The organism is Actinomadura sp. K4S16 (assembly GCF_008327685.1).
Taxonomy (GTDB): domain Bacteria; phylum Actinomycetota; class Actinomycetes; order Streptosporangiales; family Streptosporangiaceae; genus Spirillospora.
Map to the genome: position 1 here is coordinate 1 of NZ_BDDE01000021.1, position 226223 is coordinate 226223.

At 72.0% G+C, this 226223-nt stretch carries 219 protein-coding genes, 1 tRNA gene, 3 pseudogenes and 2 riboswitches (1 of these 225 running past the window's edge); of the genes and pseudogenes, 101 read left to right on the top strand and 122 right to left on the bottom strand.

The window, feature by feature from the left end:
* Positions 1-483: 483 nt before the first annotated feature.
* The 7 genes from K4S16_RS32665 to K4S16_RS32695 form a co-directional block, all read right to left on the bottom strand.
* Entirely contained in the window at positions 484-840 is a 357-nt protein-coding gene (locus K4S16_RS32665) for a hypothetical protein (RefSeq protein WP_149262933.1), read from the bottom strand.
* A gap of 60 nt (positions 841-900) precedes the next feature.
* Positions 901-1491: a phospholipid scramblase-related protein gene (locus K4S16_RS32670; protein WP_149262934.1), complete on the bottom strand. Its 591-nt coding sequence runs from the start codon at positions 1489-1491 to the stop codon at positions 901-903.
* 397 nt (positions 1492-1888) lie between these two features.
* Positions 1889-3517 (bottom strand): chaperonin GroEL, encoded by a 1629-nt coding sequence (groL, locus tag K4S16_RS32675; RefSeq protein WP_141578529.1) that lies wholly within the window; start codon positions 3515-3517, stop codon positions 1889-1891.
* Between the two features lie 850 nt (positions 3518-4367).
* A complete protein-coding gene (locus tag K4S16_RS44610) occupies positions 4368-5351 on the bottom strand; it encodes a hypothetical protein (RefSeq protein ID WP_160161106.1) in 984 nt (327 codons plus the stop codon).
* Positions 5352-5647: 296 nt separating this feature from the next.
* Positions 5648-5926: a MoaD/ThiS family protein gene (locus K4S16_RS32685; RefSeq protein ID WP_149262935.1), complete on the bottom strand. Its 279-nt coding sequence runs from the start codon at positions 5924-5926 to the stop codon at positions 5648-5650.
* Positions 5927-5941: 15 nt separating this feature from the next.
* A complete protein-coding gene (gene thrC / locus K4S16_RS32690) occupies positions 5942-7186 on the bottom strand; it encodes a threonine synthase (protein ID WP_149262936.1) in 1245 nt (414 codons plus the stop codon).
* 16 nt (positions 7187-7202) lie between these two features.
* Positions 7203-7344, bottom strand: a riboswitch (SAM riboswitch).
* Positions 7345-7439: 95 nt separating this feature from the next.
* Positions 7440-8375, bottom strand: coding sequence for a cation diffusion facilitator family transporter (locus K4S16_RS32695; RefSeq protein WP_160161107.1), 936 nt, complete (start codon positions 8373-8375; stop codon positions 7440-7442).
* A 308-nt stretch (positions 8376-8683) separates the two neighbouring features.
* Here K4S16_RS32695 and K4S16_RS32700 point away from each other — a divergent pair, with 308 nt between their 5' ends.
* Both K4S16_RS32700 and K4S16_RS32705 read left to right on the top strand, forming a co-directional pair.
* A complete protein-coding gene (locus K4S16_RS32700) occupies positions 8684-9613 on the top strand; it encodes an RNA-guided endonuclease TnpB family protein (RefSeq protein ID WP_149262938.1) in 930 nt (309 codons plus the stop codon).
* A gap of 66 nt (positions 9614-9679) precedes the next feature.
* Positions 9680-11173, top strand: a complete 1494-nt coding sequence (locus K4S16_RS32705) for a trehalose-6-phosphate synthase (RefSeq protein ID WP_149262939.1) — start codon at positions 9680-9682, stop codon at positions 11171-11173.
* Between the two features lie 47 nt (positions 11174-11220).
* Here the strand turns inward: K4S16_RS32705 and K4S16_RS32710 are convergent, their stop codons facing one another.
* A complete protein-coding gene (locus tag K4S16_RS32710; protein ID WP_149262940.1) occupies positions 11221-12249 on the bottom strand; it encodes a sulfotransferase in 1029 nt (342 codons plus the stop codon).
* Positions 12250-12336: 87 nt separating this feature from the next.
* Positions 12337-12888, bottom strand: a complete 552-nt coding sequence (locus tag K4S16_RS32715) for an RNA polymerase sigma factor (RefSeq protein ID WP_141578537.1) — start codon at positions 12886-12888, stop codon at positions 12337-12339.
* A 121-nt stretch (positions 12889-13009) separates the two neighbouring features.
* Between K4S16_RS32715 and K4S16_RS32720 the strand changes: the two genes are divergently transcribed.
* Together K4S16_RS32720 and K4S16_RS32725 are read left to right on the top strand one after the other, a co-directional pair.
* Positions 13010-14932 (top strand): serine/threonine-protein kinase, encoded by a 1923-nt coding sequence (locus tag K4S16_RS32720; protein ID WP_235037217.1) that lies wholly within the window; start codon positions 13010-13012, stop codon positions 14930-14932.
* A 177-nt stretch (positions 14933-15109) separates the two neighbouring features.
* Complete coding sequence (locus K4S16_RS32725) at positions 15110-15703, top strand: PadR family transcriptional regulator (RefSeq protein ID WP_149262942.1); 594 nt, start codon at positions 15110-15112, stop codon at positions 15701-15703.
* Positions 15704-15754: 51 nt separating this feature from the next.
* Here the strand turns inward: K4S16_RS32725 and K4S16_RS32730 are convergent, their stop codons facing one another.
* Positions 15755-16558, bottom strand: a complete 804-nt coding sequence (locus K4S16_RS32730; RefSeq protein ID WP_149262943.1) for a hypothetical protein — start codon at positions 16556-16558, stop codon at positions 15755-15757.
* A gap of 82 nt (positions 16559-16640) precedes the next feature.
* Here K4S16_RS32730 and K4S16_RS32735 point away from each other — a divergent pair, with 82 nt between their 5' ends.
* Positions 16641-16862 (top strand): hypothetical protein, encoded by a 222-nt coding sequence (locus tag K4S16_RS32735; protein ID WP_149262944.1) that lies wholly within the window; start codon positions 16641-16643, stop codon positions 16860-16862.
* A gap of 573 nt (positions 16863-17435) precedes the next feature.
* Here the strand turns inward: K4S16_RS32735 and otsB are convergent.
* Both otsB and K4S16_RS32745 read right to left on the bottom strand, forming a co-directional pair.
* Positions 17436-18257, bottom strand: coding sequence for a trehalose-phosphatase (otsB, locus tag K4S16_RS32740; RefSeq protein ID WP_149262945.1), 822 nt, complete (start codon positions 18255-18257; stop codon positions 17436-17438).
* A 19-nt stretch (positions 18258-18276) separates the two neighbouring features.
* A complete protein-coding gene (locus tag K4S16_RS32745) occupies positions 18277-18615 on the bottom strand; it encodes a DUF3263 domain-containing protein (protein WP_149262946.1) in 339 nt (112 codons plus the stop codon).
* Positions 18616-18949: 334 nt separating this feature from the next.
* Here K4S16_RS32745 and K4S16_RS32750 point away from each other — a divergent pair, with 334 nt between their 5' ends.
* Complete coding sequence (locus K4S16_RS32750; RefSeq protein ID WP_149262947.1) at positions 18950-19564, top strand: MarR family winged helix-turn-helix transcriptional regulator; 615 nt, start codon at positions 18950-18952, stop codon at positions 19562-19564.
* Here K4S16_RS32750 and K4S16_RS32755 read toward each other — a convergent pair.
* The 7 genes from K4S16_RS32755 to K4S16_RS32785 form a co-directional block, all read right to left on the bottom strand.
* Positions 19561-20208, bottom strand: a complete 648-nt coding sequence (locus K4S16_RS32755; protein WP_160161108.1) for a TetR/AcrR family transcriptional regulator — start codon at positions 20206-20208, stop codon at positions 19561-19563. The genes K4S16_RS32750 and K4S16_RS32755 overlap by 4 nt on opposite strands.
* A 236-nt stretch (positions 20209-20444) precedes the next feature.
* Positions 20445-20729, bottom strand: a complete 285-nt coding sequence (locus K4S16_RS32760) for an SHOCT domain-containing protein (RefSeq protein WP_200842256.1) — start codon at positions 20727-20729, stop codon at positions 20445-20447.
* Between the two features lie 121 nt (positions 20730-20850).
* Positions 20851-23112, bottom strand: a complete 2262-nt coding sequence (locus K4S16_RS32765; protein WP_149262948.1) for a S8 family serine peptidase — start codon at positions 23110-23112, stop codon at positions 20851-20853.
* A gap of 190 nt (positions 23113-23302) precedes the next feature.
* Entirely contained in the window at positions 23303-24967 is a 1665-nt protein-coding gene (locus tag K4S16_RS32770; protein WP_149262949.1) for a cation acetate symporter, read from the bottom strand.
* Positions 24964-25251, bottom strand: coding sequence for a DUF485 domain-containing protein (locus K4S16_RS32775; protein WP_149262950.1), 288 nt, complete (start codon positions 25249-25251; stop codon positions 24964-24966). The genes K4S16_RS32770 and K4S16_RS32775 overlap by 4 nt, the downstream gene beginning before the upstream one ends.
* Before the next feature lie 186 nt (positions 25252-25437).
* Complete coding sequence (locus tag K4S16_RS32780; RefSeq protein ID WP_149262951.1) at positions 25438-25728, bottom strand: GlsB/YeaQ/YmgE family stress response membrane protein; 291 nt, start codon at positions 25726-25728, stop codon at positions 25438-25440.
* A 31-nt stretch (positions 25729-25759) separates the two neighbouring features.
* A complete protein-coding gene (locus tag K4S16_RS32785) occupies positions 25760-26425 on the bottom strand; it encodes a TetR/AcrR family transcriptional regulator (protein ID WP_160161109.1) in 666 nt (221 codons plus the stop codon).
* A 185-nt stretch (positions 26426-26610) separates the two neighbouring features.
* On the opposite strand from K4S16_RS32785, the gene K4S16_RS32790 reads away from it, so the two are divergent.
* Positions 26611-27783 (top strand): FAD-binding oxidoreductase, encoded by a 1173-nt coding sequence (locus K4S16_RS32790; protein WP_149262953.1) that lies wholly within the window; start codon positions 26611-26613, stop codon positions 27781-27783.
* A gap of 9 nt (positions 27784-27792) precedes the next feature.
* On the opposite strand, the gene K4S16_RS32795 is transcribed toward K4S16_RS32790, so the two are convergent.
* A complete protein-coding gene (locus K4S16_RS32795) occupies positions 27793-29031 on the bottom strand; it encodes a cytochrome P450 (RefSeq protein WP_160161110.1) in 1239 nt (412 codons plus the stop codon).
* A 184-nt stretch (positions 29032-29215) separates the two neighbouring features.
* Between K4S16_RS32795 and K4S16_RS32800 the strand changes: the two genes are divergently transcribed.
* The 4 genes from K4S16_RS32800 to K4S16_RS32815 all read left to right on the top strand — a co-directional run bounded on the left by K4S16_RS32800 (position 29216) and on the right by K4S16_RS32815 (position 32221).
* A complete protein-coding gene (locus K4S16_RS32800; protein WP_149262955.1) occupies positions 29216-30343 on the top strand; it encodes a serine hydrolase in 1128 nt (375 codons plus the stop codon).
* Between the two features lie 213 nt (positions 30344-30556).
* Positions 30557-30982, top strand: a complete 426-nt coding sequence (locus K4S16_RS32805; protein WP_149262956.1) for a peptidase inhibitor family I36 protein — start codon at positions 30557-30559, stop codon at positions 30980-30982.
* 123 nt (positions 30983-31105) lie between these two features.
* Positions 31106-31564, top strand: coding sequence for an NUDIX domain-containing protein (locus K4S16_RS32810; protein WP_149262957.1), 459 nt, complete (start codon positions 31106-31108; stop codon positions 31562-31564).
* A 99-nt stretch (positions 31565-31663) separates the two neighbouring features.
* Complete coding sequence (locus tag K4S16_RS32815) at positions 31664-32221, top strand: hypothetical protein (protein WP_149262958.1); 558 nt, start codon at positions 31664-31666, stop codon at positions 32219-32221.
* A gap of 59 nt (positions 32222-32280) precedes the next feature.
* Here K4S16_RS32815 and K4S16_RS32820 read toward each other — a convergent pair whose 3' ends face one another.
* Positions 32281-32946, bottom strand: a complete 666-nt coding sequence (locus K4S16_RS32820; protein ID WP_149262959.1) for a metallophosphatase domain-containing protein — start codon at positions 32944-32946, stop codon at positions 32281-32283.
* A gap of 476 nt (positions 32947-33422) precedes the next feature.
* Between K4S16_RS32820 and K4S16_RS32825 the strand changes: the two genes are divergently transcribed.
* Positions 33423-33713, top strand: a complete 291-nt coding sequence (locus K4S16_RS32825) for a hypothetical protein (RefSeq protein ID WP_149262960.1) — start codon at positions 33423-33425, stop codon at positions 33711-33713.
* Between the two features lie 615 nt (positions 33714-34328).
* Positions 34329-34481, top strand: a pseudogene (locus K4S16_RS47005) (tyrosine-type recombinase/integrase); the annotation flags it as partial.
* Between the two features lie 91 nt (positions 34482-34572).
* Here K4S16_RS47005 and K4S16_RS32835 read toward each other — a convergent pair.
* Entirely contained in the window at positions 34573-35622 is a 1050-nt protein-coding gene (locus K4S16_RS32835) for an LLM class flavin-dependent oxidoreductase (RefSeq protein ID WP_149262962.1), read from the bottom strand.
* A 360-nt stretch (positions 35623-35982) separates the two neighbouring features.
* Here K4S16_RS32835 and K4S16_RS32840 point away from each other — a divergent pair, with 360 nt between their 5' ends.
* The 4 genes from K4S16_RS32840 to K4S16_RS32855 all read left to right on the top strand — a co-directional run bounded on the left by K4S16_RS32840 (position 35983) and on the right by K4S16_RS32855 (position 39422).
* Positions 35983-36519, top strand: a complete 537-nt coding sequence (locus K4S16_RS32840) for a hypothetical protein (RefSeq protein WP_149262963.1) — start codon at positions 35983-35985, stop codon at positions 36517-36519.
* A gap of 90 nt (positions 36520-36609) precedes the next feature.
* A complete protein-coding gene (locus tag K4S16_RS32845) occupies positions 36610-36984 on the top strand; it encodes a hypothetical protein (protein ID WP_149262964.1) in 375 nt (124 codons plus the stop codon).
* Positions 36985-37285: 301 nt separating this feature from the next.
* The gene (locus K4S16_RS32850) at positions 37286-38062 is read left to right on the top strand and encodes an SAM-dependent methyltransferase (RefSeq protein ID WP_149262965.1); all 777 of its coding nucleotides are present in this window, start codon (positions 37286-37288) and stop codon (positions 38060-38062) included.
* A 274-nt stretch (positions 38063-38336) separates the two neighbouring features.
* A complete protein-coding gene (locus tag K4S16_RS32855; RefSeq protein ID WP_149262966.1) occupies positions 38337-39422 on the top strand; it encodes an FUSC family protein in 1086 nt (361 codons plus the stop codon).
* Between the two features lie 335 nt (positions 39423-39757).
* Here the strand turns inward: K4S16_RS32855 and K4S16_RS32860 are convergent, their stop codons facing one another.
* Positions 39758-40537, bottom strand: a complete 780-nt coding sequence (locus tag K4S16_RS32860; RefSeq protein WP_149262967.1) for an aminotransferase class IV family protein — start codon at positions 40535-40537, stop codon at positions 39758-39760.
* A 1172-nt stretch (positions 40538-41709) separates the two neighbouring features.
* Here K4S16_RS32860 and K4S16_RS32865 point away from each other — a divergent pair.
* From K4S16_RS32865 to K4S16_RS32885, 4 genes and pseudogenes are all read left to right on the top strand, one after another.
* Positions 41710-42207, top strand: coding sequence for a hypothetical protein (locus tag K4S16_RS32865; RefSeq protein WP_149262968.1), 498 nt, complete (start codon positions 41710-41712; stop codon positions 42205-42207).
* A gap of 569 nt (positions 42208-42776) precedes the next feature.
* Positions 42777-44216, top strand: coding sequence for a serine/threonine-protein kinase (locus K4S16_RS32870; RefSeq protein ID WP_200842257.1), 1440 nt, complete (start codon positions 42777-42779; stop codon positions 44214-44216).
* A gap of 559 nt (positions 44217-44775) precedes the next feature.
* A pseudogene (locus tag K4S16_RS47010) lies at positions 44776-46550 on the top strand (IS481 family transposase).
* A gap of 145 nt (positions 46551-46695) precedes the next feature.
* A complete protein-coding gene (locus tag K4S16_RS32885; protein WP_375708355.1) occupies positions 46696-47952 on the top strand; it encodes an IS256 family transposase in 1257 nt (418 codons plus the stop codon).
* A gap of 69 nt (positions 47953-48021) precedes the next feature.
* Here the strand turns inward: K4S16_RS32885 and K4S16_RS32890 are convergent, their stop codons facing one another.
* On the bottom strand, positions 48022-49185 hold the full coding sequence (locus tag K4S16_RS32890; RefSeq protein WP_149262972.1) for a hypothetical protein: 1164 nt from the start codon (positions 49183-49185) through the stop codon (positions 48022-48024).
* The gene (locus K4S16_RS32895; RefSeq protein WP_235037218.1) at positions 49172-49966 is read right to left on the bottom strand and encodes a hypothetical protein; all 795 of its coding nucleotides are present in this window, start codon (positions 49964-49966) and stop codon (positions 49172-49174) included. The genes K4S16_RS32890 and K4S16_RS32895 overlap by 14 nt, the downstream gene beginning before the upstream one ends.
* On the opposite strand from K4S16_RS32895, the gene K4S16_RS32900 reads away from it, so the two are divergent.
* The gene (locus K4S16_RS32900) at positions 49920-50573 is read left to right on the top strand and encodes a site-specific integrase (protein WP_235037219.1); all 654 of its coding nucleotides are present in this window, start codon (positions 49920-49922) and stop codon (positions 50571-50573) included. The genes K4S16_RS32895 and K4S16_RS32900 overlap by 47 nt on opposite strands.
* A 66-nt stretch (positions 50574-50639) precedes the next feature.
* On the opposite strand, the gene K4S16_RS32905 is transcribed toward K4S16_RS32900, so the two are convergent.
* Positions 50640-50712 (bottom strand) — tRNA-Thr (locus tag K4S16_RS32905).
* Between the two features lie 161 nt (positions 50713-50873).
* Here K4S16_RS32905 and K4S16_RS32910 point away from each other — a divergent pair.
* Positions 50874-51221, top strand: coding sequence for a YciI family protein (locus K4S16_RS32910; RefSeq protein ID WP_149262975.1), 348 nt, complete (start codon positions 50874-50876; stop codon positions 51219-51221).
* A complete protein-coding gene (locus K4S16_RS32915; protein WP_149262976.1) occupies positions 51218-52390 on the top strand; it encodes an RNA polymerase sigma factor in 1173 nt (390 codons plus the stop codon). Before K4S16_RS32910 ends, K4S16_RS32915 begins: the two co-directional genes overlap by 4 nt.
* Here K4S16_RS32915 and K4S16_RS32920 read toward each other — a convergent pair.
* From K4S16_RS32920 to K4S16_RS32950, 7 genes are all read right to left on the bottom strand, one after another.
* Positions 52359-53264, bottom strand: coding sequence for an EamA family transporter (locus K4S16_RS32920; RefSeq protein WP_235037220.1), 906 nt, complete (start codon positions 53262-53264; stop codon positions 52359-52361). The genes K4S16_RS32915 and K4S16_RS32920 overlap by 32 nt on opposite strands.
* Positions 53265-53304: 40 nt before the next feature.
* On the bottom strand, positions 53305-54222 hold the full coding sequence (gene rlmB, locus K4S16_RS32925; protein WP_149262977.1) for a 23S rRNA (guanosine(2251)-2'-O)-methyltransferase RlmB: 918 nt from the start codon (positions 54220-54222) through the stop codon (positions 53305-53307).
* Positions 54223-54347: 125 nt separating this feature from the next.
* Complete coding sequence (gene cysS, locus K4S16_RS32930) at positions 54348-55742, bottom strand: cysteine--tRNA ligase (RefSeq protein ID WP_149262978.1); 1395 nt, start codon at positions 55740-55742, stop codon at positions 54348-54350.
* Between the two features lie 88 nt (positions 55743-55830).
* Complete coding sequence (locus tag K4S16_RS32935; RefSeq protein WP_149262979.1) at positions 55831-56655, bottom strand: alpha/beta fold hydrolase; 825 nt, start codon at positions 56653-56655, stop codon at positions 55831-55833.
* Positions 56642-57895 (bottom strand): RNA polymerase sigma factor, encoded by a 1254-nt coding sequence (locus K4S16_RS32940; RefSeq protein WP_149262980.1) that lies wholly within the window; start codon positions 57893-57895, stop codon positions 56642-56644. Before K4S16_RS32940 ends, K4S16_RS32935 begins: the two co-directional genes overlap by 14 nt.
* Entirely contained in the window at positions 57892-58248 is a 357-nt protein-coding gene (locus K4S16_RS32945) for a YciI family protein (RefSeq protein WP_200842269.1), read from the bottom strand. The genes K4S16_RS32940 and K4S16_RS32945 overlap by 4 nt, the downstream gene beginning before the upstream one ends.
* Positions 58249-58383: 135 nt before the next feature.
* A complete protein-coding gene (locus K4S16_RS32950) occupies positions 58384-59124 on the bottom strand; it encodes a DUF6585 family protein (protein WP_149262982.1) in 741 nt (246 codons plus the stop codon).
* 208 nt (positions 59125-59332) lie between these two features.
* On the opposite strand from K4S16_RS32950, the gene K4S16_RS32955 reads away from it, so the two are divergent.
* Together K4S16_RS32955 and fahA are read left to right on the top strand one after the other, a co-directional pair.
* Entirely contained in the window at positions 59333-60397 is a 1065-nt protein-coding gene (locus K4S16_RS32955; RefSeq protein WP_149262983.1) for a DUF2637 domain-containing protein, read from the top strand.
* A gap of 132 nt (positions 60398-60529) precedes the next feature.
* Positions 60530-61747 carry a fumarylacetoacetase gene (gene fahA, locus K4S16_RS32960; protein WP_149262984.1) on the top strand — a complete coding sequence of 406 codons (1218 nt, stop codon included), beginning with the start codon at positions 60530-60532 and terminating at the stop codon, positions 61745-61747.
* A gap of 12 nt (positions 61748-61759) precedes the next feature.
* Here fahA and ispF read toward each other — a convergent pair whose 3' ends face one another.
* Positions 61760-62230 carry a 2-C-methyl-D-erythritol 2,4-cyclodiphosphate synthase gene (ispF, locus tag K4S16_RS32965; RefSeq protein ID WP_200842260.1) on the bottom strand — a complete coding sequence of 157 codons (471 nt, stop codon included), beginning with the start codon at positions 62228-62230 and terminating at the stop codon, positions 61760-61762.
* Between the two features lie 34 nt (positions 62231-62264).
* Complete coding sequence (locus K4S16_RS32970) at positions 62265-62747, bottom strand: CarD family transcriptional regulator (protein WP_021599843.1); 483 nt, start codon at positions 62745-62747, stop codon at positions 62265-62267.
* A gap of 362 nt (positions 62748-63109) precedes the next feature.
* Between K4S16_RS32970 and K4S16_RS32975 the strand changes: the two genes are divergently transcribed.
* Together K4S16_RS32975 and K4S16_RS32980 are read left to right on the top strand one after the other, a co-directional pair.
* A complete protein-coding gene (locus tag K4S16_RS32975; RefSeq protein WP_149262986.1) occupies positions 63110-63883 on the top strand; it encodes a hypothetical protein in 774 nt (257 codons plus the stop codon).
* 199 nt (positions 63884-64082) lie between these two features.
* On the top strand, positions 64083-65012 hold the full coding sequence (locus K4S16_RS32980) for a copper chaperone PCu(A)C (RefSeq protein ID WP_149262987.1): 930 nt from the start codon (positions 64083-64085) through the stop codon (positions 65010-65012).
* Between the two features lie 133 nt (positions 65013-65145).
* Here the strand turns inward: K4S16_RS32980 and K4S16_RS32985 are convergent, their stop codons facing one another.
* Complete coding sequence (locus K4S16_RS32985; protein WP_149262988.1) at positions 65146-65826, bottom strand: response regulator transcription factor; 681 nt, start codon at positions 65824-65826, stop codon at positions 65146-65148.
* The gene (locus tag K4S16_RS32990) at positions 65823-67031 is read right to left on the bottom strand and encodes a cell wall metabolism sensor histidine kinase WalK (protein WP_149262989.1); all 1209 of its coding nucleotides are present in this window, start codon (positions 67029-67031) and stop codon (positions 65823-65825) included. Before K4S16_RS32990 ends, K4S16_RS32985 begins: the two co-directional genes overlap by 4 nt.
* Before the next feature lie 170 nt (positions 67032-67201).
* Between K4S16_RS32990 and phoU the strand changes: the two genes are divergently transcribed.
* Positions 67202-67864, top strand: coding sequence for a phosphate signaling complex protein PhoU (phoU, locus tag K4S16_RS32995; RefSeq protein ID WP_149263144.1), 663 nt, complete (start codon positions 67202-67204; stop codon positions 67862-67864).
* An 83-nt stretch (positions 67865-67947) separates the two neighbouring features.
* Positions 67948-69051: an oxidoreductase gene (locus K4S16_RS33000; protein WP_200842261.1), complete on the top strand. Its 1104-nt coding sequence runs from the start codon at positions 67948-67950 to the stop codon at positions 69049-69051.
* On the opposite strand, the gene K4S16_RS33005 is transcribed toward K4S16_RS33000, so the two are convergent.
* On the bottom strand, positions 69048-69461 hold the full coding sequence (locus K4S16_RS33005) for a MarR family winged helix-turn-helix transcriptional regulator (RefSeq protein WP_149262990.1): 414 nt from the start codon (positions 69459-69461) through the stop codon (positions 69048-69050). The genes K4S16_RS33000 and K4S16_RS33005 overlap by 4 nt on opposite strands.
* An 80-nt stretch (positions 69462-69541) precedes the next feature.
* Between K4S16_RS33005 and K4S16_RS33010 the strand changes: the two genes are divergently transcribed.
* Positions 69542-70711, top strand: a complete 1170-nt coding sequence (locus K4S16_RS33010) for an MFS transporter (protein WP_200842262.1) — start codon at positions 69542-69544, stop codon at positions 70709-70711.
* Positions 70712-70757: 46 nt separating this feature from the next.
* Here the strand turns inward: K4S16_RS33010 and K4S16_RS33015 are convergent, their stop codons facing one another.
* Genes K4S16_RS33015 through mshA form a run of 3 tightly spaced genes read right to left on the bottom strand, consistent with a single transcriptional unit; the run spans position 70758 to position 73473 of the window.
* Entirely contained in the window at positions 70758-71591 is an 834-nt protein-coding gene (locus K4S16_RS33015; RefSeq protein ID WP_235037221.1) for a phosphoglyceromutase, read from the bottom strand.
* A 29-nt stretch (positions 71592-71620) separates the two neighbouring features.
* Complete coding sequence (locus tag K4S16_RS33020) at positions 71621-72112, bottom strand: YbjN domain-containing protein (protein WP_149262991.1); 492 nt, start codon at positions 72110-72112, stop codon at positions 71621-71623.
* Between the two features lie 50 nt (positions 72113-72162).
* Entirely contained in the window at positions 72163-73473 is a 1311-nt protein-coding gene (mshA, locus tag K4S16_RS33025) for a D-inositol-3-phosphate glycosyltransferase (RefSeq protein WP_149262992.1), read from the bottom strand.
* Between the two features lie 189 nt (positions 73474-73662).
* Here mshA and K4S16_RS33030 point away from each other — a divergent pair, with 189 nt between their 5' ends.
* Positions 73663-74421: an SDR family NAD(P)-dependent oxidoreductase gene (locus K4S16_RS33030; RefSeq protein ID WP_149262993.1), complete on the top strand. Its 759-nt coding sequence runs from the start codon at positions 73663-73665 to the stop codon at positions 74419-74421.
* Here K4S16_RS33030 and K4S16_RS33035 read toward each other — a convergent pair.
* Positions 74409-75230 (bottom strand): class I SAM-dependent methyltransferase, encoded by an 822-nt coding sequence (locus K4S16_RS33035; protein WP_235037222.1) that lies wholly within the window; start codon positions 75228-75230, stop codon positions 74409-74411. The two genes, K4S16_RS33030 and K4S16_RS33035, sit on opposite strands and share 13 nt — an antisense overlap.
* 142 nt (positions 75231-75372) lie before the next feature.
* On the opposite strand from K4S16_RS33035, the gene K4S16_RS33040 reads away from it, so the two are divergent.
* The 3 genes from K4S16_RS33040 (at position 75373) to K4S16_RS33050 (ending at position 78366) form a co-directional block, all read left to right on the top strand.
* Positions 75373-76986, top strand: coding sequence for an AMP-binding protein (locus K4S16_RS33040; protein ID WP_149262995.1), 1614 nt, complete (start codon positions 75373-75375; stop codon positions 76984-76986).
* 55 nt (positions 76987-77041) lie between these two features.
* Complete coding sequence (locus tag K4S16_RS33045; protein WP_149262996.1) at positions 77042-77830, top strand: TIGR03084 family metal-binding protein; 789 nt, start codon at positions 77042-77044, stop codon at positions 77828-77830.
* 62 nt (positions 77831-77892) lie between these two features.
* A complete protein-coding gene (locus tag K4S16_RS33050) occupies positions 77893-78366 on the top strand; it encodes a universal stress protein (RefSeq protein ID WP_149262997.1) in 474 nt (157 codons plus the stop codon).
* On the opposite strand, the gene K4S16_RS33055 is transcribed toward K4S16_RS33050, so the two are convergent.
* Complete coding sequence (locus K4S16_RS33055; protein ID WP_149262998.1) at positions 78363-78875, bottom strand: O-acetyl-ADP-ribose deacetylase; 513 nt, start codon at positions 78873-78875, stop codon at positions 78363-78365. The genes K4S16_RS33050 and K4S16_RS33055 overlap by 4 nt on opposite strands.
* A gap of 254 nt (positions 78876-79129) precedes the next feature.
* Between K4S16_RS33055 and K4S16_RS33060 the strand changes: the two genes are divergently transcribed.
* Positions 79130-79984 (top strand): NAD(P)-dependent oxidoreductase, encoded by an 855-nt coding sequence (locus K4S16_RS33060; RefSeq protein WP_149262999.1) that lies wholly within the window; start codon positions 79130-79132, stop codon positions 79982-79984.
* A gap of 39 nt (positions 79985-80023) precedes the next feature.
* Here K4S16_RS33060 and K4S16_RS33065 read toward each other — a convergent pair whose 3' ends face one another.
* The gene (locus tag K4S16_RS33065; RefSeq protein WP_149263000.1) at positions 80024-80785 is read right to left on the bottom strand and encodes a dioxygenase; all 762 of its coding nucleotides are present in this window, start codon (positions 80783-80785) and stop codon (positions 80024-80026) included.
* 92 nt (positions 80786-80877) lie between these two features.
* Here K4S16_RS33065 and K4S16_RS33070 point away from each other — a divergent pair, with 92 nt between their 5' ends.
* On the top strand, positions 80878-81372 hold the full coding sequence (locus tag K4S16_RS33070; RefSeq protein ID WP_149263001.1) for a MarR family winged helix-turn-helix transcriptional regulator: 495 nt from the start codon (positions 80878-80880) through the stop codon (positions 81370-81372).
* Here the strand turns inward: K4S16_RS33070 and K4S16_RS33075 are convergent.
* On the bottom strand, positions 81369-82457 hold the full coding sequence (locus K4S16_RS33075) for a winged helix DNA-binding domain-containing protein (RefSeq protein WP_149263002.1): 1089 nt from the start codon (positions 82455-82457) through the stop codon (positions 81369-81371). The genes K4S16_RS33070 and K4S16_RS33075 overlap by 4 nt on opposite strands.
* Positions 82447-83082 (bottom strand): TetR/AcrR family transcriptional regulator, encoded by a 636-nt coding sequence (locus K4S16_RS33080; protein ID WP_149263003.1) that lies wholly within the window; start codon positions 83080-83082, stop codon positions 82447-82449. The genes K4S16_RS33075 and K4S16_RS33080 overlap by 11 nt, the downstream gene beginning before the upstream one ends.
* Positions 83083-83208: 126 nt before the next feature.
* On the opposite strand from K4S16_RS33080, the gene K4S16_RS33085 reads away from it, so the two are divergent.
* Genes K4S16_RS33085 through K4S16_RS33095 form a run of 3 tightly spaced genes read left to right on the top strand, consistent with a single transcriptional unit; the run spans position 83209 to position 85587 of the window.
* On the top strand, positions 83209-84036 hold the full coding sequence (locus K4S16_RS33085) for a class I SAM-dependent methyltransferase (RefSeq protein WP_149263004.1): 828 nt from the start codon (positions 83209-83211) through the stop codon (positions 84034-84036).
* 13 nt (positions 84037-84049) lie between these two features.
* Positions 84050-84964, top strand: coding sequence for a saccharopine dehydrogenase NADP-binding domain-containing protein (locus K4S16_RS33090; RefSeq protein ID WP_149263005.1), 915 nt, complete (start codon positions 84050-84052; stop codon positions 84962-84964).
* Entirely contained in the window at positions 84964-85587 is a 624-nt protein-coding gene (locus K4S16_RS33095; protein WP_149263006.1) for a TetR/AcrR family transcriptional regulator, read from the top strand. Before K4S16_RS33090 ends, K4S16_RS33095 begins: the two co-directional genes overlap by 1 nt.
* An 8-nt stretch (positions 85588-85595) precedes the next feature.
* On the opposite strand, the gene trpS is transcribed toward K4S16_RS33095, so the two are convergent.
* Positions 85596-86627, bottom strand: coding sequence for a tryptophan--tRNA ligase (gene trpS, locus K4S16_RS33100; protein WP_149263007.1), 1032 nt, complete (start codon positions 86625-86627; stop codon positions 85596-85598).
* A gap of 225 nt (positions 86628-86852) precedes the next feature.
* On the opposite strand from trpS, the gene K4S16_RS33105 reads away from it, so the two are divergent.
* From K4S16_RS33105 to K4S16_RS33115, 3 genes are all read left to right on the top strand, one after another.
* Positions 86853-87341: a MarR family winged helix-turn-helix transcriptional regulator gene (locus K4S16_RS33105; protein WP_149263008.1), complete on the top strand. Its 489-nt coding sequence runs from the start codon at positions 86853-86855 to the stop codon at positions 87339-87341.
* A 72-nt stretch (positions 87342-87413) separates the two neighbouring features.
* Complete coding sequence (locus K4S16_RS33110; RefSeq protein WP_235037223.1) at positions 87414-88868, top strand: MFS transporter; 1455 nt, start codon at positions 87414-87416, stop codon at positions 88866-88868.
* Positions 88869-88918: 50 nt separating this feature from the next.
* Positions 88919-89386, top strand: a complete 468-nt coding sequence (locus tag K4S16_RS33115; RefSeq protein ID WP_149263010.1) for a pyridoxamine 5'-phosphate oxidase family protein — start codon at positions 88919-88921, stop codon at positions 89384-89386.
* 198 nt (positions 89387-89584) lie between these two features.
* Here the strand turns inward: K4S16_RS33115 and K4S16_RS33120 are convergent, their stop codons facing one another.
* The 4 genes from K4S16_RS33120 to K4S16_RS33135 are packed head-to-tail and all read right to left on the bottom strand — an operon-like array spanning position 89585 to position 92716.
* Positions 89585-90493: a M56 family metallopeptidase gene (locus K4S16_RS33120; RefSeq protein ID WP_149263011.1), complete on the bottom strand. Its 909-nt coding sequence runs from the start codon at positions 90491-90493 to the stop codon at positions 89585-89587.
* On the bottom strand, positions 90490-90873 hold the full coding sequence (locus tag K4S16_RS33125; protein WP_149263012.1) for a BlaI/MecI/CopY family transcriptional regulator: 384 nt from the start codon (positions 90871-90873) through the stop codon (positions 90490-90492). Before K4S16_RS33125 ends, K4S16_RS33120 begins: the two co-directional genes overlap by 4 nt.
* Before the next feature lie 38 nt (positions 90874-90911).
* Positions 90912-91589 carry a response regulator transcription factor gene (locus tag K4S16_RS33130; RefSeq protein ID WP_149263013.1) on the bottom strand — a complete coding sequence of 226 codons (678 nt, stop codon included), beginning with the start codon at positions 91587-91589 and terminating at the stop codon, positions 90912-90914.
* Positions 91586-92716, bottom strand: a complete 1131-nt coding sequence (locus tag K4S16_RS33135; RefSeq protein WP_149263014.1) for a sensor histidine kinase — start codon at positions 92714-92716, stop codon at positions 91586-91588. Before K4S16_RS33135 ends, K4S16_RS33130 begins: the two co-directional genes overlap by 4 nt.
* 134 nt (positions 92717-92850) lie before the next feature.
* Between K4S16_RS33135 and K4S16_RS33140 the strand changes: the two genes are divergently transcribed.
* Complete coding sequence (locus K4S16_RS33140; RefSeq protein ID WP_160161112.1) at positions 92851-94035, top strand: glycosyltransferase 87 family protein; 1185 nt, start codon at positions 92851-92853, stop codon at positions 94033-94035.
* Here the strand turns inward: K4S16_RS33140 and bluB are convergent.
* On the bottom strand, positions 93929-94558 hold the full coding sequence (gene bluB / locus K4S16_RS33145) for a 5,6-dimethylbenzimidazole synthase (RefSeq protein WP_149263016.1): 630 nt from the start codon (positions 94556-94558) through the stop codon (positions 93929-93931). The two genes, K4S16_RS33140 and bluB, sit on opposite strands and share 107 nt — an antisense overlap.
* 36 nt (positions 94559-94594) lie before the next feature.
* Positions 94595-94789, bottom strand: a riboswitch (cobalamin riboswitch).
* A gap of 156 nt (positions 94790-94945) precedes the next feature.
* Here bluB and K4S16_RS33150 point away from each other — a divergent pair.
* From K4S16_RS33150 to K4S16_RS33165, 4 genes are all read left to right on the top strand, one after another.
* Complete coding sequence (locus tag K4S16_RS33150; protein ID WP_149263017.1) at positions 94946-95500, top strand: hypothetical protein; 555 nt, start codon at positions 94946-94948, stop codon at positions 95498-95500.
* Between the two features lie 191 nt (positions 95501-95691).
* Positions 95692-96618 (top strand): LLM class flavin-dependent oxidoreductase, encoded by a 927-nt coding sequence (locus K4S16_RS33155; protein WP_149263018.1) that lies wholly within the window; start codon positions 95692-95694, stop codon positions 96616-96618.
* Positions 96615-97277, top strand: a complete 663-nt coding sequence (locus K4S16_RS33160) for an alpha/beta fold hydrolase (RefSeq protein WP_149263019.1) — start codon at positions 96615-96617, stop codon at positions 97275-97277. Before K4S16_RS33155 ends, K4S16_RS33160 begins: the two co-directional genes overlap by 4 nt.
* A gap of 19 nt (positions 97278-97296) precedes the next feature.
* Positions 97297-97974 (top strand): winged helix-turn-helix transcriptional regulator, encoded by a 678-nt coding sequence (locus K4S16_RS33165; RefSeq protein ID WP_149263020.1) that lies wholly within the window; start codon positions 97297-97299, stop codon positions 97972-97974.
* 22 nt (positions 97975-97996) lie between these two features.
* On the opposite strand, the gene K4S16_RS33170 is transcribed toward K4S16_RS33165, so the two are convergent.
* The gene (locus K4S16_RS33170) at positions 97997-98839 is read right to left on the bottom strand and encodes an SMP-30/gluconolactonase/LRE family protein (RefSeq protein ID WP_149263021.1); all 843 of its coding nucleotides are present in this window, start codon (positions 98837-98839) and stop codon (positions 97997-97999) included.
* 119 nt (positions 98840-98958) lie between these two features.
* Here K4S16_RS33170 and K4S16_RS33175 point away from each other — a divergent pair, with 119 nt between their 5' ends.
* From K4S16_RS33175 to K4S16_RS33190, 4 genes are read left to right on the top strand one after another with little or no spacing between them, the layout of a single operon-like run.
* Positions 98959-99396 (top strand): hypothetical protein, encoded by a 438-nt coding sequence (locus tag K4S16_RS33175; RefSeq protein WP_149263022.1) that lies wholly within the window; start codon positions 98959-98961, stop codon positions 99394-99396.
* A complete protein-coding gene (locus K4S16_RS33180) occupies positions 99360-100406 on the top strand; it encodes an EamA family transporter (RefSeq protein ID WP_149263023.1) in 1047 nt (348 codons plus the stop codon). The genes K4S16_RS33175 and K4S16_RS33180 overlap by 37 nt, the downstream gene beginning before the upstream one ends.
* A 40-nt stretch (positions 100407-100446) precedes the next feature.
* On the top strand, positions 100447-100686 hold the full coding sequence (locus tag K4S16_RS33185; protein ID WP_149263024.1) for a hypothetical protein: 240 nt from the start codon (positions 100447-100449) through the stop codon (positions 100684-100686).
* Positions 100683-101072: a hypothetical protein gene (locus K4S16_RS33190; protein ID WP_149263025.1), complete on the top strand. Its 390-nt coding sequence runs from the start codon at positions 100683-100685 to the stop codon at positions 101070-101072. The genes K4S16_RS33185 and K4S16_RS33190 overlap by 4 nt, the downstream gene beginning before the upstream one ends.
* Before the next feature lie 22 nt (positions 101073-101094).
* On the opposite strand, the gene K4S16_RS33195 is transcribed toward K4S16_RS33190, so the two are convergent.
* Entirely contained in the window at positions 101095-103407 is a 2313-nt protein-coding gene (locus K4S16_RS33195) for an MMPL family transporter (RefSeq protein WP_149263026.1), read from the bottom strand.
* Positions 103408-103478: 71 nt separating this feature from the next.
* On the opposite strand from K4S16_RS33195, the gene K4S16_RS33200 reads away from it, so the two are divergent.
* Positions 103479-104108 carry a TetR family transcriptional regulator gene (locus tag K4S16_RS33200; RefSeq protein ID WP_149263027.1) on the top strand — a complete coding sequence of 210 codons (630 nt, stop codon included), beginning with the start codon at positions 103479-103481 and terminating at the stop codon, positions 104106-104108.
* A gap of 71 nt (positions 104109-104179) precedes the next feature.
* Here K4S16_RS33200 and K4S16_RS33205 read toward each other — a convergent pair whose 3' ends face one another.
* The 6 genes from K4S16_RS33205 to K4S16_RS33230 all read right to left on the bottom strand — a co-directional run bounded on the left by K4S16_RS33205 (position 104180) and on the right by K4S16_RS33230 (position 107828).
* A complete protein-coding gene (locus tag K4S16_RS33205) occupies positions 104180-104914 on the bottom strand; it encodes an alanyl-tRNA editing protein (protein WP_149263028.1) in 735 nt (244 codons plus the stop codon).
* Positions 104915-104954: 40 nt separating this feature from the next.
* Positions 104955-105320 carry a DUF2516 family protein gene (locus tag K4S16_RS33210; protein WP_235037224.1) on the bottom strand — a complete coding sequence of 122 codons (366 nt, stop codon included), beginning with the start codon at positions 105318-105320 and terminating at the stop codon, positions 104955-104957.
* 170 nt (positions 105321-105490) lie between these two features.
* Positions 105491-105946 carry a hypothetical protein gene (locus K4S16_RS33215; protein WP_149263029.1) on the bottom strand — a complete coding sequence of 152 codons (456 nt, stop codon included), beginning with the start codon at positions 105944-105946 and terminating at the stop codon, positions 105491-105493.
* Positions 105943-106383, bottom strand: coding sequence for a helix-turn-helix domain-containing protein (locus tag K4S16_RS33220; protein WP_235037225.1), 441 nt, complete (start codon positions 106381-106383; stop codon positions 105943-105945). The genes K4S16_RS33215 and K4S16_RS33220 overlap by 4 nt, the downstream gene beginning before the upstream one ends.
* 181 nt (positions 106384-106564) lie before the next feature.
* Positions 106565-106861 carry a YiaA/YiaB family inner membrane protein gene (locus K4S16_RS33225; RefSeq protein WP_149263030.1) on the bottom strand — a complete coding sequence of 99 codons (297 nt, stop codon included), beginning with the start codon at positions 106859-106861 and terminating at the stop codon, positions 106565-106567.
* A gap of 85 nt (positions 106862-106946) precedes the next feature.
* Positions 106947-107828, bottom strand: coding sequence for a neutral zinc metallopeptidase (locus K4S16_RS33230; RefSeq protein ID WP_149263031.1), 882 nt, complete (start codon positions 107826-107828; stop codon positions 106947-106949).
* Between the two features lie 204 nt (positions 107829-108032).
* Between K4S16_RS33230 and K4S16_RS33235 the strand changes: the two genes are divergently transcribed.
* From K4S16_RS33235 to K4S16_RS33260, 6 genes are all read left to right on the top strand, one after another.
* The gene (locus K4S16_RS33235; protein ID WP_149263032.1) at positions 108033-109829 is read left to right on the top strand and encodes a DUF2207 domain-containing protein; all 1797 of its coding nucleotides are present in this window, start codon (positions 108033-108035) and stop codon (positions 109827-109829) included.
* Positions 109830-109890: 61 nt separating this feature from the next.
* A complete protein-coding gene (locus K4S16_RS33240) occupies positions 109891-110349 on the top strand; it encodes a hypothetical protein (RefSeq protein ID WP_149263033.1) in 459 nt (152 codons plus the stop codon).
* Between the two features lie 179 nt (positions 110350-110528).
* Complete coding sequence (locus K4S16_RS33245) at positions 110529-111233, top strand: FadR/GntR family transcriptional regulator (protein ID WP_200842263.1); 705 nt, start codon at positions 110529-110531, stop codon at positions 111231-111233.
* Positions 111230-112477 carry an MFS transporter gene (locus K4S16_RS33250; protein WP_149263034.1) on the top strand — a complete coding sequence of 416 codons (1248 nt, stop codon included), beginning with the start codon at positions 111230-111232 and terminating at the stop codon, positions 112475-112477. The genes K4S16_RS33245 and K4S16_RS33250 overlap by 4 nt, the downstream gene beginning before the upstream one ends.
* A 40-nt stretch (positions 112478-112517) precedes the next feature.
* A complete protein-coding gene (locus K4S16_RS33255) occupies positions 112518-112919 on the top strand; it encodes a hypothetical protein (RefSeq protein ID WP_149263035.1) in 402 nt (133 codons plus the stop codon).
* 548 nt (positions 112920-113467) lie between these two features.
* Complete coding sequence (locus K4S16_RS33260) at positions 113468-113902, top strand: hypothetical protein (protein ID WP_149263036.1); 435 nt, start codon at positions 113468-113470, stop codon at positions 113900-113902.
* Between the two features lie 102 nt (positions 113903-114004).
* Here the strand turns inward: K4S16_RS33260 and K4S16_RS33265 are convergent, their stop codons facing one another.
* Positions 114005-114601 carry a dihydrofolate reductase family protein gene (locus K4S16_RS33265; RefSeq protein WP_149263037.1) on the bottom strand — a complete coding sequence of 199 codons (597 nt, stop codon included), beginning with the start codon at positions 114599-114601 and terminating at the stop codon, positions 114005-114007.
* A gap of 50 nt (positions 114602-114651) precedes the next feature.
* Positions 114652-114909, bottom strand: coding sequence for a hypothetical protein (locus K4S16_RS33270; RefSeq protein ID WP_149263038.1), 258 nt, complete (start codon positions 114907-114909; stop codon positions 114652-114654).
* A 99-nt stretch (positions 114910-115008) separates the two neighbouring features.
* On the opposite strand from K4S16_RS33270, the gene K4S16_RS33275 reads away from it, so the two are divergent.
* Positions 115009-115587 (top strand): TetR/AcrR family transcriptional regulator, encoded by a 579-nt coding sequence (locus K4S16_RS33275; protein WP_149263039.1) that lies wholly within the window; start codon positions 115009-115011, stop codon positions 115585-115587.
* Positions 115588-115592: 5 nt separating this feature from the next.
* Here K4S16_RS33275 and K4S16_RS33280 read toward each other — a convergent pair whose 3' ends face one another.
* Together K4S16_RS33280 and K4S16_RS33285 are read right to left on the bottom strand one after the other, a co-directional pair.
* Complete coding sequence (locus K4S16_RS33280; protein WP_149263040.1) at positions 115593-116561, bottom strand: asparaginase; 969 nt, start codon at positions 116559-116561, stop codon at positions 115593-115595.
* A 218-nt stretch (positions 116562-116779) separates the two neighbouring features.
* Positions 116780-117607 carry a 3-keto-5-aminohexanoate cleavage protein gene (locus K4S16_RS33285; protein ID WP_149263041.1) on the bottom strand — a complete coding sequence of 276 codons (828 nt, stop codon included), beginning with the start codon at positions 117605-117607 and terminating at the stop codon, positions 116780-116782.
* A 19-nt stretch (positions 117608-117626) separates the two neighbouring features.
* Between K4S16_RS33285 and dtd the strand changes: the two genes are divergently transcribed.
* A complete protein-coding gene (gene dtd, locus K4S16_RS33290; protein ID WP_149263042.1) occupies positions 117627-118052 on the top strand; it encodes a D-aminoacyl-tRNA deacylase in 426 nt (141 codons plus the stop codon).
* A gap of 19 nt (positions 118053-118071) precedes the next feature.
* Here dtd and K4S16_RS33295 read toward each other — a convergent pair whose 3' ends face one another.
* The 4 genes from K4S16_RS33295 to K4S16_RS33310 all read right to left on the bottom strand — a co-directional run bounded on the left by K4S16_RS33295 (position 118072) and on the right by K4S16_RS33310 (position 120930).
* Entirely contained in the window at positions 118072-118554 is a 483-nt protein-coding gene (locus K4S16_RS33295; protein WP_149263043.1) for a hypothetical protein, read from the bottom strand.
* Positions 118555-118633: 79 nt separating this feature from the next.
* The gene (locus K4S16_RS33300) at positions 118634-119620 is read right to left on the bottom strand and encodes a folate-binding protein YgfZ (protein ID WP_149263044.1); all 987 of its coding nucleotides are present in this window, start codon (positions 119618-119620) and stop codon (positions 118634-118636) included.
* A 42-nt stretch (positions 119621-119662) separates the two neighbouring features.
* A complete protein-coding gene (locus K4S16_RS33305; protein WP_141578642.1) occupies positions 119663-120079 on the bottom strand; it encodes a Fur family transcriptional regulator in 417 nt (138 codons plus the stop codon).
* Positions 120080-120444: 365 nt separating this feature from the next.
* Complete coding sequence (locus tag K4S16_RS33310) at positions 120445-120930, bottom strand: FABP family protein (RefSeq protein ID WP_149263045.1); 486 nt, start codon at positions 120928-120930, stop codon at positions 120445-120447.
* A gap of 127 nt (positions 120931-121057) precedes the next feature.
* On the opposite strand from K4S16_RS33310, the gene K4S16_RS33320 reads away from it, so the two are divergent.
* The 3 genes from K4S16_RS33320 (at position 121058) to K4S16_RS33330 (ending at position 124038) form a co-directional block, all read left to right on the top strand.
* Positions 121058-121720, top strand: a complete 663-nt coding sequence (locus K4S16_RS33320; protein WP_149263046.1) for a GIDE domain-containing protein — start codon at positions 121058-121060, stop codon at positions 121718-121720.
* 151 nt (positions 121721-121871) lie between these two features.
* Positions 121872-122234, top strand: a complete 363-nt coding sequence (locus K4S16_RS33325; RefSeq protein WP_149263047.1) for a DsrE family protein — start codon at positions 121872-121874, stop codon at positions 122232-122234.
* 784 nt (positions 122235-123018) lie between these two features.
* Entirely contained in the window at positions 123019-124038 is a 1020-nt protein-coding gene (locus tag K4S16_RS33330) for a TerC family protein (protein ID WP_149263048.1), read from the top strand.
* Positions 124039-124045: 7 nt separating this feature from the next.
* Here K4S16_RS33330 and K4S16_RS33335 read toward each other — a convergent pair whose 3' ends face one another.
* The 3 genes from K4S16_RS33335 to K4S16_RS33345 all read right to left on the bottom strand — a co-directional run bounded on the left by K4S16_RS33335 (position 124046) and on the right by K4S16_RS33345 (position 126330).
* Complete coding sequence (locus K4S16_RS33335) at positions 124046-124576, bottom strand: DinB family protein (RefSeq protein WP_149263049.1); 531 nt, start codon at positions 124574-124576, stop codon at positions 124046-124048.
* Between the two features lie 115 nt (positions 124577-124691).
* Positions 124692-125345, bottom strand: coding sequence for a maleylpyruvate isomerase N-terminal domain-containing protein (locus K4S16_RS33340; protein ID WP_149263050.1), 654 nt, complete (start codon positions 125343-125345; stop codon positions 124692-124694).
* A gap of 52 nt (positions 125346-125397) precedes the next feature.
* Positions 125398-126330, bottom strand: a complete 933-nt coding sequence (locus tag K4S16_RS33345; RefSeq protein WP_235037226.1) for an NAD(P)-dependent oxidoreductase — start codon at positions 126328-126330, stop codon at positions 125398-125400.
* 51 nt (positions 126331-126381) lie between these two features.
* Between K4S16_RS33345 and K4S16_RS33350 the strand changes: the two genes are divergently transcribed.
* Both K4S16_RS33350 and K4S16_RS33355 read left to right on the top strand, forming a co-directional pair.
* Positions 126382-126978: a TetR/AcrR family transcriptional regulator gene (locus K4S16_RS33350; RefSeq protein WP_235037227.1), complete on the top strand. Its 597-nt coding sequence runs from the start codon at positions 126382-126384 to the stop codon at positions 126976-126978.
* A gap of 93 nt (positions 126979-127071) precedes the next feature.
* Entirely contained in the window at positions 127072-127728 is a 657-nt protein-coding gene (locus K4S16_RS33355; protein ID WP_149263051.1) for an SDR family oxidoreductase, read from the top strand.
* Positions 127729-127755: 27 nt separating this feature from the next.
* On the opposite strand, the gene K4S16_RS33360 is transcribed toward K4S16_RS33355, so the two are convergent.
* From K4S16_RS33360 to K4S16_RS33370, 3 genes are all read right to left on the bottom strand, one after another.
* A complete protein-coding gene (locus K4S16_RS33360) occupies positions 127756-129189 on the bottom strand; it encodes a metallophosphoesterase family protein (RefSeq protein ID WP_200842264.1) in 1434 nt (477 codons plus the stop codon).
* Between the two features lie 125 nt (positions 129190-129314).
* Positions 129315-130031 (bottom strand): type 1 glutamine amidotransferase, encoded by a 717-nt coding sequence (locus K4S16_RS33365; RefSeq protein WP_149263052.1) that lies wholly within the window; start codon positions 130029-130031, stop codon positions 129315-129317.
* Positions 130021-131271, bottom strand: coding sequence for a Mur ligase family protein (locus K4S16_RS33370; protein WP_149263053.1), 1251 nt, complete (start codon positions 131269-131271; stop codon positions 130021-130023). Before K4S16_RS33370 ends, K4S16_RS33365 begins: the two co-directional genes overlap by 11 nt.
* Positions 131272-131627: 356 nt before the next feature.
* Here K4S16_RS33370 and K4S16_RS33375 point away from each other — a divergent pair, with 356 nt between their 5' ends.
* Positions 131628-133226 (top strand): hypothetical protein, encoded by a 1599-nt coding sequence (locus K4S16_RS33375; RefSeq protein WP_149263054.1) that lies wholly within the window; start codon positions 131628-131630, stop codon positions 133224-133226.
* Positions 133227-133332: 106 nt separating this feature from the next.
* The gene (locus K4S16_RS44615) at positions 133333-134394 is read left to right on the top strand and encodes a hypothetical protein (protein ID WP_160161113.1); all 1062 of its coding nucleotides are present in this window, start codon (positions 133333-133335) and stop codon (positions 134392-134394) included.
* A 1-nt stretch (position 134395) separates the two neighbouring features.
* On the opposite strand, the gene K4S16_RS33390 is transcribed toward K4S16_RS44615, so the two are convergent.
* The 4 genes from K4S16_RS33390 to K4S16_RS33405 all read right to left on the bottom strand — a co-directional run bounded on the left by K4S16_RS33390 (position 134396) and on the right by K4S16_RS33405 (position 139414).
* Positions 134396-137050: an ATP-binding protein gene (locus tag K4S16_RS33390; protein WP_235037228.1), complete on the bottom strand. Its 2655-nt coding sequence runs from the start codon at positions 137048-137050 to the stop codon at positions 134396-134398.
* Between the two features lie 423 nt (positions 137051-137473).
* Entirely contained in the window at positions 137474-137875 is a 402-nt protein-coding gene (locus K4S16_RS33395; protein WP_149263057.1) for a hypothetical protein, read from the bottom strand.
* Positions 137875-138525 carry a hypothetical protein gene (locus K4S16_RS33400; protein WP_149263058.1) on the bottom strand — a complete coding sequence of 217 codons (651 nt, stop codon included), beginning with the start codon at positions 138523-138525 and terminating at the stop codon, positions 137875-137877. The genes K4S16_RS33395 and K4S16_RS33400 overlap by 1 nt, the downstream gene beginning before the upstream one ends.
* Before the next feature lie 241 nt (positions 138526-138766).
* A complete protein-coding gene (locus K4S16_RS33405) occupies positions 138767-139414 on the bottom strand; it encodes a hypothetical protein (protein ID WP_149263059.1) in 648 nt (215 codons plus the stop codon).
* Between the two features lie 149 nt (positions 139415-139563).
* On the opposite strand from K4S16_RS33405, the gene K4S16_RS33410 reads away from it, so the two are divergent.
* Positions 139564-139719: a hypothetical protein gene (locus tag K4S16_RS33410; protein WP_200842265.1), complete on the top strand. Its 156-nt coding sequence runs from the start codon at positions 139564-139566 to the stop codon at positions 139717-139719.
* 78 nt (positions 139720-139797) lie between these two features.
* Here the strand turns inward: K4S16_RS33410 and K4S16_RS33415 are convergent, their stop codons facing one another.
* From K4S16_RS33415 to K4S16_RS33425, 3 genes are all read right to left on the bottom strand, one after another.
* Positions 139798-140253, bottom strand: coding sequence for an SMI1/KNR4 family protein (locus K4S16_RS33415; RefSeq protein ID WP_160161114.1), 456 nt, complete (start codon positions 140251-140253; stop codon positions 139798-139800).
* 249 nt (positions 140254-140502) lie between these two features.
* Positions 140503-140727 carry a type II toxin-antitoxin system HicA family toxin gene (locus tag K4S16_RS33420; protein ID WP_149263061.1) on the bottom strand — a complete coding sequence of 75 codons (225 nt, stop codon included), beginning with the start codon at positions 140725-140727 and terminating at the stop codon, positions 140503-140505.
* The gene (locus K4S16_RS33425) at positions 140724-140939 is read right to left on the bottom strand and encodes a type II toxin-antitoxin system HicB family antitoxin (protein ID WP_149263062.1); all 216 of its coding nucleotides are present in this window, start codon (positions 140937-140939) and stop codon (positions 140724-140726) included. The genes K4S16_RS33420 and K4S16_RS33425 overlap by 4 nt, the downstream gene beginning before the upstream one ends.
* A 124-nt stretch (positions 140940-141063) precedes the next feature.
* On the opposite strand from K4S16_RS33425, the pseudogene K4S16_RS33430 reads away from it, so the two are divergent.
* Positions 141064-141273: pseudogene (locus K4S16_RS33430) on the top strand (helix-turn-helix domain-containing protein); the annotation flags it as partial.
* Between the two features lie 179 nt (positions 141274-141452).
* The gene (locus K4S16_RS33435) at positions 141453-141878 is read left to right on the top strand and encodes a DUF6069 family protein (RefSeq protein WP_149263064.1); all 426 of its coding nucleotides are present in this window, start codon (positions 141453-141455) and stop codon (positions 141876-141878) included.
* Positions 141879-141910: 32 nt separating this feature from the next.
* On the opposite strand, the gene K4S16_RS33440 is transcribed toward K4S16_RS33435, so the two are convergent.
* A complete protein-coding gene (locus tag K4S16_RS33440) occupies positions 141911-142309 on the bottom strand; it encodes an ATP-binding protein (protein WP_149263065.1) in 399 nt (132 codons plus the stop codon).
* A 142-nt stretch (positions 142310-142451) separates the two neighbouring features.
* Here K4S16_RS33440 and K4S16_RS33445 point away from each other — a divergent pair, with 142 nt between their 5' ends.
* Together K4S16_RS33445 and K4S16_RS33450 are read left to right on the top strand one after the other, a co-directional pair.
* Positions 142452-143261: a helix-turn-helix transcriptional regulator gene (locus K4S16_RS33445; protein WP_149263066.1), complete on the top strand. Its 810-nt coding sequence runs from the start codon at positions 142452-142454 to the stop codon at positions 143259-143261.
* Positions 143252-143440, top strand: a complete 189-nt coding sequence (locus tag K4S16_RS33450) for a DUF397 domain-containing protein (protein WP_149263067.1) — start codon at positions 143252-143254, stop codon at positions 143438-143440. Before K4S16_RS33445 ends, K4S16_RS33450 begins: the two co-directional genes overlap by 10 nt.
* Before the next feature lie 93 nt (positions 143441-143533).
* On the opposite strand, the gene K4S16_RS33455 is transcribed toward K4S16_RS33450, so the two are convergent.
* From K4S16_RS33455 to glf, 9 genes are all read right to left on the bottom strand, one after another.
* Complete coding sequence (locus K4S16_RS33455) at positions 143534-144937, bottom strand: hypothetical protein (RefSeq protein ID WP_149263068.1); 1404 nt, start codon at positions 144935-144937, stop codon at positions 143534-143536.
* Between the two features lie 159 nt (positions 144938-145096).
* A complete protein-coding gene (locus tag K4S16_RS33460) occupies positions 145097-147124 on the bottom strand; it encodes a hypothetical protein (RefSeq protein WP_149263069.1) in 2028 nt (675 codons plus the stop codon).
* A 243-nt stretch (positions 147125-147367) separates the two neighbouring features.
* A complete protein-coding gene (locus K4S16_RS33465) occupies positions 147368-148258 on the bottom strand; it encodes a class I SAM-dependent methyltransferase (RefSeq protein WP_149263070.1) in 891 nt (296 codons plus the stop codon).
* 96 nt (positions 148259-148354) lie between these two features.
* On the bottom strand, positions 148355-149443 hold the full coding sequence (locus K4S16_RS33470) for a class I SAM-dependent methyltransferase (protein ID WP_200842266.1): 1089 nt from the start codon (positions 149441-149443) through the stop codon (positions 148355-148357).
* A complete protein-coding gene (locus tag K4S16_RS33475; RefSeq protein ID WP_149263071.1) occupies positions 149433-152108 on the bottom strand; it encodes an HAD family hydrolase in 2676 nt (891 codons plus the stop codon). Before K4S16_RS33475 ends, K4S16_RS33470 begins: the two co-directional genes overlap by 11 nt.
* A gap of 81 nt (positions 152109-152189) precedes the next feature.
* Complete coding sequence (locus tag K4S16_RS33480; protein WP_235037231.1) at positions 152190-152996, bottom strand: ABC transporter ATP-binding protein; 807 nt, start codon at positions 152994-152996, stop codon at positions 152190-152192.
* A gap of 3 nt (positions 152997-152999) precedes the next feature.
* Positions 153000-153869 carry an ABC transporter permease gene (locus K4S16_RS33485; protein ID WP_149263072.1) on the bottom strand — a complete coding sequence of 290 codons (870 nt, stop codon included), beginning with the start codon at positions 153867-153869 and terminating at the stop codon, positions 153000-153002.
* Positions 153866-155899, bottom strand: a complete 2034-nt coding sequence (locus K4S16_RS33490; RefSeq protein WP_235037232.1) for a glycosyltransferase — start codon at positions 155897-155899, stop codon at positions 153866-153868. The genes K4S16_RS33485 and K4S16_RS33490 overlap by 4 nt, the downstream gene beginning before the upstream one ends.
* Positions 155896-157065 (bottom strand): UDP-galactopyranose mutase, encoded by a 1170-nt coding sequence (gene glf, locus K4S16_RS33495; RefSeq protein WP_149263073.1) that lies wholly within the window; start codon positions 157063-157065, stop codon positions 155896-155898. The genes K4S16_RS33490 and glf overlap by 4 nt, the downstream gene beginning before the upstream one ends.
* Before the next feature lie 151 nt (positions 157066-157216).
* On the opposite strand from glf, the gene K4S16_RS33500 reads away from it, so the two are divergent.
* The 4 genes from K4S16_RS33500 to K4S16_RS33515 are packed head-to-tail and all read left to right on the top strand — an operon-like array spanning position 157217 to position 162273.
* On the top strand, positions 157217-158542 hold the full coding sequence (locus K4S16_RS33500) for a hypothetical protein (RefSeq protein WP_149263074.1): 1326 nt from the start codon (positions 157217-157219) through the stop codon (positions 158540-158542).
* An 8-nt stretch (positions 158543-158550) separates the two neighbouring features.
* Entirely contained in the window at positions 158551-159738 is a 1188-nt protein-coding gene (locus K4S16_RS33505; protein ID WP_149263075.1) for a hypothetical protein, read from the top strand.
* A complete protein-coding gene (locus tag K4S16_RS33510) occupies positions 159735-160751 on the top strand; it encodes a glycosyltransferase (protein ID WP_149263076.1) in 1017 nt (338 codons plus the stop codon). Before K4S16_RS33505 ends, K4S16_RS33510 begins: the two co-directional genes overlap by 4 nt.
* Positions 160735-162273 (top strand): glycosyltransferase family 39 protein, encoded by a 1539-nt coding sequence (locus K4S16_RS33515; RefSeq protein ID WP_149263077.1) that lies wholly within the window; start codon positions 160735-160737, stop codon positions 162271-162273. The genes K4S16_RS33510 and K4S16_RS33515 overlap by 17 nt, the downstream gene beginning before the upstream one ends.
* Here K4S16_RS33515 and K4S16_RS33520 read toward each other — a convergent pair.
* The gene (locus tag K4S16_RS33520) at positions 162255-163739 is read right to left on the bottom strand and encodes a family 43 glycosylhydrolase (protein ID WP_149263078.1); all 1485 of its coding nucleotides are present in this window, start codon (positions 163737-163739) and stop codon (positions 162255-162257) included. The two genes, K4S16_RS33515 and K4S16_RS33520, sit on opposite strands and share 19 nt — an antisense overlap.
* Positions 163740-163893: 154 nt before the next feature.
* Between K4S16_RS33520 and K4S16_RS33525 the strand changes: the two genes are divergently transcribed.
* Together K4S16_RS33525 and K4S16_RS33535 are read left to right on the top strand one after the other, a co-directional pair.
* Positions 163894-165387, top strand: a complete 1494-nt coding sequence (locus tag K4S16_RS33525; RefSeq protein ID WP_160161115.1) for a sulfatase — start codon at positions 163894-163896, stop codon at positions 165385-165387.
* 105 nt (positions 165388-165492) lie between these two features.
* Positions 165493-168657 (top strand): hypothetical protein, encoded by a 3165-nt coding sequence (locus K4S16_RS33535; protein WP_160161116.1) that lies wholly within the window; start codon positions 165493-165495, stop codon positions 168655-168657.
* Positions 168658-168703: 46 nt separating this feature from the next.
* Here the strand turns inward: K4S16_RS33535 and K4S16_RS33540 are convergent, their stop codons facing one another.
* Together K4S16_RS33540 and K4S16_RS33545 are read right to left on the bottom strand one after the other, a co-directional pair.
* On the bottom strand, positions 168704-169669 hold the full coding sequence (locus K4S16_RS33540; RefSeq protein WP_149263081.1) for a glycosyltransferase: 966 nt from the start codon (positions 169667-169669) through the stop codon (positions 168704-168706).
* A gap of 158 nt (positions 169670-169827) precedes the next feature.
* Positions 169828-171267 (bottom strand): LCP family protein, encoded by a 1440-nt coding sequence (locus tag K4S16_RS33545; protein ID WP_149263082.1) that lies wholly within the window; start codon positions 171265-171267, stop codon positions 169828-169830.
* Between the two features lie 107 nt (positions 171268-171374).
* Here K4S16_RS33545 and K4S16_RS33550 point away from each other — a divergent pair, with 107 nt between their 5' ends.
* Positions 171375-172316, top strand: a complete 942-nt coding sequence (locus K4S16_RS33550; protein WP_235037233.1) for a DUF6177 family protein — start codon at positions 171375-171377, stop codon at positions 172314-172316.
* A gap of 83 nt (positions 172317-172399) precedes the next feature.
* Positions 172400-173827 carry a DUF1266 domain-containing protein gene (locus K4S16_RS33555; protein WP_149263083.1) on the top strand — a complete coding sequence of 476 codons (1428 nt, stop codon included), beginning with the start codon at positions 172400-172402 and terminating at the stop codon, positions 173825-173827.
* Between the two features lie 47 nt (positions 173828-173874).
* On the opposite strand, the gene K4S16_RS33560 is transcribed toward K4S16_RS33555, so the two are convergent.
* Together K4S16_RS33560 and K4S16_RS33565 are read right to left on the bottom strand one after the other, a co-directional pair.
* Positions 173875-174381 (bottom strand): hypothetical protein, encoded by a 507-nt coding sequence (locus K4S16_RS33560; protein ID WP_235037234.1) that lies wholly within the window; start codon positions 174379-174381, stop codon positions 173875-173877.
* On the bottom strand, positions 174378-176057 hold the full coding sequence (locus K4S16_RS33565) for a MinD/ParA family protein (protein ID WP_149263084.1): 1680 nt from the start codon (positions 176055-176057) through the stop codon (positions 174378-174380). Before K4S16_RS33565 ends, K4S16_RS33560 begins: the two co-directional genes overlap by 4 nt.
* Positions 176058-176277: 220 nt before the next feature.
* Between K4S16_RS33565 and K4S16_RS33575 the strand changes: the two genes are divergently transcribed.
* Positions 176278-177099, top strand: coding sequence for a hypothetical protein (locus K4S16_RS33575; protein ID WP_160161117.1), 822 nt, complete (start codon positions 176278-176280; stop codon positions 177097-177099).
* Positions 177100-177126: 27 nt separating this feature from the next.
* Here the strand turns inward: K4S16_RS33575 and K4S16_RS33580 are convergent, their stop codons facing one another.
* Positions 177127-177408: a hypothetical protein gene (locus K4S16_RS33580; RefSeq protein WP_149263086.1), complete on the bottom strand. Its 282-nt coding sequence runs from the start codon at positions 177406-177408 to the stop codon at positions 177127-177129.
* A gap of 300 nt (positions 177409-177708) precedes the next feature.
* On the opposite strand from K4S16_RS33580, the gene K4S16_RS33585 reads away from it, so the two are divergent.
* From K4S16_RS33585 to K4S16_RS33650, 11 genes are read left to right on the top strand one after another with little or no spacing between them, the layout of a single operon-like run.
* On the top strand, positions 177709-178110 hold the full coding sequence (locus tag K4S16_RS33585; protein ID WP_149263087.1) for a YbaB/EbfC family nucleoid-associated protein: 402 nt from the start codon (positions 177709-177711) through the stop codon (positions 178108-178110).
* Complete coding sequence (locus K4S16_RS33590; RefSeq protein WP_149263088.1) at positions 178107-178409, top strand: WXG100 family type VII secretion target; 303 nt, start codon at positions 178107-178109, stop codon at positions 178407-178409. The genes K4S16_RS33585 and K4S16_RS33590 overlap by 4 nt, the downstream gene beginning before the upstream one ends.
* Positions 178410-178416: 7 nt before the next feature.
* The gene (locus K4S16_RS44620; protein ID WP_160161118.1) at positions 178417-189696 is read left to right on the top strand and encodes an ADP-ribosyltransferase; all 11280 of its coding nucleotides are present in this window, start codon (positions 178417-178419) and stop codon (positions 189694-189696) included.
* Between the two features lie 34 nt (positions 189697-189730).
* Positions 189731-190585 (top strand): hypothetical protein, encoded by an 855-nt coding sequence (locus K4S16_RS33615; protein ID WP_149263089.1) that lies wholly within the window; start codon positions 189731-189733, stop codon positions 190583-190585.
* A gap of 10 nt (positions 190586-190595) precedes the next feature.
* Positions 190596-191012, top strand: a complete 417-nt coding sequence (locus tag K4S16_RS33620; protein ID WP_149263090.1) for a hypothetical protein — start codon at positions 190596-190598, stop codon at positions 191010-191012.
* Positions 191013-191993, top strand: coding sequence for a hypothetical protein (locus K4S16_RS33625; RefSeq protein ID WP_149263091.1), 981 nt, complete (start codon positions 191013-191015; stop codon positions 191991-191993).
* 39 nt (positions 191994-192032) lie between these two features.
* The gene (locus K4S16_RS33630; protein WP_149263092.1) at positions 192033-193490 is read left to right on the top strand and encodes a glycohydrolase toxin TNT-related protein; all 1458 of its coding nucleotides are present in this window, start codon (positions 192033-192035) and stop codon (positions 193488-193490) included.
* Between the two features lie 2 nt (positions 193491-193492).
* Positions 193493-193996, top strand: a complete 504-nt coding sequence (locus tag K4S16_RS33635) for a hypothetical protein (RefSeq protein ID WP_149263093.1) — start codon at positions 193493-193495, stop codon at positions 193994-193996.
* A 32-nt stretch (positions 193997-194028) separates the two neighbouring features.
* Positions 194029-194514 carry a hypothetical protein gene (locus tag K4S16_RS33640; protein WP_149263094.1) on the top strand — a complete coding sequence of 162 codons (486 nt, stop codon included), beginning with the start codon at positions 194029-194031 and terminating at the stop codon, positions 194512-194514.
* Positions 194515-194542: 28 nt separating this feature from the next.
* Positions 194543-195355: a hypothetical protein gene (locus K4S16_RS33645; protein ID WP_149263095.1), complete on the top strand. Its 813-nt coding sequence runs from the start codon at positions 194543-194545 to the stop codon at positions 195353-195355.
* Entirely contained in the window at positions 195352-196554 is a 1203-nt protein-coding gene (locus K4S16_RS33650; protein ID WP_149263096.1) for a hypothetical protein, read from the top strand. Before K4S16_RS33645 ends, K4S16_RS33650 begins: the two co-directional genes overlap by 4 nt.
* A 129-nt stretch (positions 196555-196683) precedes the next feature.
* On the opposite strand, the gene K4S16_RS33655 is transcribed toward K4S16_RS33650, so the two are convergent.
* From K4S16_RS33655 to K4S16_RS33670, 4 genes are read right to left on the bottom strand one after another with little or no spacing between them, the layout of a single operon-like run.
* On the bottom strand, positions 196684-196968 hold the full coding sequence (locus K4S16_RS33655) for a hypothetical protein (RefSeq protein WP_149263097.1): 285 nt from the start codon (positions 196966-196968) through the stop codon (positions 196684-196686).
* 14 nt (positions 196969-196982) lie between these two features.
* Positions 196983-197813 (bottom strand): hypothetical protein, encoded by an 831-nt coding sequence (locus K4S16_RS33660; RefSeq protein ID WP_149263098.1) that lies wholly within the window; start codon positions 197811-197813, stop codon positions 196983-196985.
* Between the two features lie 12 nt (positions 197814-197825).
* Positions 197826-198143, bottom strand: coding sequence for a DUF6317 family protein (locus K4S16_RS33665; RefSeq protein WP_149263099.1), 318 nt, complete (start codon positions 198141-198143; stop codon positions 197826-197828).
* Complete coding sequence (locus tag K4S16_RS33670; RefSeq protein ID WP_149263100.1) at positions 198140-198592, bottom strand: SAV_915 family protein; 453 nt, start codon at positions 198590-198592, stop codon at positions 198140-198142. Before K4S16_RS33670 ends, K4S16_RS33665 begins: the two co-directional genes overlap by 4 nt.
* A 512-nt stretch (positions 198593-199104) precedes the next feature.
* Here K4S16_RS33670 and K4S16_RS44625 point away from each other — a divergent pair.
* Complete coding sequence (locus K4S16_RS44625; protein WP_160161119.1) at positions 199105-199779, top strand: hypothetical protein; 675 nt, start codon at positions 199105-199107, stop codon at positions 199777-199779.
* Here K4S16_RS44625 and K4S16_RS33680 read toward each other — a convergent pair.
* The 8 genes from K4S16_RS33680 to eccD all read right to left on the bottom strand — a co-directional run bounded on the left by K4S16_RS33680 (position 199776) and on the right by eccD (position 207472).
* On the bottom strand, positions 199776-200498 hold the full coding sequence (locus K4S16_RS33680) for a sulfotransferase (protein ID WP_149263101.1): 723 nt from the start codon (positions 200496-200498) through the stop codon (positions 199776-199778). The two genes, K4S16_RS44625 and K4S16_RS33680, sit on opposite strands and share 4 nt — an antisense overlap.
* 4 nt (positions 200499-200502) lie before the next feature.
* Complete coding sequence (locus K4S16_RS33685) at positions 200503-201816, bottom strand: S8 family serine peptidase (protein WP_160161121.1); 1314 nt, start codon at positions 201814-201816, stop codon at positions 200503-200505.
* A gap of 85 nt (positions 201817-201901) precedes the next feature.
* Positions 201902-203035, bottom strand: a complete 1134-nt coding sequence (locus K4S16_RS33690) for a hypothetical protein (RefSeq protein WP_149263103.1) — start codon at positions 203033-203035, stop codon at positions 201902-201904.
* A 24-nt stretch (positions 203036-203059) separates the two neighbouring features.
* On the bottom strand, positions 203060-203662 hold the full coding sequence (locus K4S16_RS33695) for a hypothetical protein (RefSeq protein ID WP_149263104.1): 603 nt from the start codon (positions 203660-203662) through the stop codon (positions 203060-203062).
* Positions 203663-203767: 105 nt separating this feature from the next.
* On the bottom strand, positions 203768-204064 hold the full coding sequence (locus K4S16_RS33700; RefSeq protein WP_235037235.1) for a WXG100 family type VII secretion target: 297 nt from the start codon (positions 204062-204064) through the stop codon (positions 203768-203770).
* 46 nt (positions 204065-204110) lie between these two features.
* The gene (locus tag K4S16_RS33705; protein ID WP_149263105.1) at positions 204111-204398 is read right to left on the bottom strand and encodes a WXG100 family type VII secretion target; all 288 of its coding nucleotides are present in this window, start codon (positions 204396-204398) and stop codon (positions 204111-204113) included.
* A 211-nt stretch (positions 204399-204609) separates the two neighbouring features.
* A complete protein-coding gene (gene eccB, locus K4S16_RS33710) occupies positions 204610-206064 on the bottom strand; it encodes a type VII secretion protein EccB (RefSeq protein WP_149263106.1) in 1455 nt (484 codons plus the stop codon).
* A 7-nt stretch (positions 206065-206071) separates the two neighbouring features.
* Positions 206072-207472 carry a type VII secretion integral membrane protein EccD gene (gene eccD / locus K4S16_RS33715; protein ID WP_149263107.1) on the bottom strand — a complete coding sequence of 467 codons (1401 nt, stop codon included), beginning with the start codon at positions 207470-207472 and terminating at the stop codon, positions 206072-206074.
* Positions 207473-207638: 166 nt separating this feature from the next.
* Between eccD and eccCa the strand changes: the two genes are divergently transcribed.
* A complete protein-coding gene (gene eccCa, locus K4S16_RS33720; protein ID WP_149263108.1) occupies positions 207639-211613 on the top strand; it encodes a type VII secretion protein EccCa in 3975 nt (1324 codons plus the stop codon).
* A gap of 103 nt (positions 211614-211716) precedes the next feature.
* The gene (locus K4S16_RS33725) at positions 211717-212463 is read left to right on the top strand and encodes a methyltransferase domain-containing protein (protein WP_235037236.1); all 747 of its coding nucleotides are present in this window, start codon (positions 211717-211719) and stop codon (positions 212461-212463) included.
* An 11-nt stretch (positions 212464-212474) separates the two neighbouring features.
* Here the strand turns inward: K4S16_RS33725 and K4S16_RS33730 are convergent, their stop codons facing one another.
* The gene (locus K4S16_RS33730) at positions 212475-213779 is read right to left on the bottom strand and encodes a S8 family serine peptidase (RefSeq protein ID WP_149263110.1); all 1305 of its coding nucleotides are present in this window, start codon (positions 213777-213779) and stop codon (positions 212475-212477) included.
* A 132-nt stretch (positions 213780-213911) separates the two neighbouring features.
* Between K4S16_RS33730 and K4S16_RS33735 the strand changes: the two genes are divergently transcribed.
* The 3 genes from K4S16_RS33735 to K4S16_RS33745 are packed head-to-tail and all read left to right on the top strand — an operon-like array spanning position 213912 to position 215703.
* Entirely contained in the window at positions 213912-214529 is a 618-nt protein-coding gene (locus K4S16_RS33735) for a hypothetical protein (RefSeq protein ID WP_149263111.1), read from the top strand.
* The gene (locus tag K4S16_RS33740; protein WP_149263112.1) at positions 214526-215131 is read left to right on the top strand and encodes a hypothetical protein; all 606 of its coding nucleotides are present in this window, start codon (positions 214526-214528) and stop codon (positions 215129-215131) included. Before K4S16_RS33735 ends, K4S16_RS33740 begins: the two co-directional genes overlap by 4 nt.
* Positions 215128-215703 carry a hypothetical protein gene (locus K4S16_RS33745; protein WP_149263113.1) on the top strand — a complete coding sequence of 192 codons (576 nt, stop codon included), beginning with the start codon at positions 215128-215130 and terminating at the stop codon, positions 215701-215703. Before K4S16_RS33740 ends, K4S16_RS33745 begins: the two co-directional genes overlap by 4 nt.
* Here K4S16_RS33745 and K4S16_RS33750 read toward each other — a convergent pair.
* From K4S16_RS33750 to K4S16_RS33780, 8 genes are all read right to left on the bottom strand, one after another.
* Positions 215591-216892: a hypothetical protein gene (locus K4S16_RS33750; protein WP_149263114.1), complete on the bottom strand. Its 1302-nt coding sequence runs from the start codon at positions 216890-216892 to the stop codon at positions 215591-215593. The two genes, K4S16_RS33745 and K4S16_RS33750, sit on opposite strands and share 113 nt — an antisense overlap.
* Before the next feature lie 124 nt (positions 216893-217016).
* Positions 217017-217325 carry a DUF1416 domain-containing protein gene (locus K4S16_RS33755; protein ID WP_149263115.1) on the bottom strand — a complete coding sequence of 103 codons (309 nt, stop codon included), beginning with the start codon at positions 217323-217325 and terminating at the stop codon, positions 217017-217019.
* Between the two features lie 41 nt (positions 217326-217366).
* Positions 217367-218206, bottom strand: a complete 840-nt coding sequence (locus K4S16_RS33760; RefSeq protein WP_149263116.1) for a sulfurtransferase — start codon at positions 218204-218206, stop codon at positions 217367-217369.
* Entirely contained in the window at positions 218203-218640 is a 438-nt protein-coding gene (locus K4S16_RS33765; protein WP_149263117.1) for a DUF4395 domain-containing protein, read from the bottom strand. Before K4S16_RS33765 ends, K4S16_RS33760 begins: the two co-directional genes overlap by 4 nt.
* An 80-nt stretch (positions 218641-218720) precedes the next feature.
* A complete protein-coding gene (locus K4S16_RS47015; RefSeq protein WP_353819285.1) occupies positions 218721-218786 on the bottom strand; it encodes a putative leader peptide in 66 nt (21 codons plus the stop codon).
* A gap of 129 nt (positions 218787-218915) precedes the next feature.
* The gene (locus tag K4S16_RS33770; RefSeq protein WP_375708356.1) at positions 218916-219230 is read right to left on the bottom strand and encodes a TlpA family protein disulfide reductase; all 315 of its coding nucleotides are present in this window, start codon (positions 219228-219230) and stop codon (positions 218916-218918) included.
* 184 nt (positions 219231-219414) lie between these two features.
* Complete coding sequence (locus tag K4S16_RS33775; protein WP_149263119.1) at positions 219415-220125, bottom strand: DUF2993 domain-containing protein; 711 nt, start codon at positions 220123-220125, stop codon at positions 219415-219417.
* Positions 220126-220307: 182 nt separating this feature from the next.
* Positions 220308-220562, bottom strand: a complete 255-nt coding sequence (locus K4S16_RS33780) for a MoaD/ThiS family protein (protein WP_149263120.1) — start codon at positions 220560-220562, stop codon at positions 220308-220310.
* A 224-nt stretch (positions 220563-220786) separates the two neighbouring features.
* Here K4S16_RS33780 and K4S16_RS33785 point away from each other — a divergent pair, with 224 nt between their 5' ends.
* Positions 220787-221503, top strand: coding sequence for a response regulator transcription factor (locus K4S16_RS33785; RefSeq protein ID WP_149263121.1), 717 nt, complete (start codon positions 220787-220789; stop codon positions 221501-221503).
* On the opposite strand, the gene K4S16_RS33790 is transcribed toward K4S16_RS33785, so the two are convergent.
* Positions 221440-222603: an MFS transporter gene (locus K4S16_RS33790; protein WP_149263122.1), complete on the bottom strand. Its 1164-nt coding sequence runs from the start codon at positions 222601-222603 to the stop codon at positions 221440-221442. The genes K4S16_RS33785 and K4S16_RS33790 overlap by 64 nt on opposite strands.
* Positions 222604-222720: 117 nt before the next feature.
* On the opposite strand from K4S16_RS33790, the gene K4S16_RS33795 reads away from it, so the two are divergent.
* On the top strand, positions 222721-223776 hold the full coding sequence (locus tag K4S16_RS33795; protein WP_149263123.1) for a LacI family DNA-binding transcriptional regulator: 1056 nt from the start codon (positions 222721-222723) through the stop codon (positions 223774-223776).
* Between the two features lie 11 nt (positions 223777-223787).
* Here K4S16_RS33795 and pstB read toward each other — a convergent pair whose 3' ends face one another.
* The 3 genes in view from pstB to pstC are tightly spaced (at most 54 nt apart) and all read right to left on the bottom strand, a layout consistent with a single transcriptional unit that may run on beyond the window.
* Positions 223788-224564 carry a phosphate ABC transporter ATP-binding protein PstB gene (gene pstB, locus K4S16_RS33800; protein ID WP_149263124.1) on the bottom strand — a complete coding sequence of 259 codons (777 nt, stop codon included), beginning with the start codon at positions 224562-224564 and terminating at the stop codon, positions 223788-223790.
* Positions 224565-224618: 54 nt separating this feature from the next.
* Complete coding sequence (gene pstA / locus K4S16_RS33805; protein WP_149263125.1) at positions 224619-225524, bottom strand: phosphate ABC transporter permease PstA; 906 nt, start codon at positions 225522-225524, stop codon at positions 224619-224621.
* Positions 225521-226223, bottom strand: partial view of a phosphate ABC transporter permease subunit PstC gene (gene pstC, locus K4S16_RS33810; RefSeq protein WP_235037237.1) — the 3' portion only. Its footprint extends 278 nt past the window's final position; the window shows 703 of its 981 coding nt (coding positions 279-981); its start codon lies beyond the right edge, outside the window; its stop codon occupies positions 225521-225523. Before pstC ends, pstA begins: the two co-directional genes overlap by 4 nt.

Genomic DNA, 226223 nt, shown 5'->3' on the forward strand with positions numbered 1-226223 from the left:
TGGATCCGCTTTCGCGTTTCCCGCTCCGGGGCGACTCGCCTTACTTTATCGGATCCGTCCGGACTGTCAATTCCGGGCTTCTCCGATACGCCTTTCCAATCCCGCTTGCGCGGCACCTTCCGGGCGGTGGAGCTATTTCATCAGATCCGGTCCGATTGTCAAAATCGAGCCTTTCCGACCCAACACGACGTTGCAGGCGCGACGAAGCCGCGTCAGCTTGATCGTGGTTGGTTCCCCCGGGCCGGCCGCCGTCAGGCGTCCCGCACTCCCGTGGGGCGAAGTGAACAGTATGCCCAAGACGAGGGAACGTCAAACCGGCTCGCGCGTGTCAATGGCTCCGGTTCCCCCGCCCGTCCGCGCCGGGACCACTCCGGAGCCGGATCTACCTCGGGTTTTGCCCGGGTTCACCCCACTCGCAGGACTCGAACTTCGCATTCACGCGGCCGATGTCTCTGTTCGGCAACGCCGTCCCTTCGGCGTGGCTCAGGACTGGGCCAGGTAGCCGCCGACGAACAGGACCCCCTCGGCGATCACCCAGGCGAAGGCCGCGGCGGTGAGGAGCACGTCCAGCCGGTGCGGCTTGCGCCGGACACCCGGCATCGACCAGGCGGTCACAGCGACGGCCACGGCGATGAGGGCCACGGGCGCCGAGACCCGCACGGCGTCGTCGAAACCGGCGCCGCATCCCGGGTCGTAGCCCTCGCCCTCACCGCAGAAGGCGGCGTCGCCCCACCCGCCGAGGGCCGAGAAGGCCCAGAGGACGGCCAGCGCGCAGTTCGCGATCGTCGGAATGGCCGGCGAGATCCACCAGCCGCTCGGACGCTCGGACATGGCCTGCACGCACGGAACGTACCTCGCTTCGCGGCGGCCGGGAACCCCCGCCGGGCGGCCGCCGCCGGGTTAGGTGATCTCTTTGGCCTCGTGCAGGTTCATGTCCATGACGATGGCCGTCATGACCGCCATCGTCCGCAGCGGCTCCCGGACGGGGTCGGTGATCTCCACCGCGTACTTGTCGGCCGTCGTCAGCAGGTGCGTGGCGAGCCCCGCCCACTTCTTGCGCACGTGCGCCACCTTGCCGCCGTCGGGGTCCTTCACCTCGAAGTTGTTGCGCGGCACGTCCACCTCGACCGTGCCGATGTGCGTCCCGCCGTCGTCGTAGATGACGTAGCGGCGGCCCACCCTTTCGGTGACGAACGAACCGACCCGCTCCCCGTCCGGCCGGAGGACCTCGGTGTACTCCCGGCCGGCCTGCTTGTCCACGACGTACAGCGGTTCGCCGTCGGGCGTCGTCAGCAGGACGGCCCGGGCATCGAGGTTCGACTTGCCGGGGAACAGGCCGCGCATGACCGCCGAGTCGCCGTGGTCCTCGGTCGGCGCCGCGATGGCGAGGACGGTCCCGTCGCCGTCCAGCACCTTGTACCGCGACTTGGCGAACGGTCCCCTGCGAGGCTGTTCGACCCTGAGCACCGGGGAGCTGAACACTTCGCTCACGCGTTCTCCTGCCTCATCGGCCGCATCGGCGACCGCCCTCACTGTTCACCTTGCCGGCGTGCCCGCACCCTCCGCGGCATGCCTTCCAAGCGGCGATCCTGCCAACGGCAGGCCCCCAGGGGAAGCACTTTCCGCGCCCGGCCAGGCCCACCGCACCCGCCGCCCCGCGTTCCCGGCCCACTGACCTGCGGCGGTGCGGACGAGGTGACCGTCTGAGGAACATTCTTCTTTCGCCCCGGCGGCACCCGGCCATCGCCGCGGACATCCACGCCGGGATCTCCACCCTCCCGATGGCGTCCACCCCGCCCGGCTTCGGCCCCATGGCACGCCAAAAGGGGCGGTCCCCGAAGGAACCGCCCCTTTCACTCACACCCGCAGGCGCGACGTGAGGACCCGATCAGAAGTCCATGCCGCCGGCGTCGGGCATGCCGCCCGCCGGGGCCGGGTTCTTCTCGGGCTTCTCGGCGATGACGGCCTCGGTGGTCAGGAACAGCGCGGCGATCGACGAGGCGTTCTGCAGCGCGGACCGGGTCACCTTGGCCGGGTCGAGGATGCCCGACTCGAACATGTTGACGTACTCGCCGGTGGCGGCGTTCAGGCCCTCGCCCGGGGTCAGGTTGCGGACCCGCTCCACCACGACGCCGCCCTCGAGGCCGGCGTTGACGGCGATCTGCTTCAGCGGCTCCTCGAGAGCGCGCTTGACGATGTTCGCACCGGTGGCCTCGTCGCCCGACAGCTCCAGCTTGTCGAACGCCTTGGTGCCGGCCTGCAGCAGCGCCACGCCACCGCCGGGGACGATGCCCTCCTCGACCGCGGCCTTGGCGTTGCGGACGGCGTCCTCGATGCGGTGCTTGCGCTCCTTGAGCTCGACCTCCGTCGCGGCGCCGGCCTTGATGACCGCGACACCGCCCGCGAGCTTGGCCAGGCGCTCCTGGAGCTTCTCGCGGTCGTAGTCGGAGTCGGTGTTGTCGATCTCGGTACGGATCTGGTTGACCCGGCCCGCGATCTCGTTGGCGTCACCGGCGCCGTCCACGATGGTGGTCTCGTCCTTGGTGATGACGACCTTGCGGGCGCGGCCCAGCATCTCGGTCGTGGTGTTCTCGAGCTTGAGACCCACGTCCTCGCTGATGACCTGGCCGCCGGTCAGCGTGGCGATGTCGCCCAGCATGGCCTTGCGGCGGTCGCCGAAGCCCGGCGCCTTCACGGCGACGGACTTGAAGATGCCGCGGATCTTGTTGACGACCAGGGTGGCCAGGGCCTCGCCCTCGACGTCCTCCGCGATGATCAGCAGCGGCTTGCCGGACTGCATGACGCCCTCGAGGACGGGCAGCAGGTCCTTGTTGGCCGACGCCTTGCCCTGAACGATCAGGATGTACGGGTCCTCGAGGACCGCCTCCATCCGCTCGGGGTCGGTCACGAAGTAGTGCGAGATGTAGCCCTTGTCGAAGCGCATGCCCTCGGTCAGCTCGAGCTCCAGACCGAAGGTCTGGCTCTCCTCGACCGTGATGACGCCTTCCTTGCCGACCTTGTCCATCGCCTCGGCGATCATCTCGCCGATCTGCGGGTCACCCGCGGAGATGGACGCCGTGGAGGCGATCTGCTCCTTGGTCTCCACGTCCTTGGCGAGCTTGGACAGCTCCTCGCTCACCCGCTCGACCGCGGCCTCGATGCCCCGCTTCAGCGACATCGGGTTCGCGCCGGCGGCCACGTTGCGCAGACCCTCGCGCACCAGCGCCTGGGCCAGCACGGTGGCGGTGGTGGTGCCGTCACCCGCGACGTCGTCGGTCTTCTTGGCTACTTCCTTGACGAGCTCCGCGCCGATCTTCTCCCACGCGTCCTCGAGCTCGATCTCCTTGGCGATCGACACGCCGTCGTTGGTGATGGTGGGGGCGCCCCACTTCTTCTCCAGCACGACGTTGCGGCCCTTGGGACCAAGGGTCACCTTCACGGCGTCGGCGAGCTGGTTCATGCCGCGCTCGAGACCGCGGCGGGCCTCCTCGTCGAACGCGATCATCTTTGCAGCCATAGGCTCCAGTCCTCCCGGAACAAGGTGGCTTAGACGGATCGAGCCGACGCCCGCGACGGACGGCCCCGCCGACGACTTCCATTCCGCCGCCGGCCTGAGGCCTCATCGCCCCGACCCATGACTGTGTGAAGTTGTCACTCTCCACAGCAGAGTGCCAATGTTTGTTTAGCACTCTACCCCGTCGAGTGCAAGCGCCACACATCCTCGCCCGAAGGTGTCACCCCGGCGTCCCGAACCCGCCCTGACCAGCGGTGGGACCGCGGGCGCGCGTCCGTCACCCGTGCAGGATCGCGGCACTCCTCACGATGGCCGTCATGCCGAGGATCAGCGCGGGAGCCGCAGGCTCCTGGCCTGTCACTCGACCGTGGCACTGCCGAGGGCCGCGTGCCGGGGAGCAGCGGCGTCAGCGCGCACTCAGGAGCGGGGCAGCGGCAACCAACGTCTCACTGATCGGTGAGGCCGCCGCGAGCGCGGCCGAACCGGGGCGCCAGGAAATGACCACTTCGGGTGCCGTGGCCGAACGGTGGCGCCGCTCTGGTCGACGGCGGCCGAGGGGGCCATTTAATCGGAGAAAATGCGTGCGGACGATTTTAGGAGGACCTTGCCCGTTGCGTCCGCTGATGCCGTTCCGGGGGAATGCGGCGGCGTTTGCGGCGGCCCGATCGCCTGTGCTTGCCGCGGCCCAGCGGGCCGCTTTCGTGGAGTTCGGCGCGCGGCGAGGATTTTCTTCTCGGCCCAGGCGAAGGGCCGCCGCAAACGGTCCGGACATGGGTGGCCGCTCCGGCTTCGATGCGTGACCGGGCCGGAGCGGCCGTGGTGCTTCGGGTGCTCTCGCAGGAATCGCGGTCCGCTACTTGGCGGACTCCTGCTCGGGGCCCGCCACCGCGTTGATCACGGTGTTGCGCTTACCGCCGTGGATGTGGCTGTTGATGTCGCCGGTCATCGTCGCGCTGTTCCCGGCGAAGACCAGCGAGTGGGGCGACTTGGTGAGGTTGGTGAACACCGCGTCGCCGGAGCCGTTCTCACCCACGAGGACGTGGCCGTTCTGACCGACGGCCGCCTTCTCGGCCGCGTGGATGTCCACCGACCGGGGCTCCGGCCTGTCGGCCCGCCGCTGCGCCATCTGCGGAGCGGCGTCGGCCTGCTGCTGCTCCGGAGCGTTCTGCTGGGCCTCCTGCTCAGGCGCGGCCTGCTGCGCGTCCTGCTGCGGGGCGGCCTGCTGCGCGTCCTGCTCAGGCGCGGCCTGCTGCGCGTCCTGCTGCTGCGCGGCCATCTCCGCGTCCTGCTGCGGGGCGGCCTGCTGCGCGTCCTGCTCAGGCGCGGCCTGCTGGGCGTCCTGCTCGGGCGCGGCCTGCTGCGCGTCCTGCTGCTGCGCGGCCTGCTGGGCGTCCTGCTCCGGAGCGGCCTGCAGCGACTCCTGCTGCGGAGCCGCCTCCTGCTGCGGAGCGGCCTGCTGCTGCGGAGCCGCCTGCTGCTGCGGGGCGGCCTCCTCGTGCTCGGCGGCCTTGGCCAGGGCGACCTTGGTCGCCTCCTCCTCGGCGCCCTCGACGCCGGTGACGGCCGTGTTGTGCTTCCCGCCGTGGAGCTTCGTGGTGATGTTACCGGTCTTCACCGGCTTGTTCCCGATCGCCGTCGCGGCCTTGGGAGACCGGATGATGTCGGTGTACATCAGGTCGCCCGGACCGTGCTCACTGACGTACGTCGGGCCGTTGTGCCCGAGGTACGCCTTCTCCACGGAGTAGAAGTTGATGTCGGCCATGGCCGAGGGAGCCGCGAGGACGGCCGCCCCCATCGTTATCCCGGTCACGGCCATCGTGCGCAAAATGCGCTTCATGCCTTTCCTCACTCTCGTATGCCGATCGGCGCCCCAGGGAGCGCCACTCCGGGAACAATCTTCCAGGGCGTGACCAGCGAGAAAACCAAGTGCCGGAGAGGCGATGATCAAGATCCGAGACGGGAATCCGACGCTCGCTAAAGCTTGATCCATGCGCGTTTAGCCGGACCGCGCGAACAGCCGCCCAATTCGGTATCCACCGGGGCATCCGCGTTCCGAAGAATCGCGAATTCGCCGCCCGTGCACGGAAAAGCCCCGGCACGATGGGACGTGCCGGGGCTTGGGCGGGGACTGTGTCAGCCGCCCGCCACCGCGGGGATGATGGAGATCTGGGCGCCTTCGGGCGTCGGGGTGTCGAGGCCCTCGGCGAAGCGGACGTCCTCATCGCCGACGTAGACGTTCACGAACCGGCGGATCTTGCCCGCGTCGTCCAGGATGCGGGCGGAGATGCCGGAGTAGCTGGCCTCCAGGTCGGCGACGACCGCGCGCAGGGTGGCACCCTCGGCCTTCACCTCGGACTCGCCACCGGTGTAGGTCCGCAGGATCGTCGGGATACGGACGGACACGCTGCTCATGCTGCTCCTTCGTTCTCAGGCGAGGCCCGCGGCGCGGAACGCCTCCAGCGACGGGGCGATGTTCGCCGACGGCGCGACGACCGGGGCGACGGCGTCCAGGGTCTTCAGACCGTCCCCGGAGTTGATGATCACGGTCTCGGCGCCCGGGTCGAGGGCGCCGGTCTCGACGAGCTTGCGGAGGGTCGCGACGGTGACGCCGCCGGCGGTCTCGCCGAAGACGCCCTCGGTGCGGGCGAGGAGCCGGATGCCCTCGACGACCTGCTCGTCGGTGACGTCCTCGACGGCGCCGCCGGTGCGGCGGGTCACGTCCAGGACGTAGGGGCCGTCGGCCGGGTTGCCGATCGCGAGGGACTTGGCGATCGTGTCGGGCTTCACCGGGCGGATGACGTCGTGGCCCGCCTTGAACGCGGTGGCGACCGGGCCGCACCCGGCGGCCTGGGCGCCGAAGACGCGGTACGGCTTGTCCTCCACCAGCCCCAGCTTGATCAGTTCCTGGAACGCCTTGTCGATCTTGGTGAGCTGGGAGCCGGACGCGACCGGCACGACGATCTGGTCCGGCAGCCGCCAGCCGAGCTGCTCGGCGATCTCGTAGCCGAGCGTCTTGGAGCCCTCGGCGTAGTAGGGGCGGACGTTGACGTTGACGAACGCCCAGTCGTCCTGCTCCCCGGCGATCTCGGACGCGAGCCGGTTGACGTCGTCGTAGTTGCCGTCGACCGTCACGAACGTCCCGCCGTACACGGCCGTCGTGATGATCTTCTGGGACTCGAGGTTCGAGGGGACGAACACCGCGCTGCGGATCCCGGCGCGAGCGGCCGCGGCGGCGACCGCGTTGGCGAGGTTCCCGGTGGACGGGCAGGCCAGCACCTTGAACCCGAGCTCGCGGGCGGCGGCGAGCGCGACGGCGACGACGCGGTCCTTGAACGAGTGGGTCGGGTTCCCGCTGTCGTCCTTCACCCACAGGCTCTGCAGGCCGAGGCTCTCCGCGAGGTTGTCGGCGCGGACGAGGCGGGTCAGGCCCGGCTCGGTGTTCGGGGTGTCGGCGACGTTGGCCGGGACTGGCAGCAGCCCGCGGTAGCGCCAGATGTTCCGCGGCCCGGACTCGATCGCGTCCCGGGTGACGCCCTGGAAGTCATAGGCGATCTCCAGGGGCCCGAAACACTCCTCGCAGGCGTAGAAGGGCCCGAGGTCGCGGGACGAGCCGCATTCGCGGCAGACGAGAGCGGTAGCCGGTCCGAGGTCTGTGGCAGGCGTGAGTGCCATGAGGGCGAGGCCTTTCTCCCCATCTTCCCTGCGCCACCTTGGTCGCAGGCCGGAGTTGGCACCATCTCCCGGCCGGCCTTCGCAGGATCGCGACGCGCCTCAGCCGGGTGGTTGCCGGGGCTTCGCAGGGCCGGTCCCTCCACCCCTCTGGATGAGCGTTATGAAGTTGTCGATCACGAGCGCTATGAACTCGTATGCGTGACTTTACATGAACTGACCGGATGCCAGACAGGCGGGTCCAGGGATTGAGACGTTACCCGGCGGGGCTCTTGATCACGCGTTGGGTCGGGTCGAGGAACACGTGCTTGACGATCGGGACGCACTCCCGGAGCCGCCGGTCGATCTCCCCGGCGACGTCCTCGGCCTCGTCGGCGCTGATGGCGTCGGAGAAGTGGACCTTGGCCGCGACGAGGATCTGCTCGGGGCCGAAGTGCATGGTGAGCAGCTCGTCCACGCCGGTCACGCCCCGCGCGCCGAGGATCTCGGCGCGGATCGTGCGCTGCGCCTCGGGGTCGGCGGCCTGGCCGATGAGCAGGCCCACGCTCTCGCGGCCGATCCCGAAGGCGAGGACGACGAGGAGCAGTCCGATGAGGACGGACGCGAGCCCGTCCCAGAACTCCGAGCCGGTGATCTGGCGCATCGCGAGCCCGCCTGCGGCGAGGGCCAGACCGACCATCGCCGCGGTGTCCTCGAACAGCGCGGTCTTGAACGTCACGTCGGGCGACTTGCGGACGTGCTCGACGAGGTCGCGGTCGTTCTCGCGCGTCTCCTTCCTGGCCTGGTAGAAGGCGCGGATCCAGGACGTCCCCTCCAGCACCGCGCCGAGGGCGAGGACGGCGTAGGCGAGCCACACCGTCGTCCCCGTGCCGCCGTGGCCCGTCATGGTCAGGACGCCCTCGAAGATCGAGAACCCCGCGCCGGCCACGAAGATGCCGAACGCGGCGAGCAGCGACCACACGTACCGCTCGTTGCCGTAGCCGAAGGGGTGGCGCTTGTCGGGGGGCCGCTCGCTGCGCCGGAGCGAGGCGAAGAGGAAGCCCTGGTTGAGGGTGTCCGCCACCGAGTGCGCGCTTTCCGCGAGCATGGCGCTGGACCCGGCCAGCAGGCCGGCGACCAGCTTCGTGATCGCGAGGATGAGGTTCGCGGCACCGGCGACGAGCACGGTTTTCGTCGTCTCGGACTTGCTCATGGCGACCGGGTACCCCCTGGGAGAATGACTAACCGGGCGAAACGGGCGGCAGCGCGGGCGATGCGGGCTACCGGAATGCGGGCCAGTGCTCCGGTCTTCAGGCCGGGGGTGAAGGCCCGCGCTGGGAGGGGCGCCAAGGCCCGGGCAGTGCACGTCCCGCATGATCGCTCCATCCGGGCCAGGTACCGGTCGGCGAACACCTGTGCCGGAACCTCGTTACGAAGACCAGGTGGACGTGCATCGCAACGACGCGGTCTCTGTCGGTGCGTATGCCTTCGGGTTCGGTCATGGACCGGTACGGTGCGGGTGTGCAGTTACGTTACAACTACCGTATGTATCCAACGCCTGGTCAGCAGATCGAGCTGGCGAGGGCGTTCGGGTGCGCACGGGTGGTGTTCAACGACGGGCTGCGCGCACGGCAGCAGGCCCGCGAGCAGGGCTTGCCGTACATCTCGGACGCCGAGTTGTCCAAGCGGATCATCACGCAGGCCAAGGCGACCCCGGAACGGGCGTGGCTGGGCGAGGTGTCGTCGGTGGCCCCGCCCCGGTACCGCTCGCGCAAGGACAACCGGCAGGCGATCAGGTTCACCAGGAACTCCCGCTTCAAGGTCCTCGACAACGGCCGCCTGCGGTTGCCGAAGATCGGGGATCTGGCTGTCCGCTGGTCGCGCGGCCCTGCCCCCGGCCCGTCGAGCGTGGTGATCATCAAGGATGCGGCCGGGCGGTATTTCGCCTCGTTCGTGGTGCAGGTGACCGACGAGCCGTTGCCGACGGTGGAGTCGGAGGTGGGCATCGATCTGGGTCTGAGGCACTTCGCGGTGCTGTCGGACGGCACGAAGGTGGCCGCGCCGAAGTTCCTGCGGCGCGCCGCCCGCAAGCTCAAGCGGCTGCAACAAGCCCTCGCGCGCAAGCAGCGCGGGAGCCAGAACCGCAAGAAGGCCGTCGTCAAGGTCGCCCGCGCCCATGCGCGGGTGGCCGACACCCGGCGGGACTGGCAGCACAAGCTCTCGACGCAGATCATCCGCGAGAACCAAGCGGTGTACGCCGAGGACCTGTGCGTGACCGGTCTGGGCCGGACCCGGCTGGCCAGGAATATCAGGGCCGCTGGACAGGAGGACCTCAACGCCCGTGGAGCGCACGTAAGACCGGGACTCGTCCCGGCAGCGCACAACGAAGCGGGAACCCACCCGGACGCCGTGCATTCCACGCGCAGCGTGGAGGGAATCTCCGTCCCTTAGGGCGAAGAGGATGTCAACTCGCGGGTCACTTTGATGTGCCTCGGTCCCAACTGAGACCCTTCCCGTATGAGCCAAGTGCTGGTGGCCTCGAACCGGGGGCCGGTGTCGTTCTCGCTGTCGGACGACGGCGGGCTCACCATGCGGCGCGGGGGCGGCGGGCTGGTGTCGGGCCTCGCCGCCGTCACGGGCGCCCCGCGCGACCCCGGTCCGCCGCGTCCGGCCGGGACGTCGCCGGAGCCGTCCGCCGGGGACGCGGACGTGCTGTGGGTGTGCGCGAGCCTCGGCGAGGCCGACCGCACGGCCGCGCGCCGCTCCCCGGACGGCCGCCTCGACCTCGCCGGATACGAGACCGGCGGGGCCGCGGTGCGGATGCTCGACATCCCGGCAGCCACGTTCGACCGCGCGTACAACGGCGTGGCCAACTCGACGCTGTGGTTCGTCCACCACCTGCTGTACGACACGCCGCGCAGCCCGCACTTCGACGCGCGCGCCCGGCGCGACTGGCAGTCCTACGAGGCGTACAACGCGGCCTTCGCCGACGCCCTCGCCCGCGACGCCGCCCCGGGCGCGAAGGCGGCGATCCAGGACTACCACCTCTCGCTCGCCCCGCGGATGCTGCGCGACCGGCGTCCCGACCTGAAGATCGTGCACTTCTCCCACACGCCGTGGGCGCCTCCGGAGTACTTCAGGCTGCTCCCCGACGACATCGGCGCGCAGGTCCTGCTCGGCATCCTCGGCGCGGACCACGCCGGCTTCCTCACCGAGCGGTGGGCGTCGGCGTTCCTCGACTGCTGCGAACTGCTGCCGGGCGCGCGCGTCGACCGCGTGGCCCGCACCGTCACCTGCTCGGGCCACACCACGCGCGTGGGCGTGCACGGTCTCGGCGTCGACGGCCCGGCGCTGCGCCGGCGCGCCGCCGAGCAGGACGTCGTCGAACGGGCGCGCGCGCTGCGGGAGCAGGTCGGCGACCGGCAGCTCATCGTGCGGATCGACCGGACGGAGCTGTCCAAGAACATCGTGCGCGGGCTCGCCGCCTACCGGGAGATGCTCGTCAACCATCCCGAGTGGCGCGGCCGCGTGGTGCACCTGGCGTTCGCCTACCCGTCCCGCTACGACCTGCCCGAGTACCGGGACTACACCGCGGCCGTCGAGCGCATAGCCGGGCAGATCTCCGAGGAGTTCGGCACGGCCGACTGGGACCCGCTGATCCTGCAGGTGAACGACGACTACCCGCGTTCCCTCGCCGCCTACGGCCTGGCCGACGTCCTGCTCGTCAACCCGATCCGCGACGGGATGAACCTGGTCGCGAAGGAGGGGCCCGTGCTGTCTCGGCACGGCTGCGCGCTGGTGCTGTCGCGAGAGGCGGGCGCGGCCGCGGAGCTGTCCGAGGACGCGCTGGTGGTCAACCCCTACGACGTCTCGCAGACGGCCGAGACCCTGCACCAGGCCCTGCTCATGCCGCGCGCCCGGCGAGCCGAGCGCTGCGCCCGCCTGGCCGAGGCCGCGACGGCCCTCCCCCCGCAACGCTGGTTCGCCGACCAACTGGCCGCCCTCGACTGACGACGGTCAGGTTGGGGGCGTGGGGGTCTCGCCCGCCGCAATGACGGTCAGGGGGCGGCGGTGGTGGCGGTGTGTTCGGCGGGGAGGAGGCACTCGACCGGGTTCGGCTCGTGGTGCTGCCTCCAGCGTTCGCGGAGCGCGGCCTTGCTCTGGGCCATGCGGCGGTGGGCGGCGGTGCGGGTGAACCGGGCGAGGTGGGCCGCGGCGGGCTTCGGCAGGCCGCTGGGCTCGTAGCCGTACTCGGCGAGCCGCTCGCCGAACGCGGCCTCGGCGAGACTGATCTCCCAGGCGTCGAGGCGTTCGGCCCAGGAGCCGACGCGGTCGGTGGTGACGGCGTCGTGCGTCCGCCCGTGCCATCGCTTGCCGGCCGGGACGATCCGCTTCGCGAGGCCCTCCGGGTGGACCATCGCGGGGTCGAAGTCCTCGCCGAGGAACCCGCAGAGCCGGGTCAGCTCGTCGGCGGGGTCGGTGACGAGCCGCTCGTACTGCAGCTCGTAGTAGCAGTCCGGGCCGAGGCGATCGGCGAGCCGGCGGCCGCGGTCGATCGTCTCCCGCCAGGCGGAGATGGCGTGGTGGATGTCGGCGTCGAACCAGGGCATCTCCATGAGGGACGCGACGCAGTCCCGGCCGTCCCGGACGAGGTGGACGAACTGGGCGTCGGGAAACATCCGCAACAGGGCGCCGACGTGCTGGGAGTAGCTCGGGCGCTTGTCGCCCCAGCGGGGCTTGCCGTGCAGGCGGGCGTAGGCGCGGAAGACGGTGCCGACGGCGGAGCCGAGCGTCGGCGGACCGTTGACGATCTCGTCGATGAGCCCGTCCGCGTCGATGCCGAGCGTCCGCACCCTGGTGAACCGCTCCCTGGCGATCCACTCCGCGAGCGCCCGCCTGTTCTTGCTGTCCCGGAGGTCACCGAAATCGCACCGCGCCGTATAGACGGGCAGGACGAACTTGGTCTCCGCCGGGATCGCGATGCGGGCGTGCGAGTGCAGCATCAGCCGCAGCAGCGTCGTCCCCGAGCGCGGGCAGCCGAAGACGAAGATCGGGCGGTCGTGGCGGAGCGCCGGTCCTGGTGACATGCACGCATGCTGGTGCAGCGCCCCGGTGCGGGGCCCTGGCTATGCACGCACCGTTGCTGTCCGCTTACCCACCTTTGACGGGCGGGGTCACGTGTAGGACTCGCCGAGCGTCTGCCTGACCTGCTTGCGCGCCTCGTGGATGCGGGACTTGACCGTGCCGAGCGGCAGCTTGAGCTGCTCGGCGATCTCCGCGTACTCCAGCTGCGAGACGTCCCGCAGCACGAGGGCCTGGATGAGGTCGGGCTTGCGGGCCTCCAGGTCCTCCATGGCGTCGAGGATGTCGACGCGGGACCCGGCGATGACGCTGGTCCGGCGCGGGTCGGGGCGCTGCTGCGGAAGCTCGCCCGCCTGCTCGACCGAGCGCCGCTTCAGCGACCGGTAGGTGGAGCGCGCGGAGTTGGCGACGACGACGTGCAGCCAGGTGCTGAACCGCGACCGGCCCTCGAACCGGTGGATGTTCCGCGCGACCTGGAGCAGCGCGTCCTGGCATGCCTCCTCGGCGTCCTGCCGGCAGGGCAGGAACCGGGAACTGTGCCGCAGCACGTCCGGCTCGATCCTGCGGAGAAGCTCGTTCAGGGCGCCCTGGTCGCCCTGCGCGGCCTTCACCGCCAGCTCCTCGGTCCTCTCGTCGAATGCCATGCCGCCTCAATGCTCGTTCGCGCGCTCACCCCGTTGTTGGGATGATACGGGAGTGTCTTTCCCACCATCAGTAGGCCGTTACCGAATCGATCGCGTCCTGGGTTCGGGGGCGTTCGCCTCTGTGTGGCTGGGGCACGACGACGCCCTCGAGTCCCAGGTCGCCATAAAGGTCCTGAACGGCAGCCTGATCGACGATCTGGACGTGCGCAACAGGTTCCTGGAGGAGGCCCGGATCCTGCGCCGCGCCGACTCCGAGCGGCTCGTGCGCGTCCACGACATCGGCGAGCTGCCTGACGGGCGTCCCTACTTCGTGATGTCGTACGCGGACCGCGGAACGCTCGGCGACCGCATGCGCGAACGGCCACTTCCGGTCAGCGAGGCCGTGGCGCTCGCCGAGCAGATCGCCTACGGCGTCGAGGTGATCAACACGCTGGGCGTCATCCACCGCGACCTGAAGCCGTCCAACGTGCTCTTCCAGTCGACGCCGGACGGCGGCGAGAAGCTGCTCATCGCCGACCTCGGCCTCGCCAAGGCGCTCGCGCACGCGTCCGGGGCGTTCACCCTCCCGGTCGGCACCCCCGGGTACATGTCGCCCGAGCAGGCGCGGTTCGGCGGCGGGCTCGACGTCCGCGCGGACGTCTACGGCCTCGGCGCGCTGACGTACCACATGCTCACCGGGCGGGCCCCGGGCCCGGCGCCGGTGAAGAAGGCGCCGAGCGAGCTGCGCGAGGGGCTGTCCCCCGCGTTCGACCAGGTGATCCTGCGGGCGCTGGAGGTCGAGCGGGAGAAGCGGTGGCCGACCGCCGAGGCGTTCGCGGAGGCGCTGTCCACGCTGCGGCCGACGTCCGCGGGCACGCCGGCGCCCGTCCCCGCGGCGTCCTCGTCGCCGGCGCCGCAGATCGACGCCGACGCGACCGTCCAGGACTTCTACCACGACGGCGTCCAGCTCCAGCAGCAGCAGCCGCGGCCGGTCCCGCAGCCCGGTCCCGCCCAGCCCGCCCCGGCGGCCCAGGGCGCCCCGGCGGACATGCGCACCCGGTTCGACCAGCCCGGCGAGGACGACCTCCACACGTCCGAGATGAACGTCCCGCCCGCTCCGTCCTCCGACGAGGTGACGGTCGTCGACCGGCCCGGCGGGCGCGCCGCCCCGTTCGGGCAGCCGGAGCGGCCCACCGCCCCGGACAACGACAACGACCGGACGATCGCCTACCAGGCCCAGCCGCAGGCGCAGCCGGCGGACGACGGCAAGACGGCCGTGTTCCCGACACAGCCGCCGCAGAACGGCCCCCAGCAGGGCGCCCCGATGCAGCAGATGGGCCCCGGCGGCCAGCAGCCCTACGGGCCGCCGCCCACCGGTTTCCAGCCTCCGCCCCCCGGGCCGGTCCAGGGCGGCGGGCAGGGCGGGCAGCGCGGCGGCGGCGCGCCGAAGAAGTTCGCCACACCGCTGATCATCACGGCGGTCGTGCTGGTGGTCGCGGTGATCGGCGGGCTGGCGCTCGGCATGATGTTCTCCGGGGGCGACGGCAAGGAAGGCAAGGACGGCAAGAAGAAGACGTCGGCGATCCCGAAGGACTTCGTCGCCGTCTCCGACGACGCGGGCAAGATCAAGGCCGCGGTGCCGAAGGCGTGGCCGAAGCAGCAGGAGCAGACGTGGACGCCGTCCGCCGTCGGCCTAACCGACGGCCAGCCGCGGCCGGTGCTGCGCGCGACGCCCGACAAGGCCGCCTTCCTCGGCAACGGCAAGGGCCCCGGCGTGTTCATCGGCGTGACCACCGACCTGCGTCCCGGGCAGCTTCCGCCGCCGAACGCGGCCGGCCACGCGCAGTGCACGAAGGCCGCGCCGGAGAACTACACCACGCCGGACGGCGCCCTCAGCGGGACGATCACCCGCTACACCGCCTGCAAGGCGGGCACGCCGTCGGTCACCGAGGTCGGCCTGAAGGACAAGGCCGGCAAGTTCGGCCTGTGGATCCGCGTCAAGGAGGCCGACGACCGCGACGCCACCAAGGACATCCTCGACAGCCTGAAGGTCACCGCCCCCTGATCCAGGGCCCTGACCGGTACGGAAGCGCGCGACCAGGCGCGGAGCGGCGAACGCTCCGCGCCTGGTTCCGTTCAGGGCGGGCATGCATCGGAGTGATTCACGTCACATTTGTTGTATCGCGACCCGTCACCGATATATCGTTGAAACATCGCAACCGATCACTATAAGGAGACTGCGATGCACGAGCACACGATGAGAGGGCGCGGCGGCTTCCGGGGCCCCAGGGAGCGGGGGCGCCGCGGCGACCCGTTCGGCCCGTGGGGGCCAGGCGGCCCCGGGCCCGGCTTCGGTCCCGGCCATCGCGGACGCGGTGGGCGCGGCCGGCGCACCCGGCGCGGCAACGTCCGGGCGGCGCTGCTCGCCCTGCTGGCCGAGCGGCCGATGCACGGCTACGAGATGATCCAGGAGCTGGACGGCCGCACCGGCGGCGTCTGGCGGCCGAGCCCCGGCTCGGTCTACCCGACCCTCCAGATGCTGGAGGACGAGGGCCTGGTCAGCAGCGAGGAGCAGGGCGGCAAGCGGCTGTTCTCCCTCACCGACGCCGGCCGCGAGGAGGCGTCGGCGCAGACCACCGCCCCCTGGGACGAGGTCACCGAGGCCGCCGGCGAGAACGTCCTGCGCGGGCGCGAGGCCATCGGCCAGCTGATGGGGGCCCTGCAGCAGGTGATGGCCGTGGGCAGCGAGGCGCAGAAGGCGCGCGCGCTGGACGTGGTCAACGATGCCCGCCGCCGCCTCTACGGGATCCTCGCCGATGACCCCGAAGCCGAGTGACCCCGGAGAACGACGACCGGAACCGCCGTGGCCGACAGGGCCACGGCGGTTTCACTTTCCGTTCGGGAAGGGCGCCTGCTTGGCGAGCCGGTCGGCCATGTAGAGCTGCTTCCACACGTACAGGCCCATGTCCGAGCGCCTGACGCGCCGGTCGACCGGGACGTCCACCGTCGCGCGGACCAGGTACGCCGCGCCGGGCGGAAGGTACTTGTCACCGCCGTCCCCCGCGAGCAGCGCGCCCCCCGCGAGCCGCCGCACGACCTGGCTGTTGGTCGGCGGCGTGCACATCGTCTCGGGGACGCCCGCCTGCGGCATGCAGCGTCCCCGTGCATCCGGCGTGACGAGGTCGCGCCTGACGAACACGTCGCCGGGGAAGTCGAGCAGGACCTTCTGGCCGGTCGGGTTGCTGAGGATGTACTCGATGTAGGGGAACGACGTCCCGGACGGCGGCGAGGACTGGAACGTCGTCACCACGCCGTCGCTGATCCCGGACGTGACCGCGGCGATCCTGTACCGGGACCCGTCGGCGGTGCCGACCGTGATGGGCGAGCCCGCGGGCGGCAGCTTGGCGGCGCCCGGCGACTGCTCCCCGGCCGCGGGGGCCGCCGTCGTCCCGCCGCCCTTGCCGCCGGAGTCGGGCGTCAGCACGAGCCCTGCCGTGACCAGTCCGGCCAGGACGAGCACGCCCGCCGCGACCAGACCGCTGCGTCGCCCCTTGCGCCGCCGCTCCCTGCGCTCGCGCTCCCGCTCCCGCGACCCGAGGCGCACCTGGATGCCGCTGGTCTCGCGGACGCCCATCGGCCCCGGCGCCGACCACTCCTCGCGCTCGGAGTAGGCCTCCTGCGCCTCGGGCACGGCGGCCCACTCCGACCCGCCGAGCCGCGGATCCGGCTGCGACCGCGGCGGCGTCCCCCACACCCGAGGCGGCCCCTGCCCATTGGACGCGACCGCCCCCTCCGCCACCCCCGGCGAGGTCCGCTCGGACGACACAGGCGGGACACCCGAGCCGAGCGGAACAGCCGACCCGACCGGCACATCGGGTACGCCCGGCACGCCCGAGCCGGGCGGCACGCCCGAGCCGGGCGGCACGCCCGAGCCGGGCGGCACGGCCGACGCGGACGGAACAGACGACCCGGACGGGACATTTGACGCGCGCTGAGCGGGCGAAGCCAGAGGCACGTCCGACGTAACCGGCGCGCCCGGCACGGCCAATGCGGGCGGAACAGTCGACGCAAGCGGCCCGGGTGGAGCCAGCGGCGCGTCCGACATTACCGGCGCAGCCGGAACGGGGGCCGCGGGCGGCGTAGTCGGGGCGACCGGTGCGGTCGGCGCGGCTGGCGCGGCCGGGGCGGTGTGGACTATAGGACGTGTCGGGGCGTCCGGCGGGATGGGGACGCCCGACGGGGTCTGGGCGCCCGGTGGCTGGACGGGCGTGCCTTCCCGGGGCGTGGCCCTCGGGATGCCCTGGGAGGGCGTGTGCCTGATGTCGCCCGGACGGCGCGGAAGTCCCGGCTCCGTGTCCACCGTCTAGCCTCCCGATGTCCGTCGTGCGGCTCCCCCGTGAACCCGCACTACCGCAATTCACCATATTTTGGCCTAATTAGACCCTGGTTCCACAACGGCCCCCGGAGTCTCGCGAGAAACGACAACTCGGGACGTGGTTCTTATCACCTCGCCAACAAGTCGTCCGCCCCCTGCGTCCCGGCCGGGGCGCAGGAGGCGGACGGACGGGTCAGGAGAGGGAGTCGGCGAGCGAGCCGATGAGGTCGACCACGCCGGCGGGGCCGTCGACCACCAGGTCCGCCCGGTCGGCGAGCGCGGTGACCTCGGTCGAGCCGCTGCACACCAGGACGCCGGGCACGCCCTCGGCGCGCAGCTCGTCGACGGCGTCGAACGCGGCCAGGTCGCCGAGGTCGTCCCCGGCGAACAGCACGGCGGAGGGGCGGGGCGAGCGGTCGTCCACGAACGAGCGCAGCGCCTTCCCCTTGTCCATGCCGGGCGGGCGCAGTTCGAGGACGTAGCGTCCCGGCTCCACGGACAGCCCCGTCCGCTCGGCGAGCGCGGCGAGGATGCTGCGCAGCCGGTCGAGCGCGACCTGCGGTTCGGCGCACCGCCGGGTGTGGACGGCGAGCGCCTGCCCCTTGTCCTCGACGAACGTCTCGGGCGGGGCGCCCGCGGCGGCCAGGACGCCGGGCAGCTTCGCGCGGGCCTCGGCGACGCCCGGCGGCGGCTCCGGCACCGTCAGCGTGCCGGACTCCCAGCGTTCGAGGCCGTACTGGCCGAGGACGACGAGGCCGTCGATGCCCTCGAAGCCGCCGTACTCGACGGCCACGGCGGCGGGACGTCCGGTCACGATCAGCAGCGAGCCGACCAGCGGCGCCAGCCGGGCCAGGGCCGGTGCGGCGTCCGGATGCGCCCGGGCCGAGGCCGGATCGGGGACGATCGGCGCCAGCGTGCCGTCGAAGTCGAAGCCGAGCACGGCCCCGGTCGGGTTCTCACGGATGGCGTCAAGGCCGTCGGCGCCGACGGCCGTCGCAGAGCGGGGAGAGTTCACCTGACCAGTGTTGGTCAGGTCAGGGCCGGATGCCGAGTCGCCGCGCGGCACGGCTGCGTTGCCGCTGTGTCCGCATCCGGCGCAGGCGCTTGACGAGCATCGGGTCGCACTCGAGCGCCTCGGGCCGGTCGATCAGGATGTTCAGGAGCTGGTAGTACCGCGTCGCCGACATGTCGAACGTCTCGCGGATGGCCTGCTCCTTGGCGCCGGCGTACTTCCACCACTGCCGCTCGAACGCGAGGATGCGGCGGTCGCGCTCGGACAGCCCGTCGGCGCGGAACGCGGCGTCGTCCGCCCCGTCCTCGCCCTCGGCGGCGCCTGGTTCGGTCAGAGGTCGCGGGGGTTGACCATCGTCCATGGTTCTGTCCTGCGGGGGGACGTCACCGCGGGGGTCACCGGGGGCGTTCGCCGCTCGCATCAGGTCCCCTCTGTGGTTACTGATCCCGGGTCGTCCGGGTTCGGGCGGGAGCCATGCTACGCGTCCGAGCCGACAAGTTCCGGCGGATCCCGGGGAACGGACGCCGGTGCTTCAGTGCATCACATCCCCGTTCACCTGGGGCTCTTTCGCTCCGTGTGTCCCAGTGGCAACGCCGCCCCGGCGCGCCGCCAAAAATATGTACTCTACATCCGTTAGAGTGGGTGATCAGCAGCGTCCGGCGCCTGAGACGGCGACCACGGAACGGAGACCTTGCATGGCGACGGAGACCTCCGCCACGGGACGGACCGCCGAGCGGGCCGCGCCCCGGGACGGGAGCCTTCCCGAACCCCCCGCCGACGGCGTGCTCACCGATATCGCGACCGCGCTGTTCCATCTGCGCCGCGTCTGGGCCAAGCCCGACCTCGTGAAGCGCATCCGCGCCCAGACGTCCGCCGCGACGGACGGGCGCCCGCTGCAACTGTCGAACCTGATGGTGGTGAACGCGGTCGCCGCGCTCACCGACTGCGGGCCTTCGGACGAACCGTCCTGCGAACCCACGGTCGGCGCGGTCGCGGAACGCCTTGAGATCGACCCCTCCACGGCCAGCCGCCTCGTCGGGCACGCCATCGACGCCGGCCTGGTGTCACGGCGCCCCTCCCCCGTGGACGCGCGCCGCGCCAACCTCGGGCTGACCGAGGCCGGCCGGCGCGTGAAGCAGGTCTCCGACCGGTTCCGCCGCGCCTACCTCGACGAGCTGATGTCCGGCTGGTCGGAGCGGGAGCGCACCGAGTTCGCCCGCCTCCTCACCCGCTTCGCCGACGCCGCCGTCCAGGCCCCGATGTACCCGGACGGAATCGGCCGCATCTTCGAAGAGGCCGCAGCCGACTAGGGTTGCTGCGGCGGCATCACGGTGTGCGCCCTCCCGTCCGGACGGGCTATGACGTGGCGGGCGAGCCCGTGCAGGTGCTCGCGGAACCTTTGCAGCGTGGCCGGATCAGTGGGTTCCCGACGCCGCCCATCGGTGTCCACGAGGCCGCGCTGGGAGAAGGCGAGAACGGTCCAACTGAACGTCCGCATGACCATCCCGACGTCCAGGTCGTCGGCGAGAGTGCCCCTCACCAATTCGACCAGCCGGCCGAATGAGGGCCCGCCGAAGAGGGGCTCCAGTTCTGAGATGTCGCTGGCGTCGGAAAGCCAGCGCTGCATCCAGAAGGCCCCGAGCTCCGGGGTCTCCATGGCAAGGTCAAGGTACGTGTCGAGCAGCCGGGTGAAACCGTCGAGATCCGGCGTGTAGACGGCCTCAACCGCTTGCACCCAGTCGATGCGCCGCTGCAGAGCGCGCTTGAATACGGTCAGGTAAAGGGCGTGTTTGCCACCGTAGCGCTCGACCACCGTCTCCACACCGACACCCGCGGCATCGGCGATCATCCTGTTGGTGACGCCGTCGTACCCAAGTTCACTGAGCAGCCTCACGGCCACAGTGAACACCCGGTCATCCTTCGCCTTGCCGTCGGGATGGGGCACATCACTCACTTCCTGTCTCGATCCACGTCCCTCCAGGCTAGGTGGGTGCCGCGACGCCGGACCCAAGGCCGTACAGTCAGGGGCTGCGAATTCCGCCAAGGCAGCCAAGCCATTCGTTGACGATGCCGCGCTGTGACCTTGGCCTCCACGGCGTCGGACAACGGCCGCATACAGCGAGGGAGTTGAAGCGGCGATCGTTCTGACGGGGCCAGTGTGGGGTGGGCCCACACTGGCCCCGTTCGCGGTCAGTCGCTGTTGCGGAGGGCTGACATGCGGGTGAGGTACTCGTCCTCGTCGATCTCGCCTCGGGCGAAGCGCTCGGCGAGCACCGACCGCGCCTTGGTCATCGGGTCGGCCGCCGCCTTGGCCGCCGCGGCGCCGTCGCGCACCCGCCGGCGGATGAAGTAGAAGGCGGTGCCCAGGACCGCCAGCCAGAACAGGCCGAACATGACCGGGAAGACCGGCCAGAAGGCGGGGGCGTCCCCGTCGTTCCAGCCGCCCGGGTGCATCGCGGCCGCCTGTGTCACCAACGTCGTCACCATCGTTCATCGACCCTTCCTGTGTTCGGATAAGTCGATGCTCGGCGACGGGTACGGGGGCCCGCATCGCCTGGCCGGAGGCACTCGCGCTACGCCCGCCGGAGTACCGCGCTCACCACCAGGGCGGCCGGTAGTCCTCGTCGTCGGCGGGGCGCGGCGGCTTCGAGTGCCGCCCGCGCGGCTCGTCATCGGCCGTGCCCAGCGGCGGGACAGGCCCTTCCGGCGGTTCGGCATCGCCCGGACCGGGCAGCGGGACGTCGGGGAACCCGCCCAGGGGCCCCTCGTCCTCGGGAGGTACGTGCGGGGGCGGCGGCTCGTTCGGGGGTTCCGGGGATACCGCGGCGAGCGGAGCCGTCGTCCCGGTCTCGGGGAGGTCCGGCGTGTCGAGCGCGCCCCGGCGGAAAGCCTCCCACTCGTCGTCGTCGAGGACGGACGGCTCCTCGCGCGCCGAGCCGTTGAGCCCGCCGCCGTTGTGCCCGTTCCCGTTGAGAGGGTCGTGCCCGTTCAGGGGGTCATGCCCGTTCAGAGGGTCATGCCCGTTGAGGGGGTCGTGCCCGTTGCGCGTGCCGTGCCCGCCCGCGGCGAACTCGCCGGGGACGAACGGGCGCAGCTCGCCCGGCATGACCGGGGGCTGCTTCGGCTCGATCGGCGGCGGGAGCTTCCCGTCCCAGCCGGACGATGGCGCGGGCTCGGCGAAACCGGCGTCCGGAGGAGCGAAACCGCCCTCCGGCGCAGCGAACCCTGCCTCCGGCGCAGCGAACCCTGCGTCCGGCGGAGCAAAACCCGCGGGGCCGGGGTCCGGCGGCGGGACGTCCCAGATCGGGGCGTCCAGCGGCACGGCCTCCTGCGGCAATGCCTCATGCGGCGGGGCCTCCTCCGTGAAGGCGGGCGCCTGGTAGACCTCGTTGCTCTGGAAGAGCGGCGAGCTGACCGGCGCGACCGCGGGCGCCTCGTACGCACCGGCGGGCACGGCCGGGGCGCCGGCGGCCACGGGTTCGCGCGGCGCGGACGGGGCGGACGGCAGGCCGTAGTCGGCGACGGCGTCGGCGTCCCCGTCGTCGTCCTCCGGGCGCCGCCGCTGCCGCCAGCCGAGCACGAGCCCGAGGACGACCAGCACCCCGCCGCCGCCGAGGACGAGCGGGAACAGGAAGCCGGAGTCGCGGCCGACCGGCTGCGCGGCGGGCTGCGGCGTCGGGGCCGGGGGCGGCGGCGTCTCCACCGGTCCGCTGGAGGTCTTGTTGATCTGGTTGGCGGCGACGAGGGTCCGCACCGCGTCGACCGTCCCGCGGCATTCGGGCGAGCCGGTGGGATGGCCGGGCCGGGCCGGCGAGCCCTGGAGGAGCGCCCGCCTGACCTCCTCGGGGCTGAGTCTCGGGTAGCGGGAGCGGACGAGCGCGGCGACCCCGGCGACCATCGCGGACGAGGCGCTGGTGCCCGTCCCGACGACGTAGCCGTTGCTGGCGTCCGCGCTGACGATCTCGACGCCGGGCGCGCAGACGGCGGCGCCAGAGCGCCGGTTGCTGTCCTTCCAGAGGCGCAGCCGGCGGTCGAGCGCGCCGACGGCGATCACACCCGGGTAGGCGGCGGGGAAGTTCTTGCGGTTCGCGCCGGAGCCGTCGTTGCCCGCCGAGGCGATGAGCACGACGCCCTTGGAGAGCGCGTACCGGATCGCCTTCTCCTGCGAGGGCGTGCCGTCGTAGGCCTGGCGGCCGCCGCCGAGCGACATGTTGATGATGCCGGCGCCGTGGTCGACGGCGTACCGGATGCCCTGGGCCACGGCGTCGCGGTCGCCGCCGGCGCCCGGCTGCTGCCCGCTGTCGCGGCGCAGCGGGTCGTCGTTCTCCAGCGTGACGCGGATGGACAGGACGTTGCTGAGCGGCGCGACGCCCATCATGCCCTGCGACAGCCCGGGGCCGTGGCCGTGGCCGGCGATGATGCTGGCCATGGACGTCCCGTGCAGCCCCCAGTAGCGGCTGCCGGGGCGGCGCACGCCGCCGGTGAGGTCGGGGCCGGTGACGACGCGCCCGGTGAGGTCGGGGTGGCGCCTGTCGACGCCGGTGTCGAGGACGGCGACCGTGACGCCGCGTCCCCTGGAGTACCGCCACGCCTTCTGCGCGCGCAGGACGTCGAGGTGCCACTCGCGGGAGCGGATCTGGTCGGTCGGCGCGTTCAGCAGCCGCCCGGCGACGGCGCCCGCGGAAGCCCCGCGCACCGTCTGCCCGCTGGCCGGGCTGCCGGAGACCATCGCCGCGGGCACGGCCACGGCCGCGCCGAGCGTGAGGACGGTGAGGACCGCGGTCGTCCGGGCGCCGAGCCGGAGCAGCGGCTCGGCCGGTCGGGCATGCGCCGGACGACGCCGACCGGCTTCGGACACGCCGCCCCTCCCTCCGGCAGACCGCCGCGCTCCACGGCGGGTGACATTCTGCCACGCGAACCGCCCCTGGCCCGGGCACTCGGCACATTAGGGCACGGTCCTGGACAGCGCGGATCTTCCCGGATCAGTCTTCCGTACCCACGGGTAATCAAACCGGGCAGGGCATGCTAACCCGGACGGACCGCCCAGGTCACTGTGATCCCGCACCCGTCAGCGCCCGCACCGAGAGGGCGTCGTAGCGCTCCCGGTCGGCCTTCTCGCGTCCCGCGAAGGTGCCGGCGACCGCGCAGGCGAAGCCGATCGGGATGGAGACGAGGCCCGGGTTCTCCAGCGGGAACAGGTGGAAGTCGACGCCCGCGGGGAACAGCGACAGGCTCTGCCCCGTCACGGGGTCGATCTTGCCGGACACGACGGGCGAGAAGAAGACCAGCACCAGCGACGCCACCAGCCCGCCGTAGATGCCCGCGACGACCCCGGCGGAGTTGAACCGGCGCCAGAACAGCGACAGCACGATCACCGGGACGTTCGCCGAGGCCGCCATCGCGAACGCCAGCGCCACCAGGAACGCCACGTTGAGGTCGCGGGCGACCACCGCCAGGACGATCGCCAGCGAGCCGACGAGGAACGAGGCGAACCGCGCGACCGCCACCTCCTGCGACTCGCGCGGGCGGCCGAGCATCAGCACCTGTCCGAAGTAGTCGTGCGCCAGCGACGTCGACGACGCCAGCACGAGCCCGGACACCACCGCGAGGATCGTCGCGAACGCCACCGCCCCGATGAACGCCAGCAGGACGTCCCCGCCGGCCCGTCCGCCGACGTGCTCCCCGACGGCCCGCGCGAGCTGCGGCACCGCGGTGTTGCCGGACGGGTCCTGCGCGACGATCGCGGACCGTCCCACCAGGGCCGCCGCACCGAAGCCGAGCGCGAGCGTCATCAGGTAGAAGACGCCGACGAGGCCGATCGCCCACGACACCGACGTGCGCGCGGCGCGCCCGTCCGGGACGGCGAAGAAGCGCGCGACGACGTGGGGCAGCCCCACCGTGCCGAGCACGAGGGCGAGCGCGAGGCTGATGAAGTCGAGCTTGTTGACCACGGTGCGGTAGGCGTCGCCCGGGACGTCCCGCCCGTACTGGAGCCCGGGGCGCAGGAACGCCTCGCCCTTCCCGCTCGCGTCGGCGGCCGACCCGAGCATCGCCCCCGGGTCGAACCCGAACCTGCCGAGCACCAGCCCCGCCAGCACCGCCGCCCCCGCCATCAGCAGCCCGGTCTTGATGATCTGCACCCAGGTGGTGGCCTTCATCCCGCCGAACGCCACGTAGAGGATCATCAGCGCGCCCACCACCACGATCGTGACGGTCTTGGCGGTGCCCGCGTCCATCCCGAGGAACCGCTCGCCGCGGTGGATGCCGAGCAGCAGCGACACCAGGGCACCGGCCCCGACCATCTGCGCGAGCAGGTAGAACACCGACACGGTCACGGTGGAGACGGCCGCGGCCCGCCGCACCGGCGCCTGCCGCCGCACCCGGCGCACCAGCACGTCCCCCATCGTGAACCGGCCCGCGTTGCGGACCAGTTCGACCAGCAGCAGCGCGAGCAGCCACGCCACCAGGAACCCGATCGAGTACAGGAACCCGTCGTACCCGTTCAGCGCGATGATCCCGGCGATGCCGAGGAAGGACGCGGCCGACATGTAGTCGCCGGCGAGCGCGACCCCGTTCTGCGGGCCGGTGAACGTCCGGCCGCCCGCGTAGAAGTCGTCGGCGCCGCGCGTGGTCGCCCGCGCCCACACCGTGATCCCCAGCGTGATCAGGACGAACGCCAGGAACAGGCCGAAGGTCAGGGTCCGCCCGGTCACCGCAGCTCACCGGCCAGCGGGTCGAGCCGGCGGCGCGCGTACGCCAGGTAGCCCCAGGTCAATGCGAACGTCGAGACGAACTGCAGCAGCCCCAGCAGCAGCGCGACGTTGATGTGCCCGGCGACCGTCCGCGCCATGAAGCCGCGCGCGAACGCGGCCAGCCCGACGAAGACGAGATACCACCCGAGGAACCCGGCCGTGACCACCACCGCCGCCCGCCGGAAACGCCTGCGCAGAAGCAGGAACCTGTCGTACCCCGCGACGGACGCGACTCTCCCCGCCATACGGTCTCCCCCTGACCTTCTGTTACTCTCCGCATCCTTTCAATCGCCCTATGAGATCAAAGTTTCGCCTGCCGCAAGCGGCGTTTGACGAGATCCGCATGGCCGCGGCCGGAGACGGCCAGAAGGCCGCCGCGGGGAGGCGGCGGCCGCGACGGCCCAGGTCAGGCGGAGGAGACGGGGACGGCGTCAGCGTTCGTAGCGCCGATGGCCGCGATCATGCCTGCGCCGGAAAGCCGCGACGATCACCACGCCGATCACCGCCAGGCCGATCTGGAAGACCAGTTCGATCCAGTCGATCCCGTTGGTCGTGGCCACACCGACCTGCTGCGCGACGGCCGTCCCGATGAGGGCGGCGACGATACCGACGATCACGGTCATGAGGACGCCGATGGGCTGGCGACCGGGCAGCAGCAGCCGGCCGAGCGCCCCGATGATCGCACCGATGACGATCGCGGTGATGATGCCTGTGATGTTCATGCCCCTGCCTGTGCCCATTCCGGGCGGGACGTCACCTGGCCGGGCCGTCCCCCATGGAGCGCAGGTCCTCGAAGGTCAGCGCCGGGCCGCCGAGCCCCTCCGGGCGGCCGGACTCTCCGGGGCGGCCGGCCCGCAGGCCGTCGATGATCAGGTCGAGGTGCCGGTGCGCCAGTTCCTCGGCCGTCTCCCGCGGCATCGGGCCCGGCAGCGGGCGCGACAGCCGCACGAGCAGCATCCCGATATCGCCGTGGGTGACGTCCGGACGCAGGTCGCCGTCCTTCTGGGCCGTGGCGACGAGTTCCTGCATGACGGTGACCCCGTCGTCGCGGGTGGCGACGATCTCCTCGTCGTCGAAGGGGATGTGGTCCAGCAGGACGGGGAACACGGCGCCGATGCGGATGTCCAGGACGCGGTGCATGTAGCGGACGAGGGCGGCGAAGGCGCTCGGCTCGTCGTCCCGCGCGCGCTTGACCTCGTCCCTGGTGCGCTCTAGCGCGTCCAAGGCGACGGCCCTCGTCAGCGCCTGCCGGTCGGGGAAGCGCCGGTAGAGCGTGGCGATGCCCGTGCCCGCGCGCCGCGAGACCTCCTCCAGCGGCGCACCCGGACCCTGTTCGACGAACACCTCACGGGCGGCGGCGAGGATCCGGTCGCGGTTGTCCCGCGCGTCGGCCCGCAGCGGCCGCTGCTTCGCACCCATGGCCCCAGCGTAGTGGAGGTCCATCCTCCGATTCCATTTTAGTCACTATAATTGACTATCAAGAAGCGTGACTATAGCTTCGACTGCGACGGCCCCGAGATGGCACCGGACTAAGTGGAGACAAAACCTCCAGTCAGTGTTACCGTGCGAGTAAGTGGAGAAAAAACCTCCGAAAGGAAGCCGCCATGGACACCGCCATCCGCACCCGCACCGCCGAGCCGCTGACCGTCGACGCCACCGGCGTGGCGGACGTCCGCGCCGCGATCCTCGCCTCCCGCGAGCGCGGGCTGCCGCTGACCGTCCAGGCCACCGGGCACGGCACGGTCGTCCCGCCGGACGAGGGGCTGCTGCTGAGGACGTCCCGCATGTCCCGCGTGCTCGTCGACCCGTCCCGCCGCGTCGCCCGCGCCGAGGCCGGCGCCCGCTGGAGCCACGTGATCGCCGCGGCCGCGCCGCTCGGCCTGTCGCCGCTGTCGGGCTCGCACGCCTCCGTCGGCGTCGCCGGCTACACCCTCGGCGGCGGCGTCGGCTGGCTGTCGCGCCGGTTCGGATTCGCCGCCGACCACCTGCTGCGCGCCGAACTCGTCACCGCCGACGGCCGGCACCTCGCCGCCGACGCCGACCACCACCCCGACCTGTTCTGGGCGCTGCGCGGCGGCAGCGGCAACTTCGGCGTCGTCACGTCGCTGGAGTTCCGGCTCCACCCCGTCTCGACGGTCTACGCGGGGGTCGCGCTGTTCCCCGCCGAACGCGCCGCCGACGTTCTCACCCGTTTCCGGGACGAGGCGCCCACGCGTCCCGACTCGCTCACGGTCTCCGTGGCGCTGACGAACCACGCGGACCACGGGCGGGTCGTCGCCGTCCGCGGCGTCTACGCGGGACCCGCCGAAGACGGCGCGCGCGCGTTGCGTTCCCTACTGGAGGCCGCGGGCCCGCCGCTGCACGACGACTTCCGGACGATGCCCTACGCCGAGACCGAGTCGCTGGGCGGCACGGCGCCCCTGCACTTCCACCTCTACGACGACCTGCCCGACGCCCTCATCTCCGCTATCGCCCACAGCGGCGCGTCCGGGATCGAGGTCCGGCACTGGGGCGGCGCCATGGCCAGTCCCGCCTCGGACGCCGGCCCGGTCGGGCACCGGGACGTCCCGTTCTCCCTCACCATCGACGGCTCCCCGGCAGACGCCGCACCGCTCGCCGCCCATGCGACCGGCGGCTCGTTCCTGAACTTCCTGCACGACCCGTCCAGGACGGCCACCGCCTACACCCCCGAGAACCTCCGGCGGCTGCGCGAGGTCAAGAGGGCCTACGACCCGCAGAACGTGTTCCACCGCAACCACAACATCCGGCCCGCCTGAGCAAGGGAGCTACCTACGTATGACCCGCATCGGCACGGGCCCGGCAGGACGGAACGTGATCTCCGCCCGGCTGGGCACGGGCACGCCCGGCACCAGGTCGAGCCGGTGCGTGCGGGCGATGGTGGCGAGGACCAGGGTCGCCTCCAGCATCGCGAAACCGGCGCCCACGCAGATGCGGCGCCCGCCGCCGAACGGCAGGTACGCGTACCGGGGGTGCTTCTGCTCTCCCATGAAGCGCTCCGGCTGGAAGCCCTCCGGATTGGGCCAGACGTCGGCGTTGCGATGGATCAGGTAGGGCGGAACGGCGATCGTCGAGCCGGCCGGCACCTCCACCCCGGCGACGTCGTCGTCTTGCAGGGCATCGCGTTCGATGGTCCAGGCGGGCGGGCAGAGCCGCATCGCCTCCGACAGGACGGCCTTCGTCCACGGCAACTGGTCGACGTCCTCGGCCTTCGGCTCCCTGCCGCCGAGGACCTCGTCCACCTCGTCCTCCAGGCGGTCCCGGGCCGCCGGGTACTTCGACAGGAGCATGAACGTCCAGGCGAGCGAGGCCGCCGTGGTCTCGTGCCCGGCGAGCAGCAGCGTCAGGACCTCGTCGCGCAGCTCCGCCTCGGTGAACCGGCCGCTCTCTTCTAGGAGATTCAGCAATTCGCCGCCGGACGAGCCCCCGACGACCCGTTGCACCATCCCGTCCAGGTACTCCAGCGCGCTCCCAAGGCCCGGTACCCGCTGATACACCGCGCGCTTAGCGGTCACCCCTGGCATGAAGGTCCCGACCACGGCACCGCGTTGGAGCGCCTCAAGCGCCCGCCCCGTCCTCTCGGCCTCCCCTTCGAGCTGGCTGCCGAACAGGGCCCGCCCCACGATGCCCAACGTGAGCCGACGCAGTTCCCCTGCCGCGTCCAGGGTCACGTCGTCGGGCCACCGTCCGACGACCTGAGCAGCCGTCTCGACCATCTGCGGCGCGAATCCGCTGACATGCCGGTGCGCGAAGACCGGCTGCACGACCCGCCGGTGCTGCCGCCAGATATCGCCTTCGCTCGTCAGGAGCCCGTCCCCGAGGACGGCCCGGAGCGGCCGATACGTGAACGCCTTGACGTAGTTGTCCTGGTTGGCGACCAGAATCCGTTCGGCGTGTTCGGGACGCGAGAGCAGGAAGAACGCCCGGTTCCGTCCGAACGGCACCCGGACGGCGTCCCCATAACGTCTGGCGAGGGCGTTGTACGTGTCGAGCGGATTCCGGGCCATCCGCCCCCACCACCGGAAAGCCTCGACCGCCCCTGGCCCCCGCACACCCCGTTGGTCCATACCTCAACCGTAGGAACCGCCCGAATCCCCGACAACCCATGCGGGGCTCCCCATCACGGGTGAGGGCACGGATGGCTCACGCGCCCGATGCGCGCTCGGCCCGCCGCTTCCTATCGTCCCGTCCATGATCAGAAGAAACGGAGTACGCGCGACGGCGATCGCCCTGGCCTTGGCGGTCACGGCCTCGGCCTCCCCGGCGGAGGCGACCGGCCCCGTCCGCCTGCGGCAGGTGGTGGAAAGCCTCAGCGGCCCGGACGGCGCTCCCGGCGCACTCGTGGAGTTCCACGACCGGCACGGCAGCGTGACGGCCACCGGCGGGGTCGCCGACATCAGGACGGGCGCGCCGGTGGACCCCCGCAGCCGCTTCCGGATCGGCAGCCTGACGAAGCCGTTCGTCGCGACCGTCGTCCTGCAGCTCGTCGGCGAGGGCCGCGTCGACCTGGACGCCCCGGTCGAGCGGTACCTGCCCGGCGTGGTGCGCGGCGCGGACAACGACGGGCGGGAGATCACCGTCCGCCAGCTGCTCCAGCACACCAGCGGACTGCCGGACGTCCTGGACTACATGTCGCCACTGGAGATCCTCAAGGACCCGCTCCGGCACTGGGAGCCGCGGGAGCTGCTGGACATCGCCCTCCCGCACCAGCGGGAGTTCAAGCCGGGCGACGGCTGGGGGTACTCCAACACCAACTACCTCGTGGCCGGGATGATCATCGAGAGCGTGACCGGGCATCCGTACGGCAAGGAGATCCGCCGCCGCGTGATCGGTCCGCTGGGACTGCACGACACCTTCGTCCCGACGGACGCTCCCGGCATCCCGGGCCCGCACCCCCACGGGTACGTGCGGCCGGAATCCGAACCGGTGGACATCACCCGCCTCAACCCGACCGTGGCCGGAGCCGGAGGCGGCATGATCTCCAGCGCCTCGGACCTCGACCGCTTCATGTCGGCCCTCCTCCGGGGACGCCTGCTGAAGCCGGCCCAGATGCGGGAAATGCTGGCGACCCGTCCCACCGGACGCACCTCACACTCCGAGTACGGCTTGGGGCTGGAGTGGATTCCCGGCAAGAACTCGTCCACCTGCAAGGACGGCTTCTGGGGACACGACGGCGACATGCTCGGCTTCAGCGTCCGCACAGGCGCCACGACGGACGGCAGGCAGGCCACCGTCATGGTCAACCTCAACCCGGGCGGCGGCCCCACCCTGGACAAGGCCATGGAGGAAGCCCTCCCGGCCGCCCTGTGCGGCCCCTGACCCTCCGGCCATCGAGCTACGCACAGTGAAGCACCGCGTGACCGCTCCCCGCTTATCAGGCAACGCACCACCAGCAAAGAGCCACGGAAAGTAATCATGTGACCGCATAAGGCCACCACTGCAATCTGGTGCACTTCTCACTCTCCGTGCAAATGTAGTCGCGCGGCGTCACTCTTGCCGCACAACGATTCACACGAAACGGAGATCCCCCCAATGGCGAACTGGAAAGCGCGCCTACTGATATCCGCGACGGCCCTGGCCACCTGCGCGACCGTGACCGGCTCCGCCGTCTCGACGGCCGCGCAGGCCGCCGCCCCGGCCCAGGCGGACCTGCCGCCCGGCGTCGTCCAGCTCAACGACGGCGAGGCCTGCCCCCCGGCCACCCTCTGCCTCTACCGCGACTACAACCGGCAGGGCCCGGCCTACGGCATCGGCGCCGGCTACAGGGTCGCCCTCATGGACCTGCCCATGGGCGACGACACGGCCGCCAACAACGTCTCCTCCTGGATCAACAACACCCACGACGTGGCCATACTGATCGACGCGGAAGAGGGCAAGGCCCGTCCGCTTCCCCCCGGCCACCCCCTGGAGGAGCCGGAGTCCGACAACGACACCGTCGACCTGGTCGCCTGGGGCTGACACACGACTCGGCCCCCGCTCCGAACCGCCGTCCGGCCGGCCTCCCCAACCGGCCGGACGGCCTTGGACGATCGGCGGCCGGCGCGGCATCAGGTGCGAACCCGAAAGAGCCACAATGCTCGGATGACCCGACCCAGGATCCGTGTCGCCGCCTACGTGATCAGACATGGGGCCGTCCCCGAACTCCTCGTCTTCGACCACGTTGGCATGCCGCAAGCCGGTACGCAGGTCCCCGCCGGCGGCGTCCGTCCCGGCGAGGACCTGGAACAGGCCGTCTTGCGCGAGGTCGTCGAAGAGACCGGCCTGCACACCGTCTCCGTGGTCGAGCAGATCGCCGTGGACACCAGGCCCGACCCCGCGACCCATCGGCCGCGCAGGACCACGTACTTCCACCTTCAGGCACCCGCGACCACGGAAGACGCGTGGAGCCATGCCGTAAGCGGCGATGGGGACGACGCCGGGCTGACCTTCGCCTGCCGCTTCCTGCCGCTGCCCCTGGACCAGCCCCTGGCGGATGACCAAGACGCCTGGCTCAACCGTATCGACCCCCACTGGACCACCAAGGCCGACGACCAGCAGTAGATGCCACGGGCTTCGTCGCGGCCGCCGAGGATTGTCGAGCGCTCTGCGCCATGTCAGGTTGGTGCTGTGGGGATCCCCGGACCTGATGGAGTTGGGTCGATGGCACAGAGTGACGAAGCGGGCGGGCGCTCTCTTCACTATCGCGCCTACCTGCCGCCATACATTGCCGCGCTCATCACAGTCGTAGTGGCGTCTGCCCTGTTTCCGCTGTATTGGCTGGCCACGCAAGCGGGAACTCCGTCCTACCTGGCTTCGCCGATTGTGGTCAGTGTGGCGGTCCTCGTCCCGAGCGTCCTCCTCGCACGGGACGTCGTACTGACGAACGATGGCCGTCTGACGGTCACCGGACTTGGGCAGCACATCGAGGTGGAGGTGCGGCGTTTCACCGAGATCGGCCTTTCCGCAGGCGCCCGCAGAGGATTCGGCTTCGCGCGGGTCCGCTGGAACGACGGAGGGTTCCGGATCTGGCAGACCATGACCTACCTCCCCGACCCGCGTCACAGGTTCCGCGGCACCCGCCCCTCCAGAGGCGTCACTGAGGACTTCCGAGGCCTGGTGTACCGCCTGCACCTGATCAACCCAGAAGTGGAGATCCGCGGCATCGAACCACCGGCCTGGGCTCCTACTCCCGCCCCGCCATCCGCAGCCGACCGGTAAGCGGTACACCCGGCGCAGAGCCCCTCGCCTGTACCCCCTGGGAGCGCGCCAAGTTCGGTTCAGCGGGTTCGTGCCGGTGGCACCCTCTCGCCCACGGCGCCCGAGGCCTCCAAGCGGACGACAGTCGGGCCGCGCTCGCACTCCCACGTGGTGACATTGGCGAAAGTCGTCTCCCCGTGCCGCCAGAGGCCCCCGTCCTGATGGATGTGACCGAACAGGTGCAGCTTGGGACGGATCTGCCGCACCCGGACCAACAGGTCCTCGCACCCGTGGCGTCCGGGATAGGCGTTCGCGTCACCGATTCCGAGCGGAGGCCCGTGCGTCACGAGGACGTCGACGCCGTCCGGAATCATCGCCCATTTCTCGGCGAGCGGACGTCCTCGGGGAAGATTGAACGCCCACTCGTTGAACTCCGGCTGCCAGGGACTGCCCCAGAACGTGACGCCGTCGATCTCTGTTCCGCTGTCCTCCAGATAGCGGATGCCGCGGTCGGCCAGGACGGCCCGAGCCCGTCCGGGCTCGTCCAGGAACATCCAGTCGTGGTTGCCTGCGACGACGACCTTCGTCCGATGCGGAAGGTCCTGAATCCAGTCCGCGGCGTCCTCGAGTTCTCTGAGGTCCTTGCCGCGCCGGCACAGGTCACCGGCGTGCACAAAGACGTCCCCCTCGGGAACAGCGAGCTCGCGATGATAGGTGTGCGTATCGGCAACCGCGACAATCCGCATAAGGCCAGCGTACTGAGCCCCCGTACCACCCTTGAAGACATGAGCACGAGGTCCGGACCTGGACAGCCTGGCTGGACCCTGTCATGGCTGAGGTCACGGGCGATCCGCCACGTCCGCGGCGAGCACGCCTACCGCCCCAGGCACCTTCTCGTACACGTTCTCAAAGCTCACCTGGCACTCGGGGCGCGGTTACTCGGCGGCCCACTGTTCAGGCGAAACCAGCTCTCTGGGACAAGCTCGAGCAATCGTCCGGTTCACCGCAGTGGAGCCATTGCCCGGTATAGGTCAGGTCTCACTATCGGCACTATCGGCTTGGGCACGTCCGCACTGCTGTCCGTTGCATGCGGCGCGGTGGCGTGACCACAGACAGGCAGTAAGTAATCCCTGGCCTGGGAATAGATGCCCCACGAACACGATCGGGACCGTCCGTTCCGTAATTCTTCCGCGTCGGTCTTCCGCGCTGGGATGATCGGGACATGCCCACGGAGTACCTTTATCACGGCGGGACCCTCTATGAACTGTTGTCCTACTACTCCCTGCCCGACGATGCCTGGAGCATCGAACTGACCGATATGAGCAGTGACGGCGGACTGCTGGTCCATGTGCTGGTGCCGGATGAGGACCTGGAGCGCCCGTGCGAGGTGGTGATGACGGACGCGTCACACATACCCGAAGATGTGCTGCGGCCTCTGCTTCTGGAGGTAGCGGAGAGCGCCCGGCATGCAGGAGCGACTTTCGTACGTGACCAGCAGGAGCCACCCGCTTGAGCATCCCGTCTGCCGCCGGCCCGCGCACCGCAGCAGACGAACTGCCCATCCGCAGGGTGCTCCCGCGCGAACGGCGCGCAACCCTTGATAGATCGCTCCGCGCGGGAATGCCCTCCGACTCAGGATGGGTCTGGGAACCACGGGGTTGCCCAGTAGCGCACGCTGAACCACTCCCCCGGGCGGCCCATGACGAACCGCAATGGTCTTCGGGCACGGCGTGGCCTTGGCGCTAATTGGTGAACGGGCTTCGACGCAACGGCGCTGGCTCGTCCTGGCGGCGGCGCGGACTCCGTGACCGCTGGCGACTGATGGACGGGGCAGCGGTGGACGATGCCCACCCCCACGGGCCCGTTCGGTGACCGGCACCCCCACCGCACGCACCGGAGAGGCCTGGCCAACTGGACGCGCTCGCGGCGGGCGAGTTCAAGCACTCCGACCCGGTTCTGCGCAGCATCGCGCGACGAGGCCCCGCGTCCCCACTGCCCGGCGCGGGACCACCCAGCGGCCGGAAGACGCGCCTTGCGCTCGGAAGCCGACGGGATCGTGGGCTGATCTTACGCTCCGAGATGGGCACGCCTACCGCCCCAGACAACTTCTCCCCCCGCGTTCTCCAAGCTCGCCAAGCGGGTGGGACTCGCTCATTGGCATCCGCATGAGCTGCGGCAATCGGGGGCTTCGCTGATGCCGGCGCCGGGGACGCCCCTTCACGTGGTCCCGGAGATCCTCGGGCACAAGGGCATCACCGTCACGAAGGACGTGCAGAGTTGATCAGCAGAGACCTTCACGGCCTTACGTCTCGTCCATATTCACCGGCGGGGATTCGCACGCCTCCACGCGTGCGCACGACCGGCGGGCCCAGTCAGGTGAGGAGGTTCGCGAGCTGGGCCATTTCGGCGGGTGGGTCGATCACTGGCTGGATGAGAAGTTCGTCGACGCCGGCCTGTTCCAGAGTGGTGATGCGGGTGAGGAGGTCGGCGCGGGTGCCGACAAGGGCCAGGGTGTTCATCAGCGGAGGCAGGACCAGGTCCCGATCCTGCGGTGCGATGCGTCCGAGGTAGTTGGGGTAGAGCTTGGTGTGCCTGTCCGGCGCGGTGGCGGTGGTGCCGCGCCGGTCGAGGAATCGCCGCACCGCCTCGCGTTCCGCGGGACCGAGCCGCTCGGCGAAGGCGGGTGTGTCGGCGGCGAAGGCCAGCAGCGACAGGACGAGGTGGCCCGTCGCGTCCCGGGCCGCGTCGCCGTGCGGGTCCTCGTCCTCGTCGAGTACGTGGAGCGCGGTGACCACATAGGAGTTCACTCGGGAGTCAGGGTCGCGGGGCGCCACCGGCGTGCGGCGGGCGTCGTGCAACGCTCGCCACGCGGCGGGGTCCAGCAGGCCGAAGGAGATGAGGCCGGCGCCGCGGCGGCCGGCGACGGCGGCGGCCTTCGGTCCGCCCTGCGCGGCGACGACGAACTCGATCGGGTCGGCGGTGTTCACGTGCGCCCCGGCGTGCAGGAACCGGATGTCGCGACGCCGGTCGCCTTCGCGGTATTCGGTCGGGTGCCCGGCGCACAGGTCCTGCAGTGCGGCGGTGAAGTTCTCCAGCGTGGCCGCCGTGGTCGGCCGCATCCCCAGGGTGCGCCGGGCGGTGTTCCCTGTGCCGACTCCGCAGATGATCCGGCTCGGCGCCAGGGCGTTGAGGCTGGCGAGCCCGCTGGCGGCGGCCGGAGCCGAGCGCAGCGCCGGTGAGGTCACGCCGATGCCGAGCCTGATGCGGCTGGTGGCTTTCGCGCACAGTCCCAGGGCGATGAAAGGGTCACCGTGGACCATAGGGGTGTCGTTGACCCAGAAGCTGTCCAAGCCCAACTCCTCGGCCCGCACGGCGAGCTCCTCCACGCCGGGGTGGGCGGCGACCACGACGCCTGCACGCATCAAACCCCCAAAGTCGAACTCGCCCAGTGTGACGGCTCAACAGCTCTGCATGGATCCCCGTACCCAGCGCTGCACGCCAAGGAGCACACCACCACTCGGTCGGGAGCGTCCGATTCGGTCATCTCCCAGGGCTCGCAGGGACGGCGCATCCGGCGCCGTGACCAGCAAGCGCCCGCGACCCGTCAGTTCTTTAGCGCAATTTGGCAGCACCAATGCCGAGAAATGGCACCTTAGCGGCCACGATAATGCGCCGGTCAATAGATGGGCTGCGACTTGGTTGCACTGCATAGTGTGCCGTTTGTCGGGGGAATTCTGCCAACGAAGTACGGATACTGTCACCCACATGGGAAGGAGACTTTCGTGACGACGACAGCAGAGCGGGCCCCGTCCGTCGAGGAGGGCGAAGGCGAGGAGCGCGCGATCGAGGCGGTCCTGCTCGCTGCGCTTGCTTCCCGTCGTGAGGAGGCCGCCGAGCCCGCGATCGAGCACCCGCTGTTGCTCGCCGCCCTCATGCGCCGCCGGGAACAGGGCGAGGGCATCATCGAGCACCCACTCCTTCTCGCCGCTCTAATGCGCCGCCGCGAAGAGGACGGTGAGGGCATCATCGAGCACCCACTGCTCCTTGCCGCCCTCATGCGCCGCCGGGAACAGGGCGGGGAAAGCATCATCGAGCACCCGCTCCTCCTTGCCGCTCTCATGCGTCGAAGGCAGCAGCGCGGGGAAAGCATCATCGAGCACCCACTGCTGCTCGCCGCCCTCATGCGCCGTAGGCAGCAGCGCGGGGAAAGCATCATCGAGCACCCAGTACTGCTCGCCGCCCTCATGCGCCGCCGGGAACAGGACGGGGAGGGCATCATCGAGCACCCGCTCCTGCTCGCCGCGCTCGCGAAGCGCTGACAAGGACATCGGGCCGCAGGCACAACGTCCCCCGGTCGCCGGAACCCGGTGACCGGGGGACTGATCGCAACAACCGCAGAGGAGCAATTCATGGCGTCCGAGGAATCCGGCCAGTCGGCTGGTCAGGATCCAATCGAGTCACTGGTCGACGATCTGATCCGGGAAATCCTCAACGAGGGCGGTCAGACCACGAAGGCTCGCGCGCGCGGTGGGGATTCCAAGGCGAAACTGATCGAGACGGCGATGACATCGGCATCGACGGCGGGACCGACGGGCCTGACGCTCGAGCGGCTCCTGCTCGTCGAGGTCCTCGCGTCCTCCCTGGCCGATGCCCTGGCCCCGGCGCTGGCGGAGGCCCTGGCTCCCGAAATCCTCAAGGCCATGGAGCACCCCGGCACCAGTCGGGGAACCAGCCGGAGGACTCCTGCGAGCGCCGGCCAGGCCAAAGGGCAGAAGAAGACGTGAGACCGGTCGGCCCCGATCGCTGACGCGCGACGGACGGGCGCAGGACCGCTGACCGGCCCTGCGCCCAGCGCTTGCAGGCCCGAAGGTCGGTGTCATCATCGCGCTGGAGTCGTCGTCATAATCTTCGTCGCCGTTCATCATCCTGATCGCGCGACCTTTGTTTATGAGTCCTCCAGCGTTAGGGGATGGCGCAGTCAGCCGCGCCAGGACCCGGGACCGCATCCGCAGTCCGAACGAATTTCGACCACGTCCGGTCACAGCAGGGTTTCTGCCGGTAAGTCCCGTGGCAGCATTCGTGCACATGTCCCCCTCCGATGTCGATGTCGACCGTCCCAGCGCCGCGCGCGTCTACGACTACGTCCTCGGCGGCAAGGACAACCACGCCGTGGACCGGCGGGCCGCGGAGATGCTGCTGGAGATCGCTCCAGAGATCCGCGACACTGCCCGGCAGAACCGGGCCTTCCTACGGCGCGTGGTCCGCCACCTGGCCGGACTGGGTGTCCGCCAGTTCCTCGATCTCGGCGCCGGCCTGCCGACGGTGGAGAACACCCACGAGGTCGCCCAGGCCGCAGCCGCCGACTCCAAGACCGTGTACGTCGACAACGACCCCATCGTGCTGACGCACGGCCGCGCCTTCCTCGACCCCGACTCGGGTTCAACCTTCCTGTCGGCCGACATCCGCGACACCACCGCGGTGCTCAAGGGCGCAGGCGAGCATCTGGACTTGTCAGAGCCGGTCGGGCTGCTCTTCGTCAACGTGCTGCATCTGATCGGCGACGGCGACGACCCGGCCGGGCTCGTGGCCGCCTACGCCCACGCTCTGGCCCCCGGCTCGCACGTGGTGATCACACACGTGTCCGGTGACGGCGCCGGCAGTGAGCTGCGCGAGCGCATCGGCAAGGTGTTCACCGGATCGTCGGCGGACGCGCGGCTCCGCACACGCGGGGAGATCGGCCGAATGTTCGGCGGGCTGCCGTTGCTCGAGCCGGGCTTGGTCGATGTCGCGGCGTGGCGTCCCGAGAACGGTGCCCCGGTGGGAGAGCTACGCGTTTTCGCCGGCGTCGCCCAAGTGCCGTAGGTCGTGGCGGCCGGCCCGGGCGCAAAGAGACCCCTGCTCCAAGAGCACGACAACTGCCCAGATCGTTTGTTGACCTTGCTGGGCAGCCCTACGAGGCACCCTTGGGCTCCATCCTCGTCCAAGAGAAGAAGGGCGCTCGGTCGGGGTACGCCAGCAGTACCTCCACAAAGTTGGGGACTTGGAGCGGCATACCCGGCGACGGGCGGGCGGACAGGGGCGGGCCATGGCCAGGGCGACCGAACGAGGAGGACAGCCTGTTCACAGCCGGAGGGTGATGAGTTGGCTGTCGGAGGTGTTCCAACTCAACCCCGCGGACGTCAACTGGCCGCGGGCGGTGGCGTTTCTGGACGTCGGGCTGGTGCCGCTGTTCGTCTTCTGGGCGATCGGGCACGAGCAGTACCTTCTCAGCGCGTTGTTCGGCCTGCTTCTCGCTGCGCTGTCCGACCCGGGAGGCGGTTACGGACATCGCGTGGCGCACATCTCCGCCTTTGCACTGGTCGGGGCAGGGCTGACCGCGCTGGGGTTCGGAATCGGGAGGGAGGCCTGGGGCTGGCCGGTCCTGGCGGCTTTCGTGGTCACGCTCGCGGCCGGACTGACCGTCGCATTCGGGGTGCGCAGACTCGTCAACGCCCTGCTACTCAACATCTGGTTCATCGTCGTCATCGGACTGGAGTTCAACCTCCATCAACACGCCCGCATCACCAACTACACCTGGGCTCAGGTGCTCGCCTGGGCCGGTGGGGCAGCGCTGTGGATCGCGGTGACGTTCATTTGGTGGCTGATCCGCGGGCGTGCGGACTCGCCCCAGCCGTTCGCGGAGATCCCGGGCGACGCCTCGCGAAAGAAACCGACTCGACCACTGGTCATGTTCGTGGTGATCCGCGCCGTGGTCATCGCCGGCACCGTCGCGCTCGCGCTTGGACTGAACCTGTCACACGGCGTCTGGATCCCGATCGCGGCCATGATCGCGATGAAGCCGAGCCTGGAGCAGACGACGCTCATAGCCGCGCAGCGCCTTGTGGGCGCGTTGATCGGCGCCGCAGCAGCCGCGCTGCTACTGCTGGTTCCAGCGAGCGAACACGGACTCCGGCTGTTCGCGGTGGAGCACGGACTCGGAGTGGTGGCACTCGTGTTGTTCATGCACGCGGCGGGGATCCGCTTCTTCAGCTACACGCTCTACAGCGCGGCCATCGCCGCGGGAGTGCTGATCATGGTGGACCTTCCGCAGCCCTCCGACTACGCGGCTGAGGGCTACCGAGTGCTGTGGACGCTGTGCGGTGTGGGGATCAGCCTGCTCGTCATGCTGCTGGCAGAGCAGATCGCCAAGCTGACCACCAAAGCACCACCCCAGCCGACCTGAACACGCCCCGCTCCGACTCAGCCCCCATAGGCCCGCAGCCTCACATGAGATCGATGTGAGGCCCCTGTGCCTGCGTCCCTTCGACTTCGAGATATGGAGGAGCCGGTCAGGAACGGGCATGGACAGCCTGTGGACACCCACTGCGCGCCGGTCCCGCCGCCGACTCGTCCTCTGGACGGCTGCACGCTCGTCCCGGACGGCGCACCCGCACGAACGGCGAGACGAAATGACAGACAGCTTCGCGCGGCCCCGCCCTCCGGTCCTCGGAGGCTGGATGTCGCGAGCCCCCGCTTCGCAGTCGTCCAACCGTCGCCCGCACCACAGCGGGACGGTTCTCAGAGTGCTTCCGCCGGGATCTCTTCGTATTCCTTGCGAAGGGTCTCCAGAATCGGATGCTCTTCCGGGAACTCCACCTCGTTGATGGCCGTGATCGCGCGCACTCCAATGGCCGTGTTGGTCGCGAACGCGGCTTCCATGCCGGGCAGGTCGGAGAGGTTGACGGGGGCGATGGATGTCGCTTCGTGCACCTCGTGCAGTAGGCGCATGGTCACGCCTGTGAGCACTTCGGCGTTAGGCCAGATGACTTGCTGTCCGTCGAAGAACCCGATGTTCCACGTTGCTCCTTCGGAGACGTACAGGTCCGAGTCGGTGAAGACGCAGTCGTCGAATCCGTCGAGTTGGGCGTTGCGGCGATGCCTGAGGGTGCCGAACAGGCCGAGGTGCTTCTGTTCAGGCAGCTCGCGCACGTAGGGGACGGACTGGACCCGGATCGGCGCCATCGGCCACGCCCCGGACCGGCGGGTCGTGACGAGGACCTTCGGTTTGGCTCGGGCTCCCGGGTGGCCAAGTTCGAGGTCGGGATCGTAGATCGTCACGCGCACGACGAACACGCCGTCCCGTCCGGCGGTGGCCTGTCTGACGTACTCCCGGACCTGTTGGCGGTCCAACTCGTGACCGAACAGCACACGGCAGTCTCGAACAAGCCGCTCCAGATGGTGTGAGAAGCCCCTGACGTGCTGGCCTTCCACGCGCATCGAGGTGAAGTGACCGTAGTTCACCAGAGCCAGTGCTTGGAGCTCATTCGGGGAGACAGGTATGCCGTTGAGTTCAGCCACAGAGCCCAGTGTGTCAGGAGGTACGGGCTGCTAACGGGCCGGGCGCAGCACAAGATCGCCGCTGCGTCGGCGTCAGGACGCGGGAACATCTTGATCAACACGACCCGGTTGTCGGTATGAGCGATCGCGTAGGTCCGGGCCAGAAGCTGGTGCGGCTCGCCGCGCCGCGTATGCACTGCCATGGCGCGAAGCGAGCACTGGAACCGGCTCCCCAGGCGCTGACGCGAGGGCTGCGGTCGGTAGCCGTAGTCACCCCGCCGGGGCAACCAGAGGGGGGGGCGGATTGCGTCAGAGCGACGAAGCCGCGGCTCGCGCCATAAGGCGAGGTCCACAACGACCGTTGGAGCACGATGACCGCACCTGAGAAGCGCATTCCCGGGCAGACCAACGCCGAGTATGAACGACGGCGGGGTCCCAACGCGAACTTCATCGGAACACAGTCGCTGCAGGGGGGCGGAGACCCTTCCTTTGTGATCAGGGCCTCTCAGGCTTTCTTCGCTTGCCTCAACCGGCGCAGGGACCGCAAGTCGGGTTAGGTGCGGCGCGGCCCGCGGCTTCGTCCTCATGCCGGCAGGGTGGGGGTCGGCCAAAGCGCCGTATCAACGATTCCGTATCAGGCATCGTGTCGAGCAGAAGCCATTGCCTGGGCCCGGATCGGCCTACGGTGGCTGAACTCCGCAGCATCCCGTTCGCCGAGAGCGAGCCCAGCCTCGCGGGCGGTCACGCGACCGGAGCCGCCGCCGCGCACATCGGCAACGCGGGCGGCAAGCCATGCCAACGGCGTGAGCGCCGCTGCCCCCTGGCCGGAAGGCCGGGAGCGGCTTATGCGCGCTCGGTTATCACACCGGAGATCATAGATAGCCTGCGCACGCTGCACGCCGACCAGGCAAAGGCGCGGTCCACCGGCCGGTGGGCGGCTCGGGTCACGAGGCTCGCGCTTTGGACACGGCCAGCCCCCTGTCCAGGTGCGCTGTCGCCCCGATCCATCGGCCGTGAATGCCGTCTGGTCCAGCGGGCATCGTCGGACAGTTCGCTGACGATCAGGGCTGCCACGACGTCGACGGAATACCCCGGCGCTGCGTCACTACCTGTCGGCTTGCCTTCTTCTCCGGAGAGAAAAGCAGAAGATCCCCATAATGTAGATCCCTACGCGCCTAACAGGAGGGTTCTCCATGGAGATGGACGGCGCCGCACGGCGAGAAGTGATCTTGAAAGTGCTCGGCTGGGGAACGATCGTCTACTTTCTGATCATCGGATTCGCCTTGGACAAGCACGCGCTCTTTGAGTTGAAGTCTCCGCCCGGTTCGGCCCAGCTCCAGCAGGCGCAGCACGCCCACGCAAGCGCGCTCGATTCCAAGGCCCAGAGCCTAGCCAAGTCCGACCCCGCAGCGGCGGCAGACCTGACAGCCCAAGCCGCCAAGATCAGGTTCGATGTGAACACCGCCGTCCGCGACCAGTCCGACAGCCGCCTCCGCGCGGTCGGCCTCATCATTGGCACCACCGCCTTCGCCCTCCTCTATCCCCCTCTCATCTATCTCACCTACCGCCGCACTGACCCCACCAGCACCCTCGCACTATCTGATCTGATCCCACTCAAAGCTGCTCTCGCCTACGGCATAGTCATGAGCCTCATCACCGCCATCGCCGGTTTCACCACGGCCTATCAGTGAACTCGCAGCGTTGTAACGGGCCCAAGGACTCAAAGGTCGGGAGGGGCCTGCAATGGGAGCCGGTGAGGGGACACGAACCCCTAATCTTCTGTTTACAAGCAAGATCAGACATATCCAGGGATGTCCACACATGCCCTCTTGCCAGCGCGGCACCGTCCCGTGCGTCCACATCCGTCCGAGATCATCCAACCCCGTTGTTAGCACGGGCGTTAGCACCACTCCCCCAAGTGGTCCCTCCGTACGAACGGCGAAACACCGAGCCGTATTCGTGGCGCCTCTGCCCTGCCTAAGGTGCCTCGGTTGGACTTTATGAGGAACGACCAGGCGACTCGCGGCCGTGCGGGACGTCCATCTACAGGCGTTCGACGCCGACGGCGAACACGCCCCCCGTTGATGGAGGTTCTGCGGGAGCGTTTCGTCCCCCTGACCGCCTTTGCGCCGAGATGCGGGACGCTTGCATTTTCGGGCACATACGTTCACCCGGGTTTGGGCAGCGCGTCAGGAGACGCCTTCGACCAAGGGCTCGTTATCGTTCGTCCCGGCCCGTTCGTTGCGGGTATGTTCCGATCGTGGGTTGGGATCGTGCGGGTGTGCTGGCGGGCCGGTACCGGAAGCTGGGCCGGATCGGGCAGGGCGGGATGGGCGCTGTGTGGCGCGCTTATGACACCGACCTAGATCGCGAGGTGGCCATCAAGGAACTGCGGGTGCCCGAGCAGGTCACCGAGCAGGAACGGCGCGTGTGGTACGCCCGGATGAGCAGGGAGGCCCGAGCCGCCGCCCGGCTGAGGCACCCGGGAATCGTCACCGTCTACGACCGGGTGATCGGCGAGGACGGCCGTCCGTGGATCGTGATGGAGCTGATCCACGGCCCATCCCTGGCGGACCTGCTGACCGAGCGGAAAGCCCTCCCTGAGCAGCAGGTTGCCGCACTCGGGTTAGCGATGCTGGAGGCGCTGTCGGCCGCACACGCGCACGGCATCGTGCACCGTGATGTCAAACCGCCCAACGTGCTGCTGGACGGCGATCGGATCGTCCTGACCGACTTCGGTATCGCCGCGGTTGAGGGCGATGCCACCCTCACCCCCTCGGGTGCACTGGTGGGCACGCCCGCCTACATGTCCCCCGAACAGATCAACGGACAGGCGGTCACTCCCGCCTCGGACCTGTGGTCACTCGCCGCGACCTTGTACATGGCGGTAGAAGGCCGCCCGCCGTTCACTGGCCTCACGCACGGGGCAATGTTCGTCGCCATCGCGACCCAGGACCCCGCACCACCCAAATGCAGCGAGCCGCTCGCGCACGTCCTGAACGGCCTGCTACGCAAAAATCCCGCCGACCGGCTGTCCGTCGAGCAGATCCGCGCCTCCCTCACCACCATGATCGGCTCCGGCAGCAAGCTCAACGTTGAGGTCCGACCCACTGACCAACAACCCACGCCCCGCGCCAACACCCTCACCTATACCAACGACCTACCTCTCGCGCGCAGCCCCATCTCCTTCCCAGATGACAGGGGTCCGGCCCATCTAACTGGTGCTGCCAAGGATCTGTCCGAACAGGAGGCGGTCGCCAGGTACCGGGTGCTGGCCGTGGCCGACCCCGACCGTTACCGCCCCGACCTCGCCCAGTCGCTACACAACCTCGGCTTCACGTTGGGGGAACTGAGCCTCTACGCCGAAGCGGCGCCCCTAGAGCAGGAGGCGGTCGCGATCCTCCGGGAACTGGCTGTGGCCGACCCCGACCGCTACCGCCCCGACCTCGCCCAGTCGCTACACAACCTCGGCATCACGCTGGGGGAACTGGGCCTCCACGCCGAAGCGGCGTCCGTGAAGCAGGAGGCGGTCGCGATCCGGCGGAAGTTGGCCGTGGCCGACCCCGACCGTCACCGCCCCGACCTCGCCCAGTCGCTACACAACCTCGGCATCACGCTGAGGATGCTGGGCCTCCACGCCGAAGCGGCGTCCGTGAGAAAGGAGGCGAAAGCCATCCGCAAGCACTTGCGCCGAAACTGACTCGATCTCTCCTGCCATCATGGCGCCCTGGCGCCCGAGTACAAGCGCACCTCGTACCGGAGCGCTTGTCCGCGCGAACGGCGAGACGGTGTGACAGGCAGATTCGCGCGGATGAGTGCTCTGGCTCGCGGGGGGCTGGGGGCTGCGAAGCCCTCGCTTCGGGCACGTCCAACACTCGGTACGTAGACAGTCACACGCGAAATCTGCATGGACCCGGAAGAACGGACAGCGTGTCCGCCGCCCTGCTGGTGACCGTCGATCGGCCGTCTAGACGCTCGCGCTGTCTCGGGGCGGCCGTGGCCGGGCTGCGAGACGGGACCGGACGGAACAGGCCGCATGCCCGGCTCGCAGAGCCGGGCGCGGCCGCCCGGCGCCCCGCGTGCGGGGCGCCCTTGAAGACGTAGAGAAAGTACTCATCCGGTCGGCGGGATACCCTTGTCCTTCCTCGGTTGATGCTTGACACTCCGGCATCGGTTGATGCTTGACGCCCTGTCGGCTGGCTTGGCTTTCGCGTGATCGTTGGATCGGTCGCGGGGAGGTCGGGTTGGCGCTGGTGGAGCTGAGCGTCGTGGAGCAGCGGTATCGCGCTGTGCTGGAAGTAGAGGCAGGATGCCCGGTGACCGAGGTCGCCGAGCGGTACGGAGTGTCGCGGCAGAGTGTGCACGCCTGGCTGGGCCGGTATCGGTCCGGTGGGCTGGCGGCGTTGGCGGACCGGTCGCACCGGCCGGCGAGTTGCCCGCATCGCACGGCGGCCGAGGTGGAGGCGCTGGTGTGTGAACTGCGCAGGGCCCATCCGCGGTGGGGACCGGCCCGGCTGGCGCATGAGCTGGCCCGCCGGGGCGTGGATCCGGTGCCCTCAACGGCGACGTTGTCGCGGATCCTGGCCCGCAACGGCCTGGTCGTCCCCGGCGGGCGGCGCCGCCCGCGCTCGTCGTATCAGCGGTGGGAACGCGACGCACCCATGCAGCTGTGGCAGATCGACATCATGGGCGGGGTCATGCTCACCGACGGCCGCGAGATCAAGCTGGTCAGCGGCATCGACGACCACTCCCGGTTCATCGTCATCGCCCGCCTGGTGTCGCGGGCCTCGGCCCGCGCGGTCTGCGCCGCGTTCGCCGCCGCCCTGGCCGAGCACGGGGCGCCCGAAGAGGTGCTGACCGACAACGGCAAGCAGTTCACCGGCCGGTTCACCCGGCCCCGCCCGGTCGAGGTGCTGTTCGAAAGGATCTGCCGCGACAACGGCATCACCGCCCGACACACCAAGATCCGCTCACCCACCACCACCGGCAAGGTCGAACGCTGGCATCGCACCGTCCGCGAGGAGTTCCTGGCCGTCCACGTCCCGTTCCCCAGCCTGCTCCACGCCCAGCACGCCCTGGACGCATGGGTCGCCGACTACAACACCGCCCGCCCCCACCAGGCCCTGGACATGGCCACCCCCCGCCGACCGCTTCACCACCCGGCCCGGCACCGGGCAGAACCATGTCGGCGTCGTTGCCGTTGCGGCTGCCCGCCGACCTGGCACCGGTGCCCACCACCCCCGGCCCGCCCACCGCAGGTCCGCCCACGGCCCCCGCCCTGTCGGCAGCGGTCCCGGCAGCGGTGGAGTTCGACCGCACCGTCCCGGCCAGCGGCAACATGACCGCCGCCGGACGGCAGATCTGGCTCGGCCCCACCCTGGCCGGCCAGAAGGTCACGGTCTGGGCCAGCACCACCACCCTGCACGTCTTCCACCACGACCAGCTCATCAAAACCCACCCGGTCACCCTCACCAGCGACGACCTCCGCCGACTCCACGCCCGCGGCGCACGCCCCGGCCGCCCGTCCCCGGCCACCGCGCCGCCCACCGGGGAACTGGCCACCAACGCGCTGGTCGAGGTCGACCGCACCGTCAACACCGCCGGACTGGTCTCCCTGGCCGGAAAACAGATCAGCGTCGGCCTTCCCCTCGCCGGCCGACGCGTCACCCTGCGCATCGGCCCGCACCTGATCCACGTCCTGGCCGACGGCGCACTGGCCTGCACCCGGCCCAGCCCACTGACCGGCGACCAACGCGCCCGTCTGCAAGGCGCCCGCGCCGCCGACCCCGCCCCCCTCGCCGAGACCAGCCCCGCCGCAGTTCAGCGGGTCGTCTCCAGCCAGGGCTCGCTGATGGTCGCCGGCTGCAAACTCCACCTCGGACAAACCCACCGCGGCAAAGTCGTCACCGTGATCTGCGAAGACACCCAGTTCCGCATCCTGCACGCAGGCCAGGAACTGGCCGTCCACCCCAGAACCCTGATCAAGGAGGTCAACCGCCGCCGAGCAAGCGGCCACATCACCTACGAAACCTAGGGACGGCGTCAACCATCACCCGAACACAAAACGTCAACCATCAACCGAGCTTGCACATCGGCGGGAGGGACTGTCCTAAAGATCGTGTGGGTGGGGTGGTGATCCGGAAGGCTGGGGCCGATGCCCCGGCCGGGAAGGATCACACGTGACCAACCACGCTGAGGACGAGCCGCAGGGCGGGCTGGAGGTCCAGCTCGCCGCCGAGCTGGTCGAGAAGGCCAAGGCCGAGGGAGTGTCGCTGGTCGGGCCAGATGGACTGCTGGCCGGGATCACCAAGACGGTGCTGCAGGCCGCGCTGGAAGCCGAGATGGCCGAGCATCTGGGCTATGAGCGGGGCGAACGTCCGGCCGAGCCGACAGGTAACCACCGCAACGGCAGCTCGTCCAAGACGGTGTCGACCGAGGTCGGGCCGGTGCGGATCGAGGTGCCGCGGGACCGGGCGGGCGAGTTCACCCCGCAGATCGTGCCCAAGCACGCCCGCCGAATCGAGGGGTTCGACGAGGCCATCGTGTCCCTGTACGCCAAGGGCCTGACCACCGGGGAGATCCGCGCGCACCTGGCCGAGATCTACCAGGTCGAGGTGTCGCGCGACCTGATCTCCCGGGTCACCGACAAGGTCGTGGCCGAGATGGAGGCCTGGCGGGCCCGCCCACTCGACAGCGTCTACCCGGTCGTGCTGATCGACGCGCTGTATGTGAAGATCCGCGAAGGCCAGGTGGCCAACCGCCCGATCTACGTGGCGCTGGGCATCAACTGCCACGGCGAACGCGACGTGCTCGGGCTGTGGGTGGGGACCGGCGGTGAGGGCGCCAAGCACTGGATGACCGTGCTGGCCGAACTCCGCAACCGCGGCGTCCAAGACGTCTGTATCGCCTGCTGCGACGGGCTCAAGGGCCTGCCGGAGGCGATCGAGGAGATCTGGCCGCAGGCCACCGTGCAGCAGTGCGTGGTGCACCTGGTCCGCTCCTCACTGCGTTACGCGTCCAAGGTGCACTGGAGCCGGCTCACCCGCGACCTTCGGCAGATCTACACCGCCCCGACCGAGGCCGCCGCCCAGCAGCGGTTCGCCGAGTTCGAGGCCGAGTGGGGCGACCGCTATCCGGCGGTGATCCGGTTGTGGCGGGACGCCTGGCCGACGTTCACGCCGTTCCTGGCGTTCCCGGCCGAGATCCGCAAGGTCATCTACACCACCAACGCGATCGAGAGCCTGAACGCCCGGTTCCGCCAGGCCGCCCGCCGCCGCGGGCACTTCCCCACCGAGCAGGCCGCCCTCAAAGTGCTCTACCTGGTCATCCGCCAGCCGCTGAAGAACCGGCCGAACGTCACCGGCAAAACCCCCGGCTGGAAGGCCGCGCTGAACGCCCTGGCGCTGCACTACGGTGACCGCATCACCCTGAACTGAAAGCCGATCACTGCCTCACCCACAGACTTTCAGACAGTCCCCGGCGGGATACCCGGCTGACCTTGGGTTTTAGGTGCCCTGACCGCCGATGGTGGGGCCTGCTGGCCAGAGGGCTTCCAGCTCGCTCGGGGTGAGCGGATCGCGGTAGGCGGCCTGTAGGACCCTCGTCCTGGTCGGCTTGTCGGCTTCGGCGAGGTTGGCGAACCAGTCGATTCCGGCCGGGTAGGCCCACAGGTACGAGCGGAGTTGGGGGTTGGCTCCTCGGTCGGTGAGCAGGTCGGCTATGGCGGCGTCCCTGATCCAGGGCATGCGAAAGCGGGCATGGTCGGCCAACTCGGCGATGCCGGCGCCCTGGTTGAGGGCTATGTGCAGCTCGGCGCGAACGAGTTGGTTGTAGTGGTCGAACTTGGTCCGGGTGGCCAGTAGCTCGTCGTCGGGGGCGATGAACAGGGGCAGCGCCTGGGCCAGTCCTTCGAGCAGGACTTGTTGGGGGGCGTGGACCGACATCAGGCGGACCCAGGGGACGTCTTTGGTGGCGGCTCGGGCTGACCAACTCGCGCTCTGGAGGCCGTGGCCGAGAACCTCGTGAAGGGCGAATTGGCGGGCGGCTACCTTGGTGAAGCTGGCGCGGCGGAGGTTGAGGCGTAGGCGGACCTTGTCGCCGGCACCGTCCAGCCAGTACGCCCAGTAGGCGTCAACCTCGGCCGTCTCAACGGTGAGATTGAACGGGGCCTGGCTGCCGGTGATCTGGCGGACTGCGGGCTCGTAGTCGGCGGCGGCCTGGCGGATCGCGTCGGGGGCCTCGTCGGTCTCAATGGGCCCCTCGACCGCGTTCAGCTCGCGCGCGGTGTCGGGCCCCCACGCGATGCCCAAGGTGTCGAGTGCGTGGCGGGCCTGCTCGCCTCGGTGGGTGATGTAGCCGTCCTGCCATCCGGCGGCGGGGCATCCCTGGGTTGCCTGGACGTAGTCGTTCAAAGGCCTGTGTTCGCCTAGCAGCGCCCCCAGGTAGGCCAGATCGGCGGTGAGGCGGGCTGTGAGGCGGTCGGCTCCGGCCTCGGCGGTGCGGGCGCGTAGATCGGTCAGACGCTGGTAGACCGCCAAGCGGCTGTCGGCCGGTTCGGTGGGCGTGGTGGTGGGTGCGCAGTCGAAGTCGATCACGGCGACTGATCCGCGGCCGGTCTCGTAGGCGTGCCAGGTCCGTAGGGTCGTTTCGATCTCGTCACGCAGGTTCACGGATCGGCTCCCAGCGCAGCGTCACGGCCTGATTCGGGCGCAGGTGATCACGGGTCAGGGACATGACGGCGTCCTTGCCGTCGATGTCCCACACGAGGCTATCGGTGGCGGAGTTCTCCGAACCGTCGGGATGTTCCTCGCTCGCGGTGCATCCCGCGAGGTCCACGCCGCGTTGCCGGACGTGGATCTCGTAGCGGCGGCAGTAGCGCGGCATCGATTCGCGCCAGTAGTGGTTCAGATCGAACTTTCCGGCCTCGCAGACGTAGCCGACGCGGGCCCACTCCCCCGGCTTGAGCGGCGGCGAGATCTGAAAGGCGAACTTGGCGAGGTTGGTCGTGTCGTGAATCCGCTGGATCGCGATGCGCCGGTCAATGTCGGGGACGGGCTTGATGACCAGGGGCCCGGTGGTGTGCTGGAACCAGACTTCGCAGGACACGCGGGCCTGCGGCTTGTCGCCGAGATTCAGCATGTCAAAGCGGTATTCCAGCCGTGCGGCGCCGTCTTCGGCTATGTCGATGGTCTTCGCCAGCTCGACCACGTGACCGGACAGGCCGGCAAGCTCGGTGATGTCGGCGTCGTTCAGACGGCGGTCGCGCTGGAGCTGGAGGAGTCTGCGACCGAGGTCCTGGGCGTGGCCGCTGGCGGCGCTGGGCATGCCGGAGAGCCGGGCCTTGGCGGCCGGGATGGTGCGGGCAGTGGCACCCCAACTGACCTCGCCGGTCTCGGGGGCGTCGATGTGGTGCTCAAGGGCGGCGAGCAGCTCGGCGACATCCAACCCCACGGAACGGGCGAAGCGGCCTCGGCTCCACCGTGCCGAGCCCGGCAAGGTCTGGACGGCTGCGCAGCTCCGGGCCTTCCTCCTCACTGCTGAGAAGCATCGGCTGTCGGCGTTCTTCCACCTGGCCGCCTACACCGGTGCTCGGCGCGGTGAGCTGCTCAACCTGCGGTGGCCTGACGTCGACCTCGACGGGGCCTCGATCCACATCAAAGGGTCGGTGGGGTTCGTCGCCGGCGCCCACCGGAAGCGCCAGTTCGCTGACAAGCTCAAGGCGGGAGAGTTCTGGAAGGGCGCGGAGGACGGCCACGTGTTCACCACCGGATGGGGTGAGCCGGTGCATCCGGACACGGTCTCGTCCCTCATGGCGACGCTGATCAAAGAGCACAACGCGGCGGACGGCGTCGCCCCTCTCCCCCATGCTCGGCTTCACGACCTTCGCCACGTCCACGCGACGACTCTGCTCCTGGCGGGCGTTCCCGTTCACGTCGTCGCCGCGAGGCTCGGGCACGCTGACCCGGCGATCACGCTGCGGGTCTACGCGCACGTCGTCAACGAGCAGCTCGCCGAAGCGGCCACGATCTTCGCGGACAGGATCGACGGCGCGGCGTAGGCCGCTGTTAGCAAGACCGTTAGCAAAAGCCCCCTTGTGATGATCGCAAGGGGGCTTTGAGGTGGGAGCCGGCGAGGGGACTTGAACCCCTAACCTTCTGTTTACAAGACAGATGCTCTGCCAATTGAGCTACGCCGGCGGGCTCGTCCCGCATCGTAGTCGACTTGGGGGCTCGGGGGGATCCGGGTTTTTTCTGGGGTGGGTGTCGATCTGGTGGAGGGCCGTTCGTGTGGGAGGGGAGGGGGCCTCGCGGGGAAGGACAGTGTCGTGGGGGCGGCGTCGTTCGGTGAAGGAGGAGGGATGAAGCTCTATGTGCTCAACATCATCCAGCCGGTCGGGGAGATCCCGCCGCCGGAGGTGCTGGAGCCGGTGATGGCGGAGCTCGCCGAGGTGCGGCGGGATCTGGAGCGGCAGGAGTGCTGGGTGTTCGGGCGGGGGCTGGAGCAGCCGGAGGCGAGCACCGTGGTGTGCATGCGGGATGGCGAGATCATCGCGACGGACGGACCGTGGACGGAGGGGAAGGAGCACGTCGGCGGCATCACCGTCATCAAGGTGGTGGATCTGGAGGCGGCGTTGAAGGTGGCGGCCAGGTTCACGCAGGTGACCGGGTTGCCGATCGAGGTGCGGCCGTTCCTGGGCGAGGTGTGATCGAGCGGGTCTTCCGGGAGGAGCACGGGCGCGCGGTGGCCGTGCTGGTCCGTGTCTTCGGGGACGTGGACGTCGCCGAGGAGGCGGTCCAGGAGGCGTTCGCCGAGGCGGTGCGCAGGTGGCCGGTGGAGGGGGCGCCGCCGAGTCCGGCGGGGTGGATCATCACGACGGCGCGGAACAAGGCGATCGACCGGTTGCGGCGGGAGGCGGCGCGGGCCGGGAAGTACGCGCAGGCCGTGCTGCTGAACGCGGCGGAGCCGGCCGAGGCGTCGGCCGTGGAGGACGATCGGCTGCGGCTCATCTTCACGTGCTGCCATCCGGCGTTGCGGATGGAGGCCCGGGTCGCGCTGACGCTGAGGTTGCTGGGCGGGTTGTCGACGGCGGAGATCGCGCGAGCCTTCCTGGTGCCGGAGAAGACGATGGCGCAGCGGCTCGTCCGGGCGAAGGCGAAGATCCGGGATGCGGGGATTCCGTATCGGGTGCCGGAGCTGCCCGATCTGCCCGGACGGCTCTCAGGTGTCCTCGCGGTCGTGTATCTGGTGTTCAACCAGGGTTATGGGGGGCGCGACGAGCTGGCTGACGAGGCGATCAGGCTGGGGCGGGTGCTGCGGGAGCTGATGCCGGACGAGCCCGAGGTGCTGGGGCTGCTGGCGTTGATGCTGCTCATCGAGTCGCGCAAGGACGCCCGGCGGCGGGACGGGGAGCTGGTGCTGCTGGGCGAGCAGGATCGCGGGCTCTGGGATCGGGGGCTCGTGGAGGAGGGGCAGTCGCTCGTCCGGCGGTGCCTGGAGATCGGGCGGCCCGGGCCCTACCAGCTCCAGGCGGCCATCAACGCGGTCCACAGCGATGCCGGGAGGGTCGAGGACACTCGGTGGGATCAGATTCTCCAGCTGTACGACCAGTTGATGGTCGTGGCGCCGAGTCCTGTGGTGGCGCTCAACCGGGCCGTGGCGGTGGGCGAGGTGCAGGGGGCCGGGGCCGCGCTGGAGTTGGTGGAGCGGCTCGACCTCGGCCGGTACTACCTGTTCCATGCGGTCCGTGCCGATCTGCTGCGGCGGTTGGGGCGGGACGTGGAGGCCGCCGCAGCCTATGACGAGGCCATCGGGCGTACCGAGGACGAGGCCGAGAAGGCGTTCCTCAGGCGGCGGCGGGTCGCGGTCTCCGGTTGAGGGTCTGGCCCGCGACCAGGGCTCCCAGGGCGATGGTGAAGCCGACGACCTGCCACGGGGTGAGGGTCTGGCCGAGGATCAGCAGGCCCGCCAGGGTGGCGACCATCGGGTTCGTGAGGCCGAGGAGGGAGACGGAGGTCGGGGGCAGGCGGTCGATGCCGCGGAACCACAGCGCGTAGGCGATCGCGGTGCCGACGATGCCGAGGTAGGTGAAGCCCAGGAGGTTCTCGCCGGTCAGCGAGGACGGGACGCCTTCCAGCGCGAGGGTGAGCGGCAGGAGGACGAGGCCGCCGACGGTGAGCTGCCAGCCGGTCATGACCAGCGGCGATTCGGGGCGTCCCCACTTCTTGGCCAGGACGATCGCGGTGGCCATGAGCGAGGTCGCGGTGAGCATGGCGGCGATGCCGAGCGGGTCGAGCCGGGCCTCGCCGCTGAGGGTCAGCAGGGCGACGCCGCCGGTTCCGGCGAGGGCCGAGTACAGGACGGCGCGGGCCGGGCGGATCCGCAGGACGCCGAGCGACAGCAGCGCCACGACCAGCGGCTGGACGGACCCGATCGTCGCGGCGACGCCGCCGGGGAGCCGGTAGGCGGCGAAGAAGATCAGCGGGAAGAAGGCGCCGAAGTTCAGCAGGCCGAGGACGACCGACTTCCACCACCAGTCGCCGCGCGGCAGCCGGCGGGTGGCGGCGAGCAGCACCAGTCCGGCGGGCAGGGCGCGCATGGTGGCGGCGAGCATCGGGCGGCCGTCGGGCAGCAGGGTGGTGGTGACGACGTAGGTGGTGCCCCAGCTCGCGGGTGCGAGGGCGGCGAGGGCCAGGTCGGAGGCGTAGCGGGTGCGCAGGGTCGGTGCCGGGAGGGCTGTCGCGTGGTTCACCTCAACGTCAATTATCTGAACGTTGAGATTATTTCCGATCTCAGGCGCGGAGGCGGCTGATCTCGTACAGCGCGATGCCCGCGGCCACCCCGGCGTTGAGCGACTCGGCCTTGCCCGGCATCGGGATCGTGACGAGCAGGTCGCAGGTGTCGGCGACGAGCCGCCCGAGCCCCTTGCCCTCCGAGCCCACGACCAGCACGAACGGCCCGGAGGCGAGCTCCAGGTCGGCGACCGTCGTGCCGCCGTCCGCGTCGAGGCCGGCGACGAAGCAGCCGGCCTTCTGGTAGGCCTTGAGCTGGCGTGAGAGGTTCGTGGCCTGCGCGACCGGGACGTTCGCGAGGGTGCCCGCGGACGACTTCCAGGCGCCGGCCGTGACCCCCGCCGCGCGCCGCTCCGGGACGACCACGCCGGTCGCGCCGAACGCGGACGCGGACCGGACGATCGCGCCGAGGTTGCGCGGGTCGGTGATGCCGTCCACCGCGACGATCAGCGGGGCGGTGCCCTTGAGCAGGTCGTCGGGGTGCGCGTACCGGTAGGGCTTGACCTGCAGCGCGATGCCCTGGTGGACGGCGCCGTCGGTCAGCCGGTCGAGCTCGTTCTTGCCGGTCTCCAGCAGCGGGATGCGGCGGTCGGCGGCGATCTGGATCGCCTCGCGCACGCGCTCGTCCGTCCCGGAGGTGACGTACAGGGCCGTGCCGGGAACGCCCGCGCGCAGCGCCTCGACGACCGGGTTGCGGCCGGTGACCAGTTCGGGCACCTCGCCGGTCGCGCGGCGCGCACCGGCGGGACGCCCGGCCGGACGGGTCTCCGACGAGCCCTGGGCGCGCGCGCCGGGGCCGAGCGTCGGGGTGCCGGTGCGCCTGGAGTTCTTCACGGCGCGGGCCTTCTGGCGCTTGCCGTGCCAGTGCCGGTCCTCGGCCTTGGGAGTCGGTCCCTTGCCCTTGCGCTTGGCTGCCATTTGTCGGTAACGCCCTTCGCGACGATTGCCTGCTCGCCCCGGCCGGGCGGCTCAAGATAAGCGGACGGCGACGAACCCCCGCGAACGTTCGATTTTATCCGGCGCGCGGCGTGCGCCATGCACGGTCAGCCGCGCTTCAGCTCCCAGCGTGGGCCCTGCGGGGTGTCCTCGACGACGATACCGGCCGCCGAGAGGCTGTCGCGGATGGCGTCGGCGGCCGCGTAGTCCTTGCGGGCGCGGGCCGCCTGCCGCTGCTCCAGGGCCACCTTGACCAGGGCGTCGACGACGGGGTGCAGGTCGTCCTCGCCGGAGGACTGCCACTGCGGCGCCAGCGGGTCGATGCCGAGGACGTCCGCCATCGCCCGGACGGCTGTCATGTGCACCTTTACTGCGGCGCTGTCGCCGGACGCAAGAGCGCTGTTGCCCTCCCGGACGGTTTCGTGCAGCACCGCCAGCGCCTGCGGGACGCCCAGGTCGTCGTCCATCGCGGAGGCGAACGCGGACGGCACGGAGGACGGCGCACCGGGCCCGACGAGCTCCGATGCCCGCGTCACGAAGCCCTCGATCCGCTGGTAGGCGGAGACGGCCTCGGCCAGGGCGGCGTCGGTGTAGTCCATCAGCGAGCGGTAGTGCGCCGAGGCGAGGTAGTAGCGCACCTCGACCGGGCGGGCCTTGCCCAGCAGGTCGGGCAGCAGCACCACGTTGCCGACGGACTTGCTCATCTTCTCGCCGTCCACGGTGAGGAGCCCGTTGTGCAGCCAGTAGCGCGCGAAGCCGTCACCCGCGGCGCGGGACTGGGCGATCTCGTTCTCGTGGTGCGGGAAGATCAGGTCGACGCCGCCGCCGTGGATGTCGAACGTGGGGCCGAGGTACCGGGTCGCCATCGCCGAGCACTCCAGGTGCCAGCCGGGGCGCCCGTCGCCCCAGGGCGTCTCCCAGGACGGCTCCCCCGGCTTCGCGCCCTTCCAGAGCGCGAAGTCGCGCGGGTCGCGCTTGAGGTCCTCGTTGGGGGTGTCGCCGGCGGAGCGCATGTTCTCCAGCCGCTGGTTCGACAGCGCACCGTACTCGTCCGCCCAGGACTTGACGTCGAAGTACACGTCGCCGTCCGCCGCGTACGCGTGGCCCTTCTCGATCAGCCGGCGCATCAGGATGATCATCTCCGGGACGTGCCCGGTGGCGCGCGGCTCGATCGTCGGGGGCAGGCAGCCGAGCAGGTCGTAGCCCTGGGTGAAGGTGCGCTGGTTGCCCTCGGCGACCGCGAACCACGGCACGCCCCGCTCCGCCGAGACCGCGATGATCTTGTCATCGACGTCGGTGACGTTGCGCGCGAACGTCACCTCGTAGCCGGACGCCCGAAGCCAGCGGACCACGACGTCGTAGATGACGCCCGAGCGCAGGTGCCCGATGTGCGGGGCCGCCTGCGGAGTCGCGCCGCACACGTACATCCCCACGCGGCCCTCTTCCAGGGGCTCGAACGTGCGGACGCTACGGGTACCGGTGTCGTAAAGGCGCAGGCTCACAGGTTCAGGTTATTGGATGGGCGTCCGGCTACGTGGCGCATCGCCCAGGCCGCCCCGTGCCATCGGGTCATGTCACCGGGGCGGGCGCTCAGCGGAACGCCTTCTCCAGCCGGGCCGCGAACGCGGCGGCATGCGGTCCGAAGCCGCCGTGGTCGCCGGGGTAGGTCTCGGCGGACGTCCCCAGCCGCTCGGCCAGCGCGAGCGCGGCCCGGTTCGCCGGCTCGCCCGCCGACTCCTCCCCCGCCACCGGGACGATCCGGACGGACGACCCGCGCAGCGCCTCCACATCGGGCGTGTACCGCCCGAAGGTCGGCACCTCGTAGCCCACGAAGAAGTCGGTGTTCTTCTCGAACCGGGCGAACATCTCCTGCATCTCCGGGCTCGGCGGCTCCTGCTCCGCTGCCCCGCCCTCAGGCTCCTCGCCGCCGCCCATGCCCATCGCGGCGCCGAACGTCCCCATCGCGGGGCCGACGCCGCCCTCGCGGTAGGCGCGCTCCACGTCCGTGAGGACGGCGTCCCAGTGCTCCGCGTCCGGCAGCATCGCCAGCAGCGGCGGCTCGTGGGCGACCAGCGCGCGCACCTGCTCGGGGTGGCGCGCGGCCAGTTCCAGCCCGATCACCGCGCCCGAGCTGTTGCCGAACACGTACGCCGGGCCGTCGGCGATCTCGGCGAGCAGCCGGGACGCGTCGTCCGCGTGCACCTCGATGCGCTGCGGCTCCGGCGGCCCGTCGAGCGGGCTGCGCGAGTTGCCGCGCCGGTCGTAGGCGACGACCGTGTACCGGTCGGCGAGCGCCGCGGCGAGCCCGGCGTAGCCCGCCGCGTCGTAGATCCCGCCGCAGATCAGCAGCAGCACGGGCCCGGAGCCGCGGACCTCGTAGTAAAGGGTCGCGCCGGGGACGTCAAGCTTTCCCATCGGAGTCTCCTTCGTTGAGCCGGGCGGCGCGCTCCTCGAGGTAGCGCCGCTCGGGCATGCTCGTCGTGCCGCGGGCGGCGTCGCGGTACGCCTCCCGCGCGGCCGGCGCGTCGCCGGCCCTCTCCAGCAGGTGCGCCCGGACGGCCGCGAGCCGGTGGTGCTTCGCCATCCGGTCGTCGCCGTCCAGCGTGCGCAGCAGGTCCAGGCCGGCGGACGGCCCCTCCACCATCGCCAGCGCGACGGCCTCGTTCAGCGTGACCATCGGGTTCGGCGCGAGATGGCCGAGCAGCCGGTACAGCGCGAGGATCTGCGGCCAGTCGGTGTCCTCCGGCCGGGCGGCCTCCGCATGGACGGCGGCGATCGCGGCCTGCACCTGGTACGGGCCGGGCGGCGACCAGGTGAGCGCGTCGGTGATCAGGGCCGTCCCCTCCCGGATCGCCTCGGCGTTCCAGAGCGTCCGGTCCTGCTCGGTGAGCGGGACCAGCAGGCCGCCGTCGGCGGTGCGGGCGGCGCGCCGGGCGTCGGTGAGCATCATCAGCGCGAGCAGCCCGGTCACCTCCCCGTCGCCGGGCAGGGCCCGGTGCAGCGCCCGGGTGAGCCTGATCGCCTCGGCGGTGAGGTCCGTGCGCTGCAGGTCGGGCCCGCTGGACGCGGTGTAGCCCTCGTTGAAGATCAGGTACAGCACGTGCAGTACGGCCCGGAGCCGCTCGTCCCGCTCCCGCGGCGGCGGCGCCGCGAACCGCGCGCCCGCCGCCTTGATCTTCTGCTTGGCGCGGCTGACCCGCTGCGCCATCGTCGCCTCCGGGACGAGGAACGCGCGGGCGATCTGCGCCGTCGTCAGACCGCCGACCGCCCGCAGCGTCAGCGCGACCTGCGAGGACGGCGACAGCGCCGGATGGCAGCACAGGAACAGCAGCGTCAGCGTGTCGTCGCGGTCGGACGCGCGGTACTCGTCCGGTCCCGGCGCGGCGGGCTCCTCCGCGAACACCGCGGCCTCGCGGTCGCGGCGGGCCCGCTCGCTGCGCCACTGGTCGGTGAGCCGCCGGGTCGCCACCGTCAGCAGCCACCCGCGCGGGTTCTCCGGGACGCCCTCCCCCGGCCACTGCACGGCGGCGGCCAGCAGGGCCTCCTGCACGGCGTCCTCGCACGCGTCGAAGGCGCCGTGCCGCCGCACGAGCGTGCCGAGCACCTGCGGCGCGAGGGCGCGCAGCAGGTCCTCGACGGCCGGGGGCGTCCTCACATCTCCGCCCCGGAGTCGTGCATGATCGCCCTCACCTCCATGCGCCCGCCGAACCTGACGTCCGGCCAGCGCGAGGCGATCTCCACCGCCCGCTCCTCGGTCTCGCAGTCGACGGCGACATAGCCGGCGAAGTGCTCCTTGGCCTCCAGGAACGGGCCGTCGGTCACGACCGGCCGGCCGTCCACGCCCACGACGGTCTTGGTCAGCGACGGGTCGGCCAGCGCCTGCCCGCCGACCAGCTCGCCGGACTCGGTCAGCTCCTTCATGAGCGCGTCGACCTCGCCGAACAGCGCGGTCCGCTCCTGCTCCGTCAGCTCCTCCACGAAGCCCGGGCGGTTGTAGATGAGCAGCATGTACTTCACGGATCTCTCCTCGTCGTCGGTCGGTGTCGCGCGAGCCGCCGGCCCGCCGGACGGCCCCGCCTCCGGGCCCGTCAGTGAAGGATCGGAGCCCCCGGCCGGTTCTCGACATCCCCCGCGAGAAAATCTTCAGAAATCTTGGGCCATGTCCCTGACCTGGTGGCACAGGACGGTGAACGCCAGCGCGTCCGGCATCCGGGAGGCGAGCGTCGCGAGATCGGGCCGGCCCGGGCGGGCGTGCACGGTCACCATCCCGTTCCCGATCACCACGTCGTGGACGGCGTGCCAGGGCAGCCGCTCGCCGTCCTTCTCGACGCCGTCCAGATCCACGGCGAACGGGCCGATCCGGACGGACTCCCCCGCCTTCACCGCGGCCAGGCGGTGCGGGACGATCCGGGCGGTCACCTCCTGCGCGACGGCCACGCCGAGCGTCCGGACGTCCGGGATGTCGTCGCCGAGCCGCAGCACGCTCCCGTCGTCCGCGACGACGGTGAAGCGCCACCGGACGCGCCCGCCCGGTCCGTCCGGGACGCCCGCGACGGTCACCGAGGCGAGCTCGTCCCACGTGTACGCCCCGCCGCCCGGGCCGCTGACCGCTAACCCCGCGGTGTGGAGGACCGCGACGCGGGCCCGGAGGCGCGGACGGTCCCGTCCCGCGATCCACCCGGCGGCCGCCGCGTAGCCCATCGACAGGAGCAGCGCCGGGACGCCCACCCACCACACGCGGTCGTGCAGGTACACGACCGCCGCCGGTATGAGCGCCGCCGCGGCCAGGCAGAGCAGCGCCAGCCACGCCCAGGTGCGGCGGGCCGCGGCCCGCCCGTCGAAGATGCGGACCGGTTCACCGAGACGGTCCTGGGGGAACTCCACTGCGGCGCTACCCGGCCGCGCGGGCCCGCGTGACACGCACGAACCTGCCGCACGCCATCGCTGCCTCCCTCAGCCTCGTCCTCGCCATTACCGTACGTCTCCCCACTTATCGTGCGCAGCGTCACAGTGATCACTAAGAAGTTGCGGTTCGGCGGCGTCCGGGCTGGTTAATCTCGGCGGAGGAACCCTCCCTTCCGGAACGAGAGACATGCCGACTGATCCGACCCGGCCCTCCTACACACCCGTGCAGCGGCTGCTGCTCACCGGCGCCGCCGGCCTCGTGGTCGCCGCGCTGGCGGGCGGCGCGTTCGCGCTGACCTACGACGTCCTCCGCGAGCTCGCCGTCGCCGGCGGAGTGAGCCGCCGCTGGGCGCCGCTGTACCCGGCGATGGCCGACACCCTCACCGCCGTGACGATCCTCTCGCTCGTGGTCACCCGCAACGCCCGCTGGTGGACGCGGCTGCCGCGCTGGACGCTGCTGTTCCTGCTGCTCGCCGGGGGCGCCGCGATCTCCGTCCAGCACTCGGTACGGGGGTTCGACGCGCTGTCCGAGGACGCGGTGCGGACGGGCGTCGCCGTCGCGCCGCACGCCATGCTCGTGATCGCCGTCTGGCTGTGGCTGACGATGGCCAAGCAGATCCGGGTGGCGTCGCGGGCCTCCGCCGGGAACGAGGCGCCGGTCGAGGCGCAGCGCGGCCATGTCAAGGTCCTGGAGCCCGCGGCGCCCCCGCTCGCGCTGGAGGCGCCCGCCGAGCAGGAGCAGGCGCCCGCCTTCCCGGACGTTCCACCCCCGGCCCCCGAGCCGGAGCCCGAGCCCGAGCCCGAGCCGATCCTGCCGTTCAAGGACGACGGGCCCGAATGGCCCGCCGTCGAGAAGGCCGCGCCCGCGCCGGAGGAGTTCCCTCCCTTCGACTACGAGGAGAGCCTGTCGTCGGAGCCCGCGCCGCCGCTGGAGCCGCTCCCGCAGCCCCGCCCGCCGCTGGACTCGGTGCCCGACCTGCTGCCGACGGACGTCGAGCTCGTCCGGGGCCGGGACGGGGTCGGCCAGAAGCCCCCGGCCGCCTCGACGACCCGTCCCGACATCGTGGTGCCCGGTTCCCAGGGCGCGGACGAGGACGAGCACGACGACCCGCCCGCCGACCGCGCCGAGGACCCCGACGCCGGGGATCCCGAAGCGACGGACCCCGACGGAGGAGACCGCTCGGCGGGCGGCGACTGGAACCCGCCGCCGTCCAGCAACTTCCGCAGCGGCCCCACCCCGCCCGCCGAATAGGGCCGGGCTCAGGAACCGGTTCGGGGGCCGGTTCGGGGGCGCCGCCCTGATCTGGAAAACCGCCTTTCCTCCTCCGCTGCCTGATCTGCCCGCACCGGGTGAAAGGGACGCGGCGGGGGAAGGTATGGCTCCATGACGACCGTTTCGTGGGTCGAGAGCAGTCGGGACGGCGGCTTCGGCATCGAGAACCTGCCGTACGGGGTCTTCTCCCGGCCGGGGGAGCTGCCGCGCGTCGGCGTGGCGATCGGCGACCGCGTCCTCGACCTGGCCGAGATGTCGGCCGCCGGCCTGGTCGAGGACCGGCACTACTTCGCCTCCGGGTCGCTGAACGCCTTCATGGTCGCCGGACGCGCCGCCTGGCGGGCGAACCGGGAGCGGGTGACGGAGCTGCTCACCGACGAGTCATACCGGGGGCGGGTCGAGCCGCACCTGATCCCGGTCGCGAATGTGCAGGTGCGCAAGCCGTTCGAGGTCGCGGACTACGCCGACTTCTACTCCTCCGAGCACCACGCCGCGAACGCGGGACGGATCATGCGGCCGGACGCCGCGCCGCTGCCGCCCAACTGGAAGCACATGCCGGTCGCCTACCACGGCCGCGCCGGGACCGTGTACCCGTCCGGGACGCCGATCATCCGGCCGTCCGGGCAGCGGCGGGCGAAGGGCGACCCGGAGCCGTCCTTCGGCCCCTCGCGGCGCCTCGACTTCGAGGCGGAGGTCGGCTTCGTCGTGGGCGTCCCCTCTCCCGCCGGGCGGGGCGTGCCGACCGCCGCGTTCCGCGACCACGTGTTCGGGTTCGTGCTCGTGAACGACTGGAGCGCGCGCGACCTCCAGCGATGGGAGTCGCAGCCGCTCGGCCCGTTCCTCGGCAAGTCGTTCGCGACGTCGGTCTCGTCGTGGGTCGTGCCGGTCGCGGCGCTGGAGCCGGCGCGCGTCCCACCGCCCGTCCAGGACCCGGCGCCGCTGCCGTACCTGCGGTGCGAGGAGCCGTGGGGCCTCGACCTGCACCTGGAGGTGCTGATCAACGGGCGGGTGGCCGCGCGGCCGGAGTTCGCGTCGATGTACTGGACGTCCCCGCAGCAGCTCGCGCACGCCACGGTGAACGGCGCCCCGCTCCGCACCGGCGACCTGTTCGCGTCCGGCACGGTCTCGGGCCCCGAGCGCGGGCAGCGCGGCTGCATGCTGGAGCTGAGCTGGGACGGTCAGGAACCGCTGCTGCTCGACGACGGCACGGAGCGCACATACCTGGAGGACGGCGACACCGTGACGCTCCGCGCGCAGGCTCCGGGAGCCGGCGGCTCCCGCATCGCCCTCGGCGAGGTGACGGGCACGGTCCACCCGGCTCCCGCCTAGGGCGCAAGCGCGCTAGGCGGGTGGAAGGACGATGGCGTTGGCGATGGCGGCGAGGCCCTCGCCCCGCCCCGTGAGGCCGAGGCCGTCGGTGGTGGTGGCGGAGACGGTGACCGGGGCGCCGGACAGGGCCTCGGTCAGGGTCTTCTCCGCCTCCGCGCGCCGTTTGCCGATCTTGGGGCGGTTGCCGATGACCTGGATGGCGACGTTGCCGATGGTCCAGCCCGCCTCGTCGACGCGGCGGGCGACCTCGCGCAGCAGGTCGACGCCGGCGGCGCCGGACCAGCGCGGGTCGGCCGTGCCGAAGACGGCGCCGAGGTCGCCGAGACCGCACGCCGAAAGGAGCGCGTCGCAGGCGGCGTGCGCCGCGACGTCGCCGTCGGAGTGCCCGGCGAGGCCGTGGCCCTCACCCGGCCATTCGAGCCCGGCCACCCACAGGGGGCGCGGCTCGGACGAGAACGGGTGGACGTCGGTACCGACGCCCACCCGGGGAAGCCGTTCGTTCAACGCGGTCGGCCGCTCAGCTGGCCAGGACCTCGTCGAGCAGGGCCTCTGCCTTGTCCTCGTTGGTCTTCTCGGCGAGCGCGAGCTCGCTGACCAGGATCTGGCGCGCCTTCGCGAGCATCCGCTTCTCACCCGCGGACAGACCGCGCTCCTTGTCGCGCCGCCAGAGGTCGCGGACGACCTCCGCGACCTTGTTGACATCGCCGGAGGCGAGCTTCTCAAGATTCGCCTTGTACCGGCGCGACCAGTTGGTGGGCTCCTCGGTGTAGGGTGCGCGAAGCACCTCGAACACCTTCTCCAGCCCGTCCTGGCCGACGACGTCCCGGACGCCCACGTCCTCGACGTTCTCGACCGGGACCCGTACCGTCAGGTCACCCTTGTCAACCTTCAGGACCAGGTAGGTCCTGTCCTCACCCTTGATGGTGCGAGTCTCGATGGCCTCGATCCGAGCAGCCCCATGGTGGGGGTAGACGACGGTGTCGCCGACCTGGAAAGTCATGTGACAAGTACCCCTTCCGCTAGAACCAGGGTAGCACGGAAACGAGCGTGCCCGAACCGGCCTTCTCGACAAACGCCCAGGTCAAGCCACATATTGGGGTATTGACAAACCCCTTTATTGGTGCATCGCCGTCCAGTTCTCCCCACCCAGCGTAGCCGAGAGAACACCGCTATCCCGGTCGAGCGCCTTTACCGGTAACCGCCCCCCGGGTACAAGCATCGTCCCGCCGGCGGTGCGGACGGGTTCCATACTGGGATGTGAGCACGCCGGGCCGCGCGGGTACGAAGCGCCCGGAAGGGTCTTAACAGGACGGATGGGAACGCGCGTCCCGCGGGAACACCGATCGGTGAGGGAGGTGGCGCGTGAGGCCGGACGGCGGCGACCCGGAGCCCGACGACTACGGGCTTCCGCACGTTGACGTCGTCGTGCCCGACGACGCCCGCGAGCTGGAGCGGGACGTCGTCGCCTACCATCGGGAGCGGCGCCGGCGGCGGCGCAGGGCGCGGGTGCGGCGGCTGTACCGCCCGGTGACCCGGTTCGGCGTCGCGATCCCCCTCATCGCGGGCGCGCTTCTCGTCGCGCTGCTGAGCGGCGTCCTGATGACGGCGCTCGGTCCCCGTCCGACGCCCCGTCCGACGAGCGCCCAGCTCGCCCCGCGCCCGACCGCGAGCCCCGGCAGGGTCGGCGGGCTCCTGCCCGACCGCCGGGTCGACGTCGTGACGGCCGGCCGCGCCCCGAAGAGGCTCCAGGACCTGCGCCCCGCGGTGATAGCCATAGTCCCGCCCGGGTACCGGTGCGAGCCCATCGTGGCGGAGCTGGCCGGCCGGGCACAGGAGTACACGGTGAACTTCTGGATCGTCGCCGACCCGCGCCCCGCGGGACCCAGGAAGCCCATGTCCCTGAAAGACCTCAGGGCCTGCGCGGGCACCGCCCACAGGGGAGTACCCCAGATCCTGGAAGACCGCGCCGGCGTCCTGGCCGGCGCCTACTCCCCCGCGCCCGGCACGCCCGGCCCCACGGCGACCGGCATCACCGCCGTCTTCGTGAAGCCGGACGGCCTGGTCACCGAGGTCCTCCGGGCTCCCCAGCCCGGTCCGGCGCTCACCGGGAAGGTTGAGAGCCTCCGTACCGGTTAGCACCCGTGCCGGGGATCTTGTCCGCGAGCCCGTGTGCGCGCGCCCGGGCTCGCCGTGGAAGCCGGTTCAGGCGTGTCGGCCACCCCGGGGAGGGGTCTCCCGTTGAACCTCGCTACGCTTCCCCTGGCGTATCTCACGCCAGCCTCACAACTTCCTGAAGCCACCTCTTCAACTGATATTTCGCGAGGAGACCGACGCCGTGATCCGAAACAGCCGTCGAATGGTCGTGCTCGCCATCGCGGGCGCCGTCGCCATCGCGCCGGTGGTCTCCGGCTGCGGCGCCGGCGAGTCGCCCCAGTCCGCCGCCCCGACGCAGCTCACCGAGGGCGTCAACGTGTCGGTGCCGAAGGACAAGCCGGGCGCGGCGCAGATCGACCTCCGCCACATGTTCCTGCTGGGCCAGGAGGCGGGGCGGCCGATCCAGCAGGGCACGAACGTGGCCCTCTACGGCGTGATCATCAACCAGGTGAAGGGCCGGCAGGACCGCCTGGTCTCGGTGAGCTCCCCGGCGTTCGGCGGCGAGGCGAAGATCGAGGGCGGCTCGCTCACGCTGCCGCCCGCCGCCCCGGACGGGACGGGCAGCTTCACCAAGCTGCTGGGCAAGCCCACCCCGACCCCCACCCCGCAGCAGCAGGGCGGCAAGAAGAAGACGCAGCAGCCGGGAACGCCCTCCGGCCAGGCGTCGCCCTCCGGCAGCGCCACCCCCGAGCCCACCGGCCAGGGCGCGACCCCGAACGTCTCCGAGACCCCGACCTCGGAGAACACGACCGGCCCGCAGGGCGGCGGCCCGTCGGCCGAGCCGCCCGCCGCCGGCGAGCAGCCGCTGGTGGTGCTGCCCAGGCTCAACGAGGAGCTGCGCGCCGGTGACACGGTCCCGCTGACGATGCGGTTCGAGCGCGCCGGTTCCGTCGAGTTCCAGGTGCCCATCGTGGCGCGGCAGGGCGAGTTCGCCACCTACCCGATGCCCGTGTCCCCCGCCTCGCCGCAGTCCCCGAACGGCCAGACCCCCGGCCAGACGCCGAGCCAGTCCCCGAGCGGGGAGGCGAGCACGTCGCCGTCCCCGGGCGCCGAGCAGGGCGGCTCGGAGGCACCGCAGACCCCGACCACCACGGAGACCCCGGCCGCCTGACCCACCGCCCCCGCACACACGAGAACGGCCCGCCCCCCAGGGGACGGGCCGTTCCTCATGTCCGTGACCGCGTGTGCCCGCATGTGCCCCCACGCTCATGAGCGTGACAGAACACGCAGGTCACGGCGTTCGGCTAGGGCTCGAACTTGTAGCCGAGGCCTCGGACGGTGACGATGTAGCGCGGGGTGGAGGGGACTTCCTCGATCTTGGCGCGGAGGCGCTTGATGTGGACGTCCAGGGTCTTGGTGTCGCCGACGTAGTCGGCGCCCCAGACGCGGTCGATCAGCTGCATGCGGGTGAGGACGCGGCCGGCGTTGCGCAGCAGCACCTCCAGCAGCTCGAACTCCTTGAGCGGGAGCTGGACGGGCTCGCCGCCGACGCTGACCACGTGGCGCTCCACGTCCATCCGGACCGGCCCGGCCTCCAGGGTCGCGGGCGCGGGCTCCTCGACCTCGCCCTGGCGGCGCAGCACGGCCCGCATCCGGGCGATCAGCTCGCGGGTGGAGAACGGCTTGGTGACGTAGTCGTCGGCGCCGAGCTCCAGGCCGACGACCTTGTCGACCTCGCTGTCCTTGGCGGTCAGCATGATCACCGGGACGTTGGACCGCGCGCGCAGCTCCCGGCACACCTCGGTGCCGGGGAGGCCGGGCAGCATCAGGTCGAGCAGCACGAGGTCGGCACCGTTGCGCTCGAAGATGTCCAGCGCGTCGGGGCCGGTGGCGGCGACGGCCACCTCGAACCCCTCCTTGCGGAGGTTGTACGACAGTGCGTCGCTGAAGGACTCCTCGTCTTCCACGACGAGCACGCGGGTCACGGTGTTGCCTCCCGGGCGGTGTTAGGTGGTGCTGGGTCTGCGGTCGTCCCGGCCGCGGGGCGGCGCGGCGTGTCGAGCAGCGGGAGCCGGATCGTGAACGTCGACCCGTGCCCCTCCTTGCTCCACACCGTGATCTCGCCGCCGTGCTTGCTGGTGACGTGCTTGACGATGGCGAGGCCGAGCCCGGTGCCGCCGGTCTGGCGGGAGCGGGCGGGGTCGACCCGGTAGAACCGCTCGAAGATCCGCTCGATCTCGGCGTCCGGGATGCCGATGCCCTGGTCGGTCACGTTGATCTCGACGTGCCACTCGTCGCACCTGCGGGTCGACACGACGACCCGGGTGTGCTCGGGGCTGTAGGCCACGGCGTTGTCGACGAGGTTGCGCAGCGCGGTGACGAGGAGCTCCTGGTCGGCGCGGACCTGCAGCCCCTCCTCGCCGCCGGCCGCGAGCTCGATGTCCTTGGCGACCGCCTTGATCTGGCAGCGCTCCAGCGCCTCGGCCATCACCTCGTCGAGGTCGATCGGGGTGAGCTCGGGCAGCGGCTCGTCCCCCTGGACGCGCGACAGCGTCATCAGGTCCTGGACGAGATTGGTGAGCCGCACCGACTCGTACTGCATCCGGCCGGCGAACCGGCGGACGGCCTCGGGGTCGTCGGCGGCGCCCTCGACGGTCTCGGCGAGCAGGGACAGCGCGCCCACCGGGGTCTTCAGCTCGTGGCTGACGTTCGCCACGAAGTCGCGGCGGATCGCCTCGGTGCGGTGCATCTCGGTGAGGTCCTCGGCGAGCACGAGGACGAGCCCGTGCGACCCGAGCGGCGCGACGCGGACCGCGAACCAGCGCCCGTCGGCCCGGCGGCGGCCGCCGGCGGGCCCGACCTGGATCTCGGTCTCGCGGATCTCCCCGTCGCGGCGGACCAGCCGGGTCATGGCGAGCACCTCGTCCACCAGCAGGTGGTCGCCGCTGACCAGGCCGTACGCGCGTGCCGCCGAGCTGGCCCGCAGCACCCGGTCCTCGCTGTCCACCACGACGGCCGAAGACCGGAGGACGCTCAGCACCGAGGCGACGCCGGGGGGCAGACTGCCCACCGGGTTCGCCGTGACCGCCGTCCGCTGGGCCCGCTCGCTCACTCGCACCGCCAATCCAGTCGCGAGCCCGATCGCGAGCCCGGCGAGCCCGGTCAGGCTCGCTATTATCTCGACCTCCACACCTCGGATCGTAAGCGGCGTTCCGAGCAACGCTTCCCCGCGGGCCTGGTCAGGGACCTCTCGTTAGCCGAAAGTTCACCTTTGCCACCGGACGCGTTCACGGCCATGGGGCAGGCTGTGGCGTGGGCGAGTCCGCCCTGCCCGCCCCCGTCCAGATCGAAGGATTCGAAGTGCGCGACGCCTACCACGAGGAACTCGACTCCCTCACCGACAGCCTGGTGGAGATGACCCGCCTCGTCCGGTCCGCGATGGCCCGCGCGGTGACCGCCCTGCTGGACGCCGACCTGCGGCTGTCGGAGGAGGTCATCAGCGGGGACGAGCACGTCAACAAGATCGACGCCGACATCGAGGCGACGGTGTTCGACCTGATGGCCCGCCAGCAGCCCGTCGCCGGCGACCTGCGCACCCTGATCACCGCGCTGCGGATGAGCGGCGACCTGGAGCGCATGGGCGACCTCGCCGTGCACATCGCGAAGACGGCCCGCCGCCGCCACCCCGAGTCGGCCGTGCCGCCCGAGCTGCAGGCGATCGTGCTGGAGATGGGCCAGATCGCCGAGCGGATGATCGCCAAGACGGGCAGCGTGATCGCGTCGCAGGACGTCGAGATGGGCCTCGAACTGGACGCCGACGACGACCAGATGGACCGCCTCCACCGCCGGCTGTTCGACCTCCTGCTGTCTCCGAAGTGGCAGCACGGCGTCGAGCCCGCCGTCGACATCACGCTCGCCGGCCGCTACTTCGAGCGCTTCGCCGACCACGCCGTCCACGTCGCGGAGAACGTCGTCTACCTGGTGACCGGCCAGCGCCCCGAGGAGATCGTCGACTCGGCCTGAACCGGCCGGTCCGCGCGCCCGTCCGGGCCCGGTCGTGCCGCTGGGTCTGGACGGCTTGATCATCATTCGTTAGCTTGCGCGTCATGAATCCGATGCGGGCGCTGGTCCGGACGATGACGCTGGCCGGGGTGTGCGGGGCGCTGATGGCGGCGTCCCTCCAGGTGCCGGGCACGGCGTCGGCGCGGGAGGGGGCCGCGGCCTGGGCGCGCGGCCCGGCCTGGCAGCCCACCCCGACCGGCAAGCAGGCGCGGTTCCGCGGGCTGGCGGCGGTCGGCCGGAAGACCGCCTGGCTGGCGGGCAGCGGCGGGACCGTGCTCCGCACGACCGACGGCGGCGCCACGTGGCGCGACGTCGCCCCGCCGGACGCGGAGGGCCTGGAGTTCCGCGACGTCGAGGCGTTCGACGCGCGCCGGGCGGTCGTGCTGGCCATCGGCGAGGGCGACGCGTCCCGCGTCTACCAGACGTCGGACGGCGGCGCCTCCTGGACGCTCGGCTTCAAGAACGACGATCCCAGGGCGTTCTACGACTGCGTCACGTTCTTCGACTCCCGGCACGGGCTGGCGGTCAGCGACCCGGTGGACGGCCGCTTCCGGATCATCTCCACCGGCGACGCGGGCCGCACCTGGCGGGTGCTGCCGTCCGAGGGCATGCCCCCGGCGCTGGAGGGCGAGGCCGGGTTCGCCGCCAGCGGGCAGTGCCTGGTGAGCCACGGGCCGCGCGACGTGTGGCTGGCGACGGGCGGAGCGTCCCGGTCGCGGGTGTTCCACTCCGGGGACCGCGGCCTGACCTGGACCGTCGCCGACACGCCCCTGCCGTCCAGCCCGTCGCAGGGGGTGTTCGCGGTGGCGTTCCGCGACTCCCGGCACGGCGTCGCCGTCGGCGGCGACTACCGGCCGGGGCAGCCGTCCCCGGCGGCCGCGGCGACGACCGACGACGGGGGCCGGACGTGGCGTCCCGCGCGGCGCCCGCCGGCCGAGTACCGGTCGGGGGTCGTCTGGCCGGTGTACTCGGGCCCGGCCGCGCTGGCGGTGGGCCCCACGGGCAGCGACGGCACCCTCGACGGCGGCCGCACCTGGACCCGGTTCGACACCGGAAGCTTCGACACCGTGGACTGCGCCGCCGACGGCGGCTGCTGGGCCGCCGGCGAGAAGGGCCGCGCCGCCCGCCTCACCTTCACCACCCGCTAGCCGGGTCCTTCCAGGAGCGCCTGGAGTAGGTCGCGCAGCGACTCCTGCTGGGCCGGGGCGAGTGTCGCCAGCGGGGAGTCGGCGTCGAGGCGTTCGAGGACGTCGGCGCGGCAGCGTTCGCCCTCCGGGGTGAGGACGATCTGCTTGGCGCGGCGGTCGGTCGGGTGGGGGCGGCGCTCGACGAGGCCCTGCCCTTCGAGGCGGTCGACGAGGAAGGTCGCGTTCGACGCCTCGCACGCCATGCGGTGGGCGAGCTCGCGCGCCGTGATCGGCTCCGACAGCTCGCGTAGCGCGACGACCTGGGCGGCGGTCATGCCGACCTGGTCGGCGACGCGGCGGGCGTGGACGTCGAGCCGCTGCGCGAACCGGTGGACCAGCTTGCACACGTCGCGCTCCATCTGCTCGCCCATGCCAGGAGTGTAGCCCCTGTGGTTCGAGTCATGATATTGCTAGTTCGAATCATCCGAGTTCGAACTAACTGGGAGTGCGCGTGCCCCCGTCCCTCCTGTCCCTCATGTTGGTCGTCTTCGGCCTGACCACCGGCGAGTTCGTGATCGCGGGCATCCTGCCGGACGTGGCCGACGACCTCGCGGTGTCGGTGCCCGCGGCCGGGCGCCTGGTGAGCGCGTACGCGCTCGGCATGATCGTCGGCGGCCCGGTCGTCACCGCCCTGACGGCGCGGCTGCCGCGCAAGCCGCTCGTGACCGGCCTCGTCGCCGTGTCGGTCCTCGCCAACCTCGGCTCCGCCGCGGCCCCGAACTACCCGGTGCTGCTCGCGACCCGGTTCCTCGCGGGCCTGGTCGTGGCCACGTTCTTCGCCATCGCCATCGCCACCGCCGTCTCGACGGCCCCCGCGGGCCGGGCGGCGTCCGCCGTCGCGAAGGTGGCGCTGGGGCTCAACCTCGGCATCATCCTCGGCACCCCGCTGGGCACCGTGATCGGCCAGGAGTTCGGGTGGCGGGCGACCTTCGCCGCGGTCGCCGCGCTCACCGCCGTGGCCCTGGCCATGGTGCTGCGGTTCGTCCCCGCCCTGCCCGCCGCCGCGACCGGCCCGCTCCGGGACGAGCTGCGCGTGTTCGCCGGGCGGGACGTCCGCCTGGCGATCTTCCTCACCGTGCTCGGCAACGTGGGCGTGGTGACCGTCTTCACCTACATTGCGCCGCTGCTCACCGAGGTGAGCGGGTTCGCCGAGGGCGCCGTGCCGGTGCTGCTCCTGGTGTACGGGGCGGGCGCGGTGGCGGGCAACTTCCTCGGCGGGCGGCTCTCGGACCGGGACCTCATGCCGTCCCTGATCCGGCTCCTCGGCGCGCTGGCCGCCGCGCTGGCGCTGTTCTGGGCGGTGGGCGGCGTCCGGCCGCTCGCCGCCGCGCTGACCTTCGCGCTCGGCCTGCTGGCCTTCGCGGTCGTCCCGGGCATGCAGACCCGGGTCCTGACCACGGCGGGCGCGGCCCCGACGCTGGCGGTCGCCGTCAACGCCTCCGGCTACCAGGTCGCGGCCGCGTTCGCCGGATGGCTCGGCGGTGCGCTGATCAGCGACGGACCGGGCCTGCGCTCGCTGTTCCCCGTCGCGGCCCTGCTCACCCTCGCCGGGCTGGCCACGGCCGTGCACATCCACCGCCGCGACCGCCGTCCCGCCGCGGCGGGCACCGAGCCAGTCTGATCGCGTCCGCTGTTCGAGGGGCCGCCGCCGGGGCGGCCCCTCGGGCCTACTTGCGCCTGCCGCGCTTGGGCTTCGGGGCGTCCTTCGGAGCGGGGGCCTTGGCGTCCTTCGCGTCCTTGGGGGCCTTGCCGCCCTTGGCCGCGCCCTGGTTCTTGACGGCCTCGATGGCGGCCTTGGCGGCGGCCGGGTCGAGGTACTCGCCGCCGCGCTTGAGCGGGGAGAAGTCGTCGTCCAGCTCGTAGACGAGCGGGATGCCGGTGGGGATGTTCAGGCCGACGATCTGCTCGTCGGAGATGTCGTCCAGGTGCTTGACCAGGCCGCGCAGGGAGTTGCCGTGCGCGGCGACCAGGACGGTCTTGCCGGCGGCCAGGTCGGGGACGATCGCGTCGTACCAGTACGGCAGCATGCGGTCGACGACGTCGGCGAGGCACTCCGAGCGCGGGATCAGCTCGGACGGCAGCTCGGCGTAGCGCAGGTCGTTGACCTGGGACAGCGGGTCGTCGTCCTTGATGGGCGGCGGCGGGGTGTCGTAGGAGCGGCGCCACGTCATGAACTGCTCTTCGCCGAACTCCTCGCGCGTCTGCGCCTTGTTCTTGCCCTGGAGGGCGCCGTAGTGGCGCTCGTTGAGGCGCCAGGAGCGCTTCACCGGGATCCAGAGCAGGTCGGCGACGTCCAACGCGATGTTGGCGGTGCGGATGGCCCGCTTCAGCAGCGACGTGTGCACCACGTCGGGGGTGATGTCGGCGTCGAGCAGCAGGTCGCCGCCCTTGGTCGCCTCGCTCTCGCCCTTGGCGGAGAGGTCGACGTCCACCCAGCCGGTGAACAGCCCCTCCGCGTTCCAGACGCTTTCGCCATGCCGGAGCAATACCAGGGTCGCCATGGGACCAGAGCCTATCGGCCCCGCGCGGGTCACTCGCGGTTGGCCGGGTCCGCGAAGGAGGCGAAGGCCTGGAGGTTGGCGAGGCTCTCGCCGCGCTTGACGCGCCAGTCCCACTCGCGCTGGATGGACGACTTGAACCCGCGCTCCAGCGCCTTGTCGAAGTTCTCGTCGGAGTAGGTGAGGACGCAGCCGAGGAGGCGGTCGACCTCCTCCGGCGACACCGATTCGAGCGGGACCTTCCCGACGAGGTGGACGTCGCCCACGTCGTCCAGCGCGAAGGCGACCCCGTACATGCGGCCGTTCTTCTCCAGGAGGAACCGGTAGAACTCGGCGTGGTTCTCGTCGGGGCGGCGGCAGAAGAACGCCTCGACGTGCAGCGAGTGGTCGCCGACGATGAGCCACGTCATGGTGGCGAGCTTGTGCTGCCCGGGGAGCTTGACGAAGAACGCGTTCTCGCGCGGCTCGTCGAACTCCAAGTCGGCGGCTTCCAGCGTCACCCGGATGGTCTCGACGACGCTCATGCGTGCTCCCCCCTGGGGGGCGGCTCCCCGCGCCCCCCGCTCGGCTTCGTTCATACGGTCGCTTCCACGGCGGCGGTCGGCTTCGACACGGCACCGGTATACACGTCCAGAAGGCGGTCGACGGTGGTGTCCCAGCCGAAGTCGCGCGCGTGCCGGACGGCGCCGCGGGCGAGGCGGGCGTGCAGCCCGGGCTCGGCGTGCAGGCGCCGCAGGACGGCGGCGTAGTCGGCGGGGTCGTGCCCGGAGACCAGCACGCCGGACTCGCCGTCGGCGACCGCGGTGCACAGGCCGCCGACGCGGGACGCGACGACCGGCGTTCCGCAGGCCTGGGACTCGACGGCGACGAGCCCGAACGACTCGCTGCGGGACGGGACGACGGTGACGTCCGCGGCGCGGTACCAGTCGGCCAGCTCGTGCTGGGGCGCCGGGGGCTCGAACCTCATGACGTCGGAGATGCCGAGGTCGGCGGCGAGCAGTTGCAGGCCCTCGGGGCGGCACAGCCCGGAGCCGCTGGGGCCGCCGACGACGGCGACGACGAGCCGCGAGCGCAGCTCCGGGTCGTCCGCGAGCATGCGGGCGACGGCGCGCAGCAGCACGTCGGGGGCCTTCAGCGGCTGGATGCGGCCGACGAACAGCAGCACGTAGGCGTCGCGGGGCAGGCCGAGGCGGCGGCGGGCGGGCCCGGTCCGGTGCGGCAGGAGGCCGGCGCCGCGGGCGATGAGGGGCGACTCGGGGCGGAACACCGACAGGTCGACGCCGGGGCTGACGGCCGCGACGCGCGAGGGGTCGGCGCCGTAGAGGTCGACGAGTTCGCGGGCCTCCTTGGCGGTGTTGGCGACGAGCTGGTCCGCCGAGGCCACGACCTGCTCCTCGCCGAGGACGCGCTCGGCCGGCTCGGGCTTGTCGTCGTCGGCCAGGGCCGCGTTCTTGACCTTGGCCATCGTGTGCATGGAGTGGACGAGCGGGACGCCCCACCGCTCCTTCGCCGCCCACCCCGCCTGGCCTGACAGCCAGTAGTGCGTGTGGAGGAGGTCGTAGTGGCCGGGGTCGTGGGCGGCCTCCGCGCGCAGCACGCCGGAGGTGAAGCCGCACAGGTGCCGGGGGAGCTCGGTCTTGTCGAGCTCCTCGAACGGCCCGGCGACCACGTTGCGGACGAGGACGCCCGGCGCGAGCTCCACGGCGGGCGGCAGGGCCCGGGAGGTCGCGCGGGTGAAGATGTCCACCTCGACCCCCCTGGCGGCGAGCCGCTTGGCGACCTCGACGACGTAGACGTTCAGGCCGCCCGCGTCGCCGGTACCCGGTTGATCCAGAGGGGAAGTATGGACACTGATCGTCGCAACCCGGTTGATACGACGCGACACCGGACACCACCTCCGACAGTGCAACCTATCGACCGGGGTTACGTGTTCCCTCGGCAAGGTGGCCAAGCGTGACTCACCGCCACAGTGACCGACCTCACCCGCGCCCGCCGCACCGGTCCCCGCGGCTCCCGCCTCCCGTGCCGGGCAGTACTGTGCCGACCAGGCTCACCCACCCGAGAGACTGGACCCATGCGCAAGACGGCGATAGTGACCGGAGCAAGCAGCGGCATCGGGGCGGCCACGGCGAGGCGCCTGGCGGCCGAGGGGTTCAACGTCGTGCTCGCCGCGCGGCGCCGCGACCGCCTCGACGACCTCGCCAAGGAGATCGCCGAGAGCGTGCCGGGCGCGGGGAGGATCGCGCCGGTCACGCTGGACGTGACCGCGCAGGAGTCGGTGGACGCGCTCGCGGCGGCGGTCGACGCCTGCCACGTCCTGGTCAACAACGCCGGCGGGGCGCTCGGCATGGACAGCGTCGCCGCCGCCGACCTCGACGACTGGCAGTCGATGTACGACACCAACGTCCTGGGCCTCGTCCGCGTCACCAAGGCGGTCCTGCCGAAGCTGGTCGAGAGCGGCGCGGGCCACATCGTCAACATCACCTCGCTCGCCGGGCACGTCCCGTACGAGGGCGGCGGCGGGTACAACGCGGCCAAGCACGCCGCCTACGCGGTGAACGAGGTGCTGCGGCTGGAGCTGGTCGCCGAGCCCGTCCGGATCACCGAGATCGCGCCGGGCCTGGTGAAGACCGAGGAGTTCTCGCTGGTCCGGTTCCACGGGGACGAGGAGAAGGCCGCCAAGCCGTACGAGGGCGTGTCCGAACCGCTGGTCGCCGACGACGTCGCGGACTGCGTCGCCTGGGCCGTCACCCGCCCGCCGCACGTCAACATCGACCGCATCGACGTCCAGCCGCGCGTCCAGGCCGCCCCGCACAAGCTCTACCGCGAGTAGGGCGCGACGGCGCTCCAGGGAAGCGTGACCTCGCCGAGGCGCCACCGGTTCCGGCCGCCGTACGGGGGTCGGGCCAGGACGGGATGGGTCCGCGCCAGCAGCGACACGGCCTCGACCCAGCGCGCGCGGGGGCCGAACGCCGAATGGGGCGCCGCGATCGCCCAGCACCGGTCGAACGCGGCCAGAAACTCGTGGACGGGTTCGCCCGGCACGTTCCGGTGGATCAGCGTCTTCGGCAGCCGCTCGGCCAGCGCCGAGGGCCGTTCGAGCGAGCGCACGTGGGCGGCGAACGTGATGGTCCGCGGGCCGTCCCTGGTGAGCGTCACCCAGACGGCACGGCGTCCGATCTCGTCGCACGTCCCCTCGACCAGGACGCCGGAGGGGGCGAGGCGCGCGCGCAGGTCGTCCCATGCGCGCCACGCCGCCTGCTCGTCGTACTGCCGCAGCACGTTGAACGCCCGCACCAGCACCGGCGGGCGCGGCACCGGCAGTTCGAAGCCGCCGCGCCGGAACGACAGCCCGTCGTGGGGCCCGGTGGCGGCGGCGAAGGCGACCCCGGCGGCGACCCGGGCGGGCTCGATCTCGATCCCGACGACCTCCAGCCGCGGCGACACCGCGCGGAGCCGCGAGTACAGCTCGAAGGTGGTGACCGGGGACGCGCCGTAGCCGAGGTCGACCGCCAGCGGGTGCGCGCCCGAGCGCAGCGCGGCGGTCTGGGTGGCGGCGATCCAGCGGTCGATCCGGCGGAGCCGGTTGGGGGCGGTGGTGCCGCGGGTCACCTCCCCCCGCGGCCTCGGGACTGGGGGCACGGGGTAATTGTCGGGGCTCATCCCCTATGCCTTGTACGCCGGTGTACGGCCGGTCCGCTCCGCCAACGCCGCACCCACTGAACGGGATTCGGTAAGCCATCGGTTACGGTGCTGCCGACGCCCCCGTCCCGGAGGAGTGCCGATGCTCGACCTGGCGACCCTGCACGAGGCCATCGCCGCCGCGATCCCCGACCGCGAGTGCCTGGTGTGGCGCGACCGCCGGATGACCTGGCGCGAGGTCGCCGACCGGACGCGGCGCCTGGCGAACGTCCTGCACGCGCACGGCCTCGGCCTGCACGCGGAGGACGGCGGCCCGGCATCGGAGCCGTGGGAGTCGCCGCACGACCACCTCGCGCTCTACCTGCACAACGGGCCGGAGTACCTGGAGGGCCTGGTCGGCGCGCACAAGGCGCGAATCGCGCCGTTCAACGTCAACTACCGGTACGTGGACGAGGAGCTCGCCCAGCTGTTCACCGACGCCCGGCCGGCCGCCGTCCTGTACCACGCGCGGTTCGCCGACGTGATCGGCCGGGTGGTCGAGAGGCTCGGCACCCGCCCGCTCCTCCTCCAGGTGGCGGACGACTCGGGCGCCGCCCTCCTGCCCGGCGCGCTCGACTACGAGGAGGCGCTCGCCAAGGCGTCCTGCGAGCCCCTCCCCGTCCGTCCGAGCCCGGACGACCTGCACATCCTCTACACCGGCGGCACGACGGGGATGCCGAAGGGCGTGCTGTGGCGGATCGGCGACCTGATGATCGGGCCGCTCGGCATGCGGCGCCGCGACGGCGCCCCGCTCACCGACCTCGGCGAGGCGGTCGAGCGGGCCGTGCGCAGCGACGTGCGGGTGCTGGTCGGGCCGCCGCTCATGCACGGCGGGGGCACGTGGTCGGCGCTCGGCGGCTGGTGCGGCGGGGGCGCCGTGGTGTTCCCCGACCGGGTGGACGGCCTGGACGCCGCCGACCTGATGGCCACGGCCGAGCGCGAGCGCGTCACCCGGATGCCGCTGGTCGGGGACGCGTTCGCCCGTCCGATCGTCGCGGCCCTGGAGGCCCGCCCGCACGACCTCGGCTCGCTGCGCACGCTCATCAACTCCGCCGCCGCCGTCAGCCCGGGCGTGAAGGCGCGGCTGCTCGAACTGCTCCCGCACACGCGGCTCGTGGACGTGCTCGGCTCGTCGGAGTCCGGGTTCCAGGTCACCCGGCACGGCCCGGCCGCCCGGTCGTTCCGGCCGGCGGCGGGCACGGCCGTGCTGAGCGCCGACCGGTCCCGGCGGCTCGCGCCCGGCGAGGACGAGCTCGGCTGGCTGGCCAAGGGCGGCGACGCGATCCCGTTCGGCTACCTCGGCGACCCGGCGAAGACCGCGTCCACGTTCCTCACCGTGGACGGCGAGCGCCTCGTCGTCGCGGGCGACCGGGCGCGGCTGCTCGACGACGGCACCGTCGAGGTCCACGGGCGCGAGGCCACCACGATCAACACCGGCGGCGAGAAGGTGTTCGCCGAGGAGGTCGAGACCGTCCTGCGCGGCCTGCCCGGCGTCGCCGACGCGCTGGTGGTCGGCCGCCCGAGCGAGCGCTGGGGCACGGAGATCGTCGCGGTGCTCGGCCCGTCCGGCGCCCCGTCCGACGACGAGCTGCGCGCGGGCTGCGCCGCCCAGCTGGCCCGCTACAAGATCCCGAAGGCGTTCGTCCGCACCGACCGGAGCCTGCGGCTGCCGAACGGCAAGGCCGACTACGCCGCCGCCCGCGCCCTGGTCGACTGAACGAAATTCGGTCCGCCCCTGTACCCCGCGCCCCGGGACACGGGATCATTGCGGCATGCCCGACCTGCAGCTCCTGCTCGCCGACCTCGCCGCCGAGGGCGACTCCGTCGACGCCCTGGTGGCGCCGCTGCCCGCCGGCCGCTGGGCCGACCCGACCCCGGCCGAGGGCTGGACGATCGCGCACCAGATCGCGCACCTCGCCTGGACGGACGCGCAGGCGGTCGTCGCGGCCACCGACGCCGCCGCGTTCGCTCGGCACGTCGAGCAGGCCATGGCGGACCCGGCCGGCTACGTCGAGGCGGGCGCGCGGGAGGGCGCCGCCGAGGAGCCCGCCCGCCTGCTCGCCCGCTGGCGGGAGGGGCGCCGCCGGATGGTGGAGGCGCTCGCCGCCGTCCCGCCGGGCACCCGCCTGCCCTGGTTCGGCCCGCCGATGAGCGCCGCGTCCATGGCGACCGCGCGGCTCATGGAGACCTGGGCGCACGGCGAGGACGTCGCCGACGCGCTCGGCGCGCGCCGCGAGCCCACGAACCGACTCCGGCACGTCGCGCACATCGGCGTCCGCACCCGCGACTTCGCGTTCCGCAACCGGGGCCTGGAGCCGCCCGCCGAGGAGTTCCGCGTCGTCCTCCGGGGCCCGGACGGCGACGAATGGACCTGGGGCCCGCCGGACGCCCGCCAGTCGGTCACCGGCCCCGCGCTCGACTTCTGCCACGCGGTGACCCAGCGCCGCCACCCGGCCGACCTCGCCCTCACCGCGACCGGCCCCGACGCCGAGCGCTGGCTGGAGGTCGCGCAGGCCTTCGCGGGCCCGCCCGGAGCGGGCCGCGCCCCCTCCCGCGCCTGAGAGATTCGCCACTGGCCTCCGCGTTCGCGTTCGCACGGCGCGCCCGTGGAGATGTTCTTCGTATGACGGTTCTCATCGCGTACGACGGTTCTGACGACGCCCGGGCGGCGGTCGAGTACGTGGCGCGGCACCTGCGCCCCGAGCCGACCGTGATCATGACGGTGTGGGAGCCGCTGCTCACCCAGATCTCCTGGGCGCCGATCGCCGCCGCCGTGCCCGTCGCCGGCCATATGGAGGAGGGCGAGCAGTACGAGGAGGAGAAGCAGGCCGAGCGGCTCGCCGAGCGGGGCGCCGCCATCGCCGCCAAGGCGGGGCTGACCGAGGTGGCGGTGCGCGCCGAGCGCGGCGGCGGGCCGGTGTGGGCCGCGATCGTGGACGTCGCGGAGGAGCTGAACGCCTCTCTCATCGTCACGGGCTCGCGCGGCCTGGCGGGGGCGCGGTCGGTGATCCTGGGCAGCGTGTCCACGCGCGTGCTGCACCACGCCCACCGCCCGGTCCTGGTGGTGCCCCCGCCGAAGCCGGACGACGAAGGCTAGAACCCGCTCACCGCGCGTTCGAAGGCGCTGTAGGCGTCCTCGGTGAACAGGACGAAGCGGGCGTCCACCACCTGGGACGGGGTGGCCCGGACGGTGCCGACCGCGATGCGGGCGGCGTCGTCCATGGGCCACCCGTAGATGCCGGCCGACACCGCGGGGAAGGCGATCGAGCCGACGCCCAGCTCGTCGGCGATGCGCAGGGACTCCCGGTAGCACGAGGCGAGCTGGTGGGAGCGGTCCTCGGAGGCCGAGTACACGGGGCCGACGGTGTGGATCACCCACTCGGCGGGCAGCAGCCCGGCCCTCGTCGCCACCGCCTGGCCGGTCGGCAGGCCGCCGCCGTAGTGGGAGGCGCGGAGCTTGCGGCACTCCTCCAGGATCTCGGGTCCGCCCTTGCGGTGGATCGCGCCGTCCACCCCGCCGCCGCCCAGCAGCGACGAGTTCGCCGCGTTCACGACCGCGCCCACCTTCTGCTCGGTGATGTCGCCCTGGACAAGAGTGATCTTCATGTGCCGCCGATCCTTCGCAGTGCCGAATCCCGTCCGAGGACAAGAATTCTCGTCTGCGGCGCACGCGAAACGCACCGGGGCGCCTCCCGGCGGTACGCTCATGGCGGACGAGCCGCCGGGGGGCGGTGCGGGCCCGTCCGACTTCGTCCGGCCGGACGCAGGGGGGTGTCCATGCGGAACGCCGGGCGTGACCAGTGCTGACAGACCCCACAGCAGACGATGCACGATGGCGTGAGAGCCGCGGAGGTACCCCCTTGAAGATTCTCCTCGCCGGAGCGACCGGAGTAGTCGGCCGCCGGCTGATCCCGCTGCTCGTCCAGGCGGGCCATGAGGTCGCAGGGACGACGCGCCGAACCGAACGCACCGGCATGCTGCGCGACCTCGGCGCCGCGCCGGTCCTGCTGGACGTGCTCGACGCCGGCGCCGTGCGCGACGCCATGGCCGCCGTGCGTCCCGACGCCGTGATCCACCAGCTCACCGATCTCAGCGACGAGGACTTCGAGGCCAACTCGCACCTGCGGATCGTGGGCACCCGCAACCTCGTCGACGCGGCGCGGGCCGCCGGCGTGCAGACCATGATCGCGCAGAGCATCGCCTGGCTGTACGTGCCGGGCGACGCCCCCGCCGTCGAGACCGACCCGCTCGACTCGCACCTGCCGCCCTACGCGGGCATCGCGTCGCTGGAGCAGGCGGTCGCCGAGATGCCGCACGGCGTCATCCTGCGCTACGGGGCGCTCTACGGCCCGGGGACCTGGTACGCGCCCGACGGCGCCATCGCCGAGCGGGTGCGGGCGGGCACCCTGCGCCAGGCGCCGTCCTGGACGTCGTTCGTGCACGCCGACGACGCCGCGTCCGCGGCGCTCGCGGCCCTCGACTGGCCCGCCGGGGTCGTCAACGTCGTCGACGACGAGCCGGCGACCACGGCGGACTGGCTGCCGGTCTACAGCGCGGCGCTCGGCGCGCCCGGGCCGGGCAGCGCCGGCAAGCACGCGGCCACGACGGGGCGTCCGGTGTCCAACGCCAGGGCGCTGGGCCTCGGGTGGAAGCCGCAGGTGCCCTCCTGGCGCATCGGGTTCGCGCAGATGGACGTGCCGGTCGGCACCGACTGACCCGGAACCGGGCGGTTCCGGGCGGAACGTGACAAGCGGTCAGCCGAACTGGAACGAGCGCTTGGCCAGTCCGAGCCAGTAGCCGTCGATGACCGAACGCCGCCGCGACGCGGCGTCGGCATCGGCGCCGAGCGCCACGAACAGCGGCGCGAAGTGCTCCGTCCGCGGGTGGGCGATGCGCGCGGCGGGGGCCTTGGCGCGGAAGTCGAGCAGGGAGTCGACGTCGCCGCCCCGCACGGCCCGGTCCGTCCACTCGTCGAACTCGGCCGACCACGCGGGCGGCGCCGCGTCCGGATCCGGCCGCATCTCCCGCAGGTTGTGGGTGGTGAAACCGCTCCCGACGATGAGGACGCCCTTGTCGCGCAGCGGCGCGAGGCTCCGCCCGATCTCGAAGAGGCGTTCCGGCTCAAGGGTGGGCATCGACATCTGCAGGACGGGCACGTCGGCGTCCGGATACATCTCCACGAGCGGCACGTAGGCGCCGTGGTCCAGGCCCCGCCGCTCGTCCTGGTGGACGCCGGGGATCAGCTTCCCCACGTCGTCGGCGAGGGCCGGGGCGCCGGGCGCGTCGTACCGGACGGTGTAGTACCGCTCGGGAAAGCCCCAGAAGTCGTAGACGAGCGGCACCGGCCGGGTGGCGCCGATGCTGAGCGGCGCCTCCTCCCAGTGCGCCGACACCATGAGGATCGCCTCCGGCTTCGGCAGCTCCGCGGACCAGCGGGCCAGCTCGGCGGTCCACCGGGTGTCGTCGGCCAGCGGCGGCGCGCCGTGGCTGAGGTAGAGCACGGGCATCCGGGTCATGTGCGTCCTCCCCTTACTTGAGTGTTCAACAGTACCTCATTTTGTTGAATCTTCAAGTCTTGAGGGTTCAAACGTGCAGGTAGACTGGGGGCATGGCCGAGACGACGGAGCCGCGGTGGCTCGACGACGACGAGCAGGAGACCTGGCGCGCCTTCCTGTGGACGTCCCGGCTGCTCGGCGAGGCCCTCGACCGCCAGCTCCAGCGCGACTCGGGCATGCCGCACACCTACTACATGATCCTCGCGATGCTGTCGGAGGCGCCCGGCCGCGCGCTGACCATGACCGAGCTCGCCGAGATCGTGCACTCCTCCCCCAGCCGGCTGTCGCACGCCGTGAACCGGCTCGAGGAGGCCGGCTGGGTGAGCCGCTGCAAGCACGCCTCCGACCGGCGCACCACGATCGCCCGGCTGACCGACGCGGGGTTCGCCGTCCTCGCCGAGGCGGCGCCGGGCCACGTCGCCGAGGTCAGGCGGCACCTGTTCGACCCGCTGACCCGCGAGCAGATGCTGGAGTTCCGGGGAATCCTGCACGCCCTGCTGGGCTCGCTGGACCCGAACCACGAGGCGCCGTGCGCCCGCGAGGCCTAGCCGAACTCCACGCCGTGCGACTTCGCCGCGGGATGGGCCGCGGCGAGCAGGCGCATGCCCTCCTCCTCCAGCGCCGCGCGCTCCGGTCCCGGGACGGGGGCGAACGGGTCGACGCGCAGCACCGCCTCGCCCCGGCTCTTCTCGATCTTCCACATGCCGTGGACGAAGCCGTCCACGAGGAACGTCGCGCGGATGATGCCGTTGACGGTGAAGACGCGCTTGCGGTGCTCCTCGCTGATGATCCGCGCCCGGTCGGCGTGGGACAGCAGCAGGTTGTCGAAGTCGGGAACGAACCGGACCGGCGCCTCCGCGTCGGGGCCGGGGCGCGGCGCGTCCGGAAGGTCGTACAGCGTCCGGCCGTTCTCGTCCCGGAACACCACCAGCTCGGGCCTGAGCCGCTCGACGACCTCGCCTAGGCGCGTCAGCCCGGCCCACTGCTGGACGTCCTGGACGCTCGCGGGCCCGAAGGCGGCCAGATACCGCCGCACCAGGTCTTCCGGCGAGGGGTCGGGCGCCATGGGCCCGAGCCAGTTCTCCAGGGTCGTGTGGCGCGCGACCCCCGAGGCGCCCCAGATCCCGCGCGGCGGGACCTGCACGAGCGGCAGCGAGAGCCGGACGGCCCAGGCCAGCAGCGCCGGGTCCTCGTCCGGCCACCGTTCGGCCAGCAGAGCGCGCAGGTCCTTGTCGGTTCGCGGCTCCTCCTCCAGCAGGGCGCGCGCCCACGCGACGACGGCCGGGAGGTCGAGGTGCTCCAGCTCCGCCGCCCGCGACCTCAGGTGCCCGTCGAGGACCGCCTGGGTGAGCGGCCGCAGCGCGCGGGCGTCGCGGGCGCTGACCAGGTGCAGCGTCCCGCGCATCAGCACCATCCGCAGCGCCCGGCGGTCGGCGATCAGCTCCCCGGCCTCGTCGAGCCGGTAGTCCGCGAGCCGGCTCCACAGCCCGATGTGGGGCGGGCTCGGGGCCTGCGCCTGCATGCCGACCAGGTGCTCGATCGCGTCGAGCGCGGGCATTGCGTGCCGCTCCAGCAGGAGCTGCCGGGCCAGCAGCGCCCGGTTGAGCGCCCGTCGTCCCAGCTCAGTCGTCATAGCGCGTGACCAGTTCCTGCCAGCTCGGAGGAGGGCCGGGCAGTTCCCCCCGGTCCGTGAGGTGCATGGCGTCCAGGATCAGCGCCAGGTAGCGGTGCTGGAGCCGGTTCATCCGCTCGTCGTCGCCGATCCGGATGCCGTGCAGGTACTCCAGGATCACCGAGATGTCGCCGACCTCGATCTCGGGACGCAGCGCGCCCGCCTCCCGGGTGCGCTCCAGCAGCCGCTGCGTCGCGAGGTGGATCTCGCGGCCCTTGCGGCTCATGTCCTCGGTGACCTCGAAGGCGCCCGCCAGCCGCATGGTGAGGGAGCCCGCGCCGATGTCGAGGCAGCGGCGCATGAACGCGGCGAACGCCTCCCACGCGTCGCCGTCGTCGTCAAGGGCCGCCTCCACCTCGGCGAGGTAGCGGTCCATGCCCTCGTCGGCGAGCTTCTGGAGCAGGTCCTCCTTGCTCTTGTAGCGGCGGTAGAGAGCGCTGATCCCCACCCCGGCGTGCTCGGCCACCGCCGAGATCGGTGCGCCGGGGTCGGCGGTGAACACCGCCCGTGCCGCCTCCCGGATGAGTTCGTCGTTGCGTGCGGCCTGCGCCTTCCGCCCGCTCAGGGGCGCTCGTGCGGTCTCCATGCCCTCCATCGTAGGGGAACGAAGAATTCCGTTCTACGGTCGGCACCCGAACCGCCTTGACGCGCGCCGCCGCACGCCGCATTATGAACATACGTTCATGAACAAGCGTTCATACCAGGAGGACCCATGACGGAGACCCAGCCGATCGTCAACACCCACCAGTCGGAGGCGTGGAACGGGTACGAGGGCGAGCACTGGGCCGAGCACCACGACCGCTACGAGGCCATGAACGGCGGGTTCAACGACGCCCTGCTGGAGGCGGCGGCGATCGGGCCGCACGACCGGGTCCTCGACATCGGCTGCGGCAACGGGCAGATCACCCGGCTCGCGGCGCGGCGGGCGTCCCTCGGCGGCGCGACCGGCGTGGACCTGTCCCGGCCGATGCTCGCCCGCGCCCGCTCCCTCGCCGCGGAGGAGGGCGTCGCGAACGCGGCCTTCGAGCGGGGCGACGCCCAGGTGCACCCCTTCCCCACCGGCGGCTTCGACGTCGCCGTCAGCCGGTTCGGGGTCATGTTCTTCGCCGACCCGGTCGCCGCGTTCGGCAACGTCCGGCGGGCCCTGCGCGAGGGCGGCCGGCTGGCGTTCCTGTGCATGACGCCGCTCGCCGAGACCGACATGGGCGCGCTCGCGGCCGCGCTCCCGCCGCTCGACCACGCCCCCGTCGGGCACGACGCGGGGCCGCTGTCGCTGTCGGACCCGGACCGCGTCCATGAGGTCCTCGGCGGCGCCGGGTTCCACGGCGTGACCAGCCGGAAGGTCGAGGCCGAGCAGATCTGGGGCCGGGACGCCCGCGAGGCCGGGGAGTTCTTCGCCGGCTGGGGCCCGATCCGCCACAACTACGGCTCGGGCGACGAGGTGCGCGAGGCCGTCACCAAGGCGATGCGCCCGTTCGAGCGCGACGGGGCCGTCCGCCTGCGCAGCACCGCGTGGCTGGTCACGGCGCGCCGTGCCTAGGCCCGGGACGACGATGAAGCGGGTCGTGGTCCTCGGCGGGTACGGCGCGGTCGGCCGCGAGGTCGTCGCGGGGCTGCTCGGACATGTCCCGGAGGTGGTGGCCGCCGGACGCGACCTCGCCAAGGCCCGCACGGTGCCGGGCGCGCTCGCGATGCGGATCGACCTTCGCGGCGACGACCTGGAGCAGATCGCGGCCGACGCGGTCGTCATGTGCGCGGAGACGGGCAACGCCCGGGTCGCCGAAGCGTGCCTCGCCAGAGGCGTCCACTACGTCGACGTGTCCGCATCGCACGCGGTGCTCTCCGGCATCGAGGCGCTGGACGGGCTCGCCGCCGAGCGGAACGCCACGGCGGTGCTGAGCGTGGGCCTCGCGCCCGGCGTCACGAACCTGCTGGCCCGGGAGTCCGGCGGCGGGGAGGTGGACATCGGCGTCCTGCTCGGCGCCGGTGAGCGGCACGGGCCGTCGGCCGTCGAGTGGACGCTCGACTCGCTCGCCGGCCTGGGCGAGTCGTGGCGGATGCGGTTCCCCGAGCCCTACGGCGTCCGGACCGTGCACCGCTTCCCGTTCTCCGACCAGTACACCCTTCCCGGACGCGTGCGCACGGGGCTCTGCCTCGACTCGCGCGCCATGACCGCCCTCCTCCCCCGCCTCGTCCCGTTCCGGGATTTGCGCCCGCTGCGGGCCGCGTTCCGCCGCGTCCACGTCGGCGGGGACGGGTTCGCGGTGGCGGTCCGGTCCGGCGGGACGGTGCGGTCGTTCGCGGGACGGCGGCAGAGCCGCGCGACGGGCCTGGCCGCCGCGATGACCGTCCGGCGGCTGGACGGCATGCGGCCCGGCGTCCACCACATCGAGGACGTCGCCGGGCCGGACTTCCTTCCCGACCTCGCCGCGCACGGATTCGAGCTCGCTCATTACGATGCGGGGTGATGTCACCTCGAAGAGCGGCCGCGCTGGGCGCCGGCGACCGGACCCTGCGCGACCACCTGATCGCCACGGCCGAGCGGTTGATCGCCGAGCGCGGGACGGCGGGCCTGACCGTCCGTGCGATCGCGCGTGAGGCGGGCGTCGCCGACGGCGTCCTCTACAACCATTTCGCCGACAAGGAGGAGCTGCTCGCGCACGCGCTCCTGGCGCACGCCGAGTCGGTCGCGCGGCCGCTCGGCCCGCTGCCCGAGCCCGGCACCGGCACCGGCACGGTCGAGGAGAACCTGCGCGCGTACGTGGCGCACGGCCTGGCCCTGCACGACGGGATGCTGCCCGCGCTGACCGGGCTGATCGCGCACCCGGCCGTCCTCTCCCGGTTCGCCGCGCTGAGCGACCGGGGCGGCACCTGGAAGGAGCGGCTCGCCGCGTACCTGCGCGGCGAGCGCGACCTCGGCCGCCTCGACCCGGACGCCCGGGTCGAGGCGGCGGCCTCGCTCATCGTCGGCGCGTGCCACGAGCCGGTGCTGTCGCTGCTGTTCGAGGGCCGGGGCCTCGCGCACCGGGTGCCGCCGGACGCCGTGGACGACCTGGTCGCGACCGTCCTCCACGGGATCGCCAAGCGGTAGGCCGGCCCCTAGGAAGCCATGGCCTCGCGGACCTCCTCCAGGGTGCGTTCCGCGACCGCGTTGGCGCGCTCGTCGCCCTCGGCCAGGACGCCGCGCAGGTACGCCCGGTCGGCGGCGACCTCGGCGCGGCGGGCGCGGATCGGGCGCAGGAACTCGTTCACCGAGTCGGTCACGACCTTCTTCAGCGCCGCCGCGCCGCCGTCGCCGATCTCCGCGGCGACGTCGTGCGGGTCGCGGTCCTGGCAGAGCGCGGCGAGCAGCACCAGGCTGGAGACCTGCGGGCGCGTCTCGGGCTCGTAGGTGATGCGCCGGTCGGCGTCGGTCACGGCCCGCTTGATCAGCCGCGCGGTCTCGTCCTCGGTGGCGGAGAGGGCGACGGCGTTGCCGCGGCTCTTGCTCATCTTGCTGCCATCCGTTCCGAGCAGGAGCGGCGCGGACGACAGCAGGGCGTCCGGCACCGGGAAGACGGGCCCGTAGCGCTCGTTGAAGCGGCGTGCGATGGTCCGGGTGATCTCCTGGTGCGGGAGCTGGTCCCTGCCGACGGGCACGAGGTTCGCCTTGCAGAACAGGATGTCGGCGGCCTGGTGGACGGGATAGGTGAACATCAGCCCGCTCACCGCCGACTGCCTGGACGTCGCGATCTCGTCCTTGACCGTGGGGTTGCGGCTCAGCTCCGCGATCGACACCAGGGACAGGAACGGCAGCATGAGCTGGTTCAGCGCCGGGACGGAGCTGTGCCTGAAGATCGTCGCCCTTGACGGGTCGATCCCGGCGGCCAGGTAGTCGGCGACCAGCCCCTCGACGTACTCGGAGAGGCGGTCGGCCACGTCCCGGTCGGTGAGCACCTGGTAGTCGGCCACCAGGACGAACAGCTCCACGCCCGCCCGCTGGAGCCGCACGCGGTTCTCCAGGGTGCCGAAGTAGTGCCCGAGATGGAGCGGTCCGGTGGGGCGGTCGCCGGTCAGGATCCGGAAGGCTCCGGGGTCGACCGCGATGCGTTCCTCCAGCTCGCGGCTGCGGGCCTCGGGGGTGGTGTCCATGGGTTCCTCCTCGTCGGGTCTGCGGCCGTCCCGCCTGGCCGGCCCGGGGCACCGAGGAAGAGGAAGGGCCGTCCAGCGGACGGCCCGATCGCATGCGTCACTGTGGCCGTCCTAGGACGGCCACCAGCCGAGACATGCGGTGCGCTTCACGCCGCCATGGTATCCCACCGGATGCGACTGCTGCCGGATAATCTGGAACGAAACCATCTTGGGTAGACTGGGCGCATGACCTCGATGGCCCCCGCCCGCACGCAGACGGACCTGTCGTTCCTGCTCGACCACACCAGCCATGTGCTGCGCGGCCGGATGACGGCGGCGCTCGCCGAGATCGGGCTGACGCCGCGCATGCACTGCGTCCTGGTGCACGCGCTGGAGGAGGAGCGCACCCAGATCCAGCTCGCCGAGATCGGCGACATGGACAAGACGACCATGGTCGTGACCGTGGACGCCCTGGAGAAGGCCGGCCTCGCCGAGCGGCGCCCCTCGTCCCGGGACCGGCGCGCCCGCATCATCGCCGTCACCGAGGAGGGCGCGCGGGTCGCCGCCCGCAGCCAGCAGATCGTCGACGGCGTCCACGAGGCGGCCCTCGGCTCGCTTCCGGAAGACCAGCGCGAGGCCCTCGTCCAGGCGCTCAACACCCTGGTCAGCGGGCATCTGGCCACCCCGCCGGAGACGTCGGGGCCGGCCCGGCGGGCCCGCGAGCGCCAAAAGTAAGACCCTCACAGATAGTCTGCAACGAAACTATCTGCTACGGTCTCTCCTGTTCCCCTCGAACAGGAGATGACCATGTCCTCCCTCTCGCTCTCCCCGCTCCGCTCCCGATGGGCGGCGCTCGGGGTGCTGTCCGCCACGATGCTGATGACGATCCTGGACGGCAGCATCGTCACGGTCGCGGCGCCCGCCATCCAGGACGACCTCGGCTTCTCGCCCGCCGGGCTGAGCTGGATCATGAACGCCTACCTGATCCCGCTCGGCGGCCTGCTGCTGCTCGCCGGGCGGCTCGGCGACCTCGTCGGCCGCCGGACGCTGTTCCTCGCCGGCAACGCGGTCTTCACCGCCGCCTCGGTGCTGGCGGGCGCCGCCACCACGTCCGGCCTGCTGATCGCCGCCCGGTTCCTGCAGGGCGTCGGCAGCGCCCTCGCCTCCGCCGTCGTGCTCGGCATCCTGGTGACGCTGTTCACCGACCCTCGCGAACGGGCCAAGGCGATCGGGGTGTTCAGCTTCACCGGAGCGGCCGGCGCGTCCATCGGGCAGGTGCTCGGCGGCGTGCTCACCGACGCGCTGAGCTGGCACTGGATCTTCCTGATCAACCTGCCGATCGGCCTGGCCGTGATGCTGCTCGCCCTCCCCGCGCTGCCCCGCGACCGGGGCGTCGGCCTGGCCGCCGGCGCGGACGTCGCGGGCGCGGTGCTGGTCACGTCCGGGCTGATGCTGGGCATCTACACCGTCGTCAAGGTCGAGCGGTACGGGTGGCTGTCGGCGCACACGCTGGGGCTCGGCGCCGTGTCGCTGCTGCTCCTCGCCGGGTTCACCGCCCGGCAGGCCCGCGCCGCGACGCCGCTGATGCCGCTGCGGATCCTGCGCTCCCGCAACGTGTCCGGCGCCTACGTAGTCCAGCTGCTCACCCTGTCGGCGATGTTCTCGTTCCAGGTGATCGTCGCCCTCTACATGCAGCAGGTGCTCGGCTACAGCGCGCTGGACACCGGCCTCGCGATGCTCCCCGCGGCCGTGGCGATCGGCGCCGTGTCGCTCTTCGCGTCCGCTCGGCTCTCGAACCGGTTCGGCGAGCGGTTCGTCCTGGTGGCCGGGCTCATCCTGCTGATCGGCGCCATGACCTGGCTCACGACCGTCCCCGTGGACGCGGACTACGTCACCGACCTGCTTCCCGTGTTCGTCCTCATCGCCGGAGGCGGGCTCGTGCTGCCGTCGCTGACCGGGCTCGGCATGTCCAGCGCCCGCCCCGAGGACGCGGGGCTCGCCTCCGGCCTGTTCAACACCGTCCAGCAGGTCGGGATGGCGCTCGGCGTGGCGGTCCTGACCACGCTCGCCGCCTCCCGCGTCGAGTCCCTGCGGGCGGACGGGCGGAGCACCGCCGCCGCCCTCACCGGCGGCTACCACCTGGCGTTCACCGTCTCGGCGGGCCTGCTGGTCGCCGCGCTCGCGGTGTCGCTGATCGTCCTCCGCCGCCCGGCGCCCGTGGCCGGCGCCGCGCCCGTCGAGTCCGTCCCCGCCGCGGTCTGAACCCTCCGCAGTCCGACCCCGTCCCCCACCGAGCTCTGAAGGAGATCACGATGACCGAGTACGGCCCCGGCCAGGGACCCGGCCCCAAGCCCGTCACCGAGGACGAGCTGTCCCGGCTCCTCGGCGAGCAGCAGTTCGCCGTCCTCGCCACGAACAAGAAGAACGGCCACCCGCACGTCTCCACGGTCGTCTACACGTGGGATCCGGACGAGCGCGTCCTGCGGATCTCCACGACGGCCGACCGGGCGAAGGTGAAGCAGCTCCGCCGCGACCCGCGCGCCGCGCTGCACGCGTCCGGGCCCGGGCACCTGTCGTTCGCGGTCGCCGAGGGCACCGCCGAGCTGTCGGACGTCAGCGAGGAGGCCGGTGACGCGACCGGGCGCGAGCTCCTCGCCATGACGCCGGGCTTCGACGACCCGGCGGACGAGCGGGCGTTCCTGGAGCAGATGGTGAAGGACCGGCGGCTGGTGATCCGCCTCCACGTCGACCGCCTCTACGGAACGGTCCTGGCCGACTAGCGGCCGGTGGGCGGCGCCGGAGGGGCAGGGCGTGTTGCGAAAGGGCCTCGGCCGTGCGCGCGAACGCGTGACCTGCCCGGTGGAGCGAAGCCGGAGGCGAGCGGAGCCGGGCAGATCGCGAAGCGATGCCGCGTTCGCCCAGTTCCGGTCGCGTAGCGAGCCCCCAGGCGAGCGAAGTGGGCCGGGACTGCGAAAAAACTAGTGCGGCAGGACGAGGAGCAGCAGCGGGAGGCCGGCGATGACCGGGACGGCGATCGACGCGGCGACGCGGACGCGGCGGGGCAGCGGCTCCGGCTCCAGCAGCCGGTTCACCCGCGCCATCACCGGGATGTCGCTGTGCGAGGCGACGCCGAGCGTGCCGGACGGCGCGGCGGCCGGGCGGGCGGCGGCGAAGCGCAGCAGCGCGGTCGCCAGCTCGCGCGGCGGCCGGCCGTGCCGGGCCCGGTCGTCGGCGGCCATCTCGATCAGCAGCTCCACCGCGTCCAGGCAGCGTCCGACCAGCCGGAACTGCGGGAACACCTGGCGCAGCGACGCGAACGGCAGCAGCACCAGGTCGTGCCGCTCGCGGGCGTGGGCGCGCTCGTGCGCGAGCACCGCGGCCAGCTCGCCGCGGTCGAGCAGTTCCAGCGTGCCGGCGCTGACGACGACCTTGGACGAGCGGACGCCCGGCACGCAGTACGCGGCGGCGCCGGGGTGGTCGAGGACGAGGGTCCCGGGCACCGAGGAGTCGCGGCGCGACACCAGCGCGAGCAGCGCCCGGTGCCGCCGCCGGGCCCGCACGACCCGCAGCACCGCGAACATCAGCATGACCAGCAGCACGCCGGTCAGGCTGATCGCGGCGAGCAGGGCCGCCACCTGCACCGGGTTGAGCCGGGCCGCCTGGTCGTCGTAAAGGCCGGGCAGCCCGCCGAGGACGCCCTTGCGGTACGGGATCAGGGCGAGCCCGAGCAGGGCGCCGATCGTGGCGACGCCCCAGCACAGCCCGAGGGCCTGCCAGAGCGCGATCCCGATCCGGGGCGTGCGCCACGTCCACCGGGCCCGGGACAGCAGGTGCGCCCCGCCGACGGTCCCCAGTGAGATCAATGCGAGCAGGGCGGTGCCGGTCATGCCGGAGGTTCCTTGCCGGTGATGCCCGCGAGGGTCTGGCGGATCACGTCGATCTCGTCGCTCGACACGGAGCGGACGAAGTGCGCGAGCGCCGCGTCGCGGTCACCGGTCTCGTTCAGGGCCCCGAGCATGAGCTCGGTGACGTACATCTCGCGGCTCGCCACCGGGTGGTAGCGCCAGGCGCGCCCGTCGCGCTCGCGTTCCAGGAAGCCCTTCTTCGCGAGCCTGTCGAGGACGGTCATGACCGTGGTGTGCGCGAGGTCGCGGTCGTCGGCGAGGGCACGGCTCACGTCACGGGCGGTGGCCGCCGGGCGTCCGGCTTCCTCCCGTGCCCACAGGACCTCCATGACGGTGCGTTCGAGCTCTCCCAGACCCTTCACGCGATCCAGATTATCCGACGGTCCCGGACCTCACCACGTCAGGTAGTACTACCGCCTGTAGGGGGCGCTACGAGGCCGAGCTCGTAGGCGATGATGACGAGCTGCACGCGGTCGCGCGCGCCGAGCTTGGCGAACAGCCGCGCGACGTGCGCCTTCGCGGTGGCCACGCTGATGACCAGCTCCGCGGCGATCTCCTGGTTGGACAGGCCGCGCCCGACGAGGGTCAGCACCTCCCGCTCGCGCTCGGTGACGCCCTCCACGTGCCGGGGCCGCCCGGCGGCCGGTTCCGGACGCGCCGCGAACTCCTCGATCAGCCGCCGGGTGACGCTCGGCGCGATCAGGGCGTCCCCGCCGGCGACGACGCGGATCGCCGCCAGGATCTCCTCCAGCGCCATGTCCTTCACGAGGAAGCCGGCGGCGCCCGCCCTGAGCGAGCCGTAGACGTAGTCGTCGTCGTCGAAGGTGGTCAGCATCAGGACGTGGGCGGTTCCGGGGCCCGCGCGACTGATCCGCCGGGTGGCCTCGATGCCGTCCATGTCGGGCATGCGGATGTCCATGACGACGACGTCCGGGGCCGTCTCCGCCACGAGCCGGACGGCCTCGGCCCCGGTCGCGGCCTCGCCCGCGACCTCCATGCCGGGGGTGTCGGCGATCAGGACGCGCAGGCCGGCGCGGATCAGCGGCTGGTCGTCGGCCAGCAGGACGCGGATCGTCATGCGGCCGCCGCCGGCGCCGGGATCCGCGCCGCCACCCGGAACCCTCCGCCGGGGCGCGGCCCGGCGGCGAACTCGCCGCACAGCAGCGCGACCCGCTCCCGCATCCCGACGAGGCCGTACCCGGTGCCCACCACGCCGCCGCGCCCGTCGTCCTCGATCTCGACGGCCAGGTCGCCGTCGCCGTAGCCGACCGTCACCCGGCAGCGGTCGGTGCCCGCGTGCCGGACGACGTTCGTGACCGCCTCCTGGACGATCCGGTAGGCGGACAGGTCGACGTCCGGCGGCAGGGGCCTCGGCTCGCCCGCCGTCCGGACGTCGACCGCGACGCCCGCGTCCCGCGCGGCCTCGGCGAGGCGGTCCAGGTCGGCGAGGCCGGGGGCGGGGCCGAGCGGCGCCGCCCCCGGGTCGTCCTTGCGGAGGGCGGTGAGCATCCGCCGCAGCCCGAACAGGGTGTCGCGGCTGGTGGCCTCGATGGCCTGAAGCGCGTTGCGGGCCTCCGCGGGCTGGGTGTCGATGACCCGTCCGCCCACGCCCGCCTGGATCGCGATGATCCCGATGCTGTGGGCGACCATGTCGTGCAGCTCCCGCGCGATCCGGAGCCGCTCGGCGGAGACGGCCTGCGCGGTGGCCTGCTCCCGCATCGCCTCGGCGTGCCCGCGCCGCGTCCTGATCGAGTTCCCCGCCATGAACGCGACGGCCGCCCCCAGCAGGACGGTCATCAGCAGCACCTCGTCGGCCTGCAGGAACGCGGTGACCGCCGCGGCCTGGAGGAGGAAGGTGGTGACGGCGACGAGGACGGAGACCTTCCGCGGACGGGTCGCCGTGATGTACCCGGCCGAGACGCCGGGGAGCAGGACCAGCAGGCCGCCGACGGTCCCGACCGGCAGGGCCAGCAGGGCGAGGATCCAGGCGAGGAGCAGGATCACGTGGGCGACCAGCGCCCGGCGCCGCAGCAGGGAGAGCACGAGGACCGTGAGCCCGGTCGAGAGGGGGATCTCCAGCTGCTGGAAGCCGGTCCTTCCATGGGAGAACGTGAGGAACAGGACCACCGGGTAAACGGCGGCGCCGCTCCAGGCGAGGACCGTCCCCGTGCCGCGGCTCAGGCGGCGCAACGGCAGGGCTGACATGCGCCGATCGTAACCGCCGCCCCCGTCCCGGCACATTGGCCCGGGGGCGTAATCCCGCAGGCTACAAGCGCCTTTCGCCAATGTGTCCGGTGGCCCGATGCGCGGTCCGGGCCTCCGGCGACACCGTTGCCGGCATGAAGCGCTGGGCGCCTTTCCTCCTCGCCGTCGAAGTCCTCGCAGTCGTCGTCTTCTCCGCCGTGTACGACTCCCTGGATTTCCGCATCTACTGGCTGGGCGGCCATATCGTGACGGACGGCTCGCGCCTCTACCAGGAGCAGGTCGCCGACCACTACTTCACCAACACGCCTTTCATGGCGGCGCTGTTCGTTCCGCTGGCCGCCCTGCCGCTCGTCCTTGCCCGCATGCTGTGGCAACTGGCCTCGCTGGGCGCCTTCGTAGGGGCGTGCGCGCTGACGGCGAGAATGGCCGGCCACAGAATCCCACTCGTGGTCGTGGTGGCGGCAGGCCTGCTCCTCCAGCCGGTCTGGCAGTCGTTCTTCCTGGGACAGGTCAATCTCTTCCTGCTCGCCCTGGTCCTCGCCGACCTGTACCGCGTCGCCCGAGGCCGTCCGGCCGGAATCGGCATCGGAGTGGCGACCGCGATCAAACTGACGCCCGCCGTATTCGTCGTCCTGCTCCTGTTGAGCCGGCGGACCAAGGACGCCGCCACGGCCGCCGCGACCTTCGCCGTCTGCACTGTCCTCGCCCATGCCGTCGCCCCGGACGCGTCCCGCCTCTACTGGCTGCACACCTTCTACGACACCTCTCGCGTTGGCGCCCCGTACATCAGCAACCAGTCCCCCTACGGCGCGCTGGCCCGCATATCGGGGGGAGCGGCCGAGGTCGGCGACTGGTACACGGCCGTTCCGCCGGCGCTCGGCGTCTCCGGCCTCGCGGTCGCCGCCGTCTGGGCGAGGCGAGGCGACTGGCTGAGCGCGACGGCGGTCACCGGCGCGACGGGCCTGATCGTCTCCCCGATCTCCTGGGCGCACCATTGGGTCTGGATCGTCCCGGCTCTGGCGGTGCTCCTGCGGAACGGCCACCGCAAGAGCGCCGCGGCCGCCTACGTCCTCTTCGCCGTCTCGCCCTTGTGGTGGACGCCCCGCGACGGCGGCCCGCGCGAGTACGGCTTCCACCTCCTGACCCCGGTCGCCAACTGTTACCTGCTCGCGGGCCTGTCCTTCCTGGCCTACATGGCCGTCCGCCTCCGGGTCAGCCCGCCGGCTCCGTCCAGCGGTCGTGATGGACGGCGGCGTCCAGTGCCCTGCGGCGCCGCCAGCCGTGCCGTTCGAGATCCGGAATGCGTTCCAGGTGGGTGACGGGGCCGAGGCAGAGCCAGGCCACCGGGCGGATCGTCTCCGGGATGCCGAGCAGGTCGCGCAGGTACGGCTCCCGGTAGAACGACACCCAACCGACGCCGAGCCCCTCGGCGGTCGCGGCGAGCCACAGGTTCTGGATGGCCAGGCAGACGGAGTACAGCCCGGCGTCGGCGATCGCATGCCGCCCGAGGACCGCCGGGCCGCCGCGCTCGGGATCGTAGGTGACCACGATCGACAGGCTGGACTCCAGCACCCCGTCGATCTTGATCCGGGCGAAGCGCTCGGCGGCGGCGCCCGTCAGGGTGGCGGCGAAGGCGGCCCGCTCGGACCGGACGTGGCCGTGGAACGCCCGCCGGATCGCGGGATCGCGCACGAGCACGAAGTCCCACGGCTGGGACAGCCCGACGCTCGGCGCGGCGTGCGCGGCCGCCAGGACGCGCTCAAGGACGTCCCGCGGAATCGGTTCCCCGGTGAACTCGCCGCGCACGTCGCGGCGGCGGTGAATGGCGTCATAGATGTCCATGGGCAGGCTCCCGCTGCGACAGGCCGCCGCGAACGCGGCGGCCGTGTGGAGCGAGGCCGGTCTTCGGACTCCCGGATCGATGCTCGACCGCCCGCCTTCCCGGCCTGACGGCCAGTGGCCGCGCCTACGCGCGTGGGCGGCTGCTCCCCGGTCACCGCGGCGGGCCCGTGCCGGATTCTCACCGGCTTCCCGATTCTCCCCACATGGGGCACCCCGCATCAGTTCATGCCATTCGGCACCCTACCGGGGCGACCACTCCTCAGAAAGCGACCGCCTTGGAAGTAATGCCGCCGGGTAGCGGCAGGCACCGACTCTCTGCTTCGCTTTCATCACGTGTCGTCGAGGCCGCCCCGGACGCAAGGGCTCACCGGGAAACGGAGGAGAGCGGTGCGACGCTTCCAGTTGGCCCTGGGGAGCTGCTTGCTCGCGGTGAGCGTGGTCGCCGCCGTGTTCAGCCTGAGCAACGCCTACACGGCCGACAACGCGGTGGACACCAGCGAACCGAAGTGCGGACAGGCCGTCCAGGCGCCGGGCCAGGAATGCGTGACCTCCTACGGAGGAGGACCCGCCAACGGCGGCGGAATCTCCTATGAGGAGGCCAAGAAGACCCAGGAGGACACCGCCATCTCCAGGGCATGGCTCTTCGGTGTCGAACTGCTCGGCACGGTCGGCATCGCCCTGTTCGCCGGGGGCGTCGTGTGCATGGCGGACGCGATCTGGTCCCGCGGGCTTCGCCTTCCGATGCTCCTGGGAGGAGTGCTCATCCCAGCGGCCGCGTACGGGGCGGCGTTCTGGCCCGCCCAGGAACGCGTGCTAGCGGTCTCTCCTGTGGCGCCGGGCGCTCTCGGCTTCCTGGGCTTCCCCTATTTCCCGATCGTCGTCATCGCCGGCGCCGCGCTCGCCACGGTGCAGGCGTGGCGGTTGACGGGCGAGGGGATCTAGCGGCGCGCAGGCCGTTCGGCAACGCCGACGCGGTGTTCTCGCCCCCTGCCCTCGGTCGGGGGTTCTTGATCGTGATGGTCTCCGGCGACGGCTTGTCATGCCCCTCGACTCTACTGCTCCCTGAACTATGTACTTCAAAAATGAGAAGTACATGGTTATGGTTGCTGAACCACGATCGCTCGGAGGGGACGATGGCCAGGCTGGAGGTCGGCTACTTGCTGCCGACGAGAGAGCAGGACCTGCTGGGCGAGCATGAACCCGGGCGCCTCATCGCCCAGGCGCGACGCGCCGAGGAGATGGGGTTGGACTCGGTCTGGGCGGGCGACAGTCCCGTGACCAGGCCGCGCGCCGATCCGCTGATGCTGCTGGCCGCCGCGGCGCAGGCCACCGAGCGGGTCGCGCTCGGCACGGCGGTGCTGCTGCCGGCCCTGCGCCATCCGATCCTGCTGGCCCACCAGCTCGCCACGCTCGACCGCCTGTCGGACGGGCGGCTGATCGCGGGCATGGGGGCCGGGTTCCCGGTGCCCGCCACCGAGGCCCAGTTCGCGGCGGTCGGGATCGGGTTCGGCCGCCGCGTCAGCCGGATGGAGGAGTCGATCGAGGCGATGCGGCGGCTCTGGTCCGGAGGCGCGGTCTCCTACGAGGGCCGGCACTTCGCGTTCTCGGACGTGCGGCTCGCGCCCCCGCCGAAGCGTCCGGGAGGGCCGCCGATCTGGCTGGCGGGGGGCGGGCCGGCACTGCCGCGCGTGGCCCGTCTCGCCGACGGATGGCTCCCCTACCCGCCCGAGGCTGCGACGTACGCGGAGGAACGCGAGGTCATCGGAGCCGCGACCCCGGCCCTCTACGCGACGCTCTGCCTGGACGACGACCCGGAGAAGGCCCGCCACCGCCTGCGGACGAGCATCGAGCGCTACTACAACGCGCCGCTGGAGTTCGTCGCGTCGATCCAGGCCATGTTCGCCGGACCGCCCGCCGAGGCCGCCGCCTGGCTGGACGCCTATGCGGCGGCCGGCGCCCGCCACCTCGTCATCCGCCTGGCGGCCGAGGACCACGACACCGCCCTGGAGGAGTTCGCCGACCGGGTGCTCCCCCTTCTGCGCGACAAGGAGTACCGATGACCACGTTCGTTCTCGTCCACGGCGCCTGGCACGGGCCTTCGGCCTGGGACCGGGTCGTCCCGGCGCTCACCGCCGCCGGAGTGCGCACGCTCACCCCGGACCTCCGGGGCGACCACGGGCTGCACGACCACGCCGAGATGGTCGCCGCCGCCATCGACACCGTCCGCGATTCATGCATCCTCGTCGGGCACAGCTACGCGGGGCTGGTCGTCCGGGAGGCCGCCGACGCGCGTCCCGACGCCGTCGACCACATCGTGATGGTGGACGGATGGGCCGGACCCGACGGCGCGAGCCTGTTCGGCCTGGCCCCCGACTACTTCGTCGAGGCGATGCGCAAGTCGGCCGAGGCGAACGGGGACGGCCGCTTCATCCCGGCCCTGCCCCCGGCGATGTTCGGCGTCACCGACGAGGCGGAGTGGCTGGCCCCGCGGCTCGTCCCGCAGCCGCTGCGGACGTTCACCGAGACCACCCGCCTGAGCGGCGCCGTCGACCGGATCCCCGGCACGGCGGTCCACTGCGAGCCGGGCACCTTCCCCTTCAAGGAGTTCGGCGCGTCCCTCGGGTACCGGACGCTTCCGATCGACGGCCCGCACGACGTGATGGTCACCGATCCGGAGGCGATCGCGCGCGTGCTCCTGGAGGCGCCGAGCCTGGTGTGATCCGGCCTAGAGTGATGCGGTGGAACAGCGAACGTACAACCAGTACTGCGCGACCGCGCGCACCCTCGACCTGGTGGGCGAGCGCTGGACGCTGCTGCTGGTCCGCGAGCTGCTGACCGGGCCGAAGCGGTTCGGCGACCTGCAGGCCAGCCTGCGCGGCCTCGGCACCGGGCTGCTCGCCGCCCGGCTGAAGCACCTGGAGCGCGAGGGCCTGGTCCACAAGATCACGCTGCCGCCGCCCGCCCGCACCCCCGCGTACGCCCTCACCGAGGCCGGCGAGGAACTCGGTCCCGCGATCCTCGCGATCGCCAGGTGGGGGCTGAGGTGGGCGATGGGCGAGCGACGGCCGGAGGAGACCTTCCACCCCGGCTGGACGGTGCTCGGCCTGCAGGCCTGCTTCGATCCCGAGGCGGCCGCCGGGCTCCACGCCGTCTACGAGTTCCGCGTCGACGACGAGGTCTTCCACGCCCGGATCGACGACGGGACGGCCGAGGTGCTCCACGGCCCCGCCCAGCGCCCGGACGCGACCATCACGATCAGCGAGGATGCGCTCGTCGGTCTGACCGGCGCCGGCGGCACCCTCAGCGAGGCGATCCGGAGCGGCGCCGCCTCGGCGTCCGGCGACCGGGAGGCCCTGCGGCGGCTTCAAGGACTGTTCCGCCTGCCGCCCGCGGGCTCCCGCAAACCCGCCGGTTGATCAACCTGGGGCCGGACGTGCGTCAGGGCCGGCCCGCGCCCGGCACGTCGACCTCGACGGTGAGCACCCGGCCGCTGCCGGGCGCCACCATCTCGGCCTCGGTCATGCCGCGCCACTCGGCGGCCGTGACGAACAGCGTGGTCCCGTCCGGCCCGCCCAGCACGCAGGCGAAGCCTCCGAGGTCGAGGTCGACGGTGCGCAGGACCTCGCCGCCCTCCGCGACGCGCACGCACCGCTGGTTGGGGACGTCGGCGTACCAGACGGCGTTCTCCGCGTCCATGCAGATGCCGTCCGGGACGCCGTCGCCGAGGTCGGCCCACACCCGGCGGCCGGACAGGTCCCCGTCGGCGCCGATGTCGAAGGCCATGAGACGGCTCCGGTAGGAGTCCGCGACGATGAGCGTGGAGTCGTCCGGCGTCACGGCCATCCCGTTGGGGAACGCGATGTCGTCCGCCACCTCGCGCACGGAGCCGTCCGCCCGCACCAGGGCGACCGTCCCGGGCTCGATGTCCTCCCCCGCCATCGGGTCGAAGTTGACGCGGTTGACGTAGATGTCGCCGCGGCCGTCGGCGACGATGTCGTTCCATCCGGGCCGGCCGAGTTCGGCGTGCGCGGCGAGGGATCCGTCCGGTTCCCGGCGCAGCAGCCGCCCGTCCCCCGACGAGACGATCACCAGCCGGCCGTCCGGGAGCCAGGCGGTGCACAGCGGGAGCGACTTCACCCGCGCCACCACCTCGGCGGCCCCGTCCAGCCCCACCGCGACGACCTCCCCGGCCGTCCAGTCGGAGAAGTACAGCCTGCCGTCGTGCCAGCGCGGCGACTCGACCAGTCCGCGGCCGTCGAGCAGCGTCCGGACCTCGTCCATCTTCCTCACCGTCCTTCTCGAGCACCGATGTTCTGCCCTCTACACGAACGGCCGCCCCCCGGATCGACACGACGGGCCGGGGAAATGCGCAGTACCTCGAAACGAGGTACTGTTCCGGCGTGTCCGGTAGATGGTGGAACGGCCTCCTAGGCGGGTGGGTAGCCCTGACGCTGGGTGTCCCCTTCCTGCTCATCGCGATAGCGGGACGCGCACTCCCGGCCGACGTGCTGGCCTGCGCCCGGTTCGGCCTCGCCGGGCTGACGCTGCTCGCGGTCATGGCCGCGCGGGGCGGCGGGCCGGCCGCGGTCGCCGCGATCTCCAGGCTCGCTCGGGACAGACCGGTCGACCTGCTCCTCGTCGGACTGTGCGGCGCGGCGGTGCCGTCCGTCCTGATCACCGTGGGCGAGCATCACGTGGAGACGGGCCTGTCGTCGCTGCTCCTGGCGAGCACGCCGATCTGGATCGCGGCCGGCGGCCACGTCCTGCTGCCCGCCGAACGCCTTCGGGCCGCGCAGACGACATGCCTGGCCTGGCGCTGGGCGGGACGGCGCTGCTGACGACGGGCGGGCACGCGTCCGGGCGGTCCCTGTGGCCGCTCCTCCCGCTGGCGGCGGCGGTCAGTTACGCGTGCGCCAACCTGGCCGTCCGGAGCCGGCTCCGGACGGAGGACGCGCTCACCCTCACCTGCGCCCAGATGACCGTCGCGGCGATCGTGACGGCGCCGTTCGCCGCCGTCCACGTCCCGGACATCGCGTGGAGCCCGGCGGCCTGGGCGGCCACCGCCGCGCTCGGGGTGGTCTGTTCGGGTTTCGGATGGCTGGCGAACACCGTGCTGGTCCAGCGGGTGAGCGCCGTCCGTGCTTCACTGGTCTCCTTCGCGGCCCCGGTGGTCTCCATCGCGCTCGGGGCGGTCGTCCTGGAAGAACGCCTGTCACCGCTCCAGCTGGCGGCGGCCGGGATCGTGCTCACGGCCGTGGCGGCGTTCGGCGCGATGTCACGCACGCCGAGACGGGAGGTACGGGCCATCCTCGAACTCGCGATCCTGGGGTTCCTCGCCGAACACGACATGCACGCCTACGAGCTGAGGCGGCGCATCACCCTGCTGATGGGCCACGCGCGCCCGGTCAGCGACGGCTCCCTGTACCCGGCCCTCCAGCGGATGCGGCGCCGCGGCCTGCTGGCCGGCCGCACCGAACCCGGCGAAGGCGGCCCGGCCCGGCAGGTCTTCACGCTCACCGGCGCGGGCCGCACCGAGCTGCTCCGCCGCCTCACCGGGCCGGACGACCTGGAGATCTCGGACCGCAACCGGTACTTCGTCCTCCTGGCGTTCCTCCACCTGCTGCCGTCGCCCGAGGCCCAGGCGGCGGTCCTCCGGCGGCGCCTGGACTTCCTGGACGACCCGAAGCGCGGATTCTTCGCCGACGGCGACCGGCCCCTCCGCCAGGACGAGCTGGCATCACCGTTCCAGGCCGGAATCCAGCACATCGCCCGCGTCACGTCCGCGGCCGAACGGGACTGGCTGGCCGGAACGCTCGCGACGCTCCGCCCCGAGACCTCGACCCCCTGAGTACACACTGGAGGGCCTCCGAGTGTGTATCGTGTGCTCCATGGCGAGACTCAACATCACGCTGCCCGACGAGCTTGCCGCCACGCTCCAGGGGCTCGCCGAGGACAAGAAGATCGCCTCGGTGTCGGGATTCCTCGCGGACGGCGCGCGGCTGAAGCTGGCCTACCTGCGGGACGCGTCCACCATCGACGACCTCTTCGGGCCGCCGAGCCCCGACGAGCAGGCCATGGTCGACCGGCTGGTCGAGGGCGGACCCTCGTCCCGCCGGGACGTCGCGTGATCACCGGTCACGTCTTCGACGCGACCGCACTCCTGGACCTCGCGACCGGCAAGACCGTCTACGTCCGCGCCCGGCTCCGCGCGTCCATCGCCCAGCACGCCACGATCGTCATCCCGGCGACCTCGCTCGCCCGCGCCTGGCAGCTCGTCCCCGACCACGGCCGCGCGGTGCTGGAGCGCCTGCCCGGCATGCAGGTCGTGCACGTCGACGACCTGGACGACGTGATCGCCCAGCAGACCGGCCTGCTGGTCACGACGATCCCGAACCTCGGCATGGACGCCGCGCAGGCCGCCTGGTCCGCCCGGTGGCGCCGCTGGCCGCTGATCACCGCCGACCCCGGCCTGTACGAGGCCGTGCCCGGCGTCCGCGTGGAGCAGATCCCCTAGGGCACTGCCGCCCCGTCCGCGCTCAGGTCGTGAGCTCCAGCTCCAACTGCTCGGCGACGGGTTCCGGAGGAGGCGGCGGCGCCGTCGGGCGGGAGCCGCCGGGCCACCACCAGTTGGCGTGGCCGAGCAGGCTCATCAGCGCGGGGACGAGCATGAGGCGGACGATCGTCGCGTCCATGGCGACGGCGATGGCCAGCCCCAGGGCCATCATCTTCACCATCGGGTCCGGCTGCGGGACGAAGCTGGCGAACACGAAGATCATGATGAGCGCGGCCGAGGTGATGAGGCGGGCGGTGGCCCCGATGCCGATCACGACGGACTCGTGCGGATCGCCCGTCCGGTCGTACTCCTCCTTGATCCGCGACAGCAGGAAGACCTCGTAGTCCATGGACAGCCCGAAGATCAGGGCGAACATGAACAGCGGGATGAACGACATGATGGGGATGGCCTGGTCGACGCCGAACAGCCGGACGCCCCAGCCCCACTGGAAGACGGCCGTGACGACGCCGAACGAGGCGCCGATCGACAGCAGGTTCATCAGGGCGGCCTTCACCGGGACGATGACCGACCGGAAGGCGATGACCAGCAGCAGGAGGGCGACCCCCACCACCGCGACGACGACGGTCGGCATGCGCTCCCCGACCGTGGTGGCGATGTCGATGATCGCGGGGTTCTCGCCGCCGAGGTAGATCCGCGTACCCGGATGCGCCTCCCGGACGTCGCGGATCTCGGTGTTCCGCAGCCGGTGGACGAGGTCGGTGGTCGACGCGGCGTGCGGGGCGTCCTCCGGGACCACCTGCAGGATCGCGGTCGTGCCGGCCACCACGGGCTCCCCGACGAACGCGACGCCGGGCACCTCGGAGAGCGTCCGCTGGAGTTCCTGGCCGATGAGGACCGCGCGCTTGTCGGGCTTCTTGTCCGGGTCCGGGGCGCCCTTGGGGAGGGACGGCCGCGGGGACGGGCTCGGCCGGGGCCCCGCCGGACCCGTCAGGCCGGACAGGCCCTCGCCCGCCTCGACCGTCGGCACCACGCGCTTCGGCTTGACGCTCTTCTCCGCGCCGGGCACCTTCGCGACCACGACGAACGGGCTGTAGTGGCCCGCGCCGAACTCCCGGGCGACGATGTCGTAGGCCTGCCGCGCCTCCATCTTCGGCGACGACATGCTGTCGGCCATCACGCCGAACCGCAGGCTGAGCGTCGGGATGGAGAGGGTCAGCAGGACGAGGCTCGCGACGATGGCGTAGGGCCAGGCATGGCGGTCGACGTGGCGTCCCCACGCCGTCCAGCGGCCCGAGCTGCGGTCCGGCCGCACCCGGGCCAGCCGGTACCGGTCGATGCGCGTGCCCAGGGACCCGAGGATGGCGGGCAGCAGGGTCAGCGCGGCGGCGACCATGATGGCGACGGCCAGCGCGGCGGCGATCCCGATGCGTCCGACGAAGGCGATCCCGGACAGGAACAGCCCGCAGATCGCGAACACGACCGTGCCGCCGGCGAACACGACCGCGTGGCCCGAGTGCGCCATGGCGCGCCCGACCGCGGTCTCGACGTCGTCGCCCTCGGCGAGCTGCTGCCGGTAGCGGGTCACGATGAACAGGGCGTAGTCGATCCCGGCGCCGATGCCGAGCATCGCGGCGACCATCGGCGCGGTCGGCGCGATCTGGAACATCGACGCCAGGAAGTGGATCAGCGAGTACGCCACCACCATCCCGCACAGCGACACCACGATCGGGATGCCCGCGGCGAGGAACGAGCCGAACGCCAGCAGCAGGACGACCATCGCCAGCAGGATCCCGACGCCCTCCTGCGGCCCGCCCTTCGGCTGGTTCAGGATCATCGCGGCGATCCCGCCGAACTTGACCTCCAGCCCGGCCATCCGCGCGGGCTCGACCGCCCGGTTCAGCGCGTCGAGGTCGGCGTGGCCGACGTCGCTCATCGTGCCGGTGAAGTTGAGCCGGACGGCGACGGCCTTGTCGTCCTTCAGCCCGCCCATCCCCTGCACGTACGGGTTCTCGACGTACGCCACCCGGTCGAGCTTGGAGATGTTGTCGATCGACTGGCCGACGGTGAGCGCGACCCGCCAGTCGGCGGGACTCGCGTCGCGGGTCTGGTGGAACACGACGGTCGCGGTCGGCCCCGTCATCGCGGGGAAGTCCTGCCCGAGCGTGTCGAGGGCGCGCTGCGTCTCGGTGCCGGGCAGCGTGCTCTGCTGGACGAACATGCCCCCGTGCATGACGCCGAGGACGCCGGCGCCGAGCATCAGGGCGACCCAGAGTTCGAACACCGTGCGGCGCCTGCGCACGCAGAACCGTCCGAGCACCTCCAGGAAACGCGCCATGCCCGAAGAGAACACCTATCCAGGAAGTTTTGCAATAGATGCAACTTTGCAGTCATGGTAACGTCCGTCACATGGAGGAGGACGCCGGCGGACCGGGGCTGCGGGAGCGCAAGAAGCTGCGCACCCGCCAGGCCATCGCGACGGCCGCGCTGCGCCTGTTCGCCGAGCGCGGCTACGAGGAGACGACGATCGCCGACATCGCCGCCGCCGCCGATGTCTCACCCCGCACGTTCTTCAGCTACTTCCCCTCCAAGGAAGACGTGATCTTCGCCGAGATCGACGACCGGCTCGCCGAGGTCGCCGAGCGGCTGCGCCCCACCCCCGGCGAGACGCCGATGGCGACCATCCGGCGCAGCATCGTGGACGTCCTGGAGGCGGTGGTCGCCGAGCACCGCGACTACGGCCCGGTCCAGGTCGCGCTCATCCTGGAGCGCCCCGCCCTGCGCGCCCGGGCGCTGCAGCGCATGACCGACGCCCAGGACGCGATCGAGGCGCTGCTGCGCGAGCTGTGCCCCGGCATCTCCGAGATCGACGCGGTGGCCGCGGCCGGCATCGCGGTCGGCGGCATGCAGGCGGTCGTGGCGCACTGCCGCCGCGAGGGCTACGACCCCCTGTCCATGCGCACCGCCCTCGACCGGGCCGTGGACATCGTCGAGCACGGCCTCGTCTCGGTCGACGCCCTGTCCCGCCCCGCCCCCTGAGCCGCCGGGCACCGGCGGCGGAGGCGCCCGCCCCCGGTGCCCGGCTCAATCCCGCGCCCGCGGGGCCGCGGCTAGTCGGCGATCTTGATGCGGAGGCGGCGGAAGCCGCGGCCCTTGTTCTCGACCTTGGCGACCGTGATGCGGCCGATCTGCTTGGTGGAGCCGACGTGGGTCCCGCCGTCCGCCTGGGTGTCGAGCCCGACGATGTCGACGATCCGGACGTCCTGCACCTCCGGCGGCACCAGGTTCGTGGCGGTGCGGATGATGTCGGGGATCTCGAACGCCTCGGCGCGCGGCAGGGTCCTGACGTCGATGCGCCGGTCGGCTTCGACCTCGGCGTTGCAGGCGTCCTCGACGGCCTGCTTGAAGCCGGGCGGGACCTCGCGCAGGTCGAAGTCCATGCGCGCGGACAGGGGCTCCATGTTCCCGCCCGTCACCAGGCAGCCGTAGTCGCGGAACACGACCCCGCACAGCAGGTGCAGGCCGGAGTGGGTGCGCATCAGCGCGGTGCGGCGCTCATCCTCCACGGCGCCGCGCACCACGGTGCCGACGGGCGGGAGCGGGTCGCCCTCGGCGGGGATGAGCATCAGGTCGTCGCCCTTGCGGACGCCGGCGATACGGGTCTGGACGCCCTGCCAGATGAGGACGCCGTGGTCCGGGGGCTGGCCGCCGCCGCCCGGGTAGAAGGCCGACCGGTCGAGGACGATGCCGTCCGGGCCCGCGTCGAGGACGACGGCCTCCCATTCCCGCAGGGCCTGGTCGGCCAGTTCCAGGCGTGCGGTGCGTCCGAGGGTCTCCGCGCTCATGCCGTCACCCTAGAGCCGCCGTCGCGGGGAGCGCAGGTGATCACCAGGGGCCGTAGGGGCCCTGGCGGGAGCCGCCGCGGCCGCCGTTGTTCCGCTTGTAGGGGCCGACGGCCGGGCGGACGTCGGCGAGGTAGACGGCGGCGGCGATGAACGCCGCGACCGGGAGGATGCCGAGCAGCAGCGCGATGGGGCTGGCGCCGAGCGCCACCGGCGCGACCGCGTACGCGGCGCCGACCACCGTCGCGACGATCAGGATGATCATCCACAGCTTCTTGCTCTGCTTGCTGGCCGCCGCATACGCGTTGACCGGCACGGTGAGCGAGTCGATCAGCGCCCACGCCTCCATCGCGAAAGCGATGATCAGCAGCAGCCAGAAGAAGTAGTCCAGCACGTTGAAGCCCGACATCGGCGATCAGCGCTCCTGCTCGTCTCGGAAGGCGACTCCTCGTCGCACGCGGGTCTGCCTGCCCCAACCCTACGTGCAGCGGCCGGCATCGCGGCCTGAGGGAACGGGCACTTGCAGAGACGACGGAGCCCGGCCGGGTGTTCCCGGCCGGGCTCCGTCGTGTGGCGCCGTTACTTCTTCGTGGTGGAGCGGGACTGCCCGGTGGCCCGGCTCTGCGCCGTCCTGCGCTGCGCGGTGCGGGTCTTCGGGGCCTGCTTCGGCGCGGCCTGGTCGGCCGCCGAGATCTCGGCGACCTCCACGGCCTCGCGGTGCACGACCTTCTTGCCGCGCTCGGCGAGCTCGTCGATGAACTCGAAGGCCCGGGTGCCGAAGTGCGTGGCGTACGCGACGGCGGCGCCCGGCAGGTCCTTGGCGTCCACCCGCTGCTGGTACCGGGAGACCTCGCCGCGGTAGCGGTCGACGGTCTCGCGGACCTGCCCGCGGTAGCGGTCGACGGTCTCGCGGACCTCGCCCTGGTACCTGGTCACCTGCTCGGGGACCTCACGGATCTTCTCCACCGCGAAGTCGCCGGCGCCGGCCACGGCGTAGACGGCCTTGTTCTCGCGGAGGTTGCTGGCCAGCGTCATCCGACCTCTTCCCTTCCCTTGCGTTCTGGTCCGGCCTGTTCGGGGCCGGTCTGTTCCGGCATGGCGGGTTCGTCGGGCCCGGCGACGACGCCGCCGGCCTCGTTCTCCTTGAGGAACGACGCGTAGATGTCCAGCAGGACCTGCTTCTGCCGTTCCGTCAGGACGAGGTCGGCCCGGACGGCGGCCTGCACGTCGGTGTCGGCCTCGCGGTCCTCGAGGATGCCGGCCTGCACGTACAGCGCCTCGGCCGAGATCCGCAGCCCCTTGGCGATCTGCTGCAGTATCTCGGCGCTCGGCTTGCGCAGGCCGCGCTCGATCTGGCTCAGGTACGGGTTGGAGATGCCGGACACGTCCGCCAGCTGGCGCAGCGATATCTTCGCCCGCGTCCGCTGCTCCCGGATGTACTCCCCGATGGAGCCGACCTTCGAACTCGCCATATCTCCACTCTCCGTCATGGTGCTTGCTATTGCAAGCATCCTAGCTAGCACTTCGTGGTGAATCGCCTCACATGCCGGAAAGGCCGGGACAGCCGTCGGCCGACCTGCGGCGGAACGTCGTGCGCCGCCGTCCCTCAGGGAGGGGGACGGCGGCGCCGGGGCGGGAGAGGTGGGGCCGGGGTCACAGGGACGGGGTCGCGTACGGGTCGTGCTCGGCGAGGAGCTTGTCCAGGCGCGCCTGGTCGACCCGGCTGCTGATGGCCTGGGTCTCCTGACGGTCGCGGACGCACTTGGCCAGCGTGAACGTGGACGTGATCACGTACAGCAGGCCGAGCGCCAGGAACGCGCGGACCCAGGCGCTGACGGGCAGGTAGGCCACGCCGACGGCGACGGCGGTGCTGGAGACGGCGAACGAGATCACGGCTTGGACGAAGAACGCGGCGGAGCCGGGTTGCGCGGGCGGCTTGGAGGTCGTCATGGGACGAGTCTGCGGGCCGCCCGCGTCCCGGTCATGAGTACCGGTGCTCAGCCTCCCGTGTGCGAGGAACTCAGAGCCCGGGCGGTCAGCTCACCTTGGAGGAGGGCGCGATCCAGGTGTTGCAGACGGTCAGTTCGCGCCCGTTGAAGCCGGTGATCACCCAGCCCGCGTAGTGGCGGCCCGAGCCGTGGTCGCGCTTCTCCGGTGGCTGCCGGTCGTCGCCCCTGCCCAGCACGTCGGTGACCATGGCGTTGTACTGCTCGCGGGTCATCGGGAGGGTGGAGCGCTCGCTGCCGAGGAAGGCGCCCGCAAAGCACTGGGCCTGCAACTCGATGCGGCGGCTCGCCTCCGTCCGGGCGGCGGTGTCGCCGGTCTCCATCTGGCGGTCCCCGTAGAGCAGGATCCCGGCCCGGTCCTGGACGTGGTGCCCGTACTCGTGCGCGATCACCCGGGCGTAGACGGCGTAGTGGGACAGCGGCTCGCCGCCCGACGTCTCCACGACGTGCCGGAGGCCGACGTACATCGTGTTGTTGGCCGGGCAGTAGAAGGCGGACGCTCCGGGCGCGGGGTAGGAGCCGCACGGGCTGCGCCCCGGCTGGACCCAGAACACCCGGTCGGGCTTGTCGAACGGGATGCCGGCCTTGGTGAACTGCCTGCTCCACGCCGCGTCCAGGCAGTCGCTCAGGGTGTCCATGAACGCGCGCATGGACTGGGCGGACGGCTGGATCGGCGGCAGGCGGCAGCTCACCGACGTGAGCGCGCCCGTCCTGTAGATCTTGCTGTTGGTCGCCTTCTCGCGCGGCGTCGAGGGGCCGCCGGACGTGGCGGACGTCCCGGTGCCGCCGGCGGCGTCCCGGCCGCCGCCGACCAGCGAGAGCCCGAGGATCACGAGGACGACCAGGGACGTCAGGCCGCCGAAGATGCCCGCGATCGTCCCGCCCGCGCTGCGGCGGGGCGGCGGGCGCATCGGGGCGTACCGGTACTGCGGAGGCGGCCCGTAGGCAGGAGGCCCGTATCCCGGACCGCCATACGGCGGTCCCCCCTGCGGCGGCCCACCGTAGGGCGGCCGCCCGTAGGGCGGTGCCGGGGGCCGCGGCGGAGGAGGCGGCGGGGGGTAATGACCTGCCATAGCGCAGAATCATCGCACGCATTCCCGATACCATTTGCGGCCATGTCTGCTCTTGCGGCGATGTTCCGGTCGCGTCCGGCTTCCCTGGCGGTCTCGGCGGCGCTGGCGGTGCCCCTGCTGACCAGCACGTCCGCGGCCGCGTCCGAGGCCGGCGGGACGGTCGCCGAGGCCGGTGCGCCCAGGGCCGGGGCGGCGGCGTCCGGCTTCACCGCCGCGGAGCGGGTGCTGAAGGACGACGTCGTCCTCACCGCGGGCGGCGGCGGCACGGTCAGGGTGAAGGAGACGATCGTCTACCGGTTCGCCGGGCACGACGGCTTCCAGCGGACGTACCCCACCCGGGTGCACGAGAGCCTCACCGAGGACCGCGTCTACAGGATCGAGAACCTGCGGGCGGCCAGCCCGGACGGCGGCCCGTCGAAGGCCACGTCCTCGGCCAAGGGCCTGAACACCGTCGTCAAGGTCGCGGGCGGCCGGAAGCTGACCGGCGACCACACGGTCGTCCTGGAGTACGACGTGCGCGGCGCGATCACCCGGATGGGGGCGGCGGATGAGCTGCGCTGGCCGGTGGTCGGCGGCTGGAAGGTGCCGCTGGACGAGGCGAAGGCGGTCGTCGACGGCGGCGCGATGATCCGCAACGTCAACTGCTTCACCGGGCCGATCGGCAGCACGATCGGCTGCACGCAGTACTACACGAACCACACGCACACCCAGGGCGTGTTCGCGCAGCAGGGGATGCTGCCCGGCGAGTACCTGACCGTCGTCGCGGGCCTGCCCGCGGGGACGACGGGCGGGCACGCCATCTACGAGCGCCGCCACACGGTCGCGACCGCGTTCTCCGTCAACGCCGTCACCGGCGCCGCGCTGGCCGGCCTGCTGGTGCTGCTCGTGGGCGGCGTCGCCGCCCTCTACCTGCTGCGCGGGCGGGACGCGCGGACCGTCGGCAAGCGGGCCGCCGAGGGCGACCAGGTGCCGGTGGCGGGGGCGGAGTTCGAGCCGCCGAACGGGGTGCGGCCCGGCCAGATCGGCACGCTGATCGACGAGCAGGCCGACGTGATCGACGTGACCGCGACGATCGTCGACCTCGCGGTGCGCGGCTACCTCCTGATCGAGGAGGAGGACCGGGCCGTCACCGGCCGCCTCGACTGGACGCTGCGCCGCCTCGACCGCCCGCAGACCGACCTGCTCCCCTACGAGCGCATCCTGCTGGACGCACTGCTGACCGCGCCCGACGGGACCGTGCTCGACGCCGTCGCGCTGTCGGCCCTCGGCGGGACGTTCGCGACGAAGCTGTCGCAGGTCAGATCCGCGATGTACGACGACGTGGTGAAGCAGGGCTGGTTCGCGCGGCGGCCCGACACCGTCCGGTCCCGGTGGACGATCGCGGGCATCGCCCTGACGCTGCTCGGCATCGCCGGGACGGTCGCGCTGGCGCTCACCACCGAGTGGGCGCTGGCCGGGCTCGCGCTGATCATCGCGGGCGCGGCACTGGCCTACGGCGGCCAGTACATGCCGGCGAAGACGGCGCGCGGCGCCACGGTCCTCGCGCACACGATCGGATTCCGCGCGTTCCTGGAGCGCGGCGGCATCCCGGACGACGGCACCATGGCGGCGCGCCAGCGGATCGCGCTGTTCTCGCGTTTCCTGCCGTACGCGGTGGTCTTCGACGTCGTGGCGAAGTGGGCGGAGACGGTGAAGGACGCGGGCGAGCGCGCGGAGGGCGCGGACAACCTCTACTGGTACGAGGGCCCGGCGGAATGGGACCTGTCGAAGTTCGCCGAGTCGATGCGCACGTTCACGCTGGCCACCTCGGGTTCGATCTCCCAGTCGCGCGGGCTGTGACGGCGCCGGGCGGTTAATCGCCTGACGCCGGGTAAAGCGTGGGGCGAGGAGGTGTCGCCCCATGGTCGCCAGCACGGTGGTCGCCGTCCACGGGCTCGCCGTCCACCTGCTCAGCGGCTCCGCGTCCGCGGGCTCCCCGCCCCCCGGCCTCGCCACCGCCCCGCCCGGCCGCCTCGGGAACGCCTACTTCATGGCCGTCGGCCCGGCAGTGATCTTCGTGGCGCTCATCACCTGGGTGACGGTCGTGCTGATGACGTCGCGCAAGCGCCACCGCTACCCCCAGGGCGGCGACGGCCTCTCCCATCGCGGGCCCGTCATGGGCGGGGTGATCCTGGGCAGCCCGTCCCAGCGGACGCGCCGCGACCCGGCCCCCTCGGTGACGCACCGGGAGGTCATGGCCCATATCGAGCGCGCCCGAGCGGAGGAGGAGGCCGCCCGCGCGGCCGCCGAGGCGGAGCGGAGGGCCGTGGAGGGACCGCCGAGGCGCCGCCGCAGACTCGGCCTCCCCAGACTCCGCTGACCTGGAGTCGCGCAGAGGACGCGACGCCCGCCGGACCCGGCTCCCCGCACCCGTCCCCGTCCGGCGGGCGCCGTAGAAGCCCGTGGTGATCGCTGAGACCCCTCCAGCGGTCACCACGGGTCAACAGCGGATCATGCCTTTCCGTAAGATGTCTGACATCTTACTTTGGAGGCTGTTTCGTGGGGCTCAATCCCGTGGCGAGCGGGTCGACGGTGGACGCCGTGCTCGACCAGCTCCAGGCGCAGATCAGCGGGGGCGCGTGGCCGGTCGGCCGGCGGATCCCGGCCGAGACGGAGCTGGCCGCGCAGCTCGGTGTGAGCCGCCCGGCCGTCCGGGAGGCGATCCGGGCGCTGTCGCACGTCGGAGTGCTGGAGGTGCGGCGCGGCGACGGGACGTACGTGCGCAGCGGCTGCGACCCGCGCCCGCTGCTGCGCCGGGTCGCCCGCGCTTCCGCGCGGGACGTCTTCGAGGTGCAGCTCGCCTACGACGTCCAGGCGGCCCGGCTGGCGGCGCGCCGCCGCACCGACGCCGACCTCGCGCGGCTGGAGGAGCTGCTGCGCGCCCGCGACGAGGCCACCGAGCCGGACGCGTTCGGCGCCGCCGACGCGCGGTTCCACCTCGGCGTCGCGGAGGCCTCCCGGAACCCGGTGCTGATCGAGGCGATGCGGTTCTTCATCGACCGGCTGCACGAGTCGATGCGCGCGATCCGGCTGGACCACGAGGTCCCCGAGGCCGGCCCGGCCCGGCACCGCGCCGTGCTGGACGCGATCGCGGCGGGCGACCCGGAGGCCGCCGCATCGGCCGCCGCGGCCGTCGTGGAGCCCACCCTCGCCGTCCTCCAGTCCCTGCTCTGCGACGCCGAGACGCCCGGGGAGGAGAAGTGACGGGGCGGCGCGCCGGGCTGGCCGGCGCCCTGCTGATGATCGTCATGCTGGCGGTCAACCTGCGGCCCGCGGTCGCGGCGGTCGGGCCGCTGCTGACCGAGATCAGCGACGCCTTCCACCTGTCGGGTACGGCGGCGGGCGCGCTCACCACGCTGCCGCTCGCCTTCTTCGGGTCCTACGGGCTCGCCGCCGCGTTCCTGCGCCGCCACCCCCGCCCCGAGACCCTCGTGGTGTGCGCGATGGCGCTGCTGGTCGCCGGGCTGCTGCTGCGCCTGCCGGGCGGCGTGTTCCCGCTGTTCGCCGGGTCCCTGGTCGCGGGCATCGCGATCAGCATCGGCAACATCGCGATGCCGGCGGTCATCAAGCGGGACCACCCGTCCCACATCACGACGGTGACGGCGGTCTACACGGTCGCGATCTCGGCCGGCGCGAGCCTGTCGTCCGGACTGGCCGTGCCGGTGGAGAACCTGTTCGGCGCGACGTGGCGGCTGCCGCTCGGCCTGCTCGCGATCCCGGCGGTGCTCGCCGGGCTGCTGTGGCTGCCGAGGGCGCGGCGGGCGACCCGCGCGGCCCGGTCGGCCCCGCCCGCGGCGGCCCCGCTCGGCGTCGCCGCGCTGGTGTGGCGGTCGCGCCTGGCCTGGAACGTCACGGTGTTCATGGGCCTCCAGTCGCTGCTGGCCTACGTGGTGCTCGGCTGGCTGCCGACGATCTGCCAGGACCGCGGGATGGACGAGGCGACCGCCGGCTACGTGCTGGCGCTGGTGGCGGCGATCCAGGCGGTGGGGTCGCTGGCCGTCCCGGTGCTGGCCCGCCGGACCCGCGACCAGCGCCCCCTGGTGATCGCCACGTTCACGCTGACCGCGCTGGGCTTCGTCGGCGTGACCTGGGCGCCGATCGCCACGGTGTGGGTCTGGACGGTGGTCCTCGGCCTCGGCCAGGGCCTCGGTTTCGCGACCGCGCTCTCGTTCATCGGGCTCCGCGCCCACGACGCCCACGTCGCCGTCCAGCTGTCGGGGATGGCGCAGGGCGTCGGCTACGTCATCGCGGCGCTCGGCCCGCTCGCCCTCGGCGCGCTGCACGACGCCACCGGCGGGTGGACCGTTCCGATGCTGGGCGTGGTGGCCGTGTCCGTCGCCCTGGCGGTCCCGGGCCTGCCCGCCGGACGGCTCCGCACGGTGGGCGCGCCCGCCGGTCCGCCCCCCGAAGTGGTTAACACGGAAATCAGCGGACACATCCCTAATTGACCCAGCCGGGCCGATTCACGCCATCGGGAGGTGGTCCGCCTTGCTCACCACGATCGTCGCCGACCCCGTGCTGGCGGGCACGGCCCCGACGGGCGCCCGGTACTTCCTCTGGATCATCCCGTTCGCGATCGTCGGAGCCCTGCTGACGTGGCTGTACGCGACGCGCGCCGCCTCGTCCAGGAAGATCCACTGCTGGCGCAGGAACAATCAGCTCAACCAGCGCGGCATGGAGCAGGGCGGCTACTACACCTACGCGGCGGGGATGTTCTCGCACAGCTACCCGCCGGCCAAGGAGGGCCAGCCGGAGGAGTTCCGCAAGGACAACCCCCAGCCCGGGCGGGAGCCGAGGAAACCGTGGCCCGAGGGCGTCCTGTACGAGCAGACGATCTACAAGGAAGAGTTCGAGACGCTCAGGGCGACCAAGGGACCCGAGACCCACTAGGACACCTGCCGAGGGGCATGGCGGCCAGGCCGACGCGCCCCTTTTGCCTGCCCGAGGGCCTGGGGGGGTCGTCCCCCAGAAAGGGTCTGCCGCCGGCGCCCCGACCGCCGGCTCGCCGCCCGCCGCCTCGGACGAGCCGCCCGTCCCTGCGCGGCGTCCGTCCGGCGCCGCTACCGGGCGTGACGCCGCCTCTGCCTGTTCTCTCCGGAGCTTGACCCCGTTCACCTCGCGGAACAGGGACGTCACCCCGGGGGGACAGTGCGCGCACGCTCCTCGTTGGTAACTTTTAGTAGTCACTTGAAGTCATCAAGTGACTAAGCGCCCGCTCGCCGCCTTGGCTCGCCCCGCGACGCGCTCGGCCCGCCTACCGGGCCGGCGCGGCCGAGTACCGCTCCCGGCGTCGGCGAGGGCGCGCGCCGTCGGCCCGGCCGTCGCGAAGGGAGGTTCCGTCCGGGCCGGGCAAGGGCTTCGCAGAGAAGCCGCCCCTCGGGCTCATCGAGCTACATACCGATCCCGCCGCTCGGAGCGGCGGGGTGGATGGAGAACATATGCACACCACCGCCAAAGTGGCCGGCAGCGCGCTGGCCGCAGCCGTCACCGCCGGTCTGCTGGCCGCGGGGGCCGCGCTCGGCACCCACGCGCCGGCGACCGCCGCCGCCGCGCCGCCCAAGCCGAAACCCGTCGCCACCAAGGGCGCGGCCGTGACCACCAAGGTCGCCCAGTCCCTGCCGCACACGTCCCTGATGGGCCGGCCCGCCAAGCGCATCGCCCTGGACGGCTGGTCCGCCGACAGCGTCTGGCACAACTCCATCGCGTGGGGCGCCAACGTGCGCATCTACTCGGGCCGGTACGGCGCCTACACCAGGTGCACCGACGGCAGCGTGCGCTACGGCCCGCTCCAGGGCCCCGGGTACTGGAAGTTCGGCGGCAACTGCCTGGGCGCCGGCAACCTGACCGGCTTCGGGGTCTACGGCAGCGGCTGACGGCGTTCCGCGTCCGCGCGACGTCCGGCGGTCCCCGGGGCTACGCCTCGGGGACCGCCCCCTCGCGTCCTGGGCCCGAGGGCCGGCCGGAGCGTCCGCCCGCTACGAGACCGCGCCCTGAGCGGGGTCCGCGGTGCGGACGTAGGTGGTGACGACGAGGCCGGAGTCGAAGGCGCGCGTGGCGCCCGGCGTGAAGGCCGCGAGGGTGTAGGGACCGTCGAACAGGGGGATTCCGGAGCCGATCACCAGCGGATGGCGCTTGACGACCAGCTCGTCGATCTCGTCCACCAGCGCGCCGGCGAGCTTCCCGCCGCCCGCGAGCCAGATGTCGAGGCCGTCCCGCCGCTTCAGCTCCCGGACGAGGCCGGCCGGGTCGCCCGGAACGACGGTCACCGCGGGGTCCTCGATGTCGAGCGTCGCCGAGACGACGTACTGCTCCAGGTGCGGATACGGGCTGGTGATCCCCACCTCCAGGGCCGGCTCGTAGGTGCCGCGCCCCATGACGACCGTGTCGAAGTGCCGGTTCGGGGCGTCGGCGATGCCGAGCGGGCGGCGGACATGGGCGGGCAGGGTCTCGGGGTACTCGGTCGTGATCATCTTTGCGGGCTCCCCCTCGAAGGGGAGGAAGTCGAACTGGCCGTCCGGCCCGGCGATGAAGCCGTCGAGGGTGGCGGCGACGTAGTAGATCAGCTTGCGCATGCGGTGCTCGCTTTCGGGCGTCGGGTACGGGAGCCGGGGCCGCCGGCGGGTCAGCGGACGGAGCCGGGCTTGCGGGGCGGCCGCGGGCGCGGAAGGCTGCGCGGCTTCGGCGCAGGGCGGTCCCGGCCGGGACGTCCCGGCGTGCGGCCGGGCAGTACGGTGCGCTCGGGCAGGCCGACGTGGCCCGGCAGTGCGGTGTGGCCGGGCAGTGCGGCGTGGCCGGGCAGCGCGGCGTTGGCGTGGCCGGGCAGGGCGGTGCGGTCCTGGGGAAGGCGGAGCAGGGAAGGAGCGGTGGACTGGGCGCGCATGCGAACTCCTGATCACTCGAATTGATGTACTGTGAGCGAAGTGGTTTGAACTTAGTACTGCACTTGCAGTGATTGCAAGCCGGTGTGATGGAGGTCACAATGCGACGCAACCCCGCCCGCCGGGCCGCCCTGCTGGACGCGGCCATCGAGGTCCTGGCCCGCGAGGGGTCGCGCGGCCTGACGCTGCGCGCGATCGACGCCGAGGCGGGCGTCCCCACCGGGACCGCCACCAACTACTTCGCCGACCGCGCCGACCTGCTCACCCAGGTCATGCACCGCACCCGTGAGCGCCTCACCCCCGACCCCGAGGCGCTGGCCGAGACCATGCGGCAGGCGCCCACGCACGCGCTGGCCACCGAGCTGATGCGCCAGCTGCTCGGGCGCATGCGCGCGGACCGGACCGGCTACCTCGCCATGCTGGAGCTACGGCTGGAGGCGACGCGGCGCCCGGAACTGCACACCGAGCTCAGCGGCTTCCTCACCGCCGAGCTCGAGGAGAACATCCGCTACCACCTCGACGCCGGCCTGCCCGGTGACGCCACGGACGTCGTCCTGCTGTACTTCGCCATGGTCGGCCTGCTTCTGGACGACCTCACCATTCCCGCCATCACCGAGCCCTACGCGACCGACGACCTGATCGAGAAGCTGGTGACCCGGCTGCTGCCGGAAGGGGACTAGACCGCCTACTCGAAGACGCCCGGCGCCGGGCGGATGGCGCCGACGCCGCCGTCCCCGCCGCGCACCTCGACGGTCGCCAGCTCGTCCAGGACGATCCTGTCGGAGCCGTCGCGGACGCCGAGGGCGCGCAGCAGCGCGACGGTCACCGGCGTCCGGGCCCGCATCGCCCCGTCGTCGATCTTGACGGCCCCGGCGCGCCCGTCGGCGAACGCGAAGGCGTCCACGCCCTCGGCCCCGCACTTGACGAGCAGCCCGGGGACGGCGTCCATCAGCTGCCGCTCCTCGCGGCGGGTGCCGGACGTCCACTGCGGGTGCGTCCGCATGGCGTCGGCGACGCGACGCTCGTGCGTGCCCGGCTCGGCGAGCACGAGCGCCCGGAACGCCCGCGCCACGCCCGCGATGGACACGGCGAACAGCGGCGCCCCGCACCCGTCGACGCCGACCGCCGCGGCGGGCTCTCCGGCCAGCTCTTCGACGACCTCCCGGACGATGCGCTGCAACGGGTGGTCGGCGTCGAGGTAGGAGTCGGTGGGCCAGCCCGCCGCGACGCACGTGGCGAGCATCGCGGCGTGCTTGCCGGAGCAGTTCATGCGCAGCCGGGAGAGGCCGCCGCCCGTCCTGGCGACCGCCTGCTGCGTCGCGGGGTCGAGCGGCCAGCTCTCGGGGCAGCGCAGGTCCCCGGCCCCGAGCCCGGCGCTCGCGAGGATCTTCTCCACCCCCTCGACGTGGAAGTCCTCGCCGGAGTGGCTCCCGGCCGCGAGCGCGAGCAGCTCGCCGTCGAGCTCCAGGCCGCCGCGCAGCATCGCGACCGCCTGCATCGGCTTGTTCGCCGACCGGGGGAAGATCGGCGCGTCGGCGTCCCCCGCCCGCACGGCGACCGCCCCGTCCGCCGCCAGCCCGATCGCCGCGCCCCGATGCCGCGACTCCACGAACCCGGAACGCTCCACCTCGACCAGCACAGGATTGACGTCCACCGCACTCCTCCATCGACACGAGGCCGGCGCCCGGCCCAGGCGATCCCTGGACGGCCGGCCGAAGCGGCCCACCACGAAGAACAAGCCTCACCTGGAGGCGGACCCGCCCGTTTCCATGGTCAAGTACCCGGCGGATCCCATGAAAGCGGAACGACGGTCCACGAAAACGGTCGGGTTGGCCCATCCCGGCTTGACTCGCCCGGACGGGCTCCCGCGGGTCAGCGGGGTTTGGTGGCGAGAAGGGTTCGGGCTTCGGCGGGGGCCATGGGCGGACGCTGGGCCAGGCGGGCGGCCTGGGCGGCGCGCTCCACGAGTTCGGCGTTCGCCGTGACGGGGCGGCCCTTGGCGAAGGTGACCGTGTCCTCCATGCCGACGCGCAGGTGGCCGCCCGCCGACAGGGCCGCGAACATCACCGGCAGGGACGTGCGGCCGATGCCGGTGGCCGACCATGTGGCACCCTCCGGGAGGGCCTCGACGGCGGCCACCAGAGTGCGGGCGTCGCCGGGCATGCCGCCCGGGACACCCATCACCAGGTCGCAGTGGACGTGCCCGCCATAGGGGAGACCGTGCTTGTCCAGAAGACGGTGCAGCGACGTGATGTGGCCGAGGTCGAACAGCTCGAACTCGGGGACGACCTCAAGCTCCTGGGTGCGCTCGTACAGCTCCACCATGAACGACCACGGGTTCATGAACACGTCGTCGCCGAAGTTGACCGTCCCGCATGTGAGCGAGCACATGTCGGGTTCGGCGTCCAGGACGCGGAGGCGGTCCTCGTACGGGTCGGTGACCGCGCCGCCCGTGGACAGCTGGACGATGAGCCCCGTGCTCTCCCGCAGCGCCGTCACCGTGTCCCGCAGCCGGACCGGGTCGAGCGTGGGCCGCGCGTCGTCGTCGCGGATGTGCACGTGGATCACGGCCGCGCCGGCCGCCTCGCACTCCTTGGCCGTCTGGACCAGTTCATCCAGGGTGACGGGCAGGGCCGGGACGTCCGCCTTGGCGGACTCCGCACCCGTGGGCGCCACCGTGATGAGCGTCATTGCTCCCATGGCGGCAGAATGCATGGTCATGCGTGCTGTAGTCCAGAGGGTGAGCGAGGCGAGCGTCTCGGTGGAGGGCCGCGTCGTCGGCGCGATCGAGGGGCCGGGGCTGCTGGTCCTCGTCGGCGTGACGCACGACGACGGCCCGGAAAGCGCCCGCAGACTGGCCTCCAAGCTGTGGGGGCTGCGGATCCTGGAGGGCGAGAAGTCGTGCTCCGACCTGAACGCGCCGCTCCTCGTCGTGAGCCAATTCACTCTCTACGGGGACGCGCGGAAGGGCCGCCGCCCGTCCTGGACGGCCGCCGCGCCCGGGCCCGTCGCCGAGCCTCTGGTGGACGCGGTGGTCCGCGAGCTGCGCGAGCTGGGCGCGAAGGTGGAGACGGGCGAGTTCGGCGCGGACATGAAGGTCGCGCTCGTCAACGACGGCCCGATCACGCTGGTCCTGGAGGTCTGACCCCGTCGGCCGGCGCGGGTCAGCGGAACCCGTAGACCATGCCGACGAGCGCGGTGAGCGTCCCGGCGGAGGCGAGGATGATGAGGGCGCGGTCCTGCGGGACAAGGCGGCCGCGCACGTCCGAGGACACCACCACCACGGTCCCGGGCTCGCCCTCGTCGTGGACGGGGCCCTGCTGGAACGGGTTGCGGATCCCGGCGAGCCGCCACAGCGCGTCGTTGCGGAGCCGCTGGTGGGCCGGGCCGCAGGCGAAGAGCCGCCCCCGGGTGCGCTCGGTGCAGGCGGCGCCCTTCGGCGTCAGCACCCTGCACAGGGTGGGGACGAGGGCGAACTCGTACAGGCACCACGCCAGCAGGCCGAGCAGCGCGACGCGCCACGAGTGCTGCCACCACGCGATCCCGGCGATCGCCGCGAACAGGGCCCACCACAGCAGGGCGGACTCCCGGCGCGGGCGGCGCCGGGATCCTCCCCTCCGGGCCGCGGGCGGCTTCCCATTCCCCATCGGTAGGAATCCACCTTCCCCGGGCGGCGCTCAGTCAGAAATCGTCTTATCAGACGATATTCGCCCCGGGGGCGGGCTGCTACCCGTGTTTCGCGGGCCGGCGGCGCAGAGCGATCTGCGCGTTCGCGCCCGTCTCCGGCGACACGACGACCTCCTGCGACGCCGCGACGCCGCCCGCGAGCAGCTCGGCGTCCACCGGAACGTTCCGCTTGACCAGCGCCAGCGCGATCGGCCCCAGCTCGTGGTGCCGGGCCGCCGACCCGACGAACCCGATCGTCCGGCCCCCGGGGACCTCCACCGGGTCGCCGTGCGCGGGCAGCCGGTCGACGCTGCCGTCCAGGTGCAGGAACACCAGGCGGCGCGGGGGCCGCCCCAGGTTGTGGACGCGCGCGACGGTCTCCTGCCCCCGGTAGCAGCCCTTGTTCAGGTGGACGGCCGTCTCCACGTACCCGGCCTCGTGCGGGATCGTCCGGTGGTCGGTGTCGAGGCCGAACCGGGGGCGGTGCTCGGCGATGCGCAGCGCCTCGTACGCCCACATCCCGGCCGGCTTCAGGTCGGACGGGAACTCCCCGCGCGGGACGATCCGCGTCGTCGTCCCCGCGACGTCCGGCCAGGCGGGGCGGCCGTCGGCGGGACCGGACGGCCCGGTGACCACCATGTACTCGTCCGACACGTCGGCGACCTCGACGCGCAGCATGAACCGCATCCGGTCGAGGAACTCCACCAGCGAAGGGGCCGTGCCCGGCTCGACGTGCGCCCAGACCGCCTCGCCGTCGTCGACGAGGAAGAGGTGGTGCTCGATGTGCCCGTTCGGGCTGAGCAGCAGCGCCTCGGTCGGCTCGGACGGCTTCAGCCCGTCCAGGTGCTGGCTCAGCAGGCTGTGCAGCCAGCTCAGCCGGTCCGGCCCCGAGACGCGGACGACGCCCCGGTTGCTCCGGTCGACGAACGCCGCCCCCTCCTCCAGGGCGCGTTGCTCCCGGGCCGGGTCCCCGTAGTGCGCGGCGACCTCCTGGTCGGGCGCGTCGGCGGCGACGGCTCCGGGCGACTTCAGCAGAGGGCTCTCCATGCCGTCCAGACTATGTCGCGGGTTCCCGGATCGCGCCCCGGGCTACGCCTCGCGGCAGTCCTTGCAGCGCCCGTAGACGGTGAGGTGGTGGACGTCGGTCTCGAAGCCGAAGTCGCGCGCCAGGACGTCGGCCAGGCCCGCCGCCGCGCGCGGGTCGACGTCCTCCACGGTGTGGCAGCCCCGGCAGACGAGGTGGATGTGCTCGGCCTCGGCGGCGAGATGGTAGTTGGGCGGGCCGTGCCCGAGGTGGGCGTGCTTGACGAGCCCGAGTTCCTCGAGGAGTTCGAGCGTCCGGTAGACGGTGGAGATGTTCACGCCGCGGGCGGTGCGCTGCACCTCCGTGCAGATCTCCTCGGGGGTCGCGTGCTCCAGGTTGGTGACCGCTTCGAGCACCAGCTGGCGCTGCGGGGTCACCCGGTACCCCTTCGCCCGCAGCTCCTCCTGCCACGACTCGACCATGCACCGAGTCTAGATCCCGGGCGGCGGGCTCGCCCCCGACGTCCGGTTTCAGCCTTGGGAAAACCCGCTTGCCTCGTCGCGCGGGCGTCGCATACGTTCGGTGTACGCGCGAAAGGAGGTGGTCCTAAACAATGGTTTCTTGTAGGACTCGCGAGGTGACTGTCCGCTAGTCGCCGTTCCGCCTCGGAGCCCCCGCCTCAGGGCGGGGTAGCCGGTCGCGACGGTGACCGGCGAATACCAGGCAGTTACCCGGTCCCCGGACCGATGGACCCGTCCTGTCCATCGTCCCGCCACCCGGCGGGAAGGTCCGGGGATCGTTCATGTCCGGGGGTTCTCATGCCCGGGGGTGGCCGCTTCGGCCCCGCTCAGGAGACTTTCTTCAACTGGGCCGACAGGTGCGACTGGAGCTTCTGGCCCATCGCCGCCATGTCGTACGCCCAGCCGAGGTCCTCGCCGATCAGCCCGTAGAGGCGGTGGCCGCCGGTGACCTCCTTTGCCGACTCCGTCCGGGCGACGACGTCGGTGTGCAGCTCCACCCGGTTGAACGCCACGTTCCCCACGTAGATCTCGACGATGCCGGTCGGGTGGGCCAGCGTCACCTCGACCTGGTGGTCGGGCCGCGGCCGCCAGTACCCCGTCTCCATGGCCAGCGGACGCCCGAGCGTGCCGTCCTCCTCGATCTTCCAGGTCCGGCTCGCGTAGACCAGGAAGGGCTTCCCGATGTGCGTGAACGAGACCTCCTGGCCGAAGTTGAACGACTCGATCGTCGGATAGCCGCCCACGCCGGCGCCTTCCCAGGTGCCGAGCAGGAACTTCAGCGGCTCAAGGTCGGGGTGCAGCTCAGGATCCATGGGCACCGAGCGTAGCGGCGTCCGCGCCCCCTGCGCGCCCGCCGCCCGCGTCCCCGTGCGCCCCGTCCCCTCCGCTCCGGGACCGGCGTCCCTTTCCGGAGCCGGGAGGCGGACCGATCATGGGAGCGTGTCGAAGCTCGCCGCGCTCATGGTGGTCCCCCTGATCATCGCCGCCGGTCTGCTGGCCGTGGGCTGGGTATGGCGGATCCGGTTCCGCAACCTGCACCGCGCCGTCGAGACGGACTGCGCCGGCCTCGCCGGGGTTCCCGGCGGCGTCCCGTGCCAGGTCAGCGGGACGGCCGTCGCCGTCCGGCCCGCCCCGTTCTCCGGCCGACCCTGCGCCTGGTACAAGACGAAGGCGACGGCCCGCACGAAGTCGGGCAAGCGGGTCTTCATCGACGAGACGTCGAAGACGCCCTTCTACCTGCGGGACGGGAGCGGGCACGCCGTCATCGACCCCGCCACCGCGGCCGTCGACGGCGCCGTCCGGACGATGGACGAGCGTCGCCCCTCCAACGGGGAACTCCCCGGCGTGGAGGGAGAGGTCGCGGAGTACCGGTACGAGGAGTGGATCCTGCCCGCCGACCAGCCGCTCTACGTCCTCGGCACCGCGACCGGCGGCTCCGTCGGCAAGGACAAGGAGACCGGCCAGTACGCCATCACCACGCGGACGCGCGGCCAGTACCGGCGCCGCGCCGTGATGTTCATGGGCATCGGGTACGGCGGCGGCGCGGCGATCGTCCTCGCCTGCGCCGCGGTCGTCGCCGTCGACCACCTCTACTTCGACTGACGCGCCCGGCCTACCTGAGCCTGCCCAGCTTGATCACGAGCAGGACGGCGGCGGCCGCCGTCAACCCGAGCACGACGACGAGGATCCCGGCGTTCACCAACCCGACCACATCGCAGGATGCTACGCGGAACACCCGACTAGAGTGCCCCCCATGGCGAGACCACTGGTCATCAAGGTGACGGCTGGCGCGGACGCCCCCGAGCGCTGCAACCAGGCGTTCACGGTCGCGGCGGCAGCTGCGGCGAGCGGGGTCCCGATCTCCCTGTGGCTGACCGGGGAGTCCGCGTGGTTCGCGCTGCCGGGGCGGGCCGCCGAGTTCTCACTGCCCCACGCCACTCCCCTGGACGACCTTCTCGGCGTCGTCCTCGCCGCGGGCCGGGTCACGCTCTGCACCCAGTGCGCCGCCCGCCGGGAGATCGGCCCGGACGACGTCCTGCCCGGCATCCGCATCGCCGGCGCCCCGACCTTCGTCGAGGAGATCACCCTCCCCGACGTCCAGGCGCTCGTGTACTGACACGAGGCGCACGTCCGGGCGCGGGCCCTCCTGGCGGGCCTTTCGCGGAAGGGTGCCGCGCAGGGCCAGCCCGACGCCCGCGACGGCGGAACCGGCGAGGCCGAGCATGAGGTCGCCGATGGTGTCGCGGTAGATCGTGACGGTCTCGGGGGTGTCGAGGATGAAGACGCCGTACTCGAAGAACTCCCACAGGATGGCGGCGACGGCGCCCAGGCCGGTGCAGGTCAGGGCCAGCGTCCACGACCTGAGGCCGGCCCAGCGGCGCAGGGCGGTGCCGGCGGCGGCGCTCAGCAGGGCCCAGTTCCCGAAGTGGCAGGCGTCGTCGAACCAGCCGACCGTGTCGTAGAGGTCGGCGGCGTTCCCGGCGACGTCCACGACGAAGGGGGCGGTGACGAGGAGGTCGACGTCCCACGGGAAGGGCCGCCCGCGGCCGCGCAGCGCCCAGACGAGCGTGACGACCATGACGGCGGCGGGGTACGCGGCCACCCGCACGCCCATCGCCTTGTCCGCGAACCGGTCCCATTCGGGGAAGGCGACGGCGAGGGCCAGCAGCGCGAGGAGGGCCGCCTTGGCGGCGAGGGCCGGCGGGCGCCAGCGGGAGGTGTCCATGGCGGAAGCATGGCCGCCCGCCGGCTCCGGCGGCATCGGCGCGGGTACTCAGGACGGCCTGAGTACCCGGCTCCGGGGGCCGCTTCCTCGCGCCCGCGGCAGGGAGCCGTGGCGGTAGAACGGCCGGAGAACGGAAATAGGACTGCCGACGCACCCCCGAGACTGGAGCCGCCGGATGGTCGACATACCCCTGTGGGCCTGGGGCGCGACGATCGCACTGATCGTCGCCCTCTTCGTCTTCGACCTGCTGGTCGCCGTCCGGCGGCCGCACGCGGTGGGGCTCAGGGAGGCGACGTTCTGGTCGGTGTTCTACATCGCCGTCGCGGTCCTGTTCGGCGGGGCCGTGTGGCTCCTCGCCGGGTCGACCGCGGGCACCGAGTACTTCTCCGGATGGATCGTGGAGAAGAGCCTGTCGGTCGACAACCTCTTCGTCTTCGTGATCATCATGGCGAAGTTCGCGGTGCCCCAGGAGTACCAGCAGAAGACGCTGCTGTTCGGCATCGCCGCCGCGCTGCTGCTGCGGGCCGTCCTGATCGCGATCGGCGCCGCGGCGATCAGCCTGTTCTCCTTCACCTTCCTGATCTTCGGGCTGATCCTGATCTGGACGGCGGTGCAGCTCATCCGGCACCGCAACGAGGAGCCCGACGTCGAGGACACCTTCCTCGTCCGGCGCGCCCGCCAGATCCTGCCCGTCAGCCAGGACTTCCACGGCGGGCGCATGCTCGCCCACGAGGACGGCCAGCGCGTGATGACCCCGCTGCTGGTGGTCTTCGTCGCCATCGGCAGCACGGACGTGCTGTTCGCGCTGGACTCCATCCCGGCCGTGTTCGGCGTGACCAAGGACCCGTTCCTCGTCTTCACCGCCAACGCGTTCGCCCTGCTCGGGCTGCGGGCCCTCTACTTCCTCATCGAGGGCCTGCTCGAACGCCTCGTCTACCTGTCGATCGGCCTCTCGGTGATCCTCGCGTTCATCGGGGTGAAGCTGATCCTGCAGTTCCTGCACGAGGACGTCACGGAGTCGGTTCCCGAGATCCCGACGACGCTCTCCCTGGGCGTGATCCTGGTGATCCTGCTCTTCACCACCGGGGCGAGCCTGGTCCGCGTCCATCACCACCCGGAGGAGAGGGCGAAGGCCGGTTCCCTGCGCAAGCGCCGCGAGAAGAAGCCCCGCGAGGAGGAACCGGCCGCCCGCTGACCCGGGCTCAGCCCATGCTCTTGGCGCCGTCCAGCGACTCCCGGATGATGTCGGCGTGGCCCGCGTGCTGGGCCGTCTCGGTCATGATGTGCAGGAGCACCCTGCGGGTCGACCAGTGCGTCTCGGTGTTCCACGGGGCCTTGGGCAGCTCGTGGACGGCGTCGAGGTCGGGAAGGGCCGGGATCAGTTCGTCGGTCCGGCGCGCCACCTCGGCGTAGGCGTCCAGCACACCGGCCAGGGTGTCGCCGGGCAGCATCTTGAACTCGTCGGCGCGCCGCGCGAAGTCCTCCTCGGTCATCTGCGTGAAGTCGCCCATCGCGGAGGGCCCTTCGAGGATGAAGTCCACCCAGCTCCGCTCGCAGGACGTGACGTGCTTGACGAGACCGCCCAGGCACAACTCGCTCGCCGTGGTCCGCATCCCGGCCTGCTCGTCCGTGAGGTCCCGGGTGGTGAACCGCAGGAAGTGGCGCGCCTTGGCGAGTTCCGCCAGCAGGTCGGCCCGCTCCCCCGTGACGTTCGGTGCGTTCTTGACGTCCATGGTCTCCGCCTTCGGTCGTGTCGTTCCCCGTACACGTCCACGCTAGGAACCATGGCGGTCATATTCTGACCTGCTTCGCCCCGTCTGCCGGTATGGGATCGAGCCGGTGCGCCGCTCAGCCGAGGACGAAGGGCACTCTTGCGGCGAGATCGCCCAGTTCGGCCTTCTCCACGCCGGTCGGCGCGCGGCGCCCGGTGCCGACCAGCAGCGCGTCCCTGTCGGAGAACGAGGCGGGGAACTCGCTCCCGGCGATCTTCTCCAGCAGCGCACGCGCGGCCGCGAGGGTCTCGGCGGGCGGCTCGGGTCCCGCCGGCAGGTGCGCGACCAGGTCGAGGTGGTGCAGCGTCCACTCGACCACGTAGGCGGACAGGTAGTCGCCGACCGTCAGGACCTCGTCCTGGGTGCCGACGAGGACGGCGGGGTCGGCGAGCCGCGCCGCGCGGCCCGCCGCCTGGCCGACGTCGTCGAGGTGGAACTTGAGCAGCCGCGGCTCACCGTAGGCGGCGGCCAGCCGGGGGATCAGCGCGTCCAGCGGGTCGTCGCCGGTCGGCGGCTCCACGAGCTTCCAGTAGGTGGCCGCGTCGACGGTCGGCTCGGTGCCGGCGGGCGTGGCCAGGGTGATCAGGACGTCCTGGGCGTCGATGACCAGGTGGCACACCAGGTCCCGCACGAGCCAGCCGGCGCAGCCGGACGGCCGTTCGAAGTCCTCGTCCGGCAGGCCCGCGACCGCCGCTAGCAGTGCCGTCCACGAGCGTGAGAAGTGGTCCACTTTCGGCACGGTAATGCCGGGCCGGAACGGCGGACAAGCGAATTCGGGCGCCCTAGACGGCGGTGGCCGGCGCGGCCGTCCGGGCCTCCAGAGCGTGCACGACCGCGGCCATGTCGGCGTCGCCGTGGCCCAGCGCGGCGGTCTCGCCGTAGAGGGCGTGGCACACGTCCAGCAGCGGCGAGGCGAGCCGCGCGGCGCGGGCGGCCTCCGCGATGAGGCGGTTGTTGTCCAGGACGTTGAGGATGGACGCCTGGACGGCGAAGTCGCGGTCGAGCAGCTTGCGGCCCTTGGCGCGCGACACGGTGCTGGCCATCGGGCCGGCGTCGAGCACGTCCAGCAGCCGCCGCCGGTCCAGGCCGTGCCGCTCGGCGAAGTGGAACGCCTCGGCCAGCCCGGTGACCATGGTGATCAGGTACAGGTTGACGGCGAGCTTCATCTGGAGCGCCTGCGGAACCGGCCCGCAGACGAACACCTCGCCGCACATCGGGCCGATCAGGGGGCGGACCTCGGCCACCGCCGGCGCCTCCCCGGCCAGCATCGCGATGAGCTCCCCGGACTCCGCGGGCCCCCGCGAACCGGACACGGGCGCCTCGACGTACCGCCCGCCGGCGGCCCTGACGTCCGCTTCGAGGCCGTGCGAGTAGCCCGGCGAGGTCGTCCCCATGTGGACGACGACCCGGCCCCGGACGTTCGCCGCGAAAGCCGGCGTACCGCGTCCCAGAGCCGAGTCGATGGCGGGACCGTCGGCCAGCATGAGGAACACCACGCGCGCACGTCGGAAGACGTCGGCGGGGTCGTCCGCCACCGTCGCCCCCGCCGCGCGCAGGGGCTCGCACTTGGCGGCCGTGCGGTTCCAGACGACGAGCCCGGTCCCCGCCCGGACGAGGTTGAGCGCCATGGGCCGTCCCATGACGCCGAGGCCGATGAAACCGACGTCCTTGTCCACCATCGCCTCCGCACCCTTGCGAGTTATGACAGTGGTCATGATAATGATCCAGGTAGATAGGGCAATAGCCTGTGAAATATTCTTCGGAGGGTGGCCGTGGCGACCGGTGAGCGGGGTCCGCGGGAGCGGATGGTCTTCAGCGCGGCGCAGCTCATCCGCCGCGACGGCGTCACGGCGACCGGCCTGCGCGAGGTCGCCGAGCACGCCGGGGCGCCGCGCGGCTCGCTGCAGCACTACTTCCCCGGCGGCAAGGAGCAACTGGTCAACGAGGCCGTGGAGTGGGCCGGACGCTACGCGAGCGACCGCGTCGCCCGCTTCATGGCCGCCATGGCGCGCCCCACCCCGGGGCGACTCTTCGCGGCGATGGTCCGCCAGTGGATCGACGAGTTCGAGGCGACGGGGTTCGACCGCGGCTGCCCCGTGGCCGCCGCCACGGTCGACTGCGCCGAGTCGGTGGAGTCCACTCGCGCGGCCGCGGCCGCCGCCTTCACCGCCTGGCGGCGGCCGATCGCCCGCGAGCTGGCCGCGATGGGCGTCCCGTCCCGCAGGGCGACGGCCCTCGCGACCCTGATGGTCAGCTCCCTGGAAGGCGCGATCCTCCTGGCCAGAGCCGAGCAGAGCACCCGCCCCCTGCGCACCGTGGCCCGAGAACTGGCCCCCTTCCTCGACTCCCATGTCCCCCGCTGATGGATGTTTCAGCGGTGTGCCGCAAATCCGTGGGTCCGGTCGGTGGGGCGGGCCGGTGCCGCTGATCCTCGAGTCCGTAGGAGAATCCTCGGTATGACCACACCCGTCTGTGTCGTCCTTGGCGCCGGTCCCGGCCTGGGGCTTTCCGTGGCCCGCCGTTTCGCCCGCGAGGGTCATGTCGCCGTGCTGGTCACGCACTCGGCCGACCACGCCGAGTCCCTGGCCTCGACCCTCAGGGGAGAGGGGTACGAGGCCGAGGGCGCCGGGGTGGACCTGACCGATCCGGCGGACGTCGGCAACGTGATCGGCGGGGCGGGCGAACGCCATGGGCGGATCGACGTCCTGCACTTCAACCCCAGCGCGTGGCGGGAGAAGGATCCGCTGCACCTCAGCGTCGCCGAACTCCTGGAGGACGTGGCGTTCGGGGCCGGCGCGCTGCTGCCCGCCGTCCAGGCCGCGCGGCCGTTCATGCGGTCGGGCGCCCGGGTGCTGGTCACCGGGTCGGCGGCGGCGGACCACCCCGCGCACAGGGCCGCGTCGCTCGGCGTGCAGAAGGCCGCCGTGCGGAACCTCGTCACCAGCCTCGACGCCACCCTGGCACCCGACGGCATCCGCGCGGTCGCGGTGCAGGTCAACGGCGTGCTCGCCAAGGAGGGGCCCTTCTCACCACCCCCGATCGCCGACGCCATGTGGCAGGCCGTCACCCGTCCCGACGGCGAATGGACACCGCACGTCCCCTACGACGGCTGACGGAACCTCACCGCCCTGCGGTGATTCTCACGCCCCGGAAAGGCCGGACAGGTCGCGGCCGACGACCGTGTTGCGGTCGGTGGGGCGGTTTCCGAGCGACAGTTGCGGCCATTGGCCGGAGAGTTCCTGGCGGCTGCGCTCGCTCCAGGCGCGGGCCTCGTCGGCGCGGGTCTTGTAGAAGTTCAGGGCGTAGCCGCCGGTGTGGACGCGCAGCAGAGTGAAACCGCCCGGGTACTCCTTCACCGCCCCGACCTCCTGCTGGACGACCCGGGGAGCGAGCGGGAACACGGACCGCTGGTTGCGGTGGGTGTGGCCCGCGTGGTGGAGGAACACGCCGGGCGCCCGGTTGTAGGCCGTGAGGATCCGCAGGGACTGGCCCGCGTCGAGGGAGTGGGCGCCGGTGATGGAGAGCGGGTCGTTCTCGGTGAAGAGCGGGTGGTGGCCGAAGACGAGGGTGGGCCGCTCGGGCTCCTTCTTCAGCTCCGCCTCGAACCAGGCGTGCTGCTCGGCGGAGAGGCCGCCGGAGTCGCCGCCGTCGCCCGGCTTGTCGTAGGTGTCGAGGCCGATGACGCGCAGGCCCCGCAGGTCGTGGGAGAAGTACGTCCGCCCGGACGGGGAGAAGGCGTCCTTGAAGCAGTCGTTCCCCTGGTGCTCCCCGGGGCTGCACTCGCCGTACCGCTCCCCGGAATGGGCGCGGTCATGGTTGCCGCGGGCGATCAGGTAGTCGCCGCCCAGGGTCCCGAAGGTGTCGAGGATGCTCTTGGCGCTCGCGAGGTCGGCGGGCGCCGCCTCGCTCGATATGTCCCCGGCGGCGAGCAGGTACTCGGCGCCCCTGGCCCGCGCGTCGGCGATCAGGGCCTTCGCCATGACCTCGGGATACGGCGGGTGGCCGGGCACCTGCTCGATGCCCTTGATCCAGGGAAGCTGGCCCACCAGCCCGGCGACGGTCTCGCCCAGGTGGAGGTCGTTGCAGAGGGCGACGGAGAAGAGGTGGCGGCCCGGGGGCGGTTGCGGGGTCGTGAACGCGAAGACGTCTCCGTAGGGAGTGCCCGCCGCCTGGCCTGCGGCCAGCCAGGTGGGGGCGGCGTCCCGTCCTCGGGAGCGGGCCCTGTAGTAATACGTGCGGCCCGGCTCCAGATCGGTCAGCTCGACGTAGTGGTACGGGGTGCCGGACGGTCCATGGGCGACGCGGTCGAGGCGCGACGGGTGCGTCCCGTAGAGGACCTCGGCGTCGGACGGCGCGGGCTGCATTCGCCCCAGGCCGTCATCTGTCCCGGGGAGACCCGTGTACCAGGTGAGGACGGCCGTCGTCTCAGTGACGGTGACCAGTTCGAGGTTCACCGGCTGGACGTCGTCCGAAGCGCGCGCGGGCGACGGCTCGACGGTGGGCAGGAGCGAGGCGCCCGCGACGACGGCACTCCAGCGCAGGAGCGCCCGGCGAGAAGGCCGGCAGCAGATCACGATCGCTACGGTGGCAGCGCCCGGTCCCCCGCACCAGACCCAAACGGACAAGGACCGATGAACCCGGCCGTCGAGTGGCGAACCACCCCGAAACGGCCGGGTCGCTTCGGTCTATGAACGCGGGGTCAGCCCATGACCGCCTGGAGGCGCTCCTCGCGCAGGCGCCCGGCCCACGAGTCGTCCAGCGGCGCCAGGTCGCTGCCGACGGCCCAGCGGAGCAGCAGGTCGGCGAGGCCGGGGTTGCGGACGAGCGCCGGGCCGTGCATGTAGGTGCCGAGGATCCGGCCGCTGTAGGCGCCCTCGAAGCCGTTCCCGTCGCCGTTGCCGACGCCGTGCACCACCTTCGCGAACGGGCGCGCGTTCGGGCCGATCTGCGTGACGCCCTGGTGGTTCTCGAAGCCGGTGATGCGCGGGACGTTCAGCTCCGCCGCGACGTCGCCGACGACCTCGCCGACCGCGCGCTGCTCGCCGCGGCCCGAGCGGATGTCGAGCAGGCCGAGGCCCGGCACGGGCTGGCCCTCCTCGCCGCCGAACTCGTGGCCGAGCAGCTGGTAGCCCGCGCAGACCGCGAACACGACCGCGCCGGACTGGACGGCCCGCGCGAGGCCGCCGTCGCCCCGCAGCCGCTGCGCCGCGAGGATCTGCGGCCGGTCCTCGCCGCCGCCGAGCAGGTAGATGTCGCCGTCGGCGGGGACATGCTCGTCCGACCGGAGGCTGACGGTCTCGGTGGGGATGCCGCGCAGCGCCGCGCGCCGCTCCAGGACGATCGTGTTGCCCTGGTCGCCGTAGGTGCTGAGCAGGTCCGGGTAGATCCAGACGATTTTGATGCGGTCAGACGACACGGCCGTACCTCGTTCGGATGGTCTGGAAGGCGGTGTAGTTGGCGATCACGTCCAGGTGCCCGGGCGGGACGGCCATGACCGCCTGGTCGATGTCGTCCACCACCGTGAAGGAGACCTCGGCGGCCTCCAGCCGGGCGGCGAGGTCGATGCGGCGCTCGCCGGTGACCCAGACGGGGCGGCCCCGCAGGATGCGGTAGTCGACGTCCCACAGCCAGGACGTGTCGCGGCCGTCGGGGCCCTGCGCGTTGATCGACAGCGCGACCGGGCCGGGCGCGGGCTGCAGGACGTCGAACGCCTCCAGCCATCCGGCGGGGTTCTTCGACAGCAGCAGCCGGATCGAGCGGCCCTGGTGCTCGACCGTCGTGTAGCGCCCGGCGACGGAGGTGACCTGCGACAGCAGCGGCAGGGCCTGCTCGGGCGGGACGCCGAACTGCGCCACGACCGCGAGGGCGATCAGCGCGTTCGAGCGGTTCGCGCGGCCGGGCAGGGACAGCCCGGTGAGGGAGTACGCCCGGCCGTCCGGGGCGGTGATCGTGTCGCCCTTCAGCGCCCAGTCGGGGCGGGGGCGGGAGAAGTGGCACTGCCGGCAGCGCCAGTCGCTGTCCTCGTCGGTGTCCTGCCGGTCGAGGGGGCCGCCGCACTCGGGGCAGCACCAGGAGTCCTCGCGCCAGTGCTGGCCCGCGGCGACCCACGTGACGCTCTTGGCGGTGGACGCGCCCCAGGTGACCAGCGGGTCGTCGCAGTTGGCGATGACGTGGCTGGTCGGGGACGCCTCCAGCGCGCGCCGCCACTTGCCGGCCAGCAGCCAGATCTCGGCGGCGCGGTCCATCTGGTCGCGGCTGAGGTTCATCAGCGCGACGACGTTCGCCCCGGTCTCCTTCAGGACCATCGGGACGTACTTCTCGTCGCACTCCAGCACGCCGTAGCGGGCGGACGGCGCGGACGCCAGCGCCGACACGTGACCGGTCGGCATGTTGGCGCCGAACGCGTTGGTGGCGACCTCTCCGAGCGGCGTCATCGCCGAGGTGATCAGCCGGGTCGTCGTCGTCTTGCCGTTGGTGGCGCTGACGAGGACGAGCTTGCGGTCCTTGGCGAGCCTGGTCAGCAGCTCCGGGTCGAGCCGGAGGCCGACCCGGCCGCCGATCACCGAGCCGTCCCCGCGGCCCGCCATTCGGGACATCTTGGCGGCCGTACGACCGAGCGCGACGGCCAGCTGCGAACGCAGCGGAAGATCGCTCATGGACTCCGTCTTCTCTGGATGCGCCGGGAAACCGCTCCGAGCCTAGCCGCTGAGTGGGGCTTTCGCGGCGCGCCGGGCGGTTCGGGGGACGTGCTCCGCACCACCGGTGCACAATGTGAGCAGCATCACAGCGATGCCGGTAAACCACTGGCGGCAATCTTGACCAGTACCGACATGTCGTGATTGCGTGCGACCTCCGACTGCGGTGTGCCGGATTCCCAACCACGCGTCCAAGAACGGCGTCACCCACTACTTTTGTCGGGAGCCCCGCTGATCACGCGGGGAGCGGTGCCCGCCCCGGGCGGCGGGCCTGGATCGCAAGCGTGGGCAAGCGGCTATAAGGCGAGGTCTGAGCGATGCAGTGTCCGACGTGCGGGAATGACACGCCTGGGACGCTCGGCAAGTGTTCGCACTGCGAGGCGCCGATCGACGTGTACTCGGTCGGGCCCGCCGTCACGCTGGCGGCTCCGGTCGCGGAGGCTCCCGCGGCGGGGGGCGCCGAGGCGCTCGGCGACCGGACGATGATGGTGCCGCCGCCCACGCCGTCCTGGGCCCCGAGCCCGCAGCCGCCCGCGGCGCCCGACCTGGGGATGCGGCCCGGCCCGCAGGGCATGCCCGACCTCGGTCCGCAGGGCGCCCCCGAGTCTCCGGCGCAGCCGCCGCTCCAGCTTTACGCCGAGCCGCCGGCTACCGCGTCGGCTCCGACGCCCGCCGTCGCGTCCCCGCTGCCGTCCCCCGGCCCCGAGGACACCGCGGCCTGGACGTTCGACCCCAACGAGGACGACGACGCGTCCGGCGGCTTCAGCACCCCGCCCCCGCCTCCCGCGTGGGCGGGCGGGCAGCAGGCTCCGCCCGCGAACGACCCCGCCCCGCCGGCCCCGGGCGGATCGAACCCGTTCGGGCTCCAGGAGCAGCCCCCGCCGACTGAGTCGATCGTCCCGGACTCGTGGTTCGCGCAGCCGCGCAAGCCCGAGGGCGAGGCCGACGCCACGCAGGTATGGGGGCAGCAGCCGCCCGGCGCCGCCCAGCCTCCGGCCTTCCCGGACCCCGAGGCGACGCAGCTCGCGCCCGGCCCGGGAGCGGCCCTCGCCATGCCCGGCGACCAGGGCTTCGGCGGGGACTTCGACCAGACGCGGATGGACCCCGGCTACCCCATGGGCGGCCCTCCCCCGATGGGCGGCATGGGCCCGGGGCCGATGCAGCAGGGGCCCATGCAGCCGGGTCCGATGCAGCAGGGCCCGATGGGCCCCGGGATGCAGCCCATGGGCCCGATGGGTCCGGGCGACCCCGCGTTCGGCGGATACCCGCCGGGCCAGTTCCCGCAGGGCCAGGGCAAGAGCGGGACGAGCAAGCCGCTGATCGCCGCCGTCGCCGCGCTCGTCACCGTCGCGGTCGGCACGGTCGCGTTCGTCGTGTGGCCGTCCGGCGACGACTCGCCGTCGGGCCCGGGCCCGTCCCCGGCGGCGTCCCAGAAGCAGGTCGCGCAGAAGAACGCGATCCCGCCCGAGATGAAGCAGCAGGCCGCGGCCCTCAACGGGATCCTGAACGACAGCGTCGACACCCGCCGGATCCTCGCCGGGGCGCTCGGCCGGGCCGGCAAGTGCAAGACGCTGCCGCAGGCGATCCAGGGGTTCCAGACGGTCGCGCAGCGCCGCACGAACCAGATGCGCCGCACGCAGAACCTCAAGGTCGACAAGCTGGCGAACGGGGAGCGGCTGCGCGGCTCGCTGAACCAGGCGCTGGGGGCGTCCCTCCAGGTCGACCAGGTGCTGCTCCAGTGGGCGCAGGCGAACCAGCGCAAGTGCAAGGGCAAGCCGCGCCCGAGCGCCGCGCAGGTTCCCGGACGGGCGGCCGCCGAGAAGCGCGCGACACTGGCGAAGAGGCAGTTCGTCGTCCTGTGGAACCCCGTCGCGAAGAAGACCGATCAGCCGCAGCGTAGTTGGAAACGGGTGTAACGGTCGGTCACGCAGTATTCTCTGACCGTTCGTTCTCACGGGGCAGGGGGCCGTCATGCGGTGTCCGAATTGCGGAACCGACTCCGCTTCGTCGTCGCCCAGTTGCGTGCGTTGCGGAGCGCCCCTCGACGCCCCGCCGGGCGCCGACGCGACCGTCCAGGACCACACGTCCCGCGACCCGTTCGGCGCCCCGCCGAGCCCGCCGGGCGCGGACGACGCGACCACCCAGGACGAGACGCTCCGCGCCCCCTACGGGGGCAACCCGTTCAGCGGCGCCTCCATGGGAGAAGGCGCACCGGGCGGAGGTGCGCCGGGCGGGGGTCCCGTCGGCGGCGCTCCAGGAAGCGGCGGCGGGTTCGGCGGGTACGCGCCGGGCGGAGGCCTTCCGGGCGAGAGCCCGGCGGCGGGGGGTGTGCCGGTTCCGCGCGATCCGGTGCCGCCGCCGTGGGAAGGCCAGAACCCGGTCCAGTGGGAGGCGCAGCCCGACCACACGCTCCACATGCCGCCCGCCGAGGAGCGGACCACCCACCTCTCTCCCGAGCCGTGGGCCGACCCTTGGGCCGAGCCCGCGATCTGGCAGCCACCGGCGCCGCCGAAGCGCAGCACGCTGCCCTACTTCCTGGGCGCGGCGGGTGTCGTCCTCCTCATCGGGCTGGCGCTGGGCATCGTGTTCTGGCCGAGCGGGTCGGACTCTCCGCCGCCCACAGCCTCCGGGCCGTCCACGGGGCAGAGCCAGGGCGCGGCGTCCGCGTCCGACAGCCCCACGAGCGGCGGCGACCTCGACGCGCAGGCGGCCGTCGTGAACGGCCTGCTGGACGACATGGGCGGCACCCGCTCCGAACTCGGCACCGTCGTCACCCAGGGCTGCCCCGTCGACGGCGTGCGGCGCGTCCTCGACCAGCGCCGCGGCCAGCTGGCGAAGGCGCGGGGCCTGGAGGTGGGCGCGCTCCTCAACGGCGAGGAGATGAAGGCCGCGCTCGTCCGCGCCCTCGAAGCGTCGACGGAGTCGAACCAGCGCTACCTGGCCGCCGCGCCCGGCTGCCCGTCCGAGGGCGAGGTCGCCGACGTCAACCAGCGCGCCAGTTCCGCCAAGAGCGAGTTCATCGGCTACTGGAACCCGGTCGCGGAGAAGGCGGGCCTTCCCGCCCGCGGCGAGAGCGACATCTGAGTCACTCGGGCTGCGGGTTGAGGAACGGAAGACCCTTGTCCGGGTCCTCGAACGGTGTGATGAACCGGTCGTACCAGCTCAGGACGGGTTCCAGCCATTCGGTGACGCGCATCGTCCCGGCGACGTGCTCGATCTGCTCGTCCTCGTCGACACCGATGGCGACGACGACCAGGTCCTGGAAGAAGCCCGCCTGGTCGTCGTCGCCGTAGAGGGCGGTCCCGGCGATGGGGCGGTTGCGTTTCAGCTCCATCGACAGCGGATGGCGGCGCAGGGCGCGGAGCCGGTGGCCGAGCTTGGCGTCCGGCTGCTGCTTGAGGCCGGGCAGCTGGTAGTCCAGCGGCGGCGCGGGGGCGTGCTTGTCGGGCGCGTCGCCACCGTAGGGGAACAGCCTGTCGAGCTCGTGCAGCCACCTGACCTGCGGAATCACCCAGTGCGGCCCCGGGGCCCCGCCCGGCGCGCCGCCGCCGAGCAGGCGCTGCGCGGCCTCGGCGGCCGCGGCGGTGAGGTCGGACGGGGGATAGGCGGTGCGCAGCCCCCGCGACCGCCGGGTCACCGCCCGTTCGAGGACGGTCGCCAGCGCGCACTCGCGGAGCCGCGGCGTGAGCCGCGACCAGGAACGCGCCAGTTCCGGCGGGACGGACGGGACCGGGCGGTTCACCGCATGCGCCAGGACGAGCGTGTCGGCCCACAGGCGCAGCCACGCCCAGTCGGCATGGCCCGCGATCAGGTCCGCCTCGCGCAGCTCGTACAGGGTGCAGGCGCGCCCCGACCGGCACTCGCACCCGCAGGCGGCCGAGCGCCGCCCGTCCACGGGCGGGGGCGGGCCGGGCAGCTCCGCCTCGCGCCCCTCGCCCAGCGGCACCCGCACGCGCAGGGGGCGGTCCATGCCGTCCGCGAACACGGCGGCGACGCCCGGACGCAGCGACACCACCTCGCGTGACTGGTCGCCGTCCAGGTTCATCGCCGCGCCGACCTGGTGCCGGTCGTCGAACGCGGGCAGCCGGTGCACGACCTTCAGCGCGGTGTTCTTGATGACGTCCGGGACGAGCTTCGTCGGGATCTGCTCGGCGACGATGATGCCCTCGCCGTACGCGCGGATCTCGGCGAGCATCCCGGCGAACAGCTCGACGGCGTGGGAGCTGCCCCGCTCGGGCCCGCGGTTGCGCAGCAGCCGGTGCGCCTCCTCGATCACGATGACGTGCCGCAGCGCGGCGCCCGCGGCGCGGTCGCGCTTGCGCTCGCGCATCCGCAGGTGCTCGACGATGCGGATGATGAGCGTCCCCATGAGGAACGCCTTGTCCTCGTCGTTCGCGACGTCCTCGATGGCGAGCACGATGTTGTCGCGGAGCATCCCGCCGATGTCGGCCGGGTGGCCGCCCTCGAAGAACCGTCCGGCCGACCCGATGCGCAGCGACCGCAGCCGGACGTCCACGAACCCCTGGACGTCCGCCATCAGCTCGCGCCCGTAGCCCACGTCCTGGATGACCTGGAGCGCCGCGTTCTGCAACTGCTCCAGCGTCGGCACGGCGGGCTCGATGAGCGACCCGGGGACGCCCCCGCCCGTCACCACGTCCCACCCGTTGTTCTCGTAGACGCGCTGCAGCGCCTGCGCCATGATCTGCGGGAACGGCTCCTCGGCGTCGAACGCGGCCTGGAACAGCGCCCGCACCATGTCGATGTGCGCCTGGACGGGGTAGCCGGGCTCCGGCGCGAGCGGGTTCACCGACAGCGGCACCGAGTCCGGGTCCGAGGGGTTGACGACCGTGACCGGCCCGCCGAGATCCTGGATGCGGCCCGCCATCGCCGCGTACTCCGACTTCGCCGGCTCGATCGCGAGCCACGGCACGCCGGCCCGGGTGAGCTGCTCCAGCAGGTGCCGGACGGTCTGCGACTTGCCCGCGCCCGTCGCCCCCGTGACGAACACGTGCCGGTTGATGGTCGAGCGCGGCACGGTGAACCGCCCGACCTCGCGGTCCTGGCCGTCCAGGATGGCGCCCAGCTCGATCTGCGCCTCCCCGCTCGCCGGCGCGGTCTCGGACGTCACGTCGAAGTACCCGGCGTCCAGCACCCGCAGGCCGGGCACCTCCCGCCGCGGCAGCCCCGCCAGCGCCGCGAGCGCCCCCGCCGTCGCGACGAACGGGAACCGCTGCTCCGGCTCGGCCGCCGCCCGCACCGGCGCGGGCGCCGCCCCCGGTGCCAGCATCTCCGCGAACGCCCCGCTCCCCTGCCCCGACCGCAGCCGGTACGGATGGTGCCCCAACTCCATCGACCCGACCAGCACGGGCGCGATCTGCCCCAGCTCCGCCTGCGACGCCGCCCCCGCGACCACCCGGACCTGCCAGAGCCCGGCCTCGCGGAACGCGTCCAGCTCGGCGAGCCGCCGATCGGCCCGCGCGACGGCGAGCCGAGCGTGCTCGTCCTCGCCCCGCCGCAACATCCGCAACTCGTGGTGCAGCTCGCGCATCTCGCTGTCGATCAGCCGCTCGTCGCACGGATCGGCGACCACGAACCACCCGAACGGCCGCTCCATCAACGTGACGAGCGTCGCCTCGAACAGCCCCGGACCACCACCGGAGCCCTGTGGCGCGAGCCGTCCGGGACACCTCGTCCACGCCATCCGCTCGGCCTGCCGCAACCACCCGTCCCCGATCGGCACACCCCGCGCACCGCTCGGAAACAGCAGCCCATGCGTCTCGGCCCCGGCCTCAGGCGCCCCGATGGGCCCCGCATTCGTGATCAGCTCCAGCGGAGCCCCGCCCCCCGCCGACAACCACCCGACAACGAACGGCCGCCCCAACCGCGCCGCCGACAAGGCCGCAGGCAGCACACTCACAAAGTCCCACTCCGCGGACCCCTCCCGCTGCGGCGCCGGAATCGCCTGAATCCGATACCAAGGCCCCGGCAACACGAACGGCCTCCCCTGCATGACCGCCGGGGGCCCACCCTGCTGAACCCCACCACCCCACCCGTGGGGCGGCCGACCAGGACCAGAAGAACCAGGGGGCATAGTCACCCCAGCATCCTTACGCGCCGCCGACCCCCACGCCAATGCCCTTCCAGGAAGACCACCGGCCCGGGATCAGCCGTCCCGCCCTGAACGTCCGGCGCTCCGAGCACTGGCGGACGCCCTCCGCCGCCAGATCGCCGAGCACGTCATAACGACCAGGAGCGGCACCATGACGAGACTCGGCGGCCCCGTGTCGACGACGACCGCCATCACCACGAACGCCACCGCCGCAGGCAGCGGCGGATAAAGCCGCAGAAACGATCCGCTCCGGAGGACCTGCCCGAAAGTCTCCCGCCGCCCCGAATCCTGAGGTTGAGGTAGGCCACCGCGGCGAATGGCGAACTGCAACCCCGCCCCCAGGCCCACCATCCCAAGCGCCCAGCCGACGAACGCCGGAGACCCGTACGACACCACGCCGACCGTGACGAGCACCACGGTGACGACCAGCCCTACGACCAGCAGAAGTGCTCGCATCAAACCTCCGCCGACGCCAGGCCGGCCTCCTCCAGGAGTCTCATCCAACGGTCCCGGTGCCGGCCCCTCCGATCACGACGTCCGACGGCACGCGGCCCGATGACGGAGGCGATGAGCCGGGGATACCCTTCTCCCAGGACATGGAAGTCGAAGAACGTGACAATGTCGGGCGACAGTTCCGTGGTCTCGACCATTTCGACGTCAATGTGCTTGTAGGCGAATACGTAGTCGTCCCCGTCGCAGAAGTAGACGTCCCCCTCCTGCAAGTCGAGGTAAATGCCGCTGCCGCACTCGATGTCGGCAGGAGCACCGTAGCGTTCACACCCGATCGAAAGAGGATTGCCCAGCGGGCAGTTCGGATCGATGTAGCGGTCGCTCCAGGCCTGCCGGCCGGCGATCGCAGAGGGCTGCTGGAAGCGGAAGTAGTCTCCACCCAGCCGACGGAACAGACCGAACGTCTCCGTCACCCCCACCGGGAGCCCGGGGATGGGTTCCAACTCCTCCGGCTCCTCGATGATGGCGCCATAACCGTGCTCGGCCTCCACGCGTTTGAGCAGATCCAGCTTCGCCTCGATGCCGGCCAGCCTCCTGCCGCGCTCCCCGTCCATCGAAACAACCTTTTCCGTCGCCGAAGCCTCGCGCGGTGGCATCCTCTCACCTTCCGCCGGCGGCCCACCCTGCGGCACCCCGCCGCCCCACCCGAGGGGCGGCATGCCAGCACCAGAAGAACCAAGGGGCGTAGTCACCCCAGCATCCTTCCGCGCCCCCACCCCCAGGCGACGACCAGTACATCCTGCGCGGCGCAGACACTGACGCCGCCTGACTCACCCGCGCCGACATTTTGCTGCCGATCCCGCACGCCCAGCAAGGGCGCGCCAGCCCAGGCGCGACCTACCGAAATATTTGAAAATACTCAGCAAAGGATTCCATAAAAACTTCAGCCTGGCGCAGGACAAGAGGACTCTCCCCTCTCGACCTGGCTGCGATCGAGGAAAGGACGTCCCGCGCAGAAGAGGGGGATCCGGCCAGCGCATATGCAATTGCCAGCACTTCGTCTCGCCCCTGAGAACTGGGCTTGCGCGCCAGGCGGTCGACGAGGCCATCCAGGGTCCCCACATTCCGCAAGAAGGCCATCCCATAGGTTTCGATATCCGAGATCATCAACTCTTGGATACCTCGTTCATTCCGCGACGGGACAACTGACCATCGAAATATGTCAATGTCTCCAGGGAGCAACTCAGGGAGATTTGCTCCAGCAGATGGATTCGCATCAGCGGACAAGACGGGCAGCTTGAAGAATAGGGTTATCAGGCGATCTATCTCTTGATGGCATACGCCTAGAGCAGGGATGAACTTAATACTCCCGACGGAGGCCGAGATTCTAGAATTCACCTGAATCTGAAACTCGACACCGATGGAGAAATTCCGGGTCAGAAGTGCTGGCCGGGCGTTAGATACTTGCCAACCTCGCTCTCGAAACTTCTCCCCCACCTCTTCGATCCATCGTCGTTCCACTCTCCGCACCTCGGACAACTCCACATGTCCACCTCAACTCGCATCCGGACATAGGCTCCCTCCTTAAGGCCCGGGATCCGGCCGTCCATCAATTCGCACCGATATGATGGAGTTCAAGATACTCAGACTCCTGGCCCGGAGTCAGCCCGTCCCAGAGCGAGGTCGCCGACAAGATGGGCGTGACCAAGAGCCGCGTCTCCCAGATCGAACGCGGCGAGGTCTCCACAGTCGACGCCATCGCCCGCTACGTCCAAGCCCTCGGTGGGCAGATCCAGATCTCCCGCGGTGTTCGGCGACGACCAATACATCCTGCGCAACGCAGACACTGACGCCGCCTGACTCACTCCTGCCGCTGCCGATCCTGGGCCGCCCTGGGAGGTGCCGACGGAGCCGGTTTCACAGCGCGATCAGTCGACGTACGGGACCAGGGCTTCCATAAATTGATCGAACGAAGGCGCGAGGAGGGTGAGATTTTCCCATACCGGCTCCTCGTCACCCTCCTGCTCGTGGTCCCAGAAGTAGATTTCTCCCTTCATCCTCCCTTCCACTCTTATCAGGATGAGATTTCCCCCAACGGCTTCGGCTACCGGGAGTAGCTCCTTGGGATACCTACCGCTGTATACACCGAGGAACTCATCCATCGAATCTCCGCCCTCACTTCCAAGCGAGAGGAACGAAACAACCGCGATGCCGATCTCCTCCCCCTCGGGAGTCGCCAGATCATTGTCATGCACACGACCACCGTTCCGTCGGAGCAGGAAGCTTCGATAGTCGGATGGCAACTCCACGCCAAGTCGCCGCTCCAACTCGTCCAGATCACGAAGGCTGACCGGAATCCCTTCACTCACGAACTCGACGCTCATTTCCCCCGTCCACCCGTAGGCATGACAGATCCTCCCAATCTCACCACCTGGCGACCCCCAACCACCCATCCCCGATCGGCACGCCCCGCGCACCGCTGGGAAACAGCAACCCGTGCGTCTCGGCCCCGACCTCAGGCGATCGGCCCCGCATTGGTAATCAACTCCAGCGGCACCCCGCCCCTCGCCGCCAACCATTCGACGACGAACGGCCGCCCCAACCGCGTCACCGACGGAACCTCGTGGACGGTGCTACTTCAAGTGCTCTTCCAGGTCGTCAACGGCCCAGCCGGCCTGGCGAAGGATGGAGCGGAGGGTGCCGGGCGCAAGGCTGCGGTGAAGAGGAACGATGACGGTTCGCTCGCCATTGCGGTACTTAGCGTGACTGCCGCGGGTGGAGATGTGCTCGAAACCACCGCGCTCCAAGGCTTTGCAGACATCCACACCCGCCAGGTCCGTGGGAACGGCAGGGCTCACGCGACACGCCGCACTTCGACGGGGGCAGTGATCACCTCGGTGACCTCGGGCGCGGGAGCGTCCTCGAAGTAGAGTTCCAGTGCCTCCCGCAGGTTCTCCAGGGATTCCTCGATGGTCTCGCCCTGGGAGGTGACCTCGACCTGGAGGCACCGGGCCACATACCACTCGCCCTCATGAGTGATTGCGGCGGTCAGATGGAGTGCATCAGCCATGACGCCAGTCTGGCATGCACCGCCCTGCCCGGACAGCGGCTTTCCCTACGATCACACGTACTGGTACCCACGTTGACCTGCCGGAAGCCGACCACGAGGACTCTGTCGATACCGGCTCGCCGAACGCCGCAAGGCCGTCGGCCTGTCCCAGACCGAGGTCGCCGACAAGATGGGCGAGACCAAGAACCGCGTCTCCCAGATCGAATGCGGCGAGGTCTCCACAGTCGACGCCATCGCCCGCTACGTCCAAGCCCTCGGCGGCCAGATCCAGATCTCCGCCGTGTTCGGCGACGACCAGTACATCCTGCGCGGCGCAGACACTGACGCCGCCTGACTCACCTGCACCCCGCCGCTGCCGTTCCGGGCCGCTCTGGGAGGCGCCTCGATGAGGCTGTTCGGTAGGCGGCGGGCACGGACCCCTTCCAAAGTCGGGGGTCGGCTTCTCTTTTGCGCGCATCGGTGTGGCCTGTGGTGGGATGTGCCGTTCCTACCCCTGCCGCGATGCTCATCGGCATGAGCAGCGACACGCAGCAGACCGGAAAGAGCCGCACCACCGCTCGGCGCAGGGGCCGCGCGATCACCATCGCCGCCGGAGCGGCCGGCGCTCTGGTCCTGTGGGCCGTCAATGATCCCTGGGCCGGCAGCGCCCTCACCGTCCACCAGGGCGACTCCACCCGGCACATCGGTCCGGCTGCCGTCGTGGGCGCCGCGCTGGCCGCCGGACTGGCCGCCTGGGGGCTGCTCGCCCTGCTGGAACGCACCGTCCGCCAGCCCGCCCGGACCTTCCGGATCATCGCGCTGATCACGCTGCCCCTCTCGCTGGCGGGACCGCTGGGCAGCGGCGCCGACACCAGCAGCCGGCTCGCGCTGCTCGACATGCACCTGACCGTCGGGGCCGCGCTGATCATCGGACTGCCCCACCGGCGGAACCGCTGCTGATCAGCCGCCGGGCGTGCCCCCTCCGCCGGTCTTCATGAGGGGTCGAGGACGGCGAAGACGACCTTGCCGGCGTTGCCGGACAGGGGGCGGATGCCCCAGCAGCGGGCGAACTGGTCGACGATGAACAGGCCTCGGCCTGCTTCGCTGATCGTGTCGGTCTCCTGCATGCGCGGCAGGTCGTAGGTGGCGTCCTGGACCTCCAGCCACAGGGCGCCGTCGTCGGTGCGGCCAATGCGGAAGGTCACGTCGTCGTCGGACGCGGAGGCGTAGCGCAGAGCGTTGGTGACCAGTTCGCTGGCCACAAGGCACGGGACGAAGTCATCCATGTCCCACTGGCCGGTAACCAGCCGCACGAACCGCCGTACCTCGGCGACGACCTTGAGGTCGTTCTTCACCACCAACTCGTTCTCGTGACGCGCCGCCTCGCCCATGATCCTTCTCCTCACTCTCTGTGTCGAACACCACACAATTAGCAAGGTTGCGGAGTATCGTGATGTTGCCAGCTCACCTTGGCGACGACTGGCAACAGTCACGCCTTTCTGGCGAGGTGCTGAGGAAGGAAACGTTGCGCTCATGCCCCCACGACGCCAACGCCCCAAAGAGTCCCCCGCCCTGATCGCGTTCGGTGGACAGATGCGCCGGATGCGCGAGGGGAAGAAGATCACGCAACAGTCCCTTGCTGATCACACGAACATCAGCAAGGGCCAGGTAAGCCGCATCGAGAACGGCGCCAGGCGCGCGACCCGCTCCTTCGTCGAGGTGGTCGACCGACTACTCGAAGCCGACGGCGCCCTGATCAAGTTATGGACGGACCTGAACAGGAACGGCCACCCAGTCCCAATTTGGTTCGACTGGCCGAAGGTCGAGGCGGACGCGGCCACGCTGGTCTCCTGGGAGCCCATGCTCATCGCCGGCCTCGTCCAAACACCGGCGTACGCATCGGCTCTTTTGAATCACAACCAGGAAGCAGTAGAGGCGCGCCTCAGCCGCCAGCGCATCATCACCCGCAACGAGGAACGAGTTCCTCCAAACCTGGTCCTGCTGGTGGACGAGCAGGCGCTCTACCGTCCCGTCGGCACGCCTGAGACGACCAGGGAGCAGCTTGAACACCTTATCGAGATGAGCATGTTGCCCAACGTCACGGTTCAAGTAGTGTTGGCAAGTGGCGAGCATGACGGCAACATGGGCGCTTTCGTGATCGCAACTATGGACGACCGCAGCGAAGTCGCCTACATCGAGACCGCCATACGCGCCATAACAACGGACGATCCCACCGACTTGTCCATGCTTACGCGAACTCTGATTGCGCTTCGTTCGCGGGCGCTCACCGAAGACATGTCACGCGACCTGATCAGGAAGGTCATTCAGGAGAGATGGACCTGACGAACGCGAAGTGGCGGAAGAGCAGCTACACCGGCTCCAACGGCGGCAACTGCGTCGAGCTGGCGGGCGCGGCCGGGGCGGTGGCGGTGCGGGACAGCAAGGACCCGGACGGGCCCGTCCTGCTGCTGAGCCGCGCGGCCCTGCGCACCGCCGTGGAGTCCGCGCTGACGACCCGCTGACCCCGACCGTCCTCACCCCCACAACGCCGATTCGCGGCGGGTGGTCCAGGCCTGCCGTCCAGCCCCGGGCTGTGTTCAGCGAGGGGGCGGAGGCTATCCCTCCAAGTCGGCCTGCTGCAGGGACCAGGTACCCAACCCGCCACGGATCTGGAGGAGGGAGTGCCCTTTGATCTCGACGTCGCCCTCGTAGTCGCCGAACGCGGCGAGCACCTCTTCAGCTATGCCGAGGGTCGAGTGCAATTGATCGATGCCGAAGGGGCCTTCTCCGGTGTGCTCGACCCGCAGCCGACCCGATGCGCCGGTATAGAAGAGGACCTCGGCGGTGTTGCCGCCGATCGACGTGCTGAATGTCCGCAACTCCTCCAGCCCGGGGCCCGCCAGGGCCGTGCGCCCCTCGGCCGCGACGTCCCCCTGCCGCAGCAACGGGCTGACCACCACCGACCAGGGTGCTCCTTCGGCACCGATCTGCAACACCGAGTCCGTGGGCAGCGCGACCCGCCCCTTCCCGCCGGGCAGTGGACACAGCACCTGGTACGCCGACCGCTTCCGCCCCAAATTGGAGTCACGCAATTGAAGAGAAAAGGCGGTCGCACCTTCCTGGCGTATGACCGCGACTCCCGGCGGCCCTAGATAGTGGAGGACATCAAAGCCCGTACCTGTGGCCTTCTCCTCAAAGGTTCGCAGATCCTGGAGTGTGCGGAGAGCAGCCCGCCATTGACCGCTTGCCTTGATCTGGAGGTATCGTTCCGCCAGCGGCTCCCCGTCCGCCAATTCGCGGTCATCAAGCACCAGCCGCGATGGCTCCCCTCCCGGCTGAAGCGACGCCAGCCAGTGGTCGACCGCAGAACGCGCATGACCAGCCCTGACTTCGAGTGGCCCAGAGGAAAGATTCTCGAGTTCCACTACTAGCGGGATCACCCTATATCCGTCCACTTTTATACATGAGGTGCCAGCCCCCTCATGCACGGCAGGCAACCGATCCGGAGCCTCAGCCGGATCACGCTTCGAAAAGGCGGGCGTCAGCGGCGTCCATCCTTCGGGGCCCGCCAGGATCATGTCATCGACGCCGCCGGCGGCAGCAACGGAGCTCACCGACCCATCGGCCGATGCCCTCTTTCCGGCGTTGAACCGCGCTTCCCTATCCTTGTACCAGCCGGGCTTCATGCGTTCTGGGTACCCGGCATACTTCCAGTAGATGGGCGGGAGCATCGGCAGGAAGCCTGCCACCACGATCCATCCCGAGATCCTATCCAGAAGGGATCCCGGTGGGGCATAGGTGAGAATTCCCCCTAGGGCCAGCAATCCGAACCCAGCGGCACCGTACTTCAACCCCAATCCGGCTTCCCGCCCAAACTTCCCCATGTACGAGCCGAAGAGAAAATCCTTATGGGCATGAGACATTTTTCCGGACACGAACAGGTAGTGCCCGGTGAACGCGGCGATCGAGAACAACGCTGCACCGATTACGATCCATGCGGGAAGTGGCTCCGACTTCACCAGGCCCCTTCCTAAGTACGTCTCCACCGGTTGAACCAGCCTGCCGCACCGCTGCCCACTACCGCTCCCGGCCACGCCGCCGATCTCCAGGCGGTGATTAGCACACCCACCGGCCCCGCCACCTCTCCGGCCGCCAGGTAAAGGTGCGGTGCCATGTTGTCAGGACGGGGGGTTGGCTTTGTGGCGGCCGTTGGGTTTCAGGGGTGGGACTATGCGGGGCGGGCGGGGGCCGGCGCCTCTGGGGAGGGCGTGGCGGGGCTTGGGGAGGCGTGCGGCGGAGGCCTCGGGTGGTGTTGGGGGCTCGGGCGGGTCTGCGTCGGGCTGCTCCGGCGTCTGCGCTTGCTCGCGGAGGTACTCCTCGAACTCCATCGAGTGGGCGGTCGGCAGGGTGATGATGCCCGGATTCGCGTCCACCAGGAGGGTGCGGCGGCCCGTGGCGCCCGAGTGGGTGAAGACCATGGCGGTCGGCGGGAGCTCCTGGAGTTGCGGGGGCTCGATGAGGAGTTCGCGGAAGCGCTGCTTGTCGGGACGGCGGCGGGCTGCGACCGTGCGGCCCCAGGCGGTCGCGGAGCTGATGCCCTCCACCAGGACGGAGTCGTCGGCGGCGGGGGCGGGCAGCGGCGACCAGACCGGGTCGGTTAGGCCGTCGCCGCGCGGGCGGGCGTAGGCGACCGTGCTGGCGTAGGTCTCCCCCGCGACGTCGAACAGGGTCTCGGCGGCCGAGTCGGTGATCTCGGCGACCAGCAGCGGCTGCCCGGCGCCGATGTGCTCGGCGGCGACCCGGGCGTCCTCGGGGTTGCCGAGCCGCATGAAACCCACGGCGGCGTGGCCTCGGCGGCCTAGGCGCTCGCGGACGTGGCCGGGAATCGACCGGTACATCAGGACGAGCCCGGTCCCGGTGGCCTCGCAGGCGTCAATGAGGCGGTCCAGGACGTCCCCGCGCAGCTTCTCAGCGCCGCACAGGAAGAGCGTGTGGTCCCAGCGGCCGCCGGGCGGGGCCTCCCGGATCCGGTGCGTGAGGGCGGTCGTCACGTAGGTGCCGAGGATGCGGTTGGTGAGGACGCCGGCGCGCCGGTCCATCGACACGACGTGGAGCCGGGAGGGTGGCAGCCGGACGGGTTCGGTGGCGAGCTTCTCCAGCTTGCGGAGCTGCGCTTCCAGGGCCCACGCGCGGCGGACAACGATGCGGTCGGTGGCGTCGCGTCCGAAGAGTGTCGCGATGCGCTCGTGCTGCTCGTCGGTGAGAAGGCCCTTGCGCAGGTCGTCGCGGGGGTCGCCGACCTGGGCGAGGACGCGCAGGGCGGCGGTGATCCGGGGGATCGTGGTGTCGGGGCCGAGGACCTCGATGAGCCGTTCCAGGATCGAGTTGTCGAACGACAGGTCGCGGGTGCCGCCCTCCTCCTCGCCCGCGCTGACGACCAGCGACAGCACGTCGGCGAGGGCCTCGGGGTTCAGGCCGCGGGTGGCGTCCAGTCGCGGCAGGTCGGCGGGCAGGACCCAGACGAGCGGGTCGTCGCCGCGGTCGGCCGCGAGCCGGAGGAGGTCGTGCGCGACCGCCCCTTCGGACAGGTCGATGACGGTCAGCCGCGCGCCCACCGCCAGCCTGGCCGCCCCCATCGTCGTGACCGCCGCGGACCAGCCGGCGAGCGTCCCGCCCACGATGTCCACCCGGTCGACGCCGGGAGGGACGGCCACCGGGTACCACTCGCGCTGGCTCTCGTACGCCGAGTGGCGGCGCTCCCACTCGGCCCGCTCCTTGGCGTAGGCCTTCTCGGCGGCGTCGCGGGCCCGGTCGCGTGCGGCCCGCTCGCGCGCCTCGGCGTCGCGCTCCTGGGCGAGCCGCTCGCGGACGCCCCGCTCGTCCCGCCACAGACCACCGCCGGTGATGGCGAGGACGACGCAGCACGCCAGCAACGCGACCCCGGCGAACGCCCACGGGATCACGCCGGTGATGCCGCACGCGATGAAGAGGACGACGAACACCAGCGTCCCGGCGAACGCGGTGCGCAGCGGCCGTCCGGCCATGTGCTCGCCGGGCCGCCGCGCGGGCGGCGGCAGCGGCGCCCTGGCCGGCTCGGCAGGCCGGTCCGGAGGCGGCCCCGGGTCGGGGTGCACCTGCGCGTAGCGCCAGCCCACATAGACGCGGTCGGCCTGTGTGAGCCGCGCCATCGCGGACCCGCTCGCCATGTCCGTCACGTCGAGAGACCCCTGGATTCGCGGGAATGGAGGGAACGCCTGGGGGTGGCCGGGTTGGGTTACTACGGTCGGTTTCTTACACAGCACAGGGTAAAGAGGTTCCCGCGTTCCCGCGCCTCGTTCAACGGAAGAGCCCCGCGGACGTCCCGCCATCCCGGTCAAACCGGTCACCAGGTCAGCCCGCAGGAAAGATCGGACAGATCCCCGCCCGCAGATGGCCGCATCCGGCCATGGTCAGCCGGCGGGGGGCGCCTTCACCGGCAGGAACGCCTCCAGCTCCATCGTGGGATGCGGGTATTTCCACTCCACGCCGTCGAACGGGACGTACATCCCCTCCGGCTGGCCTGCGAGGAAGTAGTTCCCGTCCCATTCGTTCGGGACGGTCACCGGAGCGTCGGGCGGAAAGTTCGCGCCGAGCGGCTCGTACTTGACGTCGACGCCGAACATCGCGTGGACGGCGGCGTCGACGAAGTTGAGATGCCTGATGTCACCGCGCAGGTGGGTCGCCTTGATCGCCAGGCTGTGGACGCGGTCGCGGACGAAGTACAGCGCGCTCAGGTCCCGGACGACCTGGTCGAAGCCATGCGCGCCGTCGTGGTGGACCAGCGCGCGCGTCTGCGGTTCGCCGCCGAGCACCCTCGCGACATAGGTCGGCAGGTCGCCGTGGAACATGCGGACGCGCGTCATGGCCCGCGGAAAGACGCGTCGCAGCCGCTCGTAGGTGAACCGCAGGTAGGCGTCGTTGACGTCGACGAGGTCGAGTTCGAGCCCCATCGGCTCCACGCAGCCGGCGAGGATGGCGGACGAGCCGCCCATGAAGACTCCGAGGTCGACCAGCCGGGTCAGTTCCCCATGGCAGCGCTCGACGCAGGAGAACAGGTCGTAGTAGTGGTAGGCGCTGCACTGGTCCTCGTAGGCGAGTTCCACGCTCCCGATCCGGGCGGCGGTGCGGTCGAAGACCGCGTTCCTGCCGGTGAGCTTCCCAAGATCGGCGCGATGCCCTCCCCGGATCGGCATGCGCAGGGCCTCATGGAGGTTCGCGACGTCCGCGAGCTCTGGGGCAGGTTCGAGGAAGGTCCCCCAGGTGGCCTGGTGCATTGCCACGGTCGAGACATAGTCCGTCATCGCCTGTTCCCTCTCCTGAAGTCTCGGGGTCCCAGGCCGCGGGACCCGTCCCGGTGGCGGTGGTCGTGGTCGGCTAGGCCGTCCCGCAGGCGGAGATCATCGCGGGCGGCCCGGGGGTGTCCTGCGGAGGCGGGAGGAGAGGGCTCGGCCGAGGTGCGACATCGCCTCGCTCAGTTCCGGGCCCGAGGCCGCGGTCCGCTCCGGCTCCTCCTGGCGTGCCCGCGCCTCCTGGCGCCGCGCCGCCAGTTCCCTGTTGGTGCGGTCGAGTTCGGACTCGAGTCGCGCGATCTCCTGCTGCTGGGCGTTGACGGTCTCGGTGAGCCGGCCGGCGTCCTCAAGGCGGGCCGTCGCCTCGTACTGCAGTTGCAGGACGCGGGTGTAGAGCGCGACGCGGTTGTTCTCCATCGCGGCGATCAGGCGGGAGGACGTGTAGGGCCGCACCGCCTCGAAGACGGCGTCCGCGCCGGGCGCGCCGGTCCTCGCGAGCACCCCGAACCCGAACACGGCCGGGACGATTTGGAACCGCCAGTCCCCGTTCCCGTCCAGCGCGTCCTCGACGGCGGTGAGGACGCCGTTGCGCGGCCCGCCCGCCTGCTCGGCCACGGTGTACGCGCCGTCGCCGACGAACCCGGCCGGGGTGAGCTCGTCATGCCACACCGTCGGGCCGTCCGTCGTGGCCGGGTGCGTGTCCTCCGGGGCGACCGGCGACGGCTGGTAGTAGAAGTCGCGGCGCCCGCACGGCCACAGCACGTCATTCAGGACGACCACGGCGTCCGGGGCGTTCGCCATGATCCAGGCGAGTTCGTCGCGGACGACCGCGTAGTTGTGGTCGCCGTCCAGGATGTAGAGGTCGGCCACCGGGAGGTCGGGCAGCACGGCCGGGGACAGCCCCTCGACGAGGTTCAGCCGGGGGTCGCCGTCCAGGACGGCGCGCAACTCGTCGCCGGGCGCGGGCTCGACGCAGTACACGGTCGCGCCGAGGTCGGCGTACAGCGAGCTGACCTGGCCCGACTCCACGCCCACCTCGACGACCGTGGAGACGCCGCGGCAGCGGAACACCGTCTCGAACAGCTCGCGGAAGACCGCCATCGAGTGCAGCAGCAGCGGCTGCTCGCGGGCGGCGCGGGCCTGCGCGTGCGGGTCGCCGGCGGACCCGGTCACGGCCGCGCCGAAGTCACGCGTCACCGAGCTTCCTCCTGGCCACTCGTCCGGCGCCGGCGGCGATGCCCTTCACGCCGGCGGTCCGGTACTCCTCGCGGACGCGTTCGGTGAGCCGCGCGGCGCGCGCCGCCCGCTCGGCCCTGCGGTCCACCGGCATCCGCGGCGCCATTCCGGTCATCGACTGCGGCAGCATCGCGAACGCGATCGTGATCTGCCCGGACGACACCGCCGGCACCCCGGCGCGGCGGGCGAGCGGGAGCCACACCGCCGCGTAGGAGGTGTCGAACTCCATCAGGTTGCCGCCGAGGTAGCGGCAGTCGGCGTAGTGCAGGCCGACGAAGTCCTCCGGCTTGTCCCAGCGCAGCACCTGCTCGCGGCGCCGCCCGCCGGCGATGACCTTGGCCTCGATCCAGTCGACCCGCACGATCGCGGGACGGCCGGGGATGGCGAGCGAGATGTCGACCGTGTCGTGGTGCTCGAACGACAGCCGGGAGAACGACAGCCCGTTGTGGTTGATCCGGACGCGGCGGCGGATGGGCTCGTGCCACCGGTCGTCCGCCGTCCGGAAGCGCAGGCGCGTCTCGGACTTCTCGCCGGACGGCTCGAACGCCTCCGCGTCGATGGCGCCGTCCGCGACGGCCCTCGCCATGGCGCCGAGCCCGGTGTCGGACGCGGCGATCAGCGCGGGCCAGAACGAGTCGCGCATGTGCAGGTCGCCGAGGTCGCCCGGAGAAAGGTACGGGACGGCCGCCCTGAGATCGGCGGGAAGCAGGGTGGTGACCAGCGAGGAGCCGAAGTTGTCCTCGTGGGTCCAGTTCCCGAAGACCGCGGCCTCGTCGGGGGTGGGCGACTCCAGCGCGGCCACCAGGATCCGCGCGAGCCGGTTCCGGGCCGCCTCCGGGCGGGCGAGGTCCGGCCACGTGCCGCCGGACGCCGTGACGTACCTGTTCCACAGGTGCTGGAACGCGAGGACGCCGTCCTGGACGGTGCGGCGCTCGGCGTTCTGCGACGGCGAGTCGGCCGCCCGGCCGAGGACCGGCGCACCGTCCTCGGTGTAGCCGATGAGGGAGCCGCACAGTGCGTTGACGCACTGCTCCACGATCTCTGGGCTGCGCGTGACGGTCGCCGCGACGTGGGCCGGGTGCCCCGCCTGCGCCAGGTAGCCCTCGGCGCGCAGGCCGGCCATGTAGACCCGCTCGGCCCGGGTGTCGGTGGCGAGGTACAGCCCGGCCGGCCTGACGTCGATGCGGGCGATCTCCAGGGCGCGGGCGAGCTGGCGCTGGATCGTGCCGCCCCAGCCGAGGTCGACCAGCGTCAGTTCGCCCGCCGCGAGCGCGTCGTCGTCGAGCGCCCCCGCGTCCCGCAGCGACTTGATCATGCGTTCGCGGGCGGCGGTGACGGTCACCGCGAGCCGGTTGCACAGGTGCGGCGTCTCGGTCAGCGCGCGGGCGACCCGTTCGGCGATGTCGCCGTTGTCGATGACGGTGTCCAGCTCGGTCGCGAGGCCCGGGACGTCGCCGGGCTGAAGCTCCAGCACCGACAGCGCCTGCCGGACGGTCAGCCGGTACCCGGTGCGGACGAAGGCGTGCACCGCGGCGGTGTCGTGGGGGTCGAGCCCGGCCAGCGAGGTCACGAACCGCGACAGCCACACCGGGGCGGCGCGCACGTCCCAGCCGCGCGCCTCGGCGGCCTCGTTGATCAGCCGGGACAGCAGCTCGCCCTCGCGCATCGAGCACCACAGCCGGCGGGTGCCGGCCTCGTGCGCCCGCCACGCCGCCCATTCGGCGAAGCCGGTCAGCACCGGGCCGAGGACGCCCGCGCCGTACCGCCACGCCACGTCCAGCGCGGAGGTGGTGAACGGGACGCCGGAGCGCACGGCCTTGGCGCGCAGGCTGGTGAGGCCGAGGTCGCCGTGCCGGTCGTCGAGGTCGGGGGCGTGGTCGCCGAACGGGAGGACGGACTCCTTCTCGCGTCTCAGCACGTCGAGGTAGGCGTCGTCGAGCCTGCGGTAGTGGACGGTGCGGATGCCGAGCCTGCCGGGCACCTCGTGGTCGGCGATCTCGTGGTCGCCGATGTGGACGATCTGCTCGGGGCCGCGGCCGAGCTCGCGCAGCACGATCTCCCAGAGGCCCGACGCCTTGTCGGTGCCGTGCTGGTTCGACCGGAAGACGCGCACGCCGTCCATCGGGCCCAGTTCCGGGCGGTCGAGGAGCCGGGAGAGGTGGTCCTCCGTGAAGTAGGTGTCGGAGACGAGCACGACCTGGAGGTCCTGCTTGCGCGCCGCCTTGACGACCTCGGCGACGTCCAGGTCCACCACGGTCAGCTCGCGCTCCAGAGCGACCTCGGCCTCGACCAGCTGCTCCAGGGGCGCGGCGCCGAGGACGCCGTCCGGCATGGCGCGCCAGATGTCGAACAGGGACACCTCGGTACCGAGCGCGTCGCGGCTGCGGCGGGCCGTGTCCTCGGCGGCGATCCGCATGCGGCGGAAGGTCGCGTCCGTCACCCAGGAGGGGCAGAGGCCCGCCTCCCGCATCCGGGAGCCGAGCAGCCCGAACACGTCGGTGGGACGGGGCACCCGCCGCCACAGCAGGGTGTCGAAGATGTCCAGGGACAGGACGGCGCACGCCCGGTCGGCGATGAGGCGGTGGACGTCGTCGAGCAGCGGGCTGCCGGTTTCGTGTTCGGTCAACGCCGTACCTCTCCCCTGGTCCTGCACCGGCGTGCGCGGCCCCCGGCCGCGGCTCGGGACACCCTATCCATCAAGATCCCCTCATCTCCCGGCATCGCCTGACGCGGCGGGCGTCCCGGCCGCCGCGGCGGCGCGGCGCGCGGCCCGGTCCTCGCGCACCAGCCGGCCGGCCTCCGCCGTCGGCCCGTCGAAGATCACCCGGCCCTGCCGCATGGTGACGCCGCGGTCGCAGAGCCCGACGAGCATCTTGATGTCGTGCGCGACGATGACCATGGTGCGGCCCTCGCCTCGCAGCTCGCGGATGCGGGCCAGGCACTTCTCCCGGAACGGCGGGTCGCCGACGGCCAGCACCTCGTCGATGAGGAACACGTCCGGCTCGGTGTGCGCCGCGATCGAGAAGGCCAGCCGCATGAACATGCCGGAGGAGTAGAACTTCACCTGGTCGTCCAGGAAGCGCTCGACGCCGGAGAACTCGACGATCGCGTCGAACTTCCGGGCGATCTCGGCCTGCGGCATGCCGAGGATCGCGCCGTTGAGGAAGACGTTCTCGCGGCCCGTCAGCTCGGGGTGCAGGCCGGCGCCCACGTCGATCAGCCCGGCGACGCGCCCGCGGACGAGCACCGACCCGCTGTCCGGCCGCATCACCCCGGAGATCAGCTTGAGCAGGGTGCTCTTGCCGGATCCGTTCAGTCCCATGAGCGCGACGGTCTCGCCCTGGCCGATGGTGAGGCTCACCTCGTCCAGCGCCCTGAAGCGGTCCGACAGGCGCTGCCCGCGCAGCGCGCGGACGCTCATCTCCTTGATCGAGCGCGCGTGCCGCAGCGTGAAGTTCTTCGTGACGCGGTCGATGACGATCGACGGCACCGGGGTCGGGTTCGAGGAGGTCAACGGCTACAGCTCCTGCGCGAAACGCGCCTGCATGCGGGAGAACGCCGCGTGCCCGGCGATGAACACCAGCACGCTGGCGGCCAGGGAGACACCGGCGTGGGCGTACAGGTGGGGCGGGAAGGCGAAGTCGCCGCGGGTCCCGGGGAACCAGAAGGCCCGCTGGAACAGGGAGACGGCGCTGACGAGCGGGTTGGCGAGGTAGAGGTCCAGCACCCAGCCGGGCGCGTGCTCCCGGACGTGGGTCCACGGATAGATCATCGGCACCGACCAGGTGATGGCGACCATGGAGATGTCCACGACCTGCTCCAGGTCGCGGAAGAACACGTTCACGGCCGCGCAGAACAGCCCGAGTCCGAAGCCGAGCACGACGATGATCGTGAACCCGTAGAGGGCCGCGCCCAGGTCCGCCGGGGACGGCCGCCACCCGGCGGCGACGGACCCGCCCAGCAGGATCATCAGCCCGGGCAGGAAGTGCACGAGCGAGACCAGCACCGACGCGGTCGGGAACAGCTCGCGCGGCAGGAACACCTTGTTGACGAGCGCGGCGTTGCCCGTCACCGAGCGGGTCGTCGAGTGCAGCGTCTCGGTGAACAGGTTGAGCAGGACCATGCCCGAGAACAGGTAGATCGGGAAGTCCTCGACCCGGTCGTCCATCCCCAGGAAGACGCCGATGACGTAGAAGTAGACCGCGAAGTGCACGGCCGGCCGCACGTAGGACCAGCCGAGGCCGAGCAGCGAGCCCTTGTAGCGGGCCCGGAGCTCCCGGCGTACGAGCAGTCGCAGCAGGTACTTCTCCCGGAAGGTCCGGCGCAGGCCTCCGTCGCCTCCGGGCGCCCGCATCCCGTCGACGGCGCGGACCGGCGCGACGGTCATCCGGCCGCTCCCCCGTCCGCGCCGTCCGCCGACTCGAAGGTCGCCCGCCAGGCCTCGGGGGACGCGATCTCGGCCATCGCGGCCCGGTAGCGGCGGCTCAGCTCCGGCCACTCGCGGCCGAGCCGGGCGTGCAGCAGCGAGGTGCGCCGCAGCAGCGCGCGGAAACGCTCCGGGTCGCGCTGGTACCAGGCCACCCTGGTGCCGTCCGCCGAGGAGACGAGGGCGCTGTCGACCTGCGACAGCAGGCTCCAGTGCCGGTCGATGTGCGGGACGACGACCTGCGGGTTGCCGTGCGAGCCGGGGTCGACCGGACGGAGCTGCTTGACGGTGCCGAGCATCGCGCTCGCGAGCACGTTCACCGTGCCGCGCGGCGGCTTGAACTCGCGCCCGCGCTTCGGCGGCCTGGCGCGCCGTACCTGCGGGAACTCCTCGTGGCTTGGGCGGTTCTGGGCGTCGGGGAAAGCGGCGCGGAACGCCAGGATCTCGGGCAGCTTCGAGGCGATCTCCGCGTGCATGTGCTCCGGCCCGCGCAGCACGTCCTCGATCGCCGACAGCATCAGCTCGGCGGTGGAGTACTGCATGGCGAGCGCGTGCTTCACCGAGATGATGAAGCTCTCCTTGAGCAGGTTGCCGCCGCGCTCGTACGGCGAGTGCATGAGGGCGGTGACCAGGCGGTTGCGCTCGTGGAAGTACGCCTGCCAGTCGATGCCGTCGTCCTTGTCCTGCCAGGGGACGTGCCAGGCGGCCATGCCCGGCAGCGTCACGGTGGGGAAGCCCGCCTCGCCGGCGCGGACGCAGTACTCGGCGTCGTCCCACTTGATGAACATCGGCATGGACAGCCCGATCTTCCGGACGACATCGGTGGGGAGGAGGCACATCCACCAGCCGTTGTAGTCGACGTCGACGCGCCGGTGCAGCCATTTCGTCTTGAGCAGGCTGCCCGAGCTGGTCTTCGCGCGGGGTCTCGGGTCCGGCGGCTTGGCGAAGTCGTGCTCGCGCTTGGTGTGCGGGGCCTCCTCCCACCACCAGCGGTACCGCCCGATGGTCTCGCCGTAGGCGTGCAGCTGCGAGCGGACGAACAGGTTGAACATATGGCCGCCGACGATCGTCGGCGTGCGGGCGAAGTCGGCGAACGCGACGGCGCGCAGAACGCCCTCGGTCTCGGTGACCACGTCGTCGTCGAGGAGGAGGACGTAGTCGCTGGTCCCGGCCCTGACGGTCTCGTCCATGGCGCGGGAGAAGCCGCCGGAGCCGCCGAGGTTGCCCTGCTCGATGACGTGCAGCTTCGGACCGAGGACCGCCGCGGCGCGCTCGAACCCCTCGTCGTCGCGGACGCGCTGAGTCCCCTGGTCGACGACGTACACGGCGTCCACCACCTCCAGCGCCTCGGCGGCGCCGCCGAGCGCGACGAGCTGGTCGACGCAGAAGCCCGGCCGGTTGAACGTGGTGATGCCGAGGCTGACCCGGCCCTGCCGGACGGGCCCGGTGGCGCTCGTGTCGGCGCACCAGTCGGCCCGCTCCAGGACGGCGTTGCGCTCCCCGGCGAGCACGTCCATCCAATACCAGCCGCCGTCGATGAACGGGCGCAGCGTCAGCCGGAACGTCTCCTCGCACGAGGTCTCGGAGTCGACGCGGACCGAGTCGACGCGCTGGACGTGGCCCTTCGCGCTGGACCGGTAGACGATGACGGTGGCCTGGCCGCGCACCCGGATCCGCAGCACGACCTCCTCCACCGACGTCCAGCGCCGCCAGTAGCTCGCCGGGAAGGCGTTGAAGTAGGTCGCGAACGAGACCCGCCGCCCGACCGGGACGACCACGCTGCGGCGGCCGACGTCCTCTGCCCCCTCCGCCGGGATCCCGGGCTCGGCGGCGGCCTCGGCGGCGAGGGCCTCGGCGCCGCGGGCGATCTCGCCCTCGACGTACAGCTTGAGGACGTCCAGGTCGCGGTCGACCGGCATCACGACCCGCTGCAGGACCCGCAGGTCGGGGACGGCGCCGCTCCCGCCGGACGGCTCGGCATGTTCGGTCACTCGGCCACACCTCCGCTAGTAAGACGCGAACCCTCGCCGAAATGGGGACGCAGCCTGTTGTCGACCATGCTGAGCGCGCTGGCGATTGCCATGTGCATGTCGAGGTACTTGTAGGTGCCGAGCCGCCCGCCGAAGAGGACGCCGTCCTCGCGCTTGGCGAGCTCGCGGTAGGCGAGCAGCCGGGCCCGGTCGGCGGCGGTGTTGACGGGGTAGTACGGCTCGTCGCCGCGCGCGGCGGCCCGCGAGTACTCCCGCATGATCACCGTCCGGTCGGACGGGTAGTCCGCGCGCTCGGGGTGGAAGTGCCGGAACTCGTGGATCCGGGTGTAGGGGACGTCCTCGTCGGCGTAGTTCATGACCGGGGTCCCCTGGAAGTCGCCGGTCGGCACGACCTCCGTCTCGAAGTCCAGCGTCCGCCAGCCGAGCTCGCCCTCGGCGTGGTCGAAGTAGCGGTCCAGCGGACCGGTGTAGACGACGGGCACGTTGCCGACGACGTCGTCCCGCAGGTCGAAGAAGTCGGTGTTCAGCCGGACCTCGATGCGCGGGTGGTCGGCCATCCGCTCCAGCCAGGCGGTGTAGCCGTCGACCGGGAGGCCTTCGTGGGCGTCGTCGAAGTACCGGTTGTCGAAGGTGTAGCGCACCGGCAGCCGGGTGATGATCTCCGCGGGCAGGTCGCGGGGGTCGGTCCGCCACTGCTTGGCGGTGTAGCCGCGGATGAACGCCTCGTACAGCGGACGCCCGATCAGCGAGATCGCCTGCTCCTCCAGGTTGGCCGGACGGCGCACCTCGGCGGCCTGCTCGGCGATCAGCGCGCGCGCCTCGTCCGGCGTGAAGACCCGGCCGAAGAACTCGCAGATCGTGCCGAGATTGATCGGCATCGAGTAGACCCGGCCCTTGTAGGTCGAGTACACGCGGTGCCGGTAGCCGGTGAAGGAGGTGAACCGGTTCGCGTACTCCCACACCCGCTCGTTGGAGGTGTGGAAGAGGTGCGCGCCGTAGCGGTGCACCTCGATGCCGGTTTCCGGCTCCGCCTCGCTGTAGGCGTTCCCTCCGATGTGGTCGCGGCGATCGAGCACGAGGACGCGGAGGCCGAGCCCGGCCGCGCATCGTTCGGCGACCGTGAGACCGAAGAATCCGGAACCGGCCACCACGAGATCAACGTTCACTGGACTGTGTCCATCCGGGGGTGTCCATCCGACTCGTGCGGGGAGCGAAGGGACCAGGCCGCACCGGGGCGGCGGCCGGATCCGTGTGTACGGAATGCGGCTAAGATACCCGGGGTTCGATCAGTACCGGCGCAGGAAGCCGAGGATCGCGGTGCCCCCACCCACTCCCGGTAGTGCGGCGCACAGTGCGCGCCCTGCGCTCTACCTGCACGTCGGGGCGGCCAAGAGCGGCACGACGTTCCTGCAGCAGGTGCTCTGGCACAACCGCGACCGGCTGCGCGAGCACGGCGTCCTCTTCCCGGGCCGCGACGTGGCCTCGCACGCCCGCGCCGCGTTCGACCTGCGGCAGACGTTCTTCCGCGACGCGTCCGACCCCGCGATGCGCGGAGCGTGGCCCGAACTGGTCGCCGAGGCCCGCGCGTGGCGCGGCACCGTCATCCTCTCGCAGGAGCTGTTCGCCCCCGCCCCGCCGCACCAGATCCGGCAGGCCATGGCCGACCTCGGTTTCGCCGATGTCCATGTGGTCTTCACCGTGCGCGACCTCGGCCGGCAGATCCCCGCCCACTGGCAGGAGGACGTCAAGAACCGCTTCACGACCTCGTTCGACGAGTTCGTGGCCGCGCTGCGGCGGCGGGACTGGCAGGACTACGAGAGCGCCCGGCTGTTCTGGGGGCTGCAGGATCCGGTCGAGGTGCTCGCACGCTGGGGCGAGAGCCTGCCGCCGGAGCGGGTCCATGTCATCACCCTGCCCCGGCCAGGCGCGCCGCGCGACCTGCTCTGGCGGCGCTTCTGCGCGGTGACCGGCCTCGGGGCGGAGGACTACGACCTGTCCCGGACGTTCGCCAACCCGTCGCTCGGGCTGAGCGAGACGCAGTTCCTGCTGCGCCTCAACGAGGCCCTCGGCGACCATGTCGGCTGGCCCGTCTACAACGCGCACGTGAAGCACTTCCTCGCGCAGCAGGTCCTGGCCGGGCGGCCGCATCCGGCCAGGATCGAGCTGCCCCGCGAACACGTCCCCTGGGCGACGGAACGGGCGGTCGAGACCGTCGAAGCACTGCGCGCGGCGGGTTACCACGTGGTGGGCGACCTGTACGAGCTGATGCCTTCGGCGGCGGCCGGCCCCGCGCTCGGGACCGCGCCCGCGCCGCCGCCCGACGAGGCGCGTTGGGCGGAGATGGCGGACGTGGGCGTCGACGCGGTCGCGGCGCTGCTGCTCCGCGTCCGCGAGACCGGCGACCGGGCCGCCGCGGTGCCCGGCGCAGGAACCGCCGTCCGCGACCGGATCGACATGCTGCGCGCGGAGTCGGCCGACCTGCTGGAGACGACGGGCCGGCTCGTCCAGGACACCGTTCCGCTCGTCGAGCGGGCCAAGCGGACGGCTCGGGAGCGCTACCAGGCGGCCGTCCGGCTTCGCAGCGCCTACCGCAGGATCCAGGGCGGGACGGACCGGTCCGGCGCGAAGACGAGAACGAGGTGAGCACCCGCATGGGGGACCCTGGAAAGTCCGTATACCTGCATGTCGGGGCGCCGGTGGCCGAGGCGGAGTTCCTGCACCGGGTGCTGTGGGGCAACCGGCGGCGGTTGGGCGACGCCGGTGTCTGCTACCCGGTCGCCGAGCCGCAGGAGAACTTCGCGGCCGTGATGGACCTGCGCGAGACGAGCTGGGGCGGCCACCGCGACCCGAACTGGGAGGGCGCGTGGGACCGCGTCGCGCAGCGTGCCCGCGAGTGGGACGGCCCCGCGGTCGCCTTCTCCCAGCCGCTGCTGGGCGGGGCGACCGAACAGCAGGTCAAGCGGGCGGTGGAGGCGCTGGAGCCGGCCGAGGTGCACGTCGTGTTCGCCACCCGCGACCTCGGCCGGCAGCTGATCCTCGACTGGCAGGAGCAGATCCGGCACGCGCACACCATCACGTTCGAGCGCTTCGTCGACGACCTCGTCGAGCTCGGCCTCGAAGCGCCGGAGCCCTACGGGGAGATGTTCTGGGGCCTGCACGACCCGGTGCGGGTGCTGCGGACCTGGGGCTCCGCGGTGCCGGCGGAACGCGTCCACGTCCTCACGCTGCCACCGCCCGGCGGCCGGGCCGCCGTGATGTGGGACCGGTTCCGGGGCCTGATCGGCGTCGAGGACGGCGTGTGCGACCTCGGCGGGATCCACGGGGACGAGCCGATGTCGGCGGTCGAGGCGGAGCTGCTCCGCCGCCTGAACGAGAGGCTCGGCCCGGCGCTGGGCGGCGACTACGAGCCCATGGTGCGGGAGTACCTCCTCGGGCACGGACCCACCGGCGGGTCCGGCGGCGGCCGGACCCGGATGGGGCTGCCCGCGCGGCACGCCGAGTGGGCGGCCCGGCGGACCCGCGAGCTGGCCGAGTCGCTGCGCGCGTCGGGCTACGACGTGGTCGGCGACCTGGACGAGCTGACGACGTCCAGGGCACCGGAGGCCGCGATGCTTCCCGGCGACGTCCCCGACGAACTGATCGCGACCGCGTCCGTCGGGGTGGTCGTGCATCTGCTGGAGGATCTGGCGCTGGCGCGCGAACGCGTCGGGCTCGCCCACCTGCAAAGCGAGATGACGGGCGTCCGCGAGAACCTGGAGCGGCTCATGGAGATCGCCGCCTCGCCGCCGCCGGCGCTGCAGCGCGCCGCCCGGCGGGCAGCGGGCAGGCGCAGCCCGTGAGCCGCGGCCCGCGGCCTCAAGGCCGACCGTCCGTCACCGCGGTCGTCGTCACCTACAACCGGCGCGGCCTCCTCCACGAGGCCCTGGCCGCGCTCGACGCCCAGACGCGCCCACCGGACCGGATCACCGTGGTCGACAACGCGTCCGCCGACGGCACCGCCGCGATGGTCGCCGAACTGTTCCCCGGCGTGGACCTGCTCGCCCTCCCCCGCAACATCGGCGGAGCCGGCGGCTTCAGCGCGGGCATGGCCCGGGCGCTGGACGGCGGCGCCGACCTGCTCTGGCTGCTGGACGACGACACCGTGCCCGAGCCGGAGGCCCTCGCGGCCTTGCTGGACGCGCGGACGAGAGCCTCGACCGGGGAGGACGGGGCGCCCGCGCTCGTGGCGAGCAAGGTCGTGTGGACCGACGGCCGAGACCATCCGATGAACACCCCCCGCCCCAAGCCGCGGGCGACGGCCGCCGAGTCGCGGATCGCGCGCGCGGCGGGCTGTGTGCCGATCCGGTCGGCGTCCTTCGTGTCCGCGCTCGTGGACGCGGCGGCGGTGCGCGAACGCGGGCTGCCGGTCGCCGACTACTTCCTCTGGAACGACGACTTCGAGTTCACGACGCGGCTGCTGCGCGGGCGCCGCGGGCTCCTCTGCCCGGCCAGCGTCGTGGTGCACAAGACCCGGGAGTTCGGCGGGACGGAGGCGGACCCGGGCGACCGCTTCTTCTACGAGGTGCGCAACAAGATCTGGCTGTTCACCGGGAGCCGCGGGCTCGCGCCGCCGGAACGCGCCCTGTACGCGGGGTCGACGGTCCGGCGCTGGGCCCGCACGTTCGCCGGATCCTCCGACCGCGCCGTGCTGCGCCGCGCCCTGGTCCGCGGTGTCAGGGACGGCCTGTTCACCCGCCCGAGGCCGACCGAAGTGATCCTGCGAGAGAACGGAGTCCTCCAGGAGACCGGGACCCGGGGGGACGGCGGGGCCGGGTCGCCTCCCGGCGGTCGAGTTCATGGTCGCGACGGCTGACCCGCCACGGGACGCCACGGCCCGGGGCGCGCGGTGGCTCGCCGGGCCGACGACCCCGCTCGCCTGCGCGGCGTTAACGCTCGCCGTGTCGCTCGTCGGCATCCGCACCCCTTCGCTGTGGCTCGACGAGGCCGCCACGATCAGCATGACGACGCGGTCGTACGGCGACATGCTGCGCGTCTTCCCGCATCTGGACCTCGTCCACGCCCTCTACTACCTGCTCATGAAGCCGTGGGTGGCCGTGTTCGGGACGGGCGCGCTCTCGCTGCGGCTGCCGAGCGTCCTCGCCATGGCGGCGGCCGCCGCGGGTGTGGCCGTCGTCGGCCGCCGCTGCCTCGGGCCGACGGCCGGGCTCGCGGCCGGGCTGGTGTGGGCCGTCGCCCCGCAGACGAGCCGGTGGGCACAGGAGGCGCGCTCCTATGCGATGACCGCGGCGGTCGCGGTGCTCGCGACGTACCTGCTCGTGCGGGCTCTGGACCGGGACGAGCGGCGTCCGTGGCGATGGTTCGCGGCCTACTCCCCCGCGGTCGCGTTGCTGGGACTCCTCCATCTGCACGGGATCCTGCTGCTCGCGGCGCACGGCATGACCCTTCTGGTGACCCGTCCCAAGGCCGGGGCATGGCTGCGCTGGCTGGTGTCCGCGGCGGCGGCCGCGACTCCGCCCGTGGTGCTGGCGCTCGCGGCGCAGGACCAGAAAAGCCAGGTGAAGTGGCTCCCCCGCCCCTCGTGGGACGTCGCGTGGACGCAACTCCAGTTCCTGGCCGGCGACCGGGCGCTCGTCGCGCCCGTCGTGGCGCTCGCGCTGCTCGGCGTGGTCGCGAGCGTGCGGGGTCGCGCCTCGCTTCCCCACCGCACGGCCACGCTGCCCGCCGTCGCGCTCCCATGGGCCGTCGTCCCGACCGCCCTGCTGCTCCTCGCCTCCGGCCTCGGTGATCCGGTCTTCTACTACCGGTACACGACCTACTGCCTGCCCTCGGTGGCGCTGCTCGCCGGCGCCGGTCTGGCCGGGATCCCCGCCTTTGTGCGCCACCCCGCCGCCCGCGCCACGCTGGTGGTCGCGGCAGCGGCCGCACTCGTCGGCCCGTCCATCCGGGTCCACGACTACATCCGCCGCCAGGACAGCCGTCCCGACGACATGCTCGCGGCGGCCGATGCCGTCCGGGCCCATGCCCGGCCCGGGGACGCCGTCGTCTACCTGGCGGGGAGCGTGCGATGGAGCGCCGCCGCCTATCCGGACGTCTTCGGCAGGCTCCGCGACCTCGGCATGAGGACGGATCCGGTGGCCGACGCCAGCCTCAAGGGGCGTGACCTGCTCCCCCGCGAGCTGCCGCCGAGGCTCGCCCGGGTCGACCGGGTGTGGCTGATGGACCACCGGTCGCTCCAGCCGCACAAACCGGTCATCGTGCGGCGGGAGGGGGCCGTATGGTCCGCCGGGCCCTGGCGGCAGGCCGGAATCTGGACCTACCGGGGCGGCCGGCTCGTCCTGCTGGAGCGGACGGGCCCCTACCGCAGCTCCAGGTAGTCGATCTGCCCCTGACCGTCCAGGCGCCGCAGCCCGATCGTGTTCCAGCCCGCGGCCAGCTCCACCGTCGCCGTGACGGACCCCCAGCCGGCGCCCTCCGTGGCACGCAGCCGCACGGACGTCGCGGCGTAGCCGTTCACCGACACCTCCAGGTCGGAGTCGCGGCCGGAGCGGTTGGCGTACCGGACGCCCACCGCGTACCGGCCCGCGGCGGGCGCGAACACGGGCACCTCGGCGCGGCAGTCGTCGCGGGCGAACGGGCCGATCGCCGACCCGCCGGACGCGTTGGGCCGCGCCAGCGCCGAGACGCAGCCGTTCAGCCGTCCCCGCTCCGCCTCGTACCGGACGGGAACGCCCTGGACGGCGGGCCTCGCGCCGTCCCAGCCGAGCCGGGCGACGTACATGCCCCGGACCAGGCCGGAGCCGCCCCGGGAGTCGAGGATCCCGTGGAAGACGAGGTAGTCACCGGTCTCGTCGCCGAACACGTCCGCGCCGCCCGGCCCCTCGACCTTCCCGCCGTACAGCCCGGTGGACTGCACGGGACCGCCCTTGGCGTACGGTCCCTCGATCGAGGACGCCACGGCGTAGCGCGTCTGGTAGTTCGGCTTGAAGTACCAGCCCGCCGAGTACAGCAGCACGTACTTCCCGCCCCGCCGGACCAGGTCGGGCGCCTCCACCAGGACGGGCTCGTCCGCCGCGCGCCCCATGATCTGCTTCGGCGCGCCGGCCAGGCGCAGTCCGTCCGGGCTCAGCCTGACCAGGTAGATCGCCGCCGTCTTCCGCTCCTCGCTCTTGTAGAGCAGATAGCGGGCGCCGTCCTGCTCGATGTAGGACGCCGGGTCGATCGCACCGCCGAGTTCCAACGGGCAGACGAGCGGTCCGCCCTCCTGCGGGACGAACGGGCCCGCGGGCGCGGACGCGGTCGCGACACCGATGCACTGGTGGTCGCCGTCCTTGCGGCGCGCGGAGAAGTACAGGACGTACGAACGCGACCCGTCGCGCGGCGGGACGACCTCCGGTGCCCAGGTCCGGCCTCCGGTGGCCCATGCCGGAAGCCGGGCCAGAGCGTCGCCGGGCACCGGCCTCCACGGGCCGGTCGGTGACTGGGCCGTCGCGACGGGCACCGTCGCGTCCCCGTTGTTGGTGCCGTAGGCGAAGTACGTCCCCGCCACCTTGATCATGGTCGGGTCGGCGAACGGACCGTCGATCACCGGTTCGGCGGGCGCGTAGCCGGGCGGGTCGATCGCCGCCGGAGAGCCGGCCGGACTCGGCGGTGGAGCGCCCTCCGGCGCGTCGGCGCCGCCCCGGCCGGACCCGCCCGGCGGGCGGACGCCGGGTCCGCCCGAGACCGGGACCACGGACACGGCCAGCCAGACGACCAGCCCGACCAGGGCGCTGATCGCGGCCCCCGCGACCAGCGGCAGCAGCGGTGCGAGCGCCCGCGGATCACGGTTCGTCCACCTCATGGCACCCCGCATCATGCCAACAATCGCGGCCGGACGCCCAACGGCCCTCGAATGTGCGAACGGCGTCCGGATCGTTACGCTTGCCCCGCGATCCCGTCACGGACAGAGCACGTTCACCGCGGACGGGACGCTCGGCACGGAGGAGGCACGGACGTTGATCCGGCATCGGCGGCTCGCGGTCGTGCTGTGCCTGATCGCCGCCTTCGGGCTGAGCGGCTGCCTCCCCCAGCAGGCCGAACGTTCCACACCGAAGCAGACGAAGGCCCCGAAGCGCCCGAACATCGTCTTCGTGCTCACCGACGACCTGTCATGGAACCTCGTCGCGCACATGCCGCAGGTGCTGCGGATGCAGCGGGAGGGGCTCACCTTCGACAACTTCATCATGGCGGACTCGCTCTGCTGCACCTCCCGCGCCACGATCTTCACCGGCCGGTACCCGCACAACACCGGGGTCCGCACGAACTTCCCGCCCGACGGCGGCTACCAGGTCTTCAAGGACAAGGGCGGCGAGCAGGCGTCGTTCGCCCCGTCCCTGCAGAAGGCCGGCTACCGGACGGCGCTGCTCGGCAAGTACATGAACGGCTACCAGCCCAACGACACCCAGGGCGACACGAAGCCGTACGTCCCGCCGGGCTGGAACGAGTGGCACGTCACCGGCAACGGCTATCCCGAGTACGACTACAACATGAACGAGAACGGCCGCCTCGTCCATTACGGCGCCCGGCCGCAGGACTACCTGACCGACGTGCTGGCGAACAAGGGCGTCGAGTTCGTCCAGCGGTCCGGAAAGTCCGGGCAGCCGTTCTTCATCGAGATCTCGACGTTCGCGCCGCACGGGCCGTTCGTGCCCGCTCCGCGCCACGCCTCGCTGTTCGGCCACCTGACCGCTCCCCGGCCGCCGTCGTTCAACGAGGCCGACGTCCGCGACAAGCCGTCCTGGCTGCGGTCGCACCCGAGGCTGCGCAAGCCCGGGATCGGCCGCATCGACGAGGGCTTCCGCAACCGGGTCAGGATGGTGCAGTCGGTCGACGAGATGATCGGCCGGATCCGGACGGCGCTGAAGGAGCGCGGCCTCGACCGCGACACCTACCTGGTGTTCGGCTCCGACAACGGCTTCCACCTGGGCGAGCACCGGCTGGCCGGCGGGAAGATGACCGCCTTCGACACCGACATCCGGGTGCCCTACGTCGTCGTCGGACCCGCGGTCCCCGGCGGGCGCCGGGTCCGCGAGATCGCGCAGAACACCGACCTGGCCCCCACGTTCCAGGAACTGGCCGGCGTGCGCCCGCCGGCGACGGCCGACGGCCGGTCGCTCGCCCCCTTCCTGCGCGGCGCCACCCCCGCGGACTGGCGCGAATCCGCGCTGGTCGAGCACGTCAAGCCGCCGCCCTCCCCGCTGGATCCCGACCGGCAGGACTCCGCGCCCGGCGCGCCGACCACCTACAACGCGATCCGCACCGAGGACATGCTGTACGTGGAGTACACCGGCGGGGAGACCGAGTACTACGACCGGACCCGCGACCCGCACGAGTTGAACAACACCGCCGGCGGGCTGCCGGAGCAGCGGCGCCGGCACCTTTCCGACCTCCTTTACGCGCTGACCCACTGCGCGGGCGCCGGCTGCGCCCCCGCAGGCCGGAGCCGGTGACGAAGTTCGGCCCTTTATGCGCCGCTATCATCGCTGACGACTGCGGACGCGCCAGGGCGATGTGCAGGGTGAAATGTGCAGAGTGAGCGGGAGCTGGGAGTGGGCGTGACTCCAACCGGAAAGCCGGATGAAGACCGCGAGGCCGAGCGTCCCGAACCCGGGCGGGCGGCCCAGACGCCTCCCCCGCCGCGGTGGCTGGACGACCAGGGCTCCTCGTCCGGCCCGCTGCTTCCCGCCGACGACCCGGAGGACGACCCCGAGGACGACGCTCCCGAGGACCCTCCGGAGGACGATCCCGAGGACGACCCTGAGGACGCCCCTGAGGACGACGCGGAAGCGGAGATGGCGGACCGCACCGTCGTGGACCGCAACATCAACGAGACGCTGCAGACGGTGATCCTGCCCAAGGGCCAGAAGCCTGCGGCGGACCGGTCCGCGGAGAGCGCCGCAGAGCGCGGCGACTCGGGCGCGGCGACCCCGCCCGCCCTTCCAGCTCCCGTCGCGGACGCCCCGGCGACATCCACCGACATCCCCGCGCCGCCACCGTTCCCCTACGGGCAGCAGGCGCCGGACGTGACGAGGGCGGAGATCCCCCTCCCGCCGCCCTTCCCCTACGAGCAGCAGATGCCCGACGCCACCCGCGCGGAGCATCTGGCGCCACCGCCGCCCGCACCCCCGCAGCCGTCGCCCGGGCAGAGCCCCTCGGCCCACGAGCCGTTCCCCTACGCGCAGGAGGTCCCCGGCACCCCCGCGCGCCCCTCCCACGAACCGTTCCCGTACGCGCAGGAGATCCCGGGCGCGCAGACTCCTCCGCCCTCCCAGAGCCCTCCGGCGGCGGAGCCGTTCCCGTGGGCGCAGCAGATCCCGGGGACGCCCCCGCCCGCGCCGGAGGCCGTTCACCCGGTGGCGCCCCCACCGGTGATCGAGGAGCCGTGGCGCACGGACGGGCCGCGCGGCTCGAAGGGTCCCCGCAAGAGCATCAAGAAGCCGCTGCTCATCGGCGCCGCCGGGCTCGCCGCCGTGGCGCTGGTCGCCGCGGGCGCGCTGGTGGTGCCGGGGCTGATCGGCGGTGACGACGACGGCGGCGATTCGGGCGCCGAGCTCGCCGGCGCGCTGTTCCCGGTGGACGCCGCGGCCCGCACCGACGGCCGCGACCAGCAGGTCACCGGTGTCGCGGCACGCGGCTCGACGGTGGTCGCGGTCGGCGGCGAGACCGACCCGCAGAACTCCCGCGGCCTGTTCCTCGTCTCCTCCGACGGCGGCCGCACCTTCAAGTCGGTCGCCCAGCAGGACGCCGACGGCGGCGTCGCACCTCCCGGCGGGGTCCCCGAGGCCGTCGGCGCGTCGCCGCGGGGCTGGGTCGCCGTCGGCAGCCGGGCCGGCGGCGGCGGAGCCGTGTGGACCAGCAAGGACGGCAGGGAGTGGCGCCGGCAGCCCGACGCCGTCGGCGACGTCTTCGGTCCGCAGAACCGGGTGAACCGGATCGTCGGTACCGGCGGCGGGTTCCTCGCCGTCGGCGAGAACTCCCCGAAGGGGGACTTCAGCGACTCGCGGCCGGCGGTGTGGCTGTCGGGCGACGGGCGCCGTTGGGAGGCGCGGGTCGGCGACCAGATCGGCCTGCAGGTCGAGAAGGGCGACTTCTCGCTGGTCGAGGCCGCGGCCAGCGGCGACGTGATCCTGCTCGAAGGGCTCATCACGCCCGACTCCAAGAAGCCGGGCCCCTACCGGAAGGTCTGGCGCTCCGACGACGCCGGCCGGACGTGGTCGACGTCCGACGTGCCGGTGCCGAAGGGCAGCCGCGGCCTGATGATCGGCGGTGGCGGCAAGTCGGGTTTCCTGGCCATCCGCGAGATGAAGGCGTCCAAGAAGCTCTTCGGACAGGCCTTCACGTCCAAGGACGGCAGGTCGTGGACCAGTGCCGGGAAGCTCGAACCGGCCGGGTACCAGCGCACCAACGGGATCGTCTCCGACGGTCAGGGGTTCACGGCCGTCGTCGTGCGGGGCGGGGACGTGCTGCTCGCGCGCAGCGCGGACGGCGCGGCCTGGAAGGCGGCCGGCACCGCGGAGTCGAAGGCCGGGCGCGAGGTGCTGGGCGCGGCGGGTGCGGACGGCCAGACGGTGCTCGTCGGCCGCGAGCCCGGCGGCGGCGACCTCGACCCGATGCTCGGCGTGTGGGACGCGTCCGGGGCCGCGGTCCCCGTCGACCTGACGAAGATCCCCGGCGCCGTCCGTCCCGACCACGCGGTGCGCGGCATCGCGGCCACGGACGGCCTCGCGGTCGCGGTGGGCAGCGCGAGCGGCGACGCCGCCGTCTGGTCGTCGCAGGACGGCGCGTCATGGAAGGCCGCGCAGGGCCTCGGCGCCGCGTTCACCCGGCCCGGGCCGCAGCAGCTGGAAGACGTCGCCGCGGGCGGCGCCGGCTGGCTGGCGGTCGGCTACGACCAGTCGGCGCCGCGCCGTCCCCTCGTCGTCACCTCGAAGGACGGCGCGACCTGGCAGGCGGCCGACACCGCGCCCGCCTTCGCGGCGAACAGGCAGGGCGCGCCCGTCACCTACGCCGCGGCGGCCGGCCCCGCCGGATACGTCGTCGTCGGCACTCAGGGCTTCTCGGCCGCGACCTGGCACTCCTCCGACCTGCAGAACTGGGCGCGGGGCGCCGGGGCGGACCCGAAGATGATGGCGGGCGCCAAGGCCGCGGGCCGCTGGATGCTGGACGTCACGTCGGGCTCGTTCGGATACGCCGCCGTCGGCGGCAGCCGCGACGCCAAGGGCAACCACCCGTCGGTGTGGCTGTCGCCGGACGGCAAGCGGTGGACGCTGCAGGAACTCCAGGTCCCCGCCGGGGCGACCGAGGGGCACCTCACCCACGTGGCCGCCAAGGGCGGCACGCTCGTGGCCGCCGGGATCGCGGCGACCCCGAAGGGGCTCAACTGGCTCGGCTACGTGTCCACCGACGCGGGGAAGACGTGGCGTCCGCTGGAGTCGCCGAGTGGTGGCACGACGGTCGTCGTCAGCGCGCTGACCGCGACCTCGAAGGGCTTCGCCGCCACCGGCACCACGGGGCGACCGGGCTCGGCCGACGTGGTGTCGTGGACGTCCGCGGACGGCTCGGCCTGGCAGGCCGCCACACCTGGCGGAACGGGCCTCGGCGGGGTCGGGGACCAGGAGATCACCGGCCTCGCGGCCTTCGGGAGCAGGCTGCTCGGGGTGGGCCGCAGCGCCGACTCGAACGGCGGCCAGCCCGTCCTGTGGAGCCGTCCGGTGCAGTGACACGGGCGATACGGGCGGTGCGGGCGACGGCGCGCACCGCCCCGTCCTACTTCTCCGGCTGCGGCGGAGCGGCGTCCATTCCGGGGAGCCGCTCGTGCCCGCCCGCCTCCGGACGCGCATGGCGCGGGACGTAGCGGACGGGAGGGGGCGCGGCGCGGGCCCTGTCGCGGAGGCGGTTGCGGCGGGCGCCGTAGGGGGCGACGACGGCGCGGTAGAAGGGTTTGCGGATCAGCGTGGGGACCAGGCGGTAGCCGCCGCGGACCATGACGTTGCGCCAGTACTGGGGCTGGGAGATGAAGCCCTCGCGGCGCATCTCGCGCTGCAGCCGCAGTTCCGAGCGCAGCAGGTCGCGGCCGCCGCGGCGCTCGTAGGCGCCGTCGCCGACGCGGTAGTAGACGAGGGGCTCGGCCACGTTCACCATCCGCGCGCCGCCCGCGATCATGCGGACGAACAGCCAGTAGTCCTCCATCAGGGGGAGGTCGCCGTAGCCGCCGGCGGCGACGACGGCGCTGCGCCGGTAGACGACGGTCGGGTGGTTGAAAGGGTCGTGCAGGCGGGAGTAGCGGGCGATGTCGGCGGGGTCGCTCGGCGGGGTGCGGCGGCCGACGATGTCGGTGATGTCGGTGCCGAACTCCAGCAGCCCGGCGCCCACGAGGTCGGCGCCCGCGCGGACCAGGGGGACCTGGGTCTGGAAGCGGTGCGGCATCGAGTAGTCGTCGGCGTCCATGCGGGCGACGATGTCGTGCCGGGAGGCGTGCAGGCCGGCGTCGAGGGCCGGGCCGAGGCCGCGGTTGTGCTCCAGGTGCACGAAGGTGACCTCGACCGGGCTGGTCCTCACGAGTTCGTGGAGGACGGCCGCGAGGGCGGGCGGGACGGGTCCGTCCTGCACGAGGACGACCTGGTCGGGGCGGAGCGTCTGGAGTTGGACGGCGCTGCGGAAGGCGTCCCGGACATGGGCTTCACGATCACCGCCGTAGACGGTCATCAGCAGGGTGAAGGCTTCAGGCTGCATGCGTCCGTTCCGGGGGAGCGTGGCGGCCGTGGAGCACCGTGCGGGGGCCGGGGCGGCGGGCCAGGTCGGGGGGGGTCGGGGGTACGCCGTCCTAGGTGGGACGTTTTGATGCGATGAATGGTTTGCGCGCGCCAAGATACCGGTGGGGAACGGCCACATCAGGTCTGTGCGCAGATATCGCGGTCCGCGCGTATCTCTCCCGCCATTTTCGGCACCGTCGGGTTGATCACCCGGAGATCGGCGCCCTCCCTGCCGATGACCAGGTAGACGTAGCCGGGTCTGGCGGACGCCCACGGGCGCGGCTGGACGCCGGGCACCGCGATCGCGGTGCGGGCGGCCTGCCGCTCGGCGCCCGCGCCGTAGAGGATCTGCGTGCGGGCGAAGCGCTTCTTGGCGGTGCCGACCTTGACGATCTGGAAGCCGCGCTCGGCGAGCTGGTCGGCGGTCCGCTGGGCGAGGCCGCCGGTGCCGGACGCGTTGAAGACGCCGAGCCTGACCTGCGCGGGCGGGACGGGCGGGACCTTGTTCTGCGCGGGCACGGGCGCCGGCGCGGGCTCGGGGAGCTTGTTGTCCTCCCGGATGGACCGGAACAGCGGCTCGGCGGCGGCCTGGGCGAACTGGACGCGGTTCCTGTCCTGCGGGTACGCCTCCACGGGAACGGTGACGAACCGAACCTTCCCGGCGCTCATCCCGCGCAGGGAGCCGGCGAGCCTCTGCATCACCGACAGCGACAGGCCCTTGTCGGCCTTGATGGACTTGGTGGAGGCGGAGAGGAAGTCGTAGGTCCGGCCGGGGTCGGTGAGCATGCCCTTGTCGGTGGCCTTCTTGACGACGGACGCCATGAACGCCTGCTGCCGCTTGATCCGGTCGAGGTCGGAGCCGTCGCCGAGGACGTAGCGGGTACGGACGTAGCCGAGGGCCTGGTCGCCGTGGACGATCTGCCGGCCCGCCCTGAGGTGCAGTTCGGCCTTGGGGTCGTCGATCCGCTTGGGGACGCAGATCTCCACGCCGCCGAGCGCGTCCACGACCCGCTTGAACCCGGCGAAGTCCACCTCGACGTAGTGGTCGATGTGGATCTTGGTGAGCGACTCGATCGTCTTCCAGGTGCAGGCGGGGCCGCCGTTGGAGAACGCCGCGTTGATCATCCCGAACTGGGCCGGGACGGTCGTGCCGTTGCGGCGCTTGCACGGCGGCATCCGCACCATCGAGTCGCGCGGGAAGCTGACGCCGATGGCGCTCTCCCCGCCGGGCGAGATGTGCAGCAGGATCGTGGTGTCCGAGCGCTGCCCGGCCTCGGCGCCGTAGCGGGCGTTCTCCCCGGCGCGGCTGTCGGAGCCCATCAGCAGGATGTTCAGCGAGTTGTTCAGCTTGGGCGGGCGGTGGTCGCCGAGCTTGCCGCCGACGTCCTCGCGGTCGATCTGGCCGTCCAGCCGCCGCCAGAACCCGTAGGCGGTGAGGCTGCCCGCGACGAGCACGACCGACAGGCCGATCGACACCCAGCCGAGCACGCGCCACAGGCGCCCCCGCACCGGCGGTTCCGGTGGCGTCGGGGCGCTGTCCGCGTACAGCACGGGAGAGGGTGCGACGGCTCGCTGCATCCGGAACATTTCAACACAGATTGGACATGCGCCACGGGCGTCACCGGAAAGACGCAGGCCCGCGGGCGCCGGGCCGGGCGGCGGGCGGCACTAGACTCCGGGGCGAGATGAGCACCGTAGACGCGCTGACCGACCAGGCGATGGTCGTCCTCCAGGACCGTCCGGTGGTGCCGCTGAGCGCCTGGCTGAACAGGGCGCTCGGCGAATGCGCCGGCAGCGGCCGCACCCTCCAGCTCGTCACGCCGCTGGAGTCGCGGCTGTCGCTGCCGCTGCGCACCGCGGCGTCCGGGAACGACGTGCAGTGGGTCGTGCGGAACGGCGACGGCTACTACGAGGGCCTGACCGGACGGCCGCTCAAGTGGAGCGGCGGCACGTTCGTGCCCGTCCCGGAGGCCCGCGACTACGCGCCCGGCTACACCACCCGCCCGACGGCGCCGGTCGGTTCGCAGCTCACGCTCGTCTACCGGATCAGGCACGGCGCCGAGGGCGACCTCGGCGGGCCCGTCGAGCGGCTGCTGCAGCTCGTCACCGGCAAGCCCCCCGCGGGCCTCGGCCCGGCCGAGCCGCTGGAGCACCCGTGGCGGCGCGACCGGCTCACCGAGTACGCGCGCGGGCGCTCCACCGCGCGGCTCGTCGTCGGCGGCGACGGGCCCCGCCCCGCGCAGGCGATCTGCGACTTCACCGCCAGCGAGGGCGGCGGCGTCGCCGAGGTCAGCACCGTCACCGTCGGCTACGCGCCGGAGGACCCGCCGCCCCTGCAGCACCTGCCGACCCTGGTCGGAGCGCTGGCCGCCGACCAGCCGGTGGCGTCGATCTTCGTCCAGCTCACCCCGGGCCGCGCCGACCTCACCACCGAGCCGCGCTGGACGGGCGCGCCCGCCCCGGTCGCGCTCGCCGTCGCGGGCGCGGTGGCCGGTCCGAACGGACTCCCCGGCCAGCAGGTCGGCCCGCCGCGCGCGCCGCTGACGTTCTTCCCGCTCGGCGACGGCCGCTCGCAGGACGGCTGGCAGCGGCACGCCATGCTCATGCAGCACCTCCAATCAGGCTGATCCACCTCGGGTGGTGACAGGCCGCCACATACCGGGCAGCGGGGAGATGATCTACCCGTAAGGGATGTTGTACGGTCCTGCCCATGGGAGAGGCCGGCCAGCTCGACGCGCTTGAGCGGGCCGTCGAAGGGACGCTCGCCGAGGGGTCGTTCGAGTTCGACGACGACGAGGCGGTACTCCGCATCGAGGGGTCGCTCGTCCTCACGACCAGCTGGTTCCTCGGCCTCGGCGCGGGCGGGGTGTCGCTGCTGCTGACCGGCGCCGTCCTGTCCCTGACCGGCCTGCAGGACCTCGCCCGGTGGGCGCTCGCGCCCGGCGCCGCGCTGCTGGCCCTGGTCGGGGGGTTCCTCCTGCTGCTGCGCTTCACCCCGCTGGCCGGGCTCTGGTCGGACCTGGAACTGCGGTTCGCCGAGCAGGCGGTGGTCCACCGGCGGACGCGGATCCCGTTCGGCGAGCTGCGCCCCGAGCACCTGGTCTGGAAGAACGGGCGGTTCTTCCGGCGCCTCTACGTCCGGCACCCGGCCCTCCGCAAGCAGCTCGCCGGGTTCTTCGGCAGCGAGGAGCGGCAGGCCGAGGAGTTCCAGCGGCGGCTCTGGGAGCTGATCTCCGCGCCCGACCTGACCGGCGTCCTCGCCCATGGCAGCGACCTCACGCCCGTGCAGCGCTGGATCATCGCGGCGGGCGCCCCCTACGGCGCCGTCAACGGCTTCCGGGTGGACCGGCTCGGCGCAGCGCCCGGCACGTCCGCCGCGGCCGCCGACCGGCGCGCCGCGCAGGACCTCCTCCAGGACCCCTGGGGCGCCTACGACCTGGAGCAGCTCCTCGGCGCCGTCAACTGGCTCGTCCAGGACGGGCACCGCGCCGACTTCACGCAGGACGCCCGCCTCGCCGCCCGGCCCCCCGCCGCGCAGCGGGAGTACGAGGCGCTGCTGCGCGAGGTCGACGGCCTCATCGCCGGCGACCGGCTGGAGCCCCCGTTCGTGGAGCGGCTCATCGAGCTCGTCCGCGTCCGGTACGGGGACGAGGGCGGCTCGTACGCGCGGCTCGTCCCGCCGCTGCTGCGCGACGAGCCCGGCGCGGACGCGAGCGAGGAGGGCGCCGAGCTCGCCCTGTTCCTCCACCAGCTCTTCAACGACCGCAACCACGCGGCGGAGGAGCTGCACCGGCTGAAGGTCCTCGCCGACCCGGCGCTGCGCGCCAACGTGGGACGGTTCCTCATCTGGGACTACGGGCGCGCCCTGATGCTCTACCGGTGGGGCCACATCGTGGGGTGGCTGACCGAGGAGTACTGCTGGGACCGGATGCTCCCGCTGGCGCTCGACATCCAGCGGCGGTACACGTCCTGGCGGGACATGGCGACCTGCTACCTGCAGGGACGGCTCCTGTGGTCGGGCGGCGGCGGCAAGGCGCAGGCCGAGTACGAGCAGCTCATCGAGGAGCTCGCCACCGACCCCCGCAGCCCGTGGAACCTCGTCCCCTGGGACCTGGACCTCACCCGCGACTGGCCCTGACCGCCGCGGCATCCGCCGAGGAGCGGGCCCAGCCCCGGATGGCGGAACTAGCCGATCACGCCGCCCTGGTAGGCGGCACCGCCCGCGTCGCCCGCCGGTCCTGGGAAGCCGCCCGCAGCGCCGCCTCCCGGGTGGGCGCCGCCGCCGGGCTGGGCACCGCCTTGGCCGGACGCCTTCCAGCTGCGGGCCGGGGCGTCGGTCGCGCCCTCCGGGTACACCGTCCCGCCGAGCCAGTGGACGAGGGAGTCGGCGAACTTGCGCGCGACGCGGACCGCGTCCGGCACGTCGGCGGCCGCGCGGATGTCCACCCACCAGACGGGGGCCACCACCCGCGCCGCGAACTCGGGGCCGAGCAGCCGGCCGATCTCGCCCTGCACCGACACCTGCACGGCGTCCTCGATCGACACGAGCAGGCGTCCCTCGCCGTCGTGCAGGCGCGTGGGTTCGGGCTCGCCGCCGCGCAGCTCCAGCGGCTCGCCCATCGCGATCATGCCGTCGGCGACGGCGTGCACGTCGGGGCGGCGGCGCACCAGCGCGACCAGGTCGCTGCTCATCGCGTCACCCCCGCGGTCAGCGAGCGCGAGAACACCTCGTACACGACGTGCGTCACCGCGGCGCGGGCGGCGGCGGAGATGCGGGACATGTCGACCGAACTGCCCGTGGCGAGCTGCCGGTCGTACGGGACGGACACGACGGGCAGCCCCCACGCGGTGAGCATCTGGTGCGCGCGCTGCAGGTCGGCGCCCACCTGCGGGGCGTGCGACACCATCGCGATGACGGTGCGCGGCAGCAGCGCCTGCTGGTTGTTGGAGGAGAACCACTCCAGCGCCCCGCGCGCGCTCAGGGCGCCGTCGACCGTACCCGGGGTGACCAGGACGAGGCCGTGCGAGCTCGCGATGACACCGCGGTTCACCTCGGTGAGGATTCCCGCGCCGCAGTCGACGACCGTCGCGGAGACGTACCGGCTCACCGCGCTGAGGGCGGTCTGGAACGTCTCCAGGGTGAACTCCCCCGCGATGCGTCCGTCGCGCGTGGACGACAGCACGTAGAGGCCGTCGGGGGTGCGGGTGAGGAAGCGCTCCGCCTCCTCGAACGTGTGCGGGTTCTGCGCCGCCAGGTCGAACAGCGACAGCTGCGAGCGGACGCCGAGACGCAGCGGCAGCGAACCCAGCTCGGCGTCGGCGTCGGCGGCCAGCACCCGGTCGGCGCGGTGCCGGGCCAGCTCCGTCGCGACCATCGCCGCCATCGTCGTCTTGCCCGCGCCGCCGCGCACGCTCGCCACCGCGATCTGCCGGGAGCTCGGCACCTGCCGCTGCATCAGGTCGGCGAACGCGGCCCGCTCCCGGGCCTCCCGCCCCCCGCCGCCCATGGCGTTGCGGACGCCGCGTCCCATGCGGCGGGCGAGGGGGTCGCCGTGCTGGTTCTTGCGGACGAGGTCGTGGGCGGGGATCTGGTGGCCGCCGCCCGCCTGCTCGGCCGGGACCGGATGGGCCGGCGCCTGGGGTGCGGGAGCTGCGGCGTTCGCGTCCGCCTGCCGGCCGGCGTCGGTGGACGACGGCACCGCGCCGAGGACGGGGTTGACCGCCGCCTCCCAGTCGAAGTCGGAACCGATGAGGGGCTCGAGGTGCTCCGGCTGGGCGTGGGCCTGGCCTTCCGCCGTCGGCTGCTCCGCCGCGGCCTGCTGCGCGGCGGCCTGCTGCGCCGCCGCCTGTTGCGCCGCCGCCTGTTGCGCAGCCGCTTGCTGCGCGGCGGCCTGCTGGGCCGCCGCCTGCTCGGCTGCCGCGCGCTCGGCCGCTGCTTGCTCAGCGGCTTGCTGAGGGGGCGCTTGTTGGGCCGCCATCGGCTGGGCGAAGGGCGGCGGGGCGGCAGGTTGCGGGGCGACGGGCTGCTGGGCGGCGGGTTGCGGGGACGGCTCGGAGGGCTGCGGGAGCAGGGGCTGCGGTTCCGGGAGCAGCGGCGCCGGGCCGTCGGGCGCGTCCTGCCCCGGCTCGACGGGCGCGGCGAACGGCGGCACCTCGGGGGGTGCCGGTGAGGCCGCCTGCACGGGCTGCGGAGCGGGCTGCGGGACGGGCGCGGCGGCCGGCTGCTGCTCAGGCGCGGGACGGGGCGGCGCCTCCGCCCCCCAGGACCCCTGGGCCGGGCTGTTCGGCGTCGCGTCGAGCATCTGGAATCCCCGCCGCGATACGCCGATCTCGCGCAGGACCGCGTGCTGCCAGCTGGAGTCGGACACCTGCCTCCCCTCTCACCGGCAAGCCTACGAGACACTCGTCACCGCACGCACCGAGACCGGATGCATGACCCATCCGTCACAGCCTAGGAGCCATACCTCATCAGGGTTTCATCGGCACGATGACCTGCATATGGGAAATCTGCCATGAAATCCCCAGGTCCCTCCCGTAGTCTGGCCGGATCTCAGTCGGCACCCCGCACGTGAACCGCCCGGAGCGAGCATGAACCCCCCACCTTGGCCCGGTCAGCCGTCCGGCGGGCCGGGATACCCGCCGCCCGGCGGGCCTGTCGGCCCGCCCCCGCCGCCGATGGCCGGCGGCCCCGGCTTCCCTCCCCCGCCCCCGCCGCGCGGCGGCGCCAGCACGCTCGTGTGGCTGCTCCTCGTCGGCTCGGTGCTGGCCGTGGCCATCGTGGGCACGGTCGCCGTCCTCGTGTTCGGCGACGACGACAAGGAACCGGCCCGGACGCTCTCGCTGCCGTCCACGACGCGCCTGCCGACCCTCGAATCGACGACGGAACCGACGACGCAGCCGACGCCCACCCGTTCCAGCGGCGGGGCGGTCGACCCGTCCGGCGTGCTGAGCCGGACGATCACGACGGCGAAGGGGAACGTGTTCACGCAGGCGGGGACCCGCACCGAGTCGTGCACCACCCGCGCGAACTCCGTGCTGCTGCCCGCGCTGCGCCGGCACCCCTGCGTCGGGAGCATGTACTCGGCCGTCTACGCCAACCCGTCAAAGAAGATCATCACGTCGGTCTCGATCCTGAAGTTCGCCACCTCGACGGACGCGTCCATCGTCAAGGGCTACACGAACCAGGAGGGCTGGCCGAAGCTGCTGACCCCCTCGGACGCCAGCGGGCTTCCGCAGCCGAAGGCCGACCCCGCGTACTGGACGCGGACCTGGGCCCAGGGCTCCACGGTCGTCTACGCCCAGTCGTACTGGTCCAACGGCGGCCCGACCGGCGGCCGCACGGGCAGCGTCTTCGCGACCGCCGGGGAGCTCGGCGTCGAGGTCACCAACACGCTGCTGTGGAGCAACTGATCGCGGGCCGGGCGGCGCGCCTCGGCGTCAGCCGCCCTGCCCCGGCTCCTCGCCGTCCTGCTCGGCCTGCCGGGCCTGCGCAGCCCTCGCCTGCTTGCGGGCGAGGGACGACTCGTACGCGGCCAGCATCCGCTCCCCGCCGGGACGCATCTCGAACCGGATGCCCCGATCGCCCTCGTAGGGATTCCGGTGGTCGAACCCACCGCGGTAAATCTCGTCCGGCACCCGCTCGGGGAAGGCGTCGCAGTAGGGGATCCAGCGGTCGAGCGACGTCTGCGCGCCAGGGTTGGACCTCTTCTGCAGGCGCACGCACGCGTCACAGATGTTCGGCCTCCTGCGCATCGTTCGCCACACCCCTCCAAGGTCGTCCTCTGGGATCGCGCGGCGCACCGCGCGGTCCCCGAAGTGTTCCACAAGCCAGGGTTCCACAGGGCGGACGGCTTCCGGCGGCATCGTGCGACGTCCGAGCACTGCATGGCAATCACGGACAGTCCGGAACAGGTTGCGAAATCCACATTGAAACCCCTATAAATGATCAATCCCTGTGTGTACCTGTGATCGTGCGCGGTCGCGGGCTCTTGCAAGCTCCCGACGAACAGAGGGGTGCCTGTGCGCGCTGAATGGCAGGCGCATATCGACGAGCTCCTGCAGACGTACCAGGAGAAGCGCCGGCAGATCCAGGACATGCAGTCCAAGCTGGAGGCGATCGAGGCCGAGGCGGAGGCCGCCGACGGCATGGTGAAGGTGAAGGTCGACCGGCAGGGCCGGCTGACCTCCCTCGAACTCGACCCGCGCGTGCAGCGCAAGCTCGGCTCCGCGGAGCTCGCCGAAGCGATCATGGAGGCGTCCCGGGACGCGCAGGCGCAGGTCGTCGAGCAGATGCGCGCGGCGATGCGGGGACTCGCGCCGGAGGGCGCCGCGGAGGGCGGCGTCGACTTCGGCAAGCTGCTGCCGGAGCGGCCGGACGACTTCGACGCGATCCGCGAGCGGCTCGGAATCCCGCCGCGATGACCTACGAGTACCTCGAGGTCGACACAGAGGAGCTCAAGCGCGCGGGCAAGGGCTTCCACGACGGCGCGACGCAGCTCAAGGCGATCTACGACCGGCTCAACTCCGCGCTCATGGCCGAGGGCGAGTGCTGGGGCTCCGACGAGACCGGCAAGACGTTCGCCGAGGGCTACAAGGAGCCGAGTACGAGCGTCCTGGAGTCGTTCCCCAAGCTCAAGGACGGCCTGGAAGGCATCAAGAAGGGTGTCGACCAGATGGCCAAGACCTACAAGCAGGCAGAGGACGCCTCGAGGCTGAAGTGAGCTGATCGTGGGTCTTGAAATCCCAGAACCGGTCCAGTGGCTGTCCTGGATCATCGGTTCCGACTGGCCTGAGGGCGACGAGACGGCCATGCGCCGCGCCGCCGAGGCGTGGCGCACCGCCGGCACCGAGATCAACGAGCTGATCGAGGACCTCAACCAGACGGCGGGCGACGTGCGCGCCGCGCTCGACAGCGGCGCGGCCGAGGAGTTCGGCAAGAAGTGGGACCAGTGGGTCTCCACCGATCCGCAGATCCTGACGAAGCTCGTCGAGTCGTGCGGGCAGCTCGGCGAGACGCTGGACGGCGGCGCGCTCGACATCGAGTACGCGAAGTACATGTTCATCGCGCTGCTGATCATCACGGCGATCGAGATCGCCTATCTGATCGCGGCGGCGTTCGCGACGTTCGGCGCGTCCACCGCGGCCATCCCCGCCGTGGAGGCCGGGGCCCAGGTCGCGTCCAGGACCATCTTCCAGCGGCTGCTGGAGTGGCTGAGCCAGCGGTTCCTCGGCGCCGTCCTCAAGGGCGCCGTGGTCGGCGCGCTCCAGGGGGGCGGGCTGGACCTGCTCGTCCAGGGCGTCCAGATCGCGCAGGGCAACCGCGACGGCGTCGACTGGAAGAAGACCGGCTCCGCCACCCTCGACGGCGCGATCGGCGGCGCCATCTCCGGCGGCATCGGCCACGGCATGGGCAAGGTCCCCGGCCTGAACGGCCCCGCCGACACCGCGCTCGGCGGCATGGCCAAGGGCATGGTGCGCGACGGCGTGTCCGAGGCCGTCAGCGGCGTGGCCGGCACGGTCGCCACCGCCGCCGTGCACGGCGACCCGCTGACCTGGGACTCCATCGCCAAGGGCGCCACGTCCGGCGCGTTCGGCGGCGCCGTCGGCGGCGGCAAGGACGGGCTCAACGAGTACAACTCACACGTTCCCGGCGCCAACCCGCCGAACCCGAGCACGCCGCCGACCCCGACGAACGACCCGGCCCCCACGCCCTCCCACACCCCCTCGCCGTCCACCGGCGGCGGTGACGGCGGCGGAGGCGGCAACGGCGGCGGAGGCGGTTCCCACTCCAACTCAGGCGGTTCCCACTCCAACTCCGGTGGCGGGGGCGGCGGCTCCAACACCGGCGGCGGAGGCGGTGGTGGATCCCACTCCGGCGGGGGCGGAGGCGGCGGCGGGTCGCACTCCGGCGGTGGCGGGGGCGGCGGCTCCCACTACGGCGGCGATGGCGGCGGCGGGGGCGGAGGCAACCGCATCGCCACGCTTCTCGGCGACACCGGCGGCGGAGGCGGCGGCGGGGCTTCCCTGGCCTCCGCCGGCGGCGACGGCGGCGGGGCGTCCTCGGGCGGCGGGCCCGGCGGCGGCTCGGGCGGCGGCCTCGGCGGCAACCCGTCCGGATTCGGCGGCTCGTCCCCGTCCGGCGGCGGTCCTGTCGGCGGGGGCGCGGTCGGCGGCGGTCCCGCAGGCGGCGGCGCGGCTCCCGGCGGTATGGCCCCCGTGGGCGGCAGTGCTCCCATGGGCGGCGGCGCAGCCCCGGGTGGCGCGGCCCCCGGTGGCGGGGGCGCAACCGGCGGAGGCTCGACCGGCGGCGGTTCCTCCTCGGCAGGCGGCTCTTCGTCCTCCTCGCCGAGTGGCGGCGGCTCGTCCGCGAGCAGTGGCGGCGGCACGGGTTCGGGCGGCGCGCCCGGCGGGGGCTCCGGCACCCGCGGCGGCTCCACGACCCCGAGCGGCGGCACTTCCACGCAAGGCGGCGGCTCGTCCTCTCCGGGCGACACCTCGACCACCCCGCACGGCGGCACCTCGGACGGCGCTTCGTCCCCGGACACGGGCTCGCCGACGCCAGGTGGCGGGGAGCCGACTCCGCACTCGGGTTCGTCCAGCCCCAGCGAAAACACGGCACCATCCCAGCCCGCCTCGTCGCCCACCGGAGACGGCTCGACCACCCCGCACGACGGCTCGACCACCCCCGGCGACGGCACGTCCGCACCCCACGACGGCACGGCCACCCCCGGTGACGGCTCAACGACCCCGCACGACGGCTCCGCCACCCCCGGAGACGGCACCTCTACGCCCGGCGACGGCTCGACCACCCCGCACGACGGTTCGACCACGCCCGGAGACGGCACGTCCGCACCCCACGACGGCACGGCCACGCCCGGAGACGGGACGTCGGCACCCCACGACGGCTCCTCCACCCCCGGAGACGGCACTTCCACGCCTGGGGACGGCACGTCCTCCCCGCAGCCGGGGGCGTCCAGCCCGGGTGATGGGACGTCCACGCCGCCTCCCGGCTCGTCCACTCCTGGCGATGGCACGTCTACGCCGCCTTCCGGAAGCTCCGCTTCTCCCGAGCCGACGGCCGGAGGCGCGCCGACGCCTACCGGGTCCCCGTCGCCGACCCGCAGCGAAGGGAACGCGAGCACGCCCGGCGGCGAGACTCGCACTCCCGCAAGCAGCGACCCCGCGTCCGGCGACCCGGCGAGGGGCACCACACCTGGCGACGGCACCGTTCCCCATGACGGCACCACGCCTAGCGGCGGTGCGACGCCCGGCGATGGCGCGACACCGCCCGGCGATGCTCCGGCGCCCGGTGGCGAGGGCACGAACACCGCGTCCGACGCGGACCCGCGCGCCTCCGAGGGGTCCACCGATCCGCAGGACGCCATGGCGCGGCCTGAGGACGGTTCCAACGGGGGGCCCGGCTTCGTGGCCATGCCGATCATGCCGATGGGCACGATGGGCGGACCGGCCGGAACGGCATCCCCGGGCGGCGTGCGCCCGCCTTCGGGCGGCGGTGGGACGGGGCGGACGCCCGCGTCCTCGTCTCCGTCGTCGCCGCGGCCGTCCGAGCGTCCGGGCGGGGACGGCGGTCCGCCGCTGGAGTCTCCGCGTCCCAAGCAGGAGTCCTACGACCCCTCGGACCCGGGCTCGCAGCCGAAGCCGGCGCCGATCGAGAACGTGGACGACCAGGGCGTCGTCCGCAACGAGCAGACACCGCCGCACGACGAGACCTCCCAGCCGGACGAGGAAGCGCCGCACAAGAAGGAGGCCGGCGACGGCAGCACGCCGGACGACGGCACTTCCGGCGACGGCTCGTCCAACGAGGACGGCTCGTCCGACAAGTCGCAGGACCTCGCGGACGCCGAGCAGCAGACGCGGGACATCCTCTCCCAGTTCGGCGACGACGCGCCCACCGTGGACTTCACGTCCAGCCCGATCGACCCGGCCGCGGTGCACGAGGTCAACAACGCCATCCAGCAGCTCGCGGCGGACTACCCGAGCACGATGCAGGGCCTGACCCACATCGGTTCGGAGGACTTCAACCAGTCGCTCGGGCCGGGCAACGACGACGTCCTCGCCTACGCGACCCCCGAGTCCAACAGCCCCGGCATCTACCTCAACGAGGACGCGTTCGGGGACAACGCCGCGCGCGCCGAGGACGGCGCCGACGAGGAGGCGACCGGGTTCACCGTGCCCGGCGGCGGCTCGACGGAGGGCGTCTTCACCCACGAGTTCGGGCACCACCTCGCGGAGCAACTGCTCAACGACCCGGGGATGCTCTCGGACCTGAACCGGGCCGTCTCCAACGCGCTCGGCGTCCCTTACGACGCGACGCAGCCGCACGACGCGGCCACGCAGCAGCGCGTCGAGAACGCCCTGTCCGGCTACGGGTCCGGCGATCCCCACGAGATGATGGCGGAGGCGTTCACCGAGTACCGCCTCGCCGAGAACCCCCGTGCGCTCGCCCAGGCCATCGGCCAGGTCATGGACCAGCACCTCGGGGCCAACGGCACCCAGGCGCCGAACGGCACGACGAACGGCGGCGGCTCCACCACGTCCCAGAACCCGGACGGCGGCGGCGCGCCGGACGGCAACACGTCAACGAACGAGGGGCAGCCTCACCCCAAGGAGAGCCAGCCGGGCTCGGACGAGACCCAGCCCCGTCCCGACGAAGGCCGAACGCCCACCGACCAGAACCAGCCTCTCGGTGAGGACGGACAACCGCGCCCGGACAGCCAGGCTCAGCCCCGCCCGGACGAAGGCCGGCCGGGTGCGGACAACGGCGGCCAGACGCGGAACGACGAGGGACCGGGCCGCACCGACGAGAACCCGCCCGGCGAGGACGGACGCACGCCCGCAGAGGGCGAAACCCGCCCCCGCACCGACGACGGCCGACCGCGCGCCGACGACGAAGGGCGACCCCGCACCGAGGACGGCCGGCCCCGCACGGACGACGGCCGACCGCGCAGCGACAGCGAAGGTCAACCGCGGGCCGATGAAGGGCAGCCGCGGGCGCGGGACGGGCAGCCGCACGATCCCGCCGACGGGCCGCGGCCGCGCCACGACGCGCCGAGCGGCCTGCCGGACCATCTGCACGACGCCTGGCGGAACAGCGCCGAGACCCCGGCGGGACGGGCCCTCTACGGACCCGACGAGCCGCACATGCGGGGGGCGGCGGGAATGGTGCCGCCCGACCCTGCGGGCCGGTTCGTCCTCGACGCGCACGGCAACCGCGACGGCGTGATCGTCGGGGACCGGCCGATGAACGCGGCGGACCTCGCGTCGCTGGTCCGCAGCGACCCGAACTGGAACGGGCGCGACCTGCTCCTGCTGTCCAACAACAGCGGGGACGGGCGCTTCGCCGCCGACCTCGCGCAGCACCTCGGGGTCCGCGTCACGGCCCCGACGGGGGCGGTCGACCTCAACGCGCACGGCCGCCCGGAGTCGTCGGGCTGGGCAATCCACGACCGGGACGGCAGCGAGGTCGCGCCCGACCCGGTGCGCCGCTTCCCCAGCAACGACGAAGGCCAGTGGTACGGCGACAACCGTCTCGGGGACCAGTTCCGGAGCCTGCCGCCGCACCTGCAGAACGCGCTGTACCAGTACACCGTCCAGTCGATGCCGAACGCGTTCCTGCGGCCGGGCGCCGACCTGCAAGGCGCGCTGAACCACTGGCAGGGCGAGTTCAACAGGGCCTGGGCGCTGGCCGGGATGAACGACGGCAGGACCCTCCCGTCGGTGGGAGACCTCGAGCGCTGGTCGTCGCACCCGAACCTCACCCCGGAGCAGCGCGCCCTGATCGACGACGTGCTGCTGTCCGACGACCCGGAGGCCCGCCTGGGCCAGATCGGCAAGGACGCGGGCTACTGGTCGTTCCTGAACCAGTACTTCGGTGAGACGCCCACCCTGGACGCCTTCAACCAGCGCATCGGCGAGCTCGACCAGGCGCTGAACCAGCCTCTCCCGGAGCCCGTGCAGACCGAGCGCGGCCTGCACGACGTGAGCTTCATGCGCCTCCCGGACGGCACGGCGCTCGGCCCGCGCGACGCGCACCTGCTCGTCGGCACGATCCAGCACGAGCCCGCGTACATGTCGACGTCGCTCGGACACGATCCCGCCGTCGTCGACAACAGCCCGTTCAGCTACCGGATCCACATGGACCTGCCGGAGGGCTCGCACGGCGTCTGGATGGGGCGCAACAGCGCCTTCTCGGACCAGCGCGAGCTCATCCTTCCGCGCGGCACCCAGTACCAGATCACCCATGTGGACACCAACGCCCGGGACGCCGACGGGAACCCCATCGTCGAGATCCGCGCCACGGTGATCCCGCCGGGAGCCCCCGCCCCCGACCCGCTCAGCGCCGGCAACGTCGCCGCCCCGCACAGCACCAGCCCGGCCTGGGCGGGCGCGCCACCGAACCCCGGCCCGTCGCCCACCCCTGGGCCTTCGCCGCACCCTGGGACGCCGCCGAACACCGGGTCGTCCGGCCCTGGCTCGTCCCACCCAGGGCCGCCGCCGCGCTTCCGCTCCACGCCGCCCGCCGACCCGGGCACCACCCCGTCATCCGGGACGTCCGGCGGGAACGAACCGGCGCCACGCGGTGCCAACCCGTCCGATCCCGCCAACCCCGGCGCGGCACCGCGCCCCGACACCGACGGCCCTGCGGCACGCGCCGAGACCAACCCCGCCGCACGGGGAGGCGAAGGACCCGCCGCGCGCGGAGGCGAAGGACCCGCCGCGCGCGGAGGCGAAGGACCCGCCGCGCGCGGAGGCGAAGGACCCGCCGCGCGGGGAGGCGAGGGAGCCGCTGCGCGTGGGGAGGACGGTGGTGCGGGAGCGCACGATCCGGCGGCGCGGTCGGAGGACGGTGGGCAGCCCCGCGACGAGGACGGGACTCCCGACCACGACGCGGACCCCGGCGAGACGCCGCCCGACGGTCTTCCCGACCACCTGCACGACGTCTTCCGGGGCAGCCAGGAGACGCCCGGCGGGCGTGCCTTCTACGGGCCCGACGAGGCACCCATGCGGGACCTCGCGAGCCGGGTGCCCGCCGACCCGAACCGGTTCATCGTCGACGGGCACGGCGACGCGGACGGGATGCGTGTCGGAGGCCGGCGGCTCAGCGTCGACGACGTCGCCGACCTGATCCGCAACGACCCGAACTGGGACGGCCGCGAGGTCATGCTGCTGTCGTGCGAGACGGGCGACGGCCAGTTCGCCACCCAGCTCGCGCAGCGGCTCGGCGTTCCGGTCACCGCCCCGCACGGGCTCGCCTGGTCGGACGCCGACGGCAACGTCTACGCCTCGTCCGGACGCCCCGGCGAGGACGGGCGGACCCGGCCCGACCTCCCGCCGAACGGCGGCTGGCAGACCCACCGCCCGGACGGCGGGACCGCCCCCGCCGGGCGCGACGGATACGCCCCGGGCCACCCGGTGTCCGACGCGGAATCCGCGGCGGTCCGCCCAGGCGCGGGCGACGCCACCCGCGGCTCACCCACGCAGGATCCGTGGAACCCGCCGCAGGTGAACAGGGCCGACACCCAGAACCACTCCCTGAACCCGAAGCAGCACGCCGCGGACGTCGACTATCCGAAGCGGGAAGGCCGCCACCGCATTCTGGCGGTGGACAAGGACGGCCATCCCGTCCTGGACGAGAACGGGCGGCAGATCGTCCGTTCCATCGTCTACACGAACGCCGACGGCCGGGTCACCCACATCACGAACCCGCAGGCGGAGGGCGAACCGGGCGCGCTGCGGAACCCTAACGAGAACATCGACCTGACGCGGCCGAGGCCCGGCGTCGTCCACCAGATCGACTTCGGGCAAGGCGATCCGCACGTCTTCGTCGGCACCGACGACAACGTGTCACCAGCCGCCGCCCCCTTCGACCCGCCGACCCACACGGCCGACGGCGAACCGCTCAACGAGGTCACCGAGACCGGGCACGACCCGTCGAGCGGGCCCTACAGCGCGCGGCAGCCGCTGGCCGAGAACTCCAGGATCGCGGTCTACGACAACCAGAACCGCCTGCACGGCATCTTCTGGACGGACGGCGACGGCAACATCACCCACGTCCGGACGTGGTACGGCGACCAGAACGGCGTCGCCCACTACAACGGCGAACTCGGCCTGCTCTCGCATCAGGACGACGGGGTCCCGCTTCCCAACGTCAACTACATGGTCGAGCCGCGCACCCGTTTCTCGGTCCTGGACCCGGCGGATTTCGACCCGATAGACGCCGTCCGCCGCGGTGACCTCGGTGCCCAGCACGAGCCCGACCAAGGGGTCCCCGACCCCGCGGAACCGGAAACGCTCGATCCGGACCACCAGGTACCGCCAGGCACGTTCCTGTTCCACACCGACGACAACGGCCAGACCGACATGGCCTCCGGCCGCCCCGACTACGACGCGGGCGGCGGCGTCCGCTACGGGGCACAGAGGCATGTCGGGCACATGGGGAACGACGAGTACCCCGGTACCCGGTTCAACGGCGGCCACATCTTCGGCCACCAAGGGCAGGGTCCGAGGGAGCGCATCAACTACTTCCCGCAGTGGGAGGTGGAGAACCAGGGCAAGAACGCCTACCAGGTCACCCGTCCGGAGAGCTGGTACGGGCTGGAGGAACACCTGGCGCAACTCGCCCGGGACACCGGCAACAACATCACGGTCGACCGGTTCGAGTTCTTCGCCGAGCCCAACCGCAGCACCGATGGCGACCTCGCATACACCCCGCAGGTGATTCACGCGCGGTGGTCGCAGACCGATTTCAACGAGATCCCTCCGGTTACGACGGTCCATTACCGGACGTTCTACAACCTTCCACCGAACCAGTTCGGCACGCCGCCCACGATCCCCCACAACTCGGACGGCACTCCGAAGGGCCCGGCGCGTCCGTTCGGCTGGGCGGAACCGGAGGCCAGGTCGCCGGAGCCCTCGCAGCCGGCCTCGCGCTCCGCAGAACCACCGCCGCAGAACGGCACTGCAACGCACGGCGACACGCCCCCGCCCATCGACCCGGCGGCCCGTTCCGCGGAGCCGACGCCGCAGGACGGGCCGGAGCGCGGACACGGCGACTCGGACGGACCCGCGCCGGAGCACCGGGCGTCCGACGAGGTGATGCGCCAGGTCCACGACGATCCGCGCGTCCGGGAGATGCTGGACCGGACCGGGGAGCCACTGGGCGAGCAGTTGCGCACGCAGTTGCAGGACGCGCTTCCGAACCACCCCGAGCTGGCCCGCATCGTCGCGGGACACGGCCTGAACGACTTGGAGACGTCCCTCCGCGAGTCGCTTCTCGAACGCCCGAAGACGCTGAACAGCGTGCTGAGCCACCCCGAGGCCGTGCGGATCCTCGAAGGGGCCGTGCACGACGTCAACCAGCGCGGCGCGGACGCCATCCTCGGCGGGGAGAGGGTGAAGGCGCAGCCGACGCCTCTCACGCCCGAGCAGGAGCAGGTCAGCCGGCGGCTGGCCGACTCCGTGGTGCAAGGGCGGCGACCGGGCGAGGACGCCGTTCCGCATGTTGCGCCGGACCAGCCAGGTTTCGACCCGTCGAGGGTCGACCCCGAGGCCGGGCGCGACGACCCGTACATCAACGCCTACCTGGACGGCCTCTACCACGCCAAGCACGAGTCAGAAGCCCTGCTGCACGCGCTCGTCCACGACCCGGAACTCGCGGAGATGGGCGCCGACCCGAAGCTGCGCCCCGGCGACAAGGACCGGACCCGAGCTCTCGACAAGATCATGGGCGACTACGTCGGGGACGCGAGCCGGCTGAACGACCTGCTCGGTGCCCGCATCCAGTTCCGTTCCGTGGACGGGCTCTACCGGGCGCTCGGCGACATCGAACGGATCGCCGGAAAGCACGGCGTGGAGATCGTGTCCGTCAAGGACCGGATGCAGAGCCCGGTGCCGAGCGGCTACCGCGACGTCCAACTGACGATCCGCATGCCGAACGGGCACATCGGTGAGCTGCGGCTGCACCTGCGGTCGATCGACGACGTCGCCTCGTACGAGCACTCCCTGTACGAGGTGCGCCGGGACCTGCCGAACGTCGCGGAGGCCCAGAACCGCACCGTCACCCCGGAGGAACTCGCGCTCGACGAGGCGATCAAGCAGCGGGTGATCGGCCGCTTCCAGGAGGCTGTGGACGAGGCGCTCCACGGCCCGCCACCGCATTCCCGGACCGCGGCCCCGCACGACGCGGCTTCCTCCGAGCCGCCTCCGCACGACGCGCCTTCAGGAGACGGCCGGGCCGCCCGTCCCGAGACCGTGCCGAGGCCCGAGGTCGCCGCGAAGTACGGCTGGTACTCCGAGCCCGCGCCCGAGGCCCCCGGGCCCTCGCGCGGAACGACCCCCGAGAGCGGCACGGACGGCGTCCGGCCGCCGCACTCGGTGGATCCCCCGCACGACGGCAACGGCAACGACCCCGCCGACAGGGACACCGCCGACGAGGGCACCTCCGGCAAAGACGACGACACGGCGGACACCGCCGACGACCCGGTGCCCGCCGACCTCCCCGAGCACCTGCACGACCTCTACCGGGACAGCGAGAGCACCCCGGCCGGACGGTCGTTCTTCGGCCCGGACGAGCCCGCCATGCGCGACCTCGCGCGGCGCGTCGAGCCCGACCCGGACACGTTCGTCGTCGACGGCCACGGCGACCGGGACGGGGTGCTGGTCAACGGGCGGCGGCTGAGCGTCGACGACATGGCCGCGCTGATCCGCACCGACCCGAACTGGAACGGCCGCCAGGTCATGCTGCTGTCCTGCCGGACGGGCGAGGGCGACTTCGCCGCCCGGCTCGCGCAACAGCTCGGCGTCCCGGTGGTGGCCCCGCGCGGGCTCGCCTGGTCGGACTCGGACGGCAACGTCTTCGCCTCGTCCGGACGCCCCGGACCGGACGGGCAGCAGCGTCCCACCTGGCCGCCGGACGGCGGCTGGGACGTGCACCGCCCCGACGGCACCGTCCTCGCCGGGGACGGCGGCCACCCGCCCGGCCATCCCGGCGACGCCGGCCACCGCGAGCACGGCGGCGAGCCGCAGGACGCCGAGGCGCGCGGGCTGCGCGACTGGCTGCGGCCGGAGGGCCGGACCGATCCCGACGGCGTCCACCGGTTCGACACCGACCGGCAGGGCGAGCGGTACGGCGAGAACCGGCTCGGGCACGTGTTCCGCAACCTGCCCGACCATCTGCGGCGCGCAGCGTGGTGGTACACGCGGCAGTCCATGCCGAACCGGTTCCTGCGTCCGGGCGGACCGGACGTCGGCGCCCACCTGAACCGCCTCGCGTGGTCGGAGTGGTCGGCGAACCAGCTGCACCACCTGAACGGCGGGCGGATGCCGACCCGGCTGGAGGAGATCGTCCGGCTGCGGAGCCGCACGGACCTCGACCCGCACCAGCGGCAGCTCGTCGACCGGCTCCTCGCGCCGCCGCTGACGTCGGTGACGGCGCGCCTCGAACAGCTGCGGGCCGACCACCAGGAGCGCCACTGGCTGCGCCAGTACCTCGGCGAGGAGCCGACGGAGCAGGCGTTCTGGCGGCGCATCGCCGAGATCGACCAGGCGCTGAACCAGCCGCTGCCCGAGCCCGTCCAGGCCGTGCGCGGGCTGGCCGACCTGAACTTCCTGCTGGGACGGGACGGCCTGCCGCTCTCCGGGCGGGACCCGGTCGCCAACCTGGTCGGCACGGTGCAGACCGACGGCGCCCCCATGTCCACCTCGCTCGGACGCAATCCCGCCGAGGTGGACGGGCAGTCGTTCGGCAACCGCGTCCACCTGGTGCTGCCGCCCGGGAGCCGCGGTCTGTGGATGGGCTCCAGCAGCGCCTTCCCCGACCAGCGCGAGCTGATCCTGCCGCGGGGCACCCGCTACCAGATCACCAGTGTCGTGCACACCGGCTATGAGACGGTCACGCTCCGCGACGGAACCGTGCAGCGCAGGCCCACCTACGATATAGAGGCCGTGGTCATCCCTCCGGGACCGCCTACGCCCAGGTCAGGGTCATGATGGACGGACGTCGACGTGAAAGGTGCGCGCTGAGATGAGTGACCTGCCTCCCCCGTGGGACCCAGGCGCTCCCCCGCCGCCGCCCGGGTCACCGCCGCCCTTCCCCGACACCGGCCTGCTGCCGGCGTCGGCCTCTTCGTACGCGCACTGGACGCGGGAACCGCTGATCTATTACTGGGTGCGGCTGCGCGGCAGGCTGATCGGCTGCCTGTGGGGGTCGGTCCGGCACCAGGCGGCCGGGTTCCTGCTCGTCCCCGACGTGTCGGAGCAGGAGATGTTCGCCGCCGACTTCTGGGAGGACCGGCTCGCCGAGGCGTACGCGGCGGACGTGCCCGCCGCCGAGGCCGTCCGGCGCTGGAAGGGCGCCCCGGAGGACCCGGTGGGCGGCGGCATCCCGGCAGGCGAGGCGGAGCAGCAGGCTCCCGACCTGCGGGCCCTGCACCAGGTCGTCGCGCCCGGCTACCCGGTGCCGGAGGGTCCGTCGGTCCAGGACGGCAGGTTCGAGGACGGCACGCCCGCCGACCGGTCGCAGGGGTTCGGGCCGTTGTTCAGCGCCCTGCCGCCGACCTACCCCGACCAGGCGGCCGGGCCCGTCCGGTACCTGCCCGTCGTGCTCCAGGGGACGGTCGTGGGCTACGTGTGGGCTTCGGCGGACGGCCGGGCCGCCGGCTACCTGGGCCGGGAGCGGGCGGGAACGGCGGGCGAGGTCGCGGCCGGGCTGTGGAGGATGCGGCTGAGCGACGCCTACCAGGACGGCGCCTCCTCCCTGGAGGCGCTGCGGCGGTGTGCGCTCGCTCCCGAGGACAGGCTGTCGGGCGCCGTCGGCCGGGACGTGCCCGAGCAGGAGCTGCCGGGCCTCGACGCGCTGCGCGAACTCGCGCGCCAGTGAGGGGGGCGAAATGGCTGAGGAGTATCCGCAGTACTACACCTATGAGCGGAGGCCGGTCGCGTTCGTCAAGGCGCCCGACGGCGGCCTGTTCGTCTGGGCGCTGTCCCCGCGGACCGGCGAGTTCCAGCTCGACAAGTCCTACCTGGACAAGATCTGGTTCGGGACCACCGCGGACATCGACACGCTTTCCCGGGACGAGTTCATCCAGCGGGTCGAGGAGTACCGGGGACGGTATCTGCGCGGTGAAGGCCCCGCGTACGCGCTCTACGAGACCATCAACGGCCTCTTGGACGCGGCCCGTGCCGAGCCCCGCCCCCTCACGCCGGAGGAGAAGGCCCTCGTCCACACGCTGCGCCTCCGCGTCCACGACCTCTTCGAGGCGGAGCTCCGCGCGCAGGGACGGCAAGGGACGCCCGAGGACGCGTGAATGACCCCTGAAACACTCCCAGAGGTCCCGCAGGACGAGCACGAACTCGTCGGGCGGCTCTACCCGGAAAGCGCCTGGACGTTCGTCTGGGCGCGCCGGATATTGCGCGACTTCGCCGGCGACCGGGCCTCGCGTTTCCTGGTGGGGCGTCTCGAACCGGGCTGCTGGTCGGTGCTGCGCGGGGACGGCGTATGGCTGGCCGTCCGCGGCACCGGCGGAACGGCGTCCGCGCCCGCTCACACGGCTTCCTTCTCGTCGGCTCAGGACGCGGTCGCCCACGCCGCCGCAGGGCTGATCGTCGACGAGGACGCGGTGATCCACGAGGGTCTCCTGCGGGATCAGGGCGTTTTCGACAGTACTTGGGACGAGTCCGCGAAACGCCTCGTCTGCACGCTGAAGGACGAAGGCCGACGGCTCGTGGCGGCGTCTCGTGACGCCGACCGCCCCCGGTACGGGGATTCCGGCGTCACGCTCGACCACGTCCTCGAGCGCCCCCGGGGATATCAGGTGCTCCCCCGCGTGCCGCACACCGAGGACGGCCTGTTCATCTGGGCGCACGACTTCTTCGCGGCGCACGTCCGGTCGCGCCTTCCCGGCGATTTCGGGGCGAGTGCCGGAGAGGACCTTCCGGTGGACACGCTGCTGGACACCTACGCCCCGTCCGACGAGCCGTATCTGTTCACCCTGGACGCGCCTTTCGAGCGGCGCGGGCTCTTCGGGACCGGACGCGACCTCGTGCGCAGGTTCTATCTTGTCCGGCGCCCCATCCGGGTGTATCCGGGCTTCCCGGTCAACGCGACCGCCATTCCCGCGCGGGGCCTGGGCCGCGTCCGGGAGCCGTCGACAGGAGGGCAGGGGTATCTTCTGCCGCGCCCGGTAGCGGCGCTGCTCGAGGCCGGCGACATCGTCCGGCTCGGCGAAGCGGAAGCGACCCGCGTCTACCAGCGGCAGCGCGAGTCGCAGCGCCGGGCGGGCGCGTGAGAACAGCGTCGGCGACGACCGGGAACGGGAGGTGAGAGCATGTTGGACACCGCGGAGCAGGACGCGCGCCTCAACGAGATCGCCGCGCTGCTCGTCCATCTCGCGCCCGGCGGCACGGAATCCATGAAGTTCGCCTATTCCGCCGTCGGCACGTCCTTCGAGCAGGCCGCCGTCCCCTATGGATTCAACCGGACGGAGGCGCTGCTCCCGTTCACCGGCATCTACTCCCTGCTGCGCGACCTCCGATCGCGCATGCATGTGGAAGGCGACGGCACGTGGCTGGAAATGGACCTGAAGGTCGAGCTGCGGCCCGCTTCCTCCTCACTCGCGGACGGCGGGATCCCGCGGTGGGAGGTCAGGTTCAAGAGCGTTGACGAGATCACGTTCATGGACGAGATCCCCCCGGCCGCCGCGGCCGAAGAGCTGCGCATGTTCCCGCAGGAACCCCATCGCGTCCCCGAGTGGATGGCGGAACTGGCGGCCGCGCAGGAGGCGGCGGACCGGTTCGAGCCGGACGGGTTCGCTCCGCAGCCCGAAACCGACCTCGAAGCGGCCCTGCCCGATGGCCTCGACGGGTTGTTCGCGGCGGCGCGCGACCGGCTGCTCGACTTCCTCCCCCCGGAGAACGCCGACCGGTTCCTGGTCGGCCGTCTGGCGGAGGGATGCTGGTCGGTCGTCCACCTGGCTCCCGCCTGGCTGGCCGTGCGCATGAAGGACGGCGTGTGCGCCGAGCGGCACGCGTACACCGATCCCGCGGCCGCCGCCGCGGCCGCTGCCGGTGCCGTGATCGCCGAGGCCGGCGTGGAGGTGAACTCCTCGGTCCTGCGGGGCGCCGGCGTCCTGAGCGAGACCACCGCCCCCAGAATGAACATCGACGCCTGGACGCTCGACTCCTCCGCGCGGAACGGGATCAAGCAGATCCGCCGTACGATCGCCGCCGAGCGGCCACGGCCCGCCACCGGCCGAGGACGCCGCTACTTCGCGCTGTTGCCACTGGCGAACAGGCCGGGCGGGTACTTCGTCGTGCATCCCAGCCCGGTCCCGGCGAAGGGCGATTTCGTCAGCACGCACGAGATCTTCGCATGGCACGTCCGGTCATCGCTGCCCAAGGCCAAGGTCCCGCCGCCCGCCCCCGACGAAACGGTGACGCTGGAAGCCGGAACGGAACTGGACACCTACGACGGGGATAACCTCGGCACCCTCTTCACCATCGGCACGCCGTTCGAGAGACGGCAACTGCACGGGTATCCGGAGGACACCCCCTACCGGGTCTACCGGCTCCTGCGGCCGCTTGAGGCGACCGTCTTCGTCCCGGACTCCAGGACCGTCTACCGGCCGGGAGAACGCGGACCGAAGCGGCTGCCCGACGAGCGCGGCCGGGCCTACGTCCTCGAACGCTCGATCCGCGGCCACCTCGAGGCCGGTGACATCGTCGAGATCAGCGAGCCCGGGGGCACACCCGTCCCGCTCCGGGACAAATGGGACTTCGGGGAGTAGGAATGGCCAGGAGAGAGCCCGTACGGCTCGCCGCACCCGACGTCCCGCCGCAGGAGCCGCGCCCCTACGACGCGGAGCGCCACGCGCTGCTCCTCGACCGCATGAAGCAGGCCCTGACCGAGGTCGCGCCGGCGGGCTGGAAACGCATCGACCTCAAGATCCGCATGCTGGTCGGCGTGTGCGATGTCCAACTGACGGTGGTGCGAAAGAACGGCGGTAGGCCATTGGTGGAGCCCATGCCGGAACTCGTCGAAATGGCTGCGGAAATCCGGTCGCTCATGTACCGGCCCGGCCAGGGGACCTGGTTCGGAATGCGGTTCATGATGGACCCGCCGGACGCTTTCTGGGTGAGCTACAACCGCGCGTTCGATCCCTTGTGGGACCCGCCGCTCTCCGCCGCGGAATGGCGACGCGACCTCGACGTCTTCCCCCGCGCGGACGCGCACGTCCCGGAATGGCTCGGTGCGCGGCTGGGAACGCACGGCCCGATGCGGCGGGAGCAATAGACTTGCGCGACGAGGAGAGGAGCAGCGACACGATGAACCAGCCCCCCGCCGAGGCGTCGGTTCCGCCGCAGGAGCCCCGGCCCTACGATCGGCAGCGCTACGAGGAGCTGACGCAGCAACTCGGACGGGCGGTGCTGCAGGTCGCCCCGGCGGGCTGGCGGCGGATCGACCTGAAGATCCTCATGCTGGCCGGCGTCACCGACCTCCGCCTCACCGTGATCATGCCGGACGGGGGCTCCCCCGCCGTCGACCCGCCCCGCGAGTGCGCGCTCGTCGCGGGCGAGCTGCGGTCGATGATGTACCGGCCCGGCGAGGGGACCTGGTTCGGGATGCGGTTCATGATGGACCCGCCGAGCGCCTACTGGGTCAGCTTCAACGGGGACTTCGACCCCCTGTGGGACCCGCCCGTCCCGCCCGAGGCGTGGGCCCGCGACCTCGCGGCGTTCCCCCGCGCGGACGAGCACATCCCCGGCTGGCTGCGAGAGCGGCTCGACCAGGCAGCAGGCGCGGGCCGATGACCCTCGGACGGACGGAAAGAGGTAAGTCGTGAGCGAGAACGGGCCGCTGAACCCCGTCGAGCAGAACGACCTGCTCCAGCAGATCACCCTGCTGCTGACGCACACCCTGCCCCCGGGGTGGGGGGAATGCACGGTCGTGCACCGCTCGCTCGGGTCGCACACCGAGACCCTGGGGCAGCTCCGCATGGTCACCGGGCCCGGGCTGCCCAGCCCGTTCGACGTGCCCGCCGCGCTCGGCGAGCTGTTCGAGCGGCTGCGCGCCGGCATGTACGCCCCCGGCCTCGGCACCTGGTTCTCCGCCACCTTCAAGCTGACGTTCCCGTTCACCTACGACGTCCGGTACGACCGCGAGGGCGAGCCGCGCTGGCAGAGCCCGCCGCCCCCGGACGCGTCGGACGACGAACGCCGCAGGTTCCCGCGCGACTCCGAGCACACCCCCGCCTGGCTGAGCACCCCGCAGGCGCAAGGCATGCGCATCGCCAAGCCCTTCGACGGCACGGCCCCCGACGGGCGGCCCGAGGCGCGGCGGCCCGACGTCCCCGGCGCGGAGCGCGACGCGATGGTCCGCTACCTGGAGCAGGCCCCGATCGTGCTGGCGGCGCGCAGCTACGACAGCGACGCCCTCGACCCGGACCACGCGCGGAACGTCCCGCTGACCTTCCACACCGACGGCACGTGGATCTGGCCCGGCGCCGTCGGCTACTACCTGCGCGCCCACGGCGTCCCTCCCGAGCCCGAGCTCGCAGCCCACATCCGGCAGACCGGGTTCCGGGTGCCGGACGTCGCCGACGACGTCCGCTCCGCCGCGGTCGCGACCATCACCGGCTCGGAGTCGTCATGAACCTCCCCCCGCCGAACGGCCCGCAGGGCTTCCCCCAGGCGCCGCGGATCGCGGAGTCGAGCGAGTCGTACTCCTACACGACCCGCACGCCGATCGTGTACCTCCCCGTGATGCTGAACGGCCTCCACGTCGGGTACCTGTGGGCGGGCATGGACGACAGGTCCGCCGGCTTCATCCGCCGCAACCAGTACGTGCAGGAGGCGTTCGGAGCGCCCGCCGTGTGGTCGGAGCGGCTCCGGGAGTCCTACACGCGGGGGCTGCCGTCCCGCGAGGCGATCCGGCAGTGGATCGGCCGCCCCGAGGACCCGCGCGGCGGCGGCGTCCCCGCCGATGCCCGCGAGGAGACCGCGGACGGCAGGCAGGCCCTGGCCGAACTGGCCAACCCCGGCGCCGAACGCTCCCCGTGGGAGTCCCTCAGCCACGGCGAGTTCCCCGACGGCACCCCGATGGACCGGTCGGAGGGCTGGGGGCCGCTGCACTTCGAGCTGCCGCCGAGCTACGACCTGACCACCGACGGGCCCGTCCGGTACCTGCCGGTCGTGCAGGACGGCGTCGTCCTCGGCTACCTCTGGCAGGGCGGCACCGCGGCCCTCTTCCTGCCCCGCGCCGACGCGGCCGCCCTCGGCAGCGACGCCGCCGGCGTCTGGATCCAGCGGCTCCGCGACCTGCACGCCCGGAACGTCCCCGCGTCCGAGGTCCTCTCCCACTGCCGCACCATGCCCGCCGACCCCGTCGCGGGCGCCGTCCCCCCGGACGCGGCCGTGCAGGACTCGCCCACCCTGGCCGCCCTCCGCGACCGCGCGGACGCGTACGAGCAGTCGCTGCGCCTGGCCAACAACCCGGTCCCGGGCGACCCGGAGACCATGAAGCGCCCCGCCCTCGACCCGGCCGAACGCGACGCGGTCCTGCGCTACCTGCGCGAGGCCCCGGTCGTCTACGACAGCGGACGCCTCTTCTCCGACGCCTTCGACCCGGCGCGCCCGTCCACCGTCCCCGACACCTACCAGACGGACGGCACCTGGATCTGGCTGGGCGGAGTCCCCCACCACCTGGAGCACCACGGCATCCCGCCCGAGCCCGACCTCCTGCACCACATCCGGGCCGCGAACGCCCAACTCCCCCCGGAAGACCCCGCCACCCGCGAACGAGCAAAACGCACCCTCCGCTGGCACCGACTCCTCGTCCCACCCCCCATGTGACCCCCCGCAGGATCGACCGGGCGCCGCGAATACGCTGACAGGCCGCAGCCCCACTGCGGCTGAACGCAGGCCGGACCTATCGTGCGCGAGCCGCCCTCGACGACCGCAGGGAGTGACGGACGGGTCACATCAGTCGAACGGGTCCTTTCTGATCTGGCGCACCGAATTGATCAGGACGAGGGCCCCGGCACCGAATCCGAGGCACGCCGACCCCAGCATCACCACTCCCCCGACCGCATCGGACCTGGCCAGCGCGAACGTGATCAGGAACACTCCCATAAAGAAGTTCGCGACGACGACGTACTGCATGCCTTCCAGTCCCGTGCCTCGCCGAACCCGCAGCAGGCAGTTGGCTGACGAGAACAGGCTGAGCACGATGAGCCCCGCACCGACCAGCAGCTCGAAATGCTTCATTCGTCTCAACTCTGCTAGAAGAGGTCCTCTATACCGCCCCATATGCCGCCACCGCTGGAACCGATCAGGCCCCCGATGGCGGCACCCGTGCCTATCCCGGGAGGCCCCCCCACCACGCCGATGACGCCGCCGACGAAGGCCCCGACCGTACCTCCCACCCCCAACCCCGTCAGCGTTTTGCTCCCGGTCACCTGATCGAACAACGACTTCTCGCCGGGCACCTGCTCCCTGAGACCATCCTCGATCTTGGAGATGGTCTTCTGCAGCTCGCGGGGGACGTACTGGTTGTGCTCGAGGTCGTCCAGCGCCTTGACCGCCGACCAACCTCCCGCTTTACCCGAGTACAGCGCGATGAGTTTCTCGGCCGCTTCCTTCTGCGCCTTCTGGGAGAGCTTGTCGGCCTCCCGGCCGGCCTTGGCCTGCTCGGATCGCAGCGCGGCCTGCGCCACCCCCGGGTCACCGCCGAAGTTGGTCAGGCCGACGGTCCGCGCCAGTTCGTCCACTCTTTCCACAAGCTTCTTCTGGATCCAGGCCAACGCGACCGCCAGGTCCGCGATGACATCGCCTACACCATCCTCGAAGGTGGAGAGTTTCTGGGCGAACTGCGTGTCCTTCTCCCACGCCTCATTGAAGCTCTTGGCCGCGTCTCCCCGCCACCCCGCGTCCTTCGTCACGCGGTGAACCGACTTGTTGACGTCGGAAACGATCCGCTCGTCCGCGGACACGTACTTGTGCAGGGTGTTGGCCAGTCCCGCCAGGCCAACGAAGTCCACGCCTATGTTCCACTGCCCGCCGATCGTGTTGTACGGCAGAGCGACAGGGGAGTCTCCGTCCTTGGGAGCCATCTGAAAGGTCTCCTACTGAATCGCGTCGGGGTTGGCGAGCGCCTGCGCCAAGCGTTCGATCAGATCCCGGTTCTTCAATTCAGACGTCAGGTAGACGTCATGCGCGCGGCGCAACTTCACCGAGTGCGCCTCCATGGACGCGGCAACGGCATCATGCATGGCGCCGATCGCCTGCAAGACCTTCGGCAGCACCAGTTGGAGGGTCGGCTCGTTGACGTGCGGAGCCGGAGGGCCCGCCTTGGGGACGATGTCGCCGAACTCCTTGCCGTGCACATGAAAGGCCTTCGATGCCGCCAGCAGGTCCTTGAAGACCACCTGCACCTCGGTCATGACGATCTCCCCAGCTCTCGTCTGATCAGGGCCTCATGCTCGGCAGCCTCGCGGGCGGTCCACCGCTCCGCATCCGGATCCACGGTCGGATCGACGGCCAGAAAGCGCGCACCCATGAGGTCGACCAAGGTCTCAAGTCTGATCGTCACCCAGGGTTGGACGGCGCCGAGCTGCTCCACGAGCTTCTGCTCGCTGGAGAAGACGGGCAAAGCCGAACGCCCGGGTTCGAGCTCCCGGGTCTCGTAGCCGATGACGACCTCGCCGTCGCGGACCAGCGGATGAGCCGGTACGTACATCGACTGGGATGCATCGAGCGCCGAGGAAGCCCCCTGGACGGCCTCACCGCCACTGGCAGACGGCAGACCTGCTTTCGGCTGACATCTTCCCGCATATGGCGTATTAGTATTGAGTAATTTCTCGATGGAATCAACGTCTTTCTCATTTGCCATAATCTTCCTGTCATCACGATTGATATCACTTGGCGCACGATTTGCCCATTAGCTCGTTGGGGAGAATAACAGCTTCATTGACCCGTGTCACCAAGTACGTGAACATCGGCTTGCCCCGACGCCGGCGGCCGGTTCGATGTTCGGCCTGTCCGAAGCTGCCCGGCGACAGCTCACCGTTCGGGCGGCCGCCGGTTCGGGCTTGAACGCCGCAGGAGGGGAACGGGCTCGGCGTTCACGGAGATCGTCTCCGCTGATCAGTTGTGCCTGCGCCGGGGGTGGGGGGAAGGTGTTAGCCTCGCGGCGGAGTGTCGGCGTCGGGTTGGGGGCTCGCAACCTTGTCGGATGGGGGGCGTCCGGAGTTCTTGGCTCCGGACCAGCAGCTGGACGGGTCTGACCGGCTGGGCGAAGAGGCGCGCGTCGAGGTTCCGGAGTCGGTCGAGGTTTCAGAACCGGCCGTCGGGGGGCCTGAGGCGCATGTCGCCGCGCCGCATCGGTGGTGGGCGAGTCGGTGGGTGTTGGGGGCCGGTGCGCTGGTCCTGGTCGCCGCCGCCGGGGGCGTCTGGGCCGTGAGCGGGTCTTCGGGCGAGTCGGGGCCTGCTCGGTTCACGTCCATGCCCGAGCCGTGCTCGCTGGTGCCCGGGGAGACGCTCGAACGGTACGTGCCCATGTCCGACCCGCCCGTCCCCAGCAAGGCGAGGAACTCGCCGGACGAGCGGTACGAGGCGTGCGAGTGGGCGGAGCCGGTGGGGGCCAAGGGCGTCAGCACGTCCCGGCGGCTGAACGTCTCGGTGCGGCTGCATCTGGACGGGCTCGCGGCGGCGAAGTCCGAGTACGGCGCGGCGTGGGACGGGGCCCGGTCCATGGCGGGCACGGCGAAGGGCGCGCCCGGTTCCCTGCACGCCGAGGCCCCCGCCGCGATAGGCATCGGCGACCAGGCGTTCACGCAGCATCTGACGCTCACCGGGCCGCTCGGCCGGTCCGGTTCCGTCGCCGCGACGGTGCGCCTGCGCAACGCGGTCATCAGCGTCCGGTTCCGGGGGACGACGTCGCCGCTCGGCGTGGACGGCTCCCCCAAGATCGGCAAGGCCGTGCCGCTGGACGAGGCGGCCGCGCGGGCGGGCGCCGAGGCGGCCGCCCGGGAGATCGCGAAGACGCTCGCGGCGTGCGAGGACTGCCTGAGCCGCTAGTCCGGCGGGTAGCCCCAGGCGACGCAGACGTCCTTCAGCTGCGGCGGCGGAGGGCCGGGGACCAGCAGATCCGACTGGATCCGACCGGACTTGATCTTCTCCATCCAGTCGCCGAGCCCGGGGACGAAGGTGTCCGTGCCCGCCTTCCCGTAGTCGAGCATCTCCTCCTCCCACTCGACGCCGAGGAAGTCGCAGAGGCCCCGGACGATCCCAGCCGGGTCGCCGACCAGGTCCTCGTACCGGACGGTCGGGCCCGGCAGCTCCGTGCGGGCGGCCTCGACCGCCTCGCAGTACCGGACGATGTCGGCGACCAGGTCGTCGCGGGAGTAGTACGGCCGGGCGTTGCGCCAGGACCGCAGGATCGCGGCCGGGTGGCGGATCAGGAAGACGAACCGGGCGTCGGGCCAGCAGGCCGCGATCTCGTCGCGGATGAAGACGTCGTTGGGCGACTTGTTGACCAGGTGCCGCTTGCCGCTGCGCGCGAGCTCCTCGGCGAGGACCGCGTCCCAGAGCAGGAAGCGCAGCTCGCGTTCGGTGTGCCCGAGCCGCTCCATCGAGGCGGCGACCTGGCGGGACTCGAAGCCCACCGTGATGTCGCCGAGGTGCGTCTCGTGCGGGGCGTGCAGTTCGGAATGCGCGCCGAGGACGGCGCGCAGCAGCGTCGAACCCGTCCGCACCGACGAGAGGATGAACGTCGGCGCGGTCAGCCTCCGGCGCATCCCGTCAGCGGCCGGGCGGCGGGTTCTGCGGTCCACCGGCCGGCGGGCCCGCCGGGGGCCGCTGCTGCGGACCCGACTGGTACGGCGACTGCTGCGGGCCGGACTGGGGCGCGCCGAACGGCTGCGGCGGGCCCATGGGCCCCGGCATCGGCCCGGACGGCGCGGCGGGCTTCTTGCGGCCCCGCATGACCAGGAACACGACGCCGCCCACGACGATCAGCACGACCACGACGCCGACCACGATGAGGATCGGGAAGCCGCCGGAGTCGTCCTTCTCGGCGGCCGTCTTCGTGGTCCCGGCCCCGGCCTTCTTCGCACCCGCCACCTTGTCGAGCCGCTCGTACACCGGGTTCGGCGCGCTCGACGGGACGTTCTGCTTGAGGGCGCGCGGAATGCTGATGACCCCGTAGCCGAGCAGATCGTCCTTGCCGGGCGGGCCGAAGTCCTTGGCGGTGGCCGTCAGGCGCTGCACGACCTGGCGCGCAGGCATCTGCGGGTAGCGGCTGCGGATGAGGGCGACGGCGCCAGAGGTCAGCGCGGACGCTTGGCTCGTCCCCTCGCCCGCGTTGTAGGCGTGGCCGTCCTTGTTGATCCAGCCGACGTCCGCGCCCGGGGCGCCAACGGTGACGTAGGGTTGCCGCTGGGTCGACTTCCACGGCTTGCCGTTCTGTCCGAGCGCGCCCACGGCGACGACGCCCGGGCAAGACGCCGGATAAGCGGGCTTGTTGTTGAAGTCGCCGGAGTTGCCAGCGCTAGCGACGATGACGACGTCCTTCGCGGCGGCGTACTCGATGGCTTCGAGTAGTTGCGGCGGGCACTGGTTCGGATAGATGTCGGCGGACTCACTGGCCTCCGAGATGTTGATCACCTTGGCGCCGTGATCGACCGCGTAGCGGACGGCCTTGCCCGTCGTGGTGCCGCTCAACGAGGCGACGATCGGGAGGATCTTGGCCTCGGGAGCAATGCCCACGAACCCCGTCTTGGTGCCCTGCGAGGCGATGAGGCTCGCCATGCCCGTGCCGTGGCCGTGCTTGTAGGCGTCGGTGTCCTGCCTGCCGTCCCCGCCGTTGCCGGTCAGGTCGATGCCGGGGATCACCACGGGCCGCATGTCGGGCAGTTGCGCATTGACGCCCGTGTCGATGACGGCGACCGTCACGCCCTTGCCCTTGGTGATGGGCCACACGTCCTGCTGGATGCCCCACGAGTCGAACCACCACTGGTCCGCCCTGGGCCCCGGGGTAGCGTGCGCGGGTGCGAGCGGCGCCGCCGCCAGTCCGATCGCCGCCACCGCCGCCGCCGTCCGAAGCAGCCACCGCATCTGTCGCACACTCCCTAGTCCGCCGCGCCGGTGCGGGCGGACGCGGCCCGTGGCCCCGTCCGCCCGCATCACGTCCCGTTCGGGTTCAGCCGATCACCGGAGGAGCGGTGTCGTCGTCGGCTCCCCAGACGTCCTCATCTTCAGTGAGCCACGTGTTGCGCTCGCGCTCCTCGTCCTTGCCGCCCTGGGCGCCCTGCCCCATCGGCATGCCGCCCATGGGTCCGCGCATGCCCGCGCCGGCGCGGCCGGCTCCGCCGAGGCCTGCGCCGCCGCCGAAGGCGCCGCCGGGACCGCCCGCCGAGCCCGTGCCCGCGCCCGCACCGCCGAAGCCGCCCGGGTCGGCGCCGAAGCCGGGGCCGCCGCCCGGGCCGCCGCCGAGACCGGGGCCGCCGCCGGGGGGACCGCCGCCGGGCATGCCCGACAGATCGGTACCCGTGTGGCCGCCGAACGGGTTACTGCCCGGAACGCCGCCGGGCGGGTGGTACGGGCCCGTGTTGCCAGGCGGGTGGAACGGGCTGTTGGGGTTCCCACCCGGGTGGAACGGGCTGTTGTTGCCCGGCGGGTGGAACGGGCTCGCGCTGTCGGACTTCGGAAGGGGCACGCCACCCGGGCCGCCGGGCGGGCTCCCGGGGCTGCCGGGGCCACCGGGCGGGCTGCCCGGACCGCCGGGCGGGCTGCCGGGACCGCCCGGCTTGTCGTGCCCGCCACCGGCCGTGATCGGGAGGTCCTTGGTGATCTTGAGCGGGTGGCCGTCGAAGGCCTCCTTCATCCGCGTGTTGTAGTTCTTCATCAACTCGCGGGCGCGCTCGTCGTCACTGTCGGTGTTGAAGTACCCGTCCTCCATCGTCTCGCCGGTCGTCTTGTACCAGTCGAGGATGCTGGTCTTGTACCAGTTGTAGAGCTGCGCGTTGTTGTGGCTGTCGTCCGACAGCTTGCCCGACGTCTCGTACACCTGGCCGAGCTGGTCGAGGGCCTCCTGGGCCACGTCGCCCTGCCAGTGCTTGACAATCCGCTTGGCGAAGTTGTTGCGCAGTTCGTCGGTCATCTCCGCGAGGACGTCGGAGGCGTCCTTGTACGCGGTCGACGCGTGGCCGACGGACTCGGGCTTGATGCTCTTGAGCTTGTTCTTGACGTCGTCGAAGTTCTCGTCGCCGAAGCTGTAGCTCCCGAACTCCATCCCGTCCCTGATCGGGTACGACTCGGGGTTCCGCTTACCCATGGGTCCCTCCTTCCGGGGTGGCCGTCACTTGAGGTTCGGATTGCCGTTGCCGGTCGGATCGACGCCCTTGACCCGGGTGTTGGTGTTGTGGTGCGCGTTCTCGTACTGGTCCGCCGTCGCGTTGAGCTTGCCGATCACGCCGTTGTAGGCGCCCTCGATGGCGGAGATGTACTCCTGGAAGCCGGACTTGCTGGCGTTCGCGACTTCCACGAACTTCTCCGAGCCCTTGGCCCCGCCGAGGTCGGCCGTGCTGATCTGGGTGGTGCCGACCTGGTTGAGCTTGCGCTTCCAGATGTCGAGCTTGTACTTCATGTCCTTCGCGAGCTGGCGGAGCTCAGCGGGATCGACGTCGTAGCCCTTCTCGGCCTTCATGTCCCACTTGCTGCGGTCGGGCTCCTGGCCGCGCGGGAGGGCGTTCTTCGGGTCGTCCCACTTACCGGCGTGGGCGCCCGCGCTGTACTCGTAGTACAGGTCGCGCTGGCGCCACTCCGGAAGGTCGTCCCACTCGTCCTGGGTCAGGCCGTGCACCGTGACGGTCTGGCCGGCGCTGTACTGGTTGGCCCCGACGGTTTCGGTGTACTCGACGTTCTTGAGCTGCTCGTCTGTCAGATGAAACTTGTCGCCCATCGCTCGCCCTCCTGGCGAATCATGTCCCTGCCCCCGGCACGACTACGCCGTGCAGACCCCCGGCCGAGGCCCTGCACGACGTAGACCAGGGCATGTGCCCCGGGGTCAGCCCGCCCAGATGTTCTGGTTGGCCCGCTCCGCACCGCTGTAGTTGCTGTGCGCGTCGCCGATGACGACACCGAGCTGGTTCAGGACCTGCCCGATGTGGGCCGCCGCGGAGTCCCACTGGCGCTTGGCGTCCCAGTAGGCGGCCTGGGCGCCGCCCTCCCACTGGGAGAGGTGCTGTTCGAGGGTCTTCTCGAGGTCGTCGAGCTCGTCGACGAGGGCGCGGTAGGCCAGCGTGAAGTCGGCCTGGGCCTGCTGCATCGCGCCGAAATTGGCCTTTGTGTAGCTGTCGCTCACGGAAGGAGTCCTTTGCGGTCGAAGGAATGACGGGAAAGGGAGCCGATCAGGTGCCGCCGTTGAGCAGCTGGTTGATCTTGTTCACCGCGTCCTGCTGCTCCTGCTCCGTGCTCTCGTACGTGATCTTCGTGTGCACGAGCTTCTGGTGCATGCCCTCGAGGGCGGTGCGCACCTTGTTCATCTCGGTCTGGAACTCGTTGAAGACACGGTCGAACGACACCGCGGCGTTACCGGCCCAGCCGGACATGAGCTGCGACTTGTGCCCCTCGAGCTGGCTCTGCAGGCCCTTGACGATGCCCGCGGAGTCCTCGATCCGCGTGGCGGCCTGCTGCATTGCTGCTCTGTCGGCTGCGGACGTGTTACCCACAGTGTCACCTCCGTTTGCGAATTCTGGTCGCGCGCCTCAGGAGAGTGGAGAGCGGCCCACCTCGCCCGGATGGCCTGGGAGCACTCCTGACGACACGAAATGTCAATGATCATAGGCGTTTCACGCCATCTATGTCGACGTTCCTGGTGATCTAGCGGTTCGTGTGATCTGGGTCACTTCACGCCTTCGAGGTGGAGATCGGCTTGCGGGCCAGCGCCGGGTCGAGCGCGGGCCCCTGCGGGATGAGGTGGATGACGCTGGACGGGACGGGCGCCGCCTTCTTGGCGTCGTAGCCGAGCTTCTTGGCGATCTCCGCCGACGGCAGCGCGAACCGGATGCCCTGGTCGTTGACGAGCGACAGCGACCCCGAGCCTCCGCCGGAGCCGTCCCCGGAGCCGTCGCCGCCGGCGGGCACGAGGCTCATCAGCGCCGCGCCGCCGGGCGGCAGCACGATCTGGTCGATCGTGCCGGACGAGCCGGCGGTGCCGGAGCCGAGCACCCCAGCGGACGGCGCCGGAAGCGAGCCGCCCATCGTCAGCTGCGCCTTCGCGGAGCCGATCGGGAACACCGAGCACAGCGGCGTGGAGGTGTCCCAGGCGACGAACCTCGGAAGCGTCGGCGGCAGGTTGTTGTCGAGCAGCCGCGTCCCGGAGGCCCGCGCCTGCGCCGACGGGACGTCCGTCGGCAGCGGCCTGGCCTGCTCGCCCGGGTAGGCGGCGGCGGTCCTGACGTCCCGCAGCAGCAGCTGCGCCTGCGTCTCGTTGATCTGGGAGAGCCCGTCGGCGAGCATCACGTACCAGAGCGCCTGCCCGCCGGCGCCGGTCTCGGCCTTGAACACCTGCCCGACGCGGGCCGTCCCGCCGCGGGGGCCGGGGACCGCCTTGCCGCGGTCGGGGACGTCGGGCGAGCCGAAGTTGCCCGCGGCCGGGATCGCGTTCAGCCACGTCGCCGGGACCTCGACGGCGCCCGGGCCGCCGGTCAGCGCCGTCACCTGGTTCGCGGCGATCGTCAGCTGCATGCGGTGGTCCTTCCAGACCACCCACGGGACGCCGCCGGTCTGCACGACGACGGCCTCGCCCTCGCCCAGCCGGCGCCCGCCCACCTGCCGGCCGGCGGCCAGCGCGCTGATCTGCCGCTTCACGCCGGTCGGCCCGGCGGCCTCGCGGGTGCACACCGACCAGGGGCCGCGGATGAGCTGGGCGCTGTCCGGCAGCGAGTCGGGCGCGCCCTGGATGCCGATCATCGCGCCGCGCTCGAACTTCGCCAGCGACTTGCGCGACACCGTGCGCCGCTCGGGCGAGCTGTCGGAGTCGAGGGCCAGCAGCGCGGACGCGTAGTTCGCCACCGGGAACATCTTCTTGGTGTTGGCGTCGTAGATGTACTTGGTCCCGGTCTCTTTCTCGATGATGAGCTTGCCGGGTTCGTCCAGGCCCTTGGCGCCGCCCGGGGACAGGATCCCCCAGATGCCGAACACCGCGATGACGAGCAGCCCGACCATCACGCCCGCGAACGCGCCCACCGAAAGCCGCCGCATCGGCGACTCGGCGACGTCGGGTTCGCCCTGCAGCAGGGCCAGCCCGACCCGCTGCGTCATCAGGCGGTGCGCCTGGTAGAGATCCCGCCGGTTCTGCATCAGCCCGTCACCCGGCCAGCCCGCGCACGCGGGAGTAGACGTCCAGTACCGCGAGCGCGAGCGGGATCAGCGAGATCATCACGAGCATGTCGAGGATGTCGCCCCAGCGGCCCCAGACGGGGGTGGGGCGGTGGCCCGGCAGCCACAGCGTCACCGCGACGACGATCCCGGTGAGCACCAGCAGCGGGACGAGCGCCGCGGCGAGCGCGACCACCTGGCTCCCGTGCAGCGCCATCCCGATCGTCGTCAGCACCAGGCCGAACAGCCCGACCACGAGCATCCACGAGCGCTGCGAGACCCCGCGGAAGATGCGGGCCCGCAGCAGCAGCGACACCGACATCGTCGCGGACGTCGCCGGGCCGGCCCAGCCGTCCTCGCCGAACAGGAACAGCATCGCCCCCGCCGCGACCAGCGCGATCGAGGCGATGAGCCCGGTGGAGAACCGGTCGGCGGCCGCGGTGCGGGCGAGCACCTGCCGGCCGTCCACCGTCTCGGTGTCGCGGCGCAGGTCCTCGGCGCTGCTCGGGACGGGCGGCAGCGGCATCCGCGCCAGCTTGAACGACAGCGACGGGACGGCCGCGATGAACATCATCACCACCACCGCGGCGACGGCGGCGATGCCCGCGGCGGGCAGGCCGTCGAACGCGAACCCGACGCCCGCGCCGATCGCGCCGACGAACGCGGCGAACGCGACGCCGAGGAAGACCGGCAGCCCGTCGGCGATCGCGAACGCGGCGATGACGGCGGCGAGCGCGGTCAGCCCGAACCCTGCCAACAGGTGCGGGGCGCCGAGGTCGAGCAGTTCGAGGTTCTTGCGGGCGGGCGCCGCCAGCCCGGCGAGGAACGCGTACGGGAGCGCCGCGTAGCCGAGGATGACGCCGGCGCCGGAGTCGGCGACGGCCCGCGAGAGCACCGTCGCCATGATGAGGGTGACGAGCGCGACGAGCCCCGCGGCGACGGCCGGGACGATCCACGGCGGCCCGGACAGCGCGATCACGATCGCGCCCACGACCAGCGCGATCCCGCCGGCGCCGAGGCCGAAGGAGCGGGTCGTGGTGGGGCGCCACCGGTCGGTGCGCTCCCGGATCCCGGACGCGATGACGTCGGCGACGTCGTCGAAGGACATCTCCGGCAGCTGCGCCATCCGCGGCCGGAAGTACAGGATCTCCCCGTCCCGGACGCCGAGGGCGCTGGTGGTCTGCGAGGCGTCGAACGGGTCGCCGTCCAGCCGCTGCAGGACCCACCCGGAGTGGGCGAGCCCGGCGTCCGCCATGTCCTCGCCCGCGGCGCGCAGCAGCGTGGGGAGCATGTGCGCGAGCGGCACGTCGGCGGGCAGGGACACGTCGATGCGCCGTTTCGGCGCGACGATGGTGACCCTGCAGAGTTCGGTCGTGGCGGGCGAATTCACGGGAGCTCCCGTCTCCAGGTCAGATCAGGCGCGGATCCGATCGACGCGCAGCTTAGGATGTGACGTCCGCCTACGCTAAATCAACCACAAGCACCACATCACCCCCACGGGCCGGCCGTCCCCGCACCGGCCGCCCCGGCGTGAGAGCTCCCGGAGGAACGCCGAGGTGAGCACGATCCTCGTCAGGCGCAAGGAGCGCCGCAAACCACCGCCGGCCCCCAAGGGCGAGCTGCTGCTGGAGTCGCCTCCGGAGATCCCGGAGATGCAGAGCGGCGGCCTGCAGAACGTGCTCATGTACCTGCCGATGGCCGTCATGCCGGTCATGATGGGGCTGATGTTCCTGGGCGGCGGGACCAGGAGCCCGATGATGATGATCAGCAGCGGCGGCATGGCGCTGGCCATGGGCGGCATGATGCTCGGCCAGATCGGCCGCGGCTCGGGCGAGCGCAAGTTCAAGCTGAACGGTGCGCGCCGCGACTACTTCCGCTACCTGTCGCAGGTGCGGCGCAAGGTGCGGCGCGCGGCCGAGCAGCAGCGCGAGTCGCTGGAGTGGAACAGCCCGTCCCCCGACTCGCTGTGGTCGCTGGTGATGAGCGCGCGGATCTGGGAGCGGCGCCCCACCGACCCCGACTTCGGGAACGTGCGGATCGGCGCCGGGCCGCAGAAGCTCGCCGTCCAGCTGATCCCGCCGGAGACGCGCCCGATCGAGGACCTGGAGCCGATGACGGCGGGCGCGCTGCGCCGGTTCGTCCGGGCGCACTCGACGGTGCCGAACCTGCCGGTGGCGGTGTCGCTGCCGTCGTTCGCGCGCATCCTGCCGATGGGCGACATGGACGCGGTGCGCGCCATGGTCCGCGCGATGATCGCGCAGCTCACCGCGTTCCACTCGCCCGACGACATGCGGGTCAGCGTGTGCGCGTCGCCGGACGCGATGCCGCACTGGGACTGGATGAAGTGGCTGCCGCACACGATGCACCCCACGGTGACGGACGCGGCGGGACCGGTCCGGCTGATGGCGGGCAGCCTCGCCGAGCTGGAGCGGATGTTCGGCACCGAGGTGAAGGACCGGGCCCGGTTCACCCCCGGCCTCCAGCAGAGCGACCTGCCCTACCACGTGGTCATCGTGGACGGCGGCGCCGTCACCCCCGACTCGCAGATCGGCTCGGACGGCATCGAGGGCGTCTGCGTCATCGACCTGACCGGGCACGTCGCGCCGACCGCCGACAACACGATGCTGCGGTTGCGGGTCGCCCCCGACAAGATGGCGATGCTGCGCCGCGACCGCACCGGCAAGGACGTGCCGAACCTGCTCGGCCGGCCCGACCAGTTCAGCTACGTCCAGGCGGACGGCCTCGCGCGGCAGCTCGCCCCGCTGCGGGCCAGCGCCGCCGCCGGCCCCGAGCTGGACGCGCTGTCGGCCGCGACGACGCTGACGACGCTGCTCGGCGTCCCCGACCCGGCCAGGATCGACCCGCGGCAGGCGTGGCAGCCGCGGGCGCCGCGCAACCGGCTGCGGGTGCCGATCGGCCTGGACGCCGACGGCCGCCCGATCGAGCTGGACATCAAGGAGGCCGCCCAGGGCGGCTACGGCCCGCACGGCCTGTGCATCGGCGCGACCGGCTCCGGCAAGTCGGAGCTGCTGCGCACGCTGGTGCTCGGCCTCGCGATGACGCACTCGTCCGAGGTGCTGAACTTCGTCCTCGTCGACTTCAAGGGCGGCGCGACGTTCCTCGGCATGGACGGCCTCCAGCACGTCTCGGCCATCATCACGAACCTTGAGGACGAGCTCCCGCTCGTCGACCGCATGTACGACGCGCTGCACGGCGAGATGGTGCGGCGCCAGGAGTGGCTGCGCGCCGCCGGCAACTACGCCTCGCTGCGCGACTACGAGAAGGCCCGCGAGCAGGGCGCGCCGCTCAAGCCGATGCCGACCCTGTTCGTCGTGCTGGACGAGTTCTCCGAGCTGCTGTCCGCCAAGCCCGACTTCGCCGAGCTGTTCGTCATGATCGGACGGCTCGGGCGCTCGCTCGGCGTCCACCTGCTGCTCGCGTCGCAGCGGCTGGAGGAGGGCAAGCTGCGCGGGCTGGACACGCACCTGTCCTACCGGATCGGCCTGCGCACGTTCTCCTCGGCGGAGTCGCGGGTCGTGCTCGGCGTGCCCGACGCCTACGAGCTGCCGCAGGCGCCCGGCAACGGCTACCTGAAGATCGGCACCGAGACGATGACGCGGTTCCGCGCGGCCTACGTCTCGGGCCCGTACAAGCCGGAGGACGGCCGGGCGGACGAGTCGCCGCAGGGGCCGCGGCAGCTCGCGCAGATCGTCCCGTTCACGCCCGCGTACGTGCGGCCGCAGATGCAGGAGCAGGCGCAGCAGCAGGGCCGCAAGGAGGACGAGGGCCCGCAGATCAGCCTGTTCGACCTCGTCGTCAAGCAGCTCGCCGGGCACGGCCCGAAGCCGCACGAGATCTGGCTGCCGCCGCTGGAGGATCCGTCCACCCTCGACCAGGTGCTGCCGAACCTCCAGCAGACGCCGGAGTTCGGCTTCACGACGGCCGGCTGGGACGGCCGGGGGCGGCTGCACGCCTTCGCGGGCATCGTGGACAAGCCGTTCGACCAGCGCCGCGACCCGATGTGGCTGGACCTGTCCGGCGCCGCCGGCCACATCGGCGTGGCGGGCAACCCGCAGTCCGGCAAGTCGACCCTGCTGCGCACCCTGATCACCTCGCTCGCGCTGATGCACACGCCGCAGGAGGTGCAGTTCTACTGCCTGGACTTCGGCGGCGGCGCGCTCGCCGCGCTGGCCGACCTGCCGCACGTCGGCGGCGTCGCGAGCCGCCTCGACCCCGACCGCGTCCGGCGCACGGTCGCGGAGGTGTCGGGGCTGCTGGAGTCGCGGGAGCGGTTCTTCACCGAGCGGGGCATCGACTCGATCGCCGCCTACCGGCGGATGCGGGCCGAGGGGCAGATCGCCGGGGACGGCTTCGGCGACGTGTTCCTCGTCGTCGACAACTGGCTGACCGTCCGGCAGGAGTTCGAGGCCGTCGAGGCGACGGTCACCGACCTCGCCGCGCGCGGCCTCGGCTACGGCATCCACGTCGTCGCCTCGACCAACAAGTGGTCGGAGTTCCGGCTGACGATCCGCGACCTGCTCACGACGAAGCTGGAGCTGAAGCTCGGCGACCCCTACGAGTCGGAGATGGACCGCAAGCTCGCCTCGAACGTCCCCGAGGGGCGTCCGGGCCGCGGCCTCACCCGCGAGGGCCTGCACTTCCTCGGCGCGCTGCCCCGCGTCGACGGCCGCGCCTCGGCGGGCGACCTCACCGACGGCGTCCGGCACCTGGTGCAGACGATCCAGGCCGGCTGGCAGGGCCGGCCGCCCGCGCCGCCGGTGCGGATGCTGCCGGACGTGCTGCCGGCCGCGTCGCTGCCCGCCGTCGCCGAGACCGGCAAGCGCATCCCGATCGGCATCGACGAGGACACGCTGTCCCCCGTCCTGCTGGACTTCGAGAACGACCCGCACTTCGTCGTCCTCGGCGACAACGAGTGCGGCAAGTCCAACCTGCTGCGGCTCATCGTCGAGTCGATCAAGGCCAGGTACACCACCGACGAGGCGCGGATCATCATGCTCGACTACCGCCGGGCACTGCTGGACTCCGCGGAGAGCGAGCACGTCATCGGGTTCGCGGCGTCCTCGACGGCCGCGGGCGGGCTGATGAAGGACGTCCACGGCGCCCTGGTCAACCGGCTCCCTCCGTCCGACCTGACGCCCGAGCAGCTGCGCAACCGGTCGTGGTGGAGCGGGTCGGAGCTGTTCCTGGTGGTGGACGACTACGACCTGGTCGCCACCCCGTCCGGCAACCCGCTCGCGCAGCTGGCCGAGCTGCTGCCGCAGGCCCGCGACATCGGCATGCACGTGATCCTGTCCCGCACCATGGGCGGGGCGGGCCGCGCGATGTTCGACCCGGTCCTGCAGCGGCTGAAGGACATGGCCAGCCCGGCGCTGATCATGTCCGGCAACAAGGACGAGGGCAACCTGTTCGACGTGCGGCCGAGCCCGCTGCCCCCGGGCCGCGGCACCCACGCCGACCGCCGCAGCGGCAAGCGCCTCATCCAGACGGCCTTCTACGGCCAGCAGCAGTAACCGGCGGGAACGCGGAACGCCCCGGGCCCACGAGCCCGGGGCGTTCCGCGTTCCGCGGTCCGGGCTTGACTTCAAGTCGGCTTGAAGACGCAGCATGGGCGCCATGCCGACCCCGATCGAAGAACTCATCGCCCTGCTCGACGCCCACGACGCCAAGCCGGACGCCACGCGGCTGCGGGCCCGCTCCTACGAACTGCTCGACGTCGCTCCGGGCATGCCCGTGGCGGACGTCGGCTGCGGCACCGGACGCGCGGTCGCCGAGATGGCCGCGCTGGGCGCGCGGGCCGTCGGGGTCGACCTGAGCGAGAAGATGCTCGCGATGGCGCGCGACCGGTTCGCAGGCGGCGACTTCCGCCTCGGCGACGCGACGGCGCTGCCGTTCCGGGACGGCGAACTCGGCGGCTACCGGGCCGACAAGGTCCTGCACGCCCTTCCCGAACCCGCCGCGGCCGTCGCCGAGGCGTGGCGCGTCCTGTCCCCCGGCGGACGCGCCGTGCTGTGCGGCCAGGACTGGGACGCGTTCGTCGTGGACTCGGCCCACCCGGAACTCACCCGGACGATCGTGCACGCGCGCGCCGACCGGCTACCGTCCCCGCGGGCCGCCCGCCGGTACCGCAACCTGCTGCTGGACGCCGGCTTCCGCGACGCGGCCGTCGAGGTCCACACCGCCGTGTTCACCGATGAAGAGGCGCTGCCCGTACTGGCCAACCTCGTCGAGGCGTGCCGCACCGGCGGGGACATCACCGGCGAGGAGGCCGACGCGTGGCTCGCCGATCAGCGGGAGCGCGCCGCACGCGACCGGCTGTTCCTGGCCTTGCCGATGGTCCTGGCGTCCGCCGTCAAACCCTGACCCGTCCGGGGTCAGTCGCTCTCCTCGGCGGGGATGACCGCCCGGCCCGGGCGCCAGCCGCGCCGGCGGCCCATCGGGATGATCGCCCCGGCGAACGCGACGCACAGCGCGAGCGCGAGGGCGCCGCCCGCCACGGCCATCCCGATCGTGCGGGCCCGGTGGTCGACGGGCGCCGGCTTCGCGATCGGGACGGCGCCGCTCAGCGGGCGAGCCTGCCCCGCGCCGGGCGAGGCGTTCGGATCGACCAGGGCCGACACGGCCTGGAGCGGGCTGATCATGCCGTGCCCGCTGCCCGAGCCGTTGCCGCCCTCCGCCGTGATGAGGATCCGGTTGATGACCTGCTGGTAGTTCAGCTTGGGGTGCCGTGCGCGGACGAGGGCGGCGACGCCGGCCGCGTAGGGGGCGCCGAAGCTCGTGCCCTGCAGGCCGCCGACGTAGCCCTTGCCGAGGGTCGAGATGACGTTCTGGCCGGGCGCCGAGACGTCGATGCGGGTCTTCTGGTTGGAGAACCCGGTAATGGTGCCCGCCTCGTCCACCGCGGCGACGGACAGGACGCCCTTGTAGCTCGCCGGGTAGGCGGCGCTCTCCTTGCCCCGCTGGTCCTGGGTGACGTTGCCCGCGGCGGCGACGATGAGCGCGTCGTGCTTCTGCGCGCCCTCGACGGCCCTGCGCAGCGCGGGCGTGTCCGGCGCTGCCGACGACACGTTGATGACCTTCGCGCCGTGGGCGACGGCCCAGTCGATGGCCTTCGGCAGGAGCGAGTTGTCCTGCGTGCTCTCGCCGCTGGCGAACTTGGCGTTCAGCAGCCTGACCTGCGGCGCGACGCCGACGAACGGGACGTTGCGGGCGCGCATGTCGGTCGCGGCGATGATGCCCGCGACCTCCGTGCCGTGCCCGAGGCAGTCGTCGGTGGTGCTGCCGGTCGCGTCGTAGCTCGCCGCGATCTTGCCCTTGAGCTGCGGATGGCTCGCGTTGACGCCGCTGTCGACGACGGCGACGGTCACGCCCCGGCCGCGGGTGATCGGCCAGGCCTGCTCGAAGTCCAGCCGCCGCTGCGCCCACGGCTCGACCGTGATCGCCGACGCGGGCTGCCCGATCTGCTCGTTGCACTTGGGCGCCGGGGCCTGCGTCGGAAGCCGCCGCGTCGGCTTCGGCTTGGTGGTGGCCTGCGGCTTCTTGGTGGCCGTCGGCTTCGCCGTGGTCGTCGGCGCCGCCTGGGGCCGGTCCGCCGGCGCCGCGGCGGCCGCCGGGGCGAACGCCAGAACGGACGTCAGGGCCAGGCTTGCGGTGCCCGCCGCGATTCGCCCTCCGCGCATTCCTCGTCTCTCCTGACGTGTGCGAACCACACGACTCTAAGGGATCAGCAGCGTACAGATCACGCCGTCCCGGACACGACCGGCGCGCTCCCGATCCCGTGCGTTGGGACCGGGCGCGTTACGATCTGGCGCGTGCTGCCCTCCGCACCGGCTCCCCCTCCCCCGGCAGGCCCCGCGCGCCGCGCGACGCGGCCGCGATGGCTCGCGCCCGCCGCGGCCGCGGGAGTGGCGGCCATCCTGGTCCCGGTGCTGTGGGTGACGGGCGGGTTCAAGGAGACGCCCAAGCAGCCCGCCGCGAAGCCCGGCAAGCCTCTCGACCTGGGGTTGTTCGAGGTGACCGTCCACGACGCGCGGATCGGGCAGGTCGAGGGCGGCTTCGGCGCCGGCAGGGAGCGCCGCCTCATCGTGCGGCTGCGGGTGCTCAACAAGGGCCAGGAGACCGAGTCGCTCGGCATCGGCGGCCTGTCCGACGGCGTGGTCGCGCTCACCAAGGCCGGCAAGTGGCTGAAGCCCGACGACGTGGAGGGCGTCGCGGGCGGCTCGAAGACCGGCACGACGCAGCCGGGGCTGCCGGTCGAGGCGTCCGCGATGTGGAAGATGGGACCGGCCGACGCGCCCACCGAACTGACCGTGGGCCTGCGCAAGTGGGAGTACGAGCACGGGTTCACCGACGACGACTACAACTGGCTGGTCGACCCGAAGAGCGACGAGCTCGCGGGCCGCCTCACCCTCCCGGTGAGCCCGCGGTGAACGGCCGCGAGATCCTGCTGCGGGCGGGCGCCGGCGTCGGCGGGACGCTCCTGCTCGCCGGCGCGATGTGGCTGCACTCCGTCCGCCCCCAGGTGCGGGCCGCGGAGCTGGACCCGATCCGGACCGGCGGTGCGGTCGGCGAGGAGGTCGCGACCCGGTACTTCAGCGTCCGGGTCGAGCGGGTGGACGCGGCGCGGTCGCTGGAGCCGAGCCTCAGCCTCGGCAACCCGCCGCCGGTCGGGACGGACGGCGTCTACCTCGTCGTGCGGCTGCGGGCGACGAGCCGGGAGGAGCCGCTCCAGCTGTCCTCCGCCGTCCTGGAGACGCCCGGCGGCTACACGTTCCGGGAGGACCCGCGGACCGGGTCGGCCTCCGCGGGCGCGCAGCCGACGTTCGAGCCGATGATCTGGACGCCCGCGACGTTCCTGTTCGAGCTGCCGAGGAACCGGGTGGCGGGCGCGCACCTCGTCGTCGGGACCGGCGGTCTGCTGCCGCAGCTGTCCGCCGCGGCCGACATCGACCTCGGCCTCACCGCGGACCGCGCGGCGGCGCTGCTGCGCGGCGCCCCGGAGCGCTACAAGGTCAGGGCGGACGGCCCGTGACCGCCGCCGACACCCACCCCGACGGGATCCCGCTCCCCACCCCGTCCGACCGGTCCCGGTTGCGGCCGAGGGACCGGCGCGTCGTCCAGGCGATCGCACTCGTGTGCGCGATGTCGGCGTACCTCGTCGTGCACTGGGCGGACGACACCCGCACCGTCCGCAAGAACCTGGATCCGCCGGAGAAGGTCACCACCGTCGCGGAGGGACGGATCGGTGAGCTGGCCGGCGCGCGATGGAAGGTCTTCGGACGGCAGAAGGCCGCACCGCTGGGCAAGGCCCAGGGCGACGTGACGGAACTGCGGCTGCAGCTCGCCGTCCGCCCGTCCGACGCGGCGAGCGCCAAGGCGGTCGGCGCCTACGGCCTGGTCTACCGGTTCCGCGACGACGACGGCCGCGCGTGGTCGGCGACGGCGCTGCGGACGCGCGAGCCGGCGGCGGGCGTCGCCATGGCCGTGACCGTCAGGGGGACGGTGCCCCGCGCCATGGCGGACTCGCTGGAACTGGAGATCCGGGCGCCGAAGACGTCACGGAAGCCGGGGGCCCCGCAGGTTTCGCTGCGGTTCTCGCGCTGACCCGCGCCATCACCAGGTTGAACGCCGCCGCGAGCAGGCACACGCGCAGGATCTCGAACACCAGGCCCGTCCCGTACCCGACGAACGGCAGCGCCCGCATCCACCACGTCACCTCGTGCGGACCGATCAGCTCGTAGACGACCCGGCGGGAGGCCTCCTCCGCCACGTCCAGGCCGGCGAACAGCAGGCAGAACACCGCGAACGGCATCAGTCCCGACCGGCGCACCAGCCGCAGCCCGTACCAGGCGGGCAGCCACATCTCACGGAACCCGCGGGTCAGCAGCTCCCGGGGGCTGCCCGAGCGGTCGATCCCGCCGGCGCGGGCCAGCCGCCGCGCCGTGCGGCTCCCGCCGAGCACGACCCGCTCGTCCCCCGCGTCCAGCCCGAGGACCACCCCGGCGATCACGAGCCAGATCAGCGCGCCGAGCACGGCGTCCTTGAACGGCGGCCACAGGTCGAGGACGGGTCCCGTCGCGCCGTCCACCCACGCCCACGCCTGCCGCGCGGTGAACCAGTCGACGCCCTCGCCGCGCAGATGGTCGATCGTGAAGATGCCGAACAGCGCGAAGTTGATCTCCAGGAACGCCACCAGCGCGCCGATCGCGCGGGGCAGCCGCTCCTCGAGCCGCCACTCCGCGAGCACCTTCAGCACGAACAGGCCCGCGGTGAGGCCGATCGCGAGGCCGAGGTGCCGCTCCATCGTCAGCAGCATCCCGGCGCCCTTGAGCTGCCCCTCGAAACCGCCCTCGGCGAACCCGCGGCTCGCGGCCATGCCCGCGAACTCGCGGGCGTCCTCGCCCTGCTTGCCCCACGCCAGGTAGAAGATGACGAACGGAAGCGCGGCGCGGCCGATCGCGCCGAGCACCGACTCCTCGTTGCCCACCGCCCACGGCGTGAGGCCGCCGCCGGAGTCGCGGGCGGTGACCACGTCCAGGCCCTCCCGGACGCTGTGCACCATCAGCACCGTCACCGCCAGGGTGATCACCACCAGCAGGCCGACGGTGGTGATCGGCGCGACGTTCGCCGCGAGGCCCTTCATCGCGCCGAGCCGGTAGCCCGCGTACATCGCGCCGTAGCGCAGCAGCTCCCCCACGGTGAACCACAGGGCGAGCGGCAGGACGAACCGCCCCGCGAGCTTCAGCGTCGCCCAGGGGAGGACCAGCGGGGAACGCGCGGACAGAGCGGACATCGCGCCGATCGTAACGAACCCCGCCGTCCCGATGGGGGGACGACGGGGTTCGCGGACCGGGGCGCGGGTCGGACGGCACCGGTCGGCCGGCGCCGATCAGACCGCGCCGATCAGATCATGCCGGTCAGATCGCGACCTCGAGGCCGGCGACCGTGCCGGTCTTCGCGGTGACGGCGGTGTCGATGCTCACGCCGCCGGCCGCCAGGACGCGGACCGTCCAGTCGCCGTCGGCGGCGAAGAACCGGAACACGCCCTCCTCGCCCGTCACCACCTCGGCGGTGAACTCGCCGGACGAGTCGAGCAGGCGGGCGTAGGCGCTCGACACCGGGACGCCGTCACGGGTGACGGTCCCCTGGATGACGGCCTCGTTGGTCAGGTCGACGGTCGCCGGAAGGTGCGCCGTCTGCTCGGGCGCTGCGCAGCCCTGGGTCATGGTTCCTCCAAGTGTGGTGCTGCCGGACTGTGCTGGCGGACTTACTTGCCTGCGCCGAGCTCGATCGGCACGCCGACGAGCGAGCCGTACTCGGTCCACGAGCCGTCGTAGTTCTTCACGTTCTCCAGACCCAGCAGCTCGCGCAGGGCGAACCACGTGTGCGAGGAGCGCTCGCCGATACGGCAGTAGGCGATGGTGTCCTTGTTCAGGTCGACCCCGGCCTCGGTGTAGAGGGCGCGGAGCTCCTCGTCGGACTTGAAGGTGCCGTCGTCGTTGGCCGCCTTCGACCACGGGATGTTGGCCGCGGTCGGCACGTGGCCGGCGCGCTGCGACTGCTCCTGCGGCAGGTGCGCCGGGGCGAGCAGCTTGCCGCTGAACTCGTCCGGCGAGCGGACGTCGATCAGGTTCTGCTTGCCGATCGCGTCCACGACCTCGTCGCGGAAGGCGCGGATGGCCAGGTCCTGGTCCTTGGCCTTGTACTGGGTCGCGGGACGGGTCGGGACGTCGGTGACCAGCTCGCGGGAGTCGAGCTCCCACTTCTTGCGGCCGCCGTCGAGGAGCTTCACCTTGTCGTGGCCGTACAGCTTGAAGTACCAGTACGCGTACGCGGCGAACCAGTTGTTGTTGCCGCCGTACAGGATGACGAGGTCGTCGTTCGCGATGCCCTTGCTCGACAGCAGCTGCTCGAAGCCGGTCCTGTCCACGAAGTCGCGGCGGACCGGGTCCTGCAGCTCGGTCTTCCAGTCGATCTTCACGGCGCCACGGATGTGGCCCTTGTCATAGGCGGACACGTCCTCGTCGACCTCGACGAGCACGAGCCCGGGGTCGTCCAGGTGGGCCTCGACCCAGTCGGTGTCCACCAGGACGTCTGAGCGGCTCATGCGGGAACCTTCCCTTCGGAGCGGACTTTCGCGGTGATGCGGCGGATGAGCAGATACATCTCGCAGCCGAGGCAGAACCCGAACGCCGCGTTCAGGAACGCCGCCGCCAGCGCGAGGGCGGTGGCACCGATGCCGAGCCAGGTGGTCCCCGTCGCGTACCCGGCCGTGCCCACGAGGGCGAAGGCGAGCCCGACACCCTGCGCGAAGCGGGGCGCGGCCTCGTCCTCCAGTTCCCTGGGGGGAGCGAGCCGGGGACGGATGAGCACTCTGAACACCAGTCCGTACGGGGCGTACCGAAGGCCGAGGAAGGTCGCGATGGCGAACACGACGGCCTGAGCGGCGAGCAGTGCCCAGCTTCCGGTCACCAGCACGGCGATGAGGATGACCGTGGTGACGGACGCGACGAAGCGCTGCCCACGCGGATCAACCTGCATCGGGGTGCTCCTGGCGGAGTGGAAGCGTGCGTACGAGCTAGAAGACGAAGTTTGCTCGGGGGGCGGACGGGCTCGATGCCTCAGGCCATACGACAGAGCGAGGCGGCCACGCGGCAGAAGTCGACCGCGCGGCGCTTCGTGAGCATCTGCTCTGTCCAGTAACGCACGGACACGATGTTAAGCCGACAATCCACGGGCTGTCACATCCGTCTCGCCTTGCGAGACAGTGACATTCGTCTTAGCGCAGGTCATCGGGGCGCCGCTCACGTAGTGGATCATGTGATGGCCTCCCCGAGAGCGGCGATGACGTCGGGTTTGCGGGGGGCTCCGGCCGCGCGCCGGACGACGCGTCCGGTGGCGTCCAGGACGAGGACGGTCGGAGTGCGGACGACGTTCAGCCGCCGGACGAGGTCGAGATGCGCCTCGGCGTCGAGCTCGACATGGACGACGCCCTCCACCATCTGGCTCACCTCGCCGAGGACTCGGCGGGTGGCCCGGCACGGCGCGCAGAACGCGCTGGAGAACTGCAGCAGCGTGGCCTTCTCGCCGAGCTCGGCGCCCAGCTCGTCCGCGCCGACGGTCTCGCCCACCTCGCCGCCCCTCTCCCGCCGGGCGCGCAGCACGCCGTCACGGCGCCGCCTCACCAGGCCGAACACCGTGGCCGCGAGGAGGACGCACGCGGCGACCACTGCTCCGATCATCGCCCGTACAACCCCGCGCCCCCGCCGCTTCTTCCCGGCGTGGCGGGGATCACTCTCCCGGGGGGGGCGGGGATCACTGCCCGGTGGGCGCCTGCAGGTCGTTCAGCCGGACGTTCTCGGCGGTCGCGGCCACGCGCAGCCCCTCCGGCGTGGGCTGGATCTGGCTGATCCGCGACCCGACGGGCAGGTCGGAGACCGGCACGGTCCAGGTGAGCTGCGACTTCACCAGCGCCAGCGGGATCTGCGCCGCGCCGTTCGACCCCACCGACACGGGCGAGATCGCGATGCCCTTCGCGGTCGGCTTGACCTGCACGACAGCGGTGCCGGCCAACTGGACGCCGAGGACGTTGCCGGTCAGGTCGACCGACAGGTCGTCGCCCTTCGGCCCGATCCGCTTGACCTCCTTGGGCGCCCGCTTCTGGATCACGTCGTAGGGGACGACGGCCGAGGCGGTCGCGGTGCGCGCGGTGACGTCGGCGGCGCTGCCCTTGGTGACCTCCGACAGCGGCGCGTCCACGCCCCGCATGTCGACCTTGACGCCGGTGACGGTCACGCCCTGCTGCGTCCAGTCGCCGATGCCCACCTCGATGTGCTTGTACTCGCCGCCGACCGCCTGGGTCAGGAACGGGATGCCGTGGATCGTGACGTCCGGCCGCTCCTGCAGGTTGTACTGCGCGGCGACCTGCTCACCGATCTTGTCCTCCGCGACCCGGACCCCGATCCGGTCCGCGGCGACCAGCCCCGCGGCGACCAGGACCAGCAGGACCAGCAGTACTTTCCGCATGTCTCTCCTTCGGCCTGCGGCACGCGCCCGCCACACCTTAGTGAACGAACCGCCCGCAAGGGGTCGCACCGGAGGATGACCTCTGAGACCGAAAAATCACCCCGTTGTGAGATCAACCACCTTATGCGCACCCAGTCACTGACCGTGACGCCGACCACCCACCGTGACCTCCGGCGGTGAGCTCAACCGCCCGCGAAGGGCGGAAGCACCTCCACGACAGCGCCCTCCGGCAGGGCCACGGTCGCGTGCGGGCGGGTCCCGACCGGGTCCCCGTCGATGAGGAACGAACTCCTGCCCACGACCCGGGCGAACTCGTCGCCGCGCGCGTCCATGGCGGCGGCCAGCGCGTCCGCCAGCGTCACCGCGTCGTACGGCTCCTCATGGGTCCCCGCCGCCGCCTTGGCGGCCGCCCAGTACCGGATCGTTCCCTTGGCCATGGATACAGGCTCTCATCCCCCGCTGACACGGTCCGGCCAGGTCGCGCCATGGACGCCGGGGCCACCTCGGTTATGCTCAGGGGTGAGGGATCCGGGCGACGAGGCCATGGAGTTCATCCGAAAGGCCCTTCATGGTCACCTCGTCTTCGAGCCGCTGGCCGTGTGCCGGGGCTGGAGGGTGAGCCGCCTGGGTCCTACGTCTTTTTAGAGACGGGAGGCGGCATTTGAGCAGCTTGCTCTTGCTGACCAACGCGCTGGAACCCTCGGACGAGGTCCTGCCGGCGCTCGGACTTCTGCTGCACTCCGTGCGCGTCGCGCCCGCCGAGGCGTCCGCGCTCATCGACGCGCCACCGGCCGACGTCGTGCTGGTGGACGCCCGCCGCGAGCTGGTCCAGGCCAAGAGCCTGTGCCGCCTGCTGCGCACCACCGGACTCGACTGCCCGCTGCTCGCGATCGTCACCGAGGGAGGGCTCGCCGCGCTGAGCCCCGAATGGGGCCTGGACGACGTGCTGCTCCAGACCGCCGGCCCCGCCGAGGTCGAGGCCCGCCTCCGCCTCACCGTCGGGCGCGCCGCCGCCGGAGCGGAGGCCGACGAGGTCCCGGGCGAGATCCGCAGCGGCGACCTCACGATCGACGAGGCCACCTACACGGCCCGGCTCCGCGGCCGCGTCCTCGACCTGACGTTCAAGGAGTTCGAGCTGCTGAAGTACCTGGCGCAGCACCCGGGCCGCGTCTTCACGCGCGCCCAACTCCTCCAGGAGGTCTGGGGCTACGACTACTTCGGCGGCACCCGCACCGTCGACGTGCACGTCCGCCGCCTGCGCGCCAAGCTCGGCGCCGAGTACGAGTCCCTGATCGGCACCGTCCGCAACGTCGGCTACCGCTTCGTCCCCGACCACCGCCCGGGCGACGCCGAGGAGAAGACTCCCGCCCGCGCCTGACCGTCCCGTGCCGCGCCGCCGAAGCCGCTGAGGCGGAGCAGCGGCGGAGTCAGGACGAGGAGGGCGACCGCGAGCGCCGCGACCGCGACCATGGCCCCGCGCAGCCCCACGGCGTCCGCCCACAGCCCGACGTAGACCGGCCCGGCGAGGAACCCGAGGTAGGACACGGTCGTGACGACCGAGGTCGCGCGCCCGCGGTGGTCCTCGTCGACGTTCCGCGCGACCAGGCGGAGCAGCGTCGGGAACAGTACGGCCGTCCCGGCGGCGGCCAGCGCGAGCCCAGCCCCGGCGACCGCCGGGGTGGGCGCGGCGGCGATGACGGCGGCCCCGACCGCGGCCCCCGCCGCCCCCGCGAGAAGGACGCCGCGGACGGCGGTCAGCCCGCCCGCCGCGAACCGTGTGATCGCGACCGTACCCGCGAAGACGGCGGGCGCGACGGCGCTCAGCCCACCGGCGTGGAACTCGTCGTGGAGGAAGACCGCGCTCCAGCTCTGGTGGGCGTTCTCGCTGGCGAACGCGAAAGCCCCCAGCACCCCGACGAGCACCAACGGGACCGTCCGGCGCCGCCCGAGCGGCACCGCCGCCTCCTGCCGGACGACGTCCTCCTCAGGAGGCGCCCCGACCTGCCGAGACCGTGCCCCCGGCACGGCACCCGCCTTGAAGCCGACACTCGTCCCCGAACAGACAGCGGCCACGACAGCGAACGGAACGGCGATCGGCAGCGACGACACCAGCCCGGTCGCAAGGCTCGCCAGCACCACCAGACTGGAGAAGACACCGTGGGCACGGGTGATGACGGGCCTCCCGGCGGCCTTCTCGGCCCGCCCGGCGACCGCGTTGATGGCCACGTCGGCCGCCCCACTGGTAGCCCCCACCACGGCCAACCCGACGCAAAGGCTCGCCAGGTTCACAGCGGTGAACGCCACGAGGACTCCAGCGCCGCCGAGAGCGGCGAGGGCCGCGCCCGCGACTCCGGGCCCCCGGCGATCCAGCGCACGTCCGGCCAGGAGCATCGCCGGGAGGGCCCCCGCGCCCACGAACAGCAGCGCGAAGCCGAGCCCGCCGTCCCCGACGCCTGCCTGCTCCTGGAGCCGCGGCACCGAGGCGCCCCACACCCCCCCAGAACGCTCCGAACATCCCGAAGCCCAGGTATGCCCGGAACGTCATCCGATTGCCGACACTCATTTGTGTAACGATACACATCTAAACTGAGGGCCATGGAACCCTCCCGAGGCGCGAAGCGGGCGACCCTGGCCCAGGTGGCGGAACTGGCCGGTGTGTCGGTGATGACCGCCAGCTACACCTACAACCGGCCGAACCGCGTATCGGACCGGACGCGGGCGAAGGTGCTGGCCGCCGCGACCCGCCTCGGCTATCCGGGCCCCGACCCGAGCGCCCGGTCCCTGCGCCGGGGCAGCACCCGCACGCTCGGCGTCGTGATGGGCGAGCACCTGAGCTACGCGTTCGACGACCCGGAGGCGGTGTCCTTCCTGGCGGGGATCGCCGACGTCTGCGCCGATCACGGCTACGGCATGACCATCGCGCCGATCACGGGCGCCGCCGACGACGTCTCCCGGATCACCGACGCCGCCGTCGACGGGTTCGTCGTGTGGACGACGTCCGACGACGACCCCGTCCTCGCGGCCGTCCGGGCGACGAAGCGTCCCGCGGTGGTCCACGGCGGCCCTGCGGTGGACGGGATGGGCCTGGTGAGCATCGACAACCGCGCGGCGGCCCGAGCGGTCGGCGCCGTCGCCTTCGCGGGCGCCGCGCGTCCGGCCATCGTGAGCTTCCCGCTCTCCCGGGACCGGACGACCTCGATCACCAAGGGCGCGGAGCTCCCCGACGTCCTGTTCCCGGTGACGCGCGAGCGCCTGGAGGGATATCGAGAGGCGGCCGAAGCCGCCGGGACCGCCTGGCATGACGTGACCGTCGCCGTATGCGCGCGCAACGACGCCGCAGAGGCGGAGCGCGTCGCAACGGCCCTCCTGACCTCCGCGGAGCCGCCCGACGCGATCGCCGCGATGAGCGACCAGCAGGCGTCCGGGGTCGTTCAAGCGGCGCACGCGGCCGGCCGTGCCGTCCCCGGCGACGTGGCGGTCACCGGCTGGGACGACGCGGCGGTGGCAGCACCACTGGGCCTGACCACGGTCGCCCAATCCCTACGCGACCAGGGCGCGGCCTGCGCCAGGGCGATCCTCGGCGGCCGGGAGCCGGACTCCCGGCCGGCGCCATGGTCCCTGACCCAAAGGACCAGCACCCGCCGGCCCTGAGGGTCGGGCGGTCAGCCGAAGCGGCCGGTGATGTAGTCCTCGGTGGCCTTCTGCTCCGGGTTCGCGAAGATCTTGCTGGTGTCGTCGATCTCGATGAGCTTGCCGGGCTTGCCGGTCCCCGCGATGTTGAAGAACGCGGTGCGGTCGCTGACCCGGGCCGCCTGCTGCATGTTGTGCGTGACGATGACGATCGTGTACTGCGTCTTCAGCTTCTCGATCAGGTCCTCGATCGCGAGGGTGGAGATCGGGTCGAGCGCCGAGCACGGCTCGTCCATCAGCAGCACCTGCGGCTGGACGGCGATCGCACGCGCGATGCAGAGACGCTGCTGCTGCCCGCCCGACAGGCCGGCGCCGGGCTTGCCGAGCCGGTCCTTGACCTCGTTCCACAGGTTGGCGCCGCGCAGCGACTCCTCGACGACCTCGTCCAACCGGCCCTTGCGGCGGACGCCGTTCAGCTTCAGCCCGGCCGCCACGTTGTCGTAGATCGACATGGTGGGGAACGGGTTGGGCCGCTGGAAGACCATTCCGACGACGCGCCGCACCGCGACCGGGTCGACGGCCGAGTCGTACAGGTCCTCGTCGTCCAGCATGACCTTGCCCTCGACGCGGGCGCCCGGGATGACCTCGTGCATCCGGTTCAGGGTGCGCAGGAACGTGGACTTGCCGCAGCCCGACGGCCCGATGAAGGCCGTCACCGAGCGCGGCTCGATCGTCATCGAGATGTCCTCGATGGCGTGGACGCCGCCGTAGTAGGCGTGCAGCCCGGATACCTCGATCCGCTTGGCCATGGGGTCAGGGTTCCTTTCTCTGGGTCAGCGGGCTCTGCGAGCCGATCGGAGGGGTCAGCGCCCTGTCGGCGCCGTGCGCCGCGCGACGAGCCTGGCGACCAGGTTGAGCAGCATGATGATCCCGATCAGCACGAGGGCCCCCGTCCAGGCCCGGTCGATCGAGTTCTGGTTGGGGTCGGCGGCCTGCTCCCAGATGAAGGTCGGCAGCGAGGCCTGCGCGCCGTTGAACGGATCGTTGTTGATCGCCTTGGTGAAGAAGATCGTGAGCAGCAGGGGCGCCGTCTCGCCCATCACGCGGGCGACGGCCAGCATCACGCCGGTGACGATGCCGGTCATGGCGGTCGGGAGGATGACGAAGCAGACCGTCCGCCAGCGCGGCACCCCGAGCGCGTAGGACGCCTCGCGCAGGTCGTTCGGGACGAGCTTGAGCATCTCCTCGGTCGCCCGCACCACCGTCGGGATCATGAGGATCGTCAGGGCGAGGGAGCCGGCGAACCCGGAGAAGTCGAAGCCGAACGTCAGCAGCCACAGCGCCAGCACGAACAGGCCCGCGACGATCGACGGGATGCCGGTCATCACGTCCACGGTGAAGCTGATCAGCTTGCCGAGCCGCCCGTTCCCGGCGTACTCCACCAGGTAGACGGCGGTGAGCACGGCGATCGGCACGGCGATCAGGCTGGTGATCAGCACCTGCTCCAGGGTGCCGATGATCGCGTGGTAGGCGCCGCCGCCGGCGTCGCTGCCGCTGACGGCGTTCATCGAGAACTGGAAGAACGTCGGGTCGAGGCGCTTGGCGCCGTTCACGATCACGGTCCACAGCACCGACACCAGCGGAATGAGCGCCAGCGCGAACGCGAGGTAGACCAGGCCCTGGACGACCCGGTCCTTGATCTTGCGTCCGGCGGAGACCGGGGCGAGCCGGGCGCCGGGCCCGGGCTTGCCGGTAGAGACGGCGGTCACACGAACTCCTTCCGGCGCGCGACGACCGCGCGGGCGGCCATGTTCACGAGCAGGGTGATCACGAACAGCACCAGACCGGAGGCGATGAGCGCCCCGCGGCCGGTGACGGACGCCTCGGCGAAGCTGTTGGCGATGTTGGACGCGAACGTGGCGCCGCCGTTCTCCAGGATGTGCCAGTTGATCCCGGGGACGAAGGTCAGCACCATCGCGACCGCGATCGTCTCGCCCATGGCGCGGCCGAGGCCGAGCATGGCGCCGCCGATCATGCCGGAGCGGCCGTAGGGCAGCACCGCCATCCGGATCGTCTCCCAGCGGGTGGCGCCGAGCGCGAGCGCGGCCTCCACGTTGGCCCGCGGCACCTGCAGGAACACCTCGCGGGAGATCGACGAGATGATCGGCAGGATCATGATCGCGAGCACCACGGAGGCGGTGAAGATCGAGCTCTTGCCCGGGGAGTCGCCGCCGAACAGCGGGATCCAGCCGAGCGCCCCGTTCAGGAACTTGCTGATCCCCTCCATGTGCTGCGACAGGAACGCCAGGCCCCAGAGCCCGTAGACGATGCTGGGCACCGCCGCGAGCAGGTCCACGACGTACCCGAGCCCGGAGGCGAGCCGCCGCGGCGAGTAGAAGGAGATGAAAAGCGCGATGCCCACCGCGACCGGGGTCGCGATGAGCATGGCCAGCAGCGACGAGACGACC

Excerpts from the sequence above, each read along its gene's own strand:
- groL (WP_141578529.1), bottom strand. The coding sequence starts at position 3,517 with ATGGCTGCAAAGATGATCGCGTTCGACGAGGAGGCCCGCCGCGGTCTC.
- K4S16_RS44610 (WP_160161106.1), bottom strand. The coding sequence starts at position 5,351 with ATGAAGCGCATTTTGCGCACGATGGCCGTGACCGGGATAACGATGGGG.
- K4S16_RS32685 (WP_149262935.1), bottom strand. The coding sequence starts at position 5,926 with ATGAGCAGCGTGTCCGTCCGTATCCCGACGATCCTGCGGACCTACACC.
- thrC (WP_149262936.1), bottom strand. The coding sequence starts at position 7,186 with ATGGCACTCACGCCTGCCACAGACCTCGGACCGGCTACCGCTCTCGTC.
- K4S16_RS32695 (WP_160161107.1), bottom strand. The coding sequence starts at position 8,375 with ATGAGCAAGTCCGAGACGACGAAAACCGTGCTCGTCGCCGGTGCCGCG.
- K4S16_RS32705 (WP_149262939.1), top strand. The coding sequence starts at position 9,680 with ATGAGCCAAGTGCTGGTGGCCTCGAACCGGGGGCCGGTGTCGTTCTCG.
- K4S16_RS32710 (WP_149262940.1), bottom strand. The coding sequence starts at position 12,249 with ATGTCACCAGGACCGGCGCTCCGCCACGACCGCCCGATCTTCGTCTTC.
- K4S16_RS32715 (WP_141578537.1), bottom strand. The coding sequence starts at position 12,888 with ATGGCATTCGACGAGAGGACCGAGGAGCTGGCGGTGAAGGCCGCGCAG.
- K4S16_RS32725 (WP_149262942.1), top strand. The coding sequence starts at position 15,110 with ATGCACGAGCACACGATGAGAGGGCGCGGCGGCTTCCGGGGCCCCAGG.
- K4S16_RS32745 (WP_149262946.1), bottom strand. The coding sequence starts at position 18,615 with ATGGACGATGGTCAACCCCCGCGACCTCTGACCGAACCAGGCGCCGCC.
- K4S16_RS32750 (WP_149262947.1), top strand. The coding sequence starts at position 18,950 with ATGGCGACGGAGACCTCCGCCACGGGACGGACCGCCGAGCGGGCCGCG.
- K4S16_RS32775 (WP_149262950.1), bottom strand. The coding sequence starts at position 25,251 with ATGGCGGGGAGAGTCGCGTCCGTCGCGGGGTACGACAGGTTCCTGCTT.
- K4S16_RS32780 (WP_149262951.1), bottom strand. The coding sequence starts at position 25,728 with ATGAACATCACAGGCATCATCACCGCGATCGTCATCGGTGCGATCATC.
- K4S16_RS32785 (WP_160161109.1), bottom strand. The coding sequence starts at position 26,425 with ATGGGTGCGAAGCAGCGGCCGCTGCGGGCCGACGCGCGGGACAACCGC.
- K4S16_RS32790 (WP_149262953.1), top strand. The coding sequence starts at position 26,611 with ATGGACACCGCCATCCGCACCCGCACCGCCGAGCCGCTGACCGTCGAC.
- K4S16_RS32795 (WP_160161110.1), bottom strand. The coding sequence starts at position 29,031 with ATGGCCCGGAATCCGCTCGACACGTACAACGCCCTCGCCAGACGTTAT.
- K4S16_RS32800 (WP_149262955.1), top strand. The coding sequence starts at position 29,216 with ATGATCAGAAGAAACGGAGTACGCGCGACGGCGATCGCCCTGGCCTTG.
- K4S16_RS32805 (WP_149262956.1), top strand. The coding sequence starts at position 30,557 with ATGGCGAACTGGAAAGCGCGCCTACTGATATCCGCGACGGCCCTGGCC.
- K4S16_RS32810 (WP_149262957.1), top strand. The coding sequence starts at position 31,106 with ATGACCCGACCCAGGATCCGTGTCGCCGCCTACGTGATCAGACATGGG.
- K4S16_RS32815 (WP_149262958.1), top strand. The coding sequence starts at position 31,664 with ATGGCACAGAGTGACGAAGCGGGCGGGCGCTCTCTTCACTATCGCGCC.
- K4S16_RS32820 (WP_149262959.1), bottom strand. The coding sequence starts at position 32,946 with ATGCGGATTGTCGCGGTTGCCGATACGCACACCTATCATCGCGAGCTC.
- K4S16_RS32825 (WP_149262960.1), top strand. The coding sequence starts at position 33,423 with ATGCCCACGGAGTACCTTTATCACGGCGGGACCCTCTATGAACTGTTG.
- K4S16_RS32835 (WP_149262962.1), bottom strand. The coding sequence starts at position 35,622 with ATGCGTGCAGGCGTCGTGGTCGCCGCCCACCCCGGCGTGGAGGAGCTC.
- K4S16_RS32845 (WP_149262964.1), top strand. The coding sequence starts at position 36,610 with ATGGCGTCCGAGGAATCCGGCCAGTCGGCTGGTCAGGATCCAATCGAG.
- K4S16_RS32850 (WP_149262965.1), top strand. The coding sequence starts at position 37,286 with ATGTCCCCCTCCGATGTCGATGTCGACCGTCCCAGCGCCGCGCGCGTC.
- K4S16_RS32855 (WP_149262966.1), top strand. The coding sequence starts at position 38,337 with ATGAGTTGGCTGTCGGAGGTGTTCCAACTCAACCCCGCGGACGTCAAC.
- K4S16_RS32865 (WP_149262968.1), top strand. The coding sequence starts at position 41,710 with ATGGAGATGGACGGCGCCGCACGGCGAGAAGTGATCTTGAAAGTGCTC.
- K4S16_RS32900 (WP_235037219.1), top strand. The coding sequence starts at position 49,920 with ATGTGGTGCTCAAGGGCGGCGAGCAGCTCGGCGACATCCAACCCCACG.
- K4S16_RS32910 (WP_149262975.1), top strand. The coding sequence starts at position 50,874 with ATGAAGCTCTATGTGCTCAACATCATCCAGCCGGTCGGGGAGATCCCG.
- rlmB (WP_149262977.1), bottom strand. The coding sequence starts at position 54,222 with ATGGCAGCCAAGCGCAAGGGCAAGGGACCGACTCCCAAGGCCGAGGAC.
- K4S16_RS32935 (WP_149262979.1), bottom strand. The coding sequence starts at position 56,655 with ATGGGAAAGCTTGACGTCCCCGGCGCGACCCTTTACTACGAGGTCCGC.
- K4S16_RS32945 (WP_200842269.1), bottom strand. The coding sequence starts at position 58,248 with ATGCTGCTCATCTACAACCGCCCGGGCTTCGTGGAGGAGCTGACGGAG.
- K4S16_RS32955 (WP_149262983.1), top strand. The coding sequence starts at position 59,333 with ATGCCGACTGATCCGACCCGGCCCTCCTACACACCCGTGCAGCGGCTG.
- fahA (WP_149262984.1), top strand. The coding sequence starts at position 60,530 with ATGACGACCGTTTCGTGGGTCGAGAGCAGTCGGGACGGCGGCTTCGGC.
- K4S16_RS32970 (WP_021599843.1), bottom strand. The coding sequence starts at position 62,747 with ATGACTTTCCAGGTCGGCGACACCGTCGTCTACCCCCACCATGGGGCT.
- K4S16_RS33000 (WP_200842261.1), top strand. The coding sequence starts at position 67,948 with ATGAATCCGATGCGGGCGCTGGTCCGGACGATGACGCTGGCCGGGGTG.
- K4S16_RS33005 (WP_149262990.1), bottom strand. The coding sequence starts at position 69,461 with ATGGGCGAGCAGATGGAGCGCGACGTGTGCAAGCTGGTCCACCGGTTC.
- K4S16_RS33015 (WP_235037221.1), bottom strand. The coding sequence starts at position 71,591 with ATGGCGACCCTGGTATTGCTCCGGCATGGCGAAAGCGTCTGGAACGCG.
- K4S16_RS33020 (WP_149262991.1), bottom strand. The coding sequence starts at position 72,112 with ATGAGCGTCGTCGAGACCATCCGGGTGACGCTGGAAGCCGCCGACTTG.
- K4S16_RS33030 (WP_149262993.1), top strand. The coding sequence starts at position 73,663 with ATGCGCAAGACGGCGATAGTGACCGGAGCAAGCAGCGGCATCGGGGCG.
- K4S16_RS33040 (WP_149262995.1), top strand. The coding sequence starts at position 75,373 with ATGCTCGACCTGGCGACCCTGCACGAGGCCATCGCCGCCGCGATCCCC.
- K4S16_RS33045 (WP_149262996.1), top strand. The coding sequence starts at position 77,042 with ATGCCCGACCTGCAGCTCCTGCTCGCCGACCTCGCCGCCGAGGGCGAC.
- K4S16_RS33050 (WP_149262997.1), top strand. The coding sequence starts at position 77,893 with ATGACGGTTCTCATCGCGTACGACGGTTCTGACGACGCCCGGGCGGCG.
- K4S16_RS33055 (WP_149262998.1), bottom strand. The coding sequence starts at position 78,875 with ATGAAGATCACTCTTGTCCAGGGCGACATCACCGAGCAGAAGGTGGGC.
- K4S16_RS33065 (WP_149263000.1), bottom strand. The coding sequence starts at position 80,785 with ATGACCCGGATGCCCGTGCTCTACCTCAGCCACGGCGCGCCGCCGCTG.
- K4S16_RS33070 (WP_149263001.1), top strand. The coding sequence starts at position 80,878 with ATGGCCGAGACGACGGAGCCGCGGTGGCTCGACGACGACGAGCAGGAG.
- K4S16_RS33075 (WP_149263002.1), bottom strand. The coding sequence starts at position 82,457 with ATGACGACTGAGCTGGGACGACGGGCGCTCAACCGGGCGCTGCTGGCC.
- K4S16_RS33080 (WP_149263003.1), bottom strand. The coding sequence starts at position 83,082 with ATGGAGACCGCACGAGCGCCCCTGAGCGGGCGGAAGGCGCAGGCCGCA.
- K4S16_RS33085 (WP_149263004.1), top strand. The coding sequence starts at position 83,209 with ATGACGGAGACCCAGCCGATCGTCAACACCCACCAGTCGGAGGCGTGG.
- K4S16_RS33090 (WP_149263005.1), top strand. The coding sequence starts at position 84,050 with ATGAAGCGGGTCGTGGTCCTCGGCGGGTACGGCGCGGTCGGCCGCGAG.
- K4S16_RS33095 (WP_149263006.1), top strand. The coding sequence starts at position 84,964 with ATGTCACCTCGAAGAGCGGCCGCGCTGGGCGCCGGCGACCGGACCCTG.
- trpS (WP_149263007.1), bottom strand. The coding sequence starts at position 86,627 with ATGGACACCACCCCCGAGGCCCGCAGCCGCGAGCTGGAGGAACGCATC.
- K4S16_RS33105 (WP_149263008.1), top strand. The coding sequence starts at position 86,853 with ATGACCTCGATGGCCCCCGCCCGCACGCAGACGGACCTGTCGTTCCTG.
- K4S16_RS33110 (WP_235037223.1), top strand. The coding sequence starts at position 87,414 with ATGTCCTCCCTCTCGCTCTCCCCGCTCCGCTCCCGATGGGCGGCGCTC.
- K4S16_RS33115 (WP_149263010.1), top strand. The coding sequence starts at position 88,919 with ATGACCGAGTACGGCCCCGGCCAGGGACCCGGCCCCAAGCCCGTCACC.
- K4S16_RS33120 (WP_149263011.1), bottom strand. The coding sequence starts at position 90,493 with ATGACCGGCACCGCCCTGCTCGCATTGATCTCACTGGGGACCGTCGGC.
- K4S16_RS33130 (WP_149263013.1), bottom strand. The coding sequence starts at position 91,589 with ATGACGATCCGCGTCCTGCTGGCCGACGACCAGCCGCTGATCCGCGCC.
- K4S16_RS33135 (WP_149263014.1), bottom strand. The coding sequence starts at position 92,716 with ATGTCAGCCCTGCCGTTGCGCCGCCTGAGCCGCGGCACGGGGACGGTC.
- K4S16_RS33140 (WP_160161112.1), top strand. The coding sequence starts at position 92,851 with ATGAAGCGCTGGGCGCCTTTCCTCCTCGCCGTCGAAGTCCTCGCAGTC.
- bluB (WP_149263016.1), bottom strand. The coding sequence starts at position 94,558 with ATGGACATCTATGACGCCATTCACCGCCGCCGCGACGTGCGCGGCGAG.
- K4S16_RS33155 (WP_149263018.1), top strand. The coding sequence starts at position 95,692 with ATGGCCAGGCTGGAGGTCGGCTACTTGCTGCCGACGAGAGAGCAGGAC.
- K4S16_RS33160 (WP_149263019.1), top strand. The coding sequence starts at position 96,615 with ATGACCACGTTCGTTCTCGTCCACGGCGCCTGGCACGGGCCTTCGGCC.
- K4S16_RS33170 (WP_149263021.1), bottom strand. The coding sequence starts at position 98,839 with ATGGACGAGGTCCGGACGCTGCTCGACGGCCGCGGACTGGTCGAGTCG.
- K4S16_RS33180 (WP_149263023.1), top strand. The coding sequence starts at position 99,360 with ATGCCTGGCCTGGCGCTGGGCGGGACGGCGCTGCTGACGACGGGCGGG.
- K4S16_RS33185 (WP_149263024.1), top strand. The coding sequence starts at position 100,447 with ATGGCGAGACTCAACATCACGCTGCCCGACGAGCTTGCCGCCACGCTC.
- K4S16_RS33195 (WP_149263026.1), bottom strand. The coding sequence starts at position 103,407 with ATGGCGCGTTTCCTGGAGGTGCTCGGACGGTTCTGCGTGCGCAGGCGC.
- K4S16_RS33200 (WP_149263027.1), top strand. The coding sequence starts at position 103,479 with ATGGAGGAGGACGCCGGCGGACCGGGGCTGCGGGAGCGCAAGAAGCTG.
- K4S16_RS33205 (WP_149263028.1), bottom strand. The coding sequence starts at position 104,914 with ATGAGCGCGGAGACCCTCGGACGCACCGCACGCCTGGAACTGGCCGAC.
- K4S16_RS33210 (WP_235037224.1), bottom strand. The coding sequence starts at position 105,320 with ATGTCGGGCTTCAACGTGCTGGACTACTTCTTCTGGCTGCTGCTGATC.
- K4S16_RS33215 (WP_149263029.1), bottom strand. The coding sequence starts at position 105,946 with ATGACGCTGGCCAGCAACCTCCGCGAGAACAAGGCCGTCTACGCCGTG.
- K4S16_RS33220 (WP_235037225.1), bottom strand. The coding sequence starts at position 106,383 with ATGGCGAGTTCGAAGGTCGGCTCCATCGGGGAGTACATCCGGGAGCAG.
- K4S16_RS33225 (WP_149263030.1), bottom strand. The coding sequence starts at position 106,861 with ATGACGACCTCCAAGCCGCCCGCGCAACCCGGCTCCGCCGCGTTCTTC.
- K4S16_RS33230 (WP_149263031.1), bottom strand. The coding sequence starts at position 107,828 with ATGCGCCCGCCGCCCCGCCGCAGCGCGGGCGGGACGATCGCGGGCATC.
- K4S16_RS33235 (WP_149263032.1), top strand. The coding sequence starts at position 108,033 with ATGTCTGCTCTTGCGGCGATGTTCCGGTCGCGTCCGGCTTCCCTGGCG.
- K4S16_RS33240 (WP_149263033.1), top strand. The coding sequence starts at position 109,891 with ATGGTCGCCAGCACGGTGGTCGCCGTCCACGGGCTCGCCGTCCACCTG.
- K4S16_RS33260 (WP_149263036.1), top strand. The coding sequence starts at position 113,468 with ATGCACACCACCGCCAAAGTGGCCGGCAGCGCGCTGGCCGCAGCCGTC.
- K4S16_RS33265 (WP_149263037.1), bottom strand. The coding sequence starts at position 114,601 with ATGCGCAAGCTGATCTACTACGTCGCCGCCACCCTCGACGGCTTCATC.
- K4S16_RS33270 (WP_149263038.1), bottom strand. The coding sequence starts at position 114,909 with ATGCGCGCCCAGTCCACCGCTCCTTCCCTGCTCCGCCTTCCCCAGGAC.
- K4S16_RS33275 (WP_149263039.1), top strand. The coding sequence starts at position 115,009 with ATGCGACGCAACCCCGCCCGCCGGGCCGCCCTGCTGGACGCGGCCATC.
- K4S16_RS33285 (WP_149263041.1), bottom strand. The coding sequence starts at position 117,607 with ATGGGAGCAATGACGCTCATCACGGTGGCGCCCACGGGTGCGGAGTCC.
- dtd (WP_149263042.1), top strand. The coding sequence starts at position 117,627 with ATGCGTGCTGTAGTCCAGAGGGTGAGCGAGGCGAGCGTCTCGGTGGAG.
- K4S16_RS33295 (WP_149263043.1), bottom strand. The coding sequence starts at position 118,554 with ATGGGGAATGGGAAGCCGCCCGCGGCCCGGAGGGGAGGATCCCGGCGC.
- K4S16_RS33300 (WP_149263044.1), bottom strand. The coding sequence starts at position 119,620 with ATGGAGAGCCCTCTGCTGAAGTCGCCCGGAGCCGTCGCCGCCGACGCG.
- K4S16_RS33305 (WP_141578642.1), bottom strand. The coding sequence starts at position 120,079 with ATGGTCGAGTCGTGGCAGGAGGAGCTGCGGGCGAAGGGGTACCGGGTG.
- K4S16_RS33310 (WP_149263045.1), bottom strand. The coding sequence starts at position 120,930 with ATGGATCCTGAGCTGCACCCCGACCTTGAGCCGCTGAAGTTCCTGCTC.
- K4S16_RS33325 (WP_149263047.1), top strand. The coding sequence starts at position 121,872 with ATGGCGAGACCACTGGTCATCAAGGTGACGGCTGGCGCGGACGCCCCC.
- K4S16_RS33330 (WP_149263048.1), top strand. The coding sequence starts at position 123,019 with ATGGTCGACATACCCCTGTGGGCCTGGGGCGCGACGATCGCACTGATC.
- K4S16_RS33335 (WP_149263049.1), bottom strand. The coding sequence starts at position 124,576 with ATGGACGTCAAGAACGCACCGAACGTCACGGGGGAGCGGGCCGACCTG.
- K4S16_RS33345 (WP_235037226.1), bottom strand. The coding sequence starts at position 126,330 with ATGACCACTGTCATAACTCGCAAGGGTGCGGAGGCGATGGTGGACAAG.
- K4S16_RS33355 (WP_149263051.1), top strand. The coding sequence starts at position 127,072 with ATGACCACACCCGTCTGTGTCGTCCTTGGCGCCGGTCCCGGCCTGGGG.
- K4S16_RS33370 (WP_149263053.1), bottom strand. The coding sequence starts at position 131,271 with ATGAGCGATCTTCCGCTGCGTTCGCAGCTGGCCGTCGCGCTCGGTCGT.
- K4S16_RS33375 (WP_149263054.1), top strand. The coding sequence starts at position 131,628 with ATGCAGTGTCCGACGTGCGGGAATGACACGCCTGGGACGCTCGGCAAG.
- K4S16_RS33395 (WP_149263057.1), bottom strand. The coding sequence starts at position 137,875 with ATGCGAGCACTTCTGCTGGTCGTAGGGCTGGTCGTCACCGTGGTGCTC.
- K4S16_RS33400 (WP_149263058.1), bottom strand. The coding sequence starts at position 138,525 with ATGCCACCGCGCGAGGCTTCGGCGACGGAAAAGGTTGTTTCGATGGAC.
- K4S16_RS33410 (WP_200842265.1), top strand. The coding sequence starts at position 139,564 with ATGGGCGTGACCAAGAGCCGCGTCTCCCAGATCGAACGCGGCGAGGTC.
- K4S16_RS33415 (WP_160161114.1), bottom strand. The coding sequence starts at position 140,253 with ATGAGCGTCGAGTTCGTGAGTGAAGGGATTCCGGTCAGCCTTCGTGAT.
- K4S16_RS33425 (WP_149263062.1), bottom strand. The coding sequence starts at position 140,939 with ATGGCTGATGCACTCCATCTGACCGCCGCAATCACTCATGAGGGCGAG.
- K4S16_RS33435 (WP_149263064.1), top strand. The coding sequence starts at position 141,453 with ATGAGCAGCGACACGCAGCAGACCGGAAAGAGCCGCACCACCGCTCGG.
- K4S16_RS33440 (WP_149263065.1), bottom strand. The coding sequence starts at position 142,309 with ATGGGCGAGGCGGCGCGTCACGAGAACGAGTTGGTGGTGAAGAACGAC.
- K4S16_RS33445 (WP_149263066.1), top strand. The coding sequence starts at position 142,452 with ATGCCCCCACGACGCCAACGCCCCAAAGAGTCCCCCGCCCTGATCGCG.
- K4S16_RS33450 (WP_149263067.1), top strand. The coding sequence starts at position 143,252 with ATGGACCTGACGAACGCGAAGTGGCGGAAGAGCAGCTACACCGGCTCC.
- K4S16_RS33460 (WP_149263069.1), bottom strand. The coding sequence starts at position 147,124 with ATGGCGAGCGGGTCCGCGATGGCGCGGCTCACACAGGCCGACCGCGTC.
- K4S16_RS33465 (WP_149263070.1), bottom strand. The coding sequence starts at position 148,258 with ATGACGGACTATGTCTCGACCGTGGCAATGCACCAGGCCACCTGGGGG.
- K4S16_RS33485 (WP_149263072.1), bottom strand. The coding sequence starts at position 153,869 with ATGACCGTCGCGCCGGTCCGCGCCGTCGACGGGATGCGGGCGCCCGGA.
- K4S16_RS33505 (WP_149263075.1), top strand. The coding sequence starts at position 158,551 with ATGGGGGACCCTGGAAAGTCCGTATACCTGCATGTCGGGGCGCCGGTG.
- K4S16_RS33515 (WP_149263077.1), top strand. The coding sequence starts at position 160,735 with ATGGTCGCGACGGCTGACCCGCCACGGGACGCCACGGCCCGGGGCGCG.
- K4S16_RS33520 (WP_149263078.1), bottom strand. The coding sequence starts at position 163,739 with ATGAGGTGGACGAACCGTGATCCGCGGGCGCTCGCACCGCTGCTGCCG.
- K4S16_RS33540 (WP_149263081.1), bottom strand. The coding sequence starts at position 169,669 with ATGCAGCCTGAAGCCTTCACCCTGCTGATGACCGTCTACGGCGGTGAT.
- K4S16_RS33545 (WP_149263082.1), bottom strand. The coding sequence starts at position 171,267 with ATGCAGCGAGCCGTCGCACCCTCTCCCGTGCTGTACGCGGACAGCGCC.
- K4S16_RS33550 (WP_235037233.1), top strand. The coding sequence starts at position 171,375 with ATGAGCACCGTAGACGCGCTGACCGACCAGGCGATGGTCGTCCTCCAG.
- K4S16_RS33555 (WP_149263083.1), top strand. The coding sequence starts at position 172,400 with ATGGGAGAGGCCGGCCAGCTCGACGCGCTTGAGCGGGCCGTCGAAGGG.
- K4S16_RS33560 (WP_235037234.1), bottom strand. The coding sequence starts at position 174,381 with ATGAGCAGCGACCTGGTCGCGCTGGTGCGCCGCCGCCCCGACGTGCAC.
- K4S16_RS33575 (WP_160161117.1), top strand. The coding sequence starts at position 176,278 with ATGAACCCCCCACCTTGGCCCGGTCAGCCGTCCGGCGGGCCGGGATAC.
- K4S16_RS33590 (WP_149263088.1), top strand. The coding sequence starts at position 178,107 with ATGACCTACGAGTACCTCGAGGTCGACACAGAGGAGCTCAAGCGCGCG.
- K4S16_RS33615 (WP_149263089.1), top strand. The coding sequence starts at position 189,731 with ATGAGTGACCTGCCTCCCCCGTGGGACCCAGGCGCTCCCCCGCCGCCG.
- K4S16_RS33620 (WP_149263090.1), top strand. The coding sequence starts at position 190,596 with ATGGCTGAGGAGTATCCGCAGTACTACACCTATGAGCGGAGGCCGGTC.
- K4S16_RS33625 (WP_149263091.1), top strand. The coding sequence starts at position 191,013 with ATGACCCCTGAAACACTCCCAGAGGTCCCGCAGGACGAGCACGAACTC.
- K4S16_RS33630 (WP_149263092.1), top strand. The coding sequence starts at position 192,033 with ATGTTGGACACCGCGGAGCAGGACGCGCGCCTCAACGAGATCGCCGCG.
- K4S16_RS33635 (WP_149263093.1), top strand. The coding sequence starts at position 193,493 with ATGGCCAGGAGAGAGCCCGTACGGCTCGCCGCACCCGACGTCCCGCCG.
- K4S16_RS33640 (WP_149263094.1), top strand. The coding sequence starts at position 194,029 with ATGAACCAGCCCCCCGCCGAGGCGTCGGTTCCGCCGCAGGAGCCCCGG.
- K4S16_RS33650 (WP_149263096.1), top strand. The coding sequence starts at position 195,352 with ATGAACCTCCCCCCGCCGAACGGCCCGCAGGGCTTCCCCCAGGCGCCG.
- K4S16_RS33655 (WP_149263097.1), bottom strand. The coding sequence starts at position 196,968 with ATGAAGCATTTCGAGCTGCTGGTCGGTGCGGGGCTCATCGTGCTCAGC.
- K4S16_RS33660 (WP_149263098.1), bottom strand. The coding sequence starts at position 197,813 with ATGGCTCCCAAGGACGGAGACTCCCCTGTCGCTCTGCCGTACAACACG.
- K4S16_RS33665 (WP_149263099.1), bottom strand. The coding sequence starts at position 198,143 with ATGACCGAGGTGCAGGTGGTCTTCAAGGACCTGCTGGCGGCATCGAAG.
- K4S16_RS33670 (WP_149263100.1), bottom strand. The coding sequence starts at position 198,592 with ATGGCAAATGAGAAAGACGTTGATTCCATCGAGAAATTACTCAATACT.
- K4S16_RS33680 (WP_149263101.1), bottom strand. The coding sequence starts at position 200,498 with ATGCGCCGGAGGCTGACCGCGCCGACGTTCATCCTCTCGTCGGTGCGG.
- K4S16_RS33685 (WP_160161121.1), bottom strand. The coding sequence starts at position 201,816 with ATGCGGTGGCTGCTTCGGACGGCGGCGGCGGTGGCGGCGATCGGACTG.
- K4S16_RS33690 (WP_149263103.1), bottom strand. The coding sequence starts at position 203,035 with ATGGGTAAGCGGAACCCCGAGTCGTACCCGATCAGGGACGGGATGGAG.
- K4S16_RS33695 (WP_149263104.1), bottom strand. The coding sequence starts at position 203,662 with ATGGGCGACAAGTTTCATCTGACAGACGAGCAGCTCAAGAACGTCGAG.
- K4S16_RS33705 (WP_149263105.1), bottom strand. The coding sequence starts at position 204,398 with ATGCAGCAGGCCGCCACGCGGATCGAGGACTCCGCGGGCATCGTCAAG.
- eccB (WP_149263106.1), bottom strand. The coding sequence starts at position 206,064 with ATGCAGAACCGGCGGGATCTCTACCAGGCGCACCGCCTGATGACGCAG.
- K4S16_RS33725 (WP_235037236.1), top strand. The coding sequence starts at position 211,717 with ATGCCGACCCCGATCGAAGAACTCATCGCCCTGCTCGACGCCCACGAC.
- K4S16_RS33730 (WP_149263110.1), bottom strand. The coding sequence starts at position 213,779 with ATGCGCGGAGGGCGAATCGCGGCGGGCACCGCAAGCCTGGCCCTGACG.
- K4S16_RS33750 (WP_149263114.1), bottom strand. The coding sequence starts at position 216,892 with ATGTCCGCTCTGTCCGCGCGTTCCCCGCTGGTCCTCCCCTGGGCGACG.
- K4S16_RS33755 (WP_149263115.1), bottom strand. The coding sequence starts at position 217,325 with ATGACCCAGGGCTGCGCAGCGCCCGAGCAGACGGCGCACCTTCCGGCG.
- K4S16_RS33760 (WP_149263116.1), bottom strand. The coding sequence starts at position 218,206 with ATGAGCCGCTCAGACGTCCTGGTGGACACCGACTGGGTCGAGGCCCAC.
- K4S16_RS33765 (WP_149263117.1), bottom strand. The coding sequence starts at position 218,640 with ATGCAGGTTGATCCGCGTGGGCAGCGCTTCGTCGCGTCCGTCACCACG.
- K4S16_RS33775 (WP_149263119.1), bottom strand. The coding sequence starts at position 220,125 with ATGCGGAAAGTACTGCTGGTCCTGCTGGTCCTGGTCGCCGCGGGGCTG.
- K4S16_RS33780 (WP_149263120.1), bottom strand. The coding sequence starts at position 220,562 with ATGGCCAAGGGAACGATCCGGTACTGGGCGGCCGCCAAGGCGGCGGCG.
- K4S16_RS33795 (WP_149263123.1), top strand. The coding sequence starts at position 222,721 with ATGGAACCCTCCCGAGGCGCGAAGCGGGCGACCCTGGCCCAGGTGGCG.
- pstB (WP_149263124.1), bottom strand. The coding sequence starts at position 224,564 with ATGGCCAAGCGGATCGAGGTATCCGGGCTGCACGCCTACTACGGCGGC.